Genomic DNA, 171,631 nt, shown 5'->3' on the forward strand with positions numbered 1-171,631 from the left:
AGCTTCTACTGGTATTTCCAGAGCCGCCAGGATCTGCTCGACCAGTTGCTCACCCATTGGCATGACACCAATACCAAGGCGATCGTCGAACGCGCGCAGCGGGCGGCCGATACGATCATCATAGCCGTCATGAATGTCTTCGAATGCTGGGCCGACGAGCGCCTGTTCGATCCGCGGCTCGATTTTGCCGTCCGCGAATGGGCACGGCGCTCAGACGATGTTCGTGCCGCCATCGACCAGGCCGACAACGACCGTCTTGGCGCCATCCGCGAGATGTATCGCCGCCACGGCTATGATGAGGAAGACGCCTTCATCCGGGCACGCGTGCTCTACTACATGCAGATCGGCTATTACGTGCTCGACCTCAAGGAGCCGGTCGAGGCGCGGGTCAGCCATCTCGCCGCCTATCTGCGCGCCTTCACCGGCCAGGAGCCGAGCGATGCGGATGTAGCGCATTTCATGCACTTCATCGCTGCGCGCTGATAGAATAGCGGTTGGCGGTCAACAAACCGTGCGGTGTGGCCCGGCGGCCCTTGTGAGCCGGCTGAAATGGATGAATAGTCTTCGTCGGGTGCACCCCCGCCCTGAAATTGCCTGCTTGCGGTTCTCAGGTCGTGGGTGGGGTGAGTTTCGGGAATGGCCAGTCCTTTAGAACGACGTCCAAGAAGAAGAGGTCCGATCGCCGCCGCACTGCTGGCGGTGGACGCGTGGATCGATTCCTCGCTCTACGAGATCGGCTTCAAGGCCGGCCAGTTCTGGGAATCGGCAACCATTTTTTCGCGACGCTTTCGCGTCACCGGCTGGCGACGCGGCATCATCGAAGTGCTGAGCGAAGGTTTCACCATGGGCGCCGGCGGCTTCGTGGTGCTCCTGGCGCTGGCCATGCCGGCCTTCCAGATCACTACAGGCGACTGGCGCAGCCAGGGCGATTTTGCCGTCACCTTCCTCGACCGCTACGGCAACGAGATCGGCCAGCGCGGCATCATCCAGCGCGATTCGGTGCCGGTCGACGAGATGCCGGACCACGTCATCAAGGCGGTGCTGGCGACTGAGGACCGGCGTTTCTTCGAGCACTACGGCATCGACGTGCTCGGCCTGTCGCGCGCCATCTTCGAGAATGTGCGGGCCAATTCCGTCGTCCAGGGTGGCTCCAGCATCACCCAGCAGCTGGCCAAGAACCTGTTCCTGTCGAATGAGCGGACCTTGCAGCGCAAGATCAAGGAAGCTTTCCTTTCGCTGTGGCTGGAGGCCAATCTGTCGAAGAAGGAGATCCTGCAGCTCTATCTCGACCGCGCCTATATGGGCGGCGGCACGTTCGGCATCGAGGCGGCGGCGGATTTCTATTTCGGCAAGAGCGTCAAGGATCTGAACCTCGCCGAGGCGGCGATGCTGGCCGGCCTGTTCAAGGCGCCGACCAAATACGCGCCGCACATCAACCTACCCGCCGCCCGCGCTCGCGCCAATGTGGTGCTGTCCAACCTCGTCGATTCCGGTTTCATGACCGAAGGCCAGGTGTTGCAGGCAAGGCTGCATCCGGCCGAGATCGTCGACCGCGGCGAGCAGAAGAGCCCGGATTATTTCCTCGACTGGGCCTTCGACGAGGTCAAGAAGATCGCCAAGCCCGGCCAGCATTCGGTGGTCGCTCACACCACCTTCGACGCCAACATCCAGAAGGCGGCGGAAGAATCCGTCGAATTCCACCTCCGCCAGTTCGGCAAGGAATACAACGTCACCGAAGGCGCCGTTGTGGTGATCGAGACCAATGGCGCGGTGCGCGCCATCGTCGGCGGCCGCGACTATGGCACCAGCCAGTTCAACCGCGCCACCAAGGCGCTGCGCCAGACCGGCTCCTCGTTCAAACCTTACGTCTACGCCACGGCGATGGAGCATGGCTTCACGCCCGACTCGGTGGTTTCCGGCGGCCCGATCAGCTGGGGCAGTTGGTCACCGCACAACTACAGCGGAGGATCGGCCGGCAATGTCACGTTGATCACCGCAATCGCCAAGTCGATCAACACCGTGCCGGTGCGGCTCGCCAAGGACCATCTCGGCATCGGCCCGATCAAGGCGATGGCCGAATCGATGGGCGTGGAATCGCCGCTGGAATCGCACAAGACCATGGTTCTCGGCACGTCGGGCATGACGGTGATGGACCAGGCGACAGGCTACAGCGTGTTTGCGCAGAACGGCTTCGTCGGCTCCCGCCATGGCATTACGCAGCTCGTCACCCGCACCGGCGAGGTGGTCTATGACTGGACCAAGGACGCCCCGCCGCCGCACCGCGTGCTGTCGGAGCAGGCGCTGAAGTACATGAACACCATGCTGGCGGCGGTGCCGGTCATCGGCACGGCGCGGCGCGCGCAGCTTCCCAACATCGTGGTGGCCGGCAAGACCGGCACGACGCAATCCTACCGCGATGCCTGGTTCGTCGGCTTCACCGGCAACTACACGGCCGCCGTCTGGCTCGGCAATGACGACTTCACGCCAACCAACAAAATGACCGGCGGCACGCTGCCGGCCATGGTGTGGCAGCGGCTGATGGTCTATGCGCACCAGAACATCGACTTGAAGCCAATCCCCGGCCTCGACAAGCCCTTTGTCGACGAAGAAATCGCCGCCAAGGCCGAGGAGGCGGAGAAGAAAAATGCCGATCAGGCGGCAGCGGATGCCGCCGCCGAGCGCCCGCCCGTGCTGTCCAGCCGCACGACGCAGACGTTGCGCGAGATGACCAAGGTGTTCCAGGCCGCGCCCGTGCTGGTCGCACCATCGGCGCCGGAGACCTTGTCGGCGCTCTGATCCGTCATTCCACAGGGCCGCTTGCCCTGCGGCCTGCCCCGCTATATCCCCGAACGACAATTCTCTCGTCCCGGTTCTTCATGCTCAAGACCGCCTTTTTCACGCTGCTTTCGCTTGCCATTGCCATCGGCGGCGGCGGCGGCAGCGTCTGGTATGCGCTGCAGGCGCAGAGCGGTGTCGGCGCGATCAGCATCGGCCAATGGACCGCCTTCCCCGAGATCGGCACGCAAGATGCCGACCCCTATTCGAAGGCGCGCGTGGCGCGCGAGGGCGTACTGGCGCTCGGCAAGGCGGAAGGCTTGTCCTTCATCGCCGAACGCGATGCGGCCGGCGATGAGCTTAAGCGGCAATGCGACTACAGGATCGATGGCAGTTTCCCCACCGCCCGGTTCTGGACGCTTTATGCCGCCGACCAGTCGCTCGGCGTGGTCGACACCGGCAAGCCGCGCCTGGCGGCGCTGCAATCCTACCAGGTGCTGCGCCAGCCCGACAATTCGGTGATCATTACCGTCGGCAATCGCCCCGCGCCCGGCAACTGGCTTCTGACCGAAGGCTTTGGCCGGATGTATTTCGTGCTCACCTTCTACGACACGCCGATCGCCTCGAGCACCGGCCTCTCCGACGTGACGCTGCCCCGTATCGTCAAGGCGGGCTGCAATGCGTAGGCTGCTGCACGCCATCCTGCTCGGCCTGCTCGGTGCGGGCATCGTCCACATCGTGGTGCTTTTGCTGGTGCCGGAGTTTACCGAGCGCGACGCCTGGTCGCGGCTGGCGTTGGCTTCAGACCTCTACAAGATGACCAGGCTCGACGCCGAGGCCGGCGGCGCGCCGGTGGTCAAATCGGTCGATCCGATGTTTTACGCCGCCGCCTGCCGCTTCGACCTTGCCGAAGGCATGGTGCGCATCAAGGCACCGGGCAGCGTGCCATTCTGGTCGGTTTCGGTCTATGACCGCAACGGCCACAATTTCTATTCCTTCAACGACCACACCGCGACCGGCAACAAGCTCGACACCGTGGTGCTGACGCCGGCGCAAATGATCGACGTGCGCCGGGAGCTGCCGGAAGATCTGCAAGGGGCGATCTTCGTCGAAGCGCCGATCGAGGAAGGCATCTTCGTCATTCGTGCTTTCGTGCCTGACGACAGCTGGAAGCCGGTTGTGTCGCAGTTCCTGGAGCAGAGCTCCTGCGAGCTGCAGGACTACTGATTTTTGCCCCGAAGAGAGCCTGCTCAGTGGTGCGGAACAGGCGACCGTGGTGTGTCTGGCTTGTCCGAACCGGCCGGCCGCGCCTCGCCCGCCAGTGGCGGATGCTCGTAGCGGACGCCTGGGAAAATGATCACCGCCGCCGGCGTGCCGGTGCCCTGAACTGCTCGATTGACTGGTGCCCGTCGCGGCACAAAAGACAGTACCATGCCCATGGTTCGCGTATTCCTCTCGGTTGCCCGGAGCACAACGCAACGCCTCCAAATGTGATTAAGGCAGGCAGAGGGTTAACGGAGCGCTAACGGATCGCCGCTAATTTGATGTTTGTTCCAAGCCTTACGCGAAACCGACACAGTTGCGGTTGAGCATGGTCCGGGTCGTGTCGAGTATCGGGCGTATCTTCCGTGTCAGTTTCGGATTTCAGGCAAATCGCTATACGGACGGAATCGGGAAAAGCCGAAAGGCTGTTTCGTGCCGCGGTGTCGGCGTTCTGCTCGCTGACCCGCCCGTCGCGCCGCGAGATCGCCCAGCTCGAGGATCTGACGCTGCCGCTTTTCGACAGCGTGTCGGTTGAATCGCGCCGCTATGTCGCCGCTGCCCTCTCCGAATGCGAATATGCGCCGGCTGCCCTGGTGCGGCGGCTTTGCGAGGAGCCGCTCGATGTCTGCGCGCCCTTGCTGGTCCGTTCCCGCGCCCTGAGCGATATCGACCTGATTGCGCTGATCGGCCGTCACGGCCTGCCGCACGCGCGCGCCATTGCCCGCCGCAAGGATTTGAACCCAACCATCGCGCAGCTGATCAAGGCGCTGGAGAAACCAACCCTGGTGCGGGTGCGGCAGCCCGAGCCGATCGCCGAAGCGACGGGCGACCGAGCCGAACCCGCTGCCGCCGCTCCCAGCCCACCCAAACTGCCCGGCAGCGCTGCCGAAAGCGCCAGGCGCCGGCTGCGCGCGATGATGCTCGCCGAGAGCGAGGCGACATCGGTCAATCCCTTCGTCGGCTCGGCGACCTATAGCAAGCTGCGCGAGACGGCGCTGACCGGCAACGCCGCCTTCTTCCAGACCGCGCTTGCCGACGCACTCGACATCGAGTTTTCGACGGCGCGCGCGCTGACCGAGCAGTCGAGCTACGTCTCGCTGCTCGCCGCCTTGCGGGCGCTCGACCTCAGCGAGGACAGGGCATTCCTGATCGCGGTCGCGGTCTACCCCCGGGAGTTTCCGCACCCGCAGGCGATCCGTATTTTCCTCGACCGCTACCGGCTGCTGCACCACGAGGCTGCCCTCGAAAAGCTCCGCGGCTGGAAGGCCGAGACACTAGCGGTGCGCGGCAACGCCCCTGCCGCCGCAAATGCCGACCAGGCGCCGGATGGCGACAAGGCAAGCCTCAAGGCATCTTGACCGAGAGCAGCTCCTCGACGGGAACCGAGCCGGCCTCGATCTCGACCACCCAGATATCGGGATCGAATTTCTTTTCCCGCTCCAGCCTGGCGTCGAGCACGCTGGCGTCTTCACCAGCGCCGAGCAGCGTGAAAAACCGGTCATCCGGTTTGGCCGAATCGTAGCTGGTCTGCGGCGCCGGGCCGAACAGGGAGACCTCGCCCAGCCGCCCGCGCGACAGCACGAAGACAGCGCCGGCCTCGGTCGCGCCGCGCTTGACGACGGCGGCAAAGCCGCCAGCGCCGAACACACGGCGCAACAGGGCCGACACCCAAAGATCGGTGGTTACGCGCATGGGAGGGGTCCGGACGACATGCGCAGCGTCTTAGCCGGATTTACACTCGCCCGCGAGCGGTCGTCTGGTCTGTTCAGTTGGTCAGGCCGATTTCGCGCATCTTGACGTAGACGACCTCGTCCGGCTCGCCGGTCTGCGGCAGGCCGAACAGCGACTGGAATTCCTTGATCGCGGCCTTGGTGCGGGCGCCGACGACCCCGTCCAACTGCATGTCGTCATTGCCGAATGCCTTCAACCCGGCCTGGATCTTGACGATGCGAGGATCGGGCGCCTGGGCGGATGCCGGTGCCGAGACCGGAATTGGCGCGGGGGCAGCCTCGGGCGCGGCAGCGGGAGCAGCGGCCATATCCACGGGCCGTGGCGCCGGATGGGGAATACCCGCCGTCGTCTGCTTGGCGCCGAGCTGGTCGAGCAGGACGGCGTCGATCTCGCCGGATGCCGGCAGACCGACCTTCTGCTGGTAGGCCTGGATGGCCTTGTGGGTATTCGGCCCGGAAATGCCGTCGACGGTGCCTGTGTAGAAATCGAGGTCCTTGAGGATGCCTTGCACCTGCTCGACCGTCGGGTCGCTCTTGGCCGGCGCCGGGCCAGGCCGCAGTATGTTGATGGTGGTTTCGGGTTCATCCGTGCCGGGGCGCGGAAAACCCTCGATGCTGCGCGTGGCGAAGAAGGCGCCGGCATGCGGAAACGGCTGGTACCACAGCGCGTTGGCGGAAACGTAGAACAGCGTCACCAGAAAGGCGGTCGAGCCGCCGACCAGGACCGGATTGCGCGAGATCGCGCCGCCGAGCGCAATCGCGCCGGCCTCGAAAGCGCCGCTGCGGCGCTTGACCGCTTTAGGCTGTTTTGCGGAGCGAGCCATTCCTGTCCCCTTTCGCGTCGCCCTTCGTCCTGGTCACGGGCATCGGCAGCACGCCGTTCCTGTCGGTCGCGCGCTTTTTCGGCCCGTTCACCGGCAGGCTGATCGTGACCGTCGTCCCCTCACCCGGCATGCTCTCGATCGACATCGTGCCGTCGTGCAGGGCCACCAGGCCCTTGACCAGCGACAGGCCGAGCCCGGTACCCTCAAACCGGCGCGTATAGTCGTTGTGGATCTGCATGAACGGCTTGCCGAGATTGGCGAAATCCTCCTCGGCGATGCCGATGCCGGTGTCCCTGACCCAGAAATGCAGCCGCGAGCCGATCCGCTTGGCGCCGACGACGACATCGCCGCCGTCGGGCGTGAACTTGATCGCATTGGAGACGAGGTTGATCAGGATCTGCTGCACGGCGCGACGGTCGGCATTGATCTCGCCGGCGTCGGGCGCGATCTGCGCCTGAAGGTCGATGTTCTTGGCGTTGGCCTGCAGCTGCATCATCGACTGGCACATCTCGACCGCTTCGATGAAGCGGAACGGCTCGGGCTCGGTCGCGTAGGCGCCGGCCTCGATCCTCGACACGTCCAGGATCGAGGTGACGACGGCAAGCAGATGCTGGCCGGAATCCCTGACCAGGCCGACATATTCCTTCTGGCGCGGGTCCTTGAAGCCGCCGAACATCTCATGCAGCAGCATGTCGGAAAACCCGATGATGGCGTTGAGCGGCGTGCGAAGCTCGTGGCTGACGACGGCCAGGAAGCGGCCCTTCGCCACCTCCGCCGACGCTGCCGCCTCATTGGCGGCGGCAAGCTCGTCGCGCAGTTCGGCGATCTCGTCGTTCTCGCGCAGCAGCAGGGTGAAGGTCTCCTGCTGCTCGTCGGCCCGAACCAGTTCGAGCTGGAATGGCCGGTAATTGTCGGCCAGCGGAGCATTGCCGTCCTGGGGCAGCCTTACCCGAAGATCGAGCCGCCGCGCCACGGCGCCATCGCGCAGGTCTGCAAGCGCGCTCAGATAAGCAACGCGATCGGACAGATGGATGCGGTCGAACAAGCCGGCGCCGAAAAGCAGTTCCGGCGGCAGCTTCAGGATGGTGCGCGCCTTGGCCGATGCATCAAGGACTTCGCCATGCCGGGCGACATGCAGGATAACGGCGTCGATCATGTCTTCGAGGCGGTCGCTTGGAAGGAGCGCAGGCTGCGCATGTGCGGCATCGCCAAGGGCTGCAAGCCGGGGAACCAGCGTCAGTCCCCAGGCCAGCGGCAACAGCCAATGCCACGCCGCGACTTGCACCGCACCGAGCGGGACGACAGAGCCGACAAAAGGCTGCAGCAGCACTGCGGCAAGGGCGGAAGTGCCGCCCCAAAGTGCCGCGCGCTTCGAACCGCCGATCCACCAGGCTTCGAATGGCAGCGCCAGGGCCAGCAACGCAACCGGCGACGCCAGGCCGCCCGCCGCGGCGATGCCGCCGGCAAGGGCAAGACCGCCGGCGGCAAGCGCGACCTGGGCGGCCAGCGCCATTTTGCCCGACGCCGCCACCAGCAAGGCCGCGAACCAGCAAAGACCAAAGGCGGCGAAGATAGTTGCGACAGTGACGGCGGCGCCCATCCCCGAGGTGACCAGTGTGACCGCGGCACCCGCGGCAAAGAACGGAGCGGCAAGCATGATGCCGATGAACCGGCGCTGGCGCAGGCGGTCGTCCCGGCCAACGATGGCCGGATGGACCATGCGTTCGCAACCGGCCGCCAGCGCGCCAGGCAGTTCAAGATATCTGGCCTTAATCAAACTCAACTCAACGCACTCGCACCCGGTCGTGACTGCCCCTGCTTTGCAGGTCGTTTTTGTTTGTTTGAAACTCGCATCGAGCGTTTAAGGAATGAATAAGGCTGACCGGAACAACGACCTCCCTGCGGCAAAAATTGCGGCGCAGGCGCCAGAATGCACCGTCATTTGCGGCCATAGTAAACGGAGCGTTATGTGCAAACGGCTTGCCTGCGGCGGCAAAATCCTGAGCCGGCATGCCAGCACCTCTGGATATATCCATTCATAACAATCGCTTAGATAGTTAGTGCAAGGTGAAGAGAACCGCCGGCGTTTGAAGCCAATGCATTGCAAAATGCTTCGTTTCGAATTTGCCTAAAATTTGAGGAGAATTTTCGCTGAACAAGCAAGCCGTCCTTTGCGCCTCATATGTCATTGTCGCTGAGATAAAAGAGGTCATGGCGCATGGACGCGTGATCCGGTCATGGACGAGAGGGCAATTCGATGGGCTTTCTGATAAGAATGGCGTTCTGGTTTTCGCTGGTGCTGCTGGCGCTGCCACTGAGCGTCGGCTCCGACGAGGAGGGCCACGAGAGTGTCGGGCCGATCCAGGCACTGTTTGCGGCGCGCGAGGCAGTCGGCGACATCGCCGGCATTTGCGAGCGCAAGCCCGATGTCTGCGAGACCGGCAAGTCGGCGATGCATACGATCACCGCCCGGGCCAAGGAAACCGCCAAGATCGCCGCCGCCATGCTGGACGACAAGGGCACCGAGCCCGAGACGTCGCCCGATACCTCACTGGCCACCGGCAGCGTCGCCGAGGACATTGTGCTGCCGGCGACCGTCAACATCCCTGCCAAGCTGGTGGCGAAGAACTAATTCCGCTGTCTCTACAGCGACACCGCAGGCCGGTCGGACCTCTCGGCGCCTGCGGTGCTTTTCTTCTTTTTCCGTGACGTCGCAGCCGCGGATGACTATATCCCAAGCAATGGCCACGACGATCCAGACGATCCGCGACGACTTTTCCCTGCTCGACGAGTGGGAAGACCGCTATCGCTATGTGATCGAGCTCGGCGAAGCGCTGCCGCCATTTCCCGACGCCGAGCGCAATGCCGTGAACAAGGTGCCCGGCTGCGTCAGCCAGGTCTGGCTGACCACTGAACAAGCCCGGGGCGCCGATCCCATCATCATCTTCACTGGCGATTCGGACGCCCACATCGTGCGCGGCCTGGTCGCCATCATGCTGGCGTTGTTTTCGGGACGGTCCGCCAGCCAGATCCTGGAAACCGACGCCGAGGCGACGCTGAAGTCGCTCGGCCTCGACGAACATCTGTCGCCGCAGCGCGCCAACGGTCTGCGCTCGATGGTCAAGCGCATCAAGCGCGACGCGGAGATGGCGCTCAAGCAAACTGCTTGACTCCGGAAACAAAAACGGCGCCTCGAGCCGCCGTTGATCTTGTCGAACTGGAGCCGGTGTTACCGGCCCTTGCGCTTGCGACCGAGGCCCATCTTCTTGGCCAGCTGCGAACGGGCAGCGGCATAATTGGGGGCAACCATCGGGTAGCTGGCGTCCAGATTCCACTTCTCGCGGTATTCATCGGGCGTCAGACCGTAGTGGGTCATCAAATGACGCTTCAGTGACTTGAACTTCTTGCCATCTTCAAGGCAGACAATGTAGTCGTCATGGACTGAGCGCTTCGGGTTTACCGCAGGCTTCTGCTTGTCGGCCGGAGGCTGTTCGCTTGCTCCGCCCACGCGCCCGAGAGCGGCATGTACGTCGGCGATAAGATTCGGCAGTTCGCCGACTGGCACGGGATTGTTGCTGACGTAGGCGGCCACCACATCGGCGGTCAGCTCGATCAGCGCATCGCTATTTCTGGAAGGTGTTTCGACGATATCCATGGTGTTCAGGCCCCAACGAAAGATGTTTCTGTTTGCGCCCTTTTTGAGAGATCGGGCATGGCGCGAATTTCACGCGGGAAGAGCTTCATGGATTCGCGTCCGGGCATCTTAATGAGCCTGTAGACCAAGTAAGTCAATTCGCATCTTGCGCTATATTCAACGATATTCATCGAATAGTCGCTCTTCAGCTTCAATCTTTCGTGCACTCTGTAACTTCGCGATATTTCTGGTCGGACCAGGACTGACATGACGTTAGGTCATGCCATCGCTAAATCAGCGAGGACTCATGAAGTGGATTGTGATGCTTAGCCTATGCTTTGTAGGCTCGAATAGCTGAATCGTCGGGTTCGTACAAAATCAAAAGTTGCAAGGTGTCGGCGAGACCCGCCAAAGGGAAGACCTGCTTTGGACCGGATTCAATAGGGAACGAGGTATTTTCCGTAGACCCAGCCAGTAACGAAACCACCATTTTGCGCCGGGTCGTGCCAAACTTGACACCATTGGTAGCGAATTGCCTGTTTCTGTTTCCAGTCCGGCTTGCCGGCGATCTCCAGCAAGTTCAGCCCCCCGGTGCACTTGCCGGTCATCTGCAGGATGGTCCCGTTGGGATAGGCCGCCTGCTTCTGGGATGCGTTGGACGGATATTTGCGAACGTTGAGCGTGTCGCCGAACGGCACGCCAGCCACTTGCCAAGCGGCGAACGCGGTTGCATGAGACTGGCCGGTGAAAGCCAGAACGGTCGAAGCGACGGCGAGAGCCGCAGCGGTGCTGACATAGAAATTCATCATCCTCTCCCCTGTACATCTTCTGCGGCCCATCTTCCCGAGCCCGCCGCCACCAATGCCTGCCTGCCCTTGAACCCGCGCTGATCGGCGTGTTCATTTGCCATTCAAGTAACTTCTTCAGTGAGACGCAATGACCAAGACCCCAGCCTTTCCGCCCGCCCGCCCGCCGAGCCCTGAGAAACACCCTGTCTTCGACACGCATCACGGCTTCACCCGCACCGACGACTATGCCTGGCTTAGGGCGGATAACTGGCAGGCGATGTTCCGAGATTCTTCCCTGCTCGATAGCCGCATCCGCGCCCATCTCGAAGCCGAGAACGCCTATCAGACAGTGCTGATGGCCGATACCACACAGCTTCAGAAGCAGCTGTTCGGCGAGATGAAAGGCCGCATCAAGGAAGACGATTCGACGGTGCCGATGAAGGATGGGCCCTATGCCTATGGCTCATCCTTCAAGCTTGGCGGCGAACAACCACGCTATTTCCGCAGGCCGCGTGATGGCGGCGATGAGCAGATCCTCCTCGACGGCGACGCGGAAGCCGAGGGCAAGCCGTATTTCCGCCTCGGCGGCGTCGACCATTCGGCCGATCACCGCAAACTCTTGTGGGCATTCGACGACAAGGGCTCCGAATTCTTCACGCTGCGCGTGCGCGACCTCACCAGCGGCAAGGAATTGCCTGACCAGATAGGCGCCACCAGTGGTGGCGGCACCTGGAATGCCGCCGATGACGGTTTCTTCTACACCCGGCTCGACGACAATCATCGCCCGTCCAAGGTGCTGTTTCATGCGCTCGGCGACGGCCCTCAAAATGACCGGCTGATCTATGAGGAAACCGATCCCGGCTTCTTCATGGATGTCGGCGGCACGCGCTCCAATAAATGGATCATGATCGGCATCAACGATCACGAAACCTCGGAATACCGCCTGATGCGCGCCGATGAGCCGTTCGCCGAACCCAAGCTGGTGGCGGTGCGCGAGATCGGCCTGCAATATGATCTGGAAGAAGGCGGCGACATCTTCTTCATCCTCACCAATGCTGATGGCGCCAAGGACTTCAAGATCATGACGGCGCCGGCTGATGACCCGGTGCGCGCCAACTGGGAAGAGCTGGTGGCGCACGAACCGGGCCGTCTGATCCTGTCGGTGGTCGGCTTCAAGGACCATATGGTCAGGCTCGAGCGCAAGGAAGGCCTGCCGCGCATCGTCGTGCGCGACCGCCGCAACGGCGAGGAGCACCTGATCTCGTTCGACGAGGAAGCCTTCTCGCTCGGCCTGTCGGGATCCTATGAGTATGACACCGAGATCATGCGATTTACCTATTCGTCGATGACGACGCCGGCGCAGGTCTTCGACTACAACATGCGCAGCCGCGAGCGCGTGCTGCTGAAGACCCAGGAAGTGCCGTCCGGCCACGATCGGGACCACTATGTCACGCGCCGGCTGATGGCGCCCGCCGCCGATGGCGAGTTAGTGCCGGTCTCGCTCCTGCATCATCGCGATACGCCGCTCGATGGCTCGGCACCTTGCCTGCTCTACGGCTACGGCTCCTACGGCATCGCCATTCCGGCCGCCTTCAACACCAACTGGTTCTCGCTGGTCGACCGCGGCTTTGTCTTTGCCATCGCCCATGTCCGCGGCGGCAAGGACAAGGGCTACGGCTGGTATGATGACGGCAAGCGGGCGCACAAGATGAACACGTTCACCGATTTCATCGCCGTCGCGCAGCACCTCGTCGCCGAGCGTTACACACAACACGACCGCATCGTCGCGCAAGGCGGCTCGGCCGGCGGCATGCTGATGGGCGCGATCGCCAACATGGCGCCGCACAGTTTCGGCGCCATCGTTGCCGAGGTCCCCTTTGTCGACGTGATGACCACCATGCTCGACGCAAGCTTGCCGCTGACGCCGCCGGAATGGCCGGAATGGGGCAATCCGATCGCATCAGCGGAGGACTATCGGATCATCGCCGCCTACTCGCCCTATGACAATGTAGCGGATCATGACTACCCGCCGATCCTGGCGCTGGCCGGCCTGACCGATCCGCGCGTCACCTATTGGGAACCGGCCAAGTGGGTGGCGCGGCTGCGCGAGCGCAAGAGCGGTGACAATCCGGTGCTGTTCAAGATCAACATGGATTCCGGCCATGCCGGCGCGTCGGGCCGGTTTTCCAGGCTGGAGGAGATCGCCTATACCTATTCCTTTGCGCTGAAGGTGATGGGCAAGGCCGAGATTGCAAAGGAGGCGTCATGATCGATCTATCCACCTTGATGGCTTACGTGGCTGTTGTGCTTGGCTTTGTGTTTATTCCCGGCCCAGCCACACTTTTGACGGTGGCGCGAGCGACGAGTTCGGGAACCCGGGTTGGCATCGCGACGGGCGCCGGCGTCGCGGCTGGCGATGTGTTCCATACCGTCATGGCGATGGTAGGCATTTCGGCGATCATCGCCACGTCGGCAACGCTGTTCAGCATCGTTAAATACATTGGCGCGGCGTATCTGGTTTACCTCGGCACTCGCGCGATCATCGAGAGAACACCGGCCAACCCTACTGCCGGAGCGCTTGCGATCTCTGCCGGCAAGGCGTTTCGACAGGCTGTCCTCACCGAGGTGCTCAATCCAAAGACCGCGCTTTTCTTTCTCGCCTTCCTGCCCCAGTTCGTGCGGCCTGAAAATGGATCGGTGATGCTCCAGCTGATGACGTTGGGCATAATCTTTGTTCTGCTCGGTCTTTTCAGCACAGTCGTCTTTGCCGTAAGCGCGGGCCGGCTCGGCACTTTCCTGCGCCGCAATCCATCGGTGGTGAAATGGCAAGGCAAGGTGGTCGGCGGTATCTACTGCGCGTTGGGCGTTCGTCTGGCCTTGCAGCAGCGCTGATATCGGAGCGAAGGGCGTGCCCCGTCGCGGCGTGCCGATCATCACTTTTTGAATTCCGCGCCGCTCATTTTCACTCGCAATTGCAATGGCTGCGCGTTACCCAATGCGCGGCGCCTTCCAGACACGACATACGCAAAGGGTCCACTATGCTACTCGTCGACACCTATCTCGAGAAATCGCCGATCCAGGGCATCGGTGTTTTCGCCAAGACCCACATCGCCAAGGGCACGCTGGTCTGGAAGCTCGATCCGCGCTTCGACCGGCTGATCGAGGTCGAAACCTATGAGGGCGAGAGCGGGCCGGTGAAGAGCTACCTCGACCGCTATTCCTATCCCGACCGCCGCGATCCGAACTACATCGTCTTCGAAGCCGACGATGCACGCTACATGAACCATGACGACGAACCGAATTGCGATGTTTCCTCGCCCGAAGAGACTTATGCGTTGCGCGACATCGCACCCGGCGAGGAATTGACCTGCAATTACAGTCATTTCTTCGAGACGGGCTTCGATTTCCTCGGTGACCGCCACCTTTAGTCGGGGTCACTTAGCCGGCTTGCTTCGCGCCGGATAGCCATTGGGATGCGGCGGCACAGCCTTGAGATAGGCGGCGATGGCCGCGCGATCTTCCGGCGGCAGTTCGGCCATGTTGCGCTGGACGTCGACCATGGCGCCGCCGACGGAATCGAAATCGGGCGTAAAACCGGTTTCGAGATAGTTGGCGATGTCGGCTTCCGACCAATCGCCGATGCCGCCCTCGCCCGATGTGATGTTCGGCACGATGCCGCGGCCTTCGGCGGCGGTGGCACCCGCCAGCCACAGGCTCTTCTTGGTGCCGCCGGTGAAATCGCGCGGCGTGTGGCATTCACTGCAATGGCCGGGTCCCTCGACCAGATAGCGGCCGGTCAGCACTGGGTCAGGCGTGCCGTCGGCCAAGGCGATCACCGGCTGGTTGCTGAGATAGAGCCGCTTCCACAGGCCGAGACCACGGCGGATGTTGAAGGGGAAGCTCAAGGAATTGTCCGGCGCCTTGCCGGCGACCGCCGGCAGCGTCTTCAGGAAGGCATAGAGATCGGCAATGTCAGCCGGCTTCATGCGGGCGTAGGACGCGTAGGGAAAGGCCGGATAGAAATGCTCGCCGGAAGGTGACACGCCTCTCAGCATGGCATTGGCGAGATCCTCGACCGTCCAGGCGCCGATGCCGTCCTTGGGATCCTGCGAGATGTTGGGCGGCACGAAGGTGCCGAACGGGGTCTTGAGCTGAAGGCCGCCGACCAGTTGCAGGCGGGCTTCGCCCTTGGACCCCGGCTTGGCGTGACAGGAGGTGCAGCCGCCGGCATTGAAGATGCGCTTGCCCCTTACGGCGTCGCCGGGGCCGAGTTGTGCAAGGGTTTCAGCGTCGAGTTTGACTGGCGCCGACAACAACCAGCCGGCGCCGGCGCCGACGACGCCCAGGACAAGTGCGGCGCCGACGAGTTTTTTCAACAGGGCCATTGCCCGGGATCAGCCCTTCTTCACCCGATAGGTCTGGTGGCAGGTGCCGCAATCGCTGCCGAGGGTGCCGATCTGCGCCTTGAGCGCATCGACATCGGCAGGTGCGGCGGCGACAGTGGCCTTGACATCGGCGACATATTTCTCGTTCGTGGTCTTGAAGCCCGCCATGTCTTGCCAGATTTTCGGCGAAGCGGTGGTATCACCGCTGTCGCTGCCGGCCGGGAACAGCGCATCGACATCGACCTTCTCGGCATTGACCTGCAGCGCCTGCAGCGCCGCCAACACGGCGGCGGCATCGAAATCTGCTTCCCCCTTGGCGATTTTCGACAAGCCGCCGACGAGTTTTCCGCGCTCCTTCATCAGTCCCTGTCGGTCGAGGATCGGGTCGGCAAAGGCGGCCGAGGCGGCGAGGCTGAGCATAGAGATGGCGATGACAAGCTTTCTCATTCAATTGGCTCCAGGATGATGAGGGGTCGCGACCTACCGTTAACGGATGGCGAGACGGGATTATTCCCTGCTCGCCGCTCGAATACTGCCGCTTTGCAGTATGCCTCCGTTTCGATCTGAAAAAAGAAAAACCCCGAAGGTTGTGTCCAACTTTCGGGGGTCAGTTCAATGCCGGGGCTTTCTGGATCGATCAGGCTTTCGCCTTTTCGTACATTTCGAGAACATGGTCCCAGTTGATCAGGCTGTCGACGAAGGCTTCGAGATATTTCGGCCGAGCGTTGCGGTAGTCGATGTAATAGGAGTGCTCCCAGACATCGACGCCGAGGATCGGCGAGGCGCCATGGACGAGCGGGTTCTCGCCATTCGGCGTCTTGGAGATTGCCAGCTTGCCGTCCTTGACCGAGACCCAGGCCCAGCCCGAACCGAACTGCGTGGTGCCGGCAGCGATGAAGTCGGCCTTGAACTTGTCGTAGCCGCCGAGGTCGGCGTCGACCGCCTTCTGCAGGGCGCCGGGAAGCTTGTTGCCACCGCCGCCCTTCTTCATCCACTTCCAGAAATGAATGTGGTTGTAGTGCTGGGCTGCGTTGTTGAAGAGGCCAGCATTCTTGCCGAACGACTGCTTGACCACCTCTTCGACCGACAGGTCGCCAAGACCGGCTTCAGCGGCCAGCTTGTTGCCGTTGTCGACATAGGCCTTGTGGTGCTTGTCGTGGTGATACTCCAGCGTCTCTTTCGACATGTAGGGCTGTAGGGCCTCGTAGTCATAGGGCAAGGCGGGCAATTCAAAAGCCATCGGTCATACTCCTCATGGAAAAATCCGGTGCGGATACCGGATTAAGATAGGGCTGGATTGTTCTGGAACAACTCCGGAATGAAGCGCCGGTTCCTTTCTAAGCGGGTTCCGAAAAAGTGTCACACGGTTTTGCGGACAGGATGCTGCGTCAAAAAAGAACGCCCAGCAAACGAAGCGGCGGCGCGGCTCAGCCAGCAGGCGTCGAATGCGCCCATTCCCAATAGAGCTCGCGCGCCTTCTTGGCCACCGGCCCGGGCTGGAGGTTGCGGTCCTCGATGCGGGTGATCGGCACGACCTTGGAATGGTTTCCGGTCGAAAAGATCTCGTCGGCCTCGAGAAAGTCGCGCACCGACAGCATCTTTTCGGTGGTCTTGAAGCCATAGTCGCCAAGCAGCGTCATGGTGCGCGAGCGGGTGATGCCGGACAGGAAAGTGCCGTTCGGCGCCGGCGTCAGCACATGGCCGTCCTTGACCAGGAAGATGTTGGAGGTTCCGGTCTCGGCGACATTGCCCAGCATGTCGAGCACAAGTGCATTGTCGAAGCCGCGCATCTTGGCTTCGAGAATGGCGCGGCCATTGTTGGGGTAGAGGCAGCCCGCCTTGGCATTGGTCGGCATGGTTTCGATCGTCGGCCGCCGGAACGGCGACACGGTGATCGAAAAGCCGGCCGGCGAGATCATCGGCGATTCGTAGAGGCAAAGGCAGAAGCGGGTCGATGCCGGATCGGCCGGCACGCCCATATAGCCGCCATGCTCGGCCCAGTACATCGGCCGGATATAGACCGCCGTCTTGCCGTCGAACTTCTTCAGCCCGTCCCAGGTCAGGCCGACGATCTTGTCGACGCTCATCGACGGTTTCAGGCCGAGCGCGATCGCCGAGGCGTTCACCCTGGCGGCATGCAGCTCGAGGTCAGGGGCGACGCCTTCGAACCAGCGGGCGCCGTCGAAGACGCTGGTGGCAAGCCACATGGCATGGCTGCGTGGGCCAAGGATGGCGACGTTGCCTTCGTACCAGTCGCCGTCGACGAAGGTCCATGTCGCCGATTGCGCCGCAGTCGCCAGTGTCATTGCTCGGTTCCGCTTTGATGCTGCCTTGTCTGGCATCATTGGAAGATGCTTTGGCGGGCGCCGTCAACCGGCATCAGGCGGATTTTGTTGAGGCCAGCGAGCCCAGAAAGGCCATCAAGTCTGCAATCGATGCTTGCACCTTGCCCCGCCTGCCCTCAAAACTGTCGTCATGCATTACGCGGCTTACGTTTTCGACGCCTATGGCACGTTGTTCGACGTGCACGCCGCCGTGCGCCGTCACGACGGCGAGATCGGGCCGGACGGCCAGCTTCTGTCGGAAATCTGGCGCGCCAAGCAGCTGGAATATTCCTGGGTGCGCACGCTGATGGGCGGCTATGCCGATTTCTGGCAGCTCACCGAACAGGCGCTCGACTTTGCCTTGCGCAAGGTCCCTTCGGCAGACAAGGGGCTGAAGGCAAAGCTGCTCGAAGCTTATTGGCGGCTCGACTGCTATCCGGAAGTGCCGGCCGTGCTCAAGGCGCTCAAAGCGTCCGGCGCCAAGCTGGCAATCCTCTCCAACGGCTCGCCCGAGATGCTGGAAGCGGCGGTCAAATCGGCGGCCCTCGACCAGGTGCTGGACGACATCTTTTCGGTCGATGCCGTCAAGCGCTTCAAGACCGACCCGTCGACCTACGACATGGTGGCGACGGGCTGGCGTCTCTATCCCGGCGCGGTTTCGTTCCAGTCCTCCAACCGCTGGGATATTGCCGGCGCGACCAAATTCGGTTTTCGCACCGTGTGGATCAACCGCGCCAACCAGCCCGAGGAATACAGGGACTTCCCGCCGGCGCTGATCCTGCCGTCGCTGGAAGGGTTGTTGACAGGCGGCTAGAGCAATTCCAGGAAAAGTGTGAAACGGTTTTCCGTCCGGAAATTGCGCAGAAGGAAAGACGCAGAGCAGTCCGCGTTTCTGTGAAACGATGAACTGCTCAAGGGCTCTGTTGCCCCAGAGCAACAGTGGCATGACGGTCACAGCTTCGCCTTTGTTTGTCCACCCTCAGGCCAGAATCGGAACCGCCTATCGCGCCAGGCATTGGGGGGAGGCCAACACTGCGCCGCCTGGAGGCATTCACGCTTTCTTGCGATTCGAGACTTAAAAAAGGCAACCATGTTGAAGACCGAAATCGACCCCTATCGCCTGAGCCGTCGCGGCTTTCTGAACGCCGCAGCCCTTGGCGCCGCCTCGATTGCGGTCTCGGCCTGCTCCACCACCAGCTCGACGCCGCCGCCGGTCGAACCGCCGCCGACCTATGAAGAGCCGCCGCTCGGCGACTATGCGACAATGTACGGCCCAATTTCGGACAGCGGCTTCGAGCTCCCAGCCATTCCGATCAAGAAGATGGACCCGCAGTTCCTGCGCCAGATCGTTCCCGATCCGACCGGCCAGAGGCCCGGCACCATCATCGTCGATACGACCAACCATTTCCTCTATCTGGTACGCGAGGGCGGCCAGGCGATCCGTTACGGCGTCGGCCTTGGCCGCGCCGGCTTCGAATGGTCGGGAGACGCCGTCGTCCAGTGGAAGCAGAAATGGCCGAAATGGACGCCGCCGGATGAGATGGTCGCCCGGCAACCGGAACTGGAGCAATACAGCGCCAAGAATGGCGGCATGCCCGGCGGCCTCAAGAACCCGCTCGGCGCCCGCGCGCTCTATCTGTTCCACGACAACGTCGACACGCTCTACCGCCTGCACGGCTCGCCGGAATGGAACTCGATCGGCAAATCCGTCTCGTCAGGCTGCGTGCGCCTGATAAACCAGGACATCATCGACCTCTACGACCGCGTGCCCTCGAAGAGCCCGGTCGTGGTGACGTCCGATATCAGCCAGCCGATGGTGGCGAGCGCAAACCGCAGGGCTATTCCGATCGACGGCGGCGTGCCGGACGGTTCCGTCCTGCTCGGCCCGGTGAACTGATCGACGTTCTTCCGATGCCGGTGAAGCGGCAGGTTCGCCGCTCCATGCGGCAAACTTCGCCAGGATTCCGATAGCTTTACGCGGATGGCTGGGGTCCGTATCCAAGACATGCACTGCCGGCAGCAGGACCCCAAGGAAGACTTCCAGACGAGCCGTGGAGCCGGCGCAATCGACGCGCCCATGCACCGTCAATTCCGACGCTCCTGTATTTCGTCTCCGATGCATGTATATTAGGCGGGAATAGAATTGCAGATATATACGTTTCATTAGATCATTGATGGCGGGGAGCGCCAATGGTGGGATTTGATTTCGATAGTCCGCCTGCCGACAGCGCCGAGCTCAACCTGTCGGCCGAATGCGAGCGCCAATTGCTGCCGCTCGTCTGCGGAATTGTCGAAGCCGCGGTTGCCGCCGGGTGGAGCCGGGAGGATGTTCTTCTCGCCATGGTTGAGCTGTCTTGGGATCTATATGAGAAGCGTCGAGGCGATCTTTAACAGCCCCGCGCGAACCCGATAATCCTGTATCGGGGTCACTGCACGGTCACCGATCGGGTAGCTCGGCACGTCCGGGGAACGCACCCCAGGCACAAAATGGTAATATAGTATCGGCAAATCGTCAGATTAGTTCGCGCTAAAGAAGCAGAATATATAGATTTATAGACCAAACCCTGTAAAAGTTCTCATTTTCCCCGAAAACCTTCTTTTCAATACAAAGCAGCGCCTCTAAGGTTCGAAAGAACGCTCCGGAACAAGCGTGAATCCTGGGCGCCTCCCTACAACACAGGATTCGATCGATCGGCGAACGGCTGAGGCAAGACGAAGATGCAACACATAGGCAACGTCCTGGAAAGCGCCGGGGCAGATCGGCGGCGCGTGGATCCGCGCATCTTCGACGGAATTCCGGAAAGCGCCGGGCGGCGCCTGGTCACCTTTCGAGGCGGAGCGGCTCACGTCGTTCATGGGCCGGGATCACACACATTCAAAGCGGGGGAACATTTCGGCTCGGTTTTGCTTGCACCGTCACGCGGGATAGCGGCATCGCTGGGCAGCGACAAAGTCCACGAATACGACGGCGACGTCGGGATGATCGTGATCGTCCCAGCCGATCTCGGCGGCAAGGTGACCCGGTCATCCACCACGGAGAGCGTCATCGTGGCGCTGACCCCGGAGAGTCTCTTCGAACTGGCAACGCGTGAATTCGGTACCGGCCCTGCCGAGCTTCAACCGCCGCCGTTCGGGACCGTCGATTTCCAGGCGCTACAACTCGCGCAGTTGCTGAAGGTGGAACTGACGGATCGGGAAACTCCAAACGAGTTCTATGTCGACTCGCTGGTCACCATGTTCGGTGTCCATATGCTTCGGAACTACGCAGGAGCGGGAAAGTTGCCACAAGGTCCAAAGGGCGGTCTGTCCAACCGCAGCGCCCGGCGGGTGCGGGAATTCCTGGACGTAAACTTTTCCAGCAAGATTGCGGTGGCCGATCTTGCCGCGGTCTCCGGTCTTTCCTCTAGCCACTTCATCCAGGCGTTCACAAAGACCTTCGGCGAGCCGCCGCACAAATATCTGTTGAGGCTTCGTCTCGATTTCGCTGAGAAACTTCTCGTCGAAAGCGATTTGTCGATAGCCGAAGTTGCGCATCTGAGCGGCTTTTCAGATCAGAGCCACCTGACCGTCACCATGTCGAAATACCGCAGCAGAACCCCTAAGCAGGTGAAGCTGCAGCGGTGATATTTGCCGCGGGTGCGTCTCCGCAGCTAAAAGTTGCGTGGCAGCGCGGCCACACCTGCCGCTCAGCGCCCAAAGACCGGATTTTCCTACAAAGATTCCAGACTTTTACAAAATACATACACTGCGAACGTGCTCATGGTCGCGATGGAAAGTCATTTCGGTCCGCCACTCGCGGCGGCCAGATGATGCGGCATGTCGGATCGTCCCATGGACCTTCAGTTCACGGAAATCGAAGTCTTCGCGCCAAAGACCGAGGCGGCATGGGCCGCTTTGCAGCGCCAATACGCCAGCCGGATTGGCGCAGCGGAGCTCGATCATCTCCTCGCCTGCTTCGTGCTCGGGCTGACATCTCGGGCTTACGGCGAGGGAGAGCCGGCATTCCATTTCGATCTCTGCCGCACGCTGGTGGCGGCAAATCTGCCGCCGGAACGGACGGAAGCTGCCTTGCATGCGGTTCCGGAACCGACCCAGCCGTGGGTCGCGAGCGCCTATCTGCTGGTTGAAAAACAGGGCGCCAAGATAGGCGGCTTGCTGCAGGAGAAAGACGGGTAATTTCGACGATTTTATTGGTCGCCCAGGCGAATGATGCGGCACATCGGAGCGCCTGGGCAATTACGAGGGAACGAACATGACTGGATGCGTCGAGCGGCGGACAGGGATCGAATTTCGTCCCGGATTTGTCGGAAACTGGATCGCTCGCGCGGCTGACAGCCGCTCGGTTCGCCGCCGCCTGATGGCGGTGCTGCGCATGGCGCATCGGGTGCTCGGCATGCGCCGCAAAGGTCTGGGGCTCGGCACGCTCGGCAGTGGACGGATGCTGGCAGCGGCGCTGGGGGCGATCGCATTCGGGAGCATCGCCACCCCGGCATCGGCACAGGTTTTCGGCGGCGGCGGCACGGCAAACGGAGTGCGCGGTATCGCGTTTGGATCCGGAGCCGTGCAAAACGGAGCCGATTCCATTGCCGAGGGCACCAATGCCAGCGCGGGCGCCCAGAATGCCGTCGCGATCGGCTTCCAGTCGATCGCCTCCCAAATCAATTCTATCTATCTTGGCTCGCGCACCGCCGCCGGGACAGGTGCAACCGCCCAGAGCGCCATCGGCATTGGCACAGATGTTACGGCATCGCAGGCCGACGCCATTGGAATAGGACGTTCATCCGTTGCCTCGGCGCAATATTCGGTGGCTCTCGGCCTAAACGCGAAAGCCACGGGCACCGGCGGCGCGATGGCGCTGGGCCAGGGCACGATCTCAAGCGGCGTCAACTCGGTCGCGCTCGGTGTTCAGGCCCAAGCCCTCGGGGCTGGCGCCAACGCCTTGGGCACCTTCTCCGTTGCTTCGGGTGGGAACTCCACTGCCCTCGGCACCAGTTCCACGGCCAGCAACAATTATGCGACAGCCGCGGGCTGGGGATCCGTCGCCAGCGGCGCCAATTCCACTGCCGTAGGACGCCAGGCCGCTGCCAGCGGCATAAACGCCTCCTCCTTCGGGACCGGATCGAATGCGATAGGCGACAATTCTCTTGCTGCCGGCGTCAGCGCCAACGCCGGCGGAGTTGGCAGTACCGCACTTGGTATCGGCACCTCTGCCGGCGGCGCCAGTTCGGCGGCCGTCGGCTTCCAGGCCCAGGCCGCCGGCACCAATGCCGCCGCCATCGGTCCCCAGGCAAATGCATCGGCGTCAAACTCGGCAGCCTTCGGCAACGTCGCCACGGCTTCGGGCAATTTCGCGCTGGCCTTGGGCAATTCGGCCGTCTCGAGCGGGGTCGGCTCAGTCGCGGCTGGTTCTGGAGCCCAGGCCACGGACGTCTCGACCACCGCGCTCGGTAACAACGCCGCGGCGACCGCCGCAAATGCCAGCGCGCTGGGGTTGGGCGCCACGGCTAGCGGAACGTACTCCACTTCGCTTGGTTCCACCTCCAAAGCCACCGGCGCCCGTGCGTTCGCAGGCGGCCGTTCGTCCACTGCCGGCGGTGACGATTCCATCGCCATCGGCACGACGGCCGTCTCGACAGGGGCAAGCTCGACAGCCCTTGGAGCGGGCGCGGTGGCACAGGACGTAAACGCGGTCGCCATGGGCACCGCCGCCAGCGCGATTACCGCCGATTCCGTCGCGATCGGCACGGGCGCGGTGGCCGACGGCGGCAAGGCGGTCGCCATCGGTTACGGCAACGAAGCCTATGGCGACGGCGCAGTCGCCATCGGCGATCCGAGCTATGCGAGCGGCACTGGCGCCTTTACCGGCGGCGCCAACAATATTGCCAACAGCGACGGCACGGCGAGCGCCACCGCCGCCAACCAGGCGGCAGGCGCGGTTGCGATCGGCAACAACAACAAGGCGATCGGGCAAGGTTCTGTGGCGCTGGGCAACGGCTCCACCGCGGGCGCCGCCGGTCTCGCCGGCAATGTCGCGCTGGGCAATGGCGCGACAGCGGCGGCGAGTTCCGGTGACGTGGCGCTGGGCTCGGGCTCGGTGACCGCGACGGCGGTCGGCACCAGCGGCACGACTATCGGCGGCACGGCCTACAGCTTCGCCGGCACGACGCCGACGAGCACCGTCAGCGTCGGCGCACTCGGCGCGGAGCGGACCATCACCAATGTCGCGGCGGGCCGGCTGAGCAACTCATCGACCGACGCCATCAATGGCTCGCAGCTGTTCGCGACCAACCAGCAGGTGACGCAAAACACCACCGATATCGCCGCCAACACCGCCGACATCACCACTCTCGGCAACACGATCAACAGCATCAGCACCGGAGGCGGCATCAAGTATTTCCACGCCAACTCGACACTGGCGGACTCCCAGGCGCTGGGCACGGATTCCGTCGCGGTCGGCCCGAATGCCGTGGCCAACAATGCCGGCGACGTCGCGATCGGCCTGAATTCGGTCTCCGGCACCACGACCGCGGTTGGCGGCACGACGATCGGCGGCGTCAACTATGCCTTCGCCGGAACCACGCCGGCTGGTGCGTTCTCGGTCGGCTCGGTCGGCGCGGAGCGCCAGATCCAGAACGTCGCTGCGGGACAGTTGAGCGGCTCCTCGACCGATGCGGTCAACGGCTCGCAGCTGTTTGCGACCAACCAGCAGGTGACGCAGAACACCACCGATATCGCCGCGAACACCGCCGATATCGCGGCCAACACCACCGACATCACCAATCTCGGCAATGCCATCAGCAACATCGCCGGCGACACCTCGACGGCCTACACCGACGCCAATGGCGATGGCATCCGCTATGTGCGCACCAACGACACGACGCTGCCGGTCACCGACGCCTTCGCGCAAGGTGTCGGTTCGTCCGCGGTCGGCTACCAGGCGACCGCGTCCGCCGCCAATTCGCTGGCGCTCGGCCGCGGCACCCAGGCCACTGTCGCCGACGGAGTAGCGCTGGGCTCCGGATCGGTTTCGGACCGTGCGGTGGCACCGGCATCGGGATCGATACTGGCCGGCACCGGCCTCGTTCCCTACAACACCAGCGACGCGACCTTGCTCGGCGCCGTCTCGGTCGGCACCTCCACCTCCTACCGCCAGATCATCAACGTCGCCGACGGTACCGCGGACCAGGACGCGGTCACGCTTCGCCAGCTGAAGGGCGCGCTGAGCTCCTTCGCGGTGACGGGAAGCCTGTACTTCCACGCCAACTCGACAGCCGCGGATTCGCTTGCGGTCGGCGTCGATTCGGTTGCGGTCGGTCCGCGCACCACCGTCAACGGCGACAACGGCATCGGCATCGGCAACGGCGCCATCGTGCAGCAGACGGCGCCCGGCGGCATCGCGATCGGCCAGAATTCGACCGTCAACCAGGCCGACAGCATCGCGCTCGGCACCAACTCGACCACCAACGGGGCCCAGGCAGTGGCACTCGGCGCCGGCGCAAAGGCCAACGAGCCGGGCAGCGTCGCGCTCGGCGCGGGCTCGACGACGGCGGCGGCGGTCGCCACCACCGGCACCACGATCAACGGCGTCAACTACACCTTCGCCGGGACAGCTCCGACGAGCACGGTGAGCGTCGGCGACGTCGGCAAGGAGCGCACCGTCACCAATGTCGCGGCGGGCCGGATCAGCGGCACCTCCACCGACGCCATCAATGGCAGCCAGCTCTACGCCACCAACCAGGCGGTCGAATCCATACAGGGAAGCGTCGGTGACCTTAATGAGTTCGCGGTCCAATACGACAAGAACGGGGACGGCAGCAAATCCAACTCGATAACGCTTGCCGGCGGCGACCCCAACACGCCGGTCGTCATCCACAATGTCGGGGCGGGCGTTGCCAACACTGATGCGGTCAACGTGCAGCAGTTCAACACCGGGCTGTCGCTCAACCTGGCGGATTCGAAGACCTACACCAACCAGGTGGCGGCCACCACGCTGCAGCAGGCCAATGCGTATGCGGACTCTAAACTCAGCCAGCTCAACATGGACATGGGCGAGGTCAAGGGCGAGGCGCGCCAGGCTGCCGCGATCGGCCTGGCGGCCGCCTCGCTGCGCTACGACGACCGTCCCGGCAAGCTGAGCGTGGCCGCCGGCGGAGGCTATTGGCGCGGTGAAGGGGCGCTGGCCTTCGGCGCCGGCTACACCAGCGAGGAGGGCCGTGTTCGAGCCAACCTGTCCGGCACGACAGCAGGCGGGAACTGGGGTGTCGGCGCGGGCGTCAGCCTTACGCTGAACTAGGGCCCGGCTATGATCAGGCAGGCAGTCTTTGCTGTCGCGATATCCATGACGTCAATGCTCCTGTCCGGCTCGTCCGCGGTCGGACAGGAGGCGGTAGCTTCCGGCTACAGAATAAGGCCTTCCGACGTCGCGGTGCCTGCGGATGCGAAGCTTGGCGAATATCAACGGACCACCCGTCCGTTCGAGAACTGGACGCTGATCTGCGACGAGAACCTGCAGGCCCGTCAAAAGGTCTGCAACGTCACCCAGATCATCGAGGACCAGGCAGGACAGGTTGCGTTCAGCTGGTCGCTGGCCGCCACCAAGGAAGGCAACCCCTATATGATCTTGCGCACCCCGCCGATCGCCAAGAGCGACAGTCCGGTCTCGCTGACATTCGAGGGGCGCAAGGAGCCGATAAAAATTCAACTCGACGGATGCAATCAAGCCGTCTGCGTCGGCATGCTGCCGGTTGGTCCGATCATGCGCGAACAGATTTCGAAGGCCGCGGCATCCGTCATCTCCTTTCCGACGACGGATGGCAGGACGATCAACGTGACCGCAACCCTCAAGGGCCTGGCCGCGGCCGTCGAGTCGATCAATTGACGAAGGCATTGCGATGAACCAGCAATCGATCCATGACCGGATAATGTCCCGCAACCAGGGAAAGGATGCCGTTCAGGTCGGCATCGATGACCGGAGCAGACCGAAACGAAACCTGGCGAAGACCACTGTCTTCTCGTTGCTCGCCATTGCCGTCGTCGCCGCGGCCGGCTTCGCAGCCATGCGCTACGGCCTGGTCCGCAATTTATTGCCGCAGCCGGCGGTCGCGGAGACCAACGAGCCCGATCCGGCCCTGGCCGACACGCCATTTCTGCAACACGCCAAACAGGCGGGTTTGCAGTCTTGTTCCAACATTTTTCCAGCCCTTGGGCAGATGCTGACGACCGGCACGACCTACAGCGTTCAGTCGATCTGGAACAACGAGGCCCCCGACAAACACGTCGTGGAAGCCCTGGTCGGCATGAACTACGCCACGCAGGGCTACAGTGGCCCGGCCGCGGGCCTGGTGTTCGCAGCACCCACCGCATCTGTTTGCGAAGGTACGATGGTCAGGGTGGCGCCGTTCGCGGCCAATTGCGCCGACGTTCCGGCCCTGCTTCCGAAAGGCAGCAAGCTTGCCAACAATCTTGGACAAATCAGCGTCTATGAACTGGCCAATGGAGGGGGCAACGCGATGCTCTTGCCCACCGGCAATAGCTGCGTCGTCATTTCCGTGGCCTCGGCAGCAGGAAAACAAGGAGGCGTACAATGAGGGTGAATTCCGCCATTGCGGCAATCGGCATGCTGTTGGCCTGCGCCGGGCGGCTCGCTGCGGCGGACCTCCCTGCCCCGCCTCCGGCTGAGGAAGAGAGGGGCATCTGGGCGGCGATCGCTTATTCGAACCCTGACCGGAAGCACGGCTTCTTCTGGGGTGCCGACAAGCGTCAGGAGGCGATGGACATCGCCCTCAAGCATTGCCAGAACGCCGGCGGCGACAGCTGCGCCGTGGTGAGCGTGTTCCGCAATCATCGTCACTGGGACGACGACGACAACACCGGCTTTCCCTACAATCATTGCGGCGCCCTCGCCGTGGGCGAGAAGCCGGAAGGACGGCTGACCAGCTGGGGCGCCGAGACGGCGCAAACACGCCGGCAGGCCGAAGACCTGACACTGCAGGCCTGCGAGCGGAGTGGGCAGAAATGCAAGATCCGCGAATGGGTGTGTACGTGAGGCCCTTGCGACAGCTCGGGAGCCGCTTCACCCAGCCGGTCGTCGCTTCTCGCGGACAGTGAAGGCCAGTTGTCCAAGCACCTTTACGGCGCCTGACTTGCCACCCTCGAAGTCTGCGGAGGCCAGCCGCCGGCCGGTGGCGAACTCATAGGCCGTGCCCAGGATCGCTTTCGGCGGGTGGACGCCGTCTTTCCAGACTAGCTCGTAGGTCGTGGTCGGGGCAAACCCATGCTTGGCGAAGAACTGGTCCGGCCCAAGCCGGTCGTATTCGTTGATTGCTTGCACCACATGATCGCGGGTGACGCTGTTCCAGTCTATCATCGCTTGATCCTCTTGATCCTCCGTCAGACCGATTTCACTTCGCCGCCGTCCATGCGCAGCGCCGAGCCGGTCATCCAGCGGGCGCCTGATGAGACCAGGAAGGCCATGAGTTCGGCGATTTCCTCCGGCTCGCCATAGCGGGCGATGCCGGCTTCCTTGGGGAAGCTGGCCGTCGCCTCCTCCACCGTCATGTCATGCAGCGGCGCCCAATGCTTGAGATAGGACTGGCGGCGGCCGGTCATCACTGGCCCGGGCAGAACGCTGTTGACCTGCACGCCGTCGGCGATGCCGCGATCGGAGAACGCCTTTGCCAAGGCGACGATCGCCGCATTGATCGTTCCGACCGCCGCATAAGGAGCCTTCGGAAACAGCGCCGAATTGCCCGATATCAGGACCACCGCGCCCTTGGCCGCCTTCAGCGCCGGCCACGCCGCAATGGTGAGGCGCCTTGCGCCGTGCAATTTCAGCGCCAGGCCGCCCTCCCACTGCTCGTCGGTCATATCGAACAGGTCGATCTGCGGCACCGCGCCGGCGATGTTGAGGAGCGCGTCGATGCGGCCGAACGCGGCCGTGGTCTGATCGACAATTGCGCTTGCGGCCTTTGGCTCGGCGAGGTCGGAGGGGGCAAGCGCGGCGACATAGACAAGCGCCTTCACTTTGTCGCTGCGCGTCGCAGCGATCACGGCTCCAGCGTAGGCGTGGCCGACCAGCACCACCTGCCCCGCCACACGCTCGATGGTGCGGTCGAGTGCGGCCACGTCGTCGCGGAACGATGTCAGCGGCAATGGCGCGGCTATCAGGTTGAAACCTTTGGCCTTCAGCGGCGCGATGATCTTTGCCCAGCTCGATCCATCGGCCCAGGCGCCATGGGCGAGCACAATGTTCATAGGCTGCGAAGACATCGGCGCTCTCCTTCTAGATAGATAACCTGACTAACTTAATTAATCAGGTTACGGCTGGGGTTACCGCAATCGATCGTAACTTGTCAACAAGCCTCAGAGCGGTTATGTTCACGAAGACGTGCTCGGGGCCGATGCTGCCGGGACAACTGGAGTTCCGATGCAGCATTCTCCCGCGATGTTTATCGGCGACGCGCCCGCCATGGATTTCCTGAATTCAATCGCAACGCCGGTCGACATCCCCGTCGACTGGCTCGACGATGGCGAGGGATTGCTGGACTGGCTGGAACAGGCCGGGCTGGTACCTGCGCAGGCGCTGCACAGCATTCGGATCGGGGCGCGTCCCGGCGAACTCGATGAGATGGCGGATCAGGCGAGGCAGTTGCGCGAATGGTTCCGAGGCTTTGTGCTCGAGCACAAGAGGCAAACGCTCCCTGCCGATGCGTTGCTCGCCCTGGAGCCGCTGAACCGGCTGCTTGATCGCGATGACCGCTTCAGCCGCATCGTAGCTGGCGATCATGGTGACGGGTTCGAACTCCAGACGCTGCGGCGCTGGCGCTCACCGGAAGCGCTGCTGCTGCCAGTGGTCGAAACGCTGGCGACATTCGTCTGCGAGGAGAGTTTTGCGGACGTGAAGGCCTGCGAGGGACCGGCCTGCACGCTGCTGTTCGTAGACCACACGCGCGGCCACAAGCGCCGCTGGTGCAGCATGGCGCTTTGCGGCAACCGCGCCAAGCAGGCGGCCCACCGGCAGCGGCTCAAGGCGCGCTAGGCGAAGTGGCGGAGAACGGTTGTGGAGCCCTGTTTAGCGTCAACGTTAAGCGATGGGACTCCGATCAAGCCGCATGTTTGCACTCAACGTCGCGCCGTGCTCAAGCGGGGTCAGCCCCTCACCGTGATGGGCATCTACGGAATGCGACACCGGCTCGAAGCAGAAGAAATCGGCGTCCTGCGATGGCGAATAGAGGATGAAGACGTCGAGCGCCGATGAGGCCGTGAGCGAGATGGCGATCCTGTCCTCGGGCCGGGTGATCCTGGCGCGGCGGTCCCAGCCGTCGAAGGCGTTGTTCACCCAGCTTCGCGGCAGCAGGGAGGCGCGCGAGAAATTCCACGCGGGGTAATCGGCCACGGGCGCCACGCCGATCGGCAAATGACGCTTGTCCTCCAGCCAGACCCGCGCCGCATTCGCCTCGAGCGTCGTTCCGGCGCTGCGCGGGAACCATGGATGAAAGCCGAGGCCGTAAGGCAAGGCGAATGCCGGCACGGTTCTCCACGGTGAGGGTGGCATCCAGCGCCCCGTCATGCAGCGTATAGACAACCCGCGCCGTGTATCGATAGGGGCCGATCCCGCCGGCGTCGAGGACCAGTTCCGCTTCGGTGGCGCTATGGCCGGCAATCCGCCACTCCCTCTGGAAGCCGTCGCCATGGATCGGAAAGGCCTCTCCGGCCACATTCGGCTCGACTGGGTGGAAGCGGCCGTCGAACTCGAAGCCGCCGCCTGAAATGCGGTTCGACCAGGGAACCAGAACCTGACAGCCGGACGCGCCGGTGCCATCGCCGGGCCTAAGCAGCGGCACCGGTGCGCCGCCGACCAGTGCGTCGAAGCGCGCGATCGCCGCACCCATCTGCGGCGCCAGGACGACACGGGCGCGGCCGTCGCGCAGCTCTAGCAGGCCGGCCATCCCTCACCAACCGCCGTCGATGGCGATATTCTGGCCGCTGATCATGTCGGACGCAGGCTGGCTGACACTTCCTACCGCCCCCTGGATAGGCTGCCCAGAATCCCGCGCACGATGGCGCGGCCGACCGACGAGCCGACCGAGCGCACGACAGCTTTGATCGCGGCTTCGGCGACGGTCTGGCGGTTGGAGGGTCTCGGCGCCGGCGCGCGGCGGCCGGTTGATTGCGGCGGTGGCCGATCGTCATCGCCGAAGCCCGGAATGGTCCAGCGCGAGCGGCCGCTGTCGGCCTGCTGGGCCTCCGCGTCCTGCGCATCCTTGGCCTTGGTCTGCAGCATCTCGAACGCCGATTCGCGGTCGATGGTCTGATCGTACTGGCCGGCGACCGGGCTCAGATCGATCACCTTGCGGCGCTCGTCCCGCGTGATCGGGCCAAGCCTGGACGACGGCGGGCGGATCAGCGTCCGCTGCACCATGGACGGCACGCCCTTGGCCTCCAGCGTCGAGACCAGCGCTTCGCCGGTGCCGAGCTGGGTGATCGCGGTCATGCAGTCGAAATCCGGGTTGGGCCGGAACGTCTCGGCCGCCGTCCTCACCGCCTGCTGTTCACGCGGCGTATAGGCGCGCAGCGCATGCTGCACGCGATTGCCGAGCTGGGCGAGAACCTTTTCAGGGATATCCAAGGGGTTCTGCGTGACGAAATAGACGCCGACGCCCTTGGAGCGGATCAGCCGCACCACCTGCTCGACGCGGTCGATCAGCACCTTCGGCGCTTCGTCGAAAAGCAGATGCGCCTCGTCGAAGAAGAAGACCAGCTTCGGCTTGTCGGGGTCGCCGACCTCGGGCAGTTCCTCGAACAGCTCCGACATCAGCCAGAGCAGGAAGGTGGCATAAAGCCTGGGGTTCATCATCAGCTTGTCGGCGGCAAGCACGCTGATGGCGCCGCGCCCGTCGCGGGTGGTGCGCATGATATCGGAGATGCGCAAAGCCGGCTCACCGAAGAAATGCGCGGCGCCCTGCTGTTCCAGCACCAGCAGCGTGCGCTGGATGGCGCCGACCGAGGGCTTGGTGACATTGCCGTAACGGGAGCTTATCTCGTCGGCGCGCTCGGCGATGTTGGCCAGCAGCGCCTGCAGATCCTTCATGTCGAGCAGCAGCAGGCCGTCCTCGTCGGCGATGCGGAAGGCGATGTTCATGATGCCCTCCTGCGCTTCGGAGAGGTTCATCAGCCGCGACAAAAGCAGCGGTCCCATTTCCGAGACGGTGGCGCGGATCGGGTGGCCCTGCTCGCCGAACAGATCCCAGAAGATGACCGGAAATTCCTGGAAATCATAGGGATCGAGCTTGATCTGATCGGCCCGCTTGACCAGGAAATCCTGCGCCTTGCCGATCATGGCGATGCCGGACAGGTCGCCCTTGATGTCGGCGCAGAACACCGGCACGCCGGCATTGGAGAACCCTTCGGCAAGGATCTGCAGGCTGACCGTCTTGCCGGTGCCGGTGGCACCGGTGATCAGGCCATGGCGGTTGCCATATTGCAGCAAGAGCTGTTCGGCGCGCTGATAGTTGTCGTCGGGCTTGCGGCTGGCGCCGAGGAAAATGCTGGTCTCGTCAGCCATATGTCCATGTCTCCGCAAACTGATGTGTTAAAGCCGATGGCCTTGCCGCACCTATAGTCAGGCCATTGCACAGCGACAATGCCATTCATCAGATTGGGCCAATCGTCTAAAACGGACCAATCCTTCAAATCGGTTTTGGAGCTTGCGGATTTTGCCGCTGTTTGGCAATCGTTCATGGTTCGTCCACGCAGGGCGACCTATATCAGATTGATCGAGTTGGGACCCTTGGAGGCGCATTGCATTGCGATATCGGACAGGGGACCGTAGACTGAACCGCTCCAGGCTGGTGCGGCCGCATAAGAACGAGGAAAATTGATGGGCGCCGGAGCCTTGACCAAGGAAGTCGAACCCACAAACGTCGAGCGCCAGCGATGGCTGGCCCTGGCGGAAAAGGCGTTGGCCGGCGCATCCTTCGAGGACAGTCTGGTCTCGCACACCGACGACGCCATCCGCATAGAGCCGCTCTACGATCGCGCCGCTGGCGCCGAACCGCTTGTGCGTGCCACTCCCAGATCGCCGTGGATCGTCAGCCAGCGCATCGACGACCCCGATATCGGCCGTGCGAGGGCCCAGGCTCTCGACGATGTAGCGCAAGGCGCGACGGGCCTGTCGCTGGTCTTCGAGGGCGCGCCGAATGCGTTCGGCTATGGCCTGCCGCGGACAGCGGAGGCGCTGGAGACGGTGCTGGACGGCGTGCCGCTCAACCGCGTGCAGATCCGCATCGACGCCCATCCCTGGAGCCGCGCCGTCGCCGACTGGCTGGTGGCGTTTCTGGGCAAGCGCCGCTCCGATCCGGCGAAGCTCAACCTCTCCTTCGGCATCGACCCGGCGGCGATCTTTGCCGGAACCGGCCGGCTGCGGATGTCGATCGAAGCCTTGCAGGCATCGATGCCGCAATCGCTGGCGCATTTCTTCTCGCTGGGCGTACCAGGCGTGCTGCTCGAGGCCGACGGGCGGGTGTTCCACAATGCCGGCGCCACCGAGGCGCAGGAGCTCGGCACCATGCTCGCTTCCGCGGTCTCCTATCTCAGGATGTTCGAGAACGCGCGCCAGCCGCTTGTCTATGCCGCACCGCATATCGGCTTTGCGCTGAGCGTCGACCAGGACCAATTCCTGTCGACGGCCAAGCTCAGGGCCTTGCGCAGGCTGTGGGCGCGGATCCAGGAAACCTGTTCCATCCCCGCATCGACGGCTAACATCCATGCCGAGACATCGTTCCGCATGATGACGGCGGCAGACCCCGAGATCAATATTCTACGCACTGCGATCGCCGGTTTTGCTGCGGCCGCCGGCGGTGCCGATTCGATCTCCATCCTGCCGCACACGATCGCGCACGGCCTGCCGGCGCCTTTTGCCCGCCGCGTCGCCCGCAACGCGCAGTTGATCATGGCCAATGAAAGCCATATCGACCATGTCGCCGACCCCACCTATGGCTCGGGCGCGGTCGAGGCGCTGACCCTGGGCCTCTGCGAAGCGGCGTGGGAAGAATTCCAGAGGATCGAGGCGGAAGGCGGCGTCTTGGTGAGCCTGCAGCAAGGCCATATCCAGGCGCGCGTCAAAGCAGCATCCGAGCGCCGCGCCGAGGCCTACCGGTCGGGTGAACGGACGATCATCGGCACGACGCTTTATCCGCTCAAAAGCGAGACCCCGGTCGAGACGCTGGCGGCCGAGCGGCGGCCTCCTTTCACCGAGGGCGTGGCGGTGTGCGAGGCCCTGTTTCCGGTCCGCATCGACCAGTCGATCGGAGCCGCACCTTGATCCCGGATTTCTCAGAGATCGGCTGGTCGGCGCCACGGCGCGCACCCGTCGAGGTCAAGGGCCAGCGGCTGACGCCGGAAGGCATTGCCGTCAAGCATCTCTATAGCCAGAGCGACCTCAAGGGGCTTGCCGATCTCGATACCTATCCGGGCATGCCGCCCTTCGTGCGCGGCCCCTACCCGACCATGTATGTCCAGCAGCCGTGGACGATCCGGCAATATGCCGGCTTCTCGACGGCCGAAGAATCCAACGCCTTCTACCGGCGCAATCTCGCCGCCGGCCAGAAGGGCCTGTCGGTCGCCTTCGATCTGCCCACCCATCGCGGCTATGACAGCGATCATCCGCGCGTTGCCGGCGATGTCGGCATGGCGGGCGTGGCCATCGATTCCATCCTCGACATGCGGCAGTTGTTCGACGGCATCCCGCTCGACGAAATGACGGTGTCGATGACCATGAACGGCGCCGTGCTGCCGATTATGGCGCTCTACATCGTGGCGGCGGAAGAACAGGGCGTTGCGCAGAAGGATCTCGCCGGCACCATCCAGAACGACATTCTGAAGGAGTTCATGGTCCGCAACACCTACATCTATCCGCCGAAGCCTTCGATGCGGATCGTGTCGGACATCTTCTCCTATACCTCCAAGCGCATGCCGAAGTTCAATTCGATCTCGATCTCCGGCTATCACATGCAGGAGGCCGGCGCGACGGCGGACCTGGAGCTCGCCTACACCATTGCCGACGGCATCGAATATGCCCGTGCGGGCGTCGCCGCCGGTCTCGACATCGACCGGTTTGCACCCCGGCTTTCCTTCTTCTGGGCGATCGGCATGAACTTCTTCATGGAGGTCGCCAAGCTCAGGGCAGCGCGCCTGTTATGGGCGAGCCTGATGCAGAAGAATTTCGCGCCGAAAGACGAACGCTCGCTTTCGCTGCGAACCCATTGCCAGACCTCCGGCTGGTCGCTGACGGCGCAGGACCCCTACAACAACATCACCCGCACCATGATCGAGGCGATGGCGGCCACCCAGGGCCATACGCAGTCGCTGCACACCAATTCCTTCGACGAGGCGATGGCGCTACCGACCGACCATTCGGCCCGCATCGCCCGCAACACACAGCTCATCCTGCAGAAGGAATCCGGCACCACGCGTACCGTCGATCCGTGGGGTGGCTCGGCCTATGTCGAGCGGCTGACGCATGATCTGGCGGCGCGCGCGCGCGCCCATATCGAAGAGGTCGAGAGCCTTGGCGGCATGGCGGCAGCGATCGAACAGGGCATTCCGAAGCTGCGCATCGAGGAAGCGGCCGCGCGCACCCAGGCGCGCATTGATTCCGGCGAACAGATGCTGGTCGGCGTCAACGCGCATCGGCCGGAGAACGACATCGACGTCGACGTCTTGAAGATCGACAATGCCGAGGTCCGGGCACGGCAATTGTCGAAGCTGCAGAACCTCAAAGGCACGCGCAATGTCGGCGCGGTCGAGAGCGCGCTCGATGCGCTGACCCGCGCTGCGCAGGGTGACGAAAACCTGCTGGAATTCGCCATCCGCGCCGCGCGCGTCAACGCCACGGTCGGCGAGATCTCGCTGGCGTTGGAAAAGGTCTTTGGCCGTCACGTCGCCTCGGTGCAGACGATCTCAGGCGTCTATCGCAACGCGCTTGGCGACAATCTGACGGTCGACCGGCTGCTGGAGAAGCTCGAAGCTTTCGAGAATAAATCCGGCGGCAAGCCGCGCATCCTGGTCGCCAAGATGGGACAGGACGGCCATGACCGCGGCCAGAAGGTTATCGCCACGGCCTTTGCCGATCTCGGCTTCGACGTCACCGTCGGTGCGATGTTCCAGACACCGGATGAGATCGCGAAACTGGCGGTGGCGCAGGACGTCCATATCGTCGGCGCCTCGTCGCTGGCGGCGGGCCATCTGACGCTGATCCCCGAACTGCGCGATGCACTGAAGAAGCTCGGTCACGCCGACATATTGATCGTCGCCGGCGGCGTGATCCCACCACAGGATTATGATGCGGTGGTTGCGGCTGGTGCTGCGGAAATCTTCCCGCCGGGCACGGTTATCCCGGAAGCTGCGGATCGGTTGCTGGATCGGCTGTTGGCGGCGTAAGATGCTCGTTATAATATCTGTTGCAACAGCCTGACGCTGAAGTTATAATGGGCGTTCCAACAGGAAGCTTCACCATGAACACCACCATTCGCAAGATCGGCAATTCCGACGGCGTGATCCTGCCGAAGGAGATGCTCGACCGCCTGAACCTGAAGACGGGCGATCAGCTTCAGATCGTCGAAACGGACAGGGGCATTGCCCTTGAACCCGTGGACGATAGTTTCGAGCGGCAGATGGAAGCGGCTCGAAAGGTCATGGACAAGTACAAGGTCGCGCTCCAGAAGCTCGCCGAATGAGCTTGGAGTTCTTGTCACGTCGCGCTGTGGAAGCGATGCATGCCGAGCAGTTGCGAAGGCATGGTGGCGCGCAGGGTTTGAGGGATGAAAATGCCCTCGAATCTGCTCTCGCCCGCGCCGAAAACAAGGCCAATTATGGCGATCCATCGATTGAAGACCTGGCCGCCGCTTATGTCTTCGGCATTGCCAGAAATCATGCCTTTGTCGACGGCAACAAGCGGACGGCGATCGTTGCCGCTGGCGCCTTCCTGATCGTCAACGGCCATGTTCTGACCGCCGACAACGGCACCTTGTATGAATTCGTCATGGCCGTTGCTGCCAGCGAAATCGATGAAGCGGGTGCGGCGGCGTTCTTCCGGGACCATGTTGTCAAGCTGAACGACTAGCTGTCCGACAGCTTGACGATTTCCCATTCCTTGCCGTTGACGCTTGCGACGTCGCCGACCTTCTTGCCGAACAGCGCCACCGCCATCGGCGAGACGTGGGAAATGCTGCCCTTCGAGGGGTCGGCCTCGTCCTCACCGACGATCTTCCAGTGCACCTTCTTGCCGTCGTCGCCTTCCAGCGTGACGCCCATCCCGAAACGCACCTGGTCGCTGCCCGGTTCCGGCACGGAGAGTTCGGCGCTTTCGCGGCGCGCCGTCCAGTAGCGCAGGTCGCGCGACACGACGGCGATGCGCTCGCGGTCTGCTTTTCTCTCGGCTTTCGCCAATATGTCGCGCAGATCGGTCAGATTGTCCTCGATCTGCGCCAGCCCACGCTCCGTGACTAGATTGCGGTGCGGGCTGATCGGCCGCTCGCCAATACCGGCAATGGCGTTTTCGCTGTCTTCCTCGCGGGTGAAAGCTCTGCTCATTGGATGAACTTAGGCTCGCTTCCGCGACTGTACAAGCCACTTGCCGGCCCCGGTCATTGGCCGGACTATGGCCGGGCGAACACCTCTGCGGCTGGCATGATTCCTGCGGTTGGCCGGGGGATCGCAAGGGATGTGCCGATGTTGAACAGACGAGCGCTTCTGAAGGGGACGGCCGGCTTTGCCGTGCTCGGTCTTTCTCTGGGCAAGGCCTCGGCGAAGACGGCACAGCGCGGTTCGACAAACGCTACCGAGCTTGGCGTGCAGCCGGATGTGGCGCACGACCAGAGCAAGGCCTTCGCCCGCATGCTTGCCGAGGCCAGCGCGCGCAACGCGCCGGTGTTCCTGCCGCCGGGGAACTACGTCGTCTCCAATCTGACGCTACCCGCTCGTGTCCGGCTCTCGGGCGTGGCCGGAGCCTCGCGCATCCTCTATGGCGGCAACGGCCATTTGCTGACGGCCGAACAGGCCGAGCATATCGAACTCACCGGGCTGGTCTTCGATGGCGCCAACAGCTCTCTGGCCAACGATGCGCAAGGGCTGCTCGACCTGCGCCGCGTCGCTCATCTCGTCATCGACAATTGCCAGATCACCGGCAGCGGCAAGCACGGGTTGGCGTTGGAGCATGCATCCGGCCGCGTCGAGCGCACGGAGATTTCGGGAGCAGCCGACGCCGGCATCTACTCCGTCGAGGCGGCCGGCCTTGAGATATCGGGCAATACCGTGTCCGACTGCGGCAATGGCGGCATTCTCGTGCATCGCTGGCAGCAGGCCGAGGACGGCACCATCGTCAGCGGCAACCGCGTGCAGCGCATTGGCGCGCGCAGCGGCGGCACCGGCCAGAACGGCAACGGCATCAACGCGTTCCGCGCCGGCAATGTCTCCGTCACCGGCAACATCGTCTCGGACTGCGCCTTTTCGGCGATCCGCGCCAACAGTTCCAGCAATCTGCAGATGACCGGCAACACCTGCTCGCGCTCAGGCGAAACGGCGCTCTACTCGGAGTTTTCCTTTGAAGGCGCCGTTATCGCCAACAACATCGTCGATGGTGCGGCCAACGGCATCTCGATCGTCAATTTCAATGAAGGCGGCCGCATGGGCGTCTGCTCGAACAACATCGTGCGCAATCTCTCGACCACAGGCCCCTACCCCGCCGATGCGCCGGGCTTCGGCGTCGGCATCAGCGTCGAGGCCGACACCACCGTTATCGGCAACGTCATCGAGAACGCGCCGCTCTACGGCATGCAGATCGGCTGGGGCGCCTATATGCGCAATGTGGTGGCGACCGGAAACCTCATCCGCAACGCGGGAACCGGCATCGCCGTCACGGTGGTCGAAGGGGCTGGAAACGCCATCATTTCCGACAATGTTATCGACGGCGCCAGGAATGGCGCGATTATCGGCCAGCGCTGGGCCGAACCGGCGACCGGCGATCTCGCGCGGTCGAGCGATACCGGCTATGCGCATCTGACGGTTGAGCGAAACCGCGTCAGCTGAGCGCCGCCGTCGGCCGCAGCGCGCCGACCTTGGCGCCGATGCGGCTTTCGATTGGCGGATTGGCCTGTTCCAGAAGGTTCGCCGCCAGCGCCTCGTCGGCTCCGAGAAGTTTTGCCAGCACTGCCGCAATCATCACTTCGGCCGCGCGGCCGGCGCCGTCGTCGCATTTCAGCGCGATGCCGAGGCCGAGTTCGGGAATTGCGGCGCAATAGACACCTTCGGCGCCGGTCTTGACGAAGATGCGGCCGGGCGCAGCCTGCATCAGCGCCACATCCGCCTTGCCGGTGCCGGCGACCAGGAAAGCCTCAGCCATGCAGGCGGACAGCAGACGCTTGGCCGCCTTGGCGCGCTCAGGGCCAAAGCCCCTGCCCGTCGCCATGCGGGCAAAGCCCAGCGCGAAGCTTTTCAGAGGCACGGCGTAGGTCGGGATCGAGCAGCCATCGATGGCGCAGTGGTCGACGTCATGGGCGGTACCAGTGACCGACTGCATGGCATCGCGCACCATCTCCTGCTGCGCGTGGCCGGCCTTGACGTAGCCCTGATGGGCAATCCCCGAGTGCACACAGGTGCAGAGAAAGCCGGAATGCTTGCCGGAACAATTGTTGTGCAGCGCATTTGGCGAGCCGCCTGCGCGGGCCAGTTCAATCTCCGCACCATGGCTGGACGGCCAATGCGCGCCGCATTCAAGCGCTGACTTGTCGAGGCCTGCCTTGGCCAGCATCGCCTGCGCCAGTTCGACATGCGCCGGCTCGCCGGAATGCGAGGCGCAGGCCAACGCAAGTTCGCGGTCACCGAAGCCGTACGCGTCAGCGGTACCCGTTTCGACCAGCGGCAGCGCCTGGATTGCCTTGACCGCGGAGCGCGGAAACACGGGCCGCGCCGTGTCGCCGATCTCCAAGACAGGCTTGCCGTCGGCATCGAAGACGGCGACCGCGCCGCGATGGGCGCTCTCCACCACCGCGCCTCGCAAGACCTCGACCAGAACCGGATTTGTCATGTTGCCTCCCGCGAAATGCTGGAGGCGATTTACCTGATCCGGTCGAGAATGGAAACGTAGTTGGCGACCGCCGCGCCGCCCATGTTGAAGATGCCGCCAAGCTTTGCGCCGGGCACCTGGATGCCGCCGGCCTCGCCGGTCAACTGCATGGCTGACAGCACATGCATCGACACGCCGGTGGCGCCGATCGGATGGCCCTTGGCCTTCAGCCCGCCGGAAGGATTGACCGGCAACCGGCCGTCTTTTGCCGTCGTGCCATCCAGTGCCAGCCTGGCGCCCTCGCCTGGCTTGGCCAGGCCCATCGCCTCATACTCGATCAGCTCGGCGATGGTGAAGCAGTCATGCGTCTCGACGAAGGAGAGATCGTCGAGTGTCACGCCGGCCTTCTTCAGTGCCTGGTTCCAGGCCTGCTCGCAGCCTTCGAACGACAGGATGTCGCGCTTCGACATCGGCAGGAAATCCTGGACATGTTCATTGGCGCGGAAGGCGACCGCACGGCGCATTTTCAGCGCCGTCGCGGTGTCGGCGAGCACCAGGGCAGCGGCGCCGTCGGAAACCAGCGAGCAGTCGGTGCGCTTCAGGGGACCGGCGACGAAGGGGTTCTTCTCGCTTTCCTGGCGGCAAAACTCGTAGCCGAAATCCTTGCGCATCTGCGCATAGGGGTTGTCGACGCCGTTCTTGTGGTTCTTCGCGGCGATCATGGCCAGTGCATCGGACTGGTCGCCATAGCGCTGGAAATAGGCCTGCGCGATCTTGCCGAAGACACCGGCAAAACCGGCCGGCGTGTCGCCCTCTTCCGGCAGATAGGACGCCTTGAGCAGGTTCTTGCCGATCTCGGGACCGGGTGTAGTGGTCATCTGCTCGGCGCCGACCACCAGCACGACGCGGGCGGCATTGGCGTCGATGGCGCGGATGCCCTGCCGGACCGCGGCCGAACCGGTGGCGCAAGCATTCTCGACCCGGGTCGCCGGCTTGAAGCGCAGCCGGTCGTCAGCCTGCAGCACCAGGCTTGCGGTAAAATCCTGTGGGGAAAAGCCGGCATTGAAATGGCCGAGCACAATCTCGTCGACCTCGTCCGGGCCGATGCCGGCATGGTCGAGTGCGTCGACCGCGACCTTGGTGATCAGGCCCTCCAGCGTCTCGCCTTCGAGCTTGCCGAAGCGCGAATGCGCCCAGCCAACGATGCATGCGGTCATGGCGGTCTCCATCCTTGGCGCCAGCCTAGCATGTGGGCTCATGGCGCAGTTCGCCTTTATTGTTCAAATATAAACAATCCCCATCGCGCCGAAAAGGGCCGCAAGCCGACAATCGCTTGGTGCAGGCTTCGATCGCATCGATTTTTTGTTGATTGACGGATCAATAAAAAATAATCATGTGGACCAGAGCCGGGAACGACAATGCCGAAAGTCGGAATGGAGCCACTGCGCCGCAAGGCGCTCATCGACGCGACGATCTCGGCGATCGGCGAGCGCGGCTCGCTCGACGTGACCATGTCGGAGATCGCCGGCCGCGCCGGCGTCTCATCAGCACTTGCCCATCATTATTTCGGCGCCAAGGATGAACTGCTGTTCGCCACGATGCGGCACATATTGGCAGAACTGACCATCGATATGCGGCGTGCTCTTCAATCCGCCGCCACGCCGCGCGAACGCGTCTCGGCCGTGGTGGCCGTCAACTTCTCCGACATACAGTTCCAGCCGGAAACCATCGCCGCCTGGCTCGCCTTCTATGTCGAGGCGCAGAAATCATCGGCCTTGCGCCGGCTGCTCAGGGTCTATGCGCGGCGGCTGCATTCCAACCTGATGAGCGGGCTGACCGGCATCCTGGTAAGGCACGAAGCCGACCGCGCGGCGGAGGCAACCGCAGCGTTGATCGACGGCCTCTATATCAGGCGCGCGCTGAAGGACGGCGTGCCGGACGCGGCGACCGCGATCGCGCTGGTCGAAGACTATCTGGAAATCAAGCTCGGCGGGCGACAGACACAGTGACAGCCTCAGTGACATCAAGGCGACCCAATTTCCTGATCGTCATGGTCGATCAGCTCAACGGCACGCTGTTCCCCGACGGGCCGGCCGACTTCCTGCATGTGCCGCATCTGAAGGCGCTGGCCGCCCGCTCGGCCCGCTTTGCCAACAATTACACGGCCTCGCCGCTCTGTGCGCCCGGCCGCGCCTCGTTCATGAGCGGGCAATTGCCGTCGCGCACCGGGGTCTACGACAATGCGGCGGAGTTCGCCTCCTCGATCCCGACCTTCGCCCATCATCTGCGCGCCGCCGGCTACTACACCTGCCTGTCGGGCAAGATGCATTTCGTCGGGCCCGACCAGTTGCACGGTTTCGAGGAGCGGCTGACCACCGACATCTATCCGGCCGATTTCGGCTGGACGCCGGATTACCGCAAGCCCGGCGAGCGCATCGAATGGTGGTACCACAATCTCGGCTCGGTGACCGGCGCCGGCATCGCCGAGACCACCAACCAGATGGAGTATGACGACGAGGTCGTGTTTCTCGCCACGCAGAAGCTCTATCAGCTTTCGCGTGAGCGGGACGATGCGGAGCATCGGCCCTGGTGCCTTGCCGTTTCGCTGTCGCACCCGCACGACCCCTACGTCGCACGCAAGCAGTACTGGGATCTCTACGAACACAGCCAGGCACTGGACCCGGAAACGGGCTTCATCGCGCGTGACGATCAGGACGCGCATTCGCAGCGTCTCTATCATGCCTCCGACTACCCCTCCTTCGACATTACCCGTGAGCAGGTGCGTCGTTCACGGCGCGGCTATTTCGCCAACATTTCCTATGTCGACGACAAGCTTGGCGAGCTTCTGGATGTTCTCAAGCGCTCGCGCATGCTCGACGACACCACCATCCTGTTCTGCTCGGACCATGGCGACATGCTGGGCGAGCGCGGCCTGTGGTTCAAGATGAGCTTCTTCGAGGGCTCGGTGCGGGTGCCGCTGATGATCGCCGGCAATGGCGTGCCATCAGGGCTGATCGAGGCGCCGGTTTCCAATCTCGACGTGACGCCGACGCTCTGCGACCTCGCCGGCATCGACATCGGGGCGATCGCGCCATGGACCGACGGTCAGTCGCTGCTGCCGCTTGCCAAGGGCGGACAGCGCACCACGCCCGTGTTGATCGAATACGCAGCCGAAGGCTCCTACGCGCCGCTGGTGGCGATCCGCGACGGCAAATACAAATTCGTCCATTGCGAGCTCGACCCGCCGCAACTGTTCGATCTCGAAGCCGACCCGCTCGAGCGCGACAACCTCGCCAGCGATCCGGCGCACACTGCCCTCGTGACAGCTTTCACAAGAGCAGTCCGGGCGCGCTGGGACATGGTCGCCTTCGACGCCGCGGTGCGCGAGAGCCAGGCGCGCCGCTGGGTCGTCTACCCGGCGTTGCGCAACGGCGCCTATTACCCATGGGATTTCCAGCCACTGCAAAAAGCATCGGAGCGCTACATGCGCAACCACATGAATCTCGACAATCTCGAAGAGAGCAAAAGGTATCCGCGAGGCGAGTGATGACAACAACGTTCGTTCCCTCCCTCGATCATCTCAAGCAGGCCTACGCCGTCACCTCCAGGGCGACGCAGATCACGCCGTTGCTGGAATCCGCGGCGCTCGCCAAGGAGACCGGTGCTGCGCGCGTGTTCATCAAGCCGGAATCGCTGCAATGGGCGGGCTCCTTCAAGGTGCGCGGCGCCTATTGGCGGCTGAAGCGGCTGTCGCCTGACGAGGCCAGGAAAGGCGTCGTCGCCTACTCCTCCGGCAATTTCGCACAAGGGCTGGCGGCTGCCGGCCAGGCGCTCGGCATTCCCGTCACCATCGTCATGCCGATCGACGCGCCGGCCGCCAAGCGCGACGCCACCGCAGGCTATGGCGCGCGCGTCGTGCTGACCGATCACGGCGAGCGTGCACGTGAAGAGGTCGCGGCCGCCAAGGCGCGCGAGATTGCCGAGACTGAGGGGCTGGCGTTGCTGCATCCGTTCGACGATCCGGAGATCGTTGCTGGCCAGGCCGGCGCCGGGCTCGAAGCGCTCGAACAACTCGAGGCAAAGGACGCCAGTGCCGACCTCTTGTTCTGCTCGGTCGGTGGTGGCGGACTGATCGGCGGTGTGTCGCTCGCCTTCCACTATTTGTCGCCGGCGACAGAGATCATCGGCGTCGAGCCGGAAGGGTTCAACGGCATGGGAGCGTCATTGGATCACGGCGCCATCGAGACCATGCCGATCGCGCCGAAATCGATCTGCGACGGGCTGATGTCGCGGCGGCCGGGCGATGCGCCGTTCGCGGCGGTCAAGACCGCCGGCGTGCGCGGCATCACCGTCGACGATGCATCTGTGCGGCGGGCAATGAAGATCGCCTTCGAGCGGATGAAGCTGGTGCTGGAACCATCGGGCGCTGCGTCGCTGGCCGCACTGCTCGGCGGCAAGGTGGATGCGACGGGTAAAACCGTGCTTGTGGTGGCAACTGGCGGCAACGTTTCGCTCGCCGATTTCATGGCGCATATGAACCATGCTTGAAGCAGATTTCGTCATCATCGGCTCCGGCTCGGCCGGCTCGGCCATGGCCTACCGGTTGTCGGAAGACGGCAAGCATTCGGTCATCGTCATCGAGTTCGGCGGCACCGATATCGGGCCGCTGATCCAGATGCCGTCGGCCCTCTCCATTCCCCTCAATATGAGCCTTTATGACTGGGGCTTTGCCAGCGAGCCGGAACCGCATCTCGGCGGCCGCGTGCTGGCGACGCCGCGCGGCAAGGTGATCGGCGGTTCGTCCTCGATCAACGGCATGGTCTATGTCAGGGGCCATGCGCGCGACTTCGACCACTGGGCCGAAGAGGGCGCGACCGGCTGGGGCTTTGCCGACGTGCTGCCCTATTTCAAGCGGATGGAGGACAATGACTGCGGCGAGGATGGCTGGCGGGGCAAAGGCGGCCCGCTGCATGTGCAGCGCGGCCCGCGCAAGAATCCGCTCTACGGCGCTTTCGTTGAAGCCGGCCGCCAGGCCGGCTTCGAGCTGACCGACGACTACAACGGTTCGAAGCAGGAAGGCTTCGGGCCGATGGAGCAGACCATCCGCGGCGGTCGCCGCTGGTCGGCGGCATCAGCCTATCTGAAGCCGGCTCTCAAACGGCAGAATGTCAGCGTGGTCAAAGGTTTCGCTCGCCGCGTGATCATCGAGAATCAACGCGCCGTCGGCGTCGAGATCGAAGCTCACAAACAGATTCAGGTCGTTAAGGCACGACGTGAGGTAATCGTTGCCGCATCGTCGATCAATTCGCCCAAGATCCTGATGCTGTCCGGCATCGGCCCGGCAGCGCATCTCGCCGAAAACGGCGTCCAGGTGGTGGCCGACCGGCCCGGTGTCGGCCGCAATCTGCAGGATCATATGGAGCTCTACATCCAGCAGGAATCCACGCAGCCGATCACGCTGAACTCGGTGCTCAACCCGTTCTCCAAGGGACTGATCGGGGCGCAGTGGCTGTTCTTCAAGACCGGTCTCGGCGCCACCAACCATTTCGAGGCCGCGGCCTTCGTGCGCTCGCAGGCCGGCGTCGACTATCCGGATATCCAGTACCACTTCATTCCGGCGGCAGTGCGCTATGACGGCAAGGCGGCGGCGAAGGCGCATGGCTTCCAGGCGCATGTCGGACCGATGCGCTCGAAGTCGCGCGGCTCGGTGACGCTGCGCTCGCCCGACCCCAAAGCGACGCCGGTCATCCGCTTCAACTACATGTCGCATCCAGACGACTGGACGGAGTTCCGCCACTGCATCAGGCTGACCCGCGAGATCTTCGGCCAGAAGGCTTTCGACAGTTTCCGCGGCAAGGAAATCTCGCCGGGTTCGCACGTCCAGTCGGATGAGGATCTCGATGCCTTCATCCGGGATCATGCCGAGAGCGCCTACCACCCGTGCGGCACCTGCAAGATGGGTCGCGCCGATGATGTCATGAGCGTGGTCGATCCGGAGTGTCGGGTTATCGGCGTCGACGGGTTGCGGGTGGCGGACTCCTCGATCTTCCCGCGCGTCACCAACGGCAACCTCAACGCGCCGTCGATCATGACCGGCGAGAAGGCATCCGACCACATTCTCGGCCGCACGCCGCTGGCGCCGTCCAACCAGGAACCCTGGATCAATCCGCGCTGGCAGGTCGCGGATCGATAGGGCATTGTCCAGCGAAGATCATTGGAGACTTCATATGCGCGCCCAGCCAACGGCATCGCACTATGTCAACGGCCGCTACATCGAGGATGAAGGCGGTGCGCCGCTGCCCGTGATCTATCCGGCGACGGGCGAGATCATCGCCACCTTGTATTCGGCGACGCCGAATGTGCTGGAGCTGGCGATCGAAGCCGCACGCGCTGCTCAGCCCGCCTGGGCGCGGCTGAAACCGGTGGAGCGCGGCCGCATCCTGCGCCGCGCCGCCGACATTTTGCGCGCCCGCAACGCCGACCTCGCCCGCATCGAGACGTTAGACACCGGCAAAGCGATCCAGGAAACGCTGGTGGCGGATGCGCCCTCGGCTGCCGACTGCCTCGAATATTTCGGCGGTGCGGTCGCTGCCTTCAACGGTGAGGCCATCGATCTCGGCGGACCCTTTGCCTATACGCGCCGCGAGGCGCTTGGCGTGTGCGTCGGCATCGGCGCCTGGAACTATCCGATCCAGATCGCCGGCTGGAAATCCGCGCCCGCGCTCGCCATGGGCAATGCCATGGTGTTCAAGCCGTCGGAGAACACCCCGCTGTCGGCGCTGGCGCTGGCCGAAATCTACTCAGAGGCTGGCCTGCCCGACGGGCTGTTCAACGTTGTGCAGGGCTATGGCGATGTCGGCGCCGGCCTTGTCGGCCACGATGTCGTTGCCAAGGTGTCGGTCACCGGCTCGGTGCCGACCGGCCGCAAAGTGCTGTCGCTCGCCGGTTCGAAGATGAAGCACGCGACGATGGAGCTCGGCGGCAAGTCGCCGCTGATCGTCTTCGATGATGCCGATCTCGAAAATGCCATTGGCGGCGCCATGCTCGGCAATTTCTATTCCACGGGCCAGATCTGTTCCAACGGCACGCGCGTGTTCGTGCAGAGCGGCATCCACGACCGTTTCGTCGACCGGCTGGTCGAGCGGACGAAAAAGATCCGCATCGGCGATCCGCTCGATCCGGAGACGCAGATGGGGCCGCTGGTCAACAAGGCGCAGCAGGAGAAGGTCGTCTCCTACATCAAGGCCGGCCAGCAGGATGGCGCGACGCTGGCCTGCGGCGGCAATGTGCCGTCGCTGCAAGGGTTCGATGGCGGCTTCTTCGTCGAGCCGACGGTGTTCACCGGCGTCACCGATACGATGCGCATCGCGCGTGAGGAGATTTTCGGCCCGGTGATGAGCGTGCTGAAATTCGAAGGCGAGGACGAGGTCATCGACCGCGCCAACGACACCGAATTCGGTCTCGCCGCCGGCGTCTTCACCCGCGACCTGCAGCGCGCGCATCGCGTCATCGCCGAGCTGCAAGCCGGCACATGCTGGATCAACGCCTACAATCTGACGCCGGTGGAAATCCCGTTTGGCGGAGTGAAGCAGTCGGGCATCGGGCGCGAGAATTCGCTTGCGGCGCTGGCGCTCTATTCGCAGTTGAAGGCGGTGTATGTCGAGACCGGGGACGTGGCCAGCCCGTATTGAGAGGCGAAAGCGGGCGAGCGCGTAATCTCCCCCCTTGAGGGGGAGATGTCGCCGAAGGCGACAGAGGGGGTCGCCGCGCGTGAAGCACCAACCTTCATCGATCGCAAGGAGGTCGCATCCAGTCGAACCGACCCCCTCTGGCCTGCCGGCCATCTCCCCCTCAAGGGGGGAGATCAGCCCTCACCCCTGCTGCGCCGTCCCGTCCAGATACTGCGTCAGCGCGCAGACCAGATGATAGAAGATGCTGGCCGGCACATCCGATGCCAGCGAGCGGCCGCGTTCGTCGATGCGGTCGATCCACAGGCCGAGCGGCGCCGGGTCGATGTGCCAGCGGAACAGGCGGCCGACACGCGCCTCGATCTCGGGCTTGAGATCGGGACCGCCCGAGCCATCCAGCGCAATCGCCGCCTTGATCGCTTCGGCCTGTGGCCAGCTGCGCGATACAAGGTCGAGTGGCAGGCCCTGTCTTGAGACAGCGCCGTAAGCAAGGCCGGTGGCACGGTTGAGGCCGTTGGCGATAGCCGAGGCGTAGAGCTTGCGGGCAAAATTGCTCAACTCGTTCTGGCCGCTGCGAGCGGCGAAATCGGTAAGCAGCGAGGCCCATTCGAAGTGGTGGCCGGGTTCTGTCCATGTGCCCTTCTCGCCGGCAGCCGGTTTCCAGCCGGCGTCGAAATACTCGCCCAGCGTCCAGCTCTCGGCGTCGAAGAAATGGCTGCGGAAAAGATCGATGATGCGGGCGGCGCGGCGCAGATAGGTGCGGTCGCCCGTCGCCTCGTACCAGGCGAGGAAGGCTTCGAGCAAATGCATATGCGGATTGGAGCGCCGTTCGCCCTCGCCGTCCGACGTCTCGAGAAAGCCGGTCATGCGGCTGTCCTCGAGATGCGCGTCGAGGAAGGAGAAGGTTTCTTCGCCCAGCCGCAGCGCATGCGGGTCGCCGCACATATGCGCGTGCGCCAATGCCAAGAGCACGCAGGAATGGTCGTAGGCGTCCTCGGTTGCATCGGCGACGGAGCCGTCGACATTGAGTGTGCGCACCCAACTACCTCTGTCGGTGCGGCCCTTGCCGGCCATGAAGGCAATGCCATGGGCAATCAGGCGGTCCGCCGGTCCGTCCCAGCCGCGCGCCTTGGCGACGGCGAAGGCATAGACCTGCCTCGCCATGGTGCGCATACGCTTGGGCTTCATCAGCGGCTTAGCATCGAAGCCGAGCGCCTCGTGAAAACCGCCATGGCGCTCGTCGACGCCGGCCGTCGACCACAGCGGCAAGGTTTCCTCGAACAGCCAGTGATGCACGCGCCGCCGCCAGGCGCCGCTTTCGATGACGCGGTCGTGTGCCGGCGTGAACCTGGTCTCCAGCCGACCCGATTTCTCCAGCTGCTCGACAATCTTCTTCACGTGCTGGCTGTGGCTGGCCGGGGCGACGAAAGTAGCGTCGGCCGTCGAGACGATGGCGACATCCTTCATGCCGATCGCCGACAGCAGCCGGCCGTCGCTTCTGATGTAGGAGTTCTCGCAATCGATGGCGACGACATCGCCGACAACGACATTGCCCTTGGCATCGGCAGGGCCGACATCGAGCAGCGACTGCCAGGAGCCGAGATCGTTCCAGCGGAAGCCGGCCGGCACCATGGCGATATCTTTCGCCCGCTCCATGATGGCGTAATCGATCGAGTTCGACGGGATGGCGGCGTAAAGGTCCAGCGGCATGTAGAGGCCGGACAGATCCGATGTCGCCGCCTTGTAGGCCGCTTCGGTTGCCAGCCAGATATCAGGCTGAAAGGCGGCGAAGGCATCGCGCATGGCGCCGGCGCGAAACAGGAAGATGCCGGTGTTCCAGTAGAAGGTGCCAGCCTTGAGATAGCCCTGCGCGGTGGCGAGATCGGGCTTTTCGACGAAGCGCGAGACGTCGAAGACGCCGTCGCCTTCGGTTGCAACCTCGATATAGCCGTAGCCGGTCTCGGGCTGCGTCGGCCTGATGCCGAAGACCACGAGACGGCCGGCAAGCGCCGCCTGACAGCCGGCCTCGACGCTTTGCCAGAATTGCTTCGGTGTCGCGATCTCGTGGTCCGACGGCACCACCAGAACCAGGCTGTCGCCGAACTCCGACAATGTGCGCAGCGCGGCCAGCGCCACGGCAGCAGCGGTGTTACGGCCGGTCGGCTCGAACAGCGGGCCGCCGCCTGAGAGGTCGAGACCGGCAAGGTCGGCATGGACGCGCTCGGCATGACGCTCGGCGGCGATCAGGAAGATCGGCGTCTCGCCTTCCGGCCGTGCCGTCAGCCGGCGCAAGGTCTTGGCCAGCATCGAACCGTCGCCGGAAAAATCGTGGAACTGTTTCGGGTTGTCCTCGCGCGACAGCGGCCAGAGCCGCGAGCCGACGCCACCGCTCATGACAAAACTGACAATGCGCTCGGTCATGAAGGGTCCAATCAGAAGGTCTGGTTGTAGGCGCCGACTTCGGGACTGCGGCGCAGGACGGCGTCGACGGCCTCGAACATCTGACGGCGGCGGTCGGACGATACCGGGCTTTCGACAACCACGACAAGCTCCGGCTTGTTCGATGACGCCCGCACCAGCCCCCAGGTGCCGTCCTCGGCGACGATGCGCACGCCGTTGACGGTGACAAGGTCCGATATCCTCTGGCCGGCGAAAGTCTCGCCATCGCGCTGCATCGCCTGAAAGTCCGCCACCACCCGCTCGACCACGCCATACTTCACCTCGTCGGCGCAATGCGGCGACATGGTCGGCGTTCCGAAGGTCAGCGGCAGTGCGCGGTAGAGATCAGCCATCGAACTCTTCGGATTGCGGTCGAGCATCTGGCAAATGGCTATTGCCGTGATGAGACCATCATCGTAGCCGCGGCCGATCGGCGGGTTGAAAAAGAAATGGCCTGACTTTTCGAAGCCGGCGACGGCGCCAAGCTCGGCAACGCGGCGCTTGATATAGGAATGGCCGGTCTTCCAGTAATCGGTGACCGCGCCATTGGCGCGCAGCACTGCATCGGTGTTGAACAGCCCGGTCGACTTGACGTCGACGACGAAGGTCGAGCCGGGATACTGGCTGGAAATGTCACGCGCCAGCATGACGCCGACCTTGTCGGCGAAAATCTCGTTGCCCTCGTTGTCGACCACGCCGCAGCGGTCGCCATCGCCGTCGAAGCCAAGCCCGACATCGGCGCCGGTCTCCAGCACCTTGTCCCTGATGACATGCAGCATCTGCATATCCTCCGGGTTCGGGTTGTAGCGCGGGAAAGTGTGGTCGAGCTCGACGTCGAGCTTGATCACCTCACAGCCGATGCGCTCCAGCGCCTGCGGGGCGAAGGCACCGGCGGTGCCATTGCCGCATGCGGCCACAACCCTGAGCTTGCGCGCGATGCGTTTGTTCCCGACAAGGTCGTCGAGATAGGTCTCGCGGAACCCTGAGACGAACTCATAGGAGCCGCCGCCGACAAGGTCGAAATCGCCAGCCAGCACGATCTGTTTCAGTGCGCTCATCTCCTCCGGCCCGAAGGTCAGCGGCCGCGCCGCGCCCATTTTGACCCCGGTCCAGCCGTTTTCATTGTGCGAGGCCGTGACCATGGCGACGGACGGTGTGTCGAGCGCGAACTGGGCGAAATAGGCCATTGGCGACAGCGCCAGGCCGATGTCTTTTACCCTGGCGCCCGCAGCCATAAGGCCGGAGACCAGGGCCAGCTTGATGCCGAGCGAATAGGCGCGGAAATCGTGCCCGGTGACGATGTCAGGCCCGGAGCCAAGACGCCGAATCAACGTGCCCAGCCCCATGCCGAGCGCCTGGACGCCGATCAGGTTGAGCTCCGGCGGCTGCGCGGAGGCGGGGTGACCGAACCACCAGCGCGCATCGTATTCGCGAAATCCGGACGCCTTGATCAGCGCTTCCGTTTCGAATTCGAAGCTGTTGGGCCGGGCGTCGCCTACGATTTTCAGGGGCAAGACAGCAGAGCTCCAGATGGCGAAAACACGATTTATCGAGGCTGCTGCCTAGCACGCAAGGCTTTAAGCGGGGTTTATCCCGGGCGGGAAATCCAAGCTTTGCGGCAATGCCTGACGAAAGCGAACGAAATGCGACAGAAGCGCTGCCATTGCCGCTTGCAGGAACGAAGCACGGCGGCTATAAGCCCGCGGTCTGGTCACGGAGTGTAGCGCAGCCTGGTAGCGCACCTCGTTCGGGACGAGGGGGTCGCAGGTTCAAATCCTGCCACTCCGACCAGAAAAAACAGACACTTAGTGTCCGTTTCTCCCGACATCCCCATAAGATATCTTAAAGGCAAACCGGCCGCATCGGCGTCCGGTGTCGGCATGGTGTTTTGACGAGACAACCATCCGCGCTACCTCGATAATGGGACAACCGCCGAAACAGCGGCCCGAACCGAGGTGTGCGGAAGATGAATTTGTTGATTTCGATCGCAGGCCGGCTGTCAGCGCTGCTTGCTCTGTCGCTGGCGACAGGCTGCTCATCGCTGGGCGGTACGGTCAACCCGGCGAAATACGACAGCATGACATGCGCCGAGCTCAACAATGCCATGGGCGATACCGCGCGCGACATCTCGCAGACCGCCATCACCCGCGGCAAGGTCGCCAACACCAGCGTGCCGAACTGGCTGCTCGGCGGCGCACGCGTCAAGACCGCCGTCGCCAACCGTGAGACGGCCAGGATCGAAAAGCTGAAGCAGCGGGAAGACGTGATCATCACGACAAGAGCCAGCAGATGCCCCAAGTCAGCAGGCTAAGCGAACTGGCCCTTGCTCTGCTTCACCTCACGCCTCAAGCACTCAACCGGAACCGCGTCACATCGATCGCCGCGTTCATCAGCGTCTGCGTATAGGCGGCCTGCGGGTGGCTGAAAATCTCTTCGGTCGGGCCTTCCTCGACGATCTTGCCCTGTTTCATGACGATGATGTAGTCGGCCATGGCGCGCACGACGGCGAGGTCGTGGCTGATGAAGAGATAGGACAGTTCGTAGTCGGCCTGCAGCTTGCGCAGCAATTCGACGATCTGTTTCTGCACCGACCGGTCGAGCGCGGAAGTCGGCTCGTCCAGCACCACCAGTTTGGGCTTCAGGATCATGGCACGCGCGATGGCGATGCGCTGGCGCTGGCCGCCGGAGAATTCGTGCGGGTAGCGGTTGCGCGCGTTGGGATCGAGGCCGACCTCGAGCAAGGCCTCGACGGCGCGTTGGTCGCGCTGCTTGCCTGACAGGTTCGGCTCATGCACCAGCAGCCCTTCGGTGATGACCTGGCCGACGGTCATGCGCGGCGACAGCGAGCCGAACGGATCCTGGAAGACCAGCTGCATCTCACGCCGCAGCGGCCGCATCGCCTGGCGGTCGGCGGTGGAGATGTCGCGGTCGCCGAAGCGGATGACGCCGTCGCTGGGCAAGAGCCTGAGCAGGGCGCGGCCGAGCGTCGATTTTCCGGAACCGGATTCGCCGACGATGCCGATGGTCTGGTTGCGCTTCAGCCGGATCGAAATGTGGTCGACGGCGCGCAGCAGCAGCGGCTCGCCGGCGAGGAAGCCGCCGCCGATCTTGAAGGTCACCTCGACATTCCTGCCCTCGAGCAGCACCGGCGCGTTGGCCGGCGGCGCCGCCTTGGCGCCGGTCGGTTCGGCGGCCAGAAGCATTTTCGTATAGGCATGCTGCGGGTTGGCGAACAGCGCTTCCGCCTCGCCTTCCTCAACCACTTCGCCATAGCGCATGACATAGACGCGATCGGCAAAGCGCCGGACGATGCCGAGATCGTGGGTGATGAAGACGATGGCCATGCCGAGCTTGCGCTGCAGTTCGGCGAGCAGCACCAGGATCTGGGCCTGGATGGTGACGTCGAGCGCCGTCGTCGGTTCATCGGCGATCAGGATGTCGGGGTCATTGGCGAGCGCCATGGCGATCATGACGCGCTGGCGCTGGCCGCCCGACATTTCGTGCGGATAGGATTTCATCCGCCGCTCGGGATCGGGAATATGCACCAGCCTGAGCAGCTTGAGCGCCTCCTCGCGCGCCTCGGCCGCGTTCAACCCGCGGTGCTTGCGGATCGGTTCGATCAGCTGGTTGCCGATCGAATAGAGCGGATCGAGCGATGTCATCGGCTCCTGGAAGATCATGCTGATCTTGGCGCCGCGCACCTTGTTGAGGTCGGACTTGGTCAGCGTCAACAGGTTGCGGCCGCGGTAGTCGACTTGGCCCGTCGCCTCGCCGTTGGAGGCCAGCAGGCTCATCGCCGCCATCATCGTCTGGCTCTTGCCGGAGCCGGATTCGCCGACCACGGCGACGGTTTCGCCCGCATTGACGTGAATGTTTATGCCCTTGACCGCTTCGACGGCGCCGTCGAGCGTGCGGAAGCGGACACGAAGGTCCTTGACGCTGAGGATCGTTTCGGGAGTTGCCATCTCAACGGTTCCCATCTTTATCGATCCCCATTTTTATCGATCCCTTGGGTCGAGCGCATCGCGCAGGCCGTCGCCGACGAAATTCAGCGCAAACAGCGTCGAGACGAGGAAGAAGGCGGGGAACAGGAGCAGCCAATTGGCGGTGCCGATGTTCTTGGCGCCGACCGAGATCAGCACGCCCCAGCTGGTCATCGGCTCCTGCACACCAAGGCCGAGGAAAGACAGGAAGCTTTCCAGGATGATAACCTGCGGCACCAAGAGCGTCATGTAGATCACCACTGGTCCGAGCAGATTGGGGATGACATGGCGCAGCAGGATGCCGCGCTGGCCGACGCCCATGGCCTCGGCGGCCTGGACATATTCCTGGCGGCGGATCGACAACGCTTGGCCGCGCACGATGCGCGCCATGTCGAGCCACAGCACCGCCCCGACCGCTAAAAACATCAGCACGAAGTTGCGGCCGAAGAACACCACCAGCATGATGACGAAGAAGATGAATGGCAGCGAATAGAGCACGTCGACGATGCGCATCATCACCTCGTCGATCTTGCCGCCGGAAAAGCCGGCCGCTGCGCCATAGAGGACGCCGATGACCACGGCGACAACGCCGGCAAGCAGGCCGATGGCGAGCGAAATGCGCCCTGCCATCAGCGTGCGCGACAACAGATCGCGACCGGTGTTGTCGGTGCCGAACAGGAAATATTGCTGTTTGACCGACGCAGTCATCGTCAATTCGAGCCCGTCGGCCGATTTGCTCTCTATCTTGGTATCGTCGAAGGCATCGGAGCGGTCGAGATAGCGGATGTTGCGCTCGTCGATCGGCTTGGTCGAGGTGACGGTGACGGTGACGCGATCGCCGTCCTGCTTCCACTCCTTGATGTCGACGCGCATGCGCTTGATCGCATCGGTGAGCGCCGTCTCGATCATGTCGGCCTTCGGATAGGGGCTGAAACTCGGTGGCGTGCGCACGTAGTCGGCATAGATGGTGGTGTATTGGTGCGGCACAAACCAGGGGCCAAACACGCTGATGACGCCAATGAAGACCAGATAATAGAGGCTGAACATGGCGGCGCGGTTGGCCTTGAGGCGCGCCCAGGCATCGCCCCAGAGCGAGCGGCCGACGACGGCCGGCGGGGCGGCAGTGGCTGCGATATCAGTCATAGCGCACCCTCGGGTCGACGACCGCGTACATGACGTCGACGATCAGGTTGAAGACGATGGTGAAGAGCGCGATCACCACCACGGTTCCCATCACTAGCGTGTAGTCGCGGTTGAGCGCAGCATCGACGAAATAGCGGCCGACGCCGGGAATGGAGAAAATGGTCTCCACGATGACCGACCCGGTGAGCAGCGCCGCGGCCGCCGGACCGGTGAAGGAAACGATCGGCAGGATGGCGCCGCGCAGCGCGTGCTTGACCACCACCGACCAGTCGGACAGGCCGAGCGCGCGCGCCGTGCGGATATGATGCGATCGCAAGCTCTCAATCATCGAACCGCGCATCAGGCGGGCAACGATGGCGATCTGCGGCAGCGCGAGCGTCAGCACCGGCCCGACCTTGTTGATGAATGCGCCATCGCCCCAGCCGCCGATCGGCAACAGCTTCCAGGTCAATCCGAAAAGAAGCTGGATCACCGGCGCAATGACGAAGGTGGGGATGGTGCTCCCGGCGGTCGCCAGCGCGATCACCGTATAGTCGCCAAGCTTGTTCTGGTTGAGCGCGGCAATGGTGCCGAGCACCGAACCCAAGAGAAGCGCCAGGATCAGCGCCGATGCGCCGAGCTGGACCGAAATCGGCAAGCCTTTGGCGAACAGTTCGGTGACGGTGAAATCAGGGAGGTTGTAGCTCGGGCCGAAATTGCCGCGCAAAAGATTGCCGAGATAGTGCGCATATTGCAGCCAGAGCGGATCGCCGAGGCCGAACTGGGCTTCGAGATTGGCCCTTATCTCGGGGCTTAGGCCCCGCTCCTGATTGAACGGGCCGCCCGGTGCGACGCGTATCAGGAAGAACGCCATGGTCACGATGACGAATAGCGTCGGAATGGCGGTCAGAAGCCGCCGGAAGATATATCGCAGCATCAGCGCCTCGCTTGGGCCAGAGCGATAGGCGTCCCTGCGGACGTGCAATCACGCTCCGGCGCTCCAATCTTCGCACCGGGCTTGCCGAAAATCGACCACGACTTTCGCACCGGTGCGATGACCGACCAGCCGGGGGCGCCCGATGGGGCGCGGCGGTCCAGCCAAGGATGATTCAGTCCTTGGAGACGAAGCGGGACGGATGGATGTCCATCACATTGTCATCGAAGCCATGCAGCTTCGAGGAAACGATATCGTGGAAGCTATAGTAGAGAAGCGGAATGTTGCCGACGTCGTCGACAAGGATGCGCTCGGCCTCAGTGAGGTCCTTCATGCGCTCTTCGGGCTTGCCGCCGGCAGCCGCGGCCTTGTCCATGGCCGCTTCATATGCCGGGCTGACGTAGCTCGAATAGTTGTTTCCGCTGGCCTTGCGTGTGATGCCGAGGAAGGTCTCGGGATCCTTGTAGTCGGCGATCCAGGCGGCACGCGCCACGTCGTAGTTGCCCTTCTGCTCAAGGAAGGAATAGTGGGTCTTGGTATCGGTGTTCAGCAGCGTAATCTCGACGCCAAGCGGCTTCAGCTGTTCCTGGATGGCCACCGCGGTGTTCTTGTGGTTTTCCGAGGTGTTGTAGCGAATCTCCATCTTCAGCGGATGCTCGGGCGTATAGCCGAGTTTCTCGAGGATCTTCTTGGCGGCGTCCTCGCGGTCGATCTGCGGCATGTCGGCGTATTTGGCCATTGCCGGCGTGTAGCCCGCGATGCCCGGAGGCACCATCGAGTAGCCAGGCAGCATCGAGTTCTGCCAGACCTTCTCTGCGAGGAAGTCGCGGTCGATCGCCATCGAGATGGCGTTGCGCAGTTCGACATTATCCCACGGCGCTTTATCGGTCTTGATCGCATAGTAGTAGGTGCCGAGATACGGTCCGACACGGACCTGATCGCCGAACTTGGTCTTGAGGTCAGCGAGCTGTTCGGTCGGCAGGTCGCCGTAGCTGTCGAGTTCGCCGGCCTCGAAGCGCTTCATCGCCGATGAGCGGTCTTCGGTCGGGATATAGTTGACGACGTCCATCTTGACGGTCGCGGCGTCCCAGAATTTCGGATTCTTGACCAGCTTCATGTGGTCGTTGGGAATCCACTCGGCCAGCGTATAGGCGCCGTTCGAAACGAGATTGCCCGCCTTGATCCAGTCGGCACCGAGCTTGTCGATTGAGGCCTTGTTGACCGGATAGGTGGCCTGGTGGGTCAGCATCTCCAGGAAGTATGGCGTCGGCGCCTTCAGCGTCACTTCCAGGGTGTTGGCGTCGATCGCCTTGACGCCCATATCCTCGGGCTTGCCCTTCTTGGTGTTGACTTCCTCGGCGTTCTTCACGGGATAGAGCATGGAAGCGTATTCGGCGGCGGTCGCCGGATCCTCCAGCCGACGGAAGGAATAGACGAAGTCGTCCGCCGTCACCGGGCTGCCATCCGACCACAAGCCGTCCTTGCGCAGCTTGAAGGTGTAGACGGTGCCGTCATCGGACACGGTCCAGCTTTCGGCGGCGCCCGGAATGAGGTTCGTCTTCTGATCGTGCATGACCAGTCCTTGGAACAGGTCGCGGATGATATCGGCTTCGTAGACGGTCGAGGTCTTGTGCGGATCGACCGTCTCCGCTTCGGCGGCGCTGCCTCGGTTGTAGACCGTCTCGGCAAGGGCCGGCGTCAGGAACGTGCCTGCAGCAAAGGTCATGGTTGTGGCGACCAGCGTCGCCTTCAGCATATTTTTCAGCATGAAGTCTCTCCCTGCGGTGCGGCCCAGCGGCTCGCGCCTTTCGAGTGTTAACGCCCCGGAACCGATTTCTGGCCCCTTTGAGCGCGCCGCCGGTTCCCTTTCCGGCAGCTGGTGGCAGGAGACTAGACAGACGGAAATATTATTTCAACCGCCCGCTGCTTGACGTAGAGTGAGTAGTCCTGCGCTAAAATAGTACCAGCTAAAATTCGAATGCCTTTCAACTGGCTGCACCTTGCGGTTGCTTTATCGGTTTTCTGTTTCTGCAAGCGAAGTTTGGCATGCTCGGCAGTATGCTGCAGAACCTAAAACTCCGCCCTTTGTGGTGTCGTTTCCGGGCGAACGCCTCGGGGACCTCGGCGATCGAATTCGCCATGCTGGCGCCGTTGTTCATCCTGCTTCTACTCGGAATGGTTGCATACGGCATCTATTTCGGCGCCAGCCATTCGGTCCAGCAAATCGCGGCAGATGCGGCGCGAACGGCGATTGCGGGGCTGAACGCCACTGAACGCAAGACGCTGGTGACCAACTTCATCAACAACGATGTCAACGGTTATCCCTTCGTCGATGCCACGAAACTGACGGTCGACGCCAAGGACAGCGTCGCCGATGGCAGCCAGTTCGTGGTCTCGGTCAGCTACGACGCACGGAATTTGCCGATCTGGAATCTGTTCCCCAATCTGACGATGCCGGGCATGACCATTCAACGTCAATCGACGATCCGGGTCGGGGGCATCTGATGCGTAATGCCGTTGCTGGAATGTGGCAGACATGCCGGCGGCTGCTGCGCGAGAAGCGGGCCAATTTCGCTGTCATGACGGCGCTCTGCGCGCCCGTCGCGCTGGTCCTGACGGCGTTTGCCGTCGACCAAGGTGCGCTATTCAACGAGCGCCGCGCCGCACAGTCGATCGTCGACCTGGCGGCGATCACTGCTGCGGCCAATCTCGCAAACGTTGAAACGGCGGTGCTGACGACACTGAAGGACAATGGCATCAGCTCGGTTGCCGTGCAGAAAGACGGGACAACCGGCGCGCCAACAGCCACCAAGGCGGTGGTTCAGATTGTACCGGGGCGCTACACCGGCTTGAGTTCGATCGCCGCCGGCAGCCGGTTCGAAGCGGGCAAGCTGCCCTACAATGCCGTGCGCGTGTTCCTGAAGAAGCAGGGCACGCTCTATTTCGGCGCCTCGCTCATGGCCCCCCCGGTCATCGGCACGACGGCCACCGCAAACGCCCAGGCGCAGGCGACATTTTCGGTCGGCTCGAGGCTGCTCAGCGTCAATGACGGCCTGCTCAACGCGCTCCTCAAGGGACTGGTGGGCGGCAACATCTCGCTCAGCGTGATGGACTATAATTCCCTGATCGCGGCCGACATCAACGTGCTTTCCTTTGTCGACGCGCTCGCGGTTCAGTTGAACATGACCGGTGTATCCTATTCAGATGTGCTGGCCTCAAAGGCGAGCATCGGCCAGATCGCAACCGCCATGGCCAATGTCCCGGGGTTGGGCAACACCGCCAAGTTGGCCTTGCAGTCGGTGGCCTCGAAGGCCACCAGCACGGTCCAGATTCCCCTCAACCACCTTGTCGACCTCGGCTCGGTCGGCCGCCTGGGTCTCGGGCAAAAGCCCTCGGGCCTGGCTGTCGATACCAGCGCCATGGGAATGCTGACAGCCGCTGCCTCCCTTGCCAACGGCACCAACCAGGCCCAGCTCGACCTTGGCGCCACCGTGCCTGGCCTCACCGCCACGACGCTCAACGTCGCCATTGGCGAGCCGATGCAATCCTCGCCATGGCTGGCTGTCGGCGAGGCCGGTACCGTGGTACGCACCGCGCAGACACGCATCAAGCTTCTGGCGTCGGTCACCGTCGGCAACAGCAATATAGGCGGCGGCACCAGCCTGCTCTCCGTTACCTTGCCGCTGCATATCGAAATCGCCTATGCGGAAGCCAAGCTGACGGACATAAGCTGTCCGACGGGCCGTCCCGAGAGCATCAAGGTTACCATCGCCACCCGCCCCGGTGTCGTCGAGGCGCATCTCGCGGCCAGCAGTGCCGACGGCAATCCCGGCGCCTTCGCCGATTTCACCAAACCGCAATCCTTCTACAACACCGAAATCGCTGCGGTGAGGCTGCTGCTCGTCCCGCTCTTGTCGGTGAAGGGCTCTGCCGCGTTTGCGATGACCAACATGAACTCGACGGACCTGGTCTTCAACTACAGCGACATCACCGCCAAGACGATCAAGACCGTCTCAACGCAGAACCTGACACAGTCGCTGACCACCTCGCTGGTCAAAAATCTGTCGCTGACGGCCAACGTGCTGGGCTTGCCGATCAACCTCAACGCCCTGCTTGGAACGGTGAAGCCGGCTGTGGTGGCGCTGCTGAACAGCGTGACTGCGCCTGTCGACACGCTGGTCTACAATGTGCTTGCGGCGCTCGGCGTGAGCGTCGGCCAGGCCGATGTCCGGGTCACCGGCGCGACCTGCGGCCGCTCCGTGCTGGTCCAGTAGTCAGATCGTATAGATTATTAAATTTGCCTCTTCAAAGAGGTCCAGCCCATCGAAATCGACGTATATGGTCTGCCCTGGCGAATCGAAACCGTTTAGCATTTCTGAAATAGCCCGGGATTTCTCTCTGGATAGGGATATTGATGCTTTTCCATCCTCTATCTTAATCAAGTGCTCATTACCTTCAGAAACCGCAACCTGAAAGCTAGATATGCCTCCTGAGAACGTTGCGTTAAATCCGGATGAGACGTCGAGAATATTCTGGAGCAATAACTTCGACGACAGCTCTCGCACCTCGCGCAACGTGCACGACACCACTACCGATGGCGGCGGTTCCCCAAAGGCGACTTCATTAGTGAGCTCGATATGCATAACCTAACCTCGGCTAAAAGTTTGACCAGGGTGCAACTTCGCTAGGGCCTATGCAACCCGATCTTCCCTCTAGACGGCTTTTGTTCGGTGGACCGGCTCGCGGTCTAGCTTGTTCGCCCGATGAAGGAACCTAGTGGCGGCAGTGACAATCCGTCTTCGCCAATGACCCCACTGTCGACTCCGAGGTCGATTGACTCAACCCCGCCCAGATCGGACGGCAGCGTCCAGTTGGCCGGCTCGCCGGCGAAATTGAACGCGCAGACCAGCCTCTCGCCATCACGCTCGCGGACAAAGGCGAGCACATCGCCCTCGGCCTCGAGAAAGCGGATCGAGCCGGCAATCAGCGCCGGATGACGCTTGCGCAAGGCGAGCATCGAGCGATAGGCGGCAAGCACCGAACCGTCTTCGCTGTTTTGCACATCGACCGCCCGGGCGTGATGCGCCTGTGGCACCGGCAGCCAGGGCTTGGCCGAGGAAAAACCGGCATTGTCGGCGCCCGCTTCCCATACCATCGGCGTGCGGCAGCCGTCTCTGCCCTTGACCGTCGGCCAGAAGCGGATGCCGAAGGGATCACGCAGATCCTCGAAGGTCAGTTCCGCCTCCTGCAGCCCGAGCTCCTCGCCTTGATAGAGACAGATCGATCCGCGCAGGCAGGCGAGCAGAGCGATCGAGAATTTCGCCACCGCATCCGGATCGCCGCCTGGCCGCGTCCAGCGGCTGACATGGCGCACGACATCGTGGTTGGAGAACGCCCAGCAGACCCAGCCATCGGCGACCGCTGCCTCGAAGGCCTCGACGCAGCCGCGTACATGGGCAGGCGAGAATTGTGACCCAAGCAGGTCGAATGTGTAGCACATGTTGAGCTTGTCGCCGCCGGACGTGTAGGCGGCGAGCGTCTGCAGCGACCGGCCTTCGTCGCCAACCTCGCCGACACTGGCGCGCCCGTCATACTCGTCGAGCAAAGAGCGAAAGCGCCGGAGGAAACCGAGGTTCTCCGGCTGCGACTTGTCGAACAGATGTTCCTGGAAGAGATAGGTGTTGGTTTCGCCATTGGTGCCGGCGACGCTCGACGCCAAAGGCGGATTGCTGCGCAGCCAGCGGTCATGGACATAGTAGTTGACCGTATCCAGGCGGAAGCCGTCTACGCCGCGGTCGAGCCAGAACCGCACCGTCTCCAGCAATGCGTCCTGAACCTCTGGATTGTGGAAATTGAGGTCGGGCTGCGAAGCCAGGAAATTGTGCATGTAGTATTGCCGGCGGGTCGCGTCCCATTCCCAGGCCGGGCCACCGAAAACCGACAACCAGTTGTTGGGGGCGTTGCCGTCGGGTCTGGTGTCGGCCCAGACGTACCAATCGGCCTTGGGGTTGTCGCGGCTCGATCGGCTTTCTACGAACCATTCGTGCTTGTCGGAGGAATGCGACAGCACCTGGTCGATGATCACCTTCAGGCCGAGCCGGTGCGCCTCGGCCACCAGCGCGTCGAAATCATCGAGCGTGCCGAACATCGGATCGACCGCCTGATAGTCCGATACGTCGTAGCCCATGTCGGCCATCGGCGACTTGAAGAAGGGCGACAGCCACACGGCGTCGACGCCGAGCGAGGCGACGTGCGCCAGCCGCGAGGTGATGCCCGAGAGGTCGCCACTGCCGTCGCCGGTGGTGTCCTGGAACGAGCGCGGATAGATCTGGTAGATGACGCAGCCGCGCCACCAGTCGGCCCCCTGCTCTGTATTGCCATCGGCCATCACGAACCCTTCCTGGCGCGGGCCCTTGCGGTCCGGCGCTCTATCATGAAATTCACGCTGCGGCCGGGCAGCGGGCGCGCAAGGTCGATCGCCTGCGTTTCGATAGCCGGCTGCCATTGGAACCCTTCCCGCACGGGCAGCGTGAAGACGCATTGGCGGCGGTCGCCATTGACGATGACGGCGAGGCGCCCGTCCCCGCTATCGGCGAGCAGCATGACGAGGCGATGGCGCGCGGCGTCGTTCCAGTCGGCCTCGCTCAGCGGCGCGCCGGTCTCGGTCAGCCAGGCGACATCGGGCACGTCGGAACCGGCTGGCGCCTCGCCGGTCAGGAAGTGCGGATCGGCAAGCGTCGGCACTGCGCGGCGCAGCACTGCCAGCGCCGCCACATGGGCTTCGAGCGCAAGGTCGCGGCCGGCCCAGTCGAGCCAGGTGATGGCGTTGTCCTGGGCATAGGCGTTGTTGTTGCCTTTTTGGGTGCGGCCGAATTCGTCGCCCGCTGTCAGCATGATGGTGCCGCGCGAGGCAAACAAGGTGGCGAGCAGAGCGCGACGATCCTTGAAACGGGCCTCGGCAATCGCCTTGTCGGAGGTCTCACCCTCGACGCCATTGTTCCAGGACAGGTTCTCATTGTGGCCGTCGCGGTTCTTCTCGCCATTGGCCTGGTTGTGCTTGGCCTCATAGGCGGTGATGTCGGCCAGCGTCATGCCGTCATGCGCGGCGATGAAATTGACCGTGCGGCTGGCCGATTGGCTCTCCCTGCCGAACACGTCCGACGAACCTGCGAGCCTCGTCGCCAACGCACCAACCGTGCCGGCATCGCCCCGCCAGAAGCGCCTGACATCGTCGCGATAGCGGTCGTTCCATTCGAGATATGGCGGCCGGAAATTGCCGAGTTGGTAGCCATTTGGGCCGATGTCCCAAGGTTCGGCGATCAGCACCCTGTCGGCAAGGATAGGATCGCCAGCGATTGCCCCGAGCAATGGCGCTGCGGGATCGAACGCGCCGTCGACGCGGCCGAGGACCGGCGCCAAATCGAAACGGAAACCGTCGACGCCGGCGTACCGGACGAAATGGCGAAGCGTGTCGAGCACCATGGCGCGGACGACCGGATGGTCACAGGCAACGGTGTTGCCGGTGCCGGTGTCATTGACCAGCCGGTCGTCGGCCTCATGCCTATAGTAGGCACGGTTGTCGAGGCCGCGTAGCGACAGGGTCGGCCCGAGCTGGTCGCTCTCGCCAGTATGGTTGAAGACAAGATCGAGGATGGTGCCGATGCCGGCGTTGCGCAGCGCCGCAACGGTGTCGCGCAATTCGGCGAGGCCGTCTGGCGCCAGGCGCGGGTCGAGGGCCATAAAGGTGACGGGGTTGTAGCCCCAGGCATTGCTCAAACCCAGCGGCGGCAGATGCCGCTCATCGATCCATGCCGTCACCGGCATCAGCTCGACTGCGGAAACGCCGATCTTCTTCAAATGCTCGATGATGGCCGGATGGGCAAGCGCCGCGATGGTGCCGCGCTGGGCTTCCGGCACGTTCGGGTGCAGCCTGGTGAAGGAACGGACATTGAGCTCGTAGATCAGACCGCCGGGTTGGAACAGCGGCGGCTTGGCCGGAACGACCTTGGGCGAAGCCACGGCAATTGCCTTGGGCATGAGCTGCGCGGTGTCGGCGCCTTCGTTGCGTTTGGCCGTGAGCCGCCAGTGATACTGGTACGGCCGGTCGATTTCGATGGCGTAGGGATCGGTGAGCAGCTTGTCGGGATCGAACCACAGGCCGCGTTCGGGCGCATAGTCGCCATCGGCGCGAAAGCCGTAGCGGGTGCCGCCGGCAAGGCCGGGGACTGACAAGGCAAAAACGCCCTCGCCTTCCGGCTGAAGCTCAAGCCGGTCGACCTCGCGGGCACCGGTGTCGTCGAAGACCGACACCCAAAGGCGCCGTGCCGAAGACGACCAGGCGGCGAAGCGGATGCCATCGTGGGTGATGGTTGCGCCGAGTGTGGTCATGGGCGCGCCTTCCACCCTCCCCCTTGTGGGGAGGGTCGCGAACGAAGTGAGCGGGGTGGGGGTCGGCGCAGGGTGAGCGCTTTACGAGCACCCCCACCCCGATCCGCTGCGCGGATCGACCCTCCCCACAAGGGGGAGGGTAAAGCCTCCTCCACCCTCAAGTAATCACGCTCGGCTTGTTGCGGCCGGTATGGCTCTTGATGCCTGCGATATCATCCGCCGCGGCAATCAGGTCGGCAAGCGCCTCTTGCGTGTCGAGATCGTGCCTTGCCTTGTCCGGCTCGTAGCGCTCGATGTAGACGCGCAGCGTGGCGCCCGACGTGCCCGTACCGGAGAGGCGGAAGACGACGCGGGAGCCGCCTTCGAACAGGATGCGGATGCCCTGGTTCTTGCTCACCGAACCGTCGACCGGATCGTGATAGGCGAAGTCGTCGGCCTTGGCGATCTTTAAGCCGCGCACGCTGGTGCCGGGCAGCGAGGCAAGCTTGGCGCGCAGCTCGTCGACCAGCGCATTGGCGCGTTCGGTCTCGACCTCTTCATAGTCGTGGCGCGAATAATAGTTGCGACCGTAGGTAGCCCAGTGCTCTGTGACCACCTGCTTGGCGCTCTCGCCGCGCACGGCCAGGATGTTCAGCCACAAAAGCACGGCCCACAGCCCGTCCTTCTCGCGGACATGGTTGGAGCCGGTGCCGGCACTTTCCTCGCCGCAGATCGTCGCCATGCCGGCATCGAGCAGATTGCCGAAGAACTTCCAGCCGGTCGGCGTCTCGTAGATGCCGACGCCGAGCTTTTCAGCGACGCGGTCGGCGGCACCGCTGGTCGGCATCGAGCGGGCAATGCCTTTCAGCCCATCCTTGTAGCCCGGCGCCAGATGCGCGTTGGCGGCCAGCATCGCCACGGAGTCCGACGGGGTGACGAAGATGCCCTTGCCGATGATCAGATTGCGGTCGCCGTCGCCATCGGAGGCGGCACCGAAATCCGGCGCGTCCGGACCCATCATCTCGTCATAGAGATGCTTGGCGTGGACCAGGTTGGGGTCGGGGTGATGGCCACCGAAATCCGGCAGCGGCTTGTAGTTGCGGCAGGTGCCGTTCTCCGCGCCAAGCCGGCGCTCGAGGATCTCCTTGGCATAAGGGCCGGTAACCGCATGCATGGCGTCGAAGCGCATGCGGAAGCCGTATTTGAAATTGGCTCGGATGGCGTCGAAATCGAACAGGCTTTCCATCAGCTCGGCATAGTCGGTAACCGGATCGATCACCTCCACCGTCATGCCGCCGGCCTCGACGGTGCCGATCTTGTCGATGTCGATCTGGTCGATATCGGCGATCTTGAAACTCGGAATCGTCTTGGTCTTTTCGAAGATCGCGTCGGTGAGCTTTTCCGGCGCCGGGCCGCCATTGCCGGCATTGTACTTGATGCCGAAATCCTCATGCGGGCCGCCCGGATTGTGGCTGGCCGACAGAATGATGCCGCCGAAGGTCTTGTATTTGCGGATGACATGCGAGGCGGCCGGCGTCGACAATATGCCACCCTGCCCGACCATCACCTTGCCGAAGCCGTTGGCGGCGGCCATGGCGATGGCCTTCTGGATGACCTCGCGATTGTAGAAGCGGCCGTCGCCGCCAATCACCAGCGTCTTGCCCTTGAAGCCATCGAGCGCGTCGAAGATCGACTGAATGAAGTTCTCGGCATAGTGCTCCTGCTGGAAGACAGGCACCTTCTTGCGCAGGCCGGAGGTGCCGGGTTTCTGGTCAAGATAGGGTTTGGTTGGAACGGTTCGGATCATGCTTCAGGCAACCCTTTTCGAAAGCAACAGGCGGTAGAGTTCAACGTATTTGTCGGCGCTCTTGTCCCAGGAAACATCGGCTTTCATGCCTTGGCGCTGGATCTGTTCCCACACCGCCGGGCTCGCATGCGCGTCGACCAGCCGGCGGATGGCGTGCAGCATGGCGCCGCCATTGTTGGGCGCGAACTGGAAACCGGTGGCTACACCTGCCGAGATCGCGGCTTCGTTGGCGTCGATGATGGTGTCGGCAAGGCCGCCGGTGCGGGCGACGACCGGCACGCAGCCATAGCGCAGGCCATAGAGCTGGGTGAGCCCGCAGGGCTCGAAGCGCGACGGGATGACGATGGCGTCGCAGCCGCCTTGCATGATGTGGGACAGCCCCTCGTCATAGCCGACGACGACGCCGACGCGGCCGCGATGGCGGGCCGCGGCGGCCAGCAGCGCACCTTCCAGCCCAGCATCGCCCGAGCCGAGGATCGCCAGCCGCGCGCCGGTGGCGACGACGCCGTCGACGACCGCCGCCAATATGTCCATGCCCTTCTGCCAGGTCAGCCGGCTGATGACGCAGACGATCGGGCTGTCGTCCTGGTCGAGGCCGAAACGCTCTTCGACCGCGCTGCGGTTGGGTTTTCGCGCGTCCAGCTTTGCCGCCGAATAATTGGCTACCAGCTGTTTGTCGGTCTCGGGGTTCCAGATGTCGACATCGATGCCGTTGACGATGCCGTAGAGGTCCGAGGATCGCATGTTGATCAGGCCGTCGAGGCCCATGCCGAATTCGGGCGAGCGGATCTCCTGGGCATAGGTCGGGCTCACCGTGGTAATCGCCCAGGCGGCCTGCAGGCCGGCCTTGAGGAAGCCGACGCCGCCATAATACTCAACGCCGTCGAGCGCCATCGCCACCGCCGGCAGGCCGAGCTCACCGAAGATGCCTGCGCCGAACTGGCCCTGGAAGGCAAGGTTGTGCACAGTGATCAGCGACGGCACGCCGACCGCCTTGCCGTATCGCATATAGGCCAGCGTCATCGCCGACTGCCAGTCATGGGCATGGACGAGATCGGGCTGGTAACCGGAGATGGCGCCGCCGGCGATGTCGCCGCCGACCTGGCTCAACGCCGCGAAGCGCCGCCAGTTGTCGGGCCAGTCGGCGCCGGCCGCATTGCCGTAAGGGCCGCCCGGACGGTCGTAGAGGTGCGGCGCGTCGAGCACGAACAGATCGAGCCCCGCGATGTTGACGGCATGGACTGAAGCCTTGCCGCCCTGCAGCAGCGGATATTGGTAGACGGCCTTCTTTTTCTTGAAGGCGTCCATCACCTGCGGAAAGCCAGGGATGAGCGTGCGCATCGTCACGCCCTTGGCGGCAAGCGCGATCGGCAGTGCGCCGGTCACGTCGGCCAGTCCGCCGGTCTTGATCAGCGGGAAGATTTCGGGCGTGACCGACAGAACCTGCATGCGTCTATCCGATCCTGTGCGCTACTTCTGTTGGAGCATGATCTTCGTCCGAAAACCGGTTCCCACTTTTCGGGATCATGCTCTAGAGCTTCAACTTGTCGATCATGTCCTGCGTGACCAGGCAGATGCCCTTTTCCGAAACGCGGAAACGCTTGGCGTCGAGCACGGGATCTTCGCCGACCACCAGCCCTTCCGGGATCTTTACACCGTGGTCGATGACGACGCGCTTCAACTTTGCGTTCCGGCCGACATGAACGTCGGGCAGCATCACGACCTCTTCCAGCGTCGAATAGGAGTTGATGCGCGCACCGGTGAAGATCAGGCTGCGCTTCAGCGAAGCGCCTGACACGATGCAATCGCCCGACACCAGCGAGGAGACGGCCGAGCCGCGGCGACCATCCTCGTCATGCACGAACTTTGCCGGCGGCTTCAATTCGGCATAGGTCCAGATCGGCCAGTCGCGGTCGTAGAGGTCGAGTTCGGGCGTCACGTCGGTCAGGTCGATATTGGCTTCCCAATAGGCGTCGACCGTTCCGACATCGCGCCAGTAAGCCTCGTTCTCGGCGGTCGAGCGGACGCAGGATTTGGCAAAGCGGTGGGCGATCGCTTTGCCGTGCTGGACGATATAGGGGATGATGTCCTTGCCGAAGTCGCGGCTGGAACCCGGCTCGGCGGCATCGCGGCGCAGCTGGTCCATCAGGAACTTGGTCTTGAAGACATAGATGCCCATCGAGGCCAAGGCGAATTCCGGTTTGTCGGGAATACCGGGCGGATCGGCGGGCTTTTCGACGAAGGCGATGATGTTGTCCTTGCCGTCAACATGCATGACGCCGAAGCCGGTCGCCTCCATGCGCGGCACTTCGAGGCAGCCGACTGTGACGTCGGCGTTGGCGTCGACGTGCTGGCGCAGCATCAACTCGTAGTCCATCTTGTAGATGTGGTCGCCGGCGAGGATGACCATGTATTCGGGGCCATAGGCCTCGATGATGTCGATGTTCTGGTAGACGGCGTCGGCGGTGCCTTCATACCACTGGGTTTCCGAGACACGCTGGCTGGCCGGCAGGATGTCGAAGCTTTCGTTTCGCTCCGGCCGCAGGAAGTTCCAGCCGCGCTGCAGGTGGCGGATCAGCGAATGCGCCTTGTACTGGGTGGCGACGCCGAGGCGGCGAATGCCGGAATTGAGCGCATTGGACAGCGCGAAATCGATGATGCGCGTCTTGCCGCCGAAATAGACAGCAGGCTTGGCGCGGCGGTCGGTCAATTCCTTGAGCCGGCTGCCGCGGCCGCCGGCCAGTACATAGGCCATGGCATCGCGCGCCAGCGGCTGGGTTCTCTTCAAGTCTGCCATTTTTTACCCTCCCAAATTACCAGTCTGGAGCATCGCTCAGTCGCAACGCGCTGACGGACCTAGGCCGCAGCGAGTTGATGGATTTAGTCCGCAACGAGTTCAAGCATGATCGTCGACAGCGGCGGCAAAAGCATCGTTGCCGAAATGCCTCCTCCCTCCGCCCTGGCTTCGACCACGCCGCCATTGCCCTTGCCCGAACCACCATAGTCCGAAGCGTCTGTGTTGATGATTTCGCGCCATTTGCCGACCTTGGGCAACGGCACGCGATAATTGTCGCGTGGCACCGGCGTGAAGTTGGAAATAACGGCGATGGGATTGCCATCCGGCGCACTGCGCAGCCAGGCGAAGACCGAGTTTTCCTTGTCGTCGACGATCAGCCAGGAAAAGCCGTCCGGCTCGCAGTCGCGCGCATGTAGCGCCGGGCGCGAGCGGTAGAGGTAGTTGAGGTCGCGCACCGTCTGCCAGACGCCGCGATGCGGGCGGGAGTCGAGCAGGTTCCAGTCGAGCGCGCGCGCCTCGCTCCACTCGCGGCGCTGGGCGAATTCCTGGCCCATGAACAACAGCTTCTTGCCGGGATAACCCCACATGAAGGCGTAAAAGGCGCGCAAAGTCGCAAACTTCTGCCAGTCGTCGCCGGCCATCTTGCCGAGCAGCGTGCCTTTGCCGTGCACGACTTCGTCGTGAGAGAGCGGCAGCACGAAATTCTCTGAAAAGGCGTAGGTCAGGCCGAAGGTCAGGTCGTTGTGATGGTGCTTGCGGAAGATCGGCTCCTTGGCGAAATACTCCAGCGTGTCGTGCATGAAGCCCATGTTCCACTTGAAGCCGAAGCCCAGCCCGCCCTCATGCACCGGCGCCGAGACCTTTGGCCATGAGGTCGATTCCTCGGCGATGGTCATCACGCCGGGATGGTGGCCGTAGAGCTCCTTGTTCATCTTCTGGAGGAAGGAGACCGCTTCGAGGTTCTCGCGGCCGCCCTTCTCGTTGGGGATCCATTCGCCGGCCTTGCGTGAGTAATCGAGGTAGAGCATCGAGGCGACCGCGTCGACGCGCAAACCGTCGACATGGTATTTCTCGGCCCAGAACAGCGCATTGTTGACGAGGAACGACACCACCTCGCGGCGGCCGAAATTGTAGATCGCGGTGTTCCAGTCGGGGTGGAAACCCTTGCGCGGATCGGCATGCTCGTAGAGCGCTGTGCCGTCGAAATTGGCCAGGCCATGCGCGTCGACCGGGAAATGCGCCGGCACCCAGTCGAGGATGACGCCGACGCCGGCGCGGTGCGCACCGTCGACGAAACGGGCGAAGCCGTCCGGGTCGCCAAAGCGCGCCGACGGGGCATAAAGTCCAGTTGTCTGATAACCCCAGGACGGGTCATAGGGATGTTCGGAGATCGGCAGGAATTCGATGTGGGTGAAGCCGGTTTCGACGGCATAGGGGATCAGCTGGTCGGCGAGTTCGTCCCAGGACAGGAAGCTGCCGTCATCGTGCTGCTGCCACGACCCGGCATGGACCTCGTAGATCGATATGGCTTCGCGCCGCGGATCGGCCTTGCGCCAGTAGCTGCGGTGCGCATCGTCGCCCCATTCATGCGCCGGCGGCACCGCCGTCACCGAAGCGGTGGCCGGGCGCAGCTCGGATTTGAAGGCAAACGGATCGGCCTTGAGCGGCAGGCGTACGCCATCGGGGGCGATGATCTCGTATTTGTAGGGCCGTCCGGCGCCGATGTCGGGAATGAACAGCTCCCAAATGCCGGTGTCACGACGGTCGCGCATCGTGTGCCGGCGGCCATCCCATTCGTTGAAATCGCCGACCACGGAGACGCGGCGCGCATTGGGCGCCCAGACGGCGAAATGCACGCCCGAGGCGCCTTCATGGTCGATGAGATGGGCGCCGAGCTTGTCGAACAGCCTGAGATGCGACCCTTGGGCGATATAATAGTCATCCATCGGGCCCAGCACCGGGCCGAAGGAATAGGGATCGGTCAGCCACCAGTCGCCGCCGGCATTTTTGGCGTGATAGCGCAGCGGCTGGCGTTTGCGGATCGAAACCTTGCCCTCGAAAAAACCGGCATCGTCGCGACGTGAGAGTTCGCCAACCTCCTTGCCGGTCAACGTGTAGGCGGTGACGAACTCGGCGTTGGGCACGAAACAGCGGGCGACGAAGCCCTTGCCGGCTTCATGCACACCCAGAACCGCGAAGGGATCGCCATGCGTACCGGCAACAATCGCCGCGACATCGCCGGCTGGTGCCAGCCCGTCCGGCCCGCTTGTCGCAGCGGTCACGCGCGGTTTCCTCATCAGCCGATTTCCCTCCCGGGGAGCCAGTTCTTGTTCTTGTGCATAAGACCCATTGTTCGTGGCCTCATGCAATCATATCAGGCGGGTACGTTCCAGATTTCTTTCGCATATTGGCGGATCGTGCGATCGGAAGAGAACCAGCCGACGCGGGCAACGTTGCGGATGGCGCGTGCGTACCAGTCGGGACTGTTGCGCCAGACGGCGTCGACATCGCGCTGGGTAGCGGCATAGGCGTCGAAATCGGCCGCAACCATGAACCAGTCGGTGTTGTAGAGACCGTCGATCAGCTCGCGGTAGCGGTCCGGCTGGTCGGGCGAGAACACGCCCGACGAGACGGCGGCGACAGCCTGCGCCAGTTCCGGCGACCCTTCGATCACGGCGCGCGGGTTGTAGCCATTGCTGCGCCGCTCGGCGACTTCGGCCGTGGTCAGGCCGAAGATGAAGATGTTGTCGTCGCCGACGCACTCCTTGATCTCGACATTGGCGCCGTCAAGCGTGCCGATGGTCAAGGCGCCGTTCAGGGCGAACTTCATGTTGCCGGTGCCCGACGCTTCCATGCCGGCGGTCGAGATCTGTTCGGACAGGTCGGCGGCCGGCATCAGCACTTCGGCCAGGCTGACATTGTAGTTCGGCACGAACACCACTTTCAGCAGGCCGCGTACCGACGGGTCGCTGTTGATGACCTTGGCGACGTCGTTGGCGAGTTTGATGATCAGCTTGGCGTTGTGGTAGCTCGGTGCGGCCTTGCCGCCAAAGAACTTCACGCGTGGCATCCACTCGCGTTCGGGATGAGAGCGGATCTGGTCGTAAAGCGCGATGGCTTCCAGGATATTGAGCAGCTGGCGCTTGTATTCGTGGATGCGCTTGACCTGGATGTCGAACAGCGCCGACGGATCGAGCTTGATGCCGAGCCGGTCGGCGACGAGATTGGCGAGCTTGACCTTGTTGGAGCGCTTGACGGCGGCGAACTTGTCGCGGAAAGCCGCGTCGTCGGCAAAGGCATCGAGCCCCTTGATGGCGTCGATATTGTCGAGGAAGCGGTCGCCGATCGCCTCGCGGGTAAGCGCGGTGAGGCCTGGATTGCACTGGATCAGCCAGCGCCGCGGCGTGATGCCGTTGGTCTTGTTGTTGATACGGTCGGGATAGAGCTTGTGGAGATCGGCAAACACCGTCTCCTTCATCAGCTCGGTATGCAGCGCCGAGACGCCGTTGATCGAGTGCGAGCCGACAAAGGCGAGATTGCCCATGCGCACGCGACGGTCGCCATTTTCCTGGATCAGCGAGATGCGGCTGATCTGCTCACCCGAGAACTGGTTGGTGGCGCGCGCTTCGAGCAGCACCTGCGCATTGATGGCGTAGACGATCTGCATGTGGCGCGGCAAAAGCCGCTCGAACAGCGGCACCGGCCAGCTTTCCAGCGCCTCGGGCAGCAGCGTGTGGTTGGTGTAGCCGAAGGTGCGCTTGGTGATGTCCCAGGCCTGGTCGAAATCCATGCCGTGGACGTCCATCAGCAGGCGCATCAGCTCCGGCACAGCGATCGCCGGATGGGTGTCGTTGAGATGGATCGCCGCCTTGTCGGGCAGCGAGACAAGATCGCCATACTGGCTGAGATGGCGCTGGACGATGTCTTGCAGCGAGGCGGTGGAGAAGAAGTATTCCTGGCGGAGCCTGAGTTCCTGCCCTGCCTTGTGGGAATCGGCGGGGTAAAGCACGCGTGACAAGGCATCGGCCTTGTTGCTTTCGGCCAGGGCGCCGATGTGGTCGCCGGCGTTGAACTTGTCGAGCAGGATCGGATCGATCGGCATGCCGGACCACAGCCGCAGCGTGTTGACGCGGTTGGCTCGCCAGCCGACCACCGGCGTGTCGTAGGCGACGGCCTGGACATGCTCGGTCGGCTTCCAGACGTGACGTTCAAGCCTTCCGTCCTTGGAGGTGATCGATTCCACCGAACCGCCGAAGCCGACCTCGAAGGCGCGCTCGCGGCGTTCGAACTCCCAGGGGTTGCCGTGGTCGAGCCAGGTCTCGGGCAGTTCGACCTGCCAGCCGTCATGGATTTCCTGGCGGAACATGCCGTTGGCGTAGCGAATGCCGTAGCCATGCGCGGGAATGTCGACAGTCGCCATGCTTTCCATGAAGCAGGCGGCGAGCCGGCCGAGACCGCCATTGCCGAGCGCGGCGTCCGGCTCGAGCCCGGCGATGAGGTCGAGGTCGACGCCCAGCGACTTCAACGCCTCGCGCATATTGTCCATCAGGCCGAGATTGGAGAAGGCGTCGCGCATCAGCCGGCCGATGAGGAATTCGAGCGACAGGTAATAGACGCGCTTTTCCTGCTGGGCGTAGGCCTCCTGCGTCGCCTGCATCCAGTGGTCGACGATGCGGTCGCGCACGACCTTGATCGAGGCGGTCAACCAGTCATATTGCGTGGCGACATTGGTGCCCTTGCCGACCCGGTATTTGAGGGCAAGCAAGACTTCGTCGGCCAGCGTCTTGGGATCGGGAATTTCGAGAACAGGGGCTTTGGCTGTCATTGTTCGCGTCATACTGCCTCTCGTGATCGTGCTGCGATCATACCGGCTTTCGCTCTCAGTCCCAGCCCAACCTAGTGCATTGCAACATACATTCAATCGATTTAGATCGGTATGCCGCCAGTTCCCCCTGCGGCAATTTATCCGCTGCGCTGGATCAGGCCGCCAGCGCATCCTCCGGCGGCTTCATTGCGCCTGTCATCAGCGCCACGGCATCCGACATCGAAACCTGCTTGGGGTCGACGACGCAAAGGCGACGTCCCAGCCGATGGATGTGGATGCGGTCGGCCACTTCGAAGACATGCGGCATGTTGTGCGAGATCAGCACGATCGGCAGGCCGCGTTTCTTGACGTCGAGGATCAGCTCGAGCACGCGGCGGCTTTCCTTGACGCCGAGTGCCGCCGTCGGCTCGTCCATGATCACCACGCGGCTGCCGAAGGCCGCCGCGCGCGCCACCGCCACGCCCTGGCGCTGGCCGCCGGAAAGCGTTTCCACAGCCTGACTGATATTCTGGATGGTCATCAGCCCGAGTTCGGTGAGCTTGTCGCGGGCGCGCTTTTCCATCGCCGGACGGTCGAGCATGCGAAACCAGCTGCCGAGCGGACCCGGCTTGCGGATCTCGCGGCCGAGAAACATGTTGTCAGCGATCGACAGCGCGGGCGACAGAGCGAGGTTCTGATAGACCGTCTCGATGCCGGCTTCGCGCGCTTCCATCGGCGATTTGAAGGCAACGACTTTGCCTTCAAGCCGGATCTCACCCTCGTCGGGCACGGCGGCACCGGAAATCGCCTTGATCAGCGATGATTTGCCGGCGCCGTTGTCACCGATGACGGCGAGGATCTCGCCCGGGTAGAGGTCGAAATCGGCATTGTCGAGGGCGGTGACGCGGCCATAGCGCTTGATCAGGCCGCGCGCGGTGAGGATGGGTTCCTGGGTCATGATTATGCCGAAACCTTTCTGATCCATTGGTCGATCGCCACGGCGCCGATGATCAGCACACCGGTCAGCAGCACCTTCCATTGCGGATCGGCGCCCAGCATGTTGAGGCCCATCGAGACGACACCGACGATCATCGCGCCGAAAAGCGTGCCGAGGATTGAGCCGCGTCCGCCGAACAGGGAAATACCGCCGATCACCGTCGCGGTGATTGCCTGCAGATTGTAGTCGGTGACGGCGGCTGACGGCGAGATCGAGCCGTTGCGACCGATGGAGACCCAGGCAGCGAAAGCGGCGATCAGCCCGGCAAGGGTGTAGACCGTCACCAACACCTTCTTGGTCTGGATGCCAGAGAGCTTCGCCGCCTCCTGATCATCGCCAACGGCGTAGACATGGCGGCCCCATGCCGTGTGGTTGAGCACGTACCAAAGGATCAAAACCAGCACGACCGTGGCGATGACGCCGAGTGTCAGCACCGCCGTGCCGACCTTGAAGCTCAGGGCAAAGAGATGCAGCAGCGGCGCCTGGGTGTCGACGTCGGTGTCGCGGATCGTCTCGTTGGCCGAATAGATGAAGTTCGTCGCCATGACGATGTTCCAGGTGCCGAGCGTGACGATGAACGGCGGCAGCTTCATGTAGGCGACCAGCAGGCCGTTGAGCAGGCCGCAAGCAGCGCCTGCGGCAAGTCCGATGGGCACTGCGAGCACAGCCGGCATACCGTAGCTGACTGCGCAATTGCCCATGATCACGGCCGAAATCACCATGATCACGCCGATCGACAGGTCGATGCCAGCGGTCAGGATGACCAGCGTCTGCGCGGCACCGAGGATGCCGACGATGGCGATCTGCTGAAGTATCAACGTCAGCGTGTAGGATGAAAAGAAACGTCCGCCGATGGCGATGCCGAAAATGGCGATCGACAGGACCAGCACAATCAGCGGCACCGCCGCCGGCGTGGAGTGCAGGAAATGCTGGACGCGTTTGACCGCCGATTTGTGCTCGTCAAACGCGGCAACGCTTGTATCGCTGCTCGAGAGAACTTTTTCGAATTCCTGAGCCTGAACCATGTTTCCTCCCCTGGGCCTCAGCTCCATGCCGACACCCGCTCGCGCCTGTCCGGTCTGCTGCCGGGATTATTCGCGTTTACAGTGGCGCATCGTCCACCCGAAGGGGCCGGGGATCAAGCCCCCGGCCGTCAGCTTGTTGTTGGCTTTCAGCCAGCCATCAGCCCCAGCATTTGGCGAGGCCTTCCTTGGTGTCGATCGACTTCACGCCATTGGCAGGCTTGTCGGTGACGAGGTTGACGCCGGTGTCGAAGAAGTTCTTGCCTTCGGTCGGCTTCGGCTTGGTGCCGTCCTTGGCGAAGGCCGCGATCGCCTCGATGCCGAGTGCCGCCATCTGCAGCGGATATTGCTGCGAGGTCGCGCCGATGACGCCTTCGGTGACCGACTTCACGCCGGGGCAGCCGCCGTCGACCGAGACGATCAGCACCTGACTTTCGAGACCGACAGCCTTGAGCGCCTGGTAGGCGCCGACAGCGGCAGGCTCGTTGATGGTGTGGATGACATTGATGGTGTTGTCCTTCTGCAGAAGGTTCTCCATCGCCTTGCGGCCGCCTTCCTCATTGCCGTTGGTGACGTCGTGGCCGACAATGCGCGCATCGTCCTCATCGCCGATCTTGTTAGGGTCCTTCACGTCGATGCCGAAGCCCATCATGAAACCCTGGTCGCGCAGCACGTCGACGGTCGGCTGCGACGGCGTCAGGTCGAGGAAGCCGATCTTGGCGTCCTTGGCCTTGTCGCCGAGGGTCGCGGCAGCCCAGGCGCCGATCAGCTTGCCGGCTTCCAGATTGTCCGTCGCGAAGGTCGCGTCGGCCGCGTCGATCGGGTCAAGCGGGGTGTCGAGCGCAATCACCAGCAGGCCGGCGTCACGAGCCTTCTTCACCGTCGGTACAATGCCCTTGGTGTCGGACGCGGTGATCAGGATGCCCTTGGCACCGTCGGCAATGCAGCTTTCGATCGCCGCCACCTGGCTTTCGCTGTCACCGTCGATCTTGCCGGCATAGGTCTTGAGGTCGACGCCAAGTTCCTTGGCCTTGGCGGTCGCGCCCTCCTTCATCTTGACGAAGAAGGGGTTGGTGTCGGTCTTGGTAATCAGGCAGGCGCCGACGCCGGCGGCCGATGCTGTCGAAGCAAACGCCATCAGGCCGAGGCCCGCCGCGGCGAACACGGTGGACTTCAATAATGCTTTGGTCACGATCTTCCTCCCATGGAACCATGCGGATGCCGCCAACCGGCATCTCGAGCGCATCCACTGAAGTTCTCCCAGTGTGGACGCGCCCTCAAAAGACACCAGTCGGCCGGGGCTGTCAATAATTAAATCACTCTTATTTATTATTGACAGCATTGCGTGGTTCACTCATTCTGCCGCAAAAGCAGTAAGAATAAACCAAGGGAAGGAACAAGGGTGGAGACCGGCATTGCGAGGCACGGTTCGCCCGAGGCGGCCGCCAGCCGTCTCCACCGCGGCACCAACCAAAGCGGCATGCGCGACCACAATGAGCGGCTGGTGCTGTCGCTGGTGCGCCAGCATGGCAGCCTGGCCAAATCAGACATTGCGCGCATGACCGGGCTTTCGGCGCAGACCGTGTCGGTCATCATGCGCGAACTGGAAGAAGATAGCCTGCTGGTGCGCCAGGCGCCGTTGCGCGGCAAGATCGGCCAGCCTTCCATCCCGATGGCGCTGAACCCCGAAGGCGCCTTCTTCATCGGCCTCAAGATCGGCCGCCGCAGCGCCGAACTGGTGCTGATCGATTTTCTTGGGCATGTGCGCTCGATGCTGCAGCACTCCTACCGCTATCCGGCGCCACGCGAGACGGTGGAGTTCGTTACATCGGGCATGAAGACGATGCGCGCCGAACTGACACCGGCGCAGGACAAGCGCATTGCCGGGCTCGGCATCGCCATGCCGTTCGAACTGTGGAACTGGGCCGATACGGCGGGTGCGCCGCGCGACATCATGGACGAATGGCGCCATCGCGACATCCGCGCCGACATCCAGTCGCAATGCGAATTCCCGGTCTATCTGCAGAACGACGCGACGTCAGCCTGCGGCGCCGAACTGGTGTTCGGCCAAACCGGCGGCGTGCGCGACTTCGTCTATTTCTACATCGGCGCCTTTGCCGGCGGCGGCATCGTGCTCAACGGCCGGCTGTTCGGCGGACCAACCGGCAATGCCGGGGCGCTGGGCTCGATGCCGGTGCCGGGACCCGATGGCAAGCCGACGCAGCTCATCGACGTCGCCTCGATCGCCATGCTGGAAAAGGCGCTCGGCGCGCGCGGCATCGACGGCTCCTATCTCTGGACCTCACCGCAGGAATGGGGCGACATCGGCGCCGAGCTGGACGACTGGATCGCCAGCGCCTCGCGGGCGCTTGCCTACGCCATTGTCGCGGCGTCCTCGGTGATCGATTTCGAGGCGGCCGTGATCGACGGCTGGATGCCGCTCGCGGTGCGGCGCCGGCTTGTCGATGCGGTCAGGCAGGCGATCGGCACGATCGACGGCGAAGGCCTGAAGCTGCCGGACGTGCGCGAAGGCACCGTCGGCATCCACGCCCGCGCACTGGGTGGCGCCAGCCTGCCGCTGTCCGAACGCTTCCTCATCGGTTCGACCACGATTTCCAGGAGCACCTGAATGCTGATCGGTATTCCGTCGCTGCTCGGTCCGGAGCTTCTGGCGACCTTGCGCGCCATGGGTCATGGCGACGAAATCGCGCTCGTCGATGGCAACTACCCGGCGGAAGAACAGGCAAACCGGCTGGTACGAGCCGACGGTCATCACCTGATACCGGTGCTCGACGCCATATTGAGCGTGCTGCCGGTGGACGACTTCGTGCCGGAAGCGCTGTTTCGCGCCTCGGTCAAAGGCGATCCCTCGGTTGCTGATCCGGTCCACCGCGAGATCGAGGCGATCTGCACCAAGCGTGCTCCGGGCCGCAAGGTGGTTGCGCTGGCCGGCGCCGACTTCTATTCACGCGTCCGGTCGGCGTATGCGATCGTCGCGACCGGTGAACCCAGGCTCTACGCCAACATCATCATCCGCAAAGGCGTGATCTATCCGCCGGAAAGTCCTGAGACATGATCCTCTGCTGCGGCGAAGCCCTGATCGATATGCTGCCGCGCACCACCACGCAGGGCGAACCGGCCTTTGCGCCCTATGTCGGCGGCGCGGTGTTCAACACGGCGATCGCGCTTGGCCGCCTCGGCGCCCCCGCCGGCTTCTTTTCCGGCCTGTCGTCGGATCTGTTCGGCGGCCAGTTCCGCGAGGCGCTGGGGGCAAGCAAGGTCAGCTCCACCTATGCGCACACCTCCCCTCGCCCCACCACGCTGGCCTTCGTGCGGCTCACCAACGGTCAGGCGACCTACACTTTCTATGACGAAAATACCGCCGGGCGCATGCTGACGACAGAGGATCTGCCGGAACTCGGGGCCGAGATCGAAGCCATGCTGTTTGGCGCCATCAGCCTGATCTCAGACCCGGCGGGTGCTGCCTACGAGGAATTCATGAAGCGCGAGCACCAGCGCCGCGTCATGATGCTCGATCCCAACATCCGGCCGAACTTCATCCCCGACAAGGCCAAGCATTTGCGTCGCATCCGCTCGATGATGGCGATGGCCGACATCGTGAAACTGTCGGATGAGGATTTGCACTGGTTCGGTGAGGCCGGCTCGCATGAGGATGTCATCCGCAACTGGCTGGACCGCGGCCCGAAGCTGATCGTGGTCACCCATGGCAGCGAAGGCGCTGTCGGCTACAGCCGCGAGCACATGGTTACGGTGATGCCTGACAAGGTCGAGGTGGTCGATACGGTCGGCGCCGGCGACACTTTCAATGCCGGCATTCTGGCCTCGCTGCACGAACAGGGCCTGCTCACCAAGGCCGCTATCGGCGGTCTTTCCGAAGACGCCGTCCGCCAGGCACTGGCGCTTGGCGCCAAGGCGGCGGCGGTGACGGTGTCGCGGGCCGGCGCCAATCCACCCTGGCGGCATGAAATCGCCTGATCCACACTTTATCCGGCCGCTAGCCGCCCATGAGAGCCGATCACTTTATGTTTCCGCGAGCCGGAAAGGCGCGATAAATTAGCCACGCCACGTCCTGGAAAGCCCGGATTTCCGGCATCTTGCTGCAGCGCGGCAAAAACCTGAGGTAACAGGCTGCGACACCTCGGCTGCCGGCCGCCTGGCCGGTCCGGCTTTCTCGACCGGCCCAACTCTGGTACCAGCGGGCCGGTTAAGTTGTTGTTTCTGCGCGTATCGTTGTCCCCGGGACCCGCGCGCATTACCGTTTTGAGGCCGACATGCAGTTCATCGATCTTGGCGCGCAGCGCGAACGTATCCGCGACCGGCTGAAGGCCGCGATCGACAATGTCGTCGAAGAGGGCCGATACATCCTCGGGCCGCAGGTCACCGAATTCGAAAACAAGCTCGCCGCCTATATCGGCACCAAGCATGTCGTGGCCTGCGCCAACGGCACCGACGCGCTGCTGTTACCGCTGTTTGCCGCCGGCATCGGCCCGGGCGACGCGGTGTTCGTGCCGAGCTTCACCTTCGCGGCAACGGCGGAAGTGGTGGCGTTGGCCAAGGCCGAACCGGTGTTCGTCGATGTCGACGCCGAGACCTACAACATCGACATCGCCAGCCTCGAGGCGGCGATCGCGATGATCAAGAAGGAAGGAAGGCTGAAGCCGAAGGCGATCATTCCGGTCGATTTGTTCGGACTTGCCGCCGACTACGAGGCGATCATGGCGATTGCCAAGCGCGAAGGCCTGCTGGTGATCGAGGATGCGGCGCAGTCGATCGGCGGCTCGGCCGACGGCACAATGTGCGGCGCCTTCGGCCATGTCGGCTCGACCAGCTTCTATCCGGCCAAGCCGCTCGGCTGCTACGGCGATGGCGGCGCAATGTTCACCAATGACGACGCGCTGGCCGACCAGCTCAGATCGTTTGCCTTCCACGGCAAGGGCGAAACGCAGTACGACAATGTCCGCGTCGGCATCAATTCACGCCTCGACACGATCCAGGCGGCGATCCTGATCGAAAAGCTTGCCATCCTCGAAGACGAGATGGTCGCCCGCCAGGCGGTGGCCAAGCGCTATGCCGAAGGCCTCGGCGACATCGTCAAGGCGTCGCGCAATCTGGGTGGCGGCCGCTCGGCCTGGGCGCAATATGCCATCGAGACGCCGAAGCGTGACGGCTTGCGGGCGCATCTCGGCGAAAAGGGCATTCCGTCGGTGATCTATTATGTGAAGCCGCTGCACGAGCAGGTCGCCTACCGCGACTATCCGCGCACGCCGACCGGGCTTGCCGTTTCGGAGGAACTGCCGAAGCGGATCCTATGCCTGCCGATGCACCCCTATCTCAGCGAAGCCGACCAGGACCGCATCATCGAGACGATCCGCAATTATATTGGCTCGAACTCGGCGCATGTCGCGGCGGCTTAGGGCTGCGTAATCTCCCCCCTTGAGGGGGAGATGGCCGGCAGGCCAGAGGGGTCGCCGCGCGTGGAGCGCTGACTTTCATCTGTCGCAAGAAAGTCGCGCCCGGTCGAACCGACCCCCTCTGTCGCCTTCGGCGACATCTCCCCCTCAAGGGGGGAGATTAGGCGCTTGCCTCAGCCACTTTCCCGCTGGCGATAAAATGCGGGTTGGCGAAATCCGCATCGTCGCTCTGCTTGCGCTTGCCATAGGTGAGCGGCTTGCCGTCCAACGTGCGCGTCATGCCGCCGGCGGCGCGCAGCACGGCGTCGCCGGCCGCCGTGTCCCATTCCATGGTGCGGCCAAAGCGCGGATAGATGTCGGCTTCGGCGGCAGCGAGCAGGCAGAATTTCAGCGATGAGCCGACCGAGACGATCTCGGCGGAGCCGAGATCCCTGATAAAGGCTTCGGTCTCCGGCGTGTTGTGCGAGCGGCTGGCAACGACGGCGAGCGGCGTCACCGCCGTCCTGACCGAAATTCGCCCGCGGCCGACGATCCGGTAGTCGTCGTCGACCTCGATTGCTTCGGCCTTGCCCGGCCGTCCAGAGAAGAACCGCCCGCTGCAGGGCGCGAAGACAACGCCGATCTCCGGCACACCATGCCGGACAAGCGCGATGTTGACGGTGAAATCGGTCCTGCGGTTGATGAATTCCTTGGTGCCGTCGAGCGGATCGATCAGGAAGAAGGCGTCGTCGAGATCGGGCGGCAGGATGCCGGCGGCGACCTCTTCCTCGGCGACGCAAGGGATCTCGGGAAAGGCCGCACGCAGGCCGGTAAGGATGATGGTCTCGCTCTCGCGATCGGCTTCCGTCACCGGCGAGGAGTCGGCTTTTTTGTCGACCGCGCAGCCGTCCTTGAAGACCCGCATCACCTCGCGTCCTGCATCGAGCGCCAGGCGCTCGAATACGGCCAGCATCACCTCGTCGTCAGATGCCGCCGCCGCTGTCATATTGGTCTTCGGCAATGTCGCGCTCGTTCAGCCAGTGTTCCAGAGCCTCTACCATCTCCTCGGCCGTCTTGCCGAGTGTCTTAAGATGGATTTCCGGTTTTTCCGGGGCTTCATACGGTGAATCGACGCCGGTGAAGTTCTTGATCTCGCCATTCAGCGCCCGCGCGTAAAGGCCCTTCGGGTCGCGCCGGGCGCATTCCTCGAACGGCGTATCGACGAACACCTCGACGAACTCGCCGTCGGCCATCAACTCGCGCGCCATGCGGCGTTCGGCGCTGAACGGCGAGATGAAGGAGACGATGACGATCAGCCCGGCATCGGCCATGAGCTTGGCGACTTCGGCGACGCGGCGGATGTTTTCGACCCGGTCGGCGTCGGTGAAACCGAGATCGCGGTTGAGGCCGTGGCGGACATTGTCGCCGTCGAGAATGTAGGTGTGGCGCCCCGAGGCGAACAGTTTCTTCTCAAGGAGGTTGGCGATGGTCGACTTGCCCGAACCGGAAAGCCCGGTGAACCAGAATATGGCGGGGCGTTGGCTCTTCAGGTCGGAGCGGCCGCGCTTGCCGACATCGAGCGACTGCCAGTGGATGTTTTCGGCGCGGCGCAGCGTATGCAAGATCATGCCGGCGCCGACCGTGGCGTTTGAGATGCGGTCGATCAGGATGAAGGCGCCGGTGGTGCGGTTGTCGGCGAAGGTGTCGAAGGCGATCGGCGCCCGGGTCGAGATGTTGCAAATGCCGACTTCGTTCATGTCGAGCGACTTTGCCGCTTCACGCGCGAAGTCGTTGACATTGACGCGATATTTCAGATCGGTGACGGTAGCGCTGGTCTGGTCGGTCTCGGTACGCAGAATGTAGGAGCGGCCCGGCAACAGCGCTGCCTCATCGAACCAGACGATGTTGGCGGCGAATTGATCGGCGACCTGCGGCCGTGCCGCGGGTGACACCAGCAAGTTGCCTCTGGAGACCTCGACCTCGTCGTCGAGCACAAGGGTGATGGCCTGGCCGGCGACGGCCTGAGCGAGATCGCCGCCGTGCGCGACGATGCGCTTGACCCGCGAGGCCTTGCCGGATTTTGCGACGACAACCTCGTCGCCGGGCGCAACCGAGCCGGAGGCAATCGTGCCGGCAAAGCCGCGGAAGTCGAGATTGGGCCGGTTGACATACTGCACCGGGAACCGGAACGGCAGTTCGACCGCGGCTTCGTCGACCGAAACGGTTTCGAGATGCTCGATCAGCGTCGGGCCGGAATACCACGCTGTCTTGTCCGAGCGGCTGGTGACATTGTCACCATAACGGGCCGACATCGGGATCTTCACGATCGTCTGGAAGCCGAGCTCGCGCGAGAATTGGCCGTAGTCTTCGACGATGCGATCGAACACCGCCTGGTCGAAACCGACGAGATCGATCTTGTTGACGGCCAGCACGATGTGGCGGATGCCGAGCAGCGAGGCGATGATCGAGTGGCGCCGGGTCTGGCGCAGCACGCCCTGGCGCGCATCGATCAACACGATGGCGAGATCCGCGGTCGAAGCGCCGGTCGCCATGTTGCGGGTGTATTGTTCGTGGCCGGGCGTGTCGGCGACGATGAACTTGCGCTTGGGCGTGGCGAAGAAGCGATAGGCGACGTCGATGGTGATGCCTTGCTCGCGCTCGGCCTCGAGGCCGTCGACCAGAAGCGCGAAGTCGATGTCGTCTCCCGTCGTGCCGTGCTTGCGGGAATCGCGCTCGAGCGCGGCGAGCTGATCCTCGAAGATCTGCTTGGTGTCGGACAGAAGGCGGCCGATCAGCGTCGACTTGCCGTCGTCGACCGAGCCGCAGGTGAGGAAGCGCAGCAGCGACTTCTTCTCCTGCGCCGCCATGTATTCGCGGATGCCATCGGTGGGGGCGAGGCTCTTGGCCAGGATGTGGCGCATACTCAGAAATACCCCTCGCGCTTCTTCTTTTCCATCGAGCCGGCTTCATCGCGATCGATGAGGCGGCCCTGGCGCTCGGAGGTGCGCGCCGTCAGCATCTCGCCGACAATGGCTTCCAGCGTGTCGGCGTCGGATTCGATAGCGCCGGTCAGCGGATAGCAGCCGAGGGTGCGGAAGCGCACCAGGCGGTTCTCCACCGTCTCGCCGGGGCGCAGCGCCATGCGGTCATCGTCCTTGAGGATTAGCATGCCGTCGCGTTCGACCACCGGCCGCTCCTTGGCGAAATAGAGCGGCACGATCGGAATGTTCTCCTGCAGAATGTACTGCCAGATGTCGAGTTCGGTCCAGTTCGACAGCGGAAAGACGCGGATCGATTCGCCCGGCGCGATGCGGGTGTTGAAGATCTTCCACATTTCCGGCCGCTGGTTCTTCGGGTCCCAGACATGCTGGGCGTTGCGGAAGGAAAAGATGCGCTCCTTGGCGCGCGACTTCTCTTCGTCGCGCCGCGCTCCGCCGAAGGCGGCGTCGAAACCGTATTTGTCGAGCGCCTGCCGCAACGCCACGGTCTTCATCACATGGGTGTGGGTGTTGGAGCCGTGGTCGAAGGGATTGATGCCGTCGCGCACGCCGTCTTCATTGACGTGGACAAGCAGGTCGAAACCGAGCTTCTGCGCCATCTGATCGCGAAAGGCGATCATCTCGCGGAACTTCCAGGTGGTGTCGACATGCAAGAAGGGAAAAGGCGGCTTGGCCGGATAAAAGGCCTTCATCGCCAGATGCATCAGCACGGAGGAATCCTTGCCAACGGAATAGAGCATCACCGGCTTGGAGAAGGAGGCAGCAACCTCACGGAAGATGTGGATGGATTCGGCCTCGAGCCGCTGCAAATGCGTAAGCGCGATGTTCATGGACTGTGAGCGTTCTCTCGTGCCATCCAGACCTTGCATCAGATGGATCGGGCGTCTTTTCAGCCGCCCGGTTCAAGCTTCACCGCTGGACACTATCGGTTCGTGCCGGCGTTCTAGCAGATCGCCACCTGATATAACAACGCTGGAAAGGCCGGCGGCCAAGCCGATAAGGAACGAATTTTCCATGAAAAGCCCGGAATCCGAAAATTTCTGCCCGGCAGATTGATAGCCCTCAAGGCCGTGAAAAATCGTGGCGGAACCCTCGGGAAAACGGTCGGCCGGTGGATGCTTCCGCTATGCGATGCGGCCACGCCACCGATTTCGATGGCTGCAAGATCCTCGCCGCACTATCGAAACCCGGACCCAGCCGCTATACCGGCTCCTGGACCCGCGCCAGGCGGGATGCTGCAAAAAAGTCGCCGCCAAAACACCGTCCGTCGCCAAGCGACCCCAGCGCATTGTGAACCACAGCATTGACCCTGATTTCCGCCACCAAGCAGTACGCCTCGCCGTCACGGATCAACATCGCCTTCTCCATTCTGTGCTTCTTCTGCCCGCCGGTGCTGGGGTCGGCGGTCAGCTTTGTCTACAATGGCGGCGGCCTGTGGTCGGTGCTTTTGCTGGCGCTGAAAAGACGGCGTTTCAACATAGACCGGCCGATGACCGCGGTGACGGTGGCCATCTATGCCTATTGCGCAGCCTGCGTCCTCGCCTCCATCGTCAACAATTCGATCGCCAGGGACGCGCCGCATCTGGCGGGGCTGATCACCTTCCTGTTTTTCCCCGTCTCATACGCGACCTGGAGCATTACCGAGAAAGCCACGCTGACGCGCATCATCGTGCTGGCCAGTGCTGCCGCCTGCTTTGGCGCCCTGCTGCTGGCGATCGTGCAATATTACTGGCTGGGCATGCGGGCTGAAGGCGGCGCCGGTAATGCGATCGTGTTTGCAACGGTCACCTGCCTCAGTGTGATGATGTGCCTTGCGGGCGCCTTGTCTGGCATCGAAAAGAACAAAGCCTTGCTGGCCTGCGCGGCGCTGGCCGGGACGGTCGCCATCCTCTATTCGGGGTCGCGGATCATCTGGCTGGCAATGCTGGTGGCCGGCATCGCCGTCCTGCTGATCAACCGTCGCAAGCTCAACAACAGAAACGCCATTCGCCTTTTGCTGATTGCGGGCGCGACCGTCATCGTCATCGCTGTCGTCGGTCTCCCCATCATTTCCGAGCGCGCGGCTTTCCTGTTCAGCGACTGGGATGCGCTCGCCACGAAGGGTGACCACACAACCGCGCTCGGCTTGCGCGCAGCACTTTGGCAGATCGGCCTCGGCGCCTTCCATGACATGCCGATTTTCGGTCATGGCATTGCTGCGAGCCGTGACCTGATAAAGGATGGATTCCACAATCAGTTCAACATGCCGTCCGTTGGCTTCAGCCATTTTCACAATGGCTTCCTGACCGCCTTGGTGGAGGCCGGGCTGCTTGGCGCCATTACGCTCGCGGCTGTTTTCGTCGTTGCCGCAAGAAATGCGGCCATCGTGCTGCGCACCAGCACCGATGCGATCGAGCGGTTCGGCGCCACGATGATTGTCGTTACCGTGATCACCTATCTCATCGGCGGACTGACCGGCATCCTGGTCGGCCACGACATCCTCGATTCGACACTGATGGTGTTCCTGGTGTCCGGGACCTACCTTGCTTCGGGCCGGCAACAGGCGTTGCCGGAACTGGCCTCGACGCCGCAGGCAAGCCAGCGATGAAAGTGCTGGTCACAGGCGCGACGGGTTTCGTCGGCCGGCAGGTCGTCAGCCAGCTTCGCGAAGCCGGGTTCGAGGTGCGCATGGCATCGCGTCACCCAAAACAGCTCGATCGCGCGAACGATGCCGTGCTGCTGCCGGACTTCGACGCGCCAGCCCAGGCATTCCAGGCGCTGATGCGAGATATCACCCATGTCGTCCACTGCGCGGCGCTCAACAATGACCGCAAGGCGAGCGAGGCCGATTTTATGGCCGCCAACGCGAAACTGACCGCCCAGTTGGCGCGCGCGGCCGCATGGCGGGCAAGCGGGCGCTTCATCTATCTGTCTTCGATCCGGGCAGTAGTCGGTCCCGGTTTCAGTGGGACGATCAGCGAGGCGACGCCGCCAGCCCCGCAATGCGCCTATGGGCGCTCGAAACGCGAAGGCGAGATCAGGACGCTGGAAGCCTATGCGTCCAGACCTGCCGATGCCACGGCGCTGCGCCTGCCGCCGATCTATGGCGAAGGCATGAAGGGAAACCTGGCGTACCTGATGCGCCTGGGCGGCATGCCTATGGCCTTGTCGCTGCCGGCGGCGGTCTTCAGCGGCGTACGATCGCTGATGTTATGCGAGGCGGCGGCGCGGACTGCGGTGTATCTGTTGAGCCGTCAGCAGCCGCTTCGCCCCATCTATGTCGCCTGCGACCTCCCTCCTCTGCCGGTCTCGGCGATCATCGGGGCGTTCCGGGACGGTTTTGGCTACACATTGCGGCTGTCTAGGGTGCCTGCCGGGCTGATGCGGGCAGTGCTGGTGTTGATTGGCAAGGCCAAGGCATGGGAAGCGATGACAGCAACGCAGATATGCGATCCATCCCTGCTGGTATCCGAAGGCTGGGCGCTGCGGACCGACACGCTCGAACAACTGACCGAGCTTGCGCGCCGCTATAAATCCGGCGCTGCTCAACCCCGGTAGAAGATCGTACCCACAAGAATGCGGACATCGAGGCCGATCGCGGCCATCCTGAGATATTCGGCATCGGTCTCGGCGCAAAGTTTCGGGTCGGACATGTCGATGCCTTTCATCTGCGCCAGCCCGGTAATGCCCGGAAGCGCCGCAAGAACACCCAATTGCCTACGGCGTTCGATCAATTCCGTTTGCGTGGGCAGACACGGACGTGGTCCGACCATGCTCATCTCGCCGTTGAGCACATTCCACAGCTGCGGCAACTCGTCGATCTTGAATTTTCGCAGCACCGCGCCGGCGGCGGTGACGGAGTTTGCCGGCGCCTGATGTGAGGGAAGAGACGGCGTTCCCACAACCATCGTCCTCAATTTGTGGCAGCGAAACAGAGCGCCATGCTGTCCGACCCGGGTTTGCGAAAACAATGCGGGTCCAGGCGACGACAGCCTGATTGCCAGCATGGCAAGCAGGATGACGGGCGAGGTCAGCGGCAAGACGACCGCCGCCACCACGAGGTCGAAAACTCGCTTGGGTCCTCTCATGGCCTTCTCTGCATGCTCTAGATCCGCCGCCAGATGAAGGCCAGATAGAGCCCAAGCGTACCAGCCAGCGTCTGCCGGTAGACGCCGCTTTTTCTGAGAAGACGCAGGCGTCGCAGGACACCGCCCTTGCGCGCCCTGATGAACAGGCCGAGGCAGGCGGCGGCATCCCTGGAGAGGATGTCGCGGTTGACCGCCAAGCCGCTCAGATTGTGATCGGTCCAGACGGCGAACTCGCCCTTGAACAGGCGCCCCAACCGCGACAGCCGCGCCCTCCACGATACGTTGGCGCCGACCAGGTTTGCCTCATGCTGGCGGTAGCGCACCAGCGGCTGCGGGTCATAACGGACAATGCCGCCGGCGGCGGTGACGATCAGATAGGTCCACCAGTCATGACTGACGAACTCGGTCCTTGCCGATGCTTTTGCCAGTAATTTTCGCGCCGTGCGGTTGATCATCATGGTGTTGCCGCCGGCAATGCTCTGCACGAGCGCATTTCGAAACGACGGCGGCTTTAGGAACAGCGGCGAATAGCCTTGCGCTGCTCCGGTTTCGGACATGGTCGCGGTCCTCGAGCAAAACAGCAGCGGTGTTTCGGCATCGTGCCCTTGCATCCAGGCAATAGCGCTCTCCAGCCTGTCCGGCTCCCAGATGTCGTCCTGGTCGCAGAAGGCGTAGTAGTCGGCATCGATGCGCGCATCGACGATCATCGAGCGGAAGTTGGCTGCAAAGCCCTGGCGAGGACCGTTCGACAGGGTCAGCCGACCCTTGGACCAGCGGCTCTGCCAGGCGCCGATGATGGCAGAAGTGCCATCCGTCGAACCGTCGTCGGAGACCCAGAGGTCGACAAGAGGATGCGACTGCGCAAGCAGCGATGCGAGCTGCTCGTCAAGGAAAGCCGCGCCATCTTTTGTGCCCAGCAGCACGGCCACGCGCTGATCTTGTCTGCTCACTGGTTCAGAATCATCTGCAAGCGCCTGGGAACGGCCATCGGATTGGTTTCAAATAGCCAATCCCGGTCGATCAGGACAGCATGTTTGTTTGTACGCAGTTTCTCAGGGAAAGCGCTACACGCTTTTCCCGGAATTGCTCTAACCGGCTTGCCCGACTGTTTTCGCAATGCTTTCGCGGCGCGCGTCGGCTTGAGGCTGTTCGGCCTGATGGAGCCCGGCCATGACGGCGAGCGCGGCGGCCTTGTCCTGGTCGCGCATGGCCGCCTGCAGCGATGTCAGCGCCGCCTGGACCCTGGGCCATCCCACGACATCGGTTCGCAGGCCGAAGATCTTGGGGATGTCGAGCGCGACAATCTCCTCATTGCCGCCATGCAGCACCTCGTGAAGCTTCTCGCCCGGCCTGATCCCGGTGAAGCGGATCGGAATGTCGGTGTAGGGGCTTTTGCCGGCCATGCGGATCATGGTTTCGGCGACTTCGAGGATCGGCACCGGCTTGCCCATGTCGAGCATGTAGATGGCGTAATCGTCCTTGCCCTGGCGCCGCTCGGCATCGGCTGCCGACATGATGACGAGGTCGACGGCTTCGGCCACCGTCATGAAGTAGCGGGTCATGCGGCGATCGGTGATGGTGACCGGACCGCCGGCCTCGATCTGCGCCTGGAAGATGGTGGCGACCGAACCGTTGGAGCCGAAGACATTGCCGAACCGCACGGCGATGAACTTGGTGCCGGAGCGACGGCCATTGGGTTCGGTGGCGTGCGTTTCGTGCAGCGAAGAGACGATCTGCTCGGCGGCGCGTTTTGTCATGCCGAGCACCGAGGTCGGGTCGACCGCCTTGTCGCTGGAAATCAGCAGGAACTGCGGCACCCCGCATTTGGCGGCAACCTCGGCGCAGACGAGAGTGCCCAAAATGTTGGTCTGGATCGCCGATTCCCAGTTCTCCTCGAGCAGCGGCACATGTTTGAGCGCGGCGGCGTGGAAGATGATGTCGGGCTTGAAATCGCTGACGACGCGGGTGATCTGGCGCCGGTCGGTGACATCGACGATGCGGCTCTTGAGCCGGGCATGATCCTTTTCGTCGACCTGCTGGTCGAGCTGGAAAATCCCGAACTCCGAGATATCGGCGACCAGAACCGCCTCGGCGCCAAGTTCCAGCGACCGCTTGACCAGGATGCGACCGATGGAGCCGGCGCCGCCAGTCACCAGGACGCGCTTGCCGCTAACGAAGCCGCCAATGCGCTCAACGTCCGACGGAACCGTGGAGCGGCGCAGGATGGTTTCCATTTCGACAGCGTCGAGAACCAGCTTTCCGCCCTTCCCGAGCTCCGAGACGCCGGAGAACTGGACGACGGCGATGCCGCTGTGACGGGCGACACGGACCAGCTCCGAATACTCCTCGATCTCGCGTTCGGTGCCATTGCCGAAAATCAGCATGTCGAGGCTTTTGGTGCCTCTTGCATATTCTTCCAGGACCTCAACCAGGCGAGGCCGCACGGCCACCACCGGGACGCCCTGGATCTGCGTGCCCAGCGGCGCGCCGTTCTCGATGGCCATGATCCCGGCAATGGAATACTCGGCCGGCTGTGCCGTCCGCGTGAACCGGATGATGACGTCTGCCTCGCCGAACCTGCCGACGAACAGCGCCTGCTTGATCGCCACATTGTTTGCATTGCGGCTCAGGATTCGCCAGCTCGCCCCGTCGCGCAGGAAGCGGTAGTAGAGCCGAGGCGCCGATATGATGGTGAAGGAGACCAGGAAAAAGACGATGAACTGACGCTCGTTGAGGCCGGTCACCGGCTGAAACGATCGAACCGCCAGCGAGACGACATAGAGCGTGACGGTCAGGATCGCGCAGCTCTTCAGGATGTTGAAGAAGTCCGGCGTCGAGGCGAAGCGCCACACGGTGTTGTAGAGACCGCAATAGCGAAACAAGAGATGGCTGAGAAGAACAATGCTCACCCAGCACGCCAGGCCCGGCCAGGAGAGCGCATCGAATGAAAGTCTCGACTGCGAAAGCCCGAGACTCAGCGCCACCGCGACCAGGACCATGACCAGGTCCTGGATCATTATAATGGCGCGCCGCATCTTCGGCCGAAGTCCGGACACGACTTCTACATAGGATGTCATTGGGTAGTACTGAACTCCAGGCGCAAGGACTTGGACACTAACGTAGTGGTCGACCAGAAATCATCCGCCATCCACCATTTATTAGAGTGCAAATCCCCAGCCCCCGCTGCCCGTATCGCATAGCGCGGAGTCGGGGGTATCGCCAGACATTTTTTTGGCGGCACGTCCGGTTGGGGTATCGGACGCTCAAACATGCACTCTTTTGAGGAATGATCTCAAGCCAGCCCGTGGATGCGTCGGCCCTCGATCGCTATGATACCGGCGATGGAACGGTCGATATTTCGAGATCTCATGCCCCAACCCGCCGTCTGTGAAGCATATCGCGGGACCGGAGCCGCAACCAAAGGCTCGAGGCGAGCCAACGCCAGATACTATATGCCAAGTCGGCCGGAGACAATCCGCGTTCCATGCGACCGGCACCTATGTGGGAAGCCATGCCCTGATAAATCCTAGATTACTGGCTAGCTGAGGCTCGTCGACCAGACACTTTAATCAGAGGAAGTGACCATGATTCGAGCTTGGGACAATTGGGATGTTGGTGGAATTGCAGACGAAATTCAGTCGATCTGGCAGAATTCCCCAACCGAAGATGCTCATCGCGAAGAGCTAGTCAACATAGTATCGCACCATGCTGATTCCCCTGCACCTTCCATTCTCGAAGTTGGCTGCGGTACCGGCCTGATTTACGAAAAACTTGCCAATAGTATACTTAGCGATTCCAGATATATTGGTATCGACTCATCTATAAAAATGCTAGAGAAAGCGATAAGCAATTTCCCAGAAGGCGAATTTATTTTAGGAGATGGTTATGATCTTGCTTTCAGAGATCAGGAATTCGATGTGGTTCTGTGTTTCGAGGTGCTCGGCCATATTCCTGAGATAGACCAGTTCGTAGCTGAATTGCTTCGTGTCACGCGGAAGACGTGCATCTTCACAACTTGGCCAAGCGACGAACAGGAAATAGAGGAAAATTACGAGACGATTGGCGGCGTTCAGTTTTTACACCGACGATATTCAGATGCTCTCATTCGGAAAGTTATCCGCGCCATAGGGCCAAGGGACCTAGGCGACATTGAGGCCGTTAGCCTTCGCTCCGGGGGGCAGGCATACATTGTCACGCGCCTTTCTTGACAATTGCTAAGCGCGAATTGGCTAATGCGCTCCGCAGTCACGGATTGTATGCACATCACGCAGCGCCCATCCAAATCGTGCAACCTTCGTCACCCGCTTTAGACGCAGCGACCGTAGCTACTCGAATCTAATGAAGGGGAAACGCTTTAGCGCGCCGTAGATGACCGCTGGCCGCACTACCTCATAGATGGTGACCGGTACGTCCGCTTCGCGCACGAAAACTCTGAGCCGCCACCCCGCCTGAAGGTCATGAACAGGCGTGGCAAACGAAAATCTTGCGGGGAGGCCCTCTTCAATATCGGCGAGTGAGCGGGTCACGGAGCCCAGTATCTTATCTTTGCTGGACACAATCTCTATGCCGATGAGCCCTGCCTGGGTCCGAACAAGCGGCACGATGCCAAGATGGATAACCGATAGGGAGGTAAGCGCGAAACGAACGGTATATTCTCTATAAGATATGCTCGAGAGATCCTCACTCAGACGCAGTTCATCACGTCGCATCCGGCCGAAGTGCTGGCGGCTGAAAAGATCAAGCGGAGCGAAAACGGAAGAGACCATGTCCCACATTTCGCTCGGCCGCCAGTTAACGGCTCTCGCAAGCCTGAGTGGACGTGAGAAATGTTGAGCTTCAACCTCCGAATGGAGCCTGGCAATTGTGGAAGCCACAGCGGGCTCAAATCTCTCTGGGAACACGTACGGTCGAGCCATCGAGATATCAGCGACCGCCTCGATCGCCTTCTCGGACGCCGCCCTGCTGAAGGCGGTCCCATAGAGGTCCATCAATTCAGCACGGACATAGCTTGAACGTCCCAGGACGCTTATTGTCCGATAAGCACTTCTTAACATCTCAGTTCGCCGAATAACTGAATATGCAAGAAACTCCTTAACGGCATTCGCCAGTTCCTCGGGGGACGTATCCTTGGCAATCAACCCGTTGTAACGATGCTTGATCAACTCGGATACGCCACCAACACTGGGCGACACAACAGCGACACCAGACGCCATAGCCTGAAGCATCGTCTGCGGCATAGATTCGTCCAAGGCGGAAATGAGTAACACGTCGCAGCTTGCGTAGAAGCGTTCCGGATCGGAAACGAATCCATGAAAGATGACGTGGTTTTCCAGACCTTGTTCCGCCACATAATCGCGGCACTCCTTAGCGTACTCAACGTGAAGGTCATCGTAACCGATCACGTGGACAGTAACGTTATGCCCAGCCTTTCGCAGAAGTACGGCCGCGTTGATGGCGGCGAGTTGATTCTTGCGAGGCTGCAACGTTCCCGAAACGACTATCTGCAGCGGATCTCGTATGGAAAAGTTCCGAACCTCCCGTGCTGATAATAGCGAGAAATAGATATCGTCGACGGGGCATACGATACGGCGCACGGGGAGCCCCGACGCTTTCTTCCATCGTTCTCCATGTGTTGCCGAGGAGCAATGAACTGCATGGGCGAAGGCACGTGTATCAGCCCCCTCATAGTATTGGTGAACGCTAGCGACAACTGGAATGCCAAGTTCCAATCCGAGTGCCGTCATCGGTGGCTGCCATGTGGCGAAATGAAGAAGACCTACATCAAGCTCGGCTATTCTTTCCCCAATGCGGTGGGCAACCTCCATATCCGTTGCATGCAGTGAACGCATTTTGGAGATATCGGCGCTATTCATTCCGTGCGGCCAACGTTCCTCCAACAGGGGGGCATCCTTCGTTGCCTCGCGCCAGAGACGAGCAAACTCCGGTCCAAACCTCTCGTTCTGCTGGACCAAACCAACAATCCTGAAGCCGAACGAGGATACAAGCGCCGCATGCCGTAGCAAATGAAGCGTTGCCCCTCCCAGAGCGGCCTCATGAAAGGCGTAGAGAATTGCCTTATCCTTCAAGCGCGCATGCACTTCTGTCGCGGCGAGAGCACCATAAAAATCGTAGTATTGACTTTCCGTGGTATAATGGGATTCTACATATGCACGAGCCTTCTCCAATATTTTGTCGCGTTGCTCGGCTTTTAGCTTGATCAGATCTTCAATCGCGCCTGCCCAGTCATCAGGTCGATTGCTCACCTTGACACAAACCGAATCAGGCAAGCGGCTATAGGGCGCTACATTACTCATCACGCTAATCGCACCTGCGGCGACCGATTCTAACAATTTGACAGGGCTCTTACTCCGTTCAGCACGTGTCTCACCCTCAAGAGGCGTGAGCGAAATATCGAAATACGTGCTGCTTAGTTCAGCAAGATAGCTGTCATATGAATGGGTGAACGGCTTGAAATGGACATCGCACTCCAGAGCAGGAAAATCACGCGGATCGATTCCCCAGAAATGAAATTCGACCTCATCCTTGTAATCCGACGCCACACGTTGTAGCCCCGGCCAGATTTTGCCAATAATAATACCTCGAAATTTATTGCTGAAAATCGCTATTCGAAATTTACCAGACCTACCGTATTCACGTCTATCAATATAACAACGCCGTATATTTGTTTCAAGCCTAATTCTATGGGAATTATACTCTCCAAAATCATCAATAATTTCATCACTGTACCCAATAACAGCGTCAGCTGCGGATATCTGTGCCACTATGCTTCGGTATCCCGGCGTACCAGGCGCGATAGAGGAATGTTCCGGACCCACTTCATGGAAGCGAAGCATGTTATCATCCATGAGATAGACACAAGGGACGCTCTTCCGCCCCTTGTCAGTCAACAACTTTTCCGCCGGGCCCACGGTACGGTAGAGAATGGCAATGTCAGTGTCCGACGTGTCGAAGGACGGAATATCCCATTCCCTGACGAAGGTACTGGTAAAGCCTCTCTGGTTTGGAAGGTTCTCGAAATTGCGAATGGCCACATCCACAGACGTGCTGTAGTCTGGCTTCGACACCAGTATGCGCTTGTGTTCCATGGCTCCAGATGCCGCTACAGCCAATTCTGAAGGGGTGCAGTAGTCGTTGAATCTGGAGACAAACGGCAATGCTTCTTCTCTATAGTACCGCTTTACCTCTGCCGCCGAGAATCGATTCCCCCAATTTTCGGCTGCAATCATGTCGTAGTGAGCAATATTGTCGGGTTTCAGTTGCTCATCTCGAGCAAGTTGCAGGTATTTCAAGGTACGGGTAAAATCTGCCTGCACATCTCGGCCAAGCGAGTTCTCCATGTTGCCGCGAACGACCGAGCACGTCGCATCCACCCATTGGAAGGGAGCGGTTCTTCCGAAACGAAGCCAAAGATCGTAATCTGAATATCGCCTAGCCACCAAATGAGGGTCGTACATGCCATGCCTGTCGAAGAGAGCAGCATGGTGGACTACTGAGTTGTTTGCGATGTAATTGCCGTGTAGAAGGAGGGCGTAGTTGAACTCCTGCCCCAGTACACGCTGAAAGATCTCGCCTTCGTCCGTCGCGCGATAAGCGTCGCAGCTGCCATAGACGACGCTTGGCACGGATTGGCGCTCAAGCCACGCCATGCGCACCTTTAAGCTTTCCTCCGTCCAAACGTCATCGTCAAACTGATAGGCAATGTATTTGCCGCGGCCGTGAAGCGCAGCCTGATTCACGCGCAGGGCCGGAAGACCACTGTTATACCTATACGAATGGATGACGATCCGGGAATCGGCAAGCTGGTACTCACTTAGTACGTCCGCAGTTCCATCGCGCGAACCATCATCCACAACGATGAGTTCGAAATCGCCATAGCTTTGCGAAAGAACACTCTCAATCGAAAGCTGCAAAAGCCCGTTCGCACGCGCAAAAGTGGGGAGGATCACCGTCACTTTGGGTACCGACTGCCCTTTGTCGATGCGCCTTATGGAAAGATCGTGGCCACAATCACCGAATTTCATATTTCCCCCGAACCCGCATTCCGCGGGCACAACGCATCGTTCCGCTACAGCGGAACCTGATTACCTCTGTGATGACTCATACTTTGCGATCACATCCTCAGTCCCGCCGTCCATGATGATGCGCCCTTTCTCCAGCCATATTGTACGGGCACAAAAGCTCTTCAATAGATCAAAGTTGTGAGATGAAAAGACAAGAATCTTGCCTTGCTCCATGAATTCGAACATGCGGTTTTTCGCTTTTTTAGCGAAACGGATATCGCCGGCTCCCATGACCTCGTCTATAAGTAGAATTTCTGGATTTATGCTAGTCGATACGGCAAACGCGAGACGGATGAACATGCCCGCCGAATACGTACGGACGGGATATTTTAGAAACTCCCCAAGCTCGGTAAACTCCTCGATCTCCGGCAGTTTCGCCTCAATCTCGTCGGGTGTCATGCCAAGCAGCAACCCACGGATGCGGATATTGTCTCGACCGGTTTGATGCATTTCGAAACCGGTTGCGAACTCGAACATCGGGCAAACATGGCCCTCCGTTTCCGCGATACCGCTGGTCGGCATATAGATGCCCGCCATGACCTTCAACAGAGTGCTCTTGCCAGCCCCATTGAGGCCGATAAGCCCAACCCGCTCGCCCTGTTCGATAGCAATGGTCACGTCGTTCAAAGCCTCGACGGTATACGCGCCAGGAGCCGACTCCCCGCTCCGCTTTCTGGCCAACCAGCCTATCAAGCCGTCGGTATTCATGTCGCCGGTGAAACGCACGCCGACGTTATGCAGTCGTATGAAGTTCTGGGTCACAGGAGAAACACCACTTTCTTGTCCAACCGCGAAGCCACGTACCAGGCAATGCAATACACGACCAGAATATAGCCAAACACCAAACCATAGGTGGAAAGAGGCGCCAGGCTTGCAGTTAGGATTGGATGGCGAACGACTTCAATCAAGTGATAGATCGGATTGACGAGATAAACGAATTCCAGGCCGTGGTTCTTGAGGACGCTGGCAGGGACGACGATTGGGGTCAGATAGAATACTACTTGTAAGACACCAGCCAAGGCATGTGGCAGATCGCGGAAGGCAGTACCTAGATAGGAAAAAATAGTTGTGTGCCCCAATAGAGCTATATAAAGCAGCAGAAGACCAGGGATAGCCAACAGCCATCCAGTTACTTCGAAGGTGCCGAGAAAAATCTGCACGAGAGCCACAGCTGCTAGCCCCATTACGAAGTTCATGCTGCTGCTGACGAGCGCCCGCAGGATATAGATTTGCTTGGGATATGAAAACTGCTTGATATAACCTTCGGCACTTACGAAGACCATACCGGCGTCGACCATAGACGCGGAAATCAGCCCCCAGACAACGAAACCCAGCATCAGGTAGGGGAGAAAAGCCTTCAGGTCTTGCCCGAACATAACGCCATAGACGAACCCTATGGCGCCAACATACACGCCAAGATTGATAAGGATCCACAATGGACCAATGAACGAACGGCGGTAGCGACGCTTGACGTCTTGAATGCCGATGAAGAACCAGACGCGATGCAGCAGCAGCGAGCGGATAACATCTCGGAGCAACCTGCTCTTGTCCACACTTGAATAGCTATGTTTCATGATTCGCACAGGGTTGCCGGAGACCGTTTCGTTTGAGCCGCGCTACCATGGCGAGGGGTTCCAGCACTGCGTTGCAGCGCTCCTCGGCGTCGGCCGGCAGGATGCAGCCGGCGGGGACGACGAGTCCGTGAGCCGTTGCCCGCTCGCAGCAGATCATGTGGCCGGATCGCATGTCAATCGCTGACGGACATTGTTAGATAAAACTCCGGATTTTCGTTAGTATTTTTCTAACAATTCTCTGAGCAACAAGAGCATATCCTCCCTCTCGATAAATAATCGACATATATACCCTGTACCTTTCCACCCTTATTATGACTTTATTCCATTCAAGCCTTCGTTGTTTTAGCGGCTTGACGTTTTTTGAGCGTCGCCCATCGATTTTTATGAATAGGCCTGCCCATTCATAAGAACTCGCCCCTAAATCGTATCGCCGTTTGACGTCATTGAATGCACCATTCGCCAAATTAGTTCGTTTTTCAGGCGATTTAATCAAGGTGTGTAGCGAGTCTAACCAGAGTTCATAACTATTTTCAACCAACACCCCTGTAACAGACTCTTTTACCACGTCTCTGTAGGGTGGAATATTGGAGTATACTCCTGCTATACGGCAGGCACCGTATTCGCGATACTTGTTGTCGGTCTTGCTGCGGTTTGCTTCATGGTCGATCAAGGGCGCCAAGCCGATCGCCCAGTTTCTCGAAGCCTGGAATTTGATGTAGGTATCGTAGTCACCGGTATGCGGAAAAAAACGGACTCTCACTCCAGCCTCAACTCCCTTTGGAAGAACACCGGCAAACTCGAATACCGCTTTCGGGAATCTCTCCAGGATCGGATCAATAAGCGGCGATACCAAATCCAGATCGTCGACGCGTGAGGGACTTCCCGCAAAACCGATCCGGATTTCCTCAGTGGAGGATGGAGGCACACCGTCAATGAGTGAAAAATCGAAAAACGTCGGTAGAACCGCCACGCAAGTGTTAAAGCGGGATAAGAACCTTGCCAGTTCAGGGGAGTTAACGATCACGGTTTCAGCATGGGAGACTGCAAATTCTAGAGACTTCCTGATAGTTGGATGCTGATAATACATCGCGAGCGGACTGTCCCCGACGATGCGCCAGAAATTATCATCAATATAATATACGTATGGCCAATTTGCGTCAGCAAGCAATTGTGCCCATGATAGCATCAGTGGATCCGCGCACCGTACGAACATGGGAATTGTATCGGAGGTAATGTCGTCGACCCGAAGTTCACTAAGGAATTTTACTTCGTGATCGATGCCGTGCACCTGACACGCCCCCATGATTTGCTCAAGCAAATAGGTGGTAGCGATCTTTGCTTCAATAATCATCAGAATGCTAGCCATGGCGGGCTCGCATAACGGCTCGGCTCGGCGACCAGTGCGTCGGCGTGAAGTTGCGCGTTGGGGTCACGAAGCTCTATCTCGGCCAAAGCACATGCGGATCATGCCGCCGGAGCGGCCTTCTTTGACAAAGCCGCATCGCGTGTAGAGCTCGATAGCCCTTGTATTTTGCTCCATCACTTCGAGGAAAACATAGGGCAGTTTCAAAACACGCGTTCCGAAACGCACGAGTTCCGTGCACGAGCGCTTGATATAGCCATTCCCTGCCATTTCCGGAGCAACGAGAAATCGCCCGATCTCGGCGCTTCCGGCGTTGCGATCGATATCGTAAATCCCGCATTGGCCGACCGGCCGGCCGTCAGCTTCAACCAGGAAGAAAAAATCGTCATCCTTTTGGAGGTAGCGCTTGTACCAGGCAAGGTGGCTGTCAAATGTGAGTTTATCGGACGTCTTGAACCACGTACGTGCCTCGTCACGATTTCGCCAATCGAGAATCGTCTTGAGATCTCGCTCTTCCACAAGCCTCAAGACAATCGTGCCGTCTCCAAAGGGAGCAAGTAGCTGTTTCATTGAGCGTATTTGAGAACCAATTCTGAAACCAGATCCACATCCGCCTTGGTCATCCGAAGGTGCAGCGGCAACGAAATGATTTCCTTGCTTGCGGCCGCCGCATTCGGACAGGTGCCTGCAGCGTAGGCGTACATCCGGTAATCGGTGTTGTCGCGATAGTGAACGCCGGGATAGACGCCGTGTTCGTTGAGGGCAAGCATCAGATTGTCGCGGTTCTGAACGCGTATCTGGAGAAGATGCTGGGCAGACTCACAACCCTGCACGGTCGGCACCACGTTGACATGGTTGTGGCCTTCGAGATGCTGACGGTACCAGAATGCCAGCTGACGCCGGAACGCGTTGTCGATATCAAGATATTTCAGCTGCACGATAGCAATCGCGGCCATGATCGAGTTGCCGTGATACTTGTAGCCAAGCTCCTCGACATCATACATCCATTTGTAGGCGCCCTGAGCGGCCGTGCGAGCATATGTATCCTTGTTGATCCCCAACCAAGTCAGCTTACGAACTCGCTCGTCATCCTCTGCCTCCTTGAAGCAGATCATTCCGGAATCGGCTGTGGGAAGATTTTTGACGGCCTGAAAACTGAATACCGTCGCATCGGCATCACCGCCAATGTGCGTTCCGGTGACCCGTGTGCCTGACATATGAGCCGCATCGAGCACCAGCTTGATGTCATGCGCGCGACAAATCTCCAGTATCTCCTGATAGCGGCCCGTATTGCCTCCCATGCCGACAAAGATCAGCGCTTTTGTCTTGTCCGTGATCCGCTTGAGCACGCTTTCAGGGTCGAGGCAAAGGTATTCATCAACGTCTGCGAACACCGGCTTGAGGCCTGTCTGAAGGATGGCGTGATTGGTCGAAACGAACGTTAACGGCGTCGTGATGACCTCGTCATCGTCGCTCCATCCGTGTTTGGATTTGAAAAGCTCAAAAGCCAGGTGAAGTCCAACCGTGTTGGAATTCAGGAAGTGAGCATGCGGAATGCCGGTATAATTCTTCCACGCCGTTTCAAACTCCGCAGTCTTGAAGCCAAGGCCTGTCCATCCTTTTTCAAGGCACTCGCGGATTTCCGACAGGCACTCTTCAATACGGAAATTCGGTACAAATAGCTGAACTGACATCAAATGTGCTCCGGTAGCGCCTGCTGGTTCATAGGGTTGGCGCGCATTTCATCTCTGCGATCAAAAGACGGGATACGACGTCTACGGTGGAACGGTGCCAATCCGGCGCCGTCCAGTTGAATGTGACTTCGAACTCAGCCGTCGATAACCGAGAATTTCGCGGGCGCAGCGCCTTGGTCGGGTAGTCACGCGTGGATATCTCCTTCACCGCAGCGTAGGGCCCGTCAAGCGCTCGACTCGTAGCCAGGATATGATGCGCGAAGCCACTCCGGTTAGTGTCACCGGTTCCCACGAGATGATACACGCCAAAGCGAGCAAAACTTCTGTCGCCGTGCAGGATCGCCGACGAAACCAGGATCGCGTCAGCTAAATCAAAAGCGGAGGTCGGATTTCCCCACTGGTCGGCGACCACCGCGATCTCGTCGCGGTCGGCGGCGAGCCCAAGAATGATCCTGACGAAATTCTTACCGAACGGGCTATAAGCCCAGGCGGTGCGCAGGATCAGGTGGCGCGGATTGGCGGCCGCCACCGCCTGTTCGCCGGCGAGCTTGGAGGCGCCGTAGACGCCGAGCGGCGCGGTGGCGTCGGTCTCGACATAGGCGCCGTCCTTGGAACCGTCGAAGACATAGTCGGTCGACAGGTGGATGACGGGCACGCCGAGCTTCGCGGCCGCCTCGGCGACCTTGCCGGCGCCGACGGCGTTCACCGCGAAGGCAAGGTCGGGCTCGTCCTCGGCCTGGTCGACCGCGGTGTAGGCGGCAGCCGACACCACGATGTCCGGCCGTGCTGCTGCAAGTGCGTCGAACACCGTGTCGGGCTGCGCCAGATCGAGCTGCGGCCGTCCCACGGCGACCACCTCCACGCCCGCCAGCCCCTGCCCGGCCTCCAGCAGGCTGGTGGCGACCTGACCGTCGCGTCCGGTGACAACCAGCCTCACGCCGCGCCCTTCCTGCCTTCAATCTGGCCCCGGGACTGGACTTGCCCGAGCCGCTCGCCGGCATAGCGCTGCTCGCGGATCGGCGCCCACCACCATTTGTTGTCGAGGAACCAGTCGACCGTCCTTGCCAGGCCGCTGTCGAAACTCTCCGACGGCGCCCAGCCGAGATCCCTGCCGATCTTGGAAGCGTCGATGGCGTAGCGGCGGTCGTGACCCGGGCGATCGGTGACGAAGCCGATCAGGTCGCGATAGCGTTTGCCGCCTGCGCGTGGCCTTCTGGCGTCGAGAAGGTCGCAGATCGTCTCGACGACGCTAAGATTGGTCCGCTCGGAATTGCCGCCGACATTGTAGCTCTCGCCCGGCTGACCCTTGGTGGCGACCAGTTCCAGGGCGCGGGCATGATCCTCGACGAACAGCCAGTCGCGCACATTGGCGCCGGCGCCGTAGACCGGCAGCGGCTTTTCGTCGAGCGCGTTGAGGATCACCAGCGGGATCAGCTTTTCGGGAAAGTGATAGGGTCCGTAATTGTTCGAGCAGTTGGAGAGCACGACCGGCAGGCCATACGTCTCGTGCCAGGCCCGCACCAGATGGTCGGACGCCGCCTTCGAGGCGGAATAGGGCGAGGACGGCGCGTAAGGCGTTTCCTCGACGAACATGCCGCCGTCGAAGGGCAGATCGCCGAACACCTCGTCGGTCGAGACATGGTGGAAGCGGAAGCGGGCTTTCCTGTCCTCGCCAAGGCCGCGCCAATATTCGAGCGCCGAATTCAGCACCCGGTAGGTGCCGACGATGTTGGTCTCGATGAAGGCGCCGGGTCCGTCGATCGAGCGGTCGACATGGCTTTCGGCGGCGAGATTCATGACGACGTCGATCTCGTCGCGGTGGAGGATGTCGAGGACCGCCCGCTCGTCGCAGATGTCGGCCTGCGCAAATTTGTAGTTGTGCGCGTTCTCGATCGTGCGCAGCGAGGCGAGATTGCCGGCATAGGTAAGCTTGTCGAGATTGGTCACATGGTAGGCCGGATTGGCGCACAAATGCCGGCACACCGCCGAGCCGATGAAGCCGGCACCGCCTGTCACCAGAAAATTCATGGCGCTCTCCTCACATCGTCGCGCGTCATGCGAACACCTCGGCCGTGGCAAGCGCCGGCGCCTTTAGGTCCTTGGCCGAGAGCTCGAAGCCGCCGGCGGGCGATGGCCAATCGATGCCGATGTCGGGGTCGTCGAAACGGATCGACCGATCGTGCGCCGGCGAATAGGTGTCGGTGACCTTATACAGGACCTCGGTGTCCGGGACGAGCGTGACGAAGCCGTGCGCGAAACCCTTCGGCACCAGGATCTGGTTGCCTTTCTCGGCCGATATTTCGAGCGCGACCCATTTTCCGAAGGTTTTCGAGCTGCGGCGAATGTCGACCGCGACGTCGAGGATCTTGCCTCTGATCACACGCAGCAACTTGTCCTGCGCGCGTGGAGGCAGCTGATAGTGAAGTCCCCGCACGACACCTGCGGCCGCCGAATAGGAATGGTTGTCCTGGACGAAACGCAAATCGATGCCGGCTTCAAAAAAGCGCTCGGCATTCCAGGTCTCGATGAAATAGCCGCGCGCATCGCCGTGCCGCTTCGGCACGATCTCGAGCACGCCATCAAGACCAAGCTGCCTGACGTCCACTCTAGTTCTCCGTCAGCTCGGTGACACGCCGGCGCAGGTAGGCTGCGTATTCATTCTTGCCCAGGCGCGTGGCGCGCTCAAGCACCTTGTCGGCGCTCAGCCAGCCCTGCTCGAAAGCGATTTCTTCAGGACAGGCAACCTTGATGCCCTGGCGGTGCTCGATGGTGCGCACGAAGGAAGAGGCTTCATGCAGGCTGTCATGCGTGCCGGTGTCGAGCCAGGCATAGCCGCGGCCGAGCTGATGCACATGCAGCTGTCCGCGCTCGAGATAGACGTTGTTGACTGCCGTGATCTCGAGTTCACCACGCGATGACGGCTTGATCGTCGAAGCGATGTCGACGACCTCGTTGTCGTAGAAATAGAGACCGGTGACCGCCCAGTTGGACTTCGGCTTCTCCGGCTTTTCCTCGATCGTCAAAGCGGTGCCGCTGAGCTTGTCGAAAGACACCACGCCATAGCGCTGCGGATCCTCGACATGGTAGGCGAACACCGACGCGCCGCTTTCCCGCTGCGCGGCAGCACGGCAGAGCTGCGACAGGCCCTCACCGAAATATATATTGTCGCCGAGGATCATCGACACATTGTCCTTGCCGATGAAGTCGCGGCCGATGATGAAAGCCTCGGCAAGCCCGTTGGGCTGCGGCTGTTCGGCATAGGACAATTCGAGCCCGAATTCCGAACCGTCCCCCAGCAACTCCCGAAAGATCGGCAAGTCGCGTGGTGTCGAAATGATCAGAATCTGTTGGATCCCCGCGAGCATCAAGACGCTCAGCGGGTAAAAAATCATCGGCTTGTCGTATATTGGCAGAATTTGCTTAGAGATCGCTAATGTTAGGGGATAAAGACGCGTCCCACTGCCTCCTGCAAGGATGATACCTTTCAACAAGCTCTCCTTGAATTGCCAGGCCCCCGCCCGAAATCAAGTTGACCGTGCTTAGGTTTCGTGCGGAGACTTGTCAATTCAAACTCGGCCGTGGATCAGCACCCAGAATTGACCTGCACCCTCCGCCTCGTGGCAATTTGACCGACTGGCCACAAGCTGTTGACCGACCGGCCACTGGCTGGCGATGCAATCGGCACGGCGATTTGGCAAATGGGCTTGCGGTGCTAAACAGCGGCAGTTCGCAAACAACATCCCCATAGCGCTCAAGCAGCAGGAACCTCCATGGCCAAATTGCTCGTGACCGGTGGCGCCGGCTTTCTCGGATCGCATTTGTGCGACCGACTTGTCGGCCTCGGGCACCATGTCGTCGCCACCGACAATTTCCTGACTGGATCACTGGACAATGTCCGCCACCTCTCGCAAAATCCGCTGTTTGAACTGATGCGTCACGACGTCACGCTGCCGTTCGATGTCGACGTCGACGGCATCTACAATCTTGCTTGCCCGGCAGCGCCCATTCATTACCAGCGCGACCCGATCCAGACGACAAGGACCAGCGTGCTCGGCGCGATCAACATGCTCGATCTCGCCACCCGCCGCGGAGCGAGAATCCTGCAGGCGTCGACTTCGGAAGTTTATGGCGACCCCGACATCCACCCGCAGCCGGAAGGTTATTGGGGGCGGGTGAACCCGGTTGGCATCCGCAGCTGTTACGACGAAGGCAAGCGCTGCGCCGAGACGCTGTTCTTCGATTATTGGCGCCAGGTCCAGCTCGATATCAAGGTGATGCGCATCTTCAACACCTACGGTCCCCGCATGCACCCGAATGACGGGCGCGTGGTCAGCAATTTCATCGTCCAGGCCATAAGGGGCGAGTCGCTGACGATCTACGGCACAGGCGGCCAGACACGCAGCTTCTGTTACGTCGACGACCTCACCGAAGCCATGGTGCTGTTGATGGGAACGCCGGTCGGTTTCACCGGTCCGGTGAATGTCGGCAATCCGGTCGAATCGACGATGCTGGAACTTGCCGAACTGGTGCTTGGCATCGTCGGCGGCCGCTCCAGGCTGGAATTCAGGCCATTGCCGCAGGATGACCCCAGGCAGCGATGCCCGGACATTTCGCTGGCCAGAAAATCGCTGGGCTGGGAGCCGAAAGTCGGCCTCGAAGACGGGTTGAGGGAAACTGTCGCCTATTTCCGCCACCGGCTGGTGGACGCGTGACAACAAAAAGCCGGCGGGCTCGCACCCGCCGGCTCATTTGCGTTCAAGCGGTTTCAGGGCTGCTTTGGCAGCAGCGACCATACCGCCGGCACCAGGCTGGCGGCGAGCGCCACCTTGATCAGGTCGCCGACGATGAACGGCAGGACGCCGAACTGCCACGACTTTTCCACGCCGATGAGAGTGGCCAGCCAGGCAAAGCCCATGGCCATCATGACGATTTCGGCGACCAGCATGGCGTTGAACAGCTTGATCGGGTGGCGGTCCCAGCCGCGATCGGCGGCCCAGCCGACAATGGCCGCCATGACGACGAAGCCGGCGAGATAACCACCGGTGCCGCCGATCATGTAGGCGATGCCGATGCCCTTTTCAGGCGTGCTCTGAAAGACCGGGAGGCCCATGGCGCCTTCGGCCATGTAGAGAAGCAAGGTAGCGACGCCAAGCCGCAGGCCAAATGCGGTGGCGATGAGCAGGACGGCCAGCGTCTGCATCGAGATATCGACCGGCCCGAGCACGACCTTCGTCTTGGCCGACAGGGTCAAAAGCAGCGTTCCGGCGATCGCCAGCAAAAGCTGGGTTGCCAGGCGCAGCGCACCCTCCTGAGGCAAAGCGAGAGAAACAAGCGGACGCATCGTCGTTGCAAGTGCCATGGTCTTCCCCAATCCGGATTGCCGCAGATGGCGGCCTCGCTTTTTCCTATATTGGCTTCCGTGCTATGCGGCAATCGCTTTTGCCGTCCCCCTGACCGGAGCTCAACGACACCGCCATGGCGCTCAAATTCGACACCAGCTTCGATCCGGCCTATGGCGAGGGCGTCACCGTTGCACCGGACGTTTTGCGCGTCACCGCCAAAAACCCCGGTCCCTTCACCTTTCACGGCACCAACAGCTACGTCATTGGCCGCGACACGCTGGCGGTGATCGACCCGGGTCCGGATGATGAGGCGCATTTCCAGACGCTGCTCGAGGTGATCGCAAACCGGCCGGTGAGCCACATTTTCGTCAGCCACACGCATCGCGACCATTCTCCGCTGGCCGCCCGGCTGAAAGCACATACCGGTGCCGCCGTGCTGGCCGAAGGCCCGCACCGCCCGGCGCGGCCATTGCGGATCGGCGAGGTCAACCCGCTCGACGCCAGCGCCGACACGGCTTTCGTCCCGGACATCACGCTACCGGACGATACGCTGGTCGAGGGTGACGGCTGGGCGATCCGAACCGTGCTGACGCCGGGCCACACCGCCAATCACGCGGCATTTGCGCTCGAAGGCACCGGCATCCTGTTTCCAGCCGACCATGTGATGGCGTGGGCGACCTCGATCGTGGCGCCGCCGGATGGTGCGATGGCCGACTACATGGCCTCGCTCGACAAACTGATCGAACGCGGCGACCGCCTGCTGCTGCCCGGTCATGGCGGACCGGTGACCGCGCCGCGCGGCTTCATGCGCGGCCTGAAGACCCACCGCAAGATGCGCGAACGAGCGATCCTCGAGCGGATCCGCCGTGGCGACCGGATGATTCCAGACATGGTCAAGGCGATCTACAGGGACACCGACCCGCGCCTGCATGGCGCCGCCGGCCTGTCGGTGCTCGCCCATCTCGAAGACCTGGTGGCGCGCGGCCTGGTCGCTACCCAGGGCGACCCGGCCATCGACGGCATTTTTGTGCCGATGGTCTAAAGACTATTCAGCCGGCGCAGCACCCACCTGCCCCGCAACCTCCTGGTCGAGCTCGGCGAGGAACCCGACAATGCGCGCCGCATTGTCGCCGAGGTCGTAGCGGCCGTAGCGGGAGGCCGAGCGCATGTCTACGACGATGGTGTCGCCATCATTGCTCACCCGGATGGCGACGTCGGCGGGCAGGCCGACCACGAAGCTCCGGGCGACGGCTGATATCGTCACCTCGTCCTGGCCGTCGGTCACCGGGTATGGTGCGGTCAACTGCCAGTCGCGGCGGTCGAGCACGGTTTCGACGGCGTCGACGACGGTTTCGAACGGCAGATTGTAGCTGCGGCCGGTGACCAGGGGATAGGCATCCTGCTGCAGGCGTGCCTCGCCCGGCGTCGGCAGTGCGAGCACGTTCATGTCCTTGGTGCGGTCGCTGGTGTCGAGCGCAGGCGGATTGTCGAGATCAGTCGAGATGTCCCTGAGCGGCGGCGTGGTCGCCGCCCAATAGGCGGCGATGCCGTAGGGCGTCAGCACCAGCAGCGCCAGCAAGGCGCCGACCGAGAGGTCGCGCCCGCCGCGGTCGCCGAAATGCCACAGGCGGGACAGAGCGAGGCCGGCAAACAGCAAAGCGAACGCGGCAAGCAATGCGACAATCGCCAGCACCCACAGGAAGGCCGGCGTTTCGACCAGTTCGAAATGATGGCCGGCCAGCACGGTCAGCAGCAGCACTAGGGCAAAAGCGCCCGTGCGCCGCGACCAGCCGGCCGCCTTCGATGTCTGCCGCTCGTCAACGTCCATTGTCTTCAGCACCGCCCAACCCCGCACAAACGCTTAGAGCAAGTCATGCTCAAATTGAACATCCCCTGCCCTAACGTTTTTCACGGCGACTTGAAGGCCAAAAGAACGACACGACCTCGATCAATCCGTCGGCAGCCGGTAGTCGCGGAACTGCTGGCGCAAGGTGATCTTCTGGATCTTGCCGGCGGCGGTGTGCGGAATTTCACTGATGAAGGCGACGTCGTCCGGCATCCACCACTTCGCCACCTTGCCATCCATGAAGGCAAGGATGTCGGCCTTGCTCGGCTCCTTGCCGGGCTTACGAACCACGACCAGCAAGGGCCTCTCACCCCATTTCGAGTGGTGGACGCCAATTGCCGCGGCCTCGGCGACATCGGGGTGGCCTACGGCGAGGTTTTCCAGATCGATGGTCGATATCCACTCGCCGCCCGACTTGATGACATCCTTGGCGCGATCGGTGATCTGCATATAACCGCTCGGATCGATATGGGCGACGTCGCCGGTGTCGAACCAGCCGTCCTTGTCGAACTGCTCGGCGCCGACGCCGCCATAATAGGCGCTGGCGATGGCCGGACCGCGTACCTTCAGCCGGCCGAAGGTCTTACCGTCCCAGGGCAATTCCTTGTTCTCGTCGTCGGTCACCTTCATCTCGACGCCGAAGGGCGGGTAGCCCTGCTTGCACTGAACATCGAGCCGGGCTTCGCCCTCAAGCTCCTGATATTGCGGCTTCATGGTGCAGAGCGTGCCGAGCGGCGACATCTCGGTCATGCCCCAGGCATGGATGACCGCGACGCCGTAATTGTCCTGGAATTTCCTGGTGATGGCGCGCGGGCAGGACGAGCCGCCGATGACGACTTTGCTCAGATGCGGAAGCTTCTTGCCGGTCTCTTCCAGATGCTGCAGCAGCATCATCCACACGGTCGGCACCGCGGCGCTGAAGGTCACCTTCTCGGTGTCGAGCAGTTCGTAGATCGAGGCGCCGTCCATCTTGCAGCCGGGCATGACCAGCTTGGCGCCGATCATCGGCGCGCTCTGGCCAAGGCCCCAGGCATTGGCATGGAACATCGGCACGACGGGGAGAATCGTGTCCCGCGCGGAGATGCCCATGGCGTCGGGCATGGCGGCGATCATGGCATGCAGCACGTTCGAACGGTGGCTGTAGAGCACGCCCTTGGGATCGCCCGTCGTGCCGGAGGTGTAGCACATGCCGGCGGCGGTGTTTTCAGGGAACGTCTTCCAGGCGAAGTCGCCATCGGCCTCGTTCAGCCAGTCCTCATAGGCGACCACATTGCGCAGCGTCGTCTCAGGCATATGCGCCCTGTCGGTCAGCACGATCACCTTTTTCAGCGATTTGACCGCGCCGGCGATCTTTTCCAGCAGCGGCACGAAGGTCAGGTCGACGAAGATCGCTCTATCCTCGGCATTGTTCATGATCCAGACGATCTGCTCGGGAAACAGTCTCGGGTTCAGCGTGTGGTAGATGGCGCCGATGCCCATGATGCCGTACCAGGCCTCGATGTGGCGCGCCGTGTTCCAGGCCAGGGTCGCGATGCGGTCGCCGAGCACAAAACCGTCGCGTTCGAGCCTTTGGGCAACCTTCAGCGCGCGGCGATGGATCTCGGCATAGGTGGTGCGAACGATCGGACCTTCGATCGAGCGCGACACGATCTCGCGTGTGCCGTGCTGCCGCTCGGCATTGTCGATCAGCTTGTGGCAGAGCAGCGGCCATTCCTGCATCAGTCCGAGCATCGCGTTCCTCCGGTTGTTTGCCATTCCGGCTAATTTTTGTCCCATTGTGAGACGAACGCGCGGATTGTCCAGTGATGAAGTCTCCAACCGTTAACGGCTGAAGCAAGCAGTGATCGAAAGCCCTGAAAAACCGCCACAATCCAGCCATCGTCGGTGTTAAGGTTCGTTAACGGGGTAGGGGTGCGATTGGCGACTGAAAGAGGTTCGCATGGACGCGCAGCTCGACGACAGGCCGTTGGACGACAGCCAGGCCGAAGACGTGCAGTTGGACGACGTGCAGTTGGACGACATTCAGCTCGACGACAAAGAGCTTGAAGATACGCTGGCTGCAAGTCTGGCCGATCTGGTGCCGGAGGCCAAAAAGGTTTCCGAAGACGAATTTGTGGAGGTGGTCGGCGGTGCCCTCGAGGCGGTCGGCGGCACGCTGCTGTTCAAGATGTGCGTCCAGAACGAAGGCGAAGGCCAGCATGTCGCCGCCGCATCGATCGGCGATGGCGGCAATCGCCAGTTCCTGCTGCTTACTTTGCCAACCGGCGGCGGCGCGCTGAAGGTCGAGACCACGTCAAGAAGCACCAACCCGGTGGCCGGCATTGCCGCTGCCTATGCCGGCCTCATGGACGTGTTCAAGACCGCGGCCTGACGTTCGCATATATGTGATCGTTTCAACGACCGACCAGGCACGCCTGGCTGTCACGATGGCCTTGCGCAACTGGTTCTCCGCACACACTTTTAGGACATGGGAAGCAATCCCCTCGTGCTCCCAATCGGACAAGGAAAACCCCCCGTTTGGACCAGATCGCCAACCCCGCCCCCGGCTTCCAGAGCAATCCCGGCAAGGTCATCACCGTCGAGCCTTATCGCGGCACGGTGGTCGTGCGTGCCGGCGATACGGTGATTGCCTCATCGACGCGGGCGAAGCTTCTGTCCGAACCGCCCTACCCCCAGCATTTCTACATCCCATTCGAAGACATCGATTTTACCCAGCTCGGCAAAACCATCCTGTCGACGCATTGCCCCTACAAGGGCGACGCCAGCTACTGGAGCGTGCTGCCGGCCGGCGAAACCGGCAAGGACGCGATGTGGGCCTATGAGCGACCCTTCGACGAAATGGTCGAGATTCGCGACCACGGCGCGTTCTACGCAAACAGGGTGACGATTGAGGCCACGCCCGGTTGAGGGGCGCAATTGATATTCAGGTGAGGCTGGCCTGCGAACAGCGCGTTCCTGCGCTTCCGGTGCTAACGCACCTCAAGTACTCTCCGCTCCGGTTCTCGGAACGCGCTATTCTCGGCTAAGCCTGACCTGAATCTCAACGCACCCAATCGCCATGCCGGAACGGATCAATCCGTCGTTCCGTCATTGCCGACGCCATCGGCCTCGTCGAGTCTCACGAAGGTCAGCCCCTTGGCCTTCAACGCCAGCAGACCTTGCACGACACCCTCGCCGGCTGCGTGGGTCGGCTGGTTGATGTGGGCGATGATGACATCGCCATCCGTGGCGGCGCCAATGCGGCGGGCGGTTTCTTTTGCGCCGAGCAACGAGCCGCCATCGCCGTTGATCGAAAAGCCGGCGATCTTGAAGCCGAGCTTGCGGATCATGGCGATGGCCGACGGGCTGTATTCGGCGGTCGCGCCGCGGAACCATTTCGGCGCCGGCTCGCCGGTCCGGGCGAGAGCCGCCGCGCCCGACTCGACTTCGGCCTGCACCGCTTCAGGGCTGCCGGCGCTGCGGATGCCGTAGATTTTCTGCGGCGTGTCGACAGCCGGGATGTGACGGCCGCCATGGTTTTCCAGTTCGAACAGGTCGGGATGCGCGCGCATGATCTCGACGGCGGCGGCGTTGCGCTTCAGCCAGATGCCTGTGACGAAGATCGTCGCCGGAATCCGGTTCTCCACCAGGGCCGAAAGTATCCTCGTATCGGTCTGCCCGCCGCAGGCGTCGAGCGTGAGCGCGACGCGGCCCACATTGCCGCCGGCTTCCGCCTTGAGGCGCAGCGTCGGCTCGACAAGCGGTGCGGCATGGGCCGCAGACACGGCCCATGCCGATAGAGCGATGGCGCAAAGCAGTTTTTGCAAGGGATGCCTGTTCTGTTTCCGAATCGGCGCTGTCATAGCCGCACCCCAAGACCCGCAACAAGGCGGAAATCGGGATATCGGCCATGCAAAAAGCTGATATCCCGACAATGTGACCGCCGCGCACCATCAGACGGCGTGTTCCAGCTCCACTTGCGTCCGCGACAGGACTTCGAGAACCCCGGCGACGACCGGTTCGACCTCCAGGCGCCAGACGCAGCACGCCTTGCTGGGATCGAGCGGATTGCACAGGATGCCCGCGACGCAATTGCACGGCATGGACGGCTGCAAAGCGAGGCTGGGCACGCCGACCGGCCCCCAAACGGCCGGGCTGGTCAGGCCATACAGGCCGACAACCGGCGTTCCGGCGGCTGCTGCCATGTGCATGGGGCCGCTCTCATTGCCGACAAACAGTCGCGCCTGCTGCAACACCGCCAGCAGCGTTTCCAGCGACAGCGCGCCGACGAGGTTGACGATCGGCGACGCGGCGTGAGCGAGGATCTGCTCGGCGGGCTTGCGCTCGTCCGGTCCGCCGACCAGCACAAAGTCCAGTCCGGTCTGGCGCGCAATCGTGTCGATCACCGCGGCAAAGCGTTCCGGCTGCCAGCGCCGGCCGTGAAAGCTCGCGCCGGCATGCACGGCGATGAAACCGTTCGGGCGCAAACGATGTCTGTCCAGCAATGCCTGGGCTCTCGCCGTTTCCAGCGGCAAGGGCCGGATCGACGGCGCGCGCACGCGCAGAGGGACGCCAAGCGGCTCGAGCGGCGAGAGATAGCGGTAGAGAAAGTGCTGCTCGCCAAAGCCGAACGGCCTGGCAAACAGATTGGCCGGCTGACGCTCGTGCCAACGCAGCGGCCTCTCCGACGGATTATAGCCGATGCGGGTCCTGGCATTGAGAAACCTGACGATGATGCGCGAGGTCTTTGAATCGGTGAGATCGATGGTCAGGTCGAAGCGAAACTGGCGCAGCTTGCTGATCATCGAATAGAGTTCGCGCCCACGCTCCAGCGGGGTGCCGCGCATGGCCGCGCGGCGGAAGGTAACGAGCTCCGAGGCGATGCCGTGCGCGGTCACGAAACTGGCGAGGCGGGCCTCACAGAGAAAAACGATCCTGACGCCGGGATATTCGAGCTGCAGGTTCCTGGCGAGCGTGGAGGAGAGAACAATATCGCCGATGAACTTGGTCTGGAGGATCAGGATCGAGCGGAAGGGTTTGGGCGAAATCAGCAACATCTGTTTCTCGGCACCGGGCGGGTTGGGGGACCGTGAAATTGGGCAGAAACGATGTCGGGATTGCGTGCCGAGCTGCGCACATCAGCGTGAATTTGCTTACAAAATCGTAAGCTTAGCGCCAAATGGCCACCCCTGGGGTGGCCATTTGCGCGACGCGGAAAGAACTATGTCGAAATCAGGATGCGGCGGCGCTCTTTTTGGGGCGCGGCGCGACCATCTTGGCAATCTGCACCGCGGCCTGCGCGGCGGCCAACCTTGCGATCGGCACGCGGTAGGGCGAGCACGAGACATAGTCGAGGCCGACCTCTTCGCAGAAGCGGATCGAGGCCGGATCGCCGCCATGCTCGCCGCAAATGCCGAGCTTGATGTCGGGCCGCGTCGCCCTGCCCTTTTCGGCCGCCATGCGCACCAGTTCGCCGACGCCGTCGATGTCGAGCGAGACGAATGGATCCTGCTCGATGATGCCCTTCTGGCGGTAGGTCTCGAGGAAGGACGCCGCATCGTCGCGCGAGATGCCGAAGGTGGTCTGGGTGAGATCGTTGGTGCCGAAGGAGAAGAACTCGGCCGACTCGGCAATGACATGGGCGCGGATCGCCGCGCGGGGAAGCTCGATCATCGTGCCGGTCAGATAGTCGATCTTGACGCCGGTCTCTTCCATGACGCTTTTGGCGACGGCATCGATGCGCGCCTTGACGTAATCGAGTTCCCTCACCAGGCCGACCAGCGGCACCATGATCTCGGGAACAACAAGCGCGCCGGCTTTCTTGCCGGCCTCGACGGCGGCCTCGAAAATGGCGCGCGCCTGCATCTCGGCGATCTCGGGATAGGAGACGGCGAGACGGCAGCCGCGATGGCCGAGCATCGGGTTGAACTCGTGCAAGGCCTCGGTGCGCTGCCTGAGCTTGTCGGGCGAGACATTCATGGCAGCGGCGACTTCGGCCACTTCCGCTTCCGTCTTTGGCAGGAATTCATGCAGCGGCGGATCGAGCAATCGGATCGTCACCGGCAGGCCGGCCATGATCTCGAACAGTTCGAGGAAATCCGAGCGCTGCATCGGCAAAAGTTTGGCCAAGGCGGTGCGGCGGTCCTTCTCGGTATCGGCCAGGATCATCTCGCGCATGGCGACGATACGCTCGCCGTCGAAGAACATGTGCTCGGTGCGGCACAGACCAATGCCTTCGGCGCCGAAGGAGCGCGCCATGCGCGCATCGAGCGGCGTCTCGGCGTTGGTGCGCACCTTCATGCGGCGCGTCGTATCGGCCCATTCCATGATGGCGGCGAAATCGCCGGAGAGTTCCGGCTGCAGCATCGACACGGCGCCCTTCAGCACCTGGCCGTTGCTGCCGTCGATGGTGATGATATCGCCCTTGCGGAAGGTCTGGCCCATCGACATCAGCGTGCCGGCCTTGTAGTCGACGCGCAGCGAGCCGGCGCCCGACACGCAAGGCTTGCCCATGCCGCGCGCCACCACGGCGGCGTGGCTGGTCATGCCGCCGCGCGTGGTCAGGATGCCTTCCGAAGCATGCATGCCGTGAATATCTTCGGGGCTGGTTTCGATGCGCACCAGTATCGCCTTGCGCCCTTGCGTGTTCAGTTCTTCTGCATCGGCGGACGAGAAAACTATCTCGCCGGTCGCCGCGCCCGGAGAAGCCGGCAGGCCGACGCCGATGACATCGCGCGGCGCCTTCGGGTCGATGGTCGGATGCAACAGCTGGTCGAGCGAGGCCGGATCGATGCGAGCGACCGCCTCTTCCGTGGTGATCAACTTGTCGCGCGCCATTTCGACGGCAATCTTGAGCGCCGCCTTGGCGGTGCGCTTGCCGGAACGCGTCTGCAGCATCCACAATTTGCCGCGCTCGATGGTGAATTCGAGATCCTGCATATCGCGGTAGTGCTGTTCGAGGCGGTCGGAGATGTCGACGAAAGAGCGGAACGCGTCCGGCATCAGCTTCTGCAGCGACGGCTTGTCGGAGCCGGCGGCTATGCGCGCCGCCTCGGTGATGTTCTGCGGCGTGCGGATGCCGGCGACGACATCCTCGCCCTGCGCATTCACCAGGAACTCGCCATAAAGCATCTTTTCGCCGGTCGAGGGATTGCGGGTGAAGGCGACGCCGGTGGCCGACGTGTCGCCCATATTGCCGAACACCATGGCCTGGACGTTGACCGCCGTGCCCCAGCTTTCCGGGATGTCATGCAGGCGCCGGTAGGTGATGGCGCGGTTGTTCATCCAGCTTGAAAACACCGCGCCGATCGCGCCCCAAAGCTGCTCGTGCGGGTCCTGCGGAAACGGCTTGTCCAGCTCTTCCTCAACCTTGGCCTTGTAGAGCGCAATGACGCCCTGCCATTCCTCAGATGTCAGTTCGGTGTCGAGCTCGTGGCCGAGGCTCGCCTTCTGGTCCTCGAGGATTTCCTCGAACACTTCGTGGTCGAGCCCCATGACGACGTCGGAATACATCTGGATGAAGCGGCGGTAGCTGTCATAGGCAAAGCGGGCATCGCCTGAATCGGTGGCAAGTGCCTCGACCGTCTCGTCGTTGAGGCCGAGGTTGAGCACGGTATCCATCATGCCCGGCATCGAGGCGCGGGCGCCGGAGCGCACGGAGACCAGCAGCAGTTTCGACGGATCGCCGAAACGGCGCCCGGTCAGCGCGCCGATATGATCCAGCGCCTTGACGACGTCGGCTTTCAACGCGGCCGGGTACGAGTTGCCGTTGGCGTAATAGGCGTTGCAGACGTCGGTGGTGAGGGTGAAGCCCGGCGGCACCGGCAGGCCAAGACTGCACATCTCGGCCAGATTGGCGCCCTTGCCGCCGAGAAGATTGCGGTCGCCCGCACGTCCCTCCGCGGCGCCATCGCCGAAGGTGTAGACCCATTTGGTCATGCTCGCCCTCCAAGTCCTTGGAAGATAGACAACACTTCCGTGGAAGATAGACAACACCGGGGCCAAGGCCCGGTTCCCCCCGCATTCCGACCCGAGCGTTATTATGCTGCAGTGCGAAAGGCAAGGCGTGGTCAGCCAAGCCCGGCCACTACAATCGATTAAGCAAAAGCTGCGTCAAAAAGACTTGCCGACCAGCCGCCCGCGATATAGAACATATCATGAACAAGTTGGGAGTAGCCTGATGAAACTCAACGGAAAACTCGACTATCTGGAATTGCCTGCGACCGGCGGAAAGCTGGACAGCGTCAAGGCGTTCTATAGCGCGGCCTTCTCGTGGTCGTTCACCGATTACGGGCCGACCTATTCGGCCTTTGGCGAAGGGCTCGACGGCGGTTTTCAGGCCGATGGCGCAGAAGCGCCGGCCAAACCTCTGCCGGTGCTTTATTCGCAGGATCTGGAAGCAACCCTCGACGCTGTCGAAAATGCCGGCGGCACGATCGTCAAGCCGATCTTCTCGTTTCCGGGCGGCAGGCGGTTCCATTTCACCGATCCGGCCGGCAATGAGTTGGCGGTCTGGGGCGAATAGCGAGCGCCCGTGCTTGGGCGGTGGATCAGTTTTGCACAGGGCCAACTCGGCATTGAGCTTTCGTGCCGCTCGTCCTATAAGGCCGCGCGCAGCGGGCAAAGCCCGCCTGCTGGGGCGTCGCCAAGTGGTAAGGCATCGGTTTTTGGTACCGACATTCCCAGGTTCGAATCCTGGCGCCCCAGCCAATTCACATGCCTTTTGAAATCAATGATTTACAGATGCCCTGAATGGCTGTCGCAGCGGCTAACTGACTCCCCGCGCGACCCGACTCCGTCCACAGAGCCGGGCCGTGCGAAGAGGATCAGTAGTCGCTGTCGTCCTCGATGATGACGGGATGATGATACCGATGATGGCGACGCTCGATCGAGCCGGTCACGATAACAGTATCCGGGCGATGATGTCTGCGGCCGTGGTCGTAGAAGGCAACCGTGCCGTGTTTACGGTGATGAAGGCGTTGACCCTGGTCATTGATGATCTTGACGGTCTTGTGGTGATGTCGATGGTGGGTCGTGATGATTACGTCAGCTTCGGCTGCCGAAGCTATCGCCGGCATTGCGATGAACAGCGCCAAAGCGCTCACGATCATTGTTTTCATTGCAATATCTCCATCCGCGAATTATCCCTTCGCGGGGATAACCACCTCCTATCCCTTTGGTTCCGAGTGGCGTCGTCGGTTCTCGCGGCGCGATCGGTGACGGACGCTCGCGCGCAAAACGGCATGTCGAAAGAGGGAATTGCGACACCAGGTCTTACTGGCAGGGCGCTCTTTCAAAGCCGACCACGAGGAGTTGCGCAACTTCGACAAGGCAGCGTTGCGCGCGACCTCTCGAAATGTCCTCGCGTTCGATCACCTGATCTGTGGCGGGATGCATCTGTCGGCGAGCATGACCGTCGCACACGTCTTCTCAGGACTTCCGAGAGGACGAACCAATCAGCCGTCTCAGATCCCGTAAGAAAGTGCAAAGTAGGCCACCGGTGCCAAGATCAGCAAAATCGCCATCGCGACAAGCACGGCGATTGCCAGGCGTTCTGTTCGCCTGACAAGGTCAGCGACCTTGTCGTCGTCAGCCAACGGTATGAGATCAAGGACCGAAGAAACTTCCGTAGGACTGTCGTTGTCGTTTGCGGGTCGGGTGGTTGCGCGTTCACGCACGGATCTCTGGACAAAGGTCACTATTAGCCTCGTTGTTGAAACGTCACGCCGCTTGGCGGTCCCACGACAATCGGGTGCCCGCTAGTCTCTGGAGAATGGCGGGCACCCGATTGACCGCCGATGAAGGGACTCATACTCGGCAGCCTGGTTGCAATGTATTGGGAGGGCATAGGTTGCTCGTCTTCGACCTATGGCTCTGACGCCAGGACTTCAGTCATACCCTGTTCGGACCTTAGTCTGACGGCAGAGGAAACGGATGGCGGCCATTCGTTTCGACGGAGAAACACGCGGGAACATTAGTAGGTTCTGACGAGTTCACTCTCAGCAACAAGTTTTCGGGAGAGATATTGTGAACAACATAATTTGGCTCGTCGGAGCAGTGGTAATCGTGATTGCGATACTGAGCTTCTTTGGCCTCCGATAAACGGGCGCCTGCCGAATTGGCGACAACCACGAACTCGTTCGCGCAACTTTTTTGGGAGGATGAGTTGAGGACGCCACGCGTCCCATCGTTTTCAAGCGACCGAAGTTGCGCGTTGATCCGACAAGACAATCAGTTCGTCTTGCGGCCAAAGATGCGTGCTGCGCGGCCGAACAGGCCGGGACCCGCTTCAGTCGGCTTGGCTGGCGATGCTTGCACCGTCGTCGTCTCTCGCGCGGGATGATTTCTGGGGTCGGAAGCCATGGCCATCACCGCCTTGTTGGCGTCGAATTTCGAGGCCGGCCGGGCGTTGCTCATTCTCTGCCGGGTCAGATCCGAGCATGTCGGCTTGCCGTTCGCATCGAGAATCTCGCCCATGGTCAGCTTCCTGGTGAAGAGGAGAAGGTCATACACGGCGTAGCGGACGGCTTCCGCCCCATAGGCGCCACTGGCGGCCTTGGCATGGATTTCCATCAATTTGGGGATCAGAAAGTGAGCCTTGCCGGCATCCGCTTCACCTTCATAAGGCAACGCGCTCCAGTCCGCCTTTATGATCGTCGATCTCAGTTCCGAGCTCTCGCGCCAGAGCGCAACCGCGGTTGCCGGATCGATAAAGGCCGCGACGTAGTTGCCTTTCATATTGTGGGCGATCCCCTGCCCGTCGAGCAACTCCTTGCATTCCGGGACAAGCCAGACCGCTTTCGGAAAGATCGACTGCATCTCAAAATCGTAGTTCAGGTCCACCGCAAGCCTCCCGCGCTGTCGCCTTGACGTTGCGTCAGCCTCGCAGCTTGCGCTTAAATTTCCCTCTCCGCAGGTACGCAAAATCCACCGAATGCGCGGCGGGCCGCTTGCGTTTTGGATTTATGGCGGGCTTTCGGCAGTCAGCGGTCTGCCGACCTCGTCATCCATTCCGACCGGTACCAGTCGACGAATTTCTTTAGCCCGTCCTCGATCGAAACGCTGGGCCGGAAGCCGAAATCGCGTTCCAGCGCCGTCATGTCGGCATAGGTCTGCTCGACATCGCTGGTCTGCATCGGCTCGTTGTTGCGGATGGCTTTGACGCCGAGCAGGCGCTCCAGCGTAGCGATGAAATCGTAGAGCCGCTCCGGGCGGTTGTTGCCGACATTGTAGATCCGGCATGGCGGCACCTCGACCGGCGGCTTGTCGAGCACGGCGACGATGGCGCGCACGACATCGTCGATATAGGTGAAATCGCGCCACATCTCGCCATCGTTGAAGACGCGGATCGGCTTGCCCTCGAGCATCGCCTGGGTGAACAGCCAGTAGGCCATGTCGGGCCGGCCCCACGGACCGTAGACGGTGAAGAAGCGCAGGCCTGTCTGCGGCAGGCCGAAGAGATGGGCGTAGGTATGGCTCATCAGCTCGTCAGCCTTCTTGGTGGCGGCGTAGAGCGAGACCGGCCTGTCGACCTGGTCGGTCTCCGCAAACGGCACCTTGCGATTGCCGCCATAGACCGAACTTGAGGAGGCGTAGACCAGATGCTCGAAGCCGACTGTTGCGCGGCAGAATTCGAGCACTTCGAGATGGCCGACCACGTTGGAACGGACATAGAGCCTGGGATTATCCAGCGAATGGCGCACGCCCGCCTGTGCTGCCAGATGCACGACCTTGACGATGCCTTGCCCGGCCAGCGCATCGGCGAGAGCGCCCGGCTCGGCGATGTCGAGCTGGTGAAAGGAAAAGCCGTTGTGTGGCTTGAGGCGGGCGAGCCGGCCTTCCTTCAGCGCCAGGTCGTAATAGTCGTTCATATTGTCGACGCCGACGACGGCTTCGCCGCGGTTCAGCAGATGATGGCAGACATGGCTTCCGATGAACCCCGCGGCTCCGGTGACGAGTACAGGCAACAACGTTCTCCAGGCACATGACCAAGCCAGCCATCAGAGGCGATTGGCTGCGTTCCATTGGTGCTATATAGTCGAAAGCCGGGATTGAGGCCATTGGCCAAGTGACGCGTCAGCTCGCCTCGCGCATCGCCTCGGCGGCTTGCAGGTCGACTGAGACCAGTTGGCTGACGCCCTGCTCGGCCATGGTCACGCCGAACAGGCGGTTCATGCGCGCCATGGTGATCGGATTGTGGGTGATGATGACGAAGCGCGTCTCGGTGGTCGCGGCCATTTCGTCCATCAGGTTGCAGAAGCGCTCGACATTGTGATCGTCGAGCGGTGCGTCGACTTCGTCGAGCACGCAGATCGGCGCCGGATTGGTCAGGAACACGGCAAAGATCAGCGACATCGCTGTCAGCGCCTGCTCGCCGCCGGAGAGCAGCGTCATCGTTTGCGGCTTCTTGCCGGGCGGACGTGCCAGGATTTCGAGGCCGGCTTCGAGCGGATCGTCGGATTCGATCAGCTGCAGTTCCGCCGTACCGCCGCCGAACAGATGCGAGAACAGCCGCTGGAAATGGCCGTTGACGACGTCGAAGGCGGCGAGCAGCCGTTCGCGGCCCTCGCGGTTCAGGCTCTGGATCGCTTGCCTCAGCTTGCGGATCGCCTCGATAATGTCCTCGCGCTCGGAAACGATGGTCTCTAGCCGGTCCGACAGTTCCTTCTGCTCTTCCTCGGCGCGCAGATTGACAGCGCCAAGCCGCTCGCGCTCGACCTTCAGCCGGTCGAGTTGGCGCTCGATCTCGGTCATTTCCGGCATCGGGCTGTCGGCTTCCAGACCGGTGTGGCGGATGACCAGATGCGGCGGCGTGTTCAGCGTTTCCTGGATGCGCGCCTCGACCTCGAGCCGGCGTTCATCGGCCGCGGTCAGCCGCTCTTCGGCGCGGACGCGGGTTTCGCGGGCATCGGCCAGCGACTGGATCGCCGCGGTGGCGGCCTTGTCCAGCTCGGCCTGCTTGTTCTCGGCCTCCTGCAAACGGTCGGCCGCCGCCTTGCGCAAGGTCTCGGCCTCGGTCAGTTGCGACAGCAACGCGCGCCGCCTGGCGTCGATCTCGTCGGGCGCGTCGGCCAGCGTTTCGCGCTCGGCCTCGGCTTCGGCCCTGCGCTCGCCAAGCGAGGCGATCTGCGTCGAGGCGTTTTCGGCACGCTGCAGCCAGCTGCTGCGCTCGGCGCCGATGGCGTCGAGACGGCGCGTGCGCGCCTCGGCCTCGCGGCGCAGGCCCTCATGCACGGCGCGCGCGTCGGCAAGCGTCGCACGGTCCCTGCCGACATTGGCGGCGGACTGTTCGAGCTGCAATTGCAGATCGCCGAGATCGGGCGCGTCCTGCAGCAGCATTTCGGCTTCGGCAAAGGCAGCGGCCGTCTCTTCATGGCTGTCGACGATGCGGGCGCGCGCTTCGTCCAGGGCGGCGCGACGGCTTGCCAGTTCGCCGCCGGCCTTTTCAGCCTCGGCCAGCGCGTTGCGGGCGGCATCCAGCCCGTGCTGGGCGTCGCGCCCCGCCTGACGGGCGTTTCGTTCGGCCTCGCTTGCCTGGCGCAGCGCCTGTTCGGCCTGGGCAAGGGCTGCTTCCGCCTCGCGCACGATCTGCGTCGCCTGAACCGCCTCGGCATCGAGCTCGGCCAGCCGGTTTTTCTGCGCCAGCCGCTGAGCGGCAGCGGTCGGCGCATCGGCACTTGCCGTCAAGCCGTCCCAGCGCCACAGCGCGCCGTCACGGCTGACCAGCCGCTGGCCGGGCGCAAGCAGTGCCTGCAGCCGCCTGCCGTCAGCAGCCTCGACAATGCCGATCTGCGCCAGCCGGCGGGCAAGCTGCGAAGGCGCGCGCACCACGCTGGCGAGGCTTTTGATGCCTTCCGGCAAAGCCGCATCGCCTGGTTGGACCTGGCTTTCGCCCCAATGTACCGGCGCGCTGCGGTCGAGCGGCACGTCGAGGTCTTCGCCAAGTGCAGCACCTAGGGCCGTCTCATAGCCACGTTCGACGCTGAGCTGTTCGAGCACCGAGGGGAAAAGATCGCCGCTGGCGGCGTTCAGGATCTTGGCCAGCGTGCGCGCTTCGGTCTCGATCCCGGCCAGTTCTGACCTGGCGTCCTGCAGCGGCGGACGCGCGGCACTCTCAGCGGCGCGCGCCTCGGCGACCGCCTGTTCGGCTGATATGGCCCCGGCCTCGGTTTCCTCCAGCCGGGCGAGCGCATCCTCGACCAGGGCACGCTTCTCGGCAGGATCGGGTAGGCCGGCGACTTTTGAGATGATCTCGGACAGTTCGCGGTCGACGTCGGCCAGTTGGCGGGCAAAACGGTCGCGGCGTTCGGCGGTTTCGCGCAGCGTGCGCTCGATCTGGTTGCGCGAGGCGGCCGCCTCGGCCCGTTCGGCGGTCAGCGCGGCGAGTTTTGCTTCACTCTGGACGAGTGTCGCGCCGGCCTGCTCGAAAGCGGCCCGCGTGGTGGCCTCGCGTTCGGCAGCGCCCGCATTTTCAGAATTGAGCGTCGCTTCTTCCTCGCGCAAGCGCTCAAGGATATCCGCGTTGTCGCGCACCATGCGCTCTTCGCGGGCGATGTCGCCGTCGAGTTGCTGCAGACGGCGCTCTAGCTCGGCCTGGCGGGCGCGGATGCGGCCGGCCTCTTCCTCGATCTGCGACTTGGCGATCGACAGGCGCTGGAAGGCGGCGGCGGCGGCCGCTTCGGCGTCGCGCAGATCGGGCAGCCGGTGCGCGCCGATGCCTTGCTCACGGGCGGCGGCCATCTGCGCCGAGGCGCGGTCGCCGACCAGAGCAGTGGCGACGGCCAGCGCCGAACGCGCCTCGCCTTCCTGGGTCTTGGCCAGCGTCCAGCGCAGATGCAGCAGCGTGGCTTCCGCCTTGCGGATATCGGCCGACAGGTTCTTGAAGCGCGAGGCCTGGCGCGCCTGGCGCTTCAGGCTTTCGATCTGGCTTTCCAGCTCGCCGACGACGTCGTCCAATCGCTCCAGATTCTGCTCGGCCGCCTTAAGCCGAAGCTCGGCCTCGTGACGGCGCGTATGAAGGCCGGAAATGCCGGCGGCTTCTTCGAGCAGCGCGCGGCGCGCCTGGGGCTTGGCCTGGATCAGCTCGCCGATGCGGCCCTGGCCGACCATGGAGGGCGAGCGGGCACCGGTCGACTGATCGGCGAACAGAAGCTGCACGTCCTTGGCGCGGGCTTCCTTGCCATTGATGCGATAGAGCGAGCCCGCCTCTCGCTCGATGCGGCGTGAGACCTGCAATTCATCGGCGTCGTTGAAGGCGGCGGGCGCTGTGCGGTCGCTGTTGTCGAGGAACAGCGTGACTTCGGCGGTGTTGCGCGCGGGGCGCGTACCCGAACCGGAAAAGATCACGTCGTCCATGCCGGACGCGCGCATGTTCTTGTACGAGCTTTCGCCCATCACCCAGCGCATCGCCTCGACAAGGTTCGACTTGCCGCAGCCATTCGGCCCGACAATGCCGGTGAGGCCGCGTTCGATGACGAACTCGCCGGGTTCTACGAAGGACTTGAAGCCGAGGAGGCGAAGGCGCGAAAACTTCATTCGCGCCTGCCTACAGGTCGCAGAGGTGCGCAGACGCCAAAGCGCAGTCGCTCCGGCGCCGCCTGGACGTCAGAGCAGAGGGTCGATGATGGCCGATATTTCCTCAATCGACATCGCACCTTTGTAGGTCTTTCCGTTGATGAAGAAGGTCGGCGTCGAGTCGACCTTGAATTCATCGGCGCCGCGCTTCTGGACCGATCTCACATCGTCCAGAAGTTTCTGGTCCGTCAAGCAGGCCTCGAAGGACTCCTGTGTAAAACCGGCGAGCTTGGAGATCTGCAGCAGCGCGTCCTTGGTATTGTTGACGCCGACCCAGTTGGCCTGCTGCTTGAACAGCACGTCGACCATCGGGAAATAATTGTCCTTTGAACAGCGTGCCAGCATGAAACCGGCCTCGGCGCTCGGATCGAACGGGAATTCGCGCAGGATGTAGCGGGCCTTGCCGGTGTCGATGTATTTGGTCTTCAACTCAGGGAAGGTGGTCGCGGCGAAATGCGCGCAATGCGGGCAGGTCATCGAAGCGTATTCGACGATGGTGACCTTGGCGTCGTCCTTGCCGAGCTGCTTGTCGGGCAGAGCGCCGGGCTTCAGCAGCTCGGCCATGTTGACGTCGCCCGTCGAGTCCGGCGCCTTGGCGGCGGCCGGCGTGGCAGGCGTCGCGGCTGGCACGGCAGGCGTTGCAGGCTTGACGTCCGCTGCCTTGGCGTCCTCGCTGGAGTCGCTGCATGCGGCGAGCAGTGCCAGTGCCGGAATAACGGCCAGCGACGACAGGAGGTTTCTGCGGGACAAGCTACGGTTCATGCGAATCACCTGACTATGGTTGGATTTTGCAATGCAAAGGCTAGAAAAGGCGAGAGTTGGCGGGAATTAAGGCATCGCTGTCCCCATTCCAATCGCCTAACTCTATATGCTTCATCACGAATGCGCGAGACTGGTGGCGGGTTCATGACCGGCTGATTACCCTGGCCGCTTCCTCTCGCCGAGAATGGTGGCGCCCAGCCGCTCGAGTGAAGCGCGCAGGCCCTCATCCTCGATCTTGCCGACGGTATCGGACAATTTGGCCTTCTCGACCGGTGTCAGTGGCCTGAGAGCCGGTTTCGGCCGGGCTTTCTCAGATAGCACCGGCTTCTGCACGATCCTGATGCGGCCGATTGCATTGAAGCCGAGGAAGGCATTGACGCGGTTGATGATTTCGCCCGTCTCGTGCTGCAGATGCAGTGCCGCCATGCCTTCGCAGGCGATAACCAGCGTCGCCGGCTCGAACGGATCGTCTTCGTGCATGCGGCGCGGCCACTGGATTTTTTCAGGTCGCGAATGGCCGGCAAGCCTGGGGCCTGCAATCTCTTCCCACGACTGCACCAGCCCGATCGAAATGCCGGCCCGCTTGCGCAGCACGGGATCGAGAATCTGGGTGGCGAGATCGCTCACCGGAACGGGATTGCCGTAAGGCGTTCTCCCTGCCATGTACGTTCTCCAGCCACGCTCCTCACCAGCCAAGAGCCAGCCCGCGATCAATGGCACTGCACGAACAGACCCGCAAGGCCGCATCCGGAGACAGCGGCAAAGCCGCGTCCGGAGACATCGCTTTCCGCCTGCTGGCCTGGTACGACGCGCACCATCGCGAACTGCCGTGGCGGATCGCGCCGCGCGCGGCGGCCGGCGGCGCACGGGCGGATCCCTATCGCATCTGGCTGTCGGAAGTGATGCTGCAGCAGACCACGGTCGAAGCGGTAAAATCCTATTTTCGCGCTTTCGTAGAGAAATGGCCCGATGTCGAGGCGCTGGCCGCGGCGCCGACTGAGGATGTGATGAAGGCCTGGGCCGGGCTCGGCTATTATTCGCGGGCCCGCAATCTCAAAGCCTGCGCCGATCTCGTCGCCAGCCAAGGCGGGCGCTTTCCCGACAATGAGGCTGGATTGCGGGATTTGCCGGGGATCGGCGCCTATACGGCGGCGGCGGTCGCGGCGATCGCCTTCGACCGGCCGGCGGCGGTCGTCGACGGCAATGTCGAACGCGTCATCTCGCGGCTCTATTCGATCGAAACGCCGCTCAGCGAGGCGAAGCCTGAAATTCGCGCGCTGGTCGAAAGACTGGTTCCGCAGACAAGGCCGGGCGACTTCGCGCAGGCGATGATGGATCTTGGCGCCACCATCTGCACGCCAAAGCGGCCGCGCTGCATGCTGTGCCCGTTGCGCGAGGATTGCAGCGCCATCCTGTCGGGCGACCCCGAACGCTTTCCGGTTCGCCCGCCGAAAGCCGACAAGCCGCTGAGGCGCGGCGCCGCCTTTGTGGCCGAGCGCGGCGACGGCGCGATCCTGCTGCGCAAGCGGCCGGACAAAGGCCTGCTCGGCGGCATGACCGAAGTGCCGACCACGGGCTGGACAGCGCGGATCGACGGCGCGACGACGACGGACGCCGCGCCCTTCCCCGCGCACTGGCGGCGCGCCGGTGAGATCGCGCATGTCTTCACCCATTTCGCACTCGAGCTCGAAGTCTTTCATGCACAGGTGAAAAGTGATGCGCCGGAAGGGTTTTTCTGGTCGCTGGCCCATGACATTTCCGGGGAAGCGCTGCCGACCGTCATGAAAAAGGTAATCGAAGCGGCGATACCGGGCGCGACCAAAGCGCGTCGCGCGTGACGCGATCGTACGCGACGCGCTTCGGATTCTTTGTTTTGTGCATGTCGTTTTCCTAAAACCGCCGCACACTTTTGGGCGACATGCACCGAAAAGCAGCGTCCGCATTGAAGGGATAAAAATGACTGAAATCCGCCACATCGTGTTCGACATCGGCCGCGTGCTGATCCACTACGATCCGAACATTCCGTTCAGCCGCCTGATCCCGGATGCCGAGGAGCGCAAGTGGTTCTTCGACAATGTCTGCACGCATGACTGGAACATCGAGCAGGACCGCGGCCGGACGTGGGACGAGGCGGAAGCGCTGCTGATTGCCGAGCATCCCGACCACGCTGAAAACATTCGCAATTTCCGCCGCCACTGGCACGAGATGGTGCCGCATGCCTATGAGGACAGCGTCGCCATCATGCTCGGCCTGATCGAGAGCGGTCACGACGTGACGATGCTGACCAACTTCGCCGCCGACACGCTTGCCGAAGCGCGGCTGCGCTTCGACTTCCTCAGCCGTCCGCGCGGCGTCACCGTGTCGGCCGATATCCGTCAGATCAAGCCCGACCGCGCCATCTACGACCACCATGTCGCCGCGTTCGGTCTCGAACCGTCCGCCACGCTGTTTATCGACGACAGCCAGAAAAATGTCGACGGCGCCAAGGCGGCCGGCTGGAATGCGGTGCTGTTTACCGACGCAAAGACGCTTAGGGCGGACCTTGAGCGTTTTGGGATCGCAGTCTGATCTAAGACGATTGGGGAGGGGTGATCAGGCCCCTGCCCGCTCCATGCCGAGCCTGGCGATACGGCGCAGTTCGTCGATCGGGGTCAGGCCGCCCGAGCGTTCATAGTGCCAGAAGGTCCAGCCGTTGCAGGCGTCCAGCCCCTGTACTTCGGCGCCGATCTTGTGGATAGAGCCGGCGCTGTCGCCGATCGCCACCGTGCCGTCGGCGCGCACCTTGGCGGCCCAGCGCTTCTTGGAGTCATAAAGTGTGGCGCCGGGCTGCATCAGCCCGGTGTCGAGGAGGCTGACAAAGGCGACGCGCGGCTCGGCGCGCTTTCCGGTAAGCACGGTGAGATCGGCGGTTTCCAGCGGCCGCACCGCATCGATGCGCTCATTGGCGGCGTCGATATAGGCCTGCTCGCGCTCGATGCCGACGAAGTGGCGGCCGAGGCGCTTGGCGACGGCGCCCGTGGTGCCGGAGCCGAAGAACGGGTCGAGCACGATGTCGCCCGGCTTGGTCGAGGCCATCATGATGCGGGCAAGCAACGCTTCCGGCTTCTGCGTCGGATGCAATTTGTCGCCATTGTCGTTCTTCAGCCGCTCGCCACCGGTGCAGATCGGGAACAGCCAGTCGGAACGCATCTGGATGTCGTCGTTGGAGGCCTTCATGGCTTCGTAGTTGAAGGTGTAGCCCTTGCCCTTCTGGTCGCGCGAGGCCCAGATCATGGTCTCATGCGCGTTCTGGAAGCGGCGGCCGCGGAAATTCGGCATCGGATTGGTCTTGCGCCAGACAACATCGTTGAGGATCCAGAAGCCGAGATCCTGCATCTTGGCGCCGACGCGGAAGATGTTGTGGTAGGAGCCGATGACCCAGATGGTGCCATTGGGCTTCAACACGCGGCGCGCCGCCAGCAGCCAGGCACGGGTGAAGGCGTCATAGGCCTCAAAGCTCTCGAACTGGTCCCAGTCATCGTCGACGGCGTCGACCTTGGACTGGTCGGGCCGGTGCAGGTCGCCGTCGAGCTGCAGATTGTAGGGCGGATCGGCGAAGATGACGTCGATGGATTTTTCCGGCAGGCGGTCGAGCGCGGCAACGCAATCGCCCTTGAGGATCGTATCCAGCCATTCGGATTGCTGGGGAGCGTGAGAAAGGTCGTCGAGAAGACGCACGGCAGACATGTTTACACCCAAAGCACGCGTTACTGTTTACTCCCCGTTATGGTTACCGATCAGCGTAAATATTCGGTGAAGGGCGAAATCGGCCCGGCATCCCTGACTTCGTTAATTTGCGCAGCCCGGCCCGTTGGTGTATGTCGCGCCGCTTGAGCCCCTGCCGGGCCTCCATCACCCTCCCTCGTTCCGGATTGCCATGCCCCAGCCAGATCTTGTCATCTTCGATTGCGACGGCGTGCTCGTCGATTCCGAAATCATCGCCGCGCGCGTCGAAGCCGAACTGCTGACCTTGGCCGGCTTCGAAATATCGGCCGATGAAATCGCCGAAAGCTACGCCGGGCTGACCTTCAAGGACATCATGATGCGGGTCGAGGCGAAGTCCGCGATCCCGTTCCAGGCCTCGATGATCGACCGTGCCGAAGAGCTGGTCGACCGCAAATTGCGCAGCGATGTGCGCGCCATCGACGGCGCGCGCGAGGCGGCGGCGGCGGTCACGGCGCCGCGATGCGTCTGCTCGAATTCGCGCTCGGAGCGGATCGAATTCATGCTGGAGAAGGTTGGCCTGCTGCCGTTCTTCGCCGGCCGGATATTTTCAGCGCTGGAGATACCGAGCAAGAAAACCAAGCCCGCGCCCGACGTGTTCCTGTTTGCGGCGGAGAAACTCAACGCCGATCCGGCAAACACCTTCGTCATCGAAGATTCGGTGCACGGCGTCGCCGGCGCCAGGGCTGCCGGCATGCGCGTGATCGGCTTTACCGGCGCCGCGCACAACTATCCCGGCCATGCCGACGCGCTGACCGAGGCCGGCGCCGAAACGGTCATCCGCCGCTGGGCCGAACTGAAAAGCGTGATTGCCGCGCTTTCGGAGTGGTCGGACGCCTGAACTCAGTCCTTGGCTTTGACCGACCTGGCTCGAGCCGGTTTCTTCTTTGCCCTGTTATAAGTGATCGCGGCGCGGACGAGCGCTTTCAGCGCATCCGCATCGATCGCCTCGCCCTCCGACACATCGATCGCGCGCCACACTTTGCCGTTGAGGCCGTTGTTGAACAGCTTGTCTGGATCCGGCAGGCTGGCGCCGTGGGAAAAAGTGAGCTTCACCTTGTCCTTGTGGGCGTTGCCGACGGCGATCATGCCGTCGCGCGACCATACCGGACTGCCCATCCACTTCCACTCCTCGATGATCTCAGGATCGGCGTCGAGGATGGTCTTGCGCAGGCTGGCCAGCGTTTTGCCGCGCCAGTCGTCCAGCTCGCGGATTCGGGCATCTATCCGCTCCGAGGCAGAGGGTTCTGCCTCTGGCTTGTTCGCAGCGCCGGTCTTCATGGTCTCCTCCTTTCACATCTTCTCGCCGGGCAATTTACTGGCCTGCTTCACCCAGTTGGCAAACCTCGCCTCGTCGATCTCTTCGCCTTCATGAATGTCGAGATAGCGCACATCTTTCTGCCTGGAGCCGCCGGGAGGAATGGGTTCCAGCGACATGCCGCGGAAGAAGGCGACTTTGACGTATCTGGTGAAGCAATGCAGGCTGAGGAACCAGCCCTCGCCCTCGATACCATAGAACGGTGAGTTCCACTTCACCGCCTTGTAGACGCCGGGAACGGCGCCGACGATGAGCGCGTCGAGGCGGTGCCCGACATCGCTTTTCCAGCCCGGCATGGCCGCGATATAGGCCTGCACGGGAGCATCCCCATAGGCCTTGGCGATCTGCGGGTTGCCGCCTGAAAGCAGGACCGGCCTGGCTGGCGCTGGCTTGGCTGGGGCAAGCTTTGCGGCCTTCGATTTTCCGGGCGCCTTGGCCATCGTCCCTAACCTTGCGCGCGCTGCTCGCCGTGCGGCGGGGCGACATAGGGCAGCACGAACATATAGAGCCCGCTGAACAGCAGCAGGAAGAGCGGCAGCAGCGGCGAATAGACCACCCATGCCGGAGGCTGCCCGAATGCCATGGTGATGAAATTGGCTGCCACGGTCAGCGTAAAGATCATCGACAGCCAACGGTGGGTTTGCCTTATCCACTTGCTCCAGTTCATTGCCACCTCCTCTTGAAAACGAGCGCTTACCAGCGTGCCAGCTGGGTGATCTGGATGAGATTGCCGCAGCTGTCGTTGAGCTGGGCGATGGTCGAGCCGGTCACTTCGGTCGGCGCCATGGCGAACGCACCGCCACGCCCCTTGATGCGCTCATAGTCGCCCTTGATGTCGTCGGTGAACAGCATGAGCGCAGGCTGCCCCTGTTTGAAGATAGCCTGCTGGTAGGTTTTGGCGGCCGGATTGTCGTTGAGCGCGAGCTGCAGTTCGGTTCCCTCGGGCTCATCGGGTGAGGTTACGGTCAGCCAGCGAAAAGGCCCCTTGCTGAAGTCGGCCTTCACGGCAAAGCCCAGCACATCGGTGTAAAAACGCAGGGCGTTATCCTGATTGTCCACGTAGATGCTGGTCAGCTTGATCTTCATCGATTTCTCCTTTGTTGCTTTCGGCGCCCCCGACGATCAGGGCATGGCGCTGACTTGTACCGGCAGGCTCAATCTGGCTTCGCCAGAAGCTGCTCCAGCTTGGTGAGGAACTGCTGCCACCCGGCCCTGGCGCCGCCATAGGCCTGTTTCTGATCGGGGTGGAAGCCCGACTGCTCGACGCGCAGACGGGTGCCGGTGCTCGTTGGCGTGAGCGTGAACGTCACCACGCTCTTCAGATTGTAGGCAGCATCCTCATGCGCAAAATCCCAACTGTAGGACAGCGTCCTGTTTGGTTCGATGGCCAGCACCTCACAGTCGAGCACGCCGCCCCAGTCGCCGCGAAGATTGAAACTGTGGCCGACGGCGGGCTTGAAATCGTTCTTCATGAGCCACTCCTCCATCAGATGCGGCTGCGTCAGCGCCCGCCAGATCTTTTCCGCCGGCCAGGATATGTCCCGTTCGACGACGACGGTGCGCAGTTCCGGCTTGCTCACTGGTCCATCCTTTTCAGCAGATCCTCGAGATGGTCGAAGCGGCTCTCCCAAAACCCGGTCATCTGAACTGTCCAGTCGGTCAACGGAGCGAGCGCGCCGGGCTGCGCGCTGTAGTGGGTCTGCCGTCCGGCGTGGCGGTCAAGCACCAGGCCGGCCTGCTTCAGGACGCCCAGATGCTTCGACACCGCCGGCTGCGAGACTCCGGACTGCGCCGTCAGCGCCCCCACTGTCTGCTCACCCTGGCGGCACAGGCGCTCGAAGATGGCCCGCCGGGTCGGGTCGGCAAGCGTTCTGAACAGAGTGTCGTGGGCGTCTGGCATCGGGATCAATAACCTGCGAGCTATTGATTGACGTATAACTGTGGGGATATGAATGAGTCAAGAGTGCTGGCGCAATGGACCAGGATTCAAGGCGCACACCCCAGCCGCCTGCAGGCGCATTCCTGCAGGGTTACTGCCAGATCGTCTTGATCTTCCAAGGAGTTGACGGCCCCCGTCGCAACAGCGCGACGACGCCCCGCCGCCTAGTTCGTGGCGGGAGCTCGCTTCTTCTTGCCGGACTTCTTGTCCGCCGCCGCCGGCGCGGTATCGTCATAGCCGGCATATACCTGGTAGTCCTTGGCAGAGGGCTCGGGCACGACGACGTTGGAATCGGTGAAGACGAACTGGGTGGCGGTCGAGGGATCGCTGACCTGGATCTGATAGGGGTGGATCTGCGAATAAAGCACATCGGTGCCGTGCATGACGGCGATGCGGATCGGCATGGTGATGGTGCCGGGAGTGAACATCGGTCCCGGCACGATCTTGCCGGCAACGCCAACCTTCATCGTCAGCTGGCCGTTGGCACGGCTGCAATCGCGGCTGACATCGCTGATCGAGGCCTGGTAGATGATCTTGGTCGGATCCTTGTTCGGGTCGACGATGGTGCCATCCGGCGCCGTCTGCGCGGCGGCAGCGGCCTGGGCATCCTGCGCGACGTCGGCCTTTTTCTTTTTCGGCTGCGACGCACCCTTGGCGTAGGTGTTGAAGTAGGCAGTGCCGTCGCGGATCGTCACTTTCGGGCAATAGGCCTGCAACTGGCTGGCGAGCACCTTGGGATCCTGCGGCGGTATTGGCGCATTCGGATCGGTCTTCTTGCCTATTCCGAGGTTGAGGATGCCATTGTCGCTCGATTGGCAGCCGGCGGCGGCAAGCATAAAGCCGGTGAGCGCCAGACCCGCGACAAAGCGACGGTTGAACGAATAGAACGCCATGAAACTGCACTTCCCTCTCGCAAAGCTGGTGACGTATAGCAATGGCGCGGCAAAAATGCGACTGAGCCAGCGCAGAAATTAACCACTCTGTGGTGAACGGAAACGCCAAGCGGCAACGGGTCTGTGACATGCAATATGTGAGTACTCGCGGGGAAGCGCCCGCGCTGGGATTTTCGGACGCGGTGCTGGCCGGACTGGCACGCGACGGTGGGCTCTATGTGCCGCGCGAGTGGCCGCAGTTTTCGGCAGCCGAGATCCGCGCCATGCACGGCTTGCCCTATGCCGACCTCGCCATCCGCGTGCTGACGCCGTTCCTCGGCGGCGAGATCGCGGCACCCGTTTTCGAACGCCTGGTGCGCGAAGCCTATGCCACCTTCCGCCACCAGGCCGTCTGCCCGCTGGTGCAAACCGGCCCGAACACGTTCATCCTCGAGCTCTTCCACGGTCCGACGCTGGCCTTCAAGGACGTCGCCATGCAGCTGCTTGCCCGGCTGATGGACCATGTGCTGACTGAGCGCGGCCAGCGCGCCACGATCGTCGGGGCCACTTCTGGCGACACCGGCGGTGCGGCCATCGACGCCTTTGCCGGCCGCGACCGCACCGATATCTTCGTGCTGTTCCCGCATGGCCGCGTCTCGCCGGTGCAGCAGCGGCAGATGACGACATCGAGCGCGGCCAACGTTCAGGCGCTGGCCATCGAAGGCAATTTCGACGATTGCCAGGGCTTGCTGAAGGACATGTTCAACGATCATGCCTTCCGTGATGGCGTATCGCTGTCGGGCGTCAATTCGATCAACTGGGCCCGCATCATGGCCCAGATCGTCTATTATTTTTCCTCGGCGCTTTCGCTCGGCGCGCCCGACCGGCCCGTTTCCTTCACCGTGCCGACGGGCAATTTCGGCGACATTTTCGCCGGTTACGCCGCCAAAAAGATGGGCCTGCCGATCGAACGGCTGATCGTCGCCACCAACGACAACGACATATTGGCGCGCACTTTCGCGACCGGCGAATACCGCACCAAGGGTGTGTTTGCGACGACGTCGCCGTCGATGGACATCCAGGTGTCGTCGAATTTCGAGCGGCTGTTGTTCGAGGCCTCCGACCGCAATGCCGAAACGGTGCGGCGCTATATGGCCGGGCTCAAACAGTCCGGCGCCTTCACCATCGAAACGGTCGAAATGGCCAGGATGCGCTCGGAATTCGACGCCGGCCGCGCTGATATGGATGAGGTCGCCGCCACCATCCGTTCCACGCTGGAATCAAGCAACTACCTGCTCGACCCGCATACAGCAGCGGCCGTGCATGTCGCCGCCGGCAAGGCGGATGGCGCAGTGCCGATGGTGGTGCTGGGAACGGCGCACCCGGCCAAGTTCCCGGCGGCTGTCGAAGCCGCCTGCGGCGTGTCGCCGGCCTTGCCCGCCTGGCTGGGGTCGTTGATGTCAGCCGACGAAAAATACACGGTACTTCCATCCGACCTGAAAATGGTGGAAGATTACGTGAGCAGCCACTCAAGGGCTGCGCGTTAGGGAGTACTTGCCATATGGGTGTTGAGGTAAGCCGTCTGTCGAACGGCCTGACAGTCGCCACCGAAACCCTTCCAAGCCTCGAATCCGTTGCCCTTGGTGCCTGGGTCAAGTCGGGCGCTCGCAATGAGCGTGACGAAGAGCACGGAATGGCCCATTTGCTCGAGCATATGGCCTTCAAGGGCACGAAAAGGCGTAGCGCCTTCGAAATCGCTTCGGAAATCGAGGATGTCGGCGGCGAAATCAACGCCGCCACCAGCGTCGAGACGACGTCCTACTATGCCAGGGTGCTGTCCGACGACGTGCCGCTGGCCGTCGATATCCTTGCCGACATCTTGCAGGAGTCCGAGTTCGACCCGCAGGAGCTGGAGCGCGAGCAGCATGTGATCCTGCAGGAGATCGGCGCCGCGCACGACACGCCCGACGACATCGTCTTCGACCGTTTCACCGAGACCGCGTTCCGCCACCAGACGATCGGCCGTTCGATCCTCGGCACGCCCGAAACCGTCAAATCCTTCACCTCCAAACAGCTGCACGATTTCATCGAGCGCCAATATGGCGCCGAGCGCATGGTGGTTGTGGCCGCCGGCGACATCAAGCACGACAATTTCGTGCGCGAGGTGGAAAAGCAGCTCGGCGGCTTCCGCAGCAAGGCCGACAGCACGATGCCGCAATATGCGCAGTATGTCGGCGGCGATTTCCGTGAGGATCGCGACCTGATGGACGCGCAGATCGTGCTCGGCTTCGAAGGCCGCGCCTATCATGTGCGCGACTTCTACGCCTCGCAGGTGCTGTCGATGATCCTTGGCGGCGGCATGTCGTCCCGGCTGTTCCAGGAGGTTCGCGAAAAGCGCGGCCTGTGTTACTCCGTCTATGCCTTCCACTGGGGTTTTTCCGACACCGGCATTTTCGGCGTGCATGCCGCCACCGGACAGAGCGACATTGCCGAACTGGTGCCCGTCATCATCGACGAACTGCAGAAGGCCGGCGAGAACATCCTGCAGGAAGAACTCGACCGGGCGCGTGCGCAATACCGCGCCGGACTGATCATGTCGGCGGAAAGCCCGGCCAGCCGCGCCTCGCAGATCGCCAGGCAGCTGCTTTTGTTCGGCCGGCCGATCGCCAAGGAGGAGTTGATGGAACGACTGTCGGCGCTGACCGTCGAGCGGCTGACCGACCTGTCGTCACGGCTGTTTTCGACCAAGCCGACGCTGACCGCCGTCGGCCCCGTGGGTACGCTCGCGCCCTATGAGGCGATCCTCGATTCGCTTGCGGGCACGCACACCACGGCCCGCAAGCTCGCCGTCTAAGTCCCCTCAAGGCGCGCCCCGTGTTCGCGCTCCCTTTCTTTCGCCGTGACCTGCCGGCACTGAAGGGCGACCTGGTCACGCTGCGCGTGCCCTACACCAACGACTATCGCGAATGGTCGGCATTGCGCGGCGAAAGCCGCGGCTTCCTCGAACCGTGGGAGCCGCGCTGGACGCCCGATGAGCTCGACCGCACGGCCTGGCGGCTGCGCATCGGCCGCTACCGCGAAGATTATGCGCAGGGAACCGCCATCGCCTTCTTCATCTTCGAGAAGACGAGCGGCAAGCTCGCCGGCGGAATTACGCTCGGCAACATCCGCCACGGCGTCTCGCAAAGCGGCCATGTCGGCTACTGGATCGGCGAGCGGTTTGGCGGCCGCGGCCTGATGACCGACGCGGTCAAGGTGGTCTGCCGCTTCGCCTTCGATACGCTGAGGTTGCACCGGATCGAAGCTGCCTGTATTCCCGACAACGCCCGGTCGATCCGAGTGCTTGAAAAAGCCGGATTCCGGCGCGAAGGACTTTTGCGATCCTACCTCAGGATCAATGGCATCTGGCAGGACCACTACCTCTACGCCCGGATCGCGGACGATCCGCCGGGCGGCGCTGGAACGAAGGACTGATTTTTGACGAATTTCCTGCGAAACGGGTCGCTGTTGGCCTTTGTTCTGGCGGCTGTCGTCACGCTATGCGCGGCGCTCCCGGCCTTCGCCGTCGAACCGATCAAGATTGCCCGCGACGACGTCGCGCTCGACCTGTCGCGCGCCGTCACGATCTACCCCAACCAGGGCGAAAACTTCCAGGTGTCGACCGCGCCCGGCCCCGACGGCATCGTGCGGCGCATCGAGGTCGAGGCCAATAACGCGCGCTCGACCGGCGACTGGGCGGTGTTCGCGCTGGCCAACACCACCGACCAGCAGCTCGACCGCCTGATCGTGGCGCCGCATTTCCGGCTGGTGAATTCGGGCATCTTCTGGCCCGATCTCGGCGCCACCCGCATCGCCGCGATCACACCCAGCGAGGGCTTCGCGCTCGACCGCCAGTCAAGCCCCGACGCCGACGTATTCCGGGTGACGCTGAACCCGGGAACGGTGATCACCTTCATCGCCGAACTCGCCTCGCCCAAGCTGCCGCAGGTTTATCTCTGGGAGCCGGAAGCCTACAAGGACTCGGTCAATTCCTACACGCTGTTTCGCGGCATCGTCATCGGCATCGCCGGTCTTTTGGCGCTGTTCCTGACCATCCTTTTCGTCGTCAAGGGAACCTCGATGTTCCCGGCGACAGCTGCCTTAGCCTGGGCGGTACTTGCCTATATCTGCGTCGATTTCGGCTTTTTAAACAAGATCATAGAGATATCGCCCGGCAATGAGCAGATGTGGCGGGCGGGAACGGAGGTGGCCCTTGCAGCGACCTTTGTGGTGTTCCTGTTCGCCTATCTCAACCTTAATCGATGGCACGGCCATTTCAGCTATGGCGCGGTGGTCTGGATCCTCGGCCTGCTGTTGATCGCCGGTGTGGCCATCGTCGATCCGGCCGTCGCCGCCGGTATTGCCCGGCTGTCCTTCGCCGCCACCGCACTGACCGGGCTCGGCCTGATCATCCTGCTCGGTATTCGTGGTTACGATCGTGCGATCATGCTGGTGCCGAGTTGGGTGATGGTGCTGCTCTGGCTATGCGGATCGTGGATGGCGATCACCGGCATGCTCGACAACGACATCGCCCAGCCGGCACTGGGCGGCGGGCTGATCCTGATCATCCTTTTGATCGGCTTCACCGTCATGCAGCATGCCTTTGCCGGCGGCGCGCTGCATCAGGGCCTGTTCTCCGACCTCGAGCGCCAGGCACTGGCGGTGGCCGGCTCCGGCGACACGGTGTGGGATTGGGACGTGCTGCGCGACCGCGTCGTCACCAAGCCCGACGTCAGCATCCAGCTTGGCCTTGCGCCCAACAGCCTGGGCGGTGCTGCCCGCAACTGGCTGCCGGTGCTGCATGCCGACGACCGCGACACGTTCCGCACCACGCTCGACGTGGTGCTCGAGCACCGGCGTGGCCGGGTGTCGCAGAATTTCCGACTGCGTGGGGCCGACGGCCACTACCACTGGTTCTCGCTCAGGGCGCGGCCGGTGATCGGCTCGGACGGCGAAGTGATTCGCTGCGTCGGCACGATGGTTGACGTCACCGAGCAGAAGAAGTCCGAGGAACGACTGCTGCACGATGCCGTTCACGATAATCTGACCGGCCTGCCCAACCGTGAACTTCTGATGAACCGGCTGGAAGCGATCATCTCGATCGCGCGCACCGAAGAGAAGGTGCGGCCGACCGTCTTCGTCATCGATATCGACCGCTTCAAGCAGGTCAATGACGGGCTTGGCATCTCGGCCGGCGATACCATCCTGCTCACCATAGCGCGCCGGCTGCACCGGCTGCTGAAGCCGAAGGATTCGCTGTCGCGCTTTGCCGGCGACCAGTTCGCATTGATGCTGCTTTCCGAACAGGATCCTTCCCGCATCGCGGCGGTGGCGGACGCCATCAAGCACGCGATCAACAACCCGATCACCTTCGCCAAGCGCGAGATCGTGCTGACCGCCTCGATCGGCCTGATCACCTGGACTTCGGCGCAGACTTCGGCCGAGGATATGGTCAAGGATGCCGAGCTTGCCATGCACCAGGCCAAGCGCTTCGGCGGCGACAGGATCGAGCCGTTCCGGCCGGCCTTCCGCACCGTCGGCACAGACCGTCTGCAATTCGAATCCGATCTGCGCCGCGCCATCGAGCGGCGCGAATTCACCCTCGCCTACCAGCCGATCGTGCGGCTCGAGGACGGCAGCATTGCCGGCTTCGAAGCGCTGCTGCGCTGGGACCATCCGCGCCGCGGCATGATCCCGCCGGGCGATTTCATTCCGGTCGCCGAAAGCTGTGGGCTGATCGTGCAGCTCGGCCTGTTTGCCATGCAGCAGGCGGCCGAGGACCTCGCGGGCTGGCAAAAGCAGATCGGCGACACGCCGCTGTCGGTGTCGGTCAATCTGTCCAGCCGCCAGCTGATCCGCCGCGACCTGGTCAGCGATGTCCGCTCGGTCATCGCGCGCGCCAATCTCAAGCCGCGCTGCTTCCGGCTCGAACTCACCGAATCGCTGGTGATGGACAATCCCGAGCAGACCTCGCATGTGCTGACCAAGCTGAAGCAGCTCGGCATCGGCCTGTCGCTTGACGATTTCGGTACCGGCTATTCGTCGCTCGCCTATCTGACGCGCTTCCCCTTCGACACCATCAAGATCGACAAGAGTTTTGTCGACGACGCGACGCCGAAGCGTGCGGTGTTGCTGAAATCCATGGTCAACATGGCGCATGAGCTCGGCCTGTCGGTGGTAGCCGAGGGTATTTCCGATGAGAGCGATGCGCTGGAACTGCGGCAGATGGGCTGCGAATACGTGCAGAGCTTCATGTTCGGCGCACCGATGCCCGGCGACCAGGTGCTGAAGGCGCTGAAAGAGCAGTATCCGATGACGCAGGCCTAGAGGCCGTTTGGCCTCCGGGTGGCTGCCAGGTCAGGCGTGCCCCGCCGCCAGGCTCAAATGCGCCAGGTCGATGCCGATCGACGCCAGGATGCGGTCGTATTTGCGTTCGATGTCGGCGTCGAACAGAAGCTCCGGCGTGGCCGGGCAGGTCAGCCAGCCATTCTCGGCGATCTCGGTTTCCAGCTGGCCGGCGCCCCAGCCGGAATAGCCGAGCGCCATCAGTGCGCGCCGCGGGCCGCGACCGGACGAGATGGCGCGCAAGATGTCGACGGTCGCGGTCAGGCAGATGTCGTCGGAGACGGTGAGCGAGGATTCGACCCGGTAGTCGCCGGAGTGCAGGACGAAGCCGCGGCTGCGGTCGACCGGGCCGCCATTGCGCACGACGAAGTCGCGCGCCTGCGCCGGCAGTCTGATCGCCTCCTGCTCGTTCATGATACCAAGCTGCACGAGGAGGTCGGGAAACAGCATCTGCTGCGTCTGGTTGATGATCAGGCCCATGGCGCCTTCATCGCTGTGCGCGCAGATGTAGATGACCGAGCGCGTGAAGCGGTCGTCCTTCATGCCGGGCATGGCAATCAGGAACTGGTCGTCGAGAAAGCCGCGTCCGCCGGCCGTCTTCTTGTGGCGCAACAAGTCCATGAAGGGGAGCGTAACGCGTTTCCGGGACGCCGAAAAGATGCGCCGCGCGCGATTCGCCCAAAGCCCGATAGCTGGAGCAACGGATTCCCGATTGCCAACTTAATCCGGCTGATCGCTAGAACTCGACTGTTCCCCGCACGAAAGTCACGCAAATATGATACGCAGAGCGCCATGAAGACATTGCGCGGCCATGAACTGACGATCAAATCACCGCCATGCAAAGCTTGAAAATCCTGCTGCTCGGCGCTGCCATCGGATGCGGAGCAGCCCTTCCCGCCGCCGCTTCCTCTTCGGACTGGTACAACAGCGAAGGCGGCAAGGTACGGCTGGTGACATCAGGCAAGGCCGACGAGGCCGGGCGCATCCATGGCGTGCTCGACATTGCGCTGAAGCCCGGCTGGAAGACCTATTGGCGCGATCCGGGCGATGCCGGCGTGCCTCCTCAGATCGACGTCTCGGCCAGCACCAACATCACCGATGCGGCGTTTTCCTTCCCGCCGCCGCAGCGCCATGACGACGGCTACGGCAAATGGGCCGGCTACAACCATCCGGTTTCGCTGCCGGTGACATTCACCCTGTCATCGCCTGGGGATGCGGCCGTCATCGATGCCGACATCTTTCTCGGCATTTGCGAGACGATCTGCATTCCGGTGCAGACGCGGCTGAGCGTCGATCCCGCCGCCGATCCCGACAATGCCGAAGATGCGGCTCTGGTAAAGGCGGCGCTCGCCACCTTGCCCGCCCCTGCCAAGGCCGATTTCGGCATCAAGGTCCTGCCCGGCGACCATGAGACGCTGGTCGTCGAGGCGACTTTCCCCGGCGATCCGGAGGCGGCGGATTTCTTCGTCGCCGGCGAACGCGACTACATGTTTGGGGCGCCTGCGCGCAGCGAAAGGGACGGCCGGCTGGTGTTTACCATACCGATCCTCGACCGGCCGTCGGCAACACCGACCGATGGCGGGTTGTATTACACCCTGACAAGTGCGGAAGGCGCGGTCGAGGGCGTTCTGCCGTTCCCCTGATTCAAGTCCCGATCCAGGCTTTCCCTTGATCCAGGCCCTTGTCGGCGGTTGCGGGAAATGCCTGATTTCGCTATCGCAAGAAACCTTCCCTGCTTTCACACGAGGACCATCATGACCATTGCTGTTGGCGACAAACTGCCCGATGCGACCTTCAAGGAAATGACCGCCGACGGCGCCAAGGTGATCACCTCGGCCGAGATTTTTGCGGGCAAGAAGGTGGTGCTGTTCGGCGTTCCCGGCGCCTTCACGCCGACCTGCAGCAACAACCATCTGCCGGGCTATCTCGAGAACCACGACGCCATCCTGGCGCGCGGCGTCGACACCATTGCCGTCGTGTCGGTCAACGACGTCCACGTCATGGGCGCCTGGGCCAATTTCACCGGTGGTGAAGGCAAGATCCTCTATCTCGCCGACGGCAATGGCGAATTCGCCAAGTCGGTCGGCCTCGATTTCGTAAGCAACGATATGGGGCTGCGCTCGAGACGCTTTTCGATGATCGTCGACAATGGCAAGGTCACCGCGCTCAATGTCGAGACCAAGCCCGGTGTCGACACTTCCGGTGCGGCTCACATTCTGAGCCAGCTCTAATCCCGGATTGCCATATAACCTGACGATCGCACCCGTTTGGCGCGATGGCCTGCTTTTTGGGGGACCTCGGCGATGATTGACATCATCTGGCGCAGTGTTGCGATCGGCATCGGCGCCACGGTGCTGATGGATCTGTGGGCGATGTTCCTGCATCTGGCGTTCGGTCAGCCGCGGCCGAACTGGGGACCGCCCGGCCGCTGGGTCTGGCACCTCAGGGACGGCAAGGTCTTCCACGACGATATCGGCCATGCCGCGCCCTATGCGCATGAGACGGCGCTGGGCTGGGCCTTCCATTATTTCACCGGCATCGTCTACGGCATCATCCTGGTGGCGCTGGCGGGCAAAGCGTGGCTGGACGCGCCGACCTTCCTGCCGGCCTTCATCCTCGGCATGGTCACCATCGGCGCTGGCTGGTTCCTGCTGGCGCCCGGCATGGGCGCCGGCTGGGCCGCTTCAAGACGCCCCAACCCGATGCAGATCCGCGCCTTTAACGTGATCTCGCACACGGTGTTCGCGCTCGGGCTCTACGGCACGGCCCTGCTGATCCGCTAACCCTATTCGCTGACGGTGCGTGGCTTCATCGAGGCGACGGTGTCGATGATTTCCTGGCGCAGCGCATCTTTCTCCGCCTCGAATTGTTCCCGCGTGATGCTGCTCCCGCCGGTGGCGGTGACGCCGAATTCCTCCAGCACGGATTCATAGCGCGCCTTCCATCGGATCACGTGCCCAGTCATCGCCTGGGTGAGCGCCGGCACCGAGCCGGGATGCGGCGGCAGGCCGCAGGATTCCGTGGTCCTCGCATCCGCCGCCAGCATGACGACGTTCCAATCGTCGAAGCCGATTAGATCCATCTGGGCATAGAGGAACGCGCCATGCTCGCCATCCCAGATCGGATGGTCGATGACCAAAAAGGGCGCTGCCCGGCAATAGCCATTGAGTGCCGCCATCTCGGCGTTGAAAGCCTCGGTGCGCAGCTGAAGCCGGTACCTGGCCGCGGCGAAAAGAGCGATGTAGTCGTCCGCCGTGCGCATGATGTTGCGCTGATCGTCCGGCGCGAAGCCGGCCTCACGCAGGAAGGAACCGACCTTCGGATCGTCCCAAAGCTCTTTTGAAAAAACGCGCGTCACGCCATCGGCATCCGGCGTCGGACGCATCATTTTCTTGAGATCGGCAAAGCTGTGCTGCTGCTTGCCGAAAGTCCTGCGCCCGAACATCGCCGCGCCTCATCGCCAAGATCGATTGCGCCGTTCTATCACTCAGGGATGAAATCGACTTTAAGCCAAAGCCTAGAATTGCTGGCTTCCGGTCAGAACAGATGGCGCAAGTCTCTTCGCCCGTCCACGACGCGCACTATCTCGACGCACTCGACTAAGCCGTCGTCTGTGTCCGGGATCGTTTCGTAAAGCAGCAGGAACGGCGCCTCGACCAGCATTCGGGTTGAGGGACGGATGTCGGGTCGCCTCACGCCCATGCGTGGCTGATCGGCCAATTGCATGGCCCGCGCCTCCAGCCGGTCGTAATAGCGGTCGGCTGCTCGAAGGCTTTCGCCGCCTATTGTCAGATAGATGTCAATCAGGTCAGCTCTGGCCGCTGGCGACCAGACTACCCTAGCGGCCATTCGACGAGGCTTTCACCAGCCGCTGCCGAGCTTCCTTTCTCAGCGCGTCAAAGTCTACAGGCTCCGGCTTCCCGCTTGCCTTGCCTTCATCCCATAGCTGACGCAGCCGGCGCACGTCCTCTTGTCGAAGCTCGCGCTTGGTGAGCCAATCACGCATCGCCTCGCGCACGATCTCACTCGTGGTGGCGTATTCACCTGCTTCCACTGCCTCGCGCATGGTCGCCGCCTGTTGCGGCGTCACGGCCACGCTTATCTTTTCCACGTTTGCCATAGGATCTTACTCCTTGCTCTAAGGTAGTAAACAATACTCCTTTTGCTCCCCTCCAACAATCCGATTGCTGCACTGCGGACTGCCGCTTCTGGCCATATCAGCGGTCGATCGGCCGCCATCCGTGGAGGATGCGGTGCGCGCCGATGTCATAGGCGAAATAGTTGCCGCCGCCGGCCGGCTGATCCGCCTCGCGGCTGATCTCGCGATTGCTGAGTGAAAGCAGCAGCAGCGTTCCGACGCCACCATGGCCGACGAAAGCAATGTCGCCGCCAACGGCGGCGTCGAGTACCGCCTCGACCTCGCTCACAATACGCTGCTGGGCATCGATGGCGCGCTCCCAGCCGCGAATGCTTTTGTGCGGATTGGTGAAGAACTGGTCGGCGACCGCCTCAAACTCCGGCGGCGGCAGGAAGCCTGTCGCCGAGCGATCGTTCTCATGCATGGCCTCCCGCACCTCGACCGCAAGGCCGAGATGCCTGGCCAGTATCTCGGCGGTTTCTATCGCCTTTCGCTCCGCCGAAGAGACGACACGCCGGACCGACCCGACCCATGGCTGGTCGAGCATGGCCAATGCCCTCGCCCGTCCGATCTCGGACAGTCCCCATTCCGGCACGGGAACGTTGGCATCGATCTGAACCTGGGGATGGGTGATGTAGTATGCAATCGGCACGGGTGAGGTTTCCTGCCGGGAAGCCTAAACTCAATAGCTCTGGGTTGAGCGTCGCGCTCTCGGGGTTGCCGTCTGCTTGGCCGGCGCAACCGGCTTCAGCGCGGCTGCAGGCTTCAGTGCCACAGGATTGGCCGAACCCTTCTTGAACGGCGCCATGCCTTCCCTTGCGAGTTCGTCGGCGCGTTCGTTCTCGGTGTGGCCGGCGTGGCCCTTGACCCAGTTCCAGGTCACCTTGTGACGCCGGTTGGCCTCGTCCAGCGCCTGCCAGAGCTCACCGTTCTTGACCGGCTTCTTGTCGGCGGTCTTCCAGCCGTTCTTCTTCCAGCCGTGGATCCACTTCGAGATGCCGTCCATGACATACTTGCTGTCGGTGTGAAGCTCGACGGCGCACGGCTCCTTCAGCGCATTCAGAGCCGAAATGGCGGCGAGCAGTTCCATGCGGTTGTTGGTGGTCTCAGCCTCGCCGCCCGACAATTCCTTGGTCTTGCCGTTGAAGCGCAGGATGGCGCCCCAGCCGCCGGGACCGGGATTGCCCGAGCAGGCGCCGTCGGTGAAGATTTCAACCTGCTTGGTCATGTCAGTCCATATTCCGAAGGAGACCTGATCGCGCGGTGGAAGCGCATGCGGCGGATATATTCGGTCGGATCGCGCTTCATGACCAGCCCGCCATCGGGAACGGTCAGCCAGTCATAGAGCCGGGTCAGCATGAAGCGCAGCGCCGAGCCGCGCGCCAGCATCGGCAGCGCCGCCTTCTCACCGTCGCTCAAGGGCCGCACGCTCTGATAGCCGGCCAGCAGCGCCGTGCCCTTGGTCAGATTGAAGGAAAAATCCTTCTCGAAACACCAGGCGTTGAGGCAGGTGGCGACGTCATAGGCGTAGAGGTCGTTGCAGGCGAAATAGAAGTCGATCAGGCCCGACAGTTTTTCGCCGAGGAAGAAGACATTGTCGGGGAACAGGTCGGCATGGATGATGCCCGCCGGCAGGCCCTGCGGCCAATGGCGTTCGAGATCGGTGAAATCGGCGTCGACCTCGGCAGCCAATCCCGGCTCGACCTCATCGGCGCGCTCGCGCGAGGCGTTCCAGAGCTTGCGCCAGCCGTCGATGGCCAGCGCGTTGTCGCGGGTCATCGCAAAATCCTGGCCGGCGAGATGCAGCGCGGCCAGTGCCTTGCCGACTTCGCCGCAATGCGCCGCTGTCGGCCGCCGCAGCGACAGGCCTTCGAGGAAGGTGATGATGACCGCCGGGCGGCCGGCCAGCGTGCCGATGACGGTACCGTCATACGCGGTTACCGGCAGCGGACAGGAAATGCCTTTGCGGGCGAGATGGCCCATCAGACCGAGGAAGAACGGCAGGTCGGCCTTGTCGACGCGCTTTTCGTAGAGCGTCAATATGTAGGAGCCGCTCGAGGTGTGGAGCAAAAAGTTCGAATTCTCGGTGCCTTCGGCAATCCCCTTGTACGACAAGAGCTCGCCGACCGGATAGACCTTGAGGAACGCGCCGAGTTCGCCCTCGTTGACATCGGTGTAGACCGCCATGAGCTGTTCACGCGGCTCCGTTGACGAAGGCCATGTCGGCCCGCGTCAGTTCGACATCGCGCAGAACCCGCATGACTGGAAAATCCTCCGTTTCGGTCGCGGTGATCGCGAGATCGATGGTCACCTCGAAGCGCTGGCGGAAAGCGTCGATGATCTCGTCGACGATGATCTCCGGCGCCGATGCACCGGCAGACAGGCCGAGCGTCGAGATGTCAGCGATGTCATTCCATGGAATTTCGGAAGCGCGCTGTACGAGAAGCGACATGGTGGCGCCGGCGCGCTCCGCCACTTCGACAAGGCGGCGCGAATTGGAAGAATTGGGCGCACCGACAATCAGATAGAGATCGGCGCCGGCGGCGGTCTCCTTGACCGCTTCCTGGCGGTTGGTAGTGGCGTAGCAGATCGATTCGGCGGCCGGCGCATGCAATTGCGGGAAGCGCTCCTGCAGCGCCCGGATGATGCCGGCGGTGTCTTCGACCGACAGCGTCGTCTGGGTGACGAAGCCGAGCGCCTCAGGGTTGACCGGCGCAAAGGTTGCGGCGTCGGCCTCGGTCTCGATCAGCGTGACGGCGCCTTCCGCCAACTGGCCCATCGTGCCGATCACCTCGGGATGGCCGGCATGGCCGATCAGAAGCACATGGCGGCCGAGCCGTTGGTGGCGCATCGCCTGCTTGTGCACCTTCGACACCAGCGGGCAGGTGGCGTCGAGATAGAAGAGTTCGCGCGCCTGGGCGTCGGCCGGCACCGATTTCGGTACGCCATGGGCCGAAAACACCACAGGCGACTTGCGATGCTCGGGCGGGATCTCCGACAATTCCTCGATGAACACCGCGCCCAGGCTTTGCAGGCCTTCGACGACATAGCGGTTATGCACGATCTCGTGGCGGACATAGACCGGCGCGCCGTATTTCTTCAGCGCCAGCACGACGATCTGGATGGCGCGGTCCACGCCGGCGCAAAAGCCGCGCGGCTGGCAGAGCCTGATCGTCAAAGGAGGCTTGGTCTTGGTGTGGAGCATCTAATCCGGGCCGGTTGTTCAGAGGCGAAATGAGGTGTGCACCCCTGCCCTGTCAAGGGCAGCAGCGCATGACCCGGAAAATCGGAATCGATTTTCGGAAGGGATCATGCGCCAAACCAAAAGTGTTACAGCGTCCTTTGCGCGTCCAAAAGGACGCGCGGCGCTGTAATATCATTCAGGCTTTGCCGGGCGGCGCAACCTGAGGATCAGAACCGCGGCAAGGGCGGCGGCAAGGCCATACCAGGTGAAGGCATATTGCAAATGAGAGTTCGGCAGGTCGATGATGGTGACGCCGCCGACCGGCAGCCCGCCGGGGTTCGGCGTGTTGTCGGCGTCGATGAAGATCGGCACCAGCACGGCACCGGCGGGCAGGCCCGCACTTGCCGCCATGACGCCGCGGTCCTTCCAGTAGAAGATGTTCTTGGCTACATCATTGTCGGGCAGCATCATCGACGGCTTTGCCGATAGCGGATTGCGCGCCAGCCCGGTGACCGCCACCTTGCCCGTCACTTGCCCTTGCGGGCGTTTGGCAGCGTCCTTGAGATCGTAGGGCACGAAGCCGCGGTTGATCAGCACGAAGCGGCCATCGTCGAGCGCCAGCGGCGTGTAGACATTGAAGCCGGCGTCACCGTCCCAGGTGGCGTAGAAATGCCGCTCGCCCGAATGCAGGAACGTCCCGCTGACGGTGACCGGCGTGTAGTCGACATCGCCGGTGGCGGCGAATTCCTTCTCGACGTCCGCCAACGGCCGTGGCGCCGAGTGGGTGCGCTGATCGATGGTCGCCAGCAGGCCTTCCTTCCAGTGCAGGCGCTGCACCTGCCAGGTGCCAAGCCCCAGCAGAATGACGAACAGCACCAGGCCGAGGCCGAGCAGCAACGCCGTCTTCGGCCGCGAACGGCCGGTGGTTTTGGCCAGCGCCTCGCTCATTGCTCGTGGTCCAGCCGGCCTTCGGCAGCCTTGTTGGTGTATTGCAGCGTCAGCAGCACGCCCTTGATCAGCCTCAGCGCCGTCAGGCACAGCGCCACCGCCAGAGGTATCCAGATAATGAAATGCAGCCAGAGCGGCGGGCTCAGCGTCACCTCCACCCACAGCGCCAACCCGACAATGATGAACCCGATGATCAGGATGACGAACACCGCCGGGCCATCGCCGGCATCGGCATAGGAATAGTCGAGGCCGCAATTCATGCAGCGCTTGCCGACGGTCAGGAAGCCGGAAAACAGCCGCCCTTCGCCGCAACGCGGACAGCGGCCGTGCAGGCCGGCCGAAATCGGCTCGATGGGTGGCCAGATCGCCCTATCTTCACTCATGGATAGTGTCTTCGCTCATGTTCTACGGCTCGATTCCGATCGGCGTTCCATCCGGCACCATAGCCCAGATTTCATCCATGTCGGAGTCGGTAACCCCAATGCAGCCATCGGTCCAGTCGACCAATTGAAGCAGCCAGCCCAACCAGCCGAAGCCGCTGGGCCACGGATGGGCGCCAAAAAGAAGAAAGGCGGCCGCATTGCCGCGGCCGCCTTTCTGATTCCTTGGGATTGATTCCCCGATGAAAGCCGTCAGTGGCCTTCGATCAGCGCGCCGGCCGATCCCCAGACATAGATCGCGCTGAACAGGAACAGCCAGACCACGTCGACGAAGTGCCAGTACCAGGCAGCCGCCTCGAAGCCGAAATGCTGCTTCGGCGTGAAGTCGCCCTTCATGGCGCGGATCAGGCAGACCAGCAGGAAGATGGTGCCGATGATCACATGGAAGCCGTGGAAGCCGGTCGCCATGAAGAAGGTGGCGCCATAGATGGAATCCTTGAAGCCGAACGGAGCGTGAATGTACTCGTAAGCCTGCACCATGGTGAACAGCATGCCGAGGCCGACGGTCAGCACCAGGCCATTGATCAGGCCTTTGCGGTCGCCATGGATCAGCGAGTGGTGCGCCCATGTCACCGTCGTGCCCGACAAAAGCAGGATGATGGTGTTGTAAAGCGGCAGATGGAAGGGATCGAGGACCTCGAGACCCTTCGGCGGCCAGACGCCGCCGGTAAAGGCGGTGCGGGCATATTGCTGCACCTCGCCCGGAAACAGGCTGGCATCGAAATAAGCCCAGAACCAGGCGACGAAGAACATCACTTCCGAAGCGATGAACATGATCATGCCGTAGCGCAGATGCAGCGACACGACGCGCGTGTGATGCCCTTCATGCGCTTCCTTGATCGTGTCCGACCACCAGGCGAACATGGTGTAGAGGACGATGACCAGGCCGATGAAGAACAGCCACGGATTGGCGATGTTGTGGCCGAAGACCGGGAAATCGCCGTTCTTGAGATACTGCATCAGGGCGACGCCGCCGACGGCGGTGACCAGCGCGCCGATCGAGCCCAGGAAGGGCCACGGGCTCGGGTTGACGAGATGGTAGTCGTGTTGTGGTTTTGCGTGCGCGTCTGCCATATCAACCCCCGAGATTTGCTTCGGTATCTGAAACTTTGGTGGTGCTGTCCGGCGCCGATGAAGCGACCGGTTTGTTCTTTTCGACCGGGAACATGGTGTAGGACAGGGTGATCGTCTTCAAGTCCTTGAGTTCCGGCACGTTGACGATGTCTGGATCCACATAGAACACGACCGGCATGTCCAGCGTCTCGCCGGGCTTCAGTGTCGTGTCGGTAAAGCAGAAACACTCGACCTTGTTGAAGTAAGGGCCTGCCAGTTCCGGCTGCACGTTGAAGGTGGCGCGGCCGGTGACGGCGCGGTCGAACTTGTTGGTGGCGCTGTAATGCGCCTGCGTGGTCTCGCCGATCTTGATGGTGACCGAGCGGGCGACCGGCTGGAACTGCCAGGGAATGCCATTGGTGTTGGCGTCGAAGCGAACGGTGATGTCGCGGTCGAGGATGCGGCCGGCATATTGCTTCTCGGCGCGCTGCGTGGTGCCGCCATAGCCGGTGGCCTGGCAGAACATCTTGTAGAGCGGCACCGCGGCGTAGGCCATGCCGATCATGCCGCCGAAGAAGGCGACGCAGACGGCGGCGACAACGCGGTTGGTGTTTTTCTTCCCGGGGTCGGTCATGGTCTGGCGGGTCATCGTCGGCCTCACATCGATCCGGTATGGCCGAATTTGACGATAGTGATGACGTAGAAAACGACAACCAGCGCCGCCAGCGCCAGGCCGATCGCGGCCGAACGGTTGCGCCGCGCCTTCTGCTGGCGCTCGGTCAGCGTGACCAGTTCAAGCTTCTTGTCGATCATGGTCATGCTCCACCGATGGCCAGAGCGCGACCGACGACGTAGTCGGCCAGATAGATGGCGAAGATCGCAAACAGGTAGAGCAGCGAATAGGCAAACAGCGCCTTGGCCGGCTTCATGACGCGGTCGTCGCCAGTCATGCGCAGCACTTTCCAGGCATACCAGACAAAGCCGGCGCCGAGCGCCAGCGAAGCGATGCCGTAGCCCGCGGTGGTGAATCCGAGCACCCAGGGCAGCACGCCGATCGGCGCAAGGATCAGGGCATAGGCAAAAATCTGGCGGCGGGTCGAGGCCTGGCCGGCGACGTTCGGCATCATCGGAATGCCGGCCTTGGCGTAGTCGTCGGACTTGAACAACGCCAGCGCCCAGAAATGCGGCGGCGTCCACAGGAAGATGATCAGGAACAGGACGAGGCTTTCGAGGCTGACCGTTCCGGTCACCGCCGCCCAGCCGATGACTGGCGGAATGGCGCCGGCGGCGCCGCCAATGACAATGTTCTGCGGCGTCGAGCGCTTCAGCCACATCGTGTAGACGACGGCGTAGAAGAAGATGGTGAAAGCGAGCAGCGCCGCCGACAACCAGTTGACCAGCACGCCGAGCGTCATCACCGACAGCGCCGACAGCACAAGGCCGAAACTCAGGGCTTCACCGGGCAGGATGCGACCGGACGGAATCGGACGGCCGGCGGTCCGGCTCATCACGGCATCGATGTCGGCGTCGTACCACATGTTGAGCGCGCCCGAGGCGCCGGCGCCAATGGCGATGGCCAGGATTGCGACCATCGCGATCAGCGGGTTGACGGTCACGGGCGCCGCCACCATGCCGACAAAGGCCGTGAACACCACCAGCGACATGACGCGCGGCTTCAAGAGGGCGAAAAAATCGCCCGCCGTGGCTTCCGAAATTCGAAAGCCCGCTTCGTCAATCAATGGGTCGTCGACCAGGGCCATGCGTAGTTGAGTCCAATCATTCCGTTGGCCGAAACCGCCGGCGGGCCGGCGGTTTCGTATTCGGGCTGCCTTACTTGATCTTCGGCAGCTGTTCCCACTGGTGGAAGGGCGGCGGCGAAGGCAGCTGCCATTCGAGCGTGGTTGCACCCTCGCCCCATGGATTGGCGCCAGCCACCCGCTTCTTCTGGAAGGCTTCGAAGACGCCATAGAGGAAGATCACCACGCCGACGGCCGAGATATAGGAGCCGTAGGACGACACCATGTTCCAGCCGGCAAACGCGTCGGGATAGTCGATGGTGCGGCGCGGCATGCCGGCGAGGCCGAGGAAATGCTGCGGGAAGAAGATCAGGTTGACGCCGACGAAAGTGACCCAGAAATGGGTGTTGGCGATCACCGGCGAGTACATGTAGCCGGTCATCTTCGGGAACCAGTAGTACCAGCCGGCGAAGATGGCGAACACCGCGCCCAGCGACAGCACATAGTGGAAGTGGGCGATGACGAAATAGGTGTCATGCAGCGAGCGGTCGAGGCCGGCATTGGCAAGTTGGACGCCGGTGACGCCGCCGACCGTGAACAGGAAGATGAAGCCAAGCGCCCACAGCATCGGCGTCTTGAACGAGATCGACCCGCCCCACATCGTCGCGATCCAGGAGAAGATCTTCACGCCCGTCGGCACCGCGATGACCATGGTGGCGAAGACGAAGTAGCGCTGCGTGTCGAGCGACAGGCCGGTCGTGTACATGTGGTGCGCCCAGACGATGAAGCCGACGGCGCCGATCGCGACCATGGCGTAAGCCATGCCGAGATAGCCGAACACCGGCTTCTTCGAGAAGGTCGAGACGATGTGGCTGATGATGCCAAAGCCCGGCAGGATCAGAATGTACACTTCCGGATGGCCGAAGAACCAGAACAGGTGCTGGAACAGGAGCGGATCGCCGCCATTGTCCGGCGCAAAGAAGGCCGTGCCGAAATTGCGGTCGGTGAGCAGCATGGTGATGCCGCCGGCCAGGACCGGAAGCGACAACAGCAGCAGGAAGGCGGTGACCAGCACCGACCAGGCAAACAGCGGCATCTTGTGCAGCGTCATGCCCGGCGCGCGCATGTTGAAGATGGTGGTGATGAAGTTGATGGCGCCGAGGATCGACGAGGCGCCGGCAATGTGGATCGACAGGATCGCCAGATCCATGGCCGGTCCGGGCTGGCCGGAGGTCGACAGCGGCGGATAGAGCGTCCAGCCGCCGCCGACGCCGTAGGCGCCGGGCGCGCTCGGCATGAAGGCCGAGGTGATGAGCAGGATGAAGGCCGGCGGCAGCAACCAGAACGAGATGTTGTTCATGCGCGGGAAGGCCATGTCGGGCGCGCCGATCATGATCGGCACCATCCAGTTGGCGAAGCCGCCGATCAGCGCCGGCATGACCATGAAGAAGATCATGATCAGCGCGTGCGCGGTGCCGAAGGCGTTGTACATGCTCTTGCCGCCGTCGATGGCGGCATCACCGTTCACGCCGTAGACCATCTGCGCCAGGCCGGTGAAGATCTGGATGCCCGGCTCTTGCAGCTCCATGCGGATGACGACCGAAAGCGCCCCGCCGACGATGCCCGCGAAGATCGCGAAGATCAGATAGAGCGTGCCGATATCCTTGTGGTTGGTGGAGTACACCCACCGGACCCAGCCATGATAGGGCTTGTGGTCGTGGTCGTCGTGAGCTGCAGCTTCTGCCATGGTCGGCTCCGTTCCCTAATTCTTGCTAACCCGCGGCATCAATTGCCGGCGGCCGCTACCTTGTTGGTACCGTCGACCTCGGCCATCAGCGCCTTGTTGGCGCCGGGAAGGTCGGCCTTGGCTGCTGCCAGCCAGGTCTTGTACTGCGCGTCGGAGACGACGCGGATGGCGATCGGCATGAAGGCGTGGTCCTTGCCGCAGAGCTGCGAGCACTGGCCGTAATAGAGGCCTTCCTTCTCCGCCTTGAACCACGTCTCGTTGGTGCGACCGGGAACTGCGTCCATCTTGATGCCGAAGGCCGGCATGGCGAAGGAGTGGATGACGTCGGTTGCGGTGACCAGGACACGGGTCATGGTGTTGACCGGCACCACCAGCTCGTTATCGACCGCCAGCAGGCGTGGGTAGACCTTGCGGTCTTCCTTGCCGATCGCCGCGCGATCGGCATCCTGAAGGATGGCCGAGTTGAAGGAGAGCGTGTTTTCGATCTGGTACTCATAGTCCCAGTTCCACTGATTGCCCGTCGCCTTGACGGTGAGCTTGGCCTCTTCCGGCGGCGTGTACTGCGCGGTCAGGAGCTGGAACGAGGGAATGGCGATGAACAGCAGGACGACGACCGGCCCGACGGTCCAGATGATCTCGATCAGCGTGTTGTGGCTGGTCTTGGACGGAACCGGGTTTACGCTGGCGCGGAACCTGAAGATGCACCAGGCGAGAAGAGCAAGCACCAGCACGGTGATCGGGACGACGAACCACATCGTGTAGTTCCCGAACCACTCGATCTGTCGCATCATGTCGGTCGCCGCCGGCTGAAAACTCATCTCCCACGGCTGCGGCTGGGCCGCATGGGCGGAGGCACCGGCGAAAAATGCGGTGGCAGCAGCTGCTGTTGCCATCAATTTGGCGCTTGTTGGGAATTTTCTCATCGCCCTCATCATCTCCCGGTTCCCTGCCGTCGTGGCGTAGGAATATCGTACATCGCCGGGATGGGAATCCCGGACAGTCCCAAGGGTGGTTCAAACCATACTCTATTTCCCTCCGCAAGAAAGGAGCGGGCAAAACCGTGCGGCATTTTTGCGCGCAAGCGCGAGCTCGCCGTTTCAACGGCCTCGCGGCTTGCGCGGATCGTCGACAGATGGGCTATGCGGGCTGGTGGCCGGAATGCGCCCGACGGTCGCAATTCGGGCGAATTTGCTAGGGAAAAGCGCATTATTGCGCTTGCCGGGGCTGACCGGCGGTCGCCCCATCCTTTACTTGGCCTTGGCGCGGCTTAAAGTGCCGTGATTCGCAATGGAGCCGTCATGACCTCTTGGCTTTCGAGAAACGCTTGGCATTCGAAAAGCGCTTGGTTTTCGAGAAGCGGGGCGAAGGTCATCTTTCTCGCCGCCCTCATCGGTATCGGCTCGTCCGCAACCGGCGTCGCCAATGCAGCGCAGCCGAGCGGCACAGTCAAGTCGACGCATGGCGCGTGGTCGATCATCTGCGACACGCCGGCCGGCGCCACCTCGGAACAGTGCGTGATGATGCAGAATGTCGTCGCGGAGGATCGCCCGGAAATGGGGCTGTCGGTCGTGGTGCTGCGAACCGCCGACAACAAGGCCGAGATCCTGCGCGTGCTGGCGCCGCTCGGTGTGCTCCTGCCCAACGGGCTTGGTCTCAATGTCGACGGCAAGGATATTGGCCGCGCCTATTTCGTGCGCTGCTTCCAGGACGGCTGCTATGCCGAGGTCATTCTCGAAAAGCCGCTGCTCGACACGCTGAAGACCGGAACGTCTGCCACCTTCATCGTCTTCCAGACGCCGGAAGAAGGCATCGGCATCCCCGTCGACCTCAAGGGCTTCGCCGACGGTTTTGCCGCGCTCCCCTGAGCTTGATGCTTGTGAAATAGCCGGGCCTGACGCACCATTCCCACGAGTTGGTGTTGGCAGTGGGGGTCATCATGCGCGCTTTTTCTCTGCTTCTGTCGACCGGTGTGATGCTGACCGGCGCAATTTCCGTCGCCTCTGCCGAGGATGCCGAAATCCTCACAGCGCCCGATCCGGCCGTCATTCTCGAAATTGCGAAAGGCTATGGCTCGGCCAAGATGGACAAGGATGACGGCGGCGACCCGATGGTTTCCGGTCGGCTCCAGGGCATGAAATATGTCATCTACTTCTATGGCTGCGAGAACCATGAGAAGTGCAAGTCGATCCAGTTCTCGTCGGGCTATACGGATGCCTTTACGGTCGACCAGGCCAATGAATGGAACAAGAAGTTCCGCTGGGTGAAGGCCTTTTCCGGTGACGGGTCGAACTTCAAGATGGATGTCATGTTCAGGGGCGGGGTTACCCGCTCCTATCTCGAGGAGCAGTTCTCGAACTGGGATTCCATGACCAGCGACATCAAAGAATTCGTGAACGAGAAATAGGGCCGCGCGCTCCACGGTCGGCTGCGGAGCTTCATTGCGGATTGTGCAGGCGCGTCTTCGCGCCTACATCGTGGCAACACCATTCCTCCTGTGAACGGACCTGCCATGAACAGCCTGATCGGCCAATTCGACATTTCAGACGATCGCATCAAGCGCATCGTCGCCGACACCCTTAACGGCGCCGATGACGGTGAGCTGTTCCTCGAATACAGCGAGAGCGAAGCGCTGATGTTCGACAATGGCAGACTGAAGACCGCCAATTTCAACACCGACCAGGGTTTTGGCCTGCGTGCGGTGGCCGGCGAGGCGAGCGGCTACGCCCATTCCAGCGACCTGTCCGAGGCGTCGCTGCTGCGCGCGGCGGACGCAGTGTCGACCGTCAAGGGCGGCTATTCCGGCACGCTTGCCGCCGCCCCTGCCCGCACCAACCGCCATCTCTACGGCGACGAGAACCCGATCCCCTCGCCTTCCTTCGAGGTCAAGGCCAAGCTGTTGCAGGAGATCGACGCCTGGCTGCGGGCCGAGGATCCGCGCGTGCGCCAGGTGACGGCCTCGCTCGCCGCATCCTGGCAGCATGTCGAGATCGTGCGCGCCGATGGCCAGATGGTGCGCGACATCCGGCCGCTAGTCAGGATCAACGTGTCCGTCGTGGTCGGCGATGGCGACCGCCAGGAGAGCGGTTCCTACGGCATGGGCGGGCGCAAGGCGTTCGGTGAGTTCCTGGTCGAGGACAGCTGGAAGCATGCCGCGAAAGAGGCGCTCAGGCAGGCGCTGGTCAATCTCGAAGCCATCCCGGCGCCGGCCGGCACGTTCGACATCGTATTGTCCAGCGGCTGGCCGGGCGTCATGCTGCACGAGGCCGTCGGGCACGGGCTGGAAGGCGACTTCAACCGCAAGAAGACGTCGGCCTTCGCCGGCCTACTCGGCCAGCAGGTGGCGGCCAAGGGCGTCACTGTGGTCGATGACGGCACCATGCCGGAGCGGCGCGGCTCGCTAACCGTCGATGACGAAGGCACGCCGTCGGCCCGCAACGTGCTGATCGAGGACGGCAGACTGGTCGGCTACATGCAGGACCGCCAGAACGCCCGGCTGACGGGTATGAAGGCTACCGGCAATGGCCGGCGCGAAGGCTATGCGCACCAGCCCATGCCGCGCATGACCAACACCTACATGACATCGGGCGACATGGAGCCGGACGAGATCATCGCTTCGGTCAAGAACGGCATCTATGCCGTCTCCTTCGGCGGCGGCCAGGTCGATATCACCTCGGGCAAGTTCGTGTTCGGCTGCACCGAGGCCTACATGATCGAGAACGGCAAGGTGACGCAGCCGATCAAGGGCGCCATGCTGATCGGCAACGGGCCGGACGCCATGCACCGCGTGTCGATGATCGGCAACGACATGAAGCTCGACAACGGCATCGGCATGTGCGGCAAGGCCGGCCAGGGCGTGCCGGTCGGCGTCGGCCAGCCGCATCTCAGGATGAACCAGATGACGGTGGGCGGCACCAGGGTTTGAGGTGCCAGTCCGCCAGGCTTGAATAGTTGACGCAATAAGGATATCTTACCTTTGTCTTACACAAAGGCGTGCGCGATGGCTGCTACAGAAAAACTTACAACGACTGTCTCCACCAAGGGACAGGTAATCCTGCCCAGCGCGATCCGGAAGCGCAAAGATTGGGGTGCGGGCACACGCCTGCAGGTCGAAGATACGCCGGACGGAGTGCTTTTGAAATTGGCGCCGGCCTTTGCCCCGACGCGACCAGAAGATGTCTTTGGTGTCCTACCGCACAGTGGCAGGCCGAAGACTCTGGAGGAGATGGACGCGGCCGTCCTTGCGGAAGCCCGGCGGCGCAATGCTCGCGATTGATACCAACGTTATCGTCAGGTATTTGACGAACGACGATCCGGAGCAGTCCCCGCGAGCCCGGCGGCTGATCGATGGTCAACCCGTCTTTGTCGCCGTCACGATAGTCCTGGAGGCCGAATGGGTGCTGCGCAGTGCCTATGGCTATGGCCAAGCCGCGATCGTGGGCGCGCTGCGACGGTTCGGCGGGTTGCCCACGGTTGAACTGGAAGACGCTGCGATTGTCTCCTCTGCGCTCGATCTGTCCGAAGCGGGAATGGATTTTGCAGATGCGCTGCATCTGGGGAAAGCAGCTCATTGTGCTGGCTTTGCAACCTTTGACCGCAGTTTCCTGAAGGCTGCAAAGGCGGCCGGACATGATGGCGTGCAGGAAGTATAGCAAAGAGGCGCGCCGGTAGCGGCCTGCCGCTCGACGTCACCCTGAATGCGCCGGCTGTTTTCCAACTTCAAATCTCAGCCGGCACCTTGAAGCGAACACAATTCACATTAGTAACTGTTGAACTGCCTGGGCTGCCGTTTGCGCACAAACGCCGTACCCAGCTTCTCGTTGCGGTGTTGGTGATGGCAATGCGGCCCGGCGTCCCGGCTCTCCTCCTTGGCTTCGTTTCGTTGATTGGCGCGACAGCGCTGCAAGCCGGTCCGGCGGCAGCACAATCGACATGGTTCAAGGCACGGTCGACGCAATCCGCCGCCGCCGTCGGAGGAAGCACCAGCGTCCCCTACGGCTGGGTCGATTTCTGCCATCGCCGGCCAAAAGAGTGCAAGGTGCCCGCTCTGCCGGCCGCCGATGTCAAGCTGACCCCGCAAAAGCTGAGCATCCTCAAGCGGGTCAATCAGAAGGCGAACAGGTCCATCAAGCCCGTCAGCAATTTCGATCACTGGGGCACCATGGAAGACCACTGGGACTATCCTGTGGACGGCAAGGGGGACTGCAAGATCTACGCGCTCTACAAGCGCAAGCTTCTTCTGCAGGCAGGTTTCCCCCGGCAGGCGCTGCTGATGACGGTGGTGCGCGACCTCAACAATGAAGGCCACACCATCCTGACGGTGAAGACCGACAAGGGCGATCTTGTCCTGGACAATCTGGTCGATGAGATCAGGCCCTGGAACGCGACGGGCTATTACTTCCTGAAACGCCAGTCGCAGCAGAACCCAAATACATGGGTGTCGATCAACCAACGCGGCGGCACGCCGAAACTGATGTCGCCAAGCTAAAGCGCGTCGCGCTCAAACGGATTCAAGCGACGCGCTTTAAGTCTTTGTTTTGATGCATGTCGTTGTCCCAGAACCGCAGCACACTTCTGGGCGACATGCATTAGGCTGCGGCTACCGCCGTCTCTTTGGTTTCTCCAGCAGCGCCACCGCCTCGACATGCGGCGACCAGAGGAACTGGTCGATCGGCGTGACGCTTTTCAGCACGTAGCCGCCATCCATGAGGATGCGTAAATCCCGGGCCAGCGTCACCGGGTTGCAGGAGACGGCGGCGACGAACGGCACGTCGGAGCGGGCGATCTGCTTCGACTGATCCTCAGCACCGGCGCGCGGCGGATCAAAGACGACGCCGTCGAAAGCGTTCAGCTCCTTGAACGTCAGTGGGCGCCGGAACAGGTCGCGGCGTTCGCCGGTTACCCGCTTCAAGCCGGTGGCGAAGCGTGACCCCCGGTCGAGCGCAGACAGGGCGGCCGCATCGCCTTCGACCGCATGCACCTCGGATTTCGCCGCCAGCCGAAGCGCAAAGCTGCCGCAGCCGGCGAACAGATCGGCGACTTTCTTGGCGCGTTTCAGATGTCCGCCAACGATATCGGCCATCGCCTGTTCGGCGGCTTCGGTTGCCTGCAGGAAGGCGCCGGGCGGTACGGCGACAGCGACTGTGCCGAACATGACCACCGGCTTTTTCGGCTCGATGACAATCTCGTCGTCGATCGAAAGCCGGGCAAAACCGTTGGCCATGACGAAGTTGGAGGCGACCCGGCGCTGGTGCTCGCCCAGCTTGCCTGACTCATAGACCGCGACGTCGAGGCCCGAACCCGTAACAGTGACCGCCATGCGGAACGATTTGGTGGTGGCGCAAACCAGGTCGGCGACCGAGCGCAAGCGATCGAGCGCGGCGACGATCTCCGGCAGCGAGATCGGGCATTCCTCGATCGGGATGATTTCCGGAGACAGATGGCGATGGAAGCCAAGCAGCATGCCGGTGCCGGCGCGGCGGGCGGCAAGCACGACGCGGCGGCGTGTGTGGGGCGCGCACGGCACCAAGGCGCCGATATCGCCGGCAATGCCCTTCAAGGCATGTACGACCTTGTCGCGTTTCCACTGGTGGTAGGCGTCGGCTTCGAGATGCTGGACGGCGCAGCCGCCGCATTCTGTGAAATGCCGGCAGGCCGGGTCGATGCGCAGCGGCGAGGCTTCCAGCACCGCCATCAGCGTGGCGCGATCCCTTTCGCGCGCCGCGGTGACGGTTTCGCCGGGCAGCGTGAAGGGAATAAACAGCTCGCCCGTTTCGGTCTCGGCGACACCGTCGCCCTGCGAGCCCAGTCTCTTGATGGTGAAGCGCGTACTCATCGGTCCTTGATCCCACCGAGCAGGAACTCGCGGTTGCCGTCGCCACCTTCAATCGGCGACATGTGCAGACCCAGTGTCCGCCAGCCAGGGACGCCTTCGAGCCATTCCTGCAGCAGGCCGGCAACGCGGGCGGCGTCATAGGGGTCTTTCAGTAGGCCGCCCTTGCCGATCGCCTCGCGGCCGGCCTCGAATTGCGGCTTGACCAGAAACACGGCACGAGCTCCCAGGCTGGCGATGGCAAGCGCCGGCGGCATCGCCAGTTTCAGCGAAATGAAGCTGACATCGGAGACGATGAAATCTGGGATACGGCCGCCGAGATCAGCGGCGGTGAGTTCGCGGGCGTTGAGGCCCTCGATCACGGTGACGCGCGGGTCGGACGAGACATCGGGATGCATCTGGCCGTGGCCGACATCGATCGCCGTGACATGGGCCGCACCGCGTTCTAGCAGCACCTGCGTGAAGCCGCCGGTCGAGGCGCCGATGTCGAGCGCTTCGCTGCCGGCCGGATCGAGACTGAAATGGTCGAGCCCGGCAATCAGCTTCAGCGCCGCGCGTGAGACATAGCCCTGTGCGGGATCGTCGATGTCGATGAGGCATTGCGGCAGGACGGTCTGGCCGGGCTTGCGGGCGACCACGCCGTCGACTGAGACAGTTCCACGCTCGACCGCGTCGCGGGCGCGCGAGCGGCTTGCAAACAGGCCGCGCTGGACGAGCAATTCGTCGAGCCGCTGGCGTGTGCTGGCTGGCAGAGGGGAGTTCATCGGCCTTCATGGCGAAAGCCGGTCACGAAGGCAAGGACATTGGATGAGAGAGGCGAGAGAAGCTGGCCGGCCGCCGCCGGTTGATAATCGCACCCAGTCCAGCAAGATGCCTGGGCGGGATGGCCCGGGCAATGCAGAGGAAGACGAATGCTGACGGGAACCTGCCATTGCGGCGCCGCCCACTGGACCCTGGAGGGCGACCCCGGCTCGATCACCGCTTGCAACTGCACGCTTTGCCGCCGTTGCGGCACGCTGTGGGCCCATGATTTTGTCGACGAGCGCATCCGGGTTGCGGGACCTCTGCGTTCCTATGCGCGTGCTGGGAAAAACGAACCCTCGCTCGAGATCCTGTTCTGCCCGACCTGTGCCCGCGTGCTTGCGTGGCGCGGCCTGCGCACCGGTTCAAGCGGGCGCACGCGGATCGCCGTCAATGTCAGGCTGGCGCCGCCGGAGGCGGTCGCCGACCTGCCGATCGATCATTTCGACGGGCTGGACAGTTTTGACGATCTGCCGCGCGATGGGCGCTGCGTACGCGATATGTGGTTCTAGAAAATGGTGCGCGAAACCGACCGTTCGACGGCGGGCACCAAGCTGTCACTCGCATCGCCGGAAGCCTGCTTGGGCGAGCTCTCGATGGGCGCAGCCGGTACGTCCGGCACGACGACGAGCTGCGGCACCTGCTTGTAGGAAAAGCCGCCCCTGATGTTGCCCATCTTGCCGGCGACTATCTCGACCACCGCCTGTTCGAGCTTGCGGTCATAGCGGGTTTCGGCCACGGCCGGTGCGGCGATGAGGGCCAAAAAGGCCGCGCCGCACAGAAGCGTTCGCATTGTTTTTTAACTCCCTGCCTTGGTCGGGTTCTAGCAGGGCGGCGTTGAAAAACGGCCAAAAGACACGGTAAGCGAAACGCCAAACAGAAGCGTTAACAGAGCGTTACGGCTAGAGCGCTTGGCGCAATTCCCAAGGGAAAGCGCTACGCGCTTTTCCCGGGAAAACCGCTTCACACTTTTCCTGGAATTGCTTTAGAAGCCGACAAACCGCTTCAAAGGCGTGAGAGTTTGATTCAGGCGCGTTGCGCGCGAGCGGAATGGCCAAGCGCAACGAACACCGTGCGCACGATGCCGGCGGCGTCGAGCCCGGCGTCTGCATACATTTTTTCCGGCTTGGCGTGGTCGGTGAACTCGTCCGGAAGCACCAGCGGCCGCACTTTCAGGCCGCTTTCCAGCAGGCCTTCATGGGCGAGGAACTGCAGCACATGGCTGGCGAAGCCGCCGACAGCGCCCTCTTCCACCGTCACCAGCACTTCATGTGAGCGGGCGAGCCGGCGGATCAGATCCTCATCCAGCGGCTTGGCGAAGCGGGCGTCGGCAACCGTCGTCGAGAGCCCGGCAGCGCCGAGTTCCTCGGCGGCGATCAGGCAATCCTGCAGCCGCGTACCGAAGGACAGGAGCGCCACCTTGGTGCCTTCCCTGACGATGCGGCCCTTGCCGATTTCGAGCACCGAGCCACGCTCCGGCATGTCGACGCCGACACCGTTGCCACGCGGATAACGGAAGGCGATCGGGCCTTCGTCGTAATAGGCGGCGGTGCGCACCATGTGGCGAAGCTCCGCCTCGTCGGCGGCCGCCATCACCACAAAGCCCGGCAGCGTCGCCAGGAAGGTGGTGTCGAAGGCGCCGCAATGGGTGGCGCCGTCGGCGCCGACAAAGCCGGCGCGGTCGATCGGGAAACGCACCGGCAATTTCTGGATCGCCACGTCGTGGACGACCTGGTCATAGGCGCGCTGCAGGAAGGTCGAATAGATGGCGGCGAAGGGCTTGTAGCCTTCGGTGGCGAGGCCGGCGGCAAACGTCACCGCATGCTGCTCGGCGATGCCGACATCGAAGGTCCGGGTCGGAAACGCCTCGCCGAACAGGTCGAGGCCGGTGCCGTTCGGCATGGCGGCGGTGACGGCGACGATGCGGTCGTCGGCTCGCGCCTCCTGGATCAGGCTTTCGGCGAACACCTTGGTGTAGGCCGGCGCGTTGGCCGGCGCCTTGGTCTGCGCGCCGGTGATGACGTCGAACTTGTTGACGCCGTGATATTTGTCGGGCGCGGCCTCGGCCGGGCCGTAACCCTTGCCCTTCTGGGTCACGACATGGATCAGCACCGGGCCGTCGGCATTGTCGCGAACGTTCTTCAGCACCGGGATCAGGTGTTCGAGATTGTGCCCGTCGATCGGACCGATATGGTAGAAGCCAAGCTCCTCGAACAGCGTGCCGCCGGTGACGTAGCCGCGCGCATGCTCGACCGCCCGCGTGATGGCGCGATCGGCGCGCTTGCCGAGATAGGAGGTCAGTTTCTTGCCGAAATCGCGCAGGCCGAGGTAGGTCTTGCCGGAGGCGAGCCGCGCCAGATAGGCGCTCATGGCGCCGGTCGGCGGCGCGATCGACATGTCGTTGTCGTTGAGGATGACGATCAGGCGGGCATCGAGCGCGCCGGCATTGTTCAATGCTTCAAATGCCATGCCGGCCGACATGGCGCCGTCGCCGATGACGGCAATGACATTGTTGTTGCCGCCCGAGAGGTCGCGCGCCATGGCCATGCCGAGGCCAGCGGAAATCGAGGTCGAGGAGTGCGCGGCGCCGAACGGGTCGTATTCGCTCTCGGCGCGGCGGGTGAAGCCGGACAGGCCGCCCTCTTGGCGCAGGGTGCGGATGCGGTCGCGGCGACCGGTCAGGATCTTGTGCGGATAGGCCTGGTGGCCGACATCCCAGATCACCCGGTCTTCCGGCGTGTTGAAAACATAGTGCAGCGCCACGGTCAGTTCGACGACACCGAGGCCGGCGCCGAGATGCCCACCCGTATGCGAGACGGCATCGATCAGTTCGGCACGCAGCTCCGAGGCCAGCTGCGGCAGCTCGCTTTCGTCAAGCTTCTTCAGGTCGGCTGGAATGCGGACCTTGTCGAGAAGCGGCGTATGCAGCGTTGCGTTCACTGTTTTAGGAGCCTGCCCAGCTATTTTCGTTCATGCGCGTTGATCATGGGCGAAATATGCCTCCGCCCGCCGAATGTAAATGCGTGTCAGTGACGCGGCTGATGCTGACGTTAATTGTCCGGTAACGGAATGAACTCTTCCTCATCTCCAGGAACGATATCGAAGCGGCCCGTCTTCCATTCCTGTTTGGCCTGTTCGATACGCTCCTTCGACGACGAGACGAAATTCCACCAGATGTGGCGTGGGGAGCCGAGCGATGCCCCGCCAAACAGCATGAAATGGGCGCCGCGTTCGGATGAGACGACGAGTTCGTCGCCGGGCCGGAACACCAGCAGACGCTCGGCCGGAAAGCGATCGCCCGATATCGAGACATCGCCTTCCAGCGTGTAGATGGCGCGTTCCTCGGCGTCGGCGGGAATTTTGACGCTGGCGCCGGGCGCCAGGCGCAGATCGGCGTAAAGCGTTTCGGTATCGGCTCTTACCGGCGAGCGCAGCCCCTGGAAATCGCCGATCACCACACGGCCGCTGACGCCTTCGGCGTCGATTTCGGGCAGCAGCAGCGCCGCGGTGTTCTCGAACACTGGCGCCACCTCCTCCTTGCCGTCGGGCAGCGCCAGCCAGGTCTGCAGGCCGGAGACCGACATCGGCGCGCCGCGCAATTCTTCGGGCGTGCGCTCGGAATGGACGATGCCGCGGCCGGCGGTCATCAAATTCACGTCGCCGGGCTGGATGACCATTTCGGTGCCGAGCGAATCGCGGTGCCTGATCTTGCCGTCGAACAGATAGGTGACGGTGGAAAGCCCGATATGCGGGTGCGGACGCACATCGAGCGCCTGGCCGGCGCGCAGGATGGCCGGACCCATGCGGTCGAAGAAGATGAACGGACCGACCAGCCGCCGCCTTGCCGTCGGCAAAGCGCGGCGGACCTGGAAGCCGTCAATGTCCTTGGCGTTCGGAATGACCATCAGCTCGATCTGGTCGCTGGCGAAGGCGTCGCCAGGCTCAGGGTCCTTGCCGGGGAAGAAGCTCATCGAGATGTCCTCAGGCGAAGCGCAGCGCCGATTTGGCTTTTGCCTTGGCTGCCACCTCTTCGCGATTGCGCGGATGATGGCTGGTTTCGAGCGAATGCAGCAATTCATGCGCCGATTCAGCGATCGCCTCGACGGCACGGTCGAAGGCCGCCTGGTTGCGCTGCGAGGGGCGCGTCGTTCCGCTCAATTTGCGCACGAACTGAAGGGCGGCGTCGCGGATCTCGTCGTGGGTTGCCGGCGGATCGAAATTGAACAGGGTCTTGATGTTTCTGCACATGCTTGAACTCCTTACCTGCTTTCTCTGCCCGCCCCGTTTGACATATTATTCCGCGTCGAGCGGCTCCGTTCCCACCGGCTTGCCGTCACGAGACAGCCTGATCTTCTCGACCTTGTCTTCAGCCGACTTCAGCAGCCGGTCGCAATGGGCCTTCAGCGCCTCGCCGCGTTCATAGATCCTGATCGACTGATCGAGCGGCACGTCGCCGCGTTCGAGATCGTCGACGATCTTTTCGAGCGCGTCGAGTGCCTGCTCGAAGCTCATCGCCTTGACGTCTTCATTTGCTTCGCCAGCCATACTCTATCCCTTCATCAGCCGCCCGACATGGGCGGCGACCGAAAATGCCAGTCCCTGCAGATCGTAGCCGCCCTCGAGCAGACTGACGAGCCGGTTGCCGCTGTGGCGCCCGGCGCGTTCCAGCAACTGGCCGGTCGCCCAGTCGAAATCGTCCTCGCTGAGGTTGATCTCGGCCAGCGGATCGCGATGGTGGGCGTCGAAGCCGGCGGAAATAATGATCAGGTCAGGCGCAAAATTGTCGAGCGCCGGCAGGACGCGCGACAGCAAGGCATCGCGGAACATGTCTGAGCCGGTCTGTGGCGCCAACGGCGCGTTGACGATGTTGCCGGCGCCGGTTTCGTTCTTGGCGCCGGTGCCGGGATAGAGCGGCATCTGGTGCGTCGAGCAGTAAAGCACCGACGGATCGTCCCAGAAAATGTCCTGCGTGCCGTTGCCGTGGTGGACGTCCCAGTCGACGATGGCGACGCGTTCGGCGCCGTGTTTCTTTTGCGCATAGCGCGCCGCGATGGCTGCGGTGTTGAACAGGCAAAAGCCCATGGCGGTGGTCTTTTCGGCGTGGTGGCCGGGCGGACGCGCGGCAACGAAGACATTGGCGGCCCGGTCCTCGAAAACATCGTCGACTGCGGCATTGGCCGCACCGATGGCGGTGACCACCGCCTGCCAGCTTTTCGGGCTGGCGCTGGTGTCGGCGTCGATCGGGGCAATGCCACTCTCGGGGATCGCGGCGCGGACACGGGCGACGAAATCCTCGGGGTGGGCATAGAGAATGGTGGCCTCGTCGCCTTGCGGCGCCGTGACTCGGTCGAGCGCCGCAAAGGCCTCGTCGTCGAGCACGCGCTCGATGGCGCGCAAGCGGTCGGGTCGCTCGGGATGACCGGGCGGCGTCAGATGTTCGAGGAAGATCGGATGGGTGTAGAGCCTTGTGACCATGACCCGATATAGGCGCGCCCGGCCGCTTTGACCATGGTTTGGCGCCGCACTGTAGCGACGTTCAACAGGGATTAAGCGGGGCAACAGGGATTAAGCGGGGCAACAGGGATTAGGCGGGTTCTAGGTGTTGGGCGCCGGCTGGGTCCAGCGTGAGCCACCGAACGAGGCCGTGGCCTTTTCCTTGAGCTTTCGGAACTTGGACGACGCCTCGGCCAGCCGCTGGTCCCATTCCGCATTCGGCACCTGGCCTTCGATGGTCTTGAAATAGACCTGCATCAGGCAAGCGATGGCGAAGGGTTCGATGAAGGCTGCCTTGAAGGCCCAGGCCAGCAGGAGCGCCAGCACGAAGGCCCAGCCGCCGAGTTGCCCTGGTATGAACCACATGATGGCGGCGGCCGGCGCCAGCATCAGCAGGAAGATGACGAAGGAGACGCCCCACATGATGACAGCCAGCCAGACGGCGTTCTTGACCATGGTCTTGCCGTTCTGAGCGTAGAGCACGACGCCTTGCCGCGCCGTCTCGAAGGGCGAAGACGAGTTGATGCGGATGTTGTAGCCGAGGATGATCTCGTCGACATAGGTCAGCGACAGGCGGATCACCGTGTTGATGAAAGCGACCAGGCCGCCGAGGCCCGGAACGGGCAGGAAAGCGGCGATGCCGCCGATCAGGCCGGTGATGGCCCGGATCGCGCCCTTGACCAGCTGGTCGACCACGAAAAGGATGTTGGCCTCGGCGAAACGCTCCTTCACCACATCCTTGGCGTAGGCGATCTGGTCCTGGCCATTGGGAACGTCGCGGCCGTCGATCAGATGGACCATGACGGCGATATGGCCGGCCTTGACGACGTAGAGGATGTATTCGCGGATCCAATAAAGCGCGATCGAAACGACGCCGCTGCCGACGATGCCGCCCCACAGCGCAAAGGACAGCGGCCCGTCGGGATCGGTGGAGATATGGCCGACACCATAGCCGACCGAGGCGCCGCTGCCGGTCGCCACGATATAGGCGAGCGTGATGCCGAAATAGACGATCATGCGAAAGACGATGAACGGCCATGTCCTGATCATGATGGACACCGACCTGCCGATATCGAAATCCCACATGCCCGAATCTCCCCTCAGAGATGGGTGGGGAGGATGAACCTGGGCCGAAAATTGTCAATCTCGGCAAATGCCGGGTATTAGCTGGTGAGATTTCAGACCGGCTGCGAATCCTGCTTTTTGAGCAGCCCTTCAAGCAACTGCTTGAAGGCCGCCACCACGGTCTTCGACGTCGCTTCGGGGTCGCTCGAATTGGCGATGCGCTGCGCCGCCTGGCTGCTGGCGCCGTTGATCAGCCGCGCGGCGGTTTCGGGATCGACGCCGGGGACGACCATCCCCTCCTGCTGCAGGCTGGTCAGATGATCGGTCATTGAACCGACGCAGGCATTGGCATTCGGCCATTGCGCTGGATCGCCGAGCACGGCCGGGCCGTCGCGGAACATGATGCGCTGGATTTCCGGCTCCAGCGCCATTTCGATATAGGTTGTGCATTCGTCGACGAAATGCTGCCATCGGGTCGGCGCTTTCGACGCGATCTCATTTATGCGAACCGCCATCTCGCCGTCTATTTCGGCAATGACCGCCTGCAGCAGCCCCTTCTTGTCACCGAAATGATGATAGAGCGCGCCGCGCGTCAGCCCGGCCGAGGCGGTGAAATCGTCCATCGAGGCTTCGGCATAGCCGATCGTGCCGAAAGCATGGCGGGCCGCCGTGATCAGCTTGGCACGCGTCTGCGCAATCATCTCCTTGCGGGGTCTGTGCATGGTTCTGGCCTTATTCACATACGCATCGTATGCCAATTGACATACGCAGCGTATGCACTATCTTACAATCATACGCATCGTATGTAATTGTTGAATTGGCCTTTGTCGAGGAGCCCGCAATGCAAAACCCCTACGCCGAAATCTTTCGTGCCCCCGGAGCCAAGGGCTTTGCCACCGCCGGCTTCCTGGCGCGCCTGCCGATCGCCATGGCGCCGATCGGAATCGTGGCCATGCTGTCGCAAACGCATGGGGAATACTGGCTGGCCGGCGCCGTTGCGGCGACCTTCGCGCTGAGCAACGCTTTCGTGGCGCCGCAAATCTCAAGGCTGGTCGACCGGCTCGGCCAGACGCGGATCGTGGTTCCCACCACCATCGTCACCGTGCTCGCCTTCGCCGTGCTGATTGCGGCCGCCAATCAGGACTGGCCGCTATGGACGCTGTTCGTGTCCGCCCTGGCGGCCGCTGCCATGCCCAGCATGCCGGCCATGGTGCGCGCGCGCTGGACCGAAATTTTTCGCGGCCGGCCGCAGATGAACACCGCTTTCGCCTTCGAGTCTGCGGCGGACGAACTCGTCTACATCGCCGGGGCATCGCTGTCGGTGGGGTTGAGCGCCGCCCTCTTCCCGGAGGCTGGTGTTCTGGTGAGCACGCTGTTCCTCGCCATCGGTTCGACGGCTTTCATCCTGCAGCGTTCGACCGAACCGCAAGTCCGGCCTGTGGATCATGTCACGAGCGGCTCGGCAATCCGGCTGCGGCCAGTGCAGATCATCACCTTTGCCCTGATCTTCGTCGGCGCCACCTTCGCCACGACGGAAGTGAGCACGGTGGCGATCACCAAGGAGCTCGGCCAGCCCGGCGCCGCCAGCCTCGTTATCGGCGTCTATGCGCTGGGATCGTTCGTGCTCGGCCTCGTCGTCGGCGCGCTCAATCTGAAGGCGCCGCTGCAACGCCAGCTCGCCATCGCGGTCGCCCTCGTCGCGCTCGGCACATTGCTGCCGCTCACCGCCAGCACCGTGCCGCTGCTGGCGGTGACGGTGTTCGTCAGCGGCGTTGCGATCTCGCCGACCTTCATCACCGCTTTCGGCCTGATCGAGCGGCACGTGCCGGAAGCGATGCTGACCGAAGGCATCACCTGGGTGATGACCGGCATCGGCATCGGCATGGCGCTCGGCTCGTTTGCCGCTGGCGCCGTGGTGGACGAGTTCGGCGCCCGGAACGGGTTCTGGGTTTCGGTGGCGGCCGGAACTATCGCTCTGGTCACGGTGCTCGCCGGACAGCGCAGCCTGGCCACCCATGAATGCGAGCTGGACGGATGCGACGCGGCCGCCGTTCCTGCGGAATAGAAGCACACGCGTCCGGTTCAGCTCGCGGACCGGACGCAGTTTCCTCCGAACAAGTCCGACTTGCTAGGACTGTTCAAGCCTGGTGCGAATCTCGTCCCCGTCAACAACGACAACAGGACTTCCCAGTGTCTCGACCATATCCGGATTCAGATGGGGTATGGTTTCGGCACGCCCGACCATCGGCGGACATTCTCCGGCGCAATAAACGACCGAGCTGCTGGCGCGCAAGATTTTCCACAACCCCTCGTAGAGGCGTGGATCATCAGGCGGCCGCGCGACCGTGAAGCCGGAACATCGTGAGGCGTCACCGGGATCCAGATTGAGATAGAGGTCAGCCGACGACGTGTCGTCATAGGTAACGACCCAGCATGAGAACTCAGGCTCACGCCTGGTGATGAACGGCGCGAAGGCTTCCTCGATAATCGACGTGGGGAAGAAGCTCTCTTCGCCACCTTCAAAGCAATTGAGATATGCCTCGAAGCTCATCTCAATGCCTCCAGCAGCCTAGATAATCTCGGTCTTTGCGATGTGTATGCCAAATCCTTCGAGGCCGACATAGTGGCGTTCGCGCGAGGCGATCAGGTTGATCGACGAAATGCCGAGATCCTTCAGGATCTGCGCGCCGAGGCCGATTTCGCGCCATTCGTTCTCGCGGCGGCGCGCCTCTTCGTGGTCCTCGCGGTCGGCGCTCTGCGGCCGCTTGCGCTCCTGATGAGCAACGCCGACGGAGCCCTCTCGGAGATAGACGATGACGCCGCGCTTGCGCTCGCCCATCGCCTTCATGATGCCGTCGAGCCGGTGGCTGGTGCCGAACACGTCGGTCACCACATCCTCCGAATGCAGCCGCACCGGCACGTCCTCGCCGTCGCGGATATCGCCGAAAACGATGGCGACATGGTGCATGGAATCCCAGGGCAGCGTGTAGGTGAAAACCTGCGCCTTGCCGCCGAGCGTGTCGATTTCGGAGCAGGCGACGCGCTCGACCAGTGTCTCCTTGCGCTGCCGGTAGGCGATGAGATCGGCGACCGAAACCTGCTTGAGGCCGTGTTCTTCGGCGAAGGCCGCCACCTGCGGACCACGCTTGACGGTGCCGTCATCATTGACCAGTTCCGAAATCACGCCGACCGGCGGCAGACCGGCGAGCTTGCATAGATCGACGGCCGCTTCGGTATGGCCCGAGCGCATCAGCACGCCGCCTTCGCGGGCGATCAACGGGAAGATGTGGCCGGGACGGACGAAATCCGAACCGCCGACATTGCCGTTGGCGAGGTTGCGCACGGTCAGCGTGCGATCGTCGGCCGAAATGCCGGTGGTGGTGCCATGCTTGAAATCGACGCTGACGGTAAAGGCGGTGGTGTGGGCGGAATCATTGTCGGCGACCATCGGCGACAGGTTCAGGCGCTTGGCCTCCTCGCGCGGCATCGGCGTGCACACGATGCCGGAGGTATGGCGGACGATGAAGGCCATTTTTTCCGGCGTGCAATGGACGGCGGCAACGATCAGGTCACCCTCATTCTCGCGCCCGTCATCGTCCATGACGACGACGATCTCGCCGCGCTCGAAGGCGCGCAGGGCTTCGACGATTTTCTTCTGGTCGTATGGCATGGAGTGCTCGCTTCGCTCGCAGGGAATAGGAATTAGGCAGTAGGCAGTAGGGAAGAGAAAAGGCCGTGTCGGGCTGGCATGCTGCCTACTGCCTAATCCCTACTGCCTACTGCCTTCCCGTCTGTCCTCGATGCCGCAGATAATGATCGGCGACGGCGCAGGCAACCATGGCCTCGCCGATCGGCACGGCGCGGATGCCGACGCAGGGGTCGTGGCGGCCTTTGGTCATGACATCGACGTCGTTGCCGTCCTTGTCGATGGATTTGCGCGGCGTCAGGATCGACGAGGTCGGCTTGACGGCGAAACGGGCGACGATCGCCTGTCCGGTCGAGATGCCGCCCAAAATGCCGCCGGCATTGTTGGACAGGAAGACCGGCTTGCCGTCATTGCCCATGCGCATCTCGTCGGCATTCTGTTCGCCGGTGATGCGGGCGGCCTCGAAACCATTGCCGATCTCGACGCCCTTGACGGCGTTGATCGACATCAGGCCCGACGCAATGTCCTGGTCGAGCTTGGCATAGATCGGCGCGCCGAGGCCGGCCGGCACACCGTCGGCGACGATCTCGATCACCGCGCCGACCGAGGAGCCAGACTTGCGGATGCCGTCGAGATAGCTGGTGAAGACCGGAACCGAGGCCGGATCCGGGGTGAAGAACGGGTTTTCGGCGTCGCCAATAAAATTCCAGTTCCAGTTGGCGCGGTCGATCGACTTCTCGCCCATCGAGACCAGCGCGCCGCGCACCACCATGCCGGGCACCACCTTGCGGGCGAGCGCACCCGCGGCCACCCTGGCTGCCGTCTCGCGCGCGGAAGAGCGGCCGCCGCCGCGATGATCGCGCACGCCGTATTTGACGTCATAGGTGTAGTCGGCGTGGCCGGGACGGTACTGGCGGGCGATCTCGCCATAGTCCTTGGAGCGCTGATCGACATTCTCGATCAGCATCGAGACCGGCGTACCGGTGGTGATCATCGTCTCGCCATCCTCGTCGAGGATGAAGCCTGACAGGATCTTCACTTCGTCCGGTTCGCGACGCTGGGTCACAAAACGTGACTGGCCGGGACGGCGCTTGTCGAGTTCGGCCTGGATTTCGGCCCGCGTGAAGCGGATGCCGGGCGGGCAGCCGTCGACGACGCAGCCGAGCGACGGGCCATGGCTTTCGCCCCAGGTGGTGACGCGGAACAGATGGCCGAACGTGTTGTGAGACATGGATTTTGCCCTGCCCGGCAGCGGAACCGGATCAAGGGTGCCTTCTATTTGCGTTTTCCACAGCGGTCAAACTGTGATCCGGCGGTTTTAGTTTTGACACATTCGGTTGGTTTCTGCTCTCTTCCATCCGCCCGTTGAAAGCTCGCCGCCACCCGTGCAGGCGCAATGACAAAGAGGACGACGATGCGTACCCTGATCGGCGCTGCTGCCGCCATGTTGCTGATTTCCACCGCCGCCTATGCCGGCCAGACCGAAGGCATGATCAAGAAGGTCGACAAGGACGCGCTGACGCTGACGCTGGAGGACGGAAAGTCTTACAAGCTCAACGCCGAGACCGATCTCGACTCGCTGAAGCCCGGCATGGATATCGTCATCGCCTATGACGTGACGAATGGCGAGAACGTCGTCACCGACATGGAACTGCCTGACACCGAATAATATCCCCAGCAGACTTCGCTCGCTTCGCGAGCAAAGTCTTCGACAGATTTGCGGGACAGCGCCCCCCTCTGTCCTGCCGGACATCTCCCCCACGAGGGGCCTGTTGCGTAGTTGGCTGGTTGTGATTCTCTGAGACGGAAGTTCGGAGGGAATCACAATGGCTGTGAAGCAGA

The 171,631-nt window shown here is 62.5% G+C and carries 164 protein-coding genes, 2 tRNA genes and 1 pseudogene (1 of these 167 only partly in view); 66 read left to right on the top strand and 101 right to left on the bottom strand.

From position 1 onward, the window contains the following. The 5 genes from FJV77_RS09910 to FJV77_RS09935 form a co-directional block, all read left to right on the top strand. Window positions 1–483, top strand: the 3' portion of a protein-coding gene (locus FJV77_RS09910) for a TetR/AcrR family transcriptional regulator (protein WP_142866632.1). It extends 156 nt beyond the left edge of the window; 483 of the gene's 639 nt are visible here — the last part of the coding sequence; the start codon falls outside the window, past its left edge; it ends in the stop codon at window positions 481–483. 153 nt (window positions 484–636) lie between these two features. Then, window positions 637–2,796, top strand: coding sequence for a penicillin-binding protein 1A (locus tag FJV77_RS09915; protein ID WP_142866633.1), 2,160 nt, complete (start codon window positions 637–639; stop codon window positions 2,794–2,796). 80 nt (window positions 2,797–2,876) lie between these two features. Then, window positions 2,877–3,461: a DUF1214 domain-containing protein gene (locus FJV77_RS09920; RefSeq protein ID WP_142866634.1), complete on the top strand. Its 585-nt coding sequence runs from the start codon at window positions 2,877–2,879 to the stop codon at window positions 3,459–3,461. Next, window positions 3,454–4,002: a DUF1254 domain-containing protein gene (locus FJV77_RS09925; RefSeq protein WP_142866635.1), complete on the top strand. Its 549-nt coding sequence runs from the start codon at window positions 3,454–3,456 to the stop codon at window positions 4,000–4,002. Before FJV77_RS09920 ends, FJV77_RS09925 begins: the two co-directional genes overlap by 8 nt. A gap of 401 nt (window positions 4,003–4,403) precedes the next feature. Then, window positions 4,404–5,396 carry a DUF2336 domain-containing protein gene (locus FJV77_RS09935; protein ID WP_142866637.1) on the top strand — a complete coding sequence of 331 codons (993 nt, stop codon included), beginning with the start codon at window positions 4,404–4,406 and terminating at the stop codon, window positions 5,394–5,396. Here the strand turns inward: FJV77_RS09935 and FJV77_RS09940 are convergent. The 3 genes from FJV77_RS09940 to FJV77_RS09950 form a co-directional block, all read right to left on the bottom strand. After that, entirely contained in the window at window positions 5,383–5,730 is a 348-nt protein-coding gene (locus FJV77_RS09940) for a DUF1491 family protein (protein ID WP_142866638.1), read from the bottom strand. The two genes, FJV77_RS09935 and FJV77_RS09940, sit on opposite strands and share 14 nt — an antisense overlap. A 73-nt stretch (window positions 5,731–5,803) precedes the next feature. Further along, a complete protein-coding gene (locus FJV77_RS09945; RefSeq protein ID WP_142866639.1) occupies window positions 5,804–6,592 on the bottom strand; it encodes a peptidoglycan-binding protein in 789 nt (262 codons plus the stop codon). Continuing rightward, a complete protein-coding gene (locus FJV77_RS09950; RefSeq protein WP_142866776.1) occupies window positions 6,567–8,312 on the bottom strand; it encodes a HAMP domain-containing sensor histidine kinase in 1,746 nt (581 codons plus the stop codon). The genes FJV77_RS09945 and FJV77_RS09950 overlap by 26 nt, the downstream gene beginning before the upstream one ends. A 537-nt stretch (window positions 8,313–8,849) precedes the next feature. Between FJV77_RS09950 and FJV77_RS09955 the strand changes: the two genes are divergently transcribed. Then, window positions 8,850–9,224 (top strand): DUF5330 domain-containing protein, encoded by a 375-nt coding sequence (locus FJV77_RS09955; RefSeq protein WP_142866640.1) that lies wholly within the window; start codon window positions 8,850–8,852, stop codon window positions 9,222–9,224. A gap of 109 nt (window positions 9,225–9,333) precedes the next feature. Next, a complete protein-coding gene (locus FJV77_RS09960) occupies window positions 9,334–9,762 on the top strand; it encodes a SufE family protein (protein WP_142866777.1) in 429 nt (142 codons plus the stop codon). Window positions 9,763–9,821: 59 nt separating this feature from the next. Here the strand turns inward: FJV77_RS09960 and FJV77_RS09965 are convergent, their stop codons facing one another. Together FJV77_RS09965 and FJV77_RS09970 are read right to left on the bottom strand one after the other, a co-directional pair. Next, on the bottom strand, window positions 9,822–10,247 hold the full coding sequence (locus FJV77_RS09965; RefSeq protein WP_023673680.1) for a MucR family transcriptional regulator: 426 nt from the start codon (window positions 10,245–10,247) through the stop codon (window positions 9,822–9,824). Window positions 10,248–10,663: 416 nt separating this feature from the next. Next, window positions 10,664–11,035 carry an SH3 domain-containing protein gene (locus tag FJV77_RS09970; protein ID WP_185970262.1) on the bottom strand — a complete coding sequence of 124 codons (372 nt, stop codon included), beginning with the start codon at window positions 11,033–11,035 and terminating at the stop codon, window positions 10,664–10,666. 127 nt (window positions 11,036–11,162) lie between these two features. Here FJV77_RS09970 and FJV77_RS09975 point away from each other — a divergent pair, with 127 nt between their 5' ends. The 3 genes from FJV77_RS09975 (at window position 11,163) to FJV77_RS09985 (ending at window position 14,442) form a co-directional block, all read left to right on the top strand. Further along, a complete protein-coding gene (locus FJV77_RS09975; protein ID WP_142866642.1) occupies window positions 11,163–13,283 on the top strand; it encodes a S9 family peptidase in 2,121 nt (706 codons plus the stop codon). Beyond that, window positions 13,280–13,906 carry a LysE family translocator gene (locus tag FJV77_RS09980; RefSeq protein ID WP_142866643.1) on the top strand — a complete coding sequence of 209 codons (627 nt, stop codon included), beginning with the start codon at window positions 13,280–13,282 and terminating at the stop codon, window positions 13,904–13,906. Before FJV77_RS09975 ends, FJV77_RS09980 begins: the two co-directional genes overlap by 4 nt. Window positions 13,907–14,052: 146 nt before the next feature. Further along, window positions 14,053–14,442, top strand: a complete 390-nt coding sequence (locus FJV77_RS09985; RefSeq protein WP_142866644.1) for an SET domain-containing protein-lysine N-methyltransferase — start codon at window positions 14,053–14,055, stop codon at window positions 14,440–14,442. A 6-nt stretch (window positions 14,443–14,448) separates the two neighbouring features. On the opposite strand, the gene FJV77_RS09990 is transcribed toward FJV77_RS09985, so the two are convergent. The 4 genes from FJV77_RS09990 to FJV77_RS10005 form a co-directional block, all read right to left on the bottom strand. After that, a complete protein-coding gene (locus FJV77_RS09990; RefSeq protein WP_142866645.1) occupies window positions 14,449–15,399 on the bottom strand; it encodes a cytochrome c in 951 nt (316 codons plus the stop codon). Window positions 15,400–15,408: 9 nt separating this feature from the next. Further along, complete coding sequence (locus FJV77_RS09995) at window positions 15,409–15,846, bottom strand: cytochrome c (protein WP_142866646.1); 438 nt, start codon at window positions 15,844–15,846, stop codon at window positions 15,409–15,411. A 190-nt stretch (window positions 15,847–16,036) separates the two neighbouring features. Then, window positions 16,037–16,639 (bottom strand): superoxide dismutase, encoded by a 603-nt coding sequence (locus FJV77_RS10000; RefSeq protein WP_142866647.1) that lies wholly within the window; start codon window positions 16,637–16,639, stop codon window positions 16,037–16,039. A gap of 187 nt (window positions 16,640–16,826) precedes the next feature. Continuing rightward, complete coding sequence (locus tag FJV77_RS10005) at window positions 16,827–17,705, bottom strand: branched-chain amino acid aminotransferase (RefSeq protein ID WP_142866648.1); 879 nt, start codon at window positions 17,703–17,705, stop codon at window positions 16,827–16,829. Window positions 17,706–17,874: 169 nt separating this feature from the next. On the opposite strand from FJV77_RS10005, the gene FJV77_RS10010 reads away from it, so the two are divergent. The 9 genes from FJV77_RS10010 to FJV77_RS10050 all read left to right on the top strand — a co-directional run bounded on the left by FJV77_RS10010 (window position 17,875) and on the right by FJV77_RS10050 (window position 27,768). Continuing rightward, window positions 17,875–18,537, top strand: coding sequence for a haloacid dehalogenase type II (locus FJV77_RS10010; protein WP_142866649.1), 663 nt, complete (start codon window positions 17,875–17,877; stop codon window positions 18,535–18,537). A 276-nt stretch (window positions 18,538–18,813) separates the two neighbouring features. Next, window positions 18,814–19,620 carry a L,D-transpeptidase gene (locus FJV77_RS10015; protein WP_142866650.1) on the top strand — a complete coding sequence of 269 codons (807 nt, stop codon included), beginning with the start codon at window positions 18,814–18,816 and terminating at the stop codon, window positions 19,618–19,620. A 293-nt stretch (window positions 19,621–19,913) separates the two neighbouring features. Then, window positions 19,914–20,114, top strand: a complete 201-nt coding sequence (locus FJV77_RS10020) for a hypothetical protein (protein WP_142866651.1) — start codon at window positions 19,914–19,916, stop codon at window positions 20,112–20,114. Between the two features lie 327 nt (window positions 20,115–20,441). Beyond that, the gene (locus tag FJV77_RS10025) at window positions 20,442–21,347 is read left to right on the top strand and encodes an AraC family transcriptional regulator (protein WP_142866652.1); all 906 of its coding nucleotides are present in this window, start codon (window positions 20,442–20,444) and stop codon (window positions 21,345–21,347) included. A 207-nt stretch (window positions 21,348–21,554) separates the two neighbouring features. After that, window positions 21,555–21,899, top strand: coding sequence for a hypothetical protein (locus tag FJV77_RS10030; RefSeq protein ID WP_185970263.1), 345 nt, complete (start codon window positions 21,555–21,557; stop codon window positions 21,897–21,899). A 76-nt stretch (window positions 21,900–21,975) separates the two neighbouring features. Next, window positions 21,976–26,016, top strand: a complete 4,041-nt coding sequence (locus FJV77_RS10035) for a YadA-like family protein (RefSeq protein WP_246691208.1) — start codon at window positions 21,976–21,978, stop codon at window positions 26,014–26,016. Window positions 26,017–26,025: 9 nt separating this feature from the next. Then, a complete protein-coding gene (locus tag FJV77_RS10040) occupies window positions 26,026–26,601 on the top strand; it encodes an invasion associated locus B family protein (RefSeq protein WP_142866653.1) in 576 nt (191 codons plus the stop codon). A 13-nt stretch (window positions 26,602–26,614) separates the two neighbouring features. Beyond that, a complete protein-coding gene (locus tag FJV77_RS10045) occupies window positions 26,615–27,310 on the top strand; it encodes a hypothetical protein (RefSeq protein ID WP_142866654.1) in 696 nt (231 codons plus the stop codon). Next, a complete protein-coding gene (locus FJV77_RS10050; protein ID WP_142866655.1) occupies window positions 27,307–27,768 on the top strand; it encodes a DUF4189 domain-containing protein in 462 nt (153 codons plus the stop codon). Before FJV77_RS10045 ends, FJV77_RS10050 begins: the two co-directional genes overlap by 4 nt. Before the next feature lie 27 nt (window positions 27,769–27,795). Here the strand turns inward: FJV77_RS10050 and FJV77_RS10055 are convergent, their stop codons facing one another. Further along, a complete protein-coding gene (locus FJV77_RS10055) occupies window positions 27,796–28,089 on the bottom strand; it encodes a hypothetical protein (protein ID WP_142866656.1) in 294 nt (97 codons plus the stop codon). Between the two features lie 23 nt (window positions 28,090–28,112). After that, entirely contained in the window at window positions 28,113–28,991 is an 879-nt protein-coding gene (locus tag FJV77_RS10060; protein ID WP_142866657.1) for an SDR family oxidoreductase, read from the bottom strand. A 157-nt stretch (window positions 28,992–29,148) separates the two neighbouring features. On the opposite strand from FJV77_RS10060, the gene FJV77_RS10065 reads away from it, so the two are divergent. Further along, window positions 29,149–29,760 carry an ABATE domain-containing protein gene (locus tag FJV77_RS10065; RefSeq protein WP_142866658.1) on the top strand — a complete coding sequence of 204 codons (612 nt, stop codon included), beginning with the start codon at window positions 29,149–29,151 and terminating at the stop codon, window positions 29,758–29,760. A 45-nt stretch (window positions 29,761–29,805) separates the two neighbouring features. Here the strand turns inward: FJV77_RS10065 and FJV77_RS33250 are convergent, their stop codons facing one another. The 3 genes and pseudogenes from FJV77_RS33250 to FJV77_RS10075 form a co-directional block, all read right to left on the bottom strand. Beyond that, a complete protein-coding gene (locus tag FJV77_RS33250) occupies window positions 29,806–30,252 on the bottom strand; it encodes a hypothetical protein (protein ID WP_281408574.1) in 447 nt (148 codons plus the stop codon). A 58-nt stretch (window positions 30,253–30,310) separates the two neighbouring features. Next, window positions 30,311–30,670, bottom strand: a pseudogene (locus FJV77_RS33255) (aldose 1-epimerase); the annotation flags it as partial. A gap of 71 nt (window positions 30,671–30,741) precedes the next feature. Further along, window positions 30,742–32,286: a helicase HerA-like C-terminal domain-containing protein gene (locus FJV77_RS10075; protein WP_142866659.1), complete on the bottom strand. Its 1,545-nt coding sequence runs from the start codon at window positions 32,284–32,286 to the stop codon at window positions 30,742–30,744. A 315-nt stretch (window positions 32,287–32,601) separates the two neighbouring features. Here FJV77_RS10075 and FJV77_RS10080 point away from each other — a divergent pair, with 315 nt between their 5' ends. From FJV77_RS10080 to FJV77_RS10095, 4 genes are all read left to right on the top strand, one after another. Beyond that, complete coding sequence (locus FJV77_RS10080; protein ID WP_142866660.1) at window positions 32,602–34,044, top strand: methylmalonyl-CoA mutase subunit beta; 1,443 nt, start codon at window positions 32,602–32,604, stop codon at window positions 34,042–34,044. Continuing rightward, the gene (gene scpA, locus FJV77_RS10085) at window positions 34,041–36,161 is read left to right on the top strand and encodes a methylmalonyl-CoA mutase (protein ID WP_142866661.1); all 2,121 of its coding nucleotides are present in this window, start codon (window positions 34,041–34,043) and stop codon (window positions 36,159–36,161) included. The genes FJV77_RS10080 and scpA overlap by 4 nt, the downstream gene beginning before the upstream one ends. Window positions 36,162–36,235: 74 nt before the next feature. Then, on the top strand, window positions 36,236–36,457 hold the full coding sequence (locus tag FJV77_RS10090; RefSeq protein ID WP_142866662.1) for an AbrB/MazE/SpoVT family DNA-binding domain-containing protein: 222 nt from the start codon (window positions 36,236–36,238) through the stop codon (window positions 36,455–36,457). Continuing rightward, a complete protein-coding gene (locus FJV77_RS10095) occupies window positions 36,454–36,843 on the top strand; it encodes a type II toxin-antitoxin system death-on-curing family toxin (protein WP_142866663.1) in 390 nt (129 codons plus the stop codon). The genes FJV77_RS10090 and FJV77_RS10095 overlap by 4 nt, the downstream gene beginning before the upstream one ends. Here FJV77_RS10095 and greA read toward each other — a convergent pair. Next, window positions 36,840–37,313, bottom strand: a complete 474-nt coding sequence (greA, locus tag FJV77_RS10100) for a transcription elongation factor GreA (protein ID WP_142866664.1) — start codon at window positions 37,311–37,313, stop codon at window positions 36,840–36,842. The genes FJV77_RS10095 and greA overlap by 4 nt on opposite strands. Before the next feature lie 138 nt (window positions 37,314–37,451). On the opposite strand from greA, the gene FJV77_RS10105 reads away from it, so the two are divergent. Continuing rightward, window positions 37,452–38,807, top strand: coding sequence for a TIGR03808 family TAT-translocated repetitive protein (locus FJV77_RS10105; protein ID WP_142866665.1), 1,356 nt, complete (start codon window positions 37,452–37,454; stop codon window positions 38,805–38,807). Here FJV77_RS10105 and FJV77_RS10110 read toward each other — a convergent pair. Together FJV77_RS10110 and FJV77_RS10115 are read right to left on the bottom strand one after the other, a co-directional pair. Further along, complete coding sequence (locus tag FJV77_RS10110) at window positions 38,800–39,804, bottom strand: asparaginase (RefSeq protein ID WP_142866666.1); 1,005 nt, start codon at window positions 39,802–39,804, stop codon at window positions 38,800–38,802. The genes FJV77_RS10105 and FJV77_RS10110 overlap by 8 nt on opposite strands. Window positions 39,805–39,833: 29 nt before the next feature. Continuing rightward, entirely contained in the window at window positions 39,834–41,000 is a 1,167-nt protein-coding gene (locus FJV77_RS10115; protein ID WP_142866667.1) for an acetyl-CoA acetyltransferase, read from the bottom strand. A 201-nt stretch (window positions 41,001–41,201) separates the two neighbouring features. On the opposite strand from FJV77_RS10115, the gene betI reads away from it, so the two are divergent. Genes betI through betB form a run of 5 tightly spaced genes read left to right on the top strand, consistent with a single transcriptional unit; the run spans window position 41,202 to window position 47,474 of the window. Continuing rightward, on the top strand, window positions 41,202–41,792 hold the full coding sequence (gene betI, locus FJV77_RS10120; protein WP_142866668.1) for a transcriptional regulator BetI: 591 nt from the start codon (window positions 41,202–41,204) through the stop codon (window positions 41,790–41,792). A gap of 8 nt (window positions 41,793–41,800) precedes the next feature. Beyond that, complete coding sequence (betC, locus tag FJV77_RS10125) at window positions 41,801–43,330, top strand: choline-sulfatase (RefSeq protein WP_142866669.1); 1,530 nt, start codon at window positions 41,801–41,803, stop codon at window positions 43,328–43,330. Next, complete coding sequence (locus FJV77_RS10130) at window positions 43,330–44,331, top strand: threonine/serine dehydratase (RefSeq protein WP_142866670.1); 1,002 nt, start codon at window positions 43,330–43,332, stop codon at window positions 44,329–44,331. The genes betC and FJV77_RS10130 overlap by 1 nt, the downstream gene beginning before the upstream one ends. Then, window positions 44,324–45,976 carry a choline dehydrogenase gene (betA, locus tag FJV77_RS10135; RefSeq protein WP_142866671.1) on the top strand — a complete coding sequence of 551 codons (1,653 nt, stop codon included), beginning with the start codon at window positions 44,324–44,326 and terminating at the stop codon, window positions 45,974–45,976. Before FJV77_RS10130 ends, betA begins: the two co-directional genes overlap by 8 nt. A 34-nt stretch (window positions 45,977–46,010) precedes the next feature. After that, window positions 46,011–47,474 (top strand): betaine-aldehyde dehydrogenase, encoded by a 1,464-nt coding sequence (betB, locus tag FJV77_RS10140; RefSeq protein WP_142866672.1) that lies wholly within the window; start codon window positions 46,011–46,013, stop codon window positions 47,472–47,474. Between the two features lie 180 nt (window positions 47,475–47,654). On the opposite strand, the gene FJV77_RS10145 is transcribed toward betB, so the two are convergent. Both FJV77_RS10145 and FJV77_RS10150 read right to left on the bottom strand, forming a co-directional pair. Continuing rightward, window positions 47,655–49,892: a mannose-1-phosphate guanylyltransferase/mannose-6-phosphate isomerase gene (locus FJV77_RS10145; RefSeq protein ID WP_142866673.1), complete on the bottom strand. Its 2,238-nt coding sequence runs from the start codon at window positions 49,890–49,892 to the stop codon at window positions 47,655–47,657. A gap of 11 nt (window positions 49,893–49,903) precedes the next feature. Further along, window positions 49,904–51,424 carry a phosphomannomutase/phosphoglucomutase gene (locus FJV77_RS10150; RefSeq protein ID WP_142866674.1) on the bottom strand — a complete coding sequence of 507 codons (1,521 nt, stop codon included), beginning with the start codon at window positions 51,422–51,424 and terminating at the stop codon, window positions 49,904–49,906. 200 nt (window positions 51,425–51,624) lie between these two features. On the opposite strand from FJV77_RS10150, the gene FJV77_RS10155 reads away from it, so the two are divergent. Together FJV77_RS10155 and FJV77_RS10160 are read left to right on the top strand one after the other, a co-directional pair. Next, window positions 51,625–51,701: transfer RNA gene (locus FJV77_RS10155), tRNA-Pro, on the top strand. Between the two features lie 175 nt (window positions 51,702–51,876). Continuing rightward, on the top strand, window positions 51,877–52,221 hold the full coding sequence (locus FJV77_RS10160) for a hypothetical protein (protein WP_142866675.1): 345 nt from the start codon (window positions 51,877–51,879) through the stop codon (window positions 52,219–52,221). Between the two features lie 34 nt (window positions 52,222–52,255). Here the strand turns inward: FJV77_RS10160 and FJV77_RS10165 are convergent, their stop codons facing one another. From FJV77_RS10165 to FJV77_RS10180, 4 genes are all read right to left on the bottom strand, one after another. After that, window positions 52,256–53,875, bottom strand: a complete 1,620-nt coding sequence (locus tag FJV77_RS10165; RefSeq protein WP_142866676.1) for an ABC transporter ATP-binding protein — start codon at window positions 53,873–53,875, stop codon at window positions 52,256–52,258. A gap of 33 nt (window positions 53,876–53,908) precedes the next feature. After that, on the bottom strand, window positions 53,909–55,036 hold the full coding sequence (locus FJV77_RS10170; RefSeq protein WP_142866677.1) for an ABC transporter permease subunit: 1,128 nt from the start codon (window positions 55,034–55,036) through the stop codon (window positions 53,909–53,911). After that, on the bottom strand, window positions 55,029–55,952 hold the full coding sequence (locus tag FJV77_RS10175) for an ABC transporter permease subunit (RefSeq protein WP_142866678.1): 924 nt from the start codon (window positions 55,950–55,952) through the stop codon (window positions 55,029–55,031). Before FJV77_RS10175 ends, FJV77_RS10170 begins: the two co-directional genes overlap by 8 nt. Before the next feature lie 172 nt (window positions 55,953–56,124). Beyond that, the gene (locus FJV77_RS10180; protein ID WP_142866679.1) at window positions 56,125–57,717 is read right to left on the bottom strand and encodes a peptide ABC transporter substrate-binding protein; all 1,593 of its coding nucleotides are present in this window, start codon (window positions 57,715–57,717) and stop codon (window positions 56,125–56,127) included. A 290-nt stretch (window positions 57,718–58,007) separates the two neighbouring features. Here FJV77_RS10180 and FJV77_RS10185 point away from each other — a divergent pair, with 290 nt between their 5' ends. Both FJV77_RS10185 and FJV77_RS10190 read left to right on the top strand, forming a co-directional pair. Continuing rightward, window positions 58,008–58,454 carry a TadE/TadG family type IV pilus assembly protein gene (locus FJV77_RS10185; RefSeq protein WP_142866779.1) on the top strand — a complete coding sequence of 149 codons (447 nt, stop codon included), beginning with the start codon at window positions 58,008–58,010 and terminating at the stop codon, window positions 58,452–58,454. After that, window positions 58,454–60,223: a pilus assembly protein TadG-related protein gene (locus tag FJV77_RS10190; protein WP_246691209.1), complete on the top strand. Its 1,770-nt coding sequence runs from the start codon at window positions 58,454–58,456 to the stop codon at window positions 60,221–60,223. Before FJV77_RS10185 ends, FJV77_RS10190 begins: the two co-directional genes overlap by 1 nt. Here the strand turns inward: FJV77_RS10190 and FJV77_RS10195 are convergent, their stop codons facing one another. The 11 genes from FJV77_RS10195 to FJV77_RS10245 all read right to left on the bottom strand — a co-directional run bounded on the left by FJV77_RS10195 (window position 60,224) and on the right by FJV77_RS10245 (window position 76,920). Continuing rightward, complete coding sequence (locus tag FJV77_RS10195; RefSeq protein ID WP_142866681.1) at window positions 60,224–60,592, bottom strand: hypothetical protein; 369 nt, start codon at window positions 60,590–60,592, stop codon at window positions 60,224–60,226. A gap of 104 nt (window positions 60,593–60,696) precedes the next feature. Then, on the bottom strand, window positions 60,697–62,337 hold the full coding sequence (locus FJV77_RS10200; RefSeq protein WP_142866682.1) for an alpha-glucosidase family protein: 1,641 nt from the start codon (window positions 62,335–62,337) through the stop codon (window positions 60,697–60,699). Beyond that, a complete protein-coding gene (gene glgX / locus FJV77_RS10205; protein WP_142866683.1) occupies window positions 62,337–64,337 on the bottom strand; it encodes a glycogen debranching protein GlgX in 2,001 nt (666 codons plus the stop codon). Before glgX ends, FJV77_RS10200 begins: the two co-directional genes overlap by 1 nt. Window positions 64,338–64,494: 157 nt before the next feature. Continuing rightward, on the bottom strand, window positions 64,495–66,123 hold the full coding sequence (locus tag FJV77_RS10210) for an alpha-D-glucose phosphate-specific phosphoglucomutase (protein ID WP_142866684.1): 1,629 nt from the start codon (window positions 66,121–66,123) through the stop codon (window positions 64,495–64,497). Between the two features lie 3 nt (window positions 66,124–66,126). After that, a complete protein-coding gene (gene glgA / locus FJV77_RS10215) occupies window positions 66,127–67,572 on the bottom strand; it encodes a glycogen synthase GlgA (protein WP_142866685.1) in 1,446 nt (481 codons plus the stop codon). A gap of 82 nt (window positions 67,573–67,654) precedes the next feature. Further along, entirely contained in the window at window positions 67,655–68,920 is a 1,266-nt protein-coding gene (glgC, locus tag FJV77_RS10220; protein ID WP_142866686.1) for a glucose-1-phosphate adenylyltransferase, read from the bottom strand. An 83-nt stretch (window positions 68,921–69,003) separates the two neighbouring features. After that, on the bottom strand, window positions 69,004–71,217 hold the full coding sequence (glgB, locus tag FJV77_RS10225) for a 1,4-alpha-glucan branching protein GlgB (protein ID WP_142866687.1): 2,214 nt from the start codon (window positions 71,215–71,217) through the stop codon (window positions 69,004–69,006). Between the two features lie 77 nt (window positions 71,218–71,294). After that, window positions 71,295–73,757, bottom strand: coding sequence for a glycogen/starch/alpha-glucan phosphorylase (locus FJV77_RS10230; RefSeq protein WP_142866688.1), 2,463 nt, complete (start codon window positions 73,755–73,757; stop codon window positions 71,295–71,297). A gap of 142 nt (window positions 73,758–73,899) precedes the next feature. After that, on the bottom strand, window positions 73,900–74,682 hold the full coding sequence (locus FJV77_RS10235; RefSeq protein ID WP_185970264.1) for an ATP-binding cassette domain-containing protein: 783 nt from the start codon (window positions 74,680–74,682) through the stop codon (window positions 73,900–73,902). 2 nt (window positions 74,683–74,684) lie between these two features. After that, window positions 74,685–75,746, bottom strand: a complete 1,062-nt coding sequence (locus tag FJV77_RS10240) for an ABC transporter permease (RefSeq protein ID WP_142866689.1) — start codon at window positions 75,744–75,746, stop codon at window positions 74,685–74,687. 157 nt (window positions 75,747–75,903) lie between these two features. Beyond that, window positions 75,904–76,920, bottom strand: coding sequence for a sugar ABC transporter substrate-binding protein (locus FJV77_RS10245; RefSeq protein ID WP_162712299.1), 1,017 nt, complete (start codon window positions 76,918–76,920; stop codon window positions 75,904–75,906). A 225-nt stretch (window positions 76,921–77,145) separates the two neighbouring features. Here FJV77_RS10245 and FJV77_RS10250 point away from each other — a divergent pair, with 225 nt between their 5' ends. The 4 genes from FJV77_RS10250 (at window position 77,146) to FJV77_RS10265 (ending at window position 81,178) form a co-directional block, all read left to right on the top strand. Then, window positions 77,146–78,372: an ROK family transcriptional regulator gene (locus FJV77_RS10250; RefSeq protein ID WP_142866690.1), complete on the top strand. Its 1,227-nt coding sequence runs from the start codon at window positions 77,146–77,148 to the stop codon at window positions 78,370–78,372. Further along, window positions 78,373–78,819, top strand: coding sequence for an RbsD/FucU family protein (locus FJV77_RS10255; protein ID WP_142866691.1), 447 nt, complete (start codon window positions 78,373–78,375; stop codon window positions 78,817–78,819). Next, window positions 78,816–79,739: a carbohydrate kinase gene (locus FJV77_RS10260; protein WP_142866692.1), complete on the top strand. Its 924-nt coding sequence runs from the start codon at window positions 78,816–78,818 to the stop codon at window positions 79,737–79,739. Before FJV77_RS10255 ends, FJV77_RS10260 begins: the two co-directional genes overlap by 4 nt. Window positions 79,740–80,035: 296 nt before the next feature. Then, window positions 80,036–81,178, top strand: coding sequence for a DegT/DnrJ/EryC1/StrS aminotransferase family protein (locus tag FJV77_RS10265; protein ID WP_142866693.1), 1,143 nt, complete (start codon window positions 80,036–80,038; stop codon window positions 81,176–81,178). A 157-nt stretch (window positions 81,179–81,335) separates the two neighbouring features. On the opposite strand, the gene cysQ is transcribed toward FJV77_RS10265, so the two are convergent. Genes cysQ through cysD form a run of 3 tightly spaced genes read right to left on the bottom strand, consistent with a single transcriptional unit; the run spans window position 81,336 to window position 84,983 of the window. After that, window positions 81,336–82,127 carry a 3'(2'),5'-bisphosphate nucleotidase CysQ gene (cysQ, locus tag FJV77_RS10270; RefSeq protein WP_185970272.1) on the bottom strand — a complete coding sequence of 264 codons (792 nt, stop codon included), beginning with the start codon at window positions 82,125–82,127 and terminating at the stop codon, window positions 81,336–81,338. Window positions 82,128–82,137: 10 nt separating this feature from the next. Continuing rightward, complete coding sequence (cysN, locus tag FJV77_RS10275) at window positions 82,138–84,075, bottom strand: sulfate adenylyltransferase subunit CysN (RefSeq protein ID WP_185970265.1); 1,938 nt, start codon at window positions 84,073–84,075, stop codon at window positions 82,138–82,140. Between the two features lie 2 nt (window positions 84,076–84,077). Next, window positions 84,078–84,983 (bottom strand): sulfate adenylyltransferase subunit CysD, encoded by a 906-nt coding sequence (gene cysD, locus FJV77_RS10280; RefSeq protein ID WP_142866696.1) that lies wholly within the window; start codon window positions 84,981–84,983, stop codon window positions 84,078–84,080. Between the two features lie 473 nt (window positions 84,984–85,456). On the opposite strand from cysD, the gene FJV77_RS10285 reads away from it, so the two are divergent. Further along, window positions 85,457–86,740: an O-antigen ligase gene (locus FJV77_RS10285; RefSeq protein ID WP_142866697.1), complete on the top strand. Its 1,284-nt coding sequence runs from the start codon at window positions 85,457–85,459 to the stop codon at window positions 86,738–86,740. Beyond that, on the top strand, window positions 86,737–87,690 hold the full coding sequence (locus FJV77_RS10290; RefSeq protein WP_142866698.1) for an NAD-dependent epimerase/dehydratase family protein: 954 nt from the start codon (window positions 86,737–86,739) through the stop codon (window positions 87,688–87,690). The genes FJV77_RS10285 and FJV77_RS10290 overlap by 4 nt, the downstream gene beginning before the upstream one ends. On the opposite strand, the gene FJV77_RS10295 is transcribed toward FJV77_RS10290, so the two are convergent. The 3 genes from FJV77_RS10295 to FJV77_RS10305 form a co-directional block, all read right to left on the bottom strand. Continuing rightward, on the bottom strand, window positions 87,678–88,220 hold the full coding sequence (locus tag FJV77_RS10295) for a sugar transferase (RefSeq protein ID WP_142866699.1): 543 nt from the start codon (window positions 88,218–88,220) through the stop codon (window positions 87,678–87,680). The two genes, FJV77_RS10290 and FJV77_RS10295, sit on opposite strands and share 13 nt — an antisense overlap. A gap of 17 nt (window positions 88,221–88,237) precedes the next feature. Next, on the bottom strand, window positions 88,238–89,170 hold the full coding sequence (locus FJV77_RS10300) for a glycosyltransferase family 2 protein (RefSeq protein ID WP_142866700.1): 933 nt from the start codon (window positions 89,168–89,170) through the stop codon (window positions 88,238–88,240). 138 nt (window positions 89,171–89,308) lie between these two features. Next, on the bottom strand, window positions 89,309–91,297 hold the full coding sequence (locus tag FJV77_RS10305; RefSeq protein WP_185970266.1) for a nucleoside-diphosphate sugar epimerase/dehydratase: 1,989 nt from the start codon (window positions 91,295–91,297) through the stop codon (window positions 89,309–89,311). Between the two features lie 507 nt (window positions 91,298–91,804). Here FJV77_RS10305 and FJV77_RS10310 point away from each other — a divergent pair. Further along, window positions 91,805–92,428, top strand: coding sequence for a class I SAM-dependent methyltransferase (locus FJV77_RS10310; RefSeq protein WP_142866701.1), 624 nt, complete (start codon window positions 91,805–91,807; stop codon window positions 92,426–92,428). A 117-nt stretch (window positions 92,429–92,545) separates the two neighbouring features. Here the strand turns inward: FJV77_RS10310 and FJV77_RS10315 are convergent, their stop codons facing one another. The 10 genes from FJV77_RS10315 to rfbA form a co-directional block, all read right to left on the bottom strand. After that, window positions 92,546–96,262, bottom strand: a complete 3,717-nt coding sequence (locus FJV77_RS10315) for a glycosyltransferase (protein ID WP_246691210.1) — start codon at window positions 96,260–96,262, stop codon at window positions 92,546–92,548. A 60-nt stretch (window positions 96,263–96,322) separates the two neighbouring features. Beyond that, entirely contained in the window at window positions 96,323–97,063 is a 741-nt protein-coding gene (locus FJV77_RS10320) for an ABC transporter ATP-binding protein (protein ID WP_142866703.1), read from the bottom strand. Further along, window positions 97,060–97,875, bottom strand: a complete 816-nt coding sequence (locus FJV77_RS10325) for an ABC transporter permease (protein WP_142866704.1) — start codon at window positions 97,873–97,875, stop codon at window positions 97,060–97,062. Before FJV77_RS10325 ends, FJV77_RS10320 begins: the two co-directional genes overlap by 4 nt. Before the next feature lie 193 nt (window positions 97,876–98,068). Continuing rightward, window positions 98,069–99,241 carry a glycosyltransferase family 4 protein gene (locus FJV77_RS10330; protein ID WP_142866705.1) on the bottom strand — a complete coding sequence of 391 codons (1,173 nt, stop codon included), beginning with the start codon at window positions 99,239–99,241 and terminating at the stop codon, window positions 98,069–98,071. Between the two features lie 63 nt (window positions 99,242–99,304). Next, window positions 99,305–99,808 carry a GNAT family N-acetyltransferase gene (locus tag FJV77_RS10335; protein ID WP_246691211.1) on the bottom strand — a complete coding sequence of 168 codons (504 nt, stop codon included), beginning with the start codon at window positions 99,806–99,808 and terminating at the stop codon, window positions 99,305–99,307. Next, a complete protein-coding gene (locus FJV77_RS10340) occupies window positions 99,805–100,932 on the bottom strand; it encodes a DegT/DnrJ/EryC1/StrS family aminotransferase (RefSeq protein WP_142866706.1) in 1,128 nt (375 codons plus the stop codon). Before FJV77_RS10340 ends, FJV77_RS10335 begins: the two co-directional genes overlap by 4 nt. Window positions 100,933–100,960: 28 nt before the next feature. Next, window positions 100,961–101,869: a dTDP-4-dehydrorhamnose reductase gene (rfbD, locus tag FJV77_RS10345; protein ID WP_142866707.1), complete on the bottom strand. Its 909-nt coding sequence runs from the start codon at window positions 101,867–101,869 to the stop codon at window positions 100,961–100,963. Beyond that, window positions 101,866–102,960 carry a dTDP-glucose 4,6-dehydratase gene (rfbB, locus tag FJV77_RS10350; protein WP_142866708.1) on the bottom strand — a complete coding sequence of 365 codons (1,095 nt, stop codon included), beginning with the start codon at window positions 102,958–102,960 and terminating at the stop codon, window positions 101,866–101,868. The genes rfbD and rfbB overlap by 4 nt, the downstream gene beginning before the upstream one ends. Before the next feature lie 25 nt (window positions 102,961–102,985). Beyond that, a complete protein-coding gene (rfbC, locus tag FJV77_RS10355; protein ID WP_142866709.1) occupies window positions 102,986–103,537 on the bottom strand; it encodes a dTDP-4-dehydrorhamnose 3,5-epimerase in 552 nt (183 codons plus the stop codon). Between the two features lies 1 nt (window position 103,538). Continuing rightward, window positions 103,539–104,420 (bottom strand): glucose-1-phosphate thymidylyltransferase RfbA, encoded by an 882-nt coding sequence (gene rfbA / locus FJV77_RS10360; protein ID WP_142866710.1) that lies wholly within the window; start codon window positions 104,418–104,420, stop codon window positions 103,539–103,541. Window positions 104,421–104,702: 282 nt separating this feature from the next. Between rfbA and FJV77_RS10365 the strand changes: the two genes are divergently transcribed. Next, window positions 104,703–105,644 (top strand): UDP-glucuronic acid decarboxylase family protein, encoded by a 942-nt coding sequence (locus FJV77_RS10365; protein ID WP_142866711.1) that lies wholly within the window; start codon window positions 104,703–104,705, stop codon window positions 105,642–105,644. Between the two features lie 53 nt (window positions 105,645–105,697). Here FJV77_RS10365 and FJV77_RS10370 read toward each other — a convergent pair whose 3' ends face one another. Beyond that, a complete protein-coding gene (locus FJV77_RS10370; RefSeq protein WP_142866712.1) occupies window positions 105,698–106,291 on the bottom strand; it encodes a biotin transporter BioY in 594 nt (197 codons plus the stop codon). Window positions 106,292–106,407: 116 nt separating this feature from the next. On the opposite strand from FJV77_RS10370, the gene FJV77_RS10375 reads away from it, so the two are divergent. Further along, window positions 106,408–107,316 (top strand): MBL fold metallo-hydrolase, encoded by a 909-nt coding sequence (locus tag FJV77_RS10375; protein WP_142866713.1) that lies wholly within the window; start codon window positions 106,408–106,410, stop codon window positions 107,314–107,316. A gap of 3 nt (window positions 107,317–107,319) precedes the next feature. Here FJV77_RS10375 and FJV77_RS10380 read toward each other — a convergent pair whose 3' ends face one another. Together FJV77_RS10380 and FJV77_RS10385 are read right to left on the bottom strand one after the other, a co-directional pair. Beyond that, entirely contained in the window at window positions 107,320–108,102 is a 783-nt protein-coding gene (locus tag FJV77_RS10380; RefSeq protein ID WP_142866783.1) for a DUF1499 domain-containing protein, read from the bottom strand. Window positions 108,103–108,222: 120 nt separating this feature from the next. Beyond that, window positions 108,223–109,851: a fatty-acid--CoA ligase gene (locus FJV77_RS10385; protein WP_142866714.1), complete on the bottom strand. Its 1,629-nt coding sequence runs from the start codon at window positions 109,849–109,851 to the stop codon at window positions 108,223–108,225. Window positions 109,852–110,059: 208 nt separating this feature from the next. Here FJV77_RS10385 and FJV77_RS10390 point away from each other — a divergent pair, with 208 nt between their 5' ends. Together FJV77_RS10390 and FJV77_RS10395 are read left to right on the top strand one after the other, a co-directional pair. Beyond that, entirely contained in the window at window positions 110,060–110,491 is a 432-nt protein-coding gene (locus FJV77_RS10390; protein WP_246691212.1) for a hypothetical protein, read from the top strand. Window positions 110,492–110,637: 146 nt separating this feature from the next. Continuing rightward, a complete protein-coding gene (locus FJV77_RS10395) occupies window positions 110,638–111,027 on the top strand; it encodes a DUF427 domain-containing protein (protein WP_142866715.1) in 390 nt (129 codons plus the stop codon). 164 nt (window positions 111,028–111,191) lie between these two features. Here FJV77_RS10395 and FJV77_RS10400 read toward each other — a convergent pair whose 3' ends face one another. The 3 genes from FJV77_RS10400 to ppdK all read right to left on the bottom strand — a co-directional run bounded on the left by FJV77_RS10400 (window position 111,192) and on the right by ppdK (window position 116,037). Further along, the gene (locus FJV77_RS10400) at window positions 111,192–111,926 is read right to left on the bottom strand and encodes a polysaccharide deacetylase family protein (protein WP_246691213.1); all 735 of its coding nucleotides are present in this window, start codon (window positions 111,924–111,926) and stop codon (window positions 111,192–111,194) included. Window positions 111,927–112,052: 126 nt separating this feature from the next. Further along, window positions 112,053–113,156, bottom strand: coding sequence for a glycosyltransferase family 9 protein (locus FJV77_RS10405; protein ID WP_142866717.1), 1,104 nt, complete (start codon window positions 113,154–113,156; stop codon window positions 112,053–112,055). Between the two features lie 175 nt (window positions 113,157–113,331). Next, entirely contained in the window at window positions 113,332–116,037 is a 2,706-nt protein-coding gene (ppdK, locus tag FJV77_RS10410; protein ID WP_142866718.1) for a pyruvate, phosphate dikinase, read from the bottom strand. Between the two features lie 241 nt (window positions 116,038–116,278). Between ppdK and FJV77_RS10415 the strand changes: the two genes are divergently transcribed. Together FJV77_RS10415 and FJV77_RS10420 are read left to right on the top strand one after the other, a co-directional pair. Then, complete coding sequence (locus tag FJV77_RS10415; protein ID WP_142866719.1) at window positions 116,279–116,623, top strand: VOC family protein; 345 nt, start codon at window positions 116,279–116,281, stop codon at window positions 116,621–116,623. A gap of 110 nt (window positions 116,624–116,733) precedes the next feature. Then, window positions 116,734–116,808, top strand: a tRNA-Gln gene (locus FJV77_RS10420). Window positions 116,809–116,924: 116 nt separating this feature from the next. Here FJV77_RS10420 and FJV77_RS10425 read toward each other — a convergent pair. From FJV77_RS10425 to FJV77_RS10455, 7 genes are all read right to left on the bottom strand, one after another. After that, window positions 116,925–117,218: a hypothetical protein gene (locus FJV77_RS10425; protein WP_142866720.1), complete on the bottom strand. Its 294-nt coding sequence runs from the start codon at window positions 117,216–117,218 to the stop codon at window positions 116,925–116,927. Between the two features lie 345 nt (window positions 117,219–117,563). After that, on the bottom strand, window positions 117,564–117,797 hold the full coding sequence (locus tag FJV77_RS10430) for a hypothetical protein (protein WP_142866721.1): 234 nt from the start codon (window positions 117,795–117,797) through the stop codon (window positions 117,564–117,566). Between the two features lie 532 nt (window positions 117,798–118,329). Further along, entirely contained in the window at window positions 118,330–118,941 is a 612-nt protein-coding gene (locus FJV77_RS10435) for a hypothetical protein (RefSeq protein WP_142866722.1), read from the bottom strand. Window positions 118,942–119,081: 140 nt separating this feature from the next. Next, a complete protein-coding gene (locus FJV77_RS10440) occupies window positions 119,082–120,065 on the bottom strand; it encodes an NAD-dependent epimerase/dehydratase family protein (RefSeq protein ID WP_185970267.1) in 984 nt (327 codons plus the stop codon). Between the two features lie 109 nt (window positions 120,066–120,174). Next, window positions 120,175–123,633, bottom strand: a complete 3,459-nt coding sequence (gene smc, locus FJV77_RS10445; RefSeq protein WP_142866724.1) for a chromosome segregation protein SMC — start codon at window positions 123,631–123,633, stop codon at window positions 120,175–120,177. A 69-nt stretch (window positions 123,634–123,702) separates the two neighbouring features. Beyond that, window positions 123,703–124,434 (bottom strand): DsbA family protein, encoded by a 732-nt coding sequence (locus tag FJV77_RS10450; RefSeq protein WP_142866725.1) that lies wholly within the window; start codon window positions 124,432–124,434, stop codon window positions 123,703–123,705. Between the two features lie 156 nt (window positions 124,435–124,590). Further along, complete coding sequence (locus FJV77_RS10455) at window positions 124,591–125,097, bottom strand: DUF721 domain-containing protein (protein WP_142866726.1); 507 nt, start codon at window positions 125,095–125,097, stop codon at window positions 124,591–124,593. Between the two features lie 50 nt (window positions 125,098–125,147). Here FJV77_RS10455 and mutY point away from each other — a divergent pair, with 50 nt between their 5' ends. Together mutY and FJV77_RS10465 are read left to right on the top strand one after the other, a co-directional pair. Next, window positions 125,148–126,272, top strand: a complete 1,125-nt coding sequence (gene mutY / locus FJV77_RS10460) for an A/G-specific adenine glycosylase (RefSeq protein WP_142866727.1) — start codon at window positions 125,148–125,150, stop codon at window positions 126,270–126,272. A gap of 118 nt (window positions 126,273–126,390) precedes the next feature. Further along, window positions 126,391–127,002 (top strand): HAD family phosphatase, encoded by a 612-nt coding sequence (locus FJV77_RS10465; protein WP_142866728.1) that lies wholly within the window; start codon window positions 126,391–126,393, stop codon window positions 127,000–127,002. A 24-nt stretch (window positions 127,003–127,026) separates the two neighbouring features. Here FJV77_RS10465 and FJV77_RS10470 read toward each other — a convergent pair whose 3' ends face one another. Beyond that, window positions 127,027–128,160, bottom strand: a complete 1,134-nt coding sequence (locus FJV77_RS10470) for a site-specific DNA-methyltransferase (RefSeq protein ID WP_142866729.1) — start codon at window positions 128,158–128,160, stop codon at window positions 127,027–127,029. Between the two features lie 190 nt (window positions 128,161–128,350). Here FJV77_RS10470 and FJV77_RS10475 point away from each other — a divergent pair, with 190 nt between their 5' ends. Beyond that, on the top strand, window positions 128,351–129,037 hold the full coding sequence (locus tag FJV77_RS10475) for an HAD family phosphatase (protein ID WP_142866730.1): 687 nt from the start codon (window positions 128,351–128,353) through the stop codon (window positions 129,035–129,037). Between the two features lie 2 nt (window positions 129,038–129,039). Here FJV77_RS10475 and FJV77_RS10480 read toward each other — a convergent pair whose 3' ends face one another. The 7 genes from FJV77_RS10480 to FJV77_RS10510 form a co-directional block, all read right to left on the bottom strand. Then, on the bottom strand, window positions 129,040–129,477 hold the full coding sequence (locus tag FJV77_RS10480) for a DUF1801 domain-containing protein (RefSeq protein ID WP_142866731.1): 438 nt from the start codon (window positions 129,475–129,477) through the stop codon (window positions 129,040–129,042). 12 nt (window positions 129,478–129,489) lie between these two features. Next, the gene (locus tag FJV77_RS10485; protein ID WP_185970268.1) at window positions 129,490–129,954 is read right to left on the bottom strand and encodes a DUF1801 domain-containing protein; all 465 of its coding nucleotides are present in this window, start codon (window positions 129,952–129,954) and stop codon (window positions 129,490–129,492) included. Between the two features lie 5 nt (window positions 129,955–129,959). Continuing rightward, window positions 129,960–130,181, bottom strand: a complete 222-nt coding sequence (locus FJV77_RS10490; RefSeq protein WP_142866733.1) for a hypothetical protein — start codon at window positions 130,179–130,181, stop codon at window positions 129,960–129,962. A 26-nt stretch (window positions 130,182–130,207) separates the two neighbouring features. After that, the gene (locus FJV77_RS10495) at window positions 130,208–130,600 is read right to left on the bottom strand and encodes a VOC family protein (RefSeq protein WP_142866734.1); all 393 of its coding nucleotides are present in this window, start codon (window positions 130,598–130,600) and stop codon (window positions 130,208–130,210) included. A 68-nt stretch (window positions 130,601–130,668) separates the two neighbouring features. Further along, complete coding sequence (locus tag FJV77_RS10500) at window positions 130,669–131,094, bottom strand: SRPBCC domain-containing protein (RefSeq protein ID WP_142866735.1); 426 nt, start codon at window positions 131,092–131,094, stop codon at window positions 130,669–130,671. Beyond that, a complete protein-coding gene (locus FJV77_RS10505) occupies window positions 131,091–131,414 on the bottom strand; it encodes a metalloregulator ArsR/SmtB family transcription factor (RefSeq protein ID WP_112563924.1) in 324 nt (107 codons plus the stop codon). Before FJV77_RS10505 ends, FJV77_RS10500 begins: the two co-directional genes overlap by 4 nt. Window positions 131,415–131,617: 203 nt before the next feature. Continuing rightward, window positions 131,618–132,346 carry a hypothetical protein gene (locus FJV77_RS10510; protein ID WP_142866736.1) on the bottom strand — a complete coding sequence of 243 codons (729 nt, stop codon included), beginning with the start codon at window positions 132,344–132,346 and terminating at the stop codon, window positions 131,618–131,620. A gap of 128 nt (window positions 132,347–132,474) precedes the next feature. Between FJV77_RS10510 and thrC the strand changes: the two genes are divergently transcribed. From thrC to FJV77_RS10530, 4 genes are read left to right on the top strand one after another with little or no spacing between them, the layout of a single operon-like run. Continuing rightward, the gene (gene thrC / locus FJV77_RS10515) at window positions 132,475–133,872 is read left to right on the top strand and encodes a threonine synthase (RefSeq protein ID WP_142866737.1); all 1,398 of its coding nucleotides are present in this window, start codon (window positions 132,475–132,477) and stop codon (window positions 133,870–133,872) included. A 14-nt stretch (window positions 133,873–133,886) separates the two neighbouring features. Further along, the gene (locus FJV77_RS10520) at window positions 133,887–135,179 is read left to right on the top strand and encodes a pitrilysin family protein (RefSeq protein WP_142866738.1); all 1,293 of its coding nucleotides are present in this window, start codon (window positions 133,887–133,889) and stop codon (window positions 135,177–135,179) included. 20 nt (window positions 135,180–135,199) lie between these two features. Next, window positions 135,200–135,799, top strand: a complete 600-nt coding sequence (locus FJV77_RS10525) for a GNAT family protein (protein ID WP_142866739.1) — start codon at window positions 135,200–135,202, stop codon at window positions 135,797–135,799. A 3-nt stretch (window positions 135,800–135,802) separates the two neighbouring features. After that, window positions 135,803–138,691, top strand: coding sequence for an EAL domain-containing protein (locus tag FJV77_RS10530; protein ID WP_142866740.1), 2,889 nt, complete (start codon window positions 135,803–135,805; stop codon window positions 138,689–138,691). 30 nt (window positions 138,692–138,721) lie between these two features. Here the strand turns inward: FJV77_RS10530 and FJV77_RS10535 are convergent, their stop codons facing one another. Next, complete coding sequence (locus FJV77_RS10535; RefSeq protein ID WP_023668405.1) at window positions 138,722–139,330, bottom strand: YqgE/AlgH family protein; 609 nt, start codon at window positions 139,328–139,330, stop codon at window positions 138,722–138,724. Between the two features lie 215 nt (window positions 139,331–139,545). On the opposite strand from FJV77_RS10535, the gene FJV77_RS10540 reads away from it, so the two are divergent. The 3 genes from FJV77_RS10540 to FJV77_RS10550 all read left to right on the top strand — a co-directional run bounded on the left by FJV77_RS10540 (window position 139,546) and on the right by FJV77_RS10550 (window position 141,492). Then, window positions 139,546–140,352: a protein-disulfide reductase DsbD domain-containing protein gene (locus FJV77_RS10540; protein ID WP_142866741.1), complete on the top strand. Its 807-nt coding sequence runs from the start codon at window positions 139,546–139,548 to the stop codon at window positions 140,350–140,352. A gap of 111 nt (window positions 140,353–140,463) precedes the next feature. Then, the gene (locus FJV77_RS10545; protein WP_142866742.1) at window positions 140,464–140,940 is read left to right on the top strand and encodes a peroxiredoxin; all 477 of its coding nucleotides are present in this window, start codon (window positions 140,464–140,466) and stop codon (window positions 140,938–140,940) included. Window positions 140,941–141,012: 72 nt separating this feature from the next. Next, complete coding sequence (locus FJV77_RS10550) at window positions 141,013–141,492, top strand: DUF2938 domain-containing protein (RefSeq protein WP_142866743.1); 480 nt, start codon at window positions 141,013–141,015, stop codon at window positions 141,490–141,492. A gap of 2 nt (window positions 141,493–141,494) precedes the next feature. On the opposite strand, the gene FJV77_RS10555 is transcribed toward FJV77_RS10550, so the two are convergent. From FJV77_RS10555 to coxB, 16 genes are all read right to left on the bottom strand, one after another. Next, window positions 141,495–142,154 carry a hypothetical protein gene (locus tag FJV77_RS10555; protein WP_142866744.1) on the bottom strand — a complete coding sequence of 220 codons (660 nt, stop codon included), beginning with the start codon at window positions 142,152–142,154 and terminating at the stop codon, window positions 141,495–141,497. 92 nt (window positions 142,155–142,246) lie between these two features. Beyond that, window positions 142,247–142,558, bottom strand: coding sequence for a type II toxin-antitoxin system RelE/ParE family toxin (locus FJV77_RS10560; protein WP_142866745.1), 312 nt, complete (start codon window positions 142,556–142,558; stop codon window positions 142,247–142,249). Beyond that, window positions 142,548–142,829, bottom strand: a complete 282-nt coding sequence (locus FJV77_RS10565) for a type II toxin-antitoxin system ParD family antitoxin (RefSeq protein WP_112563904.1) — start codon at window positions 142,827–142,829, stop codon at window positions 142,548–142,550. Before FJV77_RS10565 ends, FJV77_RS10560 begins: the two co-directional genes overlap by 11 nt. A 97-nt stretch (window positions 142,830–142,926) precedes the next feature. Then, window positions 142,927–143,499: a histidine phosphatase family protein gene (locus FJV77_RS10570; RefSeq protein ID WP_142866746.1), complete on the bottom strand. Its 573-nt coding sequence runs from the start codon at window positions 143,497–143,499 to the stop codon at window positions 142,927–142,929. Window positions 143,500–143,529: 30 nt separating this feature from the next. Then, on the bottom strand, window positions 143,530–144,075 hold the full coding sequence (gene rnhA, locus FJV77_RS10575) for a ribonuclease HI (RefSeq protein ID WP_142866747.1): 546 nt from the start codon (window positions 144,073–144,075) through the stop codon (window positions 143,530–143,532). Beyond that, a complete protein-coding gene (locus FJV77_RS10580) occupies window positions 144,072–145,034 on the bottom strand; it encodes a homoserine kinase (protein WP_142866748.1) in 963 nt (320 codons plus the stop codon). Before FJV77_RS10580 ends, rnhA begins: the two co-directional genes overlap by 4 nt. 7 nt (window positions 145,035–145,041) lie before the next feature. Further along, window positions 145,042–146,052 carry a 4-hydroxy-3-methylbut-2-enyl diphosphate reductase gene (ispH, locus tag FJV77_RS10585; protein ID WP_142866749.1) on the bottom strand — a complete coding sequence of 337 codons (1,011 nt, stop codon included), beginning with the start codon at window positions 146,050–146,052 and terminating at the stop codon, window positions 145,042–145,044. Between the two features lie 171 nt (window positions 146,053–146,223). Then, complete coding sequence (locus FJV77_RS10590; protein ID WP_185970269.1) at window positions 146,224–146,979, bottom strand: SURF1 family protein; 756 nt, start codon at window positions 146,977–146,979, stop codon at window positions 146,224–146,226. After that, on the bottom strand, window positions 146,976–147,362 hold the full coding sequence (locus FJV77_RS10595; RefSeq protein WP_112563894.1) for a DUF983 domain-containing protein: 387 nt from the start codon (window positions 147,360–147,362) through the stop codon (window positions 146,976–146,978). The genes FJV77_RS10590 and FJV77_RS10595 overlap by 4 nt, the downstream gene beginning before the upstream one ends. A 22-nt stretch (window positions 147,363–147,384) precedes the next feature. Continuing rightward, entirely contained in the window at window positions 147,385–147,705 is a 321-nt protein-coding gene (locus FJV77_RS33365; protein ID WP_348643819.1) for a L,D-transpeptidase family protein, read from the bottom strand. Further along, the gene (locus tag FJV77_RS10600) at window positions 147,612–148,493 is read right to left on the bottom strand and encodes a cytochrome c oxidase subunit 3 (protein WP_142866750.1); all 882 of its coding nucleotides are present in this window, start codon (window positions 148,491–148,493) and stop codon (window positions 147,612–147,614) included. The genes FJV77_RS33365 and FJV77_RS10600 overlap by 94 nt, the downstream gene beginning before the upstream one ends. A 1-nt stretch (window position 148,494) precedes the next feature. Then, entirely contained in the window at window positions 148,495–149,121 is a 627-nt protein-coding gene (locus tag FJV77_RS10605) for a cytochrome c oxidase assembly protein (protein WP_142866751.1), read from the bottom strand. A gap of 8 nt (window positions 149,122–149,129) precedes the next feature. Next, a complete protein-coding gene (locus FJV77_RS32320; protein ID WP_162712272.1) occupies window positions 149,130–149,285 on the bottom strand; it encodes a hypothetical protein in 156 nt (51 codons plus the stop codon). A gap of 2 nt (window positions 149,286–149,287) precedes the next feature. After that, window positions 149,288–150,232, bottom strand: coding sequence for a heme o synthase (locus tag FJV77_RS10610; RefSeq protein WP_142866752.1), 945 nt, complete (start codon window positions 150,230–150,232; stop codon window positions 149,288–149,290). A 70-nt stretch (window positions 150,233–150,302) separates the two neighbouring features. Continuing rightward, complete coding sequence (gene ctaD, locus FJV77_RS10615; protein ID WP_142866753.1) at window positions 150,303–151,955, bottom strand: cytochrome c oxidase subunit I; 1,653 nt, start codon at window positions 151,953–151,955, stop codon at window positions 150,303–150,305. Between the two features lie 38 nt (window positions 151,956–151,993). Next, the gene (gene coxB / locus FJV77_RS10620) at window positions 151,994–152,848 is read right to left on the bottom strand and encodes a cytochrome c oxidase subunit II (protein ID WP_246691214.1); all 855 of its coding nucleotides are present in this window, start codon (window positions 152,846–152,848) and stop codon (window positions 151,994–151,996) included. A 405-nt stretch (window positions 152,849–153,253) separates the two neighbouring features. On the opposite strand from coxB, the gene FJV77_RS10625 reads away from it, so the two are divergent. From FJV77_RS10625 to FJV77_RS10650, 6 genes are all read left to right on the top strand, one after another. Further along, window positions 153,254–153,820, top strand: coding sequence for an invasion associated locus B family protein (locus FJV77_RS10625; RefSeq protein ID WP_142866754.1), 567 nt, complete (start codon window positions 153,254–153,256; stop codon window positions 153,818–153,820). 71 nt (window positions 153,821–153,891) lie between these two features. After that, on the top strand, window positions 153,892–154,359 hold the full coding sequence (locus FJV77_RS10630; protein WP_142866755.1) for a YbjN domain-containing protein: 468 nt from the start codon (window positions 153,892–153,894) through the stop codon (window positions 154,357–154,359). A gap of 105 nt (window positions 154,360–154,464) precedes the next feature. Further along, window positions 154,465–155,877: a metalloprotease TldD gene (tldD, locus tag FJV77_RS10635; protein ID WP_142866756.1), complete on the top strand. Its 1,413-nt coding sequence runs from the start codon at window positions 154,465–154,467 to the stop codon at window positions 155,875–155,877. A gap of 75 nt (window positions 155,878–155,952) precedes the next feature. Beyond that, a complete protein-coding gene (locus FJV77_RS10640; protein ID WP_142866757.1) occupies window positions 155,953–156,228 on the top strand; it encodes an AbrB/MazE/SpoVT family DNA-binding domain-containing protein in 276 nt (91 codons plus the stop codon). Beyond that, window positions 156,215–156,604 (top strand): type II toxin-antitoxin system VapC family toxin, encoded by a 390-nt coding sequence (locus FJV77_RS10645; protein ID WP_142866758.1) that lies wholly within the window; start codon window positions 156,215–156,217, stop codon window positions 156,602–156,604. Before FJV77_RS10640 ends, FJV77_RS10645 begins: the two co-directional genes overlap by 14 nt. Window positions 156,605–156,792: 188 nt before the next feature. Continuing rightward, window positions 156,793–157,440 (top strand): transglutaminase-like cysteine peptidase, encoded by a 648-nt coding sequence (locus FJV77_RS10650; protein ID WP_185970271.1) that lies wholly within the window; start codon window positions 156,793–156,795, stop codon window positions 157,438–157,440. Window positions 157,441–157,551: 111 nt separating this feature from the next. Here the strand turns inward: FJV77_RS10650 and FJV77_RS10655 are convergent, their stop codons facing one another. Beyond that, window positions 157,552–158,787: a class I SAM-dependent RNA methyltransferase gene (locus FJV77_RS10655; RefSeq protein WP_142866759.1), complete on the bottom strand. Its 1,236-nt coding sequence runs from the start codon at window positions 158,785–158,787 to the stop codon at window positions 157,552–157,554. Beyond that, entirely contained in the window at window positions 158,784–159,548 is a 765-nt protein-coding gene (locus FJV77_RS10660) for a TlyA family RNA methyltransferase (protein WP_142866760.1), read from the bottom strand. Before FJV77_RS10660 ends, FJV77_RS10655 begins: the two co-directional genes overlap by 4 nt. Before the next feature lie 147 nt (window positions 159,549–159,695). Between FJV77_RS10660 and FJV77_RS10665 the strand changes: the two genes are divergently transcribed. Next, window positions 159,696–160,097: a GFA family protein gene (locus FJV77_RS10665; RefSeq protein ID WP_142866761.1), complete on the top strand. Its 402-nt coding sequence runs from the start codon at window positions 159,696–159,698 to the stop codon at window positions 160,095–160,097. Here FJV77_RS10665 and FJV77_RS10670 read toward each other — a convergent pair. The 8 genes from FJV77_RS10670 to FJV77_RS10705 all read right to left on the bottom strand — a co-directional run bounded on the left by FJV77_RS10670 (window position 160,094) and on the right by FJV77_RS10705 (window position 166,865). Next, complete coding sequence (locus FJV77_RS10670) at window positions 160,094–160,378, bottom strand: hypothetical protein (RefSeq protein ID WP_142866762.1); 285 nt, start codon at window positions 160,376–160,378, stop codon at window positions 160,094–160,096. The two genes, FJV77_RS10665 and FJV77_RS10670, sit on opposite strands and share 4 nt — an antisense overlap. Window positions 160,379–160,611: 233 nt before the next feature. Then, entirely contained in the window at window positions 160,612–162,525 is a 1,914-nt protein-coding gene (gene dxs, locus FJV77_RS10675) for a 1-deoxy-D-xylulose-5-phosphate synthase (RefSeq protein ID WP_142866763.1), read from the bottom strand. A gap of 110 nt (window positions 162,526–162,635) precedes the next feature. After that, entirely contained in the window at window positions 162,636–163,556 is a 921-nt protein-coding gene (locus FJV77_RS10680; protein ID WP_142866764.1) for a pirin family protein, read from the bottom strand. A 10-nt stretch (window positions 163,557–163,566) separates the two neighbouring features. After that, entirely contained in the window at window positions 163,567–163,833 is a 267-nt protein-coding gene (locus FJV77_RS10685) for a DUF2277 domain-containing protein (protein ID WP_142866765.1), read from the bottom strand. A gap of 45 nt (window positions 163,834–163,878) precedes the next feature. After that, window positions 163,879–164,130 (bottom strand): exodeoxyribonuclease VII small subunit, encoded by a 252-nt coding sequence (locus FJV77_RS10690; RefSeq protein WP_142866766.1) that lies wholly within the window; start codon window positions 164,128–164,130, stop codon window positions 163,879–163,881. A 3-nt stretch (window positions 164,131–164,133) separates the two neighbouring features. Next, window positions 164,134–165,060 carry a histone deacetylase family protein gene (locus FJV77_RS10695; protein WP_142866767.1) on the bottom strand — a complete coding sequence of 309 codons (927 nt, stop codon included), beginning with the start codon at window positions 165,058–165,060 and terminating at the stop codon, window positions 164,134–164,136. Window positions 165,061–165,180: 120 nt separating this feature from the next. Next, entirely contained in the window at window positions 165,181–166,164 is a 984-nt protein-coding gene (locus FJV77_RS10700) for a hypothetical protein (protein ID WP_142866768.1), read from the bottom strand. 92 nt (window positions 166,165–166,256) lie between these two features. Beyond that, on the bottom strand, window positions 166,257–166,865 hold the full coding sequence (locus FJV77_RS10705; protein WP_142866769.1) for a TetR/AcrR family transcriptional regulator: 609 nt from the start codon (window positions 166,863–166,865) through the stop codon (window positions 166,257–166,259). A 119-nt stretch (window positions 166,866–166,984) separates the two neighbouring features. Between FJV77_RS10705 and FJV77_RS10710 the strand changes: the two genes are divergently transcribed. After that, a complete protein-coding gene (locus FJV77_RS10710) occupies window positions 166,985–168,208 on the top strand; it encodes an MFS transporter (protein ID WP_142866770.1) in 1,224 nt (407 codons plus the stop codon). Window positions 168,209–168,271: 63 nt separating this feature from the next. Here FJV77_RS10710 and FJV77_RS10715 read toward each other — a convergent pair whose 3' ends face one another. The 3 genes from FJV77_RS10715 to aroC all read right to left on the bottom strand — a co-directional run bounded on the left by FJV77_RS10715 (window position 168,272) and on the right by aroC (window position 171,020). Then, window positions 168,272–168,694 (bottom strand): hypothetical protein, encoded by a 423-nt coding sequence (locus tag FJV77_RS10715; RefSeq protein ID WP_142866771.1) that lies wholly within the window; start codon window positions 168,692–168,694, stop codon window positions 168,272–168,274. A gap of 18 nt (window positions 168,695–168,712) precedes the next feature. Then, the gene (gene ribB / locus FJV77_RS10720) at window positions 168,713–169,813 is read right to left on the bottom strand and encodes a 3,4-dihydroxy-2-butanone-4-phosphate synthase (RefSeq protein ID WP_142866772.1); all 1,101 of its coding nucleotides are present in this window, start codon (window positions 169,811–169,813) and stop codon (window positions 168,713–168,715) included. 106 nt (window positions 169,814–169,919) lie between these two features. Beyond that, window positions 169,920–171,020 carry a chorismate synthase gene (gene aroC / locus FJV77_RS10725; RefSeq protein WP_142866773.1) on the bottom strand — a complete coding sequence of 367 codons (1,101 nt, stop codon included), beginning with the start codon at window positions 171,018–171,020 and terminating at the stop codon, window positions 169,920–169,922. A 183-nt stretch (window positions 171,021–171,203) separates the two neighbouring features. On the opposite strand from aroC, the gene FJV77_RS10730 reads away from it, so the two are divergent. Beyond that, on the top strand, window positions 171,204–171,458 hold the full coding sequence (locus FJV77_RS10730; protein WP_142866774.1) for a DUF1344 domain-containing protein: 255 nt from the start codon (window positions 171,204–171,206) through the stop codon (window positions 171,456–171,458). Window positions 171,459–171,631 lie beyond the last annotated feature (173 nt).

It is taken from the genome of Mesorhizobium sp. WSM4306, from assembly GCF_007003975.1.
GTDB lineage: Bacteria > Pseudomonadota > Alphaproteobacteria > Rhizobiales > Rhizobiaceae > Mesorhizobium.

Bases quoted from the DNA above. Each gene is read 5' to 3' on its own strand.
- FJV77_RS10480 (WP_142866731.1), bottom strand. From the start codon at position 129,477: ATGAAGACCGGCGCTGCGAACAAGCCAGAGGCAGAACCCTCTGCCTCG.
- FJV77_RS10645 (WP_142866758.1), top strand. From the start codon at position 156,215: ATGCTCGCGATTGATACCAACGTTATCGTCAGGTATTTGACGAACGAC.
- FJV77_RS10310 (WP_142866701.1), top strand. From the start codon at position 91,805: ATGATTCGAGCTTGGGACAATTGGGATGTTGGTGGAATTGCAGACGAA.
- cysD (WP_142866696.1), bottom strand. From the start codon at position 84,983: ATGAACATCGCGCTTACGCATTTGCAGCGGCTCGAGGCCGAATCCATC.
- FJV77_RS10450 (WP_142866725.1), bottom strand. From the start codon at position 124,434: ATGAACCGTAGCTTGTCCCGCAGAAACCTCCTGTCGTCGCTGGCCGTT.
- tldD (WP_142866756.1), top strand. From the start codon at position 154,465: ATGAACAGCCTGATCGGCCAATTCGACATTTCAGACGATCGCATCAAG.
- FJV77_RS10455 (WP_142866726.1), bottom strand. From the start codon at position 125,097: ATGGCAGGGAGAACGCCTTACGGCAATCCCGTTCCGGTGAGCGATCTC.
- FJV77_RS10145 (WP_142866673.1), bottom strand. From the start codon at position 49,892: ATGACCGAGCGCATTGTCAGTTTTGTCATGAGCGGTGGCGTCGGCTCG.
- FJV77_RS09965 (WP_023673680.1), bottom strand. From the start codon at position 10,247: ATGGATATCGTCGAAACACCTTCCAGAAATAGCGATGCGCTGATCGAG.
- FJV77_RS10170 (WP_142866677.1), bottom strand. From the start codon at position 55,036: ATGACTGATATCGCAGCCACTGCCGCCCCGCCGGCCGTCGTCGGCCGC.
- FJV77_RS09990 (WP_142866645.1), bottom strand. From the start codon at position 15,399: ATGGCCCTGTTGAAAAAACTCGTCGGCGCCGCACTTGTCCTGGGCGTC.
- FJV77_RS09955 (WP_142866640.1), top strand. From the start codon at position 8,850: ATGGGCTTTCTGATAAGAATGGCGTTCTGGTTTTCGCTGGTGCTGCTG.
- FJV77_RS10315 (WP_246691210.1), bottom strand. From the start codon at position 96,262: ATGAAATTCGGTGATTGTGGCCACGATCTTTCCATAAGGCGCATCGAC.
- FJV77_RS10265 (WP_142866693.1), top strand. From the start codon at position 80,036: ATGCAGTTCATCGATCTTGGCGCGCAGCGCGAACGTATCCGCGACCGG.
- FJV77_RS10655 (WP_142866759.1), bottom strand. From the start codon at position 158,787: ATGAGTACGCGCTTCACCATCAAGAGACTGGGCTCGCAGGGCGACGGT.
- rnhA (WP_142866747.1), bottom strand. From the start codon at position 144,075: ATGACCAAGCAGGTTGAAATCTTCACCGACGGCGCCTGCTCGGGCAAT.
- FJV77_RS10670 (WP_142866762.1), bottom strand. From the start codon at position 160,378: ATGCGAACGCTTCTGTGCGGCGCGGCCTTTTTGGCCCTCATCGCCGCA.
- FJV77_RS10005 (WP_142866648.1), bottom strand. From the start codon at position 17,705: ATGACACTGGCGACTGCGGCGCAATCGGCGACATGGACCTTCGTCGAC.
- FJV77_RS10290 (WP_142866698.1), top strand. From the start codon at position 86,737: ATGAAAGTGCTGGTCACAGGCGCGACGGGTTTCGTCGGCCGGCAGGTC.
- FJV77_RS10365 (WP_142866711.1), top strand. From the start codon at position 104,703: ATGGCCAAATTGCTCGTGACCGGTGGCGCCGGCTTTCTCGGATCGCAT.
- smc (WP_142866724.1), bottom strand. From the start codon at position 123,633: ATGAAGTTTTCGCGCCTTCGCCTCCTCGGCTTCAAGTCCTTCGTAGAA.
- FJV77_RS10160 (WP_142866675.1), top strand. From the start codon at position 51,877: ATGAATTTGTTGATTTCGATCGCAGGCCGGCTGTCAGCGCTGCTTGCT.
- FJV77_RS10580 (WP_142866748.1), bottom strand. From the start codon at position 145,034: ATGGCGGTCTACACCGATGTCAACGAGGGCGAACTCGGCGCGTTCCTC.
- FJV77_RS10465 (WP_142866728.1), top strand. From the start codon at position 126,391: ATGACTGAAATCCGCCACATCGTGTTCGACATCGGCCGCGTGCTGATC.
- FJV77_RS10595 (WP_112563894.1), bottom strand. From the start codon at position 147,362: ATGAGTGAAGATAGGGCGATCTGGCCACCCATCGAGCCGATTTCGGCC.
- FJV77_RS09915 (WP_142866633.1), top strand. From the start codon at position 637: ATGGCCAGTCCTTTAGAACGACGTCCAAGAAGAAGAGGTCCGATCGCC.
- FJV77_RS10370 (WP_142866712.1), bottom strand. From the start codon at position 106,291: ATGGCACTTGCAACGACGATGCGTCCGCTTGTTTCTCTCGCTTTGCCT.
- betA (WP_142866671.1), top strand. From the start codon at position 44,324: ATGCTTGAAGCAGATTTCGTCATCATCGGCTCCGGCTCGGCCGGCTCG.
- glgB (WP_142866687.1), bottom strand. From the start codon at position 71,217: ATGAGGAAACCGCGCGTGACCGCTGCGACAAGCGGGCCGGACGGGCTG.
- FJV77_RS10415 (WP_142866719.1), top strand. From the start codon at position 116,279: ATGAAACTCAACGGAAAACTCGACTATCTGGAATTGCCTGCGACCGGC.
- FJV77_RS10535 (WP_023668405.1), bottom strand. From the start codon at position 139,330: ATGGACTTGTTGCGCCACAAGAAGACGGCCGGCGGACGCGGCTTTCTC.
- FJV77_RS09995 (WP_142866646.1), bottom strand. From the start codon at position 15,846: ATGAGAAAGCTTGTCATCGCCATCTCTATGCTCAGCCTCGCCGCCTCG.
- FJV77_RS10490 (WP_142866733.1), bottom strand. From the start codon at position 130,181: ATGAACTGGAGCAAGTGGATAAGGCAAACCCACCGTTGGCTGTCGATG.
- FJV77_RS10295 (WP_142866699.1), bottom strand. From the start codon at position 88,220: ATGAGAGGACCCAAGCGAGTTTTCGACCTCGTGGTGGCGGCGGTCGTC.
- FJV77_RS10625 (WP_142866754.1), top strand. From the start codon at position 153,254: ATGACCTCTTGGCTTTCGAGAAACGCTTGGCATTCGAAAAGCGCTTGG.
- FJV77_RS10550 (WP_142866743.1), top strand. From the start codon at position 141,013: ATGATTGACATCATCTGGCGCAGTGTTGCGATCGGCATCGGCGCCACG.
- FJV77_RS10495 (WP_142866734.1), bottom strand. From the start codon at position 130,600: ATGAAGATCAAGCTGACCAGCATCTACGTGGACAATCAGGATAACGCC.
- FJV77_RS10035 (WP_246691208.1), top strand. From the start codon at position 21,976: ATGACTGGATGCGTCGAGCGGCGGACAGGGATCGAATTTCGTCCCGGA.
- FJV77_RS10095 (WP_142866663.1), top strand. From the start codon at position 36,454: ATGAGCTTGGAGTTCTTGTCACGTCGCGCTGTGGAAGCGATGCATGCC.
- FJV77_RS10180 (WP_142866679.1), bottom strand. From the start codon at position 57,717: ATGCTGAAAAATATGCTGAAGGCGACGCTGGTCGCCACAACCATGACC.
- FJV77_RS10640 (WP_142866757.1), top strand. From the start codon at position 155,953: ATGGCTGCTACAGAAAAACTTACAACGACTGTCTCCACCAAGGGACAG.
- FJV77_RS10025 (WP_142866652.1), top strand. From the start codon at position 20,442: ATGCAACACATAGGCAACGTCCTGGAAAGCGCCGGGGCAGATCGGCGG.
- FJV77_RS10650 (WP_185970271.1), top strand. From the start codon at position 156,793: ATGCGGCCCGGCGTCCCGGCTCTCCTCCTTGGCTTCGTTTCGTTGATT.
- FJV77_RS10055 (WP_142866656.1), bottom strand. From the start codon at position 28,089: ATGATAGACTGGAACAGCGTCACCCGCGATCATGTGGTGCAAGCAATC.
- thrC (WP_142866737.1), top strand. From the start codon at position 132,475: ATGCAATATGTGAGTACTCGCGGGGAAGCGCCCGCGCTGGGATTTTCG.
- FJV77_RS10665 (WP_142866761.1), top strand. From the start codon at position 159,696: ATGCTGACGGGAACCTGCCATTGCGGCGCCGCCCACTGGACCCTGGAG.
- FJV77_RS10505 (WP_112563924.1), bottom strand. From the start codon at position 131,414: ATGCCAGACGCCCACGACACTCTGTTCAGAACGCTTGCCGACCCGACC.
- FJV77_RS09940 (WP_142866638.1), bottom strand. From the start codon at position 5,730: ATGCGCGTAACCACCGATCTTTGGGTGTCGGCCCTGTTGCGCCGTGTG.
- FJV77_RS10115 (WP_142866667.1), bottom strand. From the start codon at position 41,000: ATGACCGCATGCATCGTTGGCTGGGCGCATTCGCGCTTCGGCAAGCTC.
- FJV77_RS10075 (WP_142866659.1), bottom strand. From the start codon at position 32,286: ATGGCTGACGAGACCAGCATTTTCCTCGGCGCCAGCCGCAAGCCCGAC.
- ppdK (WP_142866718.1), bottom strand. From the start codon at position 116,037: ATGACCAAATGGGTCTACACCTTCGGCGATGGCGCCGCGGAGGGACGT.
- cysN (WP_185970265.1), bottom strand. From the start codon at position 84,075: ATGCGCCACATCCTGGCCAAGAGCCTCGCCCCCACCGATGGCATCCGC.
- FJV77_RS10600 (WP_142866750.1), bottom strand. From the start codon at position 148,493: ATGGCAGACGCGCACGCAAAACCACAACACGACTACCATCTCGTCAAC.
- glgA (WP_142866685.1), bottom strand. From the start codon at position 67,572: ATGCAGGTTCTGTCGGTCACGCCCGAAATCTTCCCGCTGATCAAGACC.
- FJV77_RS10565 (WP_112563904.1), bottom strand. From the start codon at position 142,829: ATGGCAAACGTGGAAAAGATAAGCGTGGCCGTGACGCCGCAACAGGCG.
- FJV77_RS10680 (WP_142866764.1), bottom strand. From the start codon at position 163,556: ATGAGCTTCTTCCCCGGCAAGGACCCTGAGCCTGGCGACGCCTTCGCC.
- FJV77_RS10080 (WP_142866660.1), top strand. From the start codon at position 32,602: ATGGGCGCCGGAGCCTTGACCAAGGAAGTCGAACCCACAAACGTCGAG.
- FJV77_RS10235 (WP_185970264.1), bottom strand. From the start codon at position 74,682: ATGACCCAGGAACCCATCCTCACCGCGCGCGGCCTGATCAAGCGCTAT.
- FJV77_RS09960 (WP_142866777.1), top strand. From the start codon at position 9,334: ATGGCCACGACGATCCAGACGATCCGCGACGACTTTTCCCTGCTCGAC.
- betB (WP_142866672.1), top strand. From the start codon at position 46,011: ATGCGCGCCCAGCCAACGGCATCGCACTATGTCAACGGCCGCTACATC.
- FJV77_RS10475 (WP_142866730.1), top strand. From the start codon at position 128,351: ATGCCCCAGCCAGATCTTGTCATCTTCGATTGCGACGGCGTGCTCGTC.
- FJV77_RS10020 (WP_142866651.1), top strand. From the start codon at position 19,914: ATGGTGGGATTTGATTTCGATAGTCCGCCTGCCGACAGCGCCGAGCTC.
- FJV77_RS10045 (WP_142866654.1), top strand. From the start codon at position 26,615: ATGAACCAGCAATCGATCCATGACCGGATAATGTCCCGCAACCAGGGA.
- FJV77_RS10175 (WP_142866678.1), bottom strand. From the start codon at position 55,952: ATGCTGCGATATATCTTCCGGCGGCTTCTGACCGCCATTCCGACGCTA.
- FJV77_RS10610 (WP_142866752.1), bottom strand. From the start codon at position 150,232: ATGGCCCTGGTCGACGACCCATTGATTGACGAAGCGGGCTTTCGAATT.
- FJV77_RS09975 (WP_142866642.1), top strand. From the start codon at position 11,163: ATGACCAAGACCCCAGCCTTTCCGCCCGCCCGCCCGCCGAGCCCTGAG.
- coxB (WP_246691214.1), bottom strand. From the start codon at position 152,848: ATGGCAACAGCAGCTGCTGCCACCGCATTTTTCGCCGGTGCCTCCGCC.
- FJV77_RS10210 (WP_142866684.1), bottom strand. From the start codon at position 66,123: ATGATCCGAACCGTTCCAACCAAACCCTATCTTGACCAGAAACCCGGC.
- FJV77_RS10560 (WP_142866745.1), bottom strand. From the start codon at position 142,558: ATGGCCGCTAGGGTAGTCTGGTCGCCAGCGGCCAGAGCTGACCTGATT.
- FJV77_RS09985 (WP_142866644.1), top strand. From the start codon at position 14,053: ATGCTACTCGTCGACACCTATCTCGAGAAATCGCCGATCCAGGGCATC.
- FJV77_RS10425 (WP_142866720.1), bottom strand. From the start codon at position 117,218: ATGAAAACAATGATCGTGAGCGCTTTGGCGCTGTTCATCGCAATGCCG.
- FJV77_RS10255 (WP_142866691.1), top strand. From the start codon at position 78,373: ATGCTGATCGGTATTCCGTCGCTGCTCGGTCCGGAGCTTCTGGCGACC.
- FJV77_RS10065 (WP_142866658.1), top strand. From the start codon at position 29,149: ATGCAGCATTCTCCCGCGATGTTTATCGGCGACGCGCCCGCCATGGAT.
- FJV77_RS10555 (WP_142866744.1), bottom strand. From the start codon at position 142,154: ATGTTCGGGCGCAGGACTTTCGGCAAGCAGCAGCACAGCTTTGCCGAT.
- FJV77_RS10260 (WP_142866692.1), top strand. From the start codon at position 78,816: ATGATCCTCTGCTGCGGCGAAGCCCTGATCGATATGCTGCCGCGCACC.
- glgX (WP_142866683.1), bottom strand. From the start codon at position 64,337: ATGACCACACTCGGCGCAACCATCACCCACGATGGCATCCGCTTCGCC.
- FJV77_RS10590 (WP_185970269.1), bottom strand. From the start codon at position 146,979: ATGAGCGAGGCGCTGGCCAAAACCACCGGCCGTTCGCGGCCGAAGACG.
- FJV77_RS10015 (WP_142866650.1), top strand. From the start codon at position 18,814: ATGTTGAAGACCGAAATCGACCCCTATCGCCTGAGCCGTCGCGGCTTT.
- ispH (WP_142866749.1), bottom strand. From the start codon at position 146,052: ATGCTCCACACCAAGACCAAGCCTCCTTTGACGATCAGGCTCTGCCAG.
- FJV77_RS10660 (WP_142866760.1), bottom strand. From the start codon at position 159,548: ATGAACTCCCCTCTGCCAGCCAGCACACGCCAGCGGCTCGACGAATTG.
- FJV77_RS10190 (WP_246691209.1), top strand. From the start codon at position 58,454: ATGCGTAATGCCGTTGCTGGAATGTGGCAGACATGCCGGCGGCTGCTG.
- cysQ (WP_185970272.1), bottom strand. From the start codon at position 82,127: ATGCTGGCCGTATTCGAGCGCCTGGCGCTCGATGCAGGACGCGAGGTG.
- FJV77_RS10630 (WP_142866755.1), top strand. From the start codon at position 153,892: ATGCGCGCTTTTTCTCTGCTTCTGTCGACCGGTGTGATGCTGACCGGC.
- FJV77_RS10605 (WP_142866751.1), bottom strand. From the start codon at position 149,121: ATGACCCGCCAGACCATGACCGACCCCGGGAAGAAAAACACCAACCGC.
- FJV77_RS10200 (WP_142866682.1), bottom strand. From the start codon at position 62,337: ATGGCCGATGGCAATACAGAGCAGGGGGCCGACTGGTGGCGCGGCTGC.
- FJV77_RS10405 (WP_142866717.1), bottom strand. From the start codon at position 113,156: ATGTTGCTGATTTCGCCCAAACCCTTCCGCTCGATCCTGATCCTCCAG.
- FJV77_RS10470 (WP_142866729.1), bottom strand. From the start codon at position 128,160: ATGTCTGCCGTGCGTCTTCTCGACGACCTTTCTCACGCTCCCCAGCAA.
- FJV77_RS10510 (WP_142866736.1), bottom strand. From the start codon at position 132,346: ATGGCGTTCTATTCGTTCAACCGTCGCTTTGTCGCGGGTCTGGCGCTC.
- FJV77_RS32320 (WP_162712272.1), bottom strand. From the start codon at position 149,285: ATGATCGACAAGAAGCTTGAACTGGTCACGCTGACCGAGCGCCAGCAG.
- FJV77_RS10700 (WP_142866768.1), bottom strand. From the start codon at position 166,164: ATGTGGGATTTCGATATCGGCAGGTCGGTGTCCATCATGATCAGGACA.
- FJV77_RS10695 (WP_142866767.1), bottom strand. From the start codon at position 165,060: ATGGTCACAAGGCTCTACACCCATCCGATCTTCCTCGAACATCTGACG.
- FJV77_RS10050 (WP_142866655.1), top strand. From the start codon at position 27,307: ATGAGGGTGAATTCCGCCATTGCGGCAATCGGCATGCTGTTGGCCTGC.
- FJV77_RS10325 (WP_142866704.1), bottom strand. From the start codon at position 97,875: ATGAAACATAGCTATTCAAGTGTGGACAAGAGCAGGTTGCTCCGAGAT.
- aroC (WP_142866773.1), bottom strand. From the start codon at position 171,020: ATGTCTCACAACACGTTCGGCCATCTGTTCCGCGTCACCACCTGGGGC.
- FJV77_RS10715 (WP_142866771.1), bottom strand. From the start codon at position 168,694: ATGAGCTTCGAGGCATATCTCAATTGCTTTGAAGGTGGCGAAGAGAGC.
- FJV77_RS10185 (WP_142866779.1), top strand. From the start codon at position 58,008: ATGCTGCAGAACCTAAAACTCCGCCCTTTGTGGTGTCGTTTCCGGGCG.
- FJV77_RS10240 (WP_142866689.1), bottom strand. From the start codon at position 75,746: ATGGTTCAGGCTCAGGAATTCGAAAAAGTTCTCTCGAGCAGCGATACA.
- FJV77_RS10390 (WP_246691212.1), top strand. From the start codon at position 110,060: ATGGACGCGCAGCTCGACGACAGGCCGTTGGACGACAGCCAGGCCGAA.
- FJV77_RS10305 (WP_185970266.1), bottom strand. From the start codon at position 91,297: ATGACATCCTATGTAGAAGTCGTGTCCGGACTTCGGCCGAAGATGCGG.
- rfbB (WP_142866708.1), bottom strand. From the start codon at position 102,960: ATGAATTTTCTGGTGACAGGCGGTGCCGGCTTCATCGGCTCGGCGGTG.
- FJV77_RS10545 (WP_142866742.1), top strand. From the start codon at position 140,464: ATGACCATTGCTGTTGGCGACAAACTGCCCGATGCGACCTTCAAGGAA.
- FJV77_RS10730 (WP_142866774.1), top strand. From the start codon at position 171,204: ATGCGTACCCTGATCGGCGCTGCTGCCGCCATGTTGCTGATTTCCACC.
- FJV77_RS10090 (WP_142866662.1), top strand. From the start codon at position 36,236: ATGAACACCACCATTCGCAAGATCGGCAATTCCGACGGCGTGATCCTG.
- ctaD (WP_142866753.1), bottom strand. From the start codon at position 151,955: ATGGCAGAAGCTGCAGCTCACGACGACCACGACCACAAGCCCTATCAT.
- FJV77_RS10685 (WP_142866765.1), bottom strand. From the start codon at position 163,833: ATGTGCAGAAACATCAAGACCCTGTTCAATTTCGATCCGCCGGCAACC.
- FJV77_RS10010 (WP_142866649.1), top strand. From the start codon at position 17,875: ATGCATTACGCGGCTTACGTTTTCGACGCCTATGGCACGTTGTTCGAC.
- FJV77_RS10380 (WP_142866783.1), bottom strand. From the start codon at position 108,102: ATGGACGTTGACGAGCGGCAGACATCGAAGGCGGCCGGCTGGTCGCGG.
- FJV77_RS09970 (WP_185970262.1), bottom strand. From the start codon at position 11,035: ATGATGAATTTCTATGTCAGCACCGCTGCGGCTCTCGCCGTCGCTTCG.
- FJV77_RS10030 (WP_185970263.1), top strand. From the start codon at position 21,555: ATGGACCTTCAGTTCACGGAAATCGAAGTCTTCGCGCCAAAGACCGAG.
- FJV77_RS10540 (WP_142866741.1), top strand. From the start codon at position 139,546: ATGCAAAGCTTGAAAATCCTGCTGCTCGGCGCTGCCATCGGATGCGGA.
- FJV77_RS10195 (WP_142866681.1), bottom strand. From the start codon at position 60,592: ATGCATATCGAGCTCACTAATGAAGTCGCCTTTGGGGAACCGCCGCCA.
- FJV77_RS10230 (WP_142866688.1), bottom strand. From the start codon at position 73,757: ATGACGCGAACAATGACAGCCAAAGCCCCTGTTCTCGAAATTCCCGAT.
- FJV77_RS10375 (WP_142866713.1), top strand. From the start codon at position 106,408: ATGGCGCTCAAATTCGACACCAGCTTCGATCCGGCCTATGGCGAGGGC.
- FJV77_RS10330 (WP_142866705.1), bottom strand. From the start codon at position 99,241: ATGGCTAGCATTCTGATGATTATTGAAGCAAAGATCGCTACCACCTAT.
- FJV77_RS09920 (WP_142866634.1), top strand. From the start codon at position 2,877: ATGCTCAAGACCGCCTTTTTCACGCTGCTTTCGCTTGCCATTGCCATC.
- FJV77_RS10110 (WP_142866666.1), bottom strand. From the start codon at position 39,804: ATGACAAATCCGGTTCTGGTCGAGGTCTTGCGAGGCGCGGTGGTGGAG.
- greA (WP_142866664.1), bottom strand. From the start codon at position 37,313: ATGAGCAGAGCTTTCACCCGCGAGGAAGACAGCGAAAACGCCATTGCC.
- FJV77_RS10060 (WP_142866657.1), bottom strand. From the start codon at position 28,991: ATGTCTTCGCAGCCTATGAACATTGTGCTCGCCCATGGCGCCTGGGCC.
- betI (WP_142866668.1), top strand. From the start codon at position 41,202: ATGCCGAAAGTCGGAATGGAGCCACTGCGCCGCAAGGCGCTCATCGAC.
- FJV77_RS10690 (WP_142866766.1), bottom strand. From the start codon at position 164,130: ATGGCTGGCGAAGCAAATGAAGACGTCAAGGCGATGAGCTTCGAGCAG.
- glgC (WP_142866686.1), bottom strand. From the start codon at position 68,920: ATGGCAGACTTGAAGAGAACCCAGCCGCTGGCGCGCGATGCCATGGCC.
- FJV77_RS10710 (WP_142866770.1), top strand. From the start codon at position 166,985: ATGCAAAACCCCTACGCCGAAATCTTTCGTGCCCCCGGAGCCAAGGGC.
- FJV77_RS10040 (WP_142866653.1), top strand. From the start codon at position 26,026: ATGATCAGGCAGGCAGTCTTTGCTGTCGCGATATCCATGACGTCAATG.
- FJV77_RS10000 (WP_142866647.1), bottom strand. From the start codon at position 16,639: ATGGCTTTTGAATTGCCCGCCTTGCCCTATGACTACGAGGCCCTACAG.
- FJV77_RS09980 (WP_142866643.1), top strand. From the start codon at position 13,280: ATGATCGATCTATCCACCTTGATGGCTTACGTGGCTGTTGTGCTTGGC.
- FJV77_RS10335 (WP_246691211.1), bottom strand. From the start codon at position 99,808: ATGAAACAGCTACTTGCTCCCTTTGGAGACGGCACGATTGTCTTGAGG.
- FJV77_RS10340 (WP_142866706.1), bottom strand. From the start codon at position 100,932: ATGTCAGTTCAGCTATTTGTACCGAATTTCCGTATTGAAGAGTGCCTG.
- FJV77_RS10520 (WP_142866738.1), top strand. From the start codon at position 133,887: ATGGGTGTTGAGGTAAGCCGTCTGTCGAACGGCCTGACAGTCGCCACC.
- mutY (WP_142866727.1), top strand. From the start codon at position 125,148: ATGGCACTGCACGAACAGACCCGCAAGGCCGCATCCGGAGACAGCGGC.
- FJV77_RS09945 (WP_142866639.1), bottom strand. From the start codon at position 6,592: ATGGCTCGCTCCGCAAAACAGCCTAAAGCGGTCAAGCGCCGCAGCGGC.
- FJV77_RS10165 (WP_142866676.1), bottom strand. From the start codon at position 53,875: ATGGCAACTCCCGAAACGATCCTCAGCGTCAAGGACCTTCGTGTCCGC.
- FJV77_RS10105 (WP_142866665.1), top strand. From the start codon at position 37,452: ATGTTGAACAGACGAGCGCTTCTGAAGGGGACGGCCGGCTTTGCCGTG.
- FJV77_RS09925 (WP_142866635.1), top strand. From the start codon at position 3,454: ATGCGTAGGCTGCTGCACGCCATCCTGCTCGGCCTGCTCGGTGCGGGC.
- FJV77_RS10130 (WP_142866670.1), top strand. From the start codon at position 43,330: ATGACAACAACGTTCGTTCCCTCCCTCGATCATCTCAAGCAGGCCTAC.
- ribB (WP_142866772.1), bottom strand. From the start codon at position 169,813: ATGCCATACGACCAGAAGAAAATCGTCGAAGCCCTGCGCGCCTTCGAG.
- FJV77_RS09950 (WP_142866776.1), bottom strand. From the start codon at position 8,312: ATGGTCCATCCGGCCATCGTTGGCCGGGACGACCGCCTGCGCCAGCGC.
- FJV77_RS10385 (WP_142866714.1), bottom strand. From the start codon at position 109,851: ATGCTCGGACTGATGCAGGAATGGCCGCTGCTCTGCCACAAGCTGATC.
- FJV77_RS10485 (WP_185970268.1), bottom strand. From the start codon at position 129,954: ATGGCCAAGGCGCCCGGAAAATCGAAGGCCGCAAAGCTTGCCCCAGCC.
- FJV77_RS10705 (WP_142866769.1), bottom strand. From the start codon at position 166,865: ATGCACAGACCCCGCAAGGAGATGATTGCGCAGACGCGTGCCAAGCTG.